The following is a 224053-nucleotide window of genomic DNA, read 5'->3' as shown; positions in this document are numbered from 1 at the left end:
CGCGTCGCCCGGTCAGGATCTTGTGCGGATAGCATTGATGCCCGACGTCCCAGATCAGCCGGTCGTCAGGGGTGTTGAACACATAATGGATCGCGGTCGTCAGCTCGACCACGCCGAGCCCCGAACCGAGATGGCCGCCGGTCGTCCCCACCGCCGAGATCGTCTCCGCGCGCAGTTCGTCCGCCAGCTGGCGCAGCTGCTCGGGCTTCAGGTTGCGAAGATCCGCCGGCGTCGAAACGGTGTCGAGCAGCGGCGTCGAAGGAAGATCAGCCATCGGACCGCCTTACCCCAGCGCCCGGTTCGTGTCGATTGATCGAGTTATCTGAGCCATCTGATCATTGCCGGATATTGCTCGCCGTCATCGGCTGTACGGCGCGCGAGTCCGTAATATTGCAGCATCGGGACGCCCAGGAAGCGGCCCTCGGCGAAATTCTCCAGGATGGCCTGGCCCCCTCCTCGATAGCCAAAGTCATGAAACACCACGCGCGGATCGATCCCCGCCGCCAGTGCTGCTGCATAGGACCAGCCCATCGCGGCCATCTCGTCGCCACCATTGCCGTCAAACTCGCTGACCGTCGGGCGCAGCTCCGGATCGGTCACGGCAATGTGTCCAGCTTCGTGCAGCAAGTCGCCCGGATATTGCAGGCGGTCGGGATCATAAATCAGCCGTCCATCGCGCACCGCGATCGCCGGCAGGAAGCCGTCTTCCGGCAGCGCCGCCGTCTCGACGGCAATGCCGACGCCGCGAATGAAATCGATGATCGTCGCCAGGGTTTCGGCATGCTCCATGGCCCGCGACGATAACCGGACCCAGGATTGACTCCAAGCGCGTTCTGTCAGATATTTCTGTTATGACAGAAATTACCGATGAGTCGAACCAGCTACCTCCTGCAGTGCTCCAGTTCGTGCTGCATTGGGGAGAGATGGGCGGGCAATGGGGCGTCAACCGCTCGGTCGCGCAGATCCATGCCTTGCTCTACCTCAGCGAGCGACCGCTCCATGCCGAGGAGATGAGCGACATGCTCCGCATCGCGCGTTCCAATATTTCCAATTCGCTCAAGGAGCTGATGGGCTGGAAGCTGATCCGCCGCGTGCCGGTGATGGGCGACCGCCGCGACCATTACGAGGCGGAAGTCGATCTGTGGCAGATGCTGACTCGCATCGCCCAGGGCCGCAAGGAGCGCGAGATCGATCCGGCGGTCGCGGCGCTGCGTACCTGCGCCGACACCGCTGCGCGCGATCCCAGAATCGGCCGCGTCGCGCGCCAGCGGATCGACGACATGCGCGACTTCGTGATGACGATCGACGATTGGTACCAGCAGATGATCGAGGTGCCGCCGAGCCGGCTGATGATGCTGATCGGCATGGGCAAGCGTATCCTCGCCTTTCTGCCCAAGGCCAAGAAGGACACCTGAACACAGGGGATCGATCATGGCGACGCTGGCAAACGAGGTGACGGGAGCGGGATATGCGGGATGGCGGCGGAATACCGCCCGGCCGTCAGCCTTTGGCACGAGCCAGTTCGCGCGATTGTTGCCGCCTGGACATTGGAATGCCCTGCCCGCCGCCATCCGCCATCGCTTCGAGCGCAAGGCAACCGCCAGCGCTGCGATCACTTATGCCGGCGAAGTGGTCGAAAGCCGGATGACCGCGGCGGGCTGGCTGTTGGCCCAGGCCGCGCGGCTGATCGGTGCGCCCTTGCCATTGGGGCGCGATACGGGCGTCCCCGCGACGGTCTGCATCACCGAGGATCGCGCCGGACACGGCCAATATTGGAGCCGCCATTACGGTCGCGCCGAGGGCTTCCCGCAAGTCATCCAGAGCGCCAAGCGCTTCGCCGGCCCGACCGGGCTAGAGGAATATCTCGGCCATGGCATCGGCATCGCATTGCGCTTGGCGATCGAGGACGGCGCGCTGTTGTTCGTCGGCGATCATTACTTCCTGCGTCTGTTCGGCGTGCGGCTGCGATGGCCGCGCTGGCTGGCGCCCGGGGAGTTGGTGATCCGGCACCAGGATATCGGCGGCGGGCGGTTCGTTTTCGCGCTCGACCTGATCCATCCGTGGTTCGGCGAACTGGTCCATCAGGTCGCGTTATTCGCCGATCCGATCGAGCGGTGATGGAGAACCGCCCGATCATCGTGTTCGACGCCGAATGCCTGTTGTGCTCCGCCAATGCGCAATTCGTGCTCGACCATGACCGCCAAGGCCGCTTCCTGCTCGCGTCGATGCAAGGAGAAGCGGGCAGCGCGCTCTATCGCCGATTCGGGATCGATCCCGCCGATCCCAACACGCTGATCGTGGTCGACGGCGATCGCGTGCGGCGCGACAGCGATGCGATATTGGCGATCTGGTCCGGGCTTGGCTGGCCATGGCGTGCGGGCGCGATGTTCCGCCTGGTTCCGCGACTGCTGCGCGACCCCGTCTATCGCTGGGTTGCGCGCAATCGCTACCGGCTGTTCGGCAAGCGGGACACATGCTGGTTGCCGGACCCTGCGTTCAGGGATCGGCTGTTGTGAGCCGCATTCTGGTCATCGGCGGCTATGGCGGGTTCGGCGCGCGACTGACGCGACGGCTGATCGCAGCGGGGCATGACGTGCTCGTCGCTGGGCGCAGCGCCGACAAGGCGGCGGCGTTCTGCGCCTCGCTCGACCGCGCCGAGCCGGTCGTCGCCGATCGCAACCACGCCATTGGCCTCGTCATGGCGCGCCACCGCCCCGATCTGGTGATCGACGCCGCCGGACCGTTCCAGGGCAGCGGATATATCGTCCCCGAAGCGTGCGTGGCGATGAGCATCCCCTATCTCGACCTCGCTGACGCGCGCGATTTCGTCTGCGGGATCGGCGCGCTCGACAGGCAAGCCCGCGTCGCGCGCGTCGCGATCATATCGGGGGCTTCGAGCGTGCCTGCGCTTTCCGGCGCCATCGTGCGGCGACTTGTCGCAGATCTCACCCAGGTCGACAGCATCGAAATGGCGCTGAGCGCCTCGAACCGCGCGAGCGCCGGCAAGTCGATCGCCGAAGCGATGCTGAGCTATATAGGTCAACCGGTGCGCTTGTGGCGCGGCAAGCATTGGGAGACGGTGCACGGCTGGCAGGAATTGCGTCGCCAGCCGATGCTGGTGGGGGGCAGCGGGCTTCCTGGCCGCCTTGTCGGGATCGCCGATGTCCCCGATCACGCGATCGTTCCCGATGCGCTGCCCGGCCGCCCCGCGGTGACCTTCCGCGCAGGCACCGAGCTCGATTTCCAAATGACGTCGCTATGGCTGCTCAGTTGGCCGGTGCGCTGGGGTTGGCTCCGCTCGCTGCTACCATGGAAACGCGGATTGATGGCGCTCTATCGCGCCTCCGCCAGGCTGGGAGGTGACCGTTCCGGCATGACGATCACCCTTAAGGGCCGGCGCGGCGGCGCGGGCATCGAGCGGCGTTGGACGATCGTAGCGACCAACGGCGAGGGTCCCGAAATTCCGACGCTTGCGGCGGAGATCCTCGCCGGACGGATCCTCGCCGGCCAGGTCAAACCCGGCGCGCGCCATGCGTGGTACGAGTTGGAGCCGGAGGATTTCGAGCCCTTGTTCGCCAGGCTGGCGATCCAGCACGAGACCGTTGAGCGGGCGCTGCCGCCGCCGCTTTACCAGCGGCTGATGGACGAGCGCTTCGGCGACCTGCCGCGGCTGGTCCAGATGATCCACGGCATCAGCGGCGATGGTGGTGCGGCGGGCGAAGGGGCGGTCGAGCGCGGTCGAAGCCTATTGGCCCGGCTGCTCGGCGGGATGATGGGCATGCCGCCAGCGGGCAGCTATCCGCTCCACGTCGGCTTTGCCGAGCGCGACGGGCGCGAGACCTGGACACGCGATTTTGGCGGAAACCGCTTCAGAAGCGAGCTGAGCGCACGAAAGGGACTGGCGGTCGAGCGCTTCGGCCCGATCCGCTTTGGCTTCGCGCTTCCGTCCGACGGCGACGGACTGAGGATGGAATTGCGTCGTTGGAGCGTCTTCGGCGTGCGGCTGCCCCGCTTGCTCGCACCGCGGATCGACGCACGCGAATGGCAGGAGGGCGATCGTTTCCGCTTCGCCGTCGCGGTGTCGGCACCGCTCGCCGGGCGCATCGTCCGCTATTCGGGCTGGCTACAGCCGTTGGACGAAACCGTGCCGACAGCCGCCGAGGAACGGGCACCCGAGATGCCGCCAAAGATCGTCGGATCAAGCAGGGACGGACTTGCGGCCGAATGATCAGGATGGGCGGCCCGTCGCCGGACCGCCCCCCTTTCATCCGTTACCTAAGCGATCGGCTGCGCGATCAACATCTGCTCGTGATCGACCGAAACCTCACCCTTGATGAACGCCAGCAAATCGGCGTTGAACTTCTCGGGCAAGGTCTCGGCGAGGCCGTGGGGCGCGCCCTCGTAGATTTTGAGCGTCGCGTTGGGCAGGATTTTGGACGACTTCAGCCCCGCCGCCGCGATCGGTACGATCTGGTCGTCGCTACCATGGATCACCAAAGCGGGCACGCCGATCTTCTTCAAATCCTCGGTGTAATCGACTTCCGAAAATTCGTGGACGCAGTCGTAATGGCCCTTCAGGCCGCCGAGCATGCCCTGCAGCCAGAAATTCTCACGCAGCCCTTCCTGCACCGTCGCGCCGTCGCGATTGAAGCCGTAGAACGGCATCGACAGGTCCTTGTAGAATTGCGCTCGGTTGAGCGTACCCGCGCGGATACCGTCAAACGCCTCAATCGGCGTGCCTTCGGGATTGCTGTCGCTCTTCAGCATGATGGGCGGCACCGCGCCGACCAGTACGATCTTGGCGACACGATCGGTGCCGTGGCGCCCGCAATAATGAGTGACCTCGCCACCACCGGTCGAATGGCCGACCAGGATGATGTCCTTGAGGTCGAGTTGCTCGATCAGTTCCGCGAGGTCGTCGGCATATTGGTCCATATTGTTGCCGTCCCAGGTCTGGGACGAACGGCCATGGCTGCGGCGGTCATGCGCGATCGTGCGGAAACCCAGATGCGCAAAATCGACCAATTGCCGGTCCCATGCTTCCGACGACAAAGGCCAGCCATGCGAAAACAGGATCGGCTGACCCGACCCCATATCCTGATAATATATTGTGGTTCCGTCGCGGGTAGTGATCGTCGCCATGACTGCCTCCTGTCGAATCGCCCGCCCCGGCCATTTTTAGAATGCCATCGAACCGTCCAACAGGCGAGCCCGCAACCCGATGCGGACGCAAAAAAGGCGGCCCGTTGCCGGACCGCCCCTTCTGATCTTTGGCCGGATCGCCGAAGCAATCCGAAGCCGCTTGCGTCTTAGCGCTTCGAGAACTGGAAGCTGCGACGCGCCTTGGCGCGGCCGTACTTCTTGCGCTCGACGGTGCGGCTGTCGCGGGTCAGGAAACCCGCGCGCTTGACCGGGGTCCGCAGGATCGGCTCGAACTTGGTCAGTGCCTGGCTGATGCCGTGCTTGACCGCGCCGGCCTGGCCCGAGAGGCCACCGCCCTTGACCGTGCAGATCACGTCATACTGGCCTTCACGGCCGGCGACGCCGAACACCTGGTTGATCACCAGACGCAAGGTCGGACGCGCGAAATAGACTTCCTGATCGCGGCCATTGACCGTGATCTTGCCCGTGCCCGGCTTCAGCCAAACGCGCGCAACGGCGTCCTTGCGGCGGCCGGTCGCGTAAGCACGACCGAACTTGTCGAGTTCCTGCGCGCGCAGCGGCGCGGTCTGGACCGGCTCGTCGATCTTGCCTTCGAGATAATCGTCGGCGCGCTGCTCGGCGGCAGCTTCGGCGGCCTCACCCTGCTGCTGCAGGACAGTGCCGAGATCGGAAAGCGACTGGCGCCCGTCGGTGTTGTTGGTGTCGACCATTATGCGCCCACCTTGTTCTTCCGGTTCATGCCGGCGATGTCGAGGACTTCGGGGTTCTGGGCTTCGTGCGGATGCTCGCTACCCTTGTAGATGCGCAGGTTGCGCATCTGATCGCGACCCAGCGGACCGCGCGGAATCATCCGCTCGACGGCCTTTTCGAGCACGCGCTCGGGGAAGCGACCCTCGAGCACCTTGCCCGCGGTGATCCCCTTGATGCCGCCGGCATAGCCGGTGTGCTTGTAATAGATCTTGTCGGCCAGCTTCTTGCCGGTGAACTTGATCTTGTCAGCGTTGATGACGATGACATTGTCACCGCAATCGACGTGCGGGGTAAAGCTGGTCTTGTGCTTGCCGCGCAGCACATTGGCGATCACGACCGCAGCGCGGCCGACCACCAGATCGGTGGCATCGACGATGTGCCATTTCTTTTCCACCTCGTGCGGCTTGGCCGACTTGGTGGTCTTCATCAGCGCCTTCATGGGCTGTTGACCTTCCGGTTATGGCGTTAAAAAACAAACGCGCGGCCCGTCACCGAGCCGCGTCCGTGGCGGGCAAATGCCGCCAGACCCCGCGAAAGTCAAGCAAAACCGGGCTTTTGCTGACGGGTATTATGATACCCGTCGATTAACCGACCTCCCCAACCCTCAGCCGGTCGTGTTCTTCACCCACGCCGCTACCGCGTCATCGACCGCGACAGGCCAGCGTTCGATCACGGGCAGGTCATAGCTGTGCAGCTGGCCGATTCGTGCCGCCACTTGCGTCGCCAGCTCGATCGTCGTCTTGGCGGTCATCACGGTCTCGGCCGCTTCCTGGGTCACATCCTCCCAGCGATAGATCGAGGTGATCGGCACGAGTGAGGTGCACGCCGCCAGCCGTTCTTCGAGCAGCTTGCGCGCGACCAGTGCGGCTTCGGCGGGATCGCCGAAGCTTGACTGGACGATAGCTATGTCGGTCATGCGCGCCTCCTGCCGATGGCATGCGCTCCCCATACCACGCTGACCAGCAGCAACGCGCCAACCAATTGGTGGAACGCGGCTAACGCGATGTTCACCTGGGTCATCACCGTCGCGATGCCGAGCAGGATCTGGATGCCGAAGGCGCTGTGGATCGCGACCGAGGCCGGGCGATCGATCTTCTTCACCGCGCGCGCCAGCACCACCAAAACCACGACCGCCACCCAGGCCCACCAGCGGTGAATGAAATGGACGATCGCGGGATCCTCGGTCAGCAGTTGCCCGAGCGATTCGCCCGACTGGCTGGCGCCGGGGAAGAAGCGGCCGTTCATCAGCGGCCACGAATCGCTGACCAGCCCGGCGCGCAGCCCGGCCATCAGCGCGCCGTAGAATAATTGCACGAACAGGATGACGCCTGCGGCCAGACCCAGTCCGGTCAGGCGCGCCGGCAATGCCCGGCGGTCGCGCGCCAGCGCCTGGAGATCGAGCGCGGTCCAGACGATGCCGGCAAGCGTGAACAACGCGGTCAAGAGATGCGCGGCGAGCAGCAACGGTGCCACCTCGGTCCGCACCGACAATCCCGAGCGCACCATGATCCAGCCCAGTGCGCCCTGTAACCCGCCGAGCGCGAACAAGGCGACCAGCCGCCACCAATAGCCGCGCGGGATCTGCCGCCGGATCGCGAACCACAAGAGCGGTAGCGCAAACGCCATGCCGATCACGCGGCCGAGCAAGCGGTGGATATATTCCCAGAAGAAAATGCTCTTGAACCCGGCCAGCGTCATGCCGGCATGGATCGCCTCATATTGCGGGATCTTACGGTAATTGGCGAACTCGGCTTGCCATTGCGCATCGGTCAGCGGCGGAATGATGCCGGTCAGCGGCTTCCACTCGGTGATCGACAGGCCCGATTCGGTCAGGCGCGTGATGCCACCAACCACGACGATCGCGACGATCAAAACGGCGACGCACCACAGCCATGCCGCGATGGCGCGCGGACGCTTCCGATTGGGAGAGAAGGAATTCATCGCGCGCCATTATCCGGTCAGGTGCGCGTTGTCGAAGTGGGATAACCAAATTCCCCTCCCGCCTGCGGGAGGGGCTAGGGGAGGGCGTGTCCGATGGCGGGAGGCCGCAAGCCCTCCCCCAGCCCCTCCCACAAGTGGGAGGGGAGAAAGACGAACCACCCCTGTCGAAAATTCAGTTCGCGGTCGTCCGCGCGCTCTGGCCGTCGCCTTCGGGGGCGGCGACGATGTCGCGGGTGGTGCCGCCCTTGTCGACGATCTTGGTGTCGGGGTCGCCGGCGTCCGAGCGAATGCCCGGGCTGGCCGAATCGCCGCCGGCAGAATCGAGCGTGCCGTTCTCGGCCTGGCTCCGCGGGGCCGGGCCGCCGAACAGGGCATCGAGCGCCTGCGCCGACGGGTTATTGTCCTGCGGGCGAGTCACGCCCGGCTGTGGCGGCTGAAGCGAGAAATCGGGCGGCACGACCAGCGGCTGCGCGCGCGCGACGGCATATTCGTCGGGACGCGCGCGGTCGAACCCGCGATGGCCGCATCCGGCGAGCAACAAAGCAACGCCCGCCACGGCAACAATCGGCACAACCTTACGCATTCGATTTCTCCACGTCCGCTCCATCCGCTCGCGGCTTGTCGCGCACCAAAAGTGCCCGCGCGAGCAGGATGAGCACCCCCACCGTAATCGCAGCGTCGGCAAGATTGAAGTTCAAAAACGGCGACCATGCGCCGAAGTGCAGATCGGCGTAATCCTGGACATAGCCCAGCCGCACGCGATCGAGGATATTGCCGAGCGCGCCGCCGGCGATCATGCCCAGCGCGAACTGGTCCTGGCGATTGCGCTCGCGCCACATCCACACCAGCACCGCGACCGCGATCGCGCCGGTCATCCCGACCAACAGCCAGGTCGACGCCGCGCTGTCGGCGCGCAGGAAGCCGAGCGACACACCGTGATTGTGAACATTGCGCAGGGTGAAGATCGGCAGCACGATCCGCTCATCGCCTTCATAGGTCAGACCGATCGGGCCGATCACCAGCCACTTCACGAGCTGGTCGAGGACGAAGAGCGATAGCGCGCTGATCAACCCGATCTTGGGCAGTTTCCAGGTCACGAGACGACTCCAGTGCAGCGGTCACACAAAGCGCCGTCCGCCGTCACTTCGGGCAGGAGGCGCCAGCAGCGGCCGCATTTGTGATAATCACTGCGGGTAACCGCCAGCGGCCCCTTGCTCACCTTGGCGACGATGAACGCCTCGGCGAGATCCTCGGCCGACAGCGACATTTCGGGCACGGTGACCTCGGCCTCGAGGCTCGAACGGATCACCTTGTCGCGGCGGAACGGCTCGATCGCCTCGGTCACTTGCGCGCGCAACTCGCGCAGCCCGGTCCATTCGGTCGCGATTACCTTGTCGGCGGGGATCTTGGGCAGTTCGGGCCATTCCAGCAAATGGACCGAGTCCGCATCGGGGAACCGCGCCTGCCATGCCTCCTCGGTGGTGAAAACCAGGATCGGCGCGGCGTAACGAACCAGCGCGTGGAACAGGATATCGAGCACGGTGCGATAGGCGCGGCGCTTGAGATCCGTCGGCGCGTCACAATAGAGCGAGTCCTTGCGGATATCGAAGAAGAATGCCGACAAATCGTCCTGCGCGAAGTCGGTCAGCAGGCGCAGATAACGGTTGAACTCGAATGCATCGGTCGCCGCCTTGAGCTCGCAATCGAGCTTGCCGAGCAGGTCGAGCACATAGAGTTCGAGCTGCGGCATGTCCTTGGGCGCGACGCGCTCGGCCTCGCTGAAGCCGTCGAGCGCGCCGAGCAGGTAGCGGAAGGTGTTCCTGAGCTTGCGATAGGCGTCGCTGGTCGTCGCCAGCACTTCCTTGCCGATCCGCACGTCCTCGAAATAATCGACCGACGCGACCCACATGCGCAGGATGTCGGCGCCCGATTCCGAGATGATCTTGAGCGGATCGACGACATTGCCGAGGCTCTTGGACATCTTGCGGCCATTGCCGTCGAGCGCGAAGCCGTGGGTCAACACCGCGTCATAGGGCGCGCGGCCGCGCGTGCCGCAGCTTTCGAGCAGCGACGATTGGAACCAGCCGCGATGCTGGTCCGATCCTTCGAGATAGAGGTCGGCGCGCACGCCCTCCCCATACCGCGCCTCGATCGTGAAGACATGGGTCGATCCCGAATCGAACCACACGTCGAGAATGTCGTTCTGTGGCTCGAAATCGTCGAGCTTGTAGCCGGGGCCGAGCAGCGCCTGGTGGTCCGCGGTGAACCAGGCGTCGGCGCCGCCGGCCTCGAAGGCCTTGACGATACGGTCGTTGACCGCGGGGTCGCGCAGATACTCGCCGGTCGCGCGGTTGAGGTAGAGCGCGATCGGCACGCCCCAGGCGCGCTGGCGGCTGATCACCCAGTCGGGGCGCCCCTCGACCATCGAGCGGATGCGGTTCTGGCTGCGTTCGGGCACCCAGCGCGTGCGCTCGATCGCGTCGAGCGCGACTTCGCGCAAAGTCGGTCCATTGCCCGCGGCATGACCGATCGACGGCGCGAAGCCGGCGAGGTCGCCCGGCTCCGGCAGGTCGATCGCGACCGCGGCGGCATTCGCGCTCTTCTGCGACTGGTCCATCGGGATGAACCATTGCGGGGTCGCGCGGAAGATCACCTTGGCCTTGGACCGCCAGCTATGCGGATAGCTATGCGCGAAATCGTCCGAGGCGGCGAGCAGGGCACCCGCCTCGCGCAGGTCGCTGCAGATCGGCCCGTCCGAGGCGACGAACTTCTTGTTGATGACATTGCCCTGCCCGCCCAGCCACAGCCAGTCCGGACGGTAAAAACCGGCTGCGTCGACGGCGAACACCGGGTCGATGCCGTGCGCCTTGCATAGCAGGAAGTCGTCCTCGCCATGATCGGGCGACATATGGACGAGGCCGGTGCCGGCATCGGTGGTGACGAAATCGCCGGGCAGGAACGGACGCGGCTTGGCGAAGAACCCGCCGAGCTTGTGCATCGGGTGACGTGCGACGGCGCCGGCGAGTTGGGAGCCCTTGATCGTCCCTTCTGGGCGAAGCACGACTTCTGCCAGACCTGCGCCCAATCGGGCGCTGAGCTTCGCCCTGAGCTCAGCAGCGACCAGGAAACGCTTGCCGCCCAATGCACGCAGTTGCGAGCGCACCGGCTCAATTGCCTCGCCAGCCGCCCAATTGAATCCCGTCAACGACACGATTTCGTAATCGACGTCCGGCCCATAAGCCAACGCCTGGTTGACCGGGATCGTCCAGGGCGTGGTCGTCCAGATCACCGCATGCGCGCCGACCAGTTCGGGCGCATTCGGCGCCTCGACGATCTCGAACGCGACGTCGATCTGCGTCGAGACCACATCCTCATATTCGACCTCGGCCTCGGCCAGCGCGGTCTTTTCGACCGGCGACCACATCACCGGCTTGGCGCCGCGATAGAGCTGGCCGCTTTCGGCGAACTTGAGCAATTCGCCGACGATCGCCGCCTCGGCGTCGAACTTCATCGTCAGATAGGGATCGTCCCAGTCGCCCATCACGCCCAGGCGCTTGAACTGCTCGCGCTGCACCTCGACCCATTTGGCGGCATAAGCGCGGCATTCGGCGCGGAACTGGTCGACCGGGACCTGATCCTTGTCGAGCTTCTTGTCCTTATATTGCTTCTCGACCTGCCATTCGATCGGCAGGCCGTGGCAGTCCCAGCCGGGGACGTAAGGCGCGTCCTTGCCGAGCAAGGACTGGCTGCGGACGATGATGTCCTTCAGCACCTTGTTCATCGCATGGCCCATATGGATGTCGCCATTGGCGTAAGGCGGGCCGTCGTGAAGGATGAAGCGTTTGCGCCCGGCGCGTTGTGCGCGGAGCTTGCCGTACAAATCCTCGCTCTCCCAGCGCGCGAGAATCGCCGGCTCCTTCTGCGCTAGGCCGGCCTTCATCGGGAAGTCGGTCTTGGGCAGGAAGACGGTGTCGCGATAATCCGCGGTGCTGGGCGTTTCGTCAGTCATAAGTCGGCGGGCATTAGCGTGGGAAATATCTCACGTCACTACAAACTCCCCTCCCTGCAAGGGAGGGGCCGGGAGTGGGTGGCGAGCGCAGCGAGCTCCCTTCGGTCGCACCCACCCCTAACCCCTCCCTTACGGGGAGGGGGACAACATTTGCCGCGCCGTCGCCACATCCTCAGCCATCTGCGCCATCAGCGCATCCATGCTATCGAACTTCGCCTCGGGCCGGATGAAATCGACCAGTTCGACCTCAATCGTCTGGCCATACAGATCGCCGGAGAAATCGAAGAAATACGGCTCAAGCAATTCCTTGGGCGGATCGAAGCTCGGCCGCACGCCCAGATTGGCCGCGCCCTCCACCACGCGCCCACCAGGCAGATGCCCGCGCACCGCATAGATGCCAAACTTCGGCCGCAGATAATTGGCCATGTCGATATTCGCGGTCGGGAACCCCAGGGTCCGCCCGACCTTGTCGCCGTGCTGCACCACGCCCTCGATCGTGTAAGGTCGGGTAAGCAACCGCGCCGCTTCGCGCGGATCACCGGCGCGCAACGCTTCGCGGATACGCGTCGAGGACACCGTCTCGCCGTCGAGCTGGACGGGGGCGATCGTATCGACAGTGAAGCCGTGGCGCTCGCCCAATTGCCGCATCAGCGGGATGTCGCCGCTGCGCCCCTTGCCGTAGGTGAAGTCTTCGCCGGTCGACACGCCGGCGACGCCGAGATGCTCGACCAGACATTGACCGACGAATTCCTCCGCCGAGAGCCCGGCAAGCGCCGCGTCGAATTCGAACACGTACATCGCGTCCACGCCCGCCGCCGCGAACAGCCGCGCGCGCTGATCCATGCTGGTCAGCCGGAACCAAGGGCTGTCGGGACGGAAATAGCGCATCGGATGCGGGTCGAAGGTGGCGACGATCGCGGGACGGCCCACTGCCCGCGCGCGCTCAACCGCGCGGCCAACCACTGCCTGGTGACCCAAGTGAAATCCATCGAAATTGCCGAGCGCGACATAGCCCCCGCGAAACCGCTCGGGCACCGTCGAGCCGCCGGAAAGCCGCTCCATGGCGTGGGCCTATAGGGGCGTCATTTGCCGGGCACCATCCCCGCCGTCAGCACGCGGATGACGTTGCCGCCCATCACCTTGCGGATGTCGTCGTCGGAGAAACCGCGGTCGATCAACGCTTGGGTGATCGCGGCGACCTGGCTGGCGTCGAACCCGGTGGTCACCGCGCCGTCGAAATCCGATCCCAGTCCGACATGGTCGATCCCGACCAGATCGCGGACATAGGCGATCGCCTTGGCCGCATCCTCGGGCTTGTTCGAGCAGATCGCGGCGTCCCAATAGCCGATCCCGATCACGCCGCCGGTCCTCGCGATGCCGCGGATCTCGTCGTCGGTCAGGTTGCGGTTGACCTTGCACGTCGCCTGGACGCCGCCATGGCTCGACACGATCGGACGCCGCGCCAGCGCGATCACTTCGGCGACGGTCTGGTGGCTCGAATGCGCGATGTCGACCACCATGCCGAGCTTTTCCATCCGCGCGACGGCCGCCCGGCCGAGCGAGGTCAGGCCGCCTTTCTTCACACCGTGCATCGACCCGGCGAGGTCGTTGTCGAAGAAGTGCGCGAGGCCGGCCATGCGGAAACCGGCGGCGTAGAGTTTGTCGAGATTGCCGATCTTGCCTTCGAGATCTTGAAGTCCCTCGATCGACAGCATCGCGCCGACTACGCCCCTGCCCGCGCGGCGATCGGCGATCAGCTTCTGGAGGTCGGCGAGCGAGGTGATCAGCCGCAATTGCCCGTTCGAGCGGTCGGCGAAGCGCTTGAGTTTCTCGGCATGATAGAGCGAGCGTTGGAGCAGCGAATTCCATGTCCGCATCGGCTGCAGGTCGGCGATCACCAGCTGGGCGATATTGTCGGTGTCGCCCGAATTGGCGTCGTAATTCTGGTGCTTGGGCGTCTTGGTCACCGACGAGAAGACTTGCAGCGCGTAATGCCCCGCCTGCAGCCGCGGCAGGTCGACCTGGCCGCGATCGGAGCGCGTCAGCAGGTCGCGTTTCCACAATAGCGAATCGGCGTGCATGTCGGCGACGTCGAGCGTCTTCTGCAACGCCAGCGCGCGCGGCGTGATCCTGAGCGCGACCGGCTGCACCTTGTTCATCGATTTCTCGACCATGCCGGGAGCGAGGATGAAGAACAGGATGGCGGCGATAACGAGCAGCGCCACAAGCCCCAGCAGCCATTTGCGCATCCTGGCTTTACCCCCTCCGTCATGCCGGGCTCGTCCCGGCATCCAAGGTGCCGCGAGCCAACCCGCCCATGATGTGCGGCACGTTGGACCCCGGGACAAGCCCGGGGTGACGGTTAGGATCTGGTGAGCGTCACGAAACTATACGCCGGCCGCTCGCCCTCGGCCGGGTGATCTTCGCGCGCAGTTTCGCGCCAGCCAGTGAAAGCCGGCACCGTCGCATCGCCCTCAGGCGTGGCATGGACCTCCGTCAGTTCCACTTGATCGGCACGGTCGAGCAACAACGCAAAAACCTCCGACCCACCGATCACCGCAACATCCTCACCCGCCAGCGCCATCGCTTCCTCGACCGAATGCGCGACTTCCGCTCCTGCCGCCGTCCAGGCACGATCGCGCGTCAGCACGATGTGGCGACGGCCGGGCAGCGGCGACGGAAAACTCTCGAACGTCTTGCGGCCCATGATCATCGGGCGCCCGATCGTCTGTGCCTTGAAGCGCTTGAGGTCGGCCGGCAGATGCCAGGGCAGCCGCCCGTCACGGCCGATCACGCCGTTATCGGCGCGCGCGAGGTGGAAGGAGATCACGTATTCCCCTCCCGCTTGCGGGAGGGGCTAGGGGAGGGTCTGTTTATCGTCAGCACGGGAGCGGACATGCCCTCCCCCAGCCCCTCCCGCAAGCGGGAGGGGAGTATCAAACCGCCACTGGCGCCTTGATATGCGCCTGCGCTTCGTAGCCGACGAGTTGGAAATCCTCATATTCATAAGCGTCGATCGAGGGCGGCTTGCGCAGGATCTCGAGCTTGGGCAGCGGCCCCGGCTCGCGCCCCAATTGCTCGCGCGCTTGGTCGAGATGGTTCGAATAAAGGTGGCAATCGCCGCCGGTCCAGACGAACTCGCCGACGTCGAGCCCCGCTTGCTGCGCGAGCATATGGGTGAGAAGCGCATAGCTCGCGATGTTGAACGGCACGCCGAGGAAGATGTCGGCCGAGCGCTGATAGAGCTGCAGGCTCAATTTGCCGTTGGCGACATAGCATTGGAACAGGCAATGGCAGGGCGCCAGCGCCATGGCGTGGAGCTCGCCGGGGTTCCACGCGCTCACCACCATGCGGCGGCTGGCGGGATTGATCTTCAGCGTCTCGATCAGTTCGGCGATCTGGTCGACATGCCCGCCCTCGGCGGTCGCCCAGTCGCGCCATTGCTTGCCATAGACGGGACCGAGATCGCCATTCTCATCGGCCCATTCGTCCCAGATGCTCACCTTGCGGTCGCGCAGCCATTGGACGTTTGTGTCGCCGCGCAGGAACCACAGCAATTCGACGATGATCGACCGCAGGTGCAGCTTCTTGGTGGTCAGCACCGGAAAGCCCTGCGCCAGGTCGAAGCGCATCTGGTGCCCGAACACCGATCGCGTACCGGTCCCGGTGCGATCCATCTGCTCGGCGCCATGATCGAGCGCGCGCTGCATCAGGTCGAGATATTGCCGCATGATGATGGCTTACTCCGCACCGCGCGCGCCGCCAAGCCGAGCATGTATCGAATTGTGGAAAACGCCCCGCTATTCGGATGCGGTCAGGACGCGGGCGGCGTCGGGGCCGGCGTCGGCACCAGCCGGCAGGCGCGGATGTCCTTGGGTTCAGGGCGAGGCCCTACCGCCTGGAACCGTGCGAGATAGCCGCCCGCCGAGGGCATCTCGTCGAACGAAACGAGCTTGTAGCCGACAGCGGCGAATTCGCATTCGAGCAATTTGGGCGGCGTGCCGTGATTTTCGGTGCGGCGATTGGCGTCGACGACGATCACTTCGCCGTTCGGCTTGAGCGACGGGCGCATCCGCCAGAGGAATTCGTAAGGCTGCTCGATCTCATGGTACATGTGCACCATCAGGATGCGGTCGAAGCTGTTGTCGGGCAATTTGGGATTGGCCGGTTCGCCCAGCCGCACGCTGACAGTGTCGAGCCGGTCGCGTGCGACGCGCTCGGCCAGCGCATCGCGCACCTCCGGCACGATGTCCTCCGCCAGCACGCGGCCGTCCTTGCCGACGCGGCTGGCCAGGCGGATCGTGTAATAACCCTCGCCCGCGCCGATATCGGCGACGGTCATGCCCTTGGCGATGCCCGCCTTGTTCATCACCTCGCCCGCTTCGTTGAGGCGATCGCGCGCTTCTTCGGTCGACCAGCGCGGTGAGATGATGCGCGCGACCGGGCGGTCGGCGGCGGGGAACGGACCGACATTGTCCTGTTGGTTACGGATGACCGGCGGGCCGCCGTCACAGGCGGCGAGCATCAGCAAGCCGACGATCAGCGCGCCCGACCACCGCATCACTCGACGTCCTCTACCTCGACCGTCTCTCCGGTCACGCGCTGCGAAAGCGCGGCCGCCATGAAGGCGTCGAGATCGCCGTCAAGCACATCGGAGGGGCTGGTCGAGGTCACGCCGGTGCGCAGGTCCTTCACCAGCTGATAGGGTTGCAGCACGTAGCTGCGGATCTGGTGGCCCCAGCCGATATCGGTCTTGGTCGCGTTGACCGCGTTGGCTTCTTCCTCGCGCTTCCTGAGTTCATGCTCGTAGAGGCGCGCGCGCAGCTGGTTATAGGCCTCGGCCTTGTTCTTGTGCTGGCTGCGCTGGTTCTGACAGGCGACGACGATTCCGGTCGGCAAGTGGGTGATGCGCACCGCCGAATCGGTCGTGTTGATGTGCTGGCCGCCCGCGCCAGACGAGCGATAGGTATCGATGCGCAGTTCGCTTTCGTTGATCTCGATATCGATCGAATCGTCGATCACCGGATAGACCCACACGCTGGAAAAGCTGGTGTGGCGCCGCGCCGCGCTGTCATAGGGGCTGATCCGGACCAGGCGGTGGACGCCGCTTTCGGTCTTGGCATAGCCATAGGCATTCTCGCCCTTGAGCAGCAACGTCGCCGACTTGATGCCCGCTTGTTCGCCGGCATGATAGTCGACCAGTTCGACCTTCATGCCGTGACGTTCGGCCCAGCGCGAATACATGCGCTGGAGCATCTCGGCCCAATCCTGGCTCTCGGTGCCGCCGGCGCCGGCATTGATTTCGATATAGGTGTCGTTGGCGTCGGCCTCGCCCGCGAGCAGCGCCTTGACCTTGTCTGCTTCGGCGCGTGTCGCGAGTTCGGCCAGCGCTTCGACCGCCTGACTTTCCATATCGGAATCGCCTTCGGCCTCGGCCATCTCGACGAGTTCGACATTGTCGCTCAATTCGCTTTCGATCGCGCGCGTCGCGGCGATCGCCTCGTCGAGACGACGGCGCTCGCGCATCACGTCCTGCGCCGCCTTGGGATTTTCCCACAGGCTCTGATCCTCGACGCGCGCGTTGAGTTCGTCGAGCCGCCGCAGCGCGCGGTCCCAATCGAGGAACCGGCGCAACAGGCTGAGCGCATCATTGATCGTATCGACATGCGATTGCGCTTCGGCGCGCATCGGTAACTCCAAATTCTAGTTCGTCGCCCCGGCGAAGGCCGGGGCCGTTACGTAAGAAGATCGGTCCTTTGCCGCCAGCGGCCCCGGCCTTCGCCGGGGTGACGCCCCCTAGTAGATACCGCCCTGCCGTTGCAAGAAATCGCGATCGCCGCTCGATTCCTTGGGTTTGGATTCCTGCGGCACTGCCTTGGTGGCGGTCGGCGTCGGCAAGTCGCGGCGGATCGGCGAGCGACGCGTTTCGCTCTCGGGCTTGAACGCTTCCCAGATCACTTGCGCCTTGGGATCGCCACCAGGCGACGGCCACGCCCCGAAGACTGGCTTGCCGGAAAGGCGGTCGACGCGGACCATGCGGATCCCCGGCGGTGCGCGGAACGGCATCTTGGGCAGGCCTTCATAGGCCTTGACCGCCCACTCCTTGAAGATCGGCGCCGACACGGTTCCGCCCTGGGCATAGCCGCCCAGGCCGCTCGGTTTGTCATAGCCGAGATAGACGCCCGCGATCATCTGCGGCGTGCCGCCGATGAACCACACGTCGGTCGGGCCCGAATTGGTACCGGTCTTGCCGAACATCGGGCGATCGAGGTCGCGCAGGATCGTCGCGGTGCCGCGCTGGACCACGCCTTCGGCGATATGCACCATCTGGAACGCGCTCAGCGGATCGACCACTTGCTTCAGCTTGACCACCGGACGCGGCATCGGCTTGCCGTTCCAGTCGGGCGCATTGCAGCGATCGCAGGCACGCCAATTTTCCGGCCAGATCACGTTGCCACGACGATCCTGGACGTAATCGACCAAGGTCGGCGCGTGGCCGCGGCCATTGTTCTCCAGGATCGAATAGGCATTGACCATGCGCTGCACGGTGGTTTCGCCCGCGCCGAGCGAGAACGCCAGATAAGGCGGATATTTGCCGACGCCGATTTCGTCCATCAACTTGACGACGTTGGGCATGCCGGTCTGCGCCGCGACGCGCACCGTCATCAGGTTGCGCGATTGCTCGAGGCCCCAACGCATCGTGTGCGATCCCGAACCCCCGGCGCCGCCGAAATTACGGAAGCATTTCGAATATTGCGTGCCCTGGTTCACGCAATAAGGGCCGTCCTGAATGATCGAGGACGGGGTCAGGCCATGTTCGAGGCCCGCGGTGTAGACGATCGGCTTGATCGTCGAGCCCGGCTGGCGCAGCGCTTGCGTCGCGCGGTTGAACGACTGGACGCGGTTGTCGAAGCCGCCCTGCATGGCAAGCACCCGGCCGGTCGCCGGTTCTTCAACGACGAAGCCGCCCGACACCTTGGGCAGGGTCTTGAGCACATAAGAACTGCCCGACGGCGCCACCGCGATGATGTCGCCGGCTTTGATCGCGCTCGACGCCGGTCCGCCGCCACCGCGGATCGGCATCGACGCGGCCCCGCGCGGCAGCGTGCCGGTCGCACCGTTCGAGAAGCCGAGCGTGAAATCGCCGCTCTCGTCGATCACGACCGCCGCGCGCCAATCCTCGTAATCGAGCGCGATATTGCTCGCGAGCAGCGCGTTGAGCCAGTTCTGCGACACGTCGACATGGCCGAGCGGCCCGGTCCAGCCGCGATTGCCGTCATAGCGCAGCAAGCCGTCGCGCAACGCTTTCTGCGCCAGCGCCTGCTGCTTGGGATCGAACGACGTCCGCACCCACAGACCACCGCCATAGACGCTGAACGGATTGCGGCCGGCTTCGGAGGCCTCGCCAAACTTGTCCATCAACTGGCGGCGGACTTCCTCGATGAAATAGCCCGACGCCGATTCGAACTGGACGGTGCGCTTGTTGACCGTGCCGAGCGGCTGCGCGACCGCCCAATCATGCTGCTGCTGGTTGATGTACCCATTGGCCTGCATCTCCCCCAACACCCAATTGCGCCGCGCGGTCGCACGCTCGGTCTGGCGATCGGGATCGTAGCCCGACGGCGCCTTGGGCAGGATCGCCAGATAGGCGAATTGCGGGATGGTGAGCTGGTCGAGGTCCTTGTCGAAATAAGCGCGCGACGCCGCTTGCACGCCATAAGCGTTGCGGCCGAGGAAGATCGTGTTGAGATAGATTTCCAGGATCTGCTGCTTGGTCAGCGTATCCTCGATGCGGTAAGCGAGGATCGCTTCCTTGAGCTTGCGCGTATAGCTGTGCTCGTTGCCGACCAGCAGGTTCTTGGCGACCTGCTGCGTGATCGTCGAGGCGCCGCGCGAACGCTTGCTACGCATATTGTCGATCATCGCCGAGACGATGCCGGGATAATCGACGCCGTGATGCGAGAAGAAGGTCTTGTCTTCGGCCGACAGATAGGCTGCGACCAACAGCTTGGGATATTCGTCGAACTTCAGCTGGACGCGATGTTCGCGCGCGAAGCTGAAGACTGGCATGCCATTGGTATCGCGGACGTTCGACGGCAGATCGGGTTCATAGGCCTTGAGCCGATCGACCGACGGCAGATCGCGCGCGACGAACAGCCAGATCAGGAACCAGGCGATGCCCCAAAGCGCCGCCAGGACGACCAATGCCTTGACCCACCAGCGCTGCCACGCGCCGCGCATGAAGCCGGCGACGCCGCCAGCCTCTCGCTTGATCCGAAAATTGACCGAGTCCGAACTGTCCGCCGCCATAATCGTCCGGGCCTTAGCAGGTCCGGCGGCTCTTGCCAGCGCCCTAGTTTGATTTTCGCGGCACCAGCCCGCTCCCCCACCCGGCCACCCATAGAATACCTTGTTGGGCGGCCGGGTGGGGGAGCGGGCTGGTGCCGCAACCGTTTCAGCTCTGCTGAAACCAAAAGCACCGCATCAATTCGACGCAAGCTTTCTGGCGAAATTCACTTGTACCGCGCGTTCGACGCTTTGCGCGATACGCTTGCGACCCTCCGGAGAGTCCAGGAAAGCCGCGTCTTTCGGGTTCGAGATGTAGCCCGTCTCGAACAATACAGACGGCATATCCGGCGCCTTCAGGACCATCAGCGATGCGAATTTGTGAAAGCCGGGGCGCAGCGGGATGTTCGGTTCGGCTTCGCGGCCGAGCAAGCGCGCGAACGCGGCCGAGGCGTTCATCGTCTCGCGCTGGGTAAGATCGATCAGGATCGACGAGACGTCGGCATTCTCGCTGCCCAGATCGACACCGGCGATGACGTCGGCCTTGTTCTCGCGCGCCGCCAGCCGGGCGGCTTCCTTGTCAGACGCGACTTCGGACAGGGTATAGACCGAGGCACCCGAGGCATCGCCCGCCCCGACGCTGTCGCAATGGATCGAGATGAACAGATCGGCCTTGAGTTTGCGCGCCACGCCATAGCGTTCCTGCAGCACCAGGAAACGGTCGTCATCACGCGTCAACGCCACCCGCACTCGGCCCGATTTGAGCAATTCGTCGCGGATCGCCCTGGCGATGCGCAACGTCACGTCCTTTTCCTTGATCCCGCTGGTCGGCGAGATCGCGCCGGGATCGAACCCGCCATGGCCGGCGTCGATCACCACCAGCGGACGGCCGGCATCGCCGTCGATCCGCGGCAGTGCCAGCGTCTTGCTCGCAGCCGGCACGGGCACCGAAACCGAATAGCGCGCGCTGCTGCTGACGGTGTCGGGCAGGTTGAACGGCGGCAGGAAGCTCATCCGACCGGCCGCCGCGGCGCGCGCGAAGCCGGCATCGTCGGTGGTGCGGAGTTGCAAGGTCAGCACGCGGCCATCGGCACCGAACGAGCCATCGGTGACCACGGCCGGGCGAGTCAGGTCGAACACGACGCGGGCGCCGCCGTCGCGCGCGCCCTCGCGCACCGCATCGACCAACCCGCCGGTGGCAACGGCTCCGCCCGGCGCGGCGTCCGCGATGTCGAGCGCGACACGCTTGGGCGCGACCAGCAGGAAACTCGAGGCGTCGGCGACCTTCTGGTCGAACGTGACCACGATGGAGTCATCCCTGACGTCCACGCGCTGGATCGTCGCTGCCCAAGCGGGGCTGCCGCCGAGCCACAGGGCCAACATGGCAAGAATGAACGACACACGCACGTAATGGCGCGCGGGCCGGTAACCGGTCCAGCGAAAAACCATCTGGAAGAACCCCTTTTACTCGCTCTTCTGAAACGGGGTTACCGCGCCGCTTACTCAGGCTCGGTGAAACGACAGGGTTAATCCGTCGTTCGGCACGTTTTTGCCGACATGATCGGCAGAAACCTGCCAGTTGAAGCGGACGATGGCAGGTGCTACCTGAATCGTAACCGGCACCGCGACAATGATTTGTCCGGAAGTCGCCGGCCCCACGGCCGCCCCGGCGTTCATCGGCAGGCGGTCCATCAGGTTGACGTTCGCATGCTGCATTTCCCTCGCCTAGTGCTCGACCCGGCCATCGCCGGCGAGCGCGTTGGCGCGGGTGCCCCGGCCGTGATGCCCGGGCGTGCGCAGCGAACAGACGCACATCCACCATCCCGCACCGGCCGGTCACGGATCGACAATCCGTCCACCGACGCCGCGCGACTTATTGGCGCGCCCCTACCCTTATCGAAGGTCCGGCGCGCCCGGAGAGAAAATAATGACCATGCGTATGTTGATCGACGCACGCCACCGGGAGGAAACCCGGGTGGCGGTCGTCAAAGGGAACCGCATCGAGGAGTTTGATTTCGAAAGTGCCGAGCGCAAGCAGCTCAAAGGCAATATCTATCTAGCCAAGGTTACCCGCGTCGAACCGTCGCTCCAGGCGGCGTTCGTCGATTACGGCGGCAACCGCCATGGCTTCCTGGCCTTTTCGGAAATCCACCCCGATTACTATCAGATCCCCAAGGAGGATCGTGACGCGCTCCTCCGCGAGGAAGCCGAGCACGCCGCCGAGGAAGCCGCACTGCGCGCCGAGCTCGACGCCGAGGATGACGAGCACGACGATCACGAGCCTTCGGAAGAAGAGATCGAGCGGCTCGACGATGACGGCGCGCCCGACGAGGACGTCGCCGCCGAGCAGGAAAGCAGCGGTGGCGGTCGCCGCCGTGGCCGCAAGGACAATGGGTCGGAGGATCAGGTCGAGGCGCTGCGCCAGCGCCGCATGAACCTGCGCCGCCGCTACAAGATCCAGGACGTGATCCGGCGCCGTCAGGTGCTGCTGGTCCAGGTCGTCAAGGAAGAGCGCGGCAATAAGGGCGCGGCGCTGACCACCTATCTGTCGCTCGCCGGCCGCTATTGCGTGCTGATGCCCAATACGTCGCATGGCGGCGGCATCTCGCGGAAGATTTCCAACGCCGCCGACCGCAAGCGGCTCAAGACGATCATGGCGGAGCTCAAGCTGCCGCCGTCGATGGGCTGCATCGTCCGCACCGCGGGGCTCCAACGCACCAAGGTCGAGATCAAGCGCGACTTCGATTACCTCGCCCGGCTGTGGGATGGGATCCGCGAGACCACGCTCGCCTCGGCGGCACCGGCGCTCGTCTATGGCGACAGCGACCTGATGAAGCGGGCGATCCGCGACATCTACAACAAGGACATCGACGAGGTGATTGTCGAGGGCGATGACGGCTATCGTCAGGCCAAGGAGTTCATGAAGCTCCTGATGCCGAGCCATGCCCGTCGCGTGAAACATTATTCGGACCCGGTACCGCTGTTCCAGCGCGCCGGGGTCGAGGATCAGCTGTCGGCGATGTACCATCCGGTGGTGCAGCTCAAGTCGGGCGGCTATCTGGTCATCAACCCGACCGAAGCGCTCGTCTCGATCGACATCAACTCGGGCCGTTCGACGCGCGAGCACAATATCGAGCAGACCGCGACCGCGACCAACCTCGAGGCCGCGCAGGAAATCGCGCGCCAGTTGCGCCTGCGCGACATGGCGGGGCTGGTCGTCATCGACTTTATCGACATGGACAATGGCTCCAACGTCCGGAAGGTCGAGAAGGCGATGAAGGAGGCGCTGAAGAACGATCGCGCCCGCATCCAGGTCGGCCGGATTTCGAGCTTCGGCCTGATGGAGATGAGCCGCCAGCGCCTGCGCACCGGCGTGCTCGAAGCCTCCACTCGTCAGTGTCCGCATTGCGAAGGCACCGGCCTGGTCCGCACCGCCTCGTCGGCCGGCCTGTCGGCGCTGCGCATGATCGAGGATGAGGCCGCGCGCGGCCGCGGCTCGCAGATCACCTTGCGCGCATCGCAGGAAGCGGCGTTCTACGTGCTCAACAAGAAGCGTGCGGACATCGCCGAGATCGAGGATCGCTATGGCGTCCAGGTCGTCATCCTGTCCGATGGCGAGACCGAGGGCGCGCGGATGACGGTCGAGGCGTCGGGTCCGCCGCCGGTCCACGCGCCGCGCTTCGAAGCGCTGATCGAGGAAGAGGAAGAAGACGATTTCGTCGAGGAGGATCTCGACGAGGAAGAAGAAGCCGAGGAAGAGCGGACGGAGCGTGCTGAGCGTGGCGAACCGCGCGAACGCTCGGACGACGACAGCGATGCCGGCCGCAAGCGCCGCCGTCGCCGCCGTGGCCGCCGCGGTCGTGGCCGTGACGAAGGCGGTGAGGATGTCGCCACGCAGCAACCGCGCGAAGAGGGCGACGCCGAGAGCGATGGCGAAGAGGCAGAAGCCGTCGAATACGCCGCTGCCGGTGAGACCGAAGGCGAAGGCGAAACGCGCGGCCGTCGCCGCCGTCGCGGCCGTCGCGGCGGACGTCGCACCGAAGGGCCGACCGACGCTATCGTCGACGCCGGGGAAGCCGATGCCGGCGATGCCGGTGCGGTGATCGCGACGCACGCCAATCCCGACGTGCCTGTGGCGGTTGAGCCCGACGTAGCGCCCGAAGCGGAGGCCGCGCCCAAGCGCACGCGCCGTCGCCCCAAGGCGCGGATCGCCGAGGAAACCGCTGCAGCACCGGTGGCCGAAGCGGCCCCCGCGCCGGAACCCGAGCTCGTAGCAGCAGAGCCGGCGGCCAAGCCCAAGCGCAGCCGCAAAAAAGCCGCGCCGGTTGAAGCGGAAGCAGCCAATGCAGAACCCGTCCCGGCCGAAATGCCCGCGGCGGCAGAGGCGGCGGCGGCATCTCCGTCGATCGAGCTGGCGGAACCCGCGGCCAAGCCGAAGCGCAGCCGCAAGAAGGCCGCGCCGGCCGACGCCGCGACCGAATCGGACGCACCGACCCCCTCGCCTGCGGCGGCCAACGACGCCGACAAGACGCCGATGGCGGCCGATGCCGACGGCGCAGCACCGGCCGATGATGCCGCTGACGACACCGACGGTGACGGCTCGCCGCGCCGTGGCTGGTGGCAGCGCACTTTCGGCGCATGATCGCACGGGCCGGTCCCTCGCGCTTCAGGACGGGTTCACCCGTCCCGGCGCAGGGGCCGGCCGCATGCGCCCAATGGGACCCGAACGGATGACCGGACGATGAGGCGATTGATCGCGCTGTTCGCGACGGCAATCCTTCTCTGGGCGCAGCCGGCTTATGCGCAGGGCATCCTGCGCGATGCCGAGACCGAATCCCTGTTCAAGGACATGTCGCGGCCGATGATCGTCGCCGCCGGTCTGTCCCCGGCCAACGTCCAGGTCGTGCTGATACAGGACGATTCGATCAATGCCTTCGTCGCGGGCGGGCAGATCGTCTATATCCATTCGGGCCTGATCCAGGCGGCGGACAATGCCAACGAGGTGCAGGGCGTCATCGCGCACGAGCTTGGCCATATCGCCGACGGCCATGTCGTGCTGGCCGATGCCGGCGCCAAGCCTGCCATGGGCATTTCGCTGCTCAGCCTGGTGCTCGGCATCGCGGCGATGGCGGCGGGCGCAGGCGATGCCGGCGCCGGCATCATGGCCGCCGGCCAGCAGGCCGCGATGGGCAAGTTCCTATCCTTCACCCGCGTCCAGGAAGCCACTGCCGACGCCACCGGCGCCAAGTTCCTGCGCGAGGGCAACGTCAGCGGCAAGGGCATGATCAGCTTCTTCAAGAAGCTGGCCAATGAGGAATATCGCTACGGCCTGCAGAATATCGATCCGTATGCGCAGACCCACCCGCTGTCGAACGAACGCATCAACACGCTATATGCCGACGTGAAGGCGTCCCCCGCCTGGAACAATCCGCCCGACACCGCGCTCGACGAGCGGTTCAAGCGGATCAAGGCGAAGCTCTATGGCTATGTCTCGCCCTATGCGTCGACGCTCAACAAATATCCCGAGAGCGACCAGTCGATCTACGCGCATTACGCCCGCGCTTATGCCTGGCACAAAGCGGGCTATCCCGACAAAGCCGATGCCGAGACGCGCGCACTGGTCAAGCTGAAGCCCGACGATCCCTATTTCCTCGAAATTCGTGGCCAGATCCTGCTCGAAGCCGGCCAGCCCGCCGACGCACTCGCGCCGTTGAAGGAAGCGACCGAGCTGACCCGCTACAGCCCGCTGATCGCCACCACTTATGGCCATGCGCTGATCGCGACGGAGAACAAGGCCAATTATCCCGAGGCGATCCGCGTGCTCAAGATCGCGACCAACAAGGACGACGACAATCCGTTCGGATGGTATCAGCTGGGCACCGCCTATGAGCTGACCGGCGATACCGCCCGCGCCTCTTTGGCCGCCGCCGAGCAAGCGAGCCTGACTGGCGCAACCGCGCGTGCCGTGATGAGCGCCCGCGCCGCGATGGCCAACCTCCCGCCCAACAGCTCGGACTGGATCCGCGCCCAGGACATCGCTATGACCGGACAGAACGAACTCGACCAGAAGAAGCGCAAGCGATGAGCGATTTCCTGTCGTCGCGCTTCGCGCTGCCGCTGGTCGCGGTCGCCGCCGCCTTGCTTGGCGCCGGCGCCACCTGGCTGGTGCAACGGCCGACCGATGGCGCCGAAATCCGTGAGTATCTCCTCTCCCATCCCGAAGTGCTGCCCGAAGCGATGCAGAAATTGCGGGAGCGCGAGGCGGCCGAGCAATCGCGGCAGACCGGCTCTTTCATCGCCGCCAACCGCGATCGCATCTTCCCTGCTCTGGGCAGCGCCTGGTCCGGCAATCCCAATGGCGACGTCACGGTGGTCGAATATCTCGACTATAATTGCGGCTATTGCCGCGCCAGCCTACCGATCCTCGACAAATTGGTCGCGAGCGATCCCAAGGTGAAGATCGTGTTCCGCGAACTTCCCGTGTTGAGCGAGGAAAGCAAGGTCGCGGCGCGCTATGCCGTGGTCGCCGCCAAACAAGGCAAATATCGCCTGCTGCACGATGCGCTTTATGCCGGTGGCCCGTTGAGCGACGCGAGCATGGACGCGGCCTTGCGCACCGCAGGGCTCGACCCGGCGGCGGTCAAGGAAGCGGCGAAAGCGCCGGACGTCGGTCGCGCTATCGAGAACAACCTGGCGATGGTCGCGCCACTCGGCATGTCGGGCACACCTACCTGGGTGATCGGCGACAAGGTGCTGTCGGGCTTGCAGCCGCTCGAGACGATGCAGGCGGCGGTCGCGGCGGCGCGGACGAAATAAGCCGCGCGGGAGCGGTTGCACCCGCGACCGCCCCGCCCCATTTCCCCGTTTCTAGGGGAATTGCATGACCGAACCGATCCTGAGCGTCCGCGGCGTTTCAAAGACCTATGCCTCGGGCGTCCACGCGCTCCACGCCGTCGACCTCGACATCAACAAGGGCGAGATTTTCGCGCTGCTCGGCCCGAATGGTGCCGGCAAGACGACCTTGATCAGCATCATCTGCGGCATCGTCACGCCGTCGACCGGGACGATCACGGTCGGCGGCTTCGACGCGATCGGCCAGCCCAAGCGCGCGCGCCGGCAGATCGGCCTGGTGCCGCAGGAACTCGCGACCGATATGTTCGAGACGGTCGAATCGACCTGCCGCTTCAGCCGCGGCCTGTTCGGCCACCCACAGAAATCCGGCCATATCGACGAGGTACTCAAGGACCTGTCGCTCTACGACAAGCGCAAGGCCAAGATCATGGAATTGTCGGGCGGCATGAAACGCCGCGTACTGATCGCCAAGGCGCTCGCCCACGAACCCGACATCCTGTTCCTCGACGAGCCGACCGCCGGCGTCGACGTCGAACTGCGCCGCGACATGTGGAAGCTGGTCCATCGCCTGCGCGAAAAGGGCACCACGATCATCCTGACCACGCACTATATCGAGGAAGCCGAGGAAATGGCCGATCGCGTCGGCGTGATCTCGGGCGGCAAATTGCTGGTGGTCGACGAGAAAGCCGCGCTGATGAAGAAGCTTGGCAAGCGCGAACTCGACATCGCGCTCAACGAGGCGATGAGCACGATCCCGGGCGAGCTGGGCGATTGGGATCTCAGCCTGGAGAATGAGGGCAAGACATTGCGCTACGTGTTCGACGCGCAGGCCGAGCGGACGGGCATTCCGTCGCTGCTGCGCAAACTCGCCGACCTCAATATCGGCTTCAAGGATCTCGAGACGTCGAAATCGAGCCTGGAAGACATCTTCGTCGATCTGGTCAAGGAGGGCCCGAAGTGAGCACCAATCAAATCCTCCCCGTTCACGGGGAGGGCGTTGGGGCTTTGGTTCGCCCCCGGCGAACCAAGATCGTGTCCGGGGGACACGATCTCGCCCCAACGCAAGACGCGCAGCGGCTTGGTGGAGGGGGTTCTCCCCTCGCGAATCCATCGCTGCACACCCCCTCCACCATCGCTGCGCGATGGTCCCCCTCCCCGCAAGCGGGGAGGATTTCCCGATGAACGTCCACGGTATCCTGGCCATCTACAAGTTCGAGATGGCGCGCGCGCTGCGCACCTTGTGGCAGAGCCTGGTCACCCCGGTGATCACCACCAGCCTCTATTTCGTCGTGTTCGGCGGCGCGCTCGGATCGCAGATCAAGGAAGTCGACGGCATTGCCTATGGCAGCTTCATCGTGCCGGGGCTGATCATGATGTCGCTGCTGACGCAGAGCATCAGCAACGCCTCCATCGGTATCTACTTCCCTAAATTCACCGGCACGATTTTCGAACTGCTCTCGGCTCCGATCAACTCGATGGAGATGGTGATCGGCTATGTCGGCGCCGCTGCGACCAAGTCGGTCGTGCTCGGGCTGATCATCCTGGCGACGGCCGCCTTGTTCGTGCCGATCCCGATCCATCACCCCTTCGCGATGGTCGCGTTCCTGCTGTTGACCAGCATCACCTTCAGCCTGTTCGGCTTCATCATCGGCGTATGGGCAAAGGGGTTCGAGCAACTGAACTTCGTGCCCGCTTTGCTGATCACGCCGCTGACCTTCCTGGGCGGCGCCTTCTATTCGATCAGCAAGCTGCCCGATCCGTGGCGCACGTTCAGTCTGTTCAATCCGGTCGTCTATCTGGTCAGCGGATTCCGCTGGAGCTTCTTCGACAAGGGCGACGTGCCGGTCGGGATCAGCCTGGCCGCGACCGGCGGGTTCATGCTGCTGTGCCTGGCGGTGATCACATGGATTTTCCGGACCGGATATCGGTTGAAGAACTGATGCTCAACCATTCGTCTCTGGTGAACGAAGCGCTGCGATCTTCTGAATTTTAGACGAGTTCCGGCAGGGTTAGGACGTGATGGTCATTCCAGGAGGCCATGATGTCGATGATCGTTCTTGCCGCGGCGCTCGCGGCCGCCAACCCGACACCGCAAGCCGCAATTGCCGCTTATGGTGAGGCGATCGCGCGTAACGATCCAGCGATGCTCGCTCGGGCGTTTCAGCCGAGCGCGATCATGTACTGCATCCGCGACGGTGCGATCCGCGCGACGTACCAGGCGCAATGGAAAACGCGGATGCGCACCGAAACGCCCGCGGCCGGGCCGAACTCGACCAGGATCGACTGGCTCGATCAGGGTACCGATACCGCGCTCGCACGCGTTGCCGCGGTGCGCGGCGACAAGATTTTCACCGACTATCTGTTGCTGGCAAGGATCGCCGACAGCTGGCGGGTGATCGGCAAATTGTGTCAGGCCGACGCTCGGGACATTCCGGCATCGCGCGCCGCGGTGAGCGCGGTGATCGATACCAAGCTTGCGTCGGACCGGGCATGGGATACCGACCTGCTCGCCGCGAGCATCGACCAGCGTGCATTGGTGATGACGGTCGAGGACGGTGAATTGGTCGCGGCAACGCTCGCCGAGTGGCAGGCGCGCTATCTCGACCGGCGCGCCACGTCACCCGGCAACGCCGTCATCGAGACGAGCCGAGTGATCGACGCGCGCGGTGATATCGGCGTCGCACGCTGGTCGTTCCGTGCCCGCGACGGCAGCGAGTGGACCGATCGGGCGTTGATGCTGCGCACACCAGCCGGATGGCGGATGATGGCCCTCGTGTTCGTCAAGGAACCGGCTGTGGCGCGCTCGGGTCGCAGATCAAGATAGTCGGCGGCATCGCATATCGCAGCTTCATCACGCCCAGGCTGATCATAGTGCAGCTGCCGGCGTAGAGCGTCGATCCAATTTCTAGGGATTGTTCAGCGGCCAATGCGCATGATTGGCCCTGTCGCCCAGTGCGATCAAATCGTCGTTCGGATTATGCGCCCTGCCGAGCTTGAGCGCGTGGTCTGCCTCAAGCACTTCTTCCCACGGTTGCTCGTGCCGCGGCGTTTCGACGTCGTCATAAACCTTTGCGCGTACGCGCTTCATACGCCGCCACATCAGCACCATCGCGACGAACGGGAATGCCACCGCTCCCATCAACAATATCAAGCTGAAAAAGTCTGCCATAATGCCCCCCGAATATCCGGATCACCCCATTACGGGTAACGTCACCTTCGACCCCGAACACACCTTCTGCGTCGCCTTGACGAAGTCGCTCGCCTTGGCCCGATAGGGATTGGCGACGAAGGTCTGCGGATTGCGATCGATGACCGGGAACCAGGTCGACTGGATCTGGACCATGATGCGATGGCCTGCCTTGAACACATGGTCGTGGTCGCGCAGCGGCACGTCCCAAGCGACGACCTTGCCCGGCACCAAGGGCTGGGGATTGGTGTCGCTGGCCAGGAAGCGCCCGCGGCGGACGTCCATCGCGATCGGCCACTGATAGCCGTTCAACGTCTTGGCATAATCGCCGACCGCCCATTGCTTATTTTCGGTATTCTCGAAATCGCTGGGCAAGACGTCGATCAGCTTGACCACGAAGTCGCTGTCGGTGCCGCTGGTCGAAGCCATCAGGGTCGCTGCGATCTTGCCGGTAACGGTCAGGTCCTGCTTCAGCGGCTCGGCGACATAGCTCAGCACGTCGGGACGATGATCGACGAAGCGCTGGTCGTCGCTTTCCCACCAGGCCCAGTCGGGCGTGGCATAGGTCCGGCTCATCGGGCGCTTGCGGAACGGCACCGGGTTGGCGGGGTCGCTGACATAGTCGCGGCACGCCTCTCCCGCTCGGGGCGCATCGAACGACAATGAGCCGTCGTCGTGGAGAAATAGCTCGGTCGGCTTGGCGCCCTTGGGCGGCCAGGAGGCATAGGTCTTCCACGCGTTCGATCCGGACTCGAACATCTTCGCGGTGAAATCGGGTCGAGTGCCCTTGTTGTGCAGCCAATAAGCGAAGAACGGCGCCTGGATCTGCGTCTGGAACTGGGTGCCGCTGTCCGTGCCGAGCGGGATCGGGCCGAGGAAATCGCCCTTGCCCTGCCAGCCGCCATGGCGCCACGGGCCCGAGACGATCTGCGCGAGATTGTTCGGGTCGTTCTGCTTTTGCTTGGCATAGATCTGCCACGACCCCCAGGGATCCTCCTGATCCCAGAAGCCGGCGACGTTGAGCGTCGGCACCACCGTCTTGCCGAGCGCCTTGGTCCAATTCTGATCGGTGTAGAAATTGTCGTGATTGGGATGGTCGAGCAGCGCCGTGAACATCGGCACGCTGCCCTTGAACACCTGTTTGTCGATAGTCTCGACCGGCCCCATCCGCAGATACCAGTCATAGGCATCGGTCAGCCCGTCGAGACTCAGTTCCTTGTTTTGCGTCTTGTCGACCTGCAAGCTCGACACCCATTCGGTCGCATAGCTCAGCCGGAGCGCGCCATTGCGGTGGAGATCGTCCGACAGCCAATAATCGATCCACGCCGCCTGCGGACTGACCGCCTTCAACGCCGGGTGCGGCTTGGCCAGCGCGACGGCGGCGGCGAAGCCTGGATAGGACACGCCCCACATCCCGACCTTGCCCGAATTGTTGGGCACGTTCTTCACCAGCCAGTCGATCGCATCATAAGCGTCACTCGCCTCGTCGGTTGCCTTGGGATCGTTGGGATGGACTGCGGTCGACAGCGTGAACACGCCGTCCGACCCGAACCGCCCGCGCATCGACTGAAACACGAAGATATAGCCGTCGGCGACCAACGGCTTCCAGCTCGCCGGGATCGCCGGCGGCAGTGCCTGGGGCACGCCATAGGGCGTGCGCTGGAACAGGATCGGCAGCTTGCCGCTCGCATTCTTCGGCGCGATGATCACCGTCTCCAGCTTGGCGCCGTCGCGCACCGGCACCATTACCTTGGTGTAGGTGAACTGGCTCGTCACATCGCTCGCCGCGGGTGGCGGCGCTGCCTGGGGTCGGGCGAGCGCGATCCCGCTCGCACCCAGCAACAATATGGCGGCGATCAGCCCCTTGGCGCGCATGTGATTCTCCCTTTGGCGCATACCCTGTCGGGCCGCGCGGAAAGGGTCAATCGGTCGTGAGCGTCACCACGCCGATGGCGTGGACGATCCCGATCGCCAGGACGATCGCCGAGCTAGTCCACAGAAAATTGGGGCTGCGATCGGGCATCACGCGGAACAGAAGTGGTAAGGCGGCTGCACGCGCCAGGAGAATCGCCGTGATCGCGATCAAGGCTGGGCGAAGCAGCGGCAGGCGCGGCAACAGGTCCGCCCCGGAAAAGGCGAAAACCGCCCAAATCGCGAGGATCGCCGCAATCGCCAAAGTGATCAATGTCGGCTTCATCATCCCGCGCTCAGCCATAACCACCATCGCGTCACCCGCGCCGAAGAAGCGATACCAGGCCGGACCACCGAGGATGCAACCGAGGTGGAGCAGCGCGGCGACACCGTCCAGCGCTCCCGCCGCGATCAGCCATCGGTTCACGCCGCCGCCTGTCGCCACGCGCCGCGGATCGCTGGGCGGATCGCCAGCGTCATCAGGTCGATCGTGGCGTGGAACAGCATCGCGATCGCGAGCGACCCGCTCATCAGATACATCGCGGTAAACAGGATTCCGACCAGGCTCGTGACGGCGATTCCCTTCCATCCCTGATAGGCGTGCGCCAGCCCGAACAACAGGATGGCCGCGACGACCGCGGGAGTAGCACCGATGAATGCAGCGAGCAGCATCGGCAGGAGGAGGCGAAAGAACAATTCCTCGCCGATCCCCGCCGCCACCGAGATCGCCGCGCCGAGCAGGACTTCATCGCGGTCACGCGGCAGCAACGCGGACAGTCGTGCGAGATAAGCGGGCGCGCCTTTGCCGTTGCGCCAGCGCCGCCATGTCAGCAAGGAACCAAGCGGGATCGCGGCCAGTACAGCGAAGCCGAACATCGGCGTAAGCAACGGATCGATAGGGACCGCCGGCGCGTCGCCACGTAGCATCGTGGAGGCAGACCACAATTCAGGCGGCAATTCGGTCACCGCCCCGATCCGACCGAGTAGCAGCAAACCGATGATCGGCGGCAGCGTGAACTGGATGACCTGCGCAGTCAGCATACGGCGGTAAAAGGCCTTGCGCCCTACCTCGCCGGCTTCCGCCAGCAACCGGTAACCGCGCGGGCCCGCGACGACGTTGAGCGCGACGATCGCCAGCATGACCGTGAGGAGGATCGCGTTGGTCATGGTGCGCGCTTCACCCAAAAACTCCCCTCCCTGAAAGGGAGGGGTCGGGGGTGGGTGGCGAGCGCAGCGAGCTCCCTTCGGTCGCACCCACCCAGCGTTCGGGTGAACCATGCCCCCGGCATGGTTCAGAAATGCGTGGGACGCATTTCGGCCCGAACGCTCCCTCCCTGGAAGGGAGGGGAATATGGCAGGCACAACCGCGATCACCCGATCCTGTGCTCGCCCTTGACCCAGCGCACGGTGCCCGAGCTCGCGCGCATCACCACCGAATTGGTCGTCATGCGGTCGCCGCGGCGCTTGACGCCCGCCAGCAGCGAGCCGTCGGTCACGCCGGTAGCGGCGAAGATCGCATCGCCCTTGACCAGCTCCGATAGGTCGTACTGCTTGTCGAGATCGGTGATGCCCCATTTGCGCGCGCGGCCGCGCTCGTCGTCGTTGCGGAACAAGAGGCGGCCCTTGAACTGCCCGCCGACGCAACGCAAAGCCGCGCAGGCCAGCACGCCCTCCGGCGCGCCGCCCGAGCCCATATAGACGTCGATCGTCGTGTCGGGATTGGTCGTCGCGATCACGCCCGCGACATCGCCGTCGCCGATCAGCATCACCCCGCAACCGATCGCGCGCAGCTCGGCGATCAGCGCCTCATGCCGCGGGCGATCGAGCACGCAGGCGATGATCTCGCTGGGCTTGACGCCCTTCGCCGCGGCGATCGCATTGACGTTTTCGGTCGGCGACTTGTCGAGGTCGATCACACCCTCGGGATAGCCCGGACCGACCGCGATCTTGTCCATATAGACGTCGGGCGCGTTGAGGAGATTGCCCTCTTCCGAAATCGCCAGCACCGCGAGCGCATTCGGGCCCGCCTTGGCGGTGATCGTGGTGCCCTCGAGCGGGTCGAGCGCGATGTCGATCTTGGGTCCCTTGCCGGGCGCCGAGCCAACCTTCTCACCGATATAGAGCATCGGCGCCTCGTCGCGTTCGCCCTCGCCGATCACGACCGTGCCATCCATGTAGAGGCTGTTGAGCGCGGCGCGCATCGCCTCGACGGCGGCGGCATCGGCAGCCTTTTCATCGCCGCGGCCGACGAGCGTGGAGGCGGCAATCGCCGCGGCCTCGGTCACGCGCACCATTTCGAGCACGAGCACGCGGTCGAGAACGTCGCTGGCAGTCGTCATATTCGGGGCAATCCTCTTGTCTGATTTCGTTAGATTTGTGCGCGCGGATAGGCGCGGCGCGTTACGGAGTCGAGACGGCGGCGTCGGCGGAGGACTCCGCATCCTTGGGCGCCTTGATCTGGAATACGTACGGCCAATCCTTGCCGGTGACGAACAGCCGCCGCTTCTTGGCATCCCAGGCGATGCCGTTGGGCACGTCATTCTCGGCGGTCGCGCCAGACTGGCGGTGAAGCTCGCTGACGTCGATCCAGCCGATGACATGGCCGTCGCCGGGGTCGATCCGCGCGATCAGATCGGTCAGCCAGATATTGGCCAGGATCTCACCATCGACATATTCGAGTTCGTTGAGCATCTTCACCGGCCGGCCGCCATCGGTCACGGTCAGGTGGCGCTTGACGGTGAACGTAGCGGGATCGACGAAGCGCAGCACCGGCGAGCCGTCGGACATGATCAGCCCACCCTTGTCGTCGGCGGCGAGCGCCCAGCCCTCGCCCTGATATTTGAAGCTGCCGAGCCTTTTGAAATCCTTGGCCGACCAGCGGAAGCCGACCTGGTTCTTCCAGGTGAGACTGAGGATCGTGCCGTTCCACGGTGCGATCCCCTCCCCGTAGAACGGCGGGTCGACCGCGACGCGTGCCATCACCTTGCCGTCGCTCAGCCGCACCTTGCGGATGCCCGACCTGTTGAGCTCGCCGGTGCTCTCGTAGAGATAGCCGTCCTGCCAGAAGAGGCCTTCGGTGAAAGCGCGATTGTCGTGCGGGAAGGTCGCGACGATCTGCGCGGATTGCACCGGGACCGATTGCGGCGTCGAGCCGACCTGCGGCAACAGCCCCAATAGACCGAGCAGAAGGCCGGTAATCGGCATCAGTCGCGCAGCAACTCGTTGATGCTGGTCTTCGATCGCGTCTGCTCGTCGACGCGTTTGACGATGACCGCGCAGTACAGGCCCGGCTTGCCGTCCCCGCCGCCGATCGAGCCGGGCACGACCACGGCATAAGGCGGCACTTCACCCATCAGCACTTCGCCGGTGGCGCGGTCGATCACCTTGGTCGACTTGCCGAGATAGACGCCCATCGACAGCACCGCGCCGTCGCCGACGCGCACACCTTCGGCAACTTCGGATCGCGCGCCAATGAAGCAGCCGTCGCCGATGATCACCGGATCGGCCTGGAGCGGCTCGAGCACGCCGCCGATCCCAGCGCCGCCGGAAATGTGCACATTCTTGCCAATCTGCGCGCAACTTCCGACCGTCGCCCAGGTATCGACCATCGTGCCTTCGCCGACATAGGCGCCGATATTGACGAAGCTGGGCATCAGCACCGCGTTCTTGCCGATGAACGATCCGCGCCGCACGACCGCGCCGGGGACGACGCGGAAGCCGGCATCGCGGAAGCGGTTCTCGCCCCAGTCAGCGAATTTGGACGGCACTTTGTCATAGGCAGGCGCGCCCGCCGCGCCACCGTCGATCACCGTATTGTCGTTGAGCCGGAACGACAGCAACACCGCTTTCTTCAGCCATTGATTGACCGTCCAGCCATCGGCGCCCGGTTCGGCAACGCGTGCCTGGCCGCTGTCGAGCAGTTCCAGCGCCGCCTCGACCGCGTCGCGGACCGCGCCCGTCGTGCCGGTGCTGATCGTGGCCCGGTCTTCCCATGCGGCGTCGATCGTCGCGGGCAGGTCGGTCATGCTTCCTCCAAAATATCGTGCAGCCAATGGGTGATATCGCGGGTGGTGAAGTCGACGAAATCGCGGTCGCCCTCCTCGCCCTGTTCGGAGCCGTTGTCGACCCACAAGGTGGTCATGCCGATCAGCTTGGCCGGCTTCAAGTTGCGTGCCATGTCATCGGCGAACAGGCTTTGCGCGGGATCGAGCTCGTAGGCGTCGCAGAGATGTTGGTATGCCTCCGGTGCGGGCTTGGGGCGATATTGAGCGGCATGGACGTCGTGGATCGCCTCGAAACTCTCCCCCAGACCCAGCTTGGACAGGATCTTGCCGGCATAAAGTGCGTCGGCATTGGTGAAGATGATCTTGCGCCCCGGCAGCCGCGCGATCACCGCGGCGAGCGGCGCATTCTCGTCGAGCACGTCCATCTCGATATCGTGGACGTCGGCGAGATATTCGTACGGGTCGACGCCATGTTCGGCCATCAGCCCCGACAAGGTCGTGCCACGAGTGTGGAAATAGCCCTTCTGGATCTTGTACGCCTCGTCGCGATCGACCTTGAAGAAGCGCGCGATGTAATCGGTGATCCGCCGATCGACTTGCTCGAACAATCGCGCGCCATGCGGATAGAGCGTGTTGTCGAGATCGAAGATCCAGTTCCGGACGTGGTCGAGCCGCGCATGCATGCCGGGCGCTCTACGGTGCGCGCCGGGCAGCGGCAAGGCGCGCCTTGAGCAATCGCGACGACACACTATCTCCTCGCGATGATCCCCTATTCGCTGCTCGATCTGGTCCCTGTCGTCGAAGGCGGTTCGGTGCCCCAGGCGCTGGCCAATGCCGCCGACATGGCGCGTCATGCCGAAGCCAATGGCTATCATCGCTATTGGGTGGCCGAACATCACGGAATGGACGGCATAGCCAGCTCGGCGACCGCGGTGGTGATCGCGCATGTCGGTGCGGCAACATCCACAATCCGCATAGGGGCGGGCGGCATCATGCTTCCCAATCATGCACCACTGATGATCGCCGAGCAGTTCGGTACGCTCGACGCGCTGTTTCCCGGCCGCATCGACCTCGGTCTGGGGCGCGCTCCGGGCAGCGATCAGCGCGTCGCGCGCGCGATCCGGCGAGCGCTGGACACCGATCCCCAGGCGTTCCCGCGCGACGTGCTCGAACTGCAAAGCTACTTCGCCGATGACGGCCAGACAGGCATCCGCGCGACGCCCGGCGCCGGGGCCAAGCCAGAATTGTGGATATTGGGGTCGAGCACGTTCGGGGCTCAGCTCGCGGCGATGCTCGGCCTGCCCTACGCTTTCGCCTCGCATTTCGCGCCCGACGCGCTCGACCAGGCGCTGGAGATCTATCGCCGCGACTTCCGTCCTTCGGCGCAACTCGACCGGCCACATGCGATGGCCGGATTCAACGTGTTCGCCGCCGATAGCGACGAGGAAGCGGAGTTCCTTGCAAGTTCGCAGCAGCAAGCGTTCGTCGCGCTGCGCACCGGCAATCCGCGCCAGCTGCCGCCGCCGGTCGCGGGCTATCGCGACAGCCTGCCGCCGCCGCACGCTGCCATCCTCGACCATGTCCTGCAATGTTCGGCGGTCGGCAGTTCGGCAACGGTCGAGCGTGGCATCGCGGCGTTCGTCGAGCGCACCAAGGTCGACGAGTTGATGATCGTCAGCTCGATCTACGATGTCGAGGCACGCAGGAAGAGCGTGGCGATCGCTGCCGAGGTTATGCGCGGCGTGACGGTCGCCGCGTGACCGAATGGATCATCAGCGCTGTGGCGGTGGTCGCTTTCCTGTTGCTGATGCCGATGATGGTGCGATCGTCGCGTCGGTCGAGACGCGGGCGTGGATCGGGTGCCGCGGTTGGAGACGTACTGATGGGCGCGTTCGATCCGGCGAAGCAGGCTGCCATCGAGCAGATCCGCAAGCAGAAGGAAATCGGCGATCATGAGCGCGGCTTGGTCGGCGAAAAACGCGATTAGGTCGCCGCCGGCAGCCTCAGCCGCACCAGCAGCCCGCCGAGATCCTCGCTTTCCTCCAGACTGACCGTGCCCTCGTAGATCTCGGCGACATCGCGCACGATCGCCAGGCCGAGGCCCGTACCAGGCTTGCCGGTGTCGAGCCGGACGCCGCGATCGAAAATGCGGACGCGTTCCTCCTCGGGGATGCCTACGCCGTCGTCCTCGACCAGCATTTCGACGAAGCCGGCCTGCGCGCTCACCGTCACGAACACGCTGCCGCCGCCATATTTGGCTGCGTTCTCGATCAGATTGCCGAGCATCTCGTCGAGGTCCTGGCGTTCGACATGGACCTGTAAATCGTGCGGCCCGTCGGCGTCGATGCGGACGTGCGGATAAAGTCGCGACACCGCGCGCTCGACCGAATCCAGGCTGGGCCATACTTCGGCACGGCTGTGCGCCGATCCGCGCCGGCCGACTGCGCGAGCCCGGGCGAGATGATGGTCGACCTGACGCCGCATCGTCCGCGCCTCGCGCACGACAGTATCGCCGAGATCGTCGGCCTTGGCGGTGGCGGCGTTCATGATCACGGTCAGCGGGGTCTTGAGCGCGTGCGCCAGATTGCCAGCATGGCGCCGCGCTTCCTCGGCCTGCTTGTCGTTATGTTCGATCAGCGCGTTGAGCTCGTCGACCATCGGCGCGACCTCGGCCGGCATGGCGCCTTCGATCCGCCGCGCGCGGCCACCGCGCAGCCGCGCGATCTCGCCACGCAAGCGTCGGAGCGGACGTAGACCGTACCAGGTCTGCAGCCCCGCCAGGACGATGAGGCCGAGCGCGAGCAGCAGGAAGCTTCTGACCAAGGTTCGTCTGAGCGCGTTGATCTGCGCATTGAGTCCGTCACGGCTCTGCGCCACCTGAAACCGCCAGCGCACCGGCGAGCCAGGCAGCTTGATGTCGCGCTCGACGATCCTCAGCTGCTCGCCGGCAAATTGGTCGCTGTCATAGGTGTGGACTTCGAGGTCGTTATGATCGCTGCCATAAGCAAGCCGGCGATCCCACAGAGATTGCGACGAAAATGGCTCGCGGTGGCGCGCGGCAACCTGCCAGTACAGCCCGGAATAGGGCTCGAGGAAACGCTGATCGGCGGCGGCGCGGTTGAACACGACTTCGCCGTCCGGGCCGATTTCGGCCGACGTGAACAGCGACGTCAGGACATAATTGAGCTGGTCGTCGAAATTGCGAGTCACCGCGCCGGTCAGCACGCGGTCGAGCGCGTACCCGCCGCCGGCAAGCAACAGGCAAATCCAGATCGCGGCGATGATGATCATGCGCCGCCCGAGCGACCCCGTCACCACGGCGCGCGCGGTGTTGGGCGATCGCCGCCACAACACCCATGCCAATCGCAGCAATGCCAGCACCGACAAGACGAGCAGGCCGCGCGCGGTCCACACCTGATCGGGATTGAGCAGCAAGATAGTCGCCAGCGAGCCGGCTCCGAGCACGATCAGCGCCGCGATCTCGCCTGGCCGGCGGTATTTGCGAACAAAGACGCGCCAGCGCTTGATCGGCCGTTCCGGCGGCGCGTCGGCCCCCACGACAGTCAAACGCGCCTGAGCGTCCTTGGTCAGTTCGTCCGCCGACGGCACGGCGATCAGATCGCGTCCCTCGGCCACGCGCTATCTCCTATTCCGCGCGCGGCGGACCGTCGGGATCGTCCAGGCTATAGCCCAGGCCGCGGATCGTGGTGATGACGTCCTGCCCCAATTTCTTGCGGATGCGCGTCACGAATACCTCGATCGTGTTCGAATCCCGGTCGAAATCCTGGTCGTAGATGTGCTCGATCAGCTCGGTGCGGCTGACGATCTTGCCCTTGTGGTGGAGCAGATAGGACAGGAGCTTATATTCCTGCGCGGTCAGCTTCACCGGATCGCCGGCGAGCGTGACCTTGCCCGAGCGTGTGTCGAGCCGGACGTCGCCCGCTATCAGTTCGGACGAGGCATTGCCCGAGGCGCGGCGGATCAGCGCGCGCAGCCGGGCGATCAATTCCTCGGTCTGGAACGGCTTGGCGACATAATCGTCGGCGCCGGCATCGAGGCCCGCGACCTTGTCCGACCAGCTGTCGCGCGCGGTCAGCACGAGCACCGGGGTAGTCTTGCCCTGTTTGCGCCAGCGGTCGAGAACAGTCAGCCCGTCGATTTCCGGCAGGCCGAGATCGAGCACGATCGCGTCGTAATTCTCGGTCTCTCCAAGAAAGAGGCCTTCCTCGCCATCGCCCGCCGTGTCGACCGCATAGCCCGCCCCTTCGAGCGTGTTCTGCAGCTGCTGGCGGAGATTGGGTTCGTCCTCGACGATCAGAACGCGCATTGTGATCCCCTTCGCGCGAGCCCCTTCACAGGAGCTCGGATTAGCCGGTGCGGCCGATGATCTGGCCCGAACGGCCGTCGACCTTCACCCAGATGACGGTTCCATCGCGCAGGAACTTGAGCGTGTAAATGCCGCTATCCGGATCGAGCTCGGGTCCGAGATATTGCGCGCCGCGCATCGAAGGCACCACGCGACGCTCGATTTCAGGCAGCGGCAGCACGCGGCCTTCGCGCCGCGCTTCCCACGCGCGCCGCTGGTCGCGCTGGAAATGCGGTTCGACGGGCGGCGGAAACGCCGTCTGAGACAGGGTCAAGGCAAGCGACGCGAACATCAACATGGCTGGTTGCATAGAGCGACGGGCTTGAACACCCTGTGAATGAGCCGAAGCGCGGCAGACGGCCACGTCCGGCTGACTCGCGCAAGGCCGGCAGGCAGGTCGCGCAAGCGAGCTGGTCGACGACACGGAATTTACTTCCGTGTCGGCCCCTCGCCTTCATCCCATCACGCCGCGGCAAAGCCGCGTCGTCGACCCTCGCCCGGAGCGAGGCCGGCCGGGCGTGCGCGGCCCCTCGATTTAGCGTTGCTAAATCGCTAGGTGCGCACGCCATGGCAGCCCCTATCCTATCGTATGAAGACCTCGGCCTCGTTCAGGGCGCCGGTTGGCTGTTCCGTCATCTCGACCTGCATATCGGCGAGCGCGACCGGCTCGCGCTGATCGGGCGCAACGGTGCGGGCAAGACCACCTTGCTCAAGCTGATCGCCGGCGCGATTGAATCGGACGAGGGTCGCCGCACCATCGTGCCGGGTACCAATGTCGTGCTGCTAGAACAGGATCCGCGGGTCGATGGCTGCGCGACGCTCGCCGATTTCGTGATGGCCGGGCCCAATGCGCCCGCGCGCCACGAAGCCGATGCGATCGCCGATCAGCTCGGCATCGATTTGTCGCGCGACGCCTCCTCGGCCTCGGGCGGCGAGCGCCGTCGCGCCGCGATCGTCCGCGCGCTGGCGCAGAACCCCGACGTGCTGCTGCTCGACGAACCGACCAACCATCTCGACATCGCCGCGATCGAATGGCTCGAGCAATGGCTGACGCGGTTCACCGGCGCCTTCGTCGTGATCAGTCATGACCGCACGTTCCTGACTCGCCTGACCCGTCAAACCCTGTGGCTCGACCGTGGGACGATCCGCCGCAGCGAGATCGGCTATGGCGGGTTCGAGGCGTGGACCGAACAGGTCTATGCCGAGGAGCAGCGCGCCGCCGAGAAACTAGACGCCAAATTGAAGCTCGAGGAACATTGGCTACAACGCGGCGTCACCGGGCGCCGCCGCCGCAACATGGGCCGACTGGCGAAACTCAAGGACATGCGCGCCGAACGCGCGGCGATGCTGGGGCCACAGGGCGCCGCCGCGCTCGTCACCGGCAGCGACGACGTCAAGACCAAGGTGGTGATCGACGCCAAGCACGCGACCAAGGCGTTCGGGGGCCGCGTCATCATCCGCGACCTCAATTTGCGCATCACGCGCGGCGACCGGATCGGCATCGTCGGCCCCAACGGCGCGGGCAAGACGACGTTGCTCAGGATGCTGACCGGCGAACTCGAGCCCGATAGCGGCGTGGTCAAGCTCGCCAAGACGCTCGATGGCGTCGTGATCGACCAGCAGCGCAAGCTGATGGCGCCGGAGAAACGCGTGCGCGACGTGCTGGCCGATGGCGGCGACTGGATCGAGGTGCTCGGGGTCAAGAAACATATCCACGGCTATCTCAAGGACTTCCTGTTCGATCCCAATATGGTCGAGGCACGGATCGCGACCTTGTCGGGCGGCGAGCGGTCGCGGCTATTGCTGGCGCGCGAATTCGCGCGGCGGTCGAACTTGCTGGTGCTCGACGAGCCGACCAACGACCTCGACCTCGAGACGCTCGACCTGCTCCAGGAAGTGATCGCGGATTATGAGGGCACGGTGCTGATCGTCAGCCACGACCGCGACTTCCTCGACCGCACGGTGACGCTGACATTGGGTCTCGACGGGTCGGGCACCGTCGACGTCGTCGCGGGCGGCTATGCGGACTGGGACGCCCGGCGCAAGCGGCGGCCGGAAGCGAAGAAGGCGGCGGCGAAACCCGCCGCGACACCGCCGGCCGAGAAGCCCAGGGCGGCCAAGCTCAGCTACAAGGACCAGCGCGACTACGATTTGCTGCCGAAGCGAATCGAAGAGATCGAAGCCGCGATCGCGCGCGACGAAGCGGCGCTGGCCGACCCCGCGCTCTACGTCAGCGACCCGGCAAAGTTCGCCGCGCTGACTAAAGCGATCGACGCCGCGCGCGCCGAAAAGGATGCCGCCGAGGAACGCTGGCTCGAGCTTGCCGAACAGGTCGAAGCGCTGGGTTGAACTACGATCCTCACGCAGCTTTCGGCATTCGGGAAGTGAAGGATGCCCGCGTCACCGAGACGGTCAGTCCCGGCCCCGTATCCGAATGCTCGACGCTTGCGCCCAATTGCTTGGACAGCGCCTTGATGATGGTCGTACCCAACCCGGCCTCCGCGGGTATTTTTTGAGGGACGGACCGGCCTACGCCGTTGTCGGAGACGGTAAGCTTCCAGTCGGGCCCCTTGACCTCATAGGTCACCATGATCCGGGCATCGGCCTTGCCGCCGGGAAAGGCATATTTGATCGCGTTGATGACGAGCTCGGTCACGATCAGCCCCAGACTGACCGCGGTAGCCGATTCGATCATTCCCTCATCGGCCATTGCTTCGATAGTGACGGGACTTGCTTCGCCGATCATCGACGCCGCCAGCCCGGCGCACAATTTGGCGAGATAGGTAGCAACGTCGATCTGATCGATGCCGTCGGTGGTGTGGAGATATTGCTGGACCGCAGCCACCGACATCACGCGTTGATGGGCGTCGTGCAAATGGCCCCTGGTCTCCTCCGACAGCACCGCCCGCGCCTTCAACAAGAGGATGCTGGCGATGATCTGGAGGCTGTTGGCGACCCGGTGGCGCATCTCTTCGAGCAGGACCTGCTTCTGGCCGAGCAGATCTTCGGTCTGCGTCAGCAGCGCGCTTTTCTCGCGCTCGATTGCGCGCCGCGCAGTGATGTCGCGGAAAGCCAGCAGGATGGTGATGTTGGGGCTGTCCTGGTAGATGACCTTGCGCGCGTTCAGCAGCATGATCCGTTGCCCGACATCGGGGAAATCATGCTCGACCTCGAAATTGTCCATCGCGATGCGATCGGGAATGACCGTCTCGAGCAAATGACGCAGCGCAGGGATATTCCACTGCCCATCCCCCAGATCGAACAGCAGGCGGCCGTCGGTGTGGTGGGCTTCGACCTTGAAGACCTCGTAGAAGGATCGGCTCGCGGTAAGCACGCGAAACTCCTCGTCCAGAATCAGGAACGGCTCGGGAATCGTGTTGACGATCGCCAGCGCGAGCACCTGTGCCTCGGCGAGATCGTGAATCGGATCGATGGGAATGCCTCCGCTTGCAGGCGGGAGCACGTTCGTCTCTCGGTTGCCGTTGCCTGCGGGGCGGATGGGCAATGCCGCGCTATATCATCCTCCGCCGGCGCGACCTAGGACATCGTTCGCTTCACAATGCAGCCTGACCCGAGGTCGAGCTAGTTCCGGCTTACCAAATGGCTGCCGTCCGGTAGCTGATCGAACGCCCAGCGCTGACCGGTAAACTGCTGGATCACCTCCGCTGCCGTCCGCGCGTGCTGGCTGGGTTTCACTGTCGTGAAACTCCCTCCGCCGGCAAGCGCGAATGGCAGCAGCAACTGGTCCGCCAGATAGGGACCCGCGAAGGCACCCGAAGCGAGGAATCCCGCCATCCGCTGCGCCGCCGTCTTCGCCAGCGATTCGGCCGATACGCCCAATTTGCCGAACCCGGTCACCACTTCGACCGCGTTCTCGAACACCGCCTCGAGCAGCAAGGCGTTGCCCGGGCCTTGCTCCTCGGGCAGCTGACGGACCGAGAAGGCGTCCTCGGGCCAGTCCGGCAGCAGCTTGCGCGCAACCTTGATCTCGCGTTCGGCGATATCGAACGGAAGCCCGGCGACTCGTTGCTCTCGACCGCCAACGACGCGGATCGGCTGCGCGATTATCTCGCCCGGTTCGGACTGGACTGGGCGATAATTTCGCAAGCCTAGCGGCCGGCAAACCGGGGCCTATCAAACCGCAAATACCGTTGACCGTTGTCCGGCGAGTGTGGCACTGCCCAGCCCGCTGAACATCCAACTGCACAAGGCACGGCAAAAAACGCGCCCTTGATGAAGCCAAGTGTTTGGAATGCGGGTGTAGCTCAATGGCAGAGCAGAAGCTTCCCAAGCTTACGACGAGGGTTCGATTCCCTTCACCCGCTCCATCGGCAACCGCAGAAATCCTTGGTTTTCACAGTCTAGCGCTGCTGCTTCGGACGTTCCCCAAAGCGATCGTTCGTTCAGCCGAACACCCGGAGGCAACAATCGAGTGCTAGCGACCAGTCGACTCCATACGTTTTTCGCATTCGGCATCGGTCTTCATTTTTTCATTTTCACTACTTTTGTGAAGATGAATTGCTCGTCAGCTGGCCACACGGACGGCGCGTAAGCGGAAATGACCTTTCCAAACGAGGCGGCTGCTACCGTCTGCAGTCGCACGAGGGACGCGCGGTTTTCGACAATCGAGATTGCGCCCGGCAATGCACCCTTTCCATTGGTGTTCGGATATATGTACCGGGGTCTTGCAGCGCAGGGCGGTTCCGGCCCAGTCGTCGCCTCACACGGCGGGTTCGACGGCGTTGGAGGCCTTCGCAAACAAGCGCGCGATCGCCATCTGGAGCGTGCCGCATTTCGATCAAAACGCAGCACGCTCCAGGCCCGAGGCAGCCCGACGGCCCATGGGCCGACGCGCTCCCGATGTCCGCTGCGCCAGTACCGTCGGCTAGAAATTCACCGTCGCGCCGATGAAGATGGTCCGCCCGAGCGGATCGTATACGCCGGGATAGGTATTGCCGTTGCCGAACGCCGACAAGATACCCGCGGCGATGGCTGGCGGATCCTTGTCGAGCAGATTGTTCACCCCCGCGCGGAACTTGAAGGCTTTGGTGACAGGCACCGTCGCGGCGAGATCGAAGTAACTATACGCGCCGATCCGGTTGTTCACGACACTGGGCGCTCCAAAGGGAGACAATTTGGTCGAGCCGAGATACCGCCAGGACAATGACAGCGTCGTGCCCTGCTCCAGGACCCAGGTCGTTCGCATGACATGGCGCCATTCCGGCGAAGGCTGGCCGCAGGTGTAACCATACAGTCCCTTGCATTCGGTCGTGCCTTGGCCGGGCAGCGGTTCGGCGGTCTGGTTGATCAGATAGGTACCGACCAGATTGAGATTGAGCTTGCCGAGGCTTCCGAGGCCGAGCGTATAGTCGGCGGTGACGTCGATCCCCGATGTCTTGAGGAAGCCGGTGTTGAGCGTGGTGGAGACGATATAGCCGTCGGTTCCGAAGATCGCGCCGCTGCGGGGGTCGCGATGGAACAAGCCGCAGAAGAACGGATCGCTCGTCTCCACGCACTTCTCGATGATCAGCGAGGGGTCGATCGAACCGATATAGCCATTTACCTTGATGTGGTAATAATCGACCGACAGCGAGAAATTCGGGACCTGCCTGGGCGTCAGCACCAGGCCGACGGTATAGGTGTCGCCGATCTCCGGCTTCAACGCGAGATTGCCCCCGCCAAGCGCCGAGCAGGTGTCAGCCGGACAGGCGATGACATGACCATATTGAGCGGCCGACACGCCGGTTATAGCGCAGGCTGTCGCGCTGGCGTCGGGCGTAGCACCCGAGCATGGATCTTGCGCCGCGACATTGCCGACCTGCTGCGAGGCGAACAGTTCACCGATATTGGGCGCGCGGATCGCGTGGTTATAGCTTGCGCGCAGGCGCAGCATATCGACCGGGCGCCAGGCCAGTTCGCCCTTATAGGTGAAGACGTTGAAGCTCGACTCGAAACCCGTCGACTGCTGCGAATTCTTGTAACGCGAATAGCGGAGCGCGCCGTTGACCGTAAGTTCGCGGAAGAACGGCTTGTCCTCCAGGATCGGGACCTCGATCTCGCCATAGCCTTCGATCACGCGGATGCGACCATCCGCGTCGGTGGTGCCGCCTTGCTTCGCGATAGCGTCGCCGGTGAAGGTGAGCGTCTCGAGCCTGTGTTCCGCACCGAGCACGAGCGAGATGCCCCGCGAGGCCCAGGGGCTGGTGATGCCATATTGGCCGAGATCGCCGGTGATGGTGCCCGAGAACACCGTCTGCCGGTTACGGCCCGCCGTGTTGCTGGGGCTGAACAGATAGGTCGCCTGATCGGCGGTCACCCCATTGGCCTGAAATACATTGGCGGGGATGCACGACGGATCGGACCCGTCCACGACAGATCGGCAGGTGGGCGTGCCATTGACCGTTACCACGTCAAGCGCCCGCTGCGCTTTCACATTGTCGACGTTATTGAGATAGGTCTCGTCGAAATTCACTCGCGAATGCAGGTAGTTGAGGTCGTAGGTCAGACCCCTAGCGATCTCGCCGCGAAGGCCGGCGGTCCAGCGATAATCCTCGTGCCGGAGATTGTCGCGGCGCGGCGCGATCGCCAGGCGATAGCCGATCAGCGTGGGCTGCAGGGTGGCGGTTCCGGCATCGGCGCCGCACAAGGCAGTGGCCTGGCTCGTACCCAATAGCGGACTGTTGCAGGGTACGTTGAACGTGGTCCCGAGGAACAGCGCGGAAGGCGCGGCCTGCGAAAAGGTGTGGTCCCGCATGTACATGAAGCTGCCATAGGCCTCGGCAGCGGGACTGAACTTGAACTTGGCGAAGCCGCCGGCGGTGACGCGGTTGTCGGAACGCTGGAAATAGTTCGTGGGAGCGTAATTATACGCGAAGCTCTGATCATAGGGCACCCAGTTCCGGCTTCCTTCCTTCACGTTGGTGAAGGTGATGCCTTGATTGGGCCCCGCGAGCGGAACGAATGTGCCATAGGGCGTGTTGCTGGATCCGCCGCACACCAAAGCGGTCCCGGCGTCGTCGGCCGGCTGCAGCGCACACGCCGACACGTCGCGGCTCGATTGCAGTACGGGGTCGAAGTGCCGGTAGCCGGCATACACAGTGATGTTGCCGCGATCGCCCGCAAAATTCTTGCCGAACGCGATGTTGAGGTCCTGCTTTGTGCCATCGTTGACGGTTCGGGGCGCCAGGTCGAAACCGCGGCTGCGCATGATCGAGCGCACATCGTCATTACCGTTGCCGTGCTGGGCAAGGCTGACCTGCGCATCGGCGCGCAAGCCGTTGAGATTGTCCTTGATGATGAAGTTGACCACGCCGGATAGCGCATCCGAACCATAGACCGCTGACGCGCCGCCCGAGACGATATCGATGCGCTCAACCAGCGCGCTCGGCACGAAATTCAGGTCGACTGCCTGTTGCGGCAACAGGCGCCGACCGTTGAGCAGGACCAGCACTCGGCTCGAGCCCAGGTCGCGCAGATTGATGTTCGACGTGCCGTCCGATCCGTTCGACACGTTCTCGTTCGCGTCCGCGGTGAACTGCGGCAGGCGGTTCAGCACACTCTCAACCGTCGTGGCGCCCTGATACTGGATTTCGTCGCGGCCGACGATGGTGAGAGGGCTATTGCTCTGAAGGTCTGAGCGGCGGATGCGTGTGCCGGTTATGAGAATCTCGCCGCCCTCCTGTTCGGGCGGCGCGGCGGAGTCCGCTGAAGGGGTAGCCGCGACCTGAGCCATTGCGCTCGTCGACAGCAACGCCGCCACCAAGGCGGCGGAAGCCGCCGCAAATTTCCCCTTTGCCACGCCCATCCTCCTGATTGCCTGCTGTGCAGATCAGTATGACGAATGGCATCGTGGGTCAATTATTTTATACGATATCCGGTATACCGTTGTTTTTGCCAGCCGATGTGCTCGACCTGGCAAAGAAGCCGAAGCGATTTCGCGTTGCTCTAAACATTATACTATATACTATCAGGCGATGAGATCAGAAAAAGGTGCTCAGCAGGCGCTGAGGTTGTCCGTCGTCAAACGCAGATTGATGGTGACCGCTGAGGGGGCCGTCTCTTTTGCGTCTGGCGCGCGCCCGGCCGATCTGCGGCGAACAGGCACGCCACCAAGGACGCGTACCGTGAGCTGCCGATAATGGTCGGCCCAGATCCGAGTGATCCGCCCAGGGCTGATGCGTTTGCAGTCGTCGATAACGGCACGAGAGGCGGAACCTTTCTCGGCCATCCGCTCGGGCTTTTCCTCTTATTTTTCCTCGAGATGTGGGAGCGCTTTTCCTATTACGGCATGCGCGCGATCCTGATCTTTTACCTCACCAAGCACTTCCTGTTCGCCAAAGATCATTCCTATGCCGTGTATGGCGCCTACACCTCGCTGGTCTATATTACGCCGGTTATCGGCGGGTATTTGGCCGATCGCTATCTTGGCGCGCGCAAGGCGGTGATCGCCGGTGGCATCTTTATCGTCATCGGCCACCTGCTGATCGCGGGGTTCGAAGGGCGGGTCGGTGAGCAGGGCCCGTATCTCAACGGCTTCTACTTTGGATTGGCGGCGATCGTGGTCGGCACCGGCTTTCTCAAAGCCAATGTCTCGGTGCTGGTCGGACAACTCTATGCCCGCGACGATATCCGCCGCGATTCCGCCTTCTCGATCTTCTATATGGGGATCAATACCGGGGCCTGGCTCGGCCCGATCTTCATCGGCATTCTCGGCGAGACGGTCGGCTGGTCCTATGGTTTTGGCGCCGCGGGCGTCGGCATGCTGCTCGGACTCGTCGTGTTCGTGATGTTCCGGAAAGCCCTGCACGGCGCGGGTCCGCCGCCTTCGGCTCAACGGCTGGCCGCGCCCGCATTCGCCGGACTATCGCGAGAGTCGCTGATCTATCTCGGGGCAATTGGCGCTACCGGTGTGTCATGGTGGTTGATCCGTTCGCAGGACACTGTCGGCCTGCTGTTGATCGTGTTTTCGGTGCTGACGGTGAGCTACATCGTCTACCGATCGGTCTGGACTCTCTCGCCGGTCGATCGCGACCGGATCTTCGCGGCGCTCTTCCTGGTGGCGCTCAGTCCGCTGTTCTGGGCGCTGTTCGAGCAGACCGGGTCGTCGCTCAACATATTCACGGACGAGCGTGTCGACCGCGTGATTTTCGGCTGGGAGGTCCCGGCATCGGTGTTCCTGTCGATCAACTCGGCCTTTATCATTCTGCTCGCGCCGGTCTTCGCCTGGGCCTGGAACTGGCTCGCCAGGCGGCGGCTCGAACCGAATGTGCCGTTGAAGTTTGGCCTGGGCCTGGTCCTGGTCGGGTTGGGATTCCTCGTGCTTGTCGCCGGTGCGGCCGGCGGCGGTGCGCTGACACCCGCGGTCTTCATCGTCCTGCTCTATCTGTTCCATTCAATGGCTGAGCTGTGCTTCTCCCCGATCGGCCTGTCGTCGATGACCCGGCTGCCGATCGCCAGCATGACCGGCTTGATCATGGGCACATGGTTTCTTTCGACCGCCGCCGGCAATTTCATCGCCGCCTTGATCGCGCAGACTACCGGCGGCGCCGGCGGCGGGCCGGACACGATCTTGCACGTCTATGCCAATATCGCGTGGTTCTCGATGGCCGTGGGCGTCGTGGTGATGGCGCTTAGCCCGTTCGTGATCCGCCTGATGCACCTGGAGACGATCGGCGATTCGTGACGGGTATCGGGGGAGCTCCGCCAACTGCGGGCGACAATTTTCGTCTGCCGCATGCGCCTCGAATTCTGCTTTTCCGTTCCACTTAAAATGTCAGACAAGTAACTTGTATACTTTATATTGTATGTCATATAATGCCTGGCTGGAAGCACGGCGGAGCGCCTTTGCTAAAGTTGGGGGTGGATTTGGCGATGAAGACGAAGGTCGTTTTAAGCCTTGCAAGCTGCGCATCAGCGCTGCTCGCCACGAGCATTCCTGGCACTGCGTCGGCGACGCCGTTGACCGCAGGCGCGCAGGCCGCGGCGTCGGCAGAGCCCGTCAGTAAAGCCGATCGCGCCGCGGCTCGGCGCAAGGCGCGCGCGGAACGTGCGGCTGCGCGGCGGCGGGACAAGGCCATCAAGCAGGCGGCCGCGACTGGTGCCGACACCGCGAACTATGTGGGTGCGGAAGGCAACGACATCGTCGTGGTCGGCTTGCGGGGCAGCCTGAAGTCTGCCCGCGATCGCAAGCGCAATTCCAAGCAGATCGTCGATTCGGTGGACGCGGAGGATGTCGGCAAGCTGCCGGACAACAACGTGCCGGAGGCGCTTGCGCGCGTGTCGGGCGTGCAGATCGACCGTTCGCATGGCGAAGGCACCGGCGTCACCATTCGCGGCCTGAGCGACGTGCAGACGACGATCAATGGCAATGAGGCATCGAGCGCCGGCTCGCGCTCGCTCAATCTCGCCGATATCCCCGCCGAGTTGCTCAAGTCGGTGCAGGTCTACAAGACCCGCAGTGCGGACCAAGTCGAAGGAGGTATCGCCGGTACGGTCAACGTCGAATTGCGCCGTCCGCTCGATCTGAAAAAGGGCCTGACGATCGCCGGCAGTTTCCGCGAGACCTTCTCGGATCTCGGCGACACCAAGAGCCCCTATGCCAGCCTGCTGCTCGCCGAGCGTTTCGACACCCCGATCGGCGAGATGGGCTTCCTGCTCAACGGCTCATACACCAAGAATAATTATTTCGAGAATTACATCGTCAGCGAATCGCCGCAGCAGATCGGCTTCTTCACTGGCAGCCAGTCCAACGCGCAGTTGCCCGTTGCGCTGCAGGACACGATCATTCCCTATGCCATCAATTATGGCGTTGAATCGGGATCGATCAAACGCCCGTCGCTTAATGCTTCCTGGCAGTGGCGCGCGAACGAGCATCTCGATTTCGTCCTCGAAGGATCGTATCTCGGCGTTCGCTCGAACGACGAGCGCAACAATCTCCGCATTCAGACCAATAGCGATCAAGGTTCCTATAGTAACCTCGTCGTCAACCCAGATGGAACAATCCGTTCGGTGACGATCACGAATAACGGCCCCGAGGGTGTCCAAGGTGGCCCGCTCAACATCTATCAAAAGACCAAGAGCGACACTTACAACGCCAATTTCGAGACGCACTGGCATTCGGACAAGGTTCAGATCAATTTTGGGACCCAGTATAACTGGTCAAATCTGCACCAATATTTTGACCAAAGTCAGTACCGCCTTACCGGCGGCAACGTGATCAATGTCGACTTCAATTCGCCCAACGTTCCCGGCGGCGGCCCCTTTGTCACTTACCCGAATACCGACATCGGAAATCCGGCCAATTACAAGCTGTACCAGATCCACGATGAACGCGGCACCAACAACGATACGATGTTCGCGACCAACCTCGACTTCACCGTCCAGACCAGCGCGACGGGCCTGGTGCGCTCGGTGCAGTTCGGTGCACGCTTCACCAAGCATACCATCGCACGCGATTACGGCTATCGCGATGCCTTCTACTTCAACACGGCCGCCGCGCCGACGATGAACGCGGTCGGCAGCGCGACCGGCATCAGCGTCGCTGCGACGACGCCGGATATATCGGGCGCGCCGACCTGGTACCATCTCGGCGGTGCCAGCCTGTTCGACAATTTCACCGCGATGCGGAACTACCTCATTGGCAACGGCGCCGATCTCACCGGGCGCGATTGGACGCTGTCCCAGCCCGCGACCACCGACCCGGGCGAAAGCTTCAAGGAGCATGAGCGCACCTTCGCTGGTTATGGCCAGCTCAACTACGGCTTCAATGCGCCCTTCCCGGTAGATGGCACGATCGGCCTGCGCTACGTCAACACTTGGGGCACGGCGGTAAGCTCGCGCTACGCATGGAACGCTTTCCTGCCCGATGGCACGCCCGATTATGGTCAGGGTGTGGCCTTCATCCCGACCGGCAGCAAGGTGAATTACGTCGACCTGTTGCCCAGTGCGACGGCGATCCTGCACTTCACGCCGAAGCTCCAGTTGCGCCTTTCCTACACCCACAATGTCGAGCGCCCGGACTTTTACAGCATGCGCTCGGCCGTCAACATCCTCGATGCGACGACGGCGGGCCGGGTCTATGCCGGCAATCCGAATCTGAAGCCGACCCAGGAAAACAATTATGATGCCTCGCTCGAATATTACTGGGGCAGTGGCAATATGGTCTCGCTGGGCACGTTCCTGAAGAACCAGACTGGGTTCATTTATTATACCGAGATACGCGAGGCAGTTGTCGGCTTGGCCCCCAATCCCAGAGCTGCCGACGGCCTGTATATTGTCGGCAAGCCGCGCAACGCCGGGCCGGGCAAGATCTTCGGTTTCGAGGGGCAGGTGAATACGTTCTTCGACTTCCTGCCCGGTTTCGCGAAGCATTTCGGCATCAGTGCAAACTTCACCTATATCCCGAAAGCGTCGCTCCAGCTCGCCTATGCGGATGCGGCTGCGGATACCCAAGGGTTGTATGACGCACCCTATACGTCCAAATATTCCGGCAATCTGGCGCTTCTTTATGACACGCCGGTATTCAGCGCCCGCATCGCCTACAATTATCGTTCGAAGTACAAGACCGGCATCGATTATGTGAACCCGGGATATTCGATCTACACCCGGTCCACGTCCCGGCTCGACGCGGCGATAAACTATACGCCATTCAAGTTCGTGACCTTCAGCGTCGAAGCCACCAACCTGTTGCACGATAATGCCGCCTCGTATTTTGGTGCGTACGAGGCGCTTCCGGTGGGTGTCCGCGTCCAGGCACGGACGATCCAGACCAGCGCGCGTTTCAGGTTCTGATGACTGGCCGGTAGCTGTTCGGGCATTTGGGAGGGGCTGCGACAGACGTCGCGGCCCCTCCTTGGATGTGGCGTCGGAGCTACGGGCCCGGGTTCGGGGCCGCGGTGTCGCAGTCCGGCTCACGAAAGCCGAAGACGTCGCGATGGACCTGCCGGACATGTTCGAGGTGCCGCGCGGCCGATTCGGCCGGCGCGAGTTGCGTGTCGTTTCCTTTTCAGCGGAACGCGAAACGCGCGCGCTGATACTGGACTGGCACTATTGTCGGCGAGAGGGCCACGGCCAACTGCCCGGTGACGCAGCCTGGCGCGGCGCTGGCTGGGGCGTCAGCGCGGCGTCAAGACGACAATGGTCGGCCCGGCCGACAGCGCGATCGTGCGGGCGCCGCGCTCTTCGGTTCCAGCCGTGGTGGCGTAGTGCCGCCCGGCCTTGGTGGTGGTCTCGACGAACAATCGAGCCGCAGGCGTCGCGGCATTGGCCGGGTCGAGCGTCAGCGTGATCGTGCCGGTCGTCGGAGCATAGACGGCATTGGCGATCTTGCCCGCCTCGAGCGTGATCCACGTACCCGTCGGCCCCACGAACAGCCGCGTGCGCGCGCCATCCCTGGGCACGACGCTGACAGAATCGCGAGCCTTGGTCAGGTTCCCGCCATACGACACCCAGCCGAAGGTGGGATCGTCGATCAGATAGGTCGCCGCGGCATAGGCATGGCCAAAGAATCCCATGCCGTAGTCGCCGGTATAGGGGTCCCATGCCATGCGGTCAGGCCAGGAATGGAACGCGGCCGAACCGAAGCCGTCGCGATCGATATTGGTAATCCCCCCCATCATGCCACCATAGGCGACGCGCAATAGATGCGTGTCGGCCGGATTGGCGCGATAGGCGTCGAACAACGGCACGGCGTTGAGCGTGGAGCCATAATGGTGGATCTGCCGTTCGATCCGCGGAAATTTGCCCCCGTAGAGGAAATCCCAATAGCGGCGGGCATTGCCGTTATAGCCCCAGCTCGGAATGGTGGGATCGTAGCCGAGAATCGCCTCGCGCGTCGTGTCGGCCTGTGGCTGGTATCCGAAATAGCGCATCCAGGCGTACACTTCGGGCTGGCCGGTAGAGTCCCACGCCATCTCGCTGCCGAACGGATATTGCAGCGTCTTCCAATGGTCGGCGCGGCCCTTCATCAAGGTTTCCATATTGGCGGCTTCGGCGGTCAACCCCTCGCGCTTGAGATCCTTGAGGATGTCGACGAACACGTCGCCCTCCATCAGCCCGAACTGCGTGTAATAAGGCGCATCGCGCATCATCGCGGTGACGGTGCCGTAGGCGTGCTCGAGATACCAGCGCCAGTCGTGCCGCGTCACCAGCCCGGCATGGTTGCGCGCGAGGCGGTAAAGCACCCAATGCCCGATCGCGACATGCGGGTAATTATAGGCCCGGCCGAGATCGTCGGCATCCTTGTGCGACCACGATGTCCAGTTGCGCCAATTCTCGGCCGGGTCGTAATAGCCGGGATGCTCCTTGGGGTCGTAATAGAAGATGCTCTTCTTGACCGCGCCGGCATGCTCGCCGCTGGCCACCTGCAGCTTGCCGACGACGGTTTCGTCAACCAGCTGCTCGAGTTTGCCGACCTCGGCCGCATCAGGATTGTCGAGTTGCTTCATCATCGCCGCAACCCAGCTGCCGGCGCCGCCTTCGTCGCTCATCCCCGCGATCCACACACGCGGTTCCTGGGCGAGGATCTTGCCGGCCTCGCGGTCGTAGGACAGGATTGCGGGGGCGCGGCGGAACGGATCAGCCTTGTCGTCGAACCATTGCCTGGTCGTGGTGAAACGACCGATATCGGCCATCGCCTGCTCGAGCGGCTTGGTGATGTAGTAACTCACCGTCTGCACATTGCCGTCGGCATAGGTGATGCTCAGCCGCGCTTGGCCCCAGCCATGCGCCTGGATATCGTAGCGCGCCCAGCCTTTGGCCGATGCGGTTGGCGTCGCGACCAGGGCGCCTTGCGGATAGGATTCGATCTTGGCAACCGCGCTGGCATATTTCAGGAACAGCGACGCGCGCAGATCGGTCGGTATAACATAGCCTGGAATGCCCACCGCGACCGGTCGGCGCTGCGCCGCAAGCGTGCCCTCGATCGCCCGAATAGTGGGCGATTGCACGAAGCGGACGCCGACCTCATGCCGCTCGCCCGGCGCCAGCATGATGCTGGTCGGCACATTCCATTGCGCTCCTGCCTTGCTCCATTCCTTGTCCACATAGCCCTTTGAGGCGACGGTCCAGTCGTAAAAGCCTTCCGACGTCTGGCTACGGGGACTCTTCTCGGTGAAGGTCGTGTCCTTGGGGGCGGCGCGGTCCCATGGCAGTGGGACATAGGCCTCCAGCGGGCTGCGGCCCTCGGGCAGGACGAGCAAAGCGGGGCCCTTGCCGCTCAGTCGCGTGACCTGCAGATAACCGGCGTCACGCCCGATATACGGATCGACAAAGCTCGCCTCGGCATGCGCCTGTTCGAGCGTGCGATCGTCGATGATATTGTCGAACACCATCGGCATGCCGAGCACCCCGATCTCGACAGGTGCGTCTGACGTGTTGACCAGCGTGAAGCGCAGTGCCGGGGCTCCACGGACGTTTACCCAGCGGCGCTCGATCCGCAGCGGGATGTCGCTCCCCATCGACGCGGTGATATCCGCCGCGGCCACGGTCATGCCGCCGGTCGGCAGCGGCTTGATCGGGGCGCGATGGTGTGCCGAAGCGAAGTCGCGCCATTGGCCGCCGGCCATACGGAGCCGGATATCGATGTCGCCGACATGGTTGAAGCCGTCGCCCTGGCGCTCGGCCTCGCGCTTGCCGGGGACGAAGTCGAACACCGGATCGGCGAGCGGCGACAGGCCGGCGAGAGTCTGTGTGTCTCGGCGCAGGATAAGCTGCAGGGTGCCTATCCGCAGCGTTGTCGTCGCGATCGGCGGATAGACCGGTTTGGTCGGCTTGCCGTCCTGGGCCAAGGCGGCGAGCGGCAGCGTCGCCACCAGCGCCAGCAGCGAAACACGTGACATTGGGAAACGAGTCATCGGAGGTCTCACTGATTGGCTGCGGCGGCCAGCGCTGCTGGCCTGGCGGTCTGGTCTTCGAATTCGGCGCTGGCCGGCGGAGCTTCGTCGAGCAGATTGCGGACGAAATAATCGCGGAATTTGCGCCAGAAGAAGGGCTGGGCAACGCGGTGCGTGGTGTTGGGCAGCACTGCCATGTCGAAACTGCGATGCGCCTGGATCAGCGCGGCGCCGAGGCGGAAGCTTTCGGTGATCGGCACGTTATCGTCGATATCCCCGTGGATCAGCAGCAACTTGCCTCGCAAATTGGCCGCGACGGAGATGTTCGAATTGCGATCCCACACGGCCGGGTCCGGATTGCCCATCGTCACTTCGGGCCACCATGCCTTGTCGAGCCGCAAGTCGTGATTGCCGGATGACGCGACCGCGACCTTGAAGAAATTCGGGCGGCGCAGGATGAAGCGCGCCGCGTCATAGCCGCCGGCCGATCCGCCATAGACGCCGGCCCGGCTGGTATCGATATAGGGGTAGCGCGCCGCCATTTGCCGGATCATCGCGATATGATCGTCCAGACCGACTTCGCCGAGATTCCGGTAGGCGGGCAGGCGGAAGGCCTGGCCGCGCTGCGACGTGCCGGTCGCGTCGATCACCACGACGATCGCGCCGATCTGCGCCACGCTGGCCGGACCATTCGTCAGCGCGTCGCCAAAGGCGCTGGGGACGACGTGCATCGTCGGCCCGGTATAGACATTATCGATCACCGGATAGCGTCGGGTCGGGTCGAAGTTCGCCGGGCGATAGATCATCGCATAGAGTGGTGTCTTGCCGTCCGCCGCGACGCCCTTGAACGGCTCGGGCATGGTGAACCCGCTCGCGATCAGCGCCGAGGCGTCGGCATGGCCGAGCTCGTACACGATATGCCCGTCGCTGGTGTCGCGCACGACGGTGCGCGTCGGCACAGTCGGGCTCGACATCGCATCGATCGCGAAGCGGCCGTCCTCTGACACATGCACATCGTGTTCGAGCGGTTCGGGCGTCAGCAGGACCGGCCGCGTGCCATCCAGGTTCACGCGGTACAGCGCGTGATAATAGGGATTGCGATCGGCTTCGCGGCCGACCCCGGTGAGCAGGATCGAGCGGTGTTCGGCATCGACATGCTCGATCGCCGTCACTTCCCAATTGCCCCGGGTCAGCGGCACGCCGCCATTGGGATCGTCGGGCCGCACCAGATAGAGCTGCGCCCAACCCGAGCGCTCCGACACGTCGAGTTCGCCGCCGAGTTCGGGGGCGGGCTGCAGGAAGCTCGAGGTCACCGTGACGATCGGCTTCATCGTCTCACGCGCGGTGACCGTCGAGGCACCGGTGACCGGATCGGACGTATAGACGACGAGCTGGCCGTAGCCGCGCTCGACCCACATCGAGCGCACCTTGCCTGCGGACCACCCCATGTCGGGGTCCGCCGGGTAGAGCAGGGATTCGCTCGGCACTTGCAGCGGCACGACCTTCGCCTTGCGATGCTTGAGCGCGTCCTCGACGTCGATCACGAGGCGGCTCGCCTGCGGCAGCTTCGGTGCGCCCGCGAGCGGATAGATGTAGGAGAAACTGCGCGGGTAGAAGGCGCCAGGCGGGGTTTCCTGCGTCATGGTCAGCCGCTGCACGCCGGTCGTGTCGAGCCGCCAGGTCAGGATACGCTTGCTGTCGGGCGACCAGCGGATCGACACCGGGAGCACAGGGTCTTCGGTACCCTGTTTGAGGATATCCGACAGCTCCGCGATGCCGCGGCCATAGGGCCTGTCGCGCGTGCCGTCGGTGGTTAGCGCGACCTTGCGGCCGGTCTTGAGCTCGATCGCCACGAGGTTATGGTTCTCGGCGACGATGCGGAAGCGACCATCGGGTGAAGTGGCGTCGTCGCCCTTGGGCGAACCTTTCGCCGCTTGGGCCAGAGTGCCGTCGCTCTTGAGCATCCAGCGCTTGTCGAACGCGCCGAAGCTCAGCGTGCCGGCCGCGACGTCATATTCGGGGTCTTCGAGGTGGAGCTCGGCCGGGACGACCGGCTTACTGGCCGCGCTGGACAGGAGGCCGGCCAACGCCGCCTCGGCAATGACAGGGCGCGCCTGCCGCGTCGCCAAGTCGAGAAAGAGGATCTCGCGCTTGTCGGCGGCGCCGCGCCGGAAGAGGATGCCGTTACCATTGTCGATGAAGCTGGCGTCGAGATTCTGGTCGACGATCAGCGCACGCATCCCGGCGCCGAGATAGCGGTCGGCAAGCTTGTAGCGCTGTTCGACGGTGGGCGCGGTACCGGTCGGGCCGGCCAACGCCGCAGCGGGAATCATTGCGCAGGCCACGCCCAGCAGGAGTGCCGCGCGGGCTCTTCCGGGGGCGGTCTGATGAACGGGCGGCATGACACGAGACGGCACGGCAATCCCCCTTTCGCCAATGTCTACAGCAGGCGGCCCTTCCCGCGTCAACAAATATTATACAGTATATGATCATCCCATGATCCATAACGCAGCCATGCCCGAGGAGCGGGCTGCCTGATGGGCGCACAACATCACGCGTGGAGGCATGCCAAATCAAAATGACATCTTTCCAGCGCTTTGGTGCGGTCCGCGACAATTGCGTCTGCACCCCTCTGCAGGACTCGATGTATGGATCCTTGCGGCAGCATATGCCGCGTTCGGCGATTGACCTCGCTGAGCAGACACAGTAATCGTATACAGTATTCTACGGGGAATGGCATATGCAGAGCACGCGTCGCGAATTGATGGCCGGAGCGGCGGCGCTGGCCGCGCTGGCGGGGCCGTCTGCCGGTCTTGCCGCGATCGCGCGGGGAGCAGGATTGCCGCGCAACGCCAAGCCCCTGCCCCTCTCCGCGGTGCGCTTGCGGCCATCCGATTATGCGACCGCGGTCGAGGTCAACCGCACCTATTTGCTGCGGCTGAGCGCGGACCGGCTGCTGCACAATTTCCGCGCCTATGCCGGGCTCGCGCCCAAGGGTGAAATCTATGGCGGGTGGGAAAGCGACACGATCGCCGGCCACACGCTCGGCCATTACATGTCGGCGCTGGTTCTGATCCACGAGCAGACCGGCGATGCGCAGGCGAAGGTCCGCGCCGACTATATCGTCGACGAGTTGGCGGCGGCGCAAGCGGCGCGCGGCAACGGCTATATCGGCGCGATGCAGCGCAAGCGGAAGGACGGCACGGTCGTCGACGCGATCGAGATCTTCCCCGAACTCATCAAGGGTGAAATCCGTTCGGGAGGGTTCGACCTCAACGGCGCCTGGTCGCCCTTCTATACCGTCCACAAACTCTTCGCGGGCCTGCTCGACATTCATGCCAGCTGGGGAAATGCCAAGGCGCTGTCGGTCGCGGTCGCGCTTGCGGGCTATTTCGAGCCGGTCTTCGCGGCGCTCAGCGATGCGCAGATGCAGGAAATGCTCGGCACCGAATATGGCGGGCTCAACGAGAGTTTCGCAGAACTGTCGGTGCGCACGGGGGACCGCAAGTGGCTGGCGATCGCCGAGCGCTTGTACGATCGCAAGGTGCTCGATCCGCTTGCTGCCCAACAGGACAAGCTCGCCAATTTCCACGCCAACACCCAGGTACCCAAGCTGATCGGACTGGCGCGAATCCACGAACTGACCGGCGAACCCGCCAAGGCGACCGCTGCGCGCTTCTTCTGGCAGACAGTGACGCAGCATTACAGCTACGTCATCGGCGGCAATGCCGATCGGGAATATTTTTCCGAGCCTGACTCGATCAGCCGCCATATCACCGAGCAGACCTGCGAGCATTGCAACACCTACAATATGCTCAAGCTGACACGGCAGCTGTATAGCTGGCAGCCGGACGGCGCGCTGTTCGACTATTATGAGCGCGCGCACCTCAACCATGTGATGGCGGCGCAGAACCCCAAGACCGCGGGCTTCACCTATATGACGCCGCTGCTGACGGGTGCCGTGCGGGGTTACTCCACACCCGCCGACGACGCCTTCTGGTGCTGCGTCGGCACCGGCATGGAGAGTCATGCCAAGCACGGCGAGTCGATCTTCTGGGAAGGCGAGAGCGCGCTGCTGGTCAACCTCTACATCCCCGCCGACGCGACGTGGCGTGCGCGCGGCGCCGAGCTGACGCTCGACACACGATACCCCTTCGAACCGACCTCGACGCTGACCTTGGGCAAGCTCGCCAGGCCCGGCCGGTTTGCGATCGCACTGCGCGTGCCGGGCTGGGCGGCGGGCAAGGCGGCGGTGGCCGTCAATGGCCGGCCGGTACGCCCCAGCTTCGCCGGCGGCTATGCCATCGTCGAGCGCAGCTGGAAGGCGGGAGACGCGGTTGCGATCACGCTGCCGCTCGACCTTCGCCTCGAAGCGACGCCCGGCGACGAGAAAACGATCGCGGTCCTGCGCGGGCCGATGGTGCTGGCGGCTGACCTCGGCACGACCGAGGGCGACTGGGCCAGCCCCGATCCGGCACTGGTCGGCGCCGACTTGCTCGGTGGCTTCCGCGCGGGCGCGACCCCGGCGACCTATACCACCAGTGGCGTGGTGCGGCCTGGCGATCTGACCTTCGTCCCATTCTACAAGCAATATGAGCGGCGCAGCGCGGTCTATTTCAAGCGCTTCACGGAAGGCGAGTGGAAGACCGAGGAAGCGGCCTATGTCGCCGAACAGGCGCGGCTCAAGGATATCGCGGCGCGCTCGGTCGACGTCGTCCATCTCGGCGAGATGCAGCCCGAGCACGACCATGGCCTGACGTCCGACAAGTCATGGCCGGTCAGCTATCGCAATCGCAATGGACGCGACGCGCGCGCGGGCGGCTTCTTCGAATTCACGATGAAAGCCAAGCCCGGCCCGCTCGTCCTGCAGGCAACCTATTGGGGCGAAGAGCGCGAGCGGGACTTCGACATCATGGTCGACAATGTGAAAGTCGCGACGCAGCATCTCGGCGGCGATGCGCCCGGCAAGTTCGTCGACATCGAATATCCGCTGCCTCGCGCGCTGACCGAGAACAAGACCCAGCTCAAGGTGCGCTTCGTGCCGCACGAGCGCAGCACGGCGGGTCCGGTGTTCGGGGTGGTGCTGTTCACGGCCAGGCCCGGCGCCACCAAGTGATCGACACCGAAACGTCGCCTACCGTCGTGATGACGCTTGCGGAGGTCCGCGCGCTCGCGCGTAGCGTGTTGTTGCGCGTCGGGCTGTCGAGCGACCATGCCGATGCGGTCGCCGAGACGATGATGGCGGGCGAGCGCGATGGCTGCGCCTCGCACGGGCTGTACCGCCTGCTGGTTGCCGCCAGGAGCGTGCGCGCGGGAACGGTGGTGGCGGACGCGACGCCGGTGCTGTCCGAACCGGCGCGCGCGCTCGTTCGAGTCCATGGTGGCGGCGGCTTCGCGCAGCTGGCATTCGAGACCGGCCGGGCCGTGCTAGCCGACAAGGCGCGCCGCCACGGCATCGCCGCGCTGGCGCTCAACAATGTGGTGCATTTCGCAGCGCTCTGGCCTGAGGTCGAGTGGCTGGCGGGAGAAGGGCTGGTGGCGCTCGCCTTCACGCCGAGCCATGCCTGGGTCGCACCTGCCGGCGGCACGCGGCCGGTGTTCGGAACCAATCCGATCGCGTTCGGATGGCCGCGGCCGGGCCGCGAACCGTTCGTGTTCGATTTCGCGACCAGTGCGGTCGCGCGGGGCGAGATAGAATTGCACCGCCGTGCCGGCAAACCCGTGCCCGACGATTGGGGTTATGACGCGGACGGGCAAGCGACGACCGACGCCAAGGCGGTGCTCGACGGCGCGATGCGCACCTTCGGCGGACACAAGGGCTCGGCACTGGCGGCGATGGTCGAATTGATCGCGGGGCCGTTGATCGGCGACCTGACCAGCGCTCAGTCGCTCGCCGCCGACGGCGGCGCGGGTGGGTCGCCACTCGGCGGCGAACTGATCGTGGCAATCGACCCGGCCGGCTTCCTCGGCGACCAGGTCGAAGCGCATCTCGCCCGCGCGGAGAGCCTCTTTGCCGCGGTCGAGGGACAGGGCGCGCGCTTGCCCTCGCAGCGCCGTTATGCAGCGCGCGCTGAGAGCAAGGTCCACGGCGTGCATATTCCGGCGCAGTTGCTCGCCGATATCGACGCCTTGATTGCAGGAGCATGACGATGCGGTACGGTTGGCTGACTCTGGCGCTGGTGCTGGGCACTTCACCGGCCGCCACCGGTGCGGCGGAACAGAAGGTCGCGAGGCGCGCGATCTCGGCCGACGACCGGCTCAAGGCGATCTACACCGCCGAATATGCGTGGCGGCAGAAGATGCAGGGTCCCGACGAGAACAGCCCAGCGGACACACGGGCCCGTCTGCCCGATGTCGGACCGCAGGCGCAGGCGGCGAAGCTCGCGCGCTGGACCGACACCGAGCGGCAACTCGCCGCGATCCCTGTCGCCGACCTCTCCGCCCCGGCCAAGGTCGATTATGCAGTCTACAAAGGCCAGATCGATGCGTTGCTCGCCGCGCAGATCTATCGCGAATATGAGAAGCCGCTCAACTCGGACACCAGCTTCTGGGGCGATGTCGCGGAGTCCGCGCGCGGGCGCTTTCATGACGAAGGCGACTATCGCAGCTACATCGCGATGCTGCGCGCCTTGCCGCATTATTTCGACCAACAGATCGGCAATATGCGCACGGGATTGCAGCGCGGCTTCACGCCTCCGAAAGTAACGCTGCAGGGACGCGACATCGGCGTGGCGCAAGTCGCCGAGGCCAGGCCGCTCGCCGACAACCCGCTTTACGCGCCCTTTGCGAGCTTCCCCGCGACGATCCCGGCCGCGACACAAGCCACGCTGCGCCGCGATGGAGAAGCGGCGCTCGCCGAGGCCGCGGTGCCGGCGCATGCCAAGCTGCTCGCTTTCCTGCGCACGGAATACATCCCCGGCGCGCGCACGACGCTCGCTGCCTATGACCTTCCCGACGGCAAGGCCTATTATCAGTCGAAGATCCGCGAATTCGTCACGCTCGACATGCCGCCGGAAGCGATTCACGCGATCGGCGTCGCCGAGGTCGCCAAAATCCATGGGCAGATGCTCGATGTGCTGCATCAGGTGAAGTTCGACGGCGACCTGCCGGCCTTTCTGCACTTCCTGCGCACCGACCCGCGCTTCTATCCCAAGACGCCGCAGGATCTGCTCAACCGCGCGGCGTGGATCGCCAAGACCTTCGACGGCAAGGCGAGCGACTGGTTCGGCCGCCTGCCGCGCAGCCGCTTCGCGATCAAGCCGGTGCCGGCCGATCTGGCGCCTTTCTATACCGGCGGGCGCGGCGGCCCCGGCATCTATCTGGTCAATACCTGGAACCTGCCGTCGCGGCCTTACTATCAGATGGTGGCGCTGACGCTGCACGAATCCGCCCCCGGCCACGCCATGCAGATGCCGCTCGCCGCCGAGAATAGCGGTCTGCCGCAGTTTCGCCGCGACGCGTATCTTTCGGCCTATGGCGAAGGCTGGGCGCTGTACTGCGAAAAGCTTGGCGACGACATGGGGATGTATGACGATCCCTATGACCGCTTCGGGATGCTGAGCTATCAGATGTGGCGCGCCGCTCGCTTGGTGGTCGATACCGGCATTCACACCCAGGGCTGGAGCCGCGAGCGCGCGCAGCAGTTCCTTCACGACAATACGGCCTTGTCGGACCACGAGATCGAAACCGAGGTCGATCGCTATATCGCGTGGCCGGGCCAGGCGCTGAGCTATTATATGGGCGAACTCGCGTTTCAGAAGGCGCGCGCGCGCGCTGAAAAGGCGCTGGGCGCCAGGTTCAATGTGCGGGCATGGCATGACGCCATGCTCCAGCTCGGCTCGGTGCCGTTGCCGGTGCTCGACGCGCGCACCGACCAACTGATCAAGAATGGCGGCAAGGGCCCCTATCCCGACGAGGAATGACGTGAAGCGCCCTTCCCTTCTCATCGCGCTGCTGGCGGCGACCCCGCTCACTGCGCAAACCATGCCGCGCGCGGAAAAAATCCACAGCAGCGGCAATCCGATCCTCGCTGACGGGCGCTATTATTCTACCGATCCGGCGCCCGTGGTGATCGGCGACAGGCTGTGGATTCTCGCCGGGCGCGATGAGGCCCCACCGGGCGTCAACGACTTCATCATGAACGAGTGGCAATTGCTCGCGACCAGCGATCCCGCAACCGGCGATTGGACGCACTATCCCGCGATCGCGCGGCCCGAGACACTGTTCAAATGGGCCGAGCCGGGCCGTGCCTATGCCGGACAGATCGTCCCCGGCCGCGACGGGAAATTCTATCTGTACGCGCCGGTGCTCGAGGCGAAGAGCGATGCGCCCGACCGTTTCGCGATCGGCGTCGCGGTCGCCGACAATCCGGTCGGGCCATGGCGCGATGCCCATCCTTCAGGACCGATCATCTCGCAGCGGACACCCGAACGCAACACGATCCAGAACATCGATCCGACGGTGATGGTCGATGATGACGGAACGCCGTTCATCTATTGGGGCACCTTCGGCCAGCTGCGCGGGATGGCGCTCGACCGCGACATGATCACGGCGAGGGGACCTGAGGTGCGGGTCGAAGGACTTCGCGGCTTCTTCGAGGCGCCATGGCTGATGAAGCGCAAGGGCGTCTATTACATGCTCTACGCCGGCAATAACGCCGGACCCGACAGCGATTGCACGCCGGCGGTGTATCATGCGTGCATCGCTTACGGCACGGCACCGTCTCCGCTTGGCCCCTGGACCTATCGCGGCGTGATCCTCAAGCCGGTATCGTCGACGACGTCGCATTCGGGGGCGGTCGAGTTCAAGGGCAAATGGTATCTCGCCTATCACACCGCCGATGCCGTTGGCGGCGGGCATTTCCGGCGCAGCGTGGCGCTCGACCGGATCGCATGGGACGATAGCGTCACGCCGGCGTTGATCCGCCCGGTCGTGCCGACGCGGCTGCCCCAGCCCGCGCCACGCGCCACGCGCAACATCGCCGGGTCGGCAACCGCCTTTGCCTCGAACATGCCCGTGCCGGTGCAATATTGGATCAACGCGATCAACGACGGCATTCGCCGCGCCTCGCCGTTGCCACCCGACATGTGGGGCACGTGGGTGCCCGACGCCATTCCCGCGCATCCATGGATCGAATATCGGTGGAACAAGCCGGTCACGGTCAACGGGTCGCGTCTCTGGTTCTGGGGCGATCATCCGGCCGGCGCGGGCGAAGGCGTCGCGCCGCCGAAGAGCTGGCGGATCGACTATTGGGACAGCGGATGGAAGCCGGTGCCGCGTGCGAGCGGCTATGGCACTGCGGGCGCGGCCGCGCAGGAAACGCGCTTCGCCGCCGTCACCACGCGCTGCCTGCGCGCAACCTTCGACGCGTCGCAGGCGGCTGGCGCCACCGCCGGTGTCGCGGTGACCGAGTGGGAAGTGCTCGCGCCCAAGCCGGTGCCGCCGGTCGCGGCCGGCGCGCATCGGCCAGAGCCCTGCGGCAAGTGAGCCGCCGGCAACGGCGATATGCGACCGCGGCTTCGATCGCGGGGCAAGTTTCGCGCCGCCACGATCCGATCAGGTGGCGAAAGGGCGGTCGAGCGACGGCTGCGGTTCGGTGAACCATGCCGCGCCCGTGTCGGTCACGTGGAAATGGTCCTCGAGCCGAATGCCGAAGCGGTCGGGCACGACGATCATCGGCTCGTTCGAAAAGCACATGCCCGGCGCGAGCGGCGTGCGGTCGCCGCGCACCAGATATGCCGGCTCATGGATAGCGAGACCGATGCCATGGCCCGTGCGATGCGGCAGTCCGGGCAGCTGGTAGTCGGGACCAAGCCCGGCGCGCTCGAGCACGGCTCGTGCCGCCGCGTCGACATCTTCGCAAGGTACGCCGGGCCGCACCGCGGCGAAGGCGGCGGCCTGCGCTTCCTTTTCCAGCGTCCATAATGTCCGGACATCGTCGTCGACTCGGCCGAAGGCGTAGGTGCGGGTGATGTCGCTGTGATAGCCCTCGACGGTGCAACCGGTATCAATCAAAACGAGGCCGTTCTCCTCGAGCTTTTGGTCGCCGGGCAGACCGTGCGGGAAGGCAGTGGCCTGCCCGAACTGAACCGCGCAGAAGGTCGATCCGGCCGCGCCGAGCGCGCGGTGCGCGGCGTCGATGAAGCCGATCACGGCGCTCGCTGCGATACCGGGCGCCAGAATGCGCGCCGCGCGGCGTTGCACCTCGAGCGTGATCGTCTTGGCGTGTTGCATCAGCGCCAGCTCGGCGCCGGATTTGACCATGCGGCACCCGTCGATCGCGGCGCTCCCGTCGATCAGTCTGCATCCGCGCGCGCGCAAATTTTCGCCATAGTGGAACGGCAGGAGCGGATCGACCGCAAGCGTCGCTCCGGCCGGCATTATCTCGGCGAGGAGGCCCGACGGGTCGATGTCCTCTTCCCATAAGGCCACCTCCGCCGGAATTCCCAGGACTGCCTCGAGCGAGCCACGTTCGAACGCCGGGCAGATCAGGCGAGGCTCGCCAACCACCGGCAGCAACAAGGCGACCAGCCGCTCGGTCGGGCTCCACGGGACGCCGGTGAAATAGCGCAGGCTGGGGCCGGCATTCACAAGCAAGGCGGTGGCGCCGATAGCGTCGGTCAGCGCGCGGGCGCGGTTCAGGCGGGTGCCGCGCTCGTCGCGTCCGATCGGCGGTGGCGGCGCCGGCCATGGAGGAAGGGTCGCCAGTTCGTCCGTCGCGTTCGATCCACCAATCATCGTCTGCCTCCCTTACCGCCGAACCGCTCGAGATCGAATGGGGCCATGTCGATGCGTTCCGGCGTCTCGTCGACCATCGCCGCGATGATCTCCGCCGTGACGGGCGCGAGGGTCAATCCGAGATGTTGATGGCCAAAGGCATAGAAGAGATTGTCGGCACGGCGCGAGCGACCGATTGCCGGGAGATAGTCCGGCAAGGTCGGTCGCGAACCCATCCAGCGAGTGAACGGCCCGTCGATCGCCAGCCCAAGTTCCCGGACATGCCGTTCGAGGCGCTCCCATTTGCGCGGATCGGGCGGGGCGTCGGTGGCGTGGATCTCGACGAAGCTCGCCGCCTGGACCTGGTCGGCGAAGCGCGTGACGATCATCGAGCGGTCTTCGAACACGATCGGCGGTAGATCGGACGGCCAGCGCCTGGCCGTCCCGCGGATATGATAGCCGCGCTCGGCGACGATCGGCGCGCGGTGGCCGATCGCCTCGACCAATGGGCCGGAACGGACACCGGCGGTGACGAGCACCCGGTCGCTTTCGAGGCCGGGAACCACGGCCCGGCCGTCTTCCAGCACCAAGCCCGCATGCTGCGGGAGGATCGTGCCGCCTGCCGCGCGGAAGGCATCGCTCAGCGCGGTGGCGAGCGCGTCCAGATCGGTGATCTGGGCAGTGCCGGAGAAACAGATGGCGCCGGCGACCGGTGCCGTCGTGACCTTCGCCAATTCTGCTCGCTGTTCCGCAGTCGCCTCGGCGAAGCGCGCCGTCCCGGTGTCGGCGGCGGCCCAGGCCGCGCGCCCGGCCGCCGCTGTGGCGGCGCTTTCCCACATCACGCAATGTCCGGCGTCGCTGAGCAGGCCCGGGGCGCCGATTGCCGCGACCAGTCGCTGCCAGGCGGGCAGCGCCTCGGCGAGCAGCGTGCCGAGCGCGCGCCTACCCTTCTCGAAACGCGCCGGCCGCGAGGCAGCGATCATACGCAGCGCGAACGGCAGCCAGGTCGCGATACCGGCAAGCGGCAGATCGAGCGCGCCGCCCCGCACGAACAACCGACCCGCCGCCGAACGCAACGTCGCGACCGACGCGAGCGGAGCGACCTGCTCTGTCGCGATGTGTCCGGCATTGCCCCATGATGCTGCATCGCGGCGGACGGATTGCTCCAGCAGCGTGACCGCGTGCCCGGACCTGGCCAAATGCAGGGCACAACAGAGTCCGACAACGCCGCCGCCAATGACCGTAATCTTCAAACCGATTATCCCCTATTGCTCCGCAGCAATTCATTTCGTATACCGTATTCCAGATGAAACAGAAGGACGGATTTCTCAAGATGGCAATCGGTTGGAAGGGTGTTTTTCCGGCAGTCACGACGCAGTTGCGCGCCGATCTGTCGATCGACCTGGACGACACGCAGCGTGTTGTCGACAACCTGATTCGCGACGGGGTGACCGGTATCATCGCGCTCGGCACGGTCGGCGAAAACAACTCGCTCATGTATGACGAAAAGGTGTCCGTCCTTACCGCGATTGTCGAAGTCGTGGCGGGGCGTGTGCCGGTACTCACTGGCGTTTCGGAATATGATACGCGCCGCGCGGTGCGCTATTCGCAGGCAGCCGAAAAGGTGGGCGCCGACGGCCTGATGCTGCTGCCGCCAATGGTCTACGTGCCGGACAGCCACGAGCTCGTCGCCTATTTCAAGGGTGTCGCCAGCAATACCGCGCTGCCGATCATGCTCTATAACAATCCGCCGGCCTATCGTACGGTGATCGACAAAGGGGTGTTGGCCGAGTTGATCGACGTACCCAACATCGTCTGCATCAAGGAATCGGCGCCCGACACGCGCCGGTTCACCGATTTCCGCAACGATTTCGGCGATCGTTTCGTGCTGTTCGCCGGGCTCGACGATGTGGCGCTCGAAGGACTCTACCTTGGTGCGCAGGGCTGGGTGTCGGGCCTGACCAACGCCTTCCCCAAGGAATCGGTCGGATTGGTGCAGGCGTTCGAGCGCGGCGATCACGTCAAGGCGCTGGAGATCTATCGCTGGTTCATGCCTTTGCTGCATCTCGATGCCGAGCATGATCTCGTGCAGTCGATCAAGCTTGCCGAGGAAGTGATGGGCCGGGGTTCGGAGCGCGTGCTTCCGCCGCGTTTGCCGCTGATCGGGGAGCGTCGGGCCGAAGTGATCGCGATGGTCGAAAAGGCCGCGGCGACGCGGCCGACGATCGAACTGGCCAAGGCTGCCTGAGGCAAAGCGGGCGTGCGCCATACCTTCTTCTGCATAGACGGCCACACCGCCGGCAACCCGGTCCGCCTGGTCGCGGGCGGGGCGCCACTGCTCAAGGGCGACAGCATGTCCGCTCGGCGGCAGGACTTTCTTGAGCGGTTCGACTGGATCCGCACGGGTTTGTGCTTCGAACCGCGCGGGCACGACATGATGTCGGGAGGCTTCCTATATCCGCCGACCACGGCCGATGCAGATATCGGCATCCTGTTCATCGAGACCTCGGGGTGCCTGCCGATGTGTGGGCACGGCACGATCGGCATGGTGACCTTCGGGCTCGAGCATGGGCTGATCCAGCCTGCGATCCCGGGGCAATTGCGCATCGAAGTGCCCGCCGGCGCGATTGACGTGCGCTATACGGCCGAAGGCGATAAGGTAACGGCGGTGAAGATCACCAACGTGCCGGCCTATGTCGCCCGCCGCGGCCTCGCGGTCGATATCGACGGAATCGGGCCGCTGACGATCGATGTCGCCTATGGCGGCAATTTCTACGCGATCATCGAGCCGCAAGGCGGCTATGCGGGCCTCGATGCGCTCGGCGCGGCGCGGCTGGTGGAATTGAGCGGGCGGATTCGCGAAGCCATTCGCGCGCAATATGAGCCGGTCCACCCGCTCGACCCAACGATCCGCGGGGTGAGCCATATTTTGTGGGCGGATGCGCCGCTGGCGGACGGCGCCGACGGGCGCAACGCCGTATTTTATGGCGACAAGGCGATCGACCGCTCGCCCTGCGGGACCGGCACATCGGCGCGTCTGGCGCATCTCGCGGCGACGGGACGGCTGTCGGTGGGCGATCGCTTCGTACACGAAAGCTATATTGGCAGCCGTTTCATCGGCCGCGTCGAAGCCGAAACCATGGTGGGCGACGTGCCGGCGATCATTCCGTCGGTCGAAGGATCGGCAATTGCCACCGGGTTCAACACGATCTGGATTGATCGCGCAGATCACTTCTGGGAAGGCTTTCAGGTACAATGAGTAAGCCCGCCGTTTTCCGGAGGATCCCAGCATGAGCATCGTCGTCCGAACTTTATCGGAACGCGTTTTCGAGATCGTCCGCGAGCAGATCGTGACCGGTCAATTGCCGCATGATCTGCCCATTCGACAGGACGCGCTGGCCGCCGAACTTGGCGTCAGCAAGATACCGTTGCGCGAGGCGCTGGCGCGGCTCGAGCAGGAAGGGTTGCTCACCAGTCACGCAAATCGCGGCTATTTCGTGCAACCGATGTCGAGCGCGCAGGCCGAGGAAATCTTCGAGCTTCGCCTGGCGATCGAGCCGGTCGCGGCCGCGCGTGCGGCGCGCTATGCCACTGAAACCGATCGACGCGCGGCGATCGAGACGTTCGAACGGCTCGATCGCGCGGCATCGGACAATCTTCCCGAAGTGGCGATGCGCAATCGCGACTTTCACACCGCGCTCGTCCGGCCCGGGGACCGTATCTTGACCACCCAGGTCGTCGAGCGGCTCACGATCCTCGCCGAGCGCTATGTCATCGCGCATCTCGCGCCGGCCGGTCGCGATCAGCGCGCTCATCTCGAGCATCGCGGCCTGCTCGATTCCTGGCTGGCGCGCGACGAGGCGGCCATCGTGTCATTGCTGAGCCAGCATATCGCCGCGACGCTCGATGATCTGAGATTGCAATTCGCGGCATCCGCCGCGACCTGATTCACCCTTCCAGGAGAGGTCATGTTCGGACCACGTAAGTCGCTCGACAGCGTTACGAGTCACCCCGAGAACGCACGCCTCGCCAAGACCTTGAGTTGGCCGCACCTTATCGCACTGGGCGTGGGCGCGATCGTCGGCACCGGTATCTATACCCTGGTCGGGGTCGGTGCCGAGCGCGCCGGGCCGGCGGTGATCCTCGCCTTCGTCATTTGTGGCCTTGTCTGCGGGTGCGCCGCACTTGCTTATGCCGAACTGGCGACGATGATTCCCGCCGCCGGCAGCGCCTATACCTTCAGCTATGCGGCGCTTGGCGAAGGCATCGCCTGGGTGGTCGGCTGGAGCCTGATCCTGGAATATTCGCTCGCCTGCTCGACCGTTGCGGTCGGTTGGTCGGGCTATCTCGTCGGCTGGATCGAATCCGCCGGGGTGCATCTCCCGCACGTCTTGCTGGTGGGGCCGCACGGCGGGGGAATCGTCAACCTGCCCGCGGTCGCCGTCGCGCTGGCGGTGATGGGTATGCTCGTCGCCGGCACGCGCGAGAGCGCGACGCTCAACATCATTCTGGTGGTGATCAAGCTGGTCGCGTTGGGGATCTTCGTCGGCTTCGCCAGCCCCAATTTCCACGCCGCCAACCTGCATCCGTTCATGCCCTATGGTTTCGGCAGCGATGGCAAGCATGGTGTGATGGCGGCGGCGGCGATCGTGTTTTTCGCTTTCTATGGCTTCGACGCGGTGGCGACCTCCGCGGAAGAGACCAGGAATCCGGCACGCGACCTCAAAATCGGTATCATCGGGTCGATGCTGTTGTGCACGATCATTTACATGGCCGTCGCCATCGCCGCAGTCGGCGCCTTGCCCTTCACCGCGCTGGCTAACTCGCCCGAGCCGCTGGCGCTGGTCTTACGCAATCTCGGCCAGCCGCTCGCGGCGCATCTGATCGCGCTGGCGGCGATCATCGCCCTGCCCTCGGTCATCCTGGTGATGATGTACGGGCAGAGCCGGGTGTTCTTCGTGATGGCGCGCGATGGCTTGCTGCCGCGCGGGCTGGCCAAGGTGTCGAAGCGCACCGGCGCGCCGACCCTGATCACCCTGCTGACCGGCGCGACGATCGCCGCCGTCGCGGGCATCTTCCGGCTCGACGAGATCGCGGAGCTCGCCAATGCCGGAACCCTGCTTGCCTTCATTTCCGTCGGTGCGTGCCTGATGGCGTTGCGACGAACCGCGCCCGACGCGGAGCGACTGTTTCGGAGCCCGGCGCCCTATGTCGTCGGCACACTGACGATCCTCGGATGCCTGTATCTGATGGTCAGCCTGCCGCCGATGACGCTGTTGCGGTTCGTCGGCTGGAACGTCATTGGCCTGATAATCTACTTCGCCTATAGTCGACGGCGCAGCGGGGTCACGCTGGGCACGGCACCGGCCGCAGCGCTCTAGATCATGTCCGTCCTCAAGATCCTGGCCGCGTTTGTCATCGCGTGCCTCGGGCTGGTGCTCGCTGCGTCTTCGGCCGCCGCCCAGCCGCTGAGCTTCGTCCCTGCGGACGGACCCTATCGCCTCGCCGTCGTCTTCCCCGATGCGCCCGCCAATCCCGGTATTCGGATGCTCGAACTGAACCGGACGGCCGACAAGCGAGTATCGGGCAAGCTTGTCTCCGACTGGTATGGCAACATGACGATGGACAACATCGTCGTGACCCCGACGCTGCTGACGTTCGACATGCGCAACATCAACACGCCGGGCGTACCGATCCGCCACTGGACCGCGCGCGTCACGCCCCAGGGCATCGCGCTCGAGGGCGGCGTCTGGGATTCGAAGGTCGCGCTGGTCGGGCGGCGTGCCAGCGACGCGGAGGCCGCCGCCCTGACGTTCCACGAGACGGCGCTTCCGTCCCTGACGACGTTAGCATCCGATGGTCTGGCGAAGACGCCGCCAATGGGGTGGAGCAGCTGGAACAGGTTCGCCGAAAAGATCGACGATGCGACGATCCGGGCGATCGCCGACGCGATGGTGACGACGGGCTTGCGTGATGCGGGCTATCTTTATGTCAATATCGATGACGGCTGGCAGGGCACGCGCGGGCCCGACGGTCAGCTTCGCCCCAACGCCAAGTTCCCCGACATGAAGGCGCTGGCCGATTACGTGCACTCGCGTGGCCTGAAGCTCGGCCTCTATTCCTCACCGGGGCCGCGGACCTGTGCCGGTTACGAAGGCAGTTATGGCCATGTGCAGCAGGATGCCAGGACCTTTGCCGGCTGGGGCGTCGACTATCTCAAATATGATCTGTGCTCGGGCGAATGGTTTTATGCCGACGCCGACACAGTCCGACGCAGCTATGCCGAAATGGGCGCCGCGTTGCGCGCGACCGGGCGCCAGATCGTCTACTCGCTATGCGAATATGGTCGCTTCCGCGTCGGTACCTGGGGCCGCTCGGTCGGCGGGCATTTGTGGCGGACGACCGGCGACATCACTGACGATTATGCGACAATGGCCCGGATCGGGTTCGAGAAGAATGGCGATCCGACCGATGCCGGCCCAGGCGGGTGGAACGACCCCGACATGCTCGAGGTCGGCAATGGCGGCATGTCGGAGGACGAATACCGCACCCATATGACATTATGGGCGATGTCCGCCGCGCCGCTGATGATGGGACATGACGTCCGCACGACCAGCGAGTCCGCCAAGCGCCTGCTGGAAAATCGCGGCGTGATCGCGATCGATCAGGACCCGAAAGGGGTTCAGGGCAAGGCGGTGCGCAAGGACGGCGCCACGGAGATATGGCTCAAGCCTTTGACGAGCGGTGGCTATGCAATTGCGCTGTTCAACCGTGGCGGGGCGCCCGCGACGATGACGGTGACGCCCGATCTTGTCGGGTTGTCGACGATCGGGGCGTTGCGCGATGTGTGGAGCGGCGCGCCGGTCGACGCCAGGGTGACGCGCTTCACCGTCCCCGCGCATGGCGTGGTCCTGCTGGAGTCGGTCCCTCGAGGTCGGACAGGCACAGTAAAGCCGAACTGACGGTCGAGCGCTCCAGCCCACCCTCCACCGACGTCCATGCGAGGCTTTGCAACCCGCTGAAATCTTGAGCACTCCCCACTCCATCGAGCCAGCGAAGGTTGCACGCACCATGCGTAGCCGGGCCGATTGGGGGCGTTTCGAACCAGAATGCCTCGGCCGTCAAAGCTGACTGGGGGACACATCCACGACGCGGAACACAGCCCCCGTCCCTGCATCGCGCACGAGATCGACACCCATACCATCCCAATGGTAATCGAGGTGTCGGCCTTGCACAGGATCTGAAGCGCAGTCAGGGTAGAATAAAGCGACACATTCTCCCCCTGCGTGCCGGACGCTGGGGTAGACGACGCCATCAGCTCCATCCGCTTTAAGCGCCATCGCCAGCCTTTGAGATGCCCTATAGCTGTCCGGATCGAGTGCCGGATCGGCCGGATTGGCGCTTCTCAGGTCATGCAAGTCTGCGCTGACCGAAAGGACGATCTCCCGAAACTGGGAGGTCCAGCCGGGCGCTTCCGCAGTCCGGGCCATGAACCGCGCATGGTGATGGATCGTTTCGAACAACGCCGTCTCGAAAGCGTTTCCGACATATAGCACGCCATAGCTGCCATCCGTGAAGCGGCTTGGCCGGTCGATGCTGGCGTGGGTGAACGGTGCCATCAAATAGGAGGCGCCGTTTCCGCCGACTCGGCGCTCGGTCGGAACCAGATCGAGGTTGCCGATCGTGGCCATGATGCGCGGGTTCGTTTTTTGCTCTGCAGAAATCAGCAAGGGCCAGTCGGCAGGGTCGGCGATGTCTTCGAACAGGTCGATCGGCGGAAAGGTGCTGCGGATGATCCTGACCGCGCCCGTCCACTCAATCCTGCTGACCGGGAGAGTCTCCCGTTCGCTCACCAGCCGCCGCGCTCGGCATCGAGATAGCGGCGCACACGCATGATGTCGGTAAGTTCGCCGCCGAGCATGACATCGAGTGCGCTCGATCCTGCAAAGGCTGTATTGCTTGCCTTGATCCAGGCATAACCCCGCTGGGCTTCGGAGAAGACGATCCGTAGCGCCTTGTGAATGCCCATCAAGTTGGAGAGGCGAGCCGCGCCATCGCGCGAAACCCGGCCCGGCCCTTCAGCTTTCCAACGCCGATAGGAACGCACCGGCATATCGAGCAGCGTCGCCGCCTGTTCGTCGGTGAGCTCCCATTTCCCGAACAGGTTCAGTACCGCCCTGAACATCGCGGCAGCCTCGCTCTGGGTTATCGGATTCGGACGAAATGCCGGAGCAGCAGTATCAACGGGTTGCAAAGCCAGCATGGCGGTTCTCCATATGGCACCATATACGTAATTTAATGCCATTTGGCAATAACCGCCTCGTTTTTCGACATCGGTCGGGACCGATGAACGGATGACCGCTTTCCGGTTGCCCTCAAAGGCCATCCAATGGCTGTCGTGCCGCAGGCAACCGCCGATTTCGTCCACTTCCCACCCCCTGCAGTTCATAGAGGGTGATTAGGGAGGTGCGGCAGGTTGCTATGCATGCGCATCGGTCGTTTGGGGCGCAGCCGACCGAGGTTGGACTCGATCGTGTTGAGACGGAGATGCGCGACAATCGGAGTCCCAAGAGAAGCCGCCTGCGGCGCCATATGATGAAACAAGCTCGACTTCGGACTCCCACAACTGGCGCGCTTGCGCGCGACGGAGGACAGATGATCCACGCCCCGATGTCCCTGGGCAAAAACCTGGTTCAGTCCGCATTTGCGCGGTGCGGCTACAGGATCGTAAGGGCCGATCCTGGCGCGCGGTGTCGGCCGACCTCCGCCGATGCGCGCAACGCTGCGAGCTTCCTCCAGGAAATCCTTCCGGTGGTGCAGCACAACGCGCTGACCGGAGAATGGCCGACACCGGCATTCCTAGAGCACTATTTCGACGCAAGCCGTCTGGCGATGGTGCGCCTTCTGCTCGATCGATGCGATGCGGAAGACGTCGACATTGCCGGCAAACGCGTTCTGGACATCGGGTGCCACGCGGGGTGCCTGTTGCATCTCATACGCGCAAGGTATCCGGACTGCTCCCTCTCCGGATGCGACGTCAGCGATGTGAAGCTGGCGATGGCCAAACGGGCCTGCCCTGATGCCGAACTGTTCTTCAGCGCGCTTTCGGACCTTCCGGAGTCATCCAGCTACGACCTCGTGTTTCTGATGGAAGTGCTGGAACACACTGTGGATCCCGAAACGGTCGTCAGGCGCTTGCTCGAGATCGTGTCAGCTACCGGCACGCTCATCTTGACGGTTCCCGATGGGCGGGAGGACCACCTTCCCGCCAAGGAATATCATTCGGAATTCGAATCCTATGCAGGCCATATCAACTTCTGGAGTCCGGAAAGCTGGCGCTATTTCCTCGCCCGGATCGCTCCTGAACGGACGCTCCGCACGGGCCAATTGCCGACCGGACACTTGTTCGCCGCGTTGAGCATGTAGAACGCGATCCGGCAGACCTGTGCTAGAGCGGGCTCGCGAGAGAGCGCGCTCGGTCTTCGAACTCAACGGGCCGCGGCTGTGGCATCGCCACCTATTGGGGCGACGGGCTCGGGCTCGCGCGTCGGAAGCCACCCTTGGGTTGCGGAACGCCGCTGACGGTGAAGGTGCCGCCGGGAACCAGCGTGATCACGTATTCGCCCTGGTCGTCGCAGGTCACCAGCCATACCGGCTGACCCTCATTACGTGGCTTTTCGGCGATCGAAACGATCTTCTTGCAGGTATAATTGGCGTCGTAGATCGCGCGGAACAGGGCGACGCGCTGCTGCACCGCATTGAGCGCGCGGAACTTGACCTCGACCGGGTCGGGCGTTGCCGGAGCGGCCGGCGCCGCGGCGTTGCCGCCGGCACCCCCGCCGCCACAACCGGCAAGCAGGACCGCGGGCATCAGCATCATCGCACCGACCTTCATCGCTCGTCTCCTTCTGCTATCGTGACAACGCGTGGGGCGGTCGTCGCGTGCCACCCGTCTATCGCAAGCGTACCGCCGGCATAAGCGACATCCTCGGTGACCTCGACAGTGCACCAGGGCGGCACGACGATTGCGGTCAGCGCGGCATCATCGTCCGCGGATATCTCCGCAAGCATCAGTCCGGCCAGCGCGCCCTCGAACACGTCTATCGCGAACCCGCCGCCGACTTCATGCCGCCATTTGATCAGCACGGCCGCCGGCAGCACCGCCAGGGCGTCATATTCAGCCGCGTCGAGATAGATGTTGGTCATCGGCCGCGACGACAGGCCCGCGCCGGGATATTTCTTGCCGAGCTTGTGCACTACCGATCCGTCAGGCGCGGTCACGCGGCGTAACCGCAAGCCGGTGCCGGGCAAATAGCGATCCTCGACCAACCGCGCCGTCGCGGAATCGAGTGCAGGCGTCAGTTCCCGATCGACTAGGAAGCGCCGCTCACGTTCGATGATGCTGTACTTGGGCGCAGTCAAATGCCGTCCGCGACGACCTCTCGGCCCGCCGCCTCCAGTCGTGCCGTCAGGTCGGCGATGGCGGTGTCGACCAATGCCTGATCTGGGCTGCGCACCACGAAATTCGCACCCACCCGGCCATCGCGAAAGAACGGATAGCTGCCGATCGCGACCCCTTCATGCGCCTTTTCCGCCTCGCGCAGGATGTCGGCGACCTCGCTCTCGGGCACCCAGCAGCCGATCGAGCGGCTGACCACCGGGCGTCCGCCCTCGAGCTTGCCGGTCAGTCCATCGAGCATGCCCGCGGTGATGTGCGGCACGCCCGCCATGACGAACAGATTGCCGATGCGGATGCCTGGTGCGCCCGACATCCGGTTCTCGATCAAATCGGCGCCCTCGGGCACGCGCGCCATCCGCTTGCGCGCCTCGGTCAGCCCGCCGCGGCTTTCGTAATAGCGCTCCAGCGTGGCGACCGCCTTGGGATGATAGGTGACGTCCACCCCCAATGCCTCGGCGATCGCATCGACGGTGATGTCGTCATGCGTCGGGCCGATCCCGCCGGTGGTGAAGAGATAATCGTTGCGCGCGCGCAGCTGGTTGACCGCCTCGACGATCGCTTCGGTGACGTCGCCGACGACGCGAACCTCGGCCAGCCGAATGCCCTGGACGTTGAGCCACGCGGCGATCTGCGCGACATTCTTGTCCTGGGTGCGCCCCGACAGGATCTCGTCGCCGATCACGACGAGCGCCGCGGTCCAGATCCTCTCATTCGCTTGGCCGGTCATGGGGTCAGCGATAGCCTCGCAAAATCGGCGCGTCATCGTTATATCGTTCGCCATGACCGAATATGTGACTGTCACCAGCGACATGAACCTCGCGCGCAACGGCGCGATCAAGCTCTATGGCCGCGACGCGTTCGAGGGCATGCACCGCGCCGGACGCCTCGCCGCCGAAACGCTCGACATGCTCGTGCCGCATGTCGTGCCGGGGGTGACCACTGCGGAACTCGATGACCTGATCCGCAATTTCATGATCGCCGGCGGCGCCGCGCCTGCAACGCTCGGCTATCGCGGCTATACGCATTCGAGCTGCATCTCGATCAACCATGTCGTCTGCCATGGCATCCCCTCCGACCGCCAGCTCAAGGACGGCGACATCGTCAATATCGACGTGACCCCGCTGCTCGACGGCTGGCATGGCGACACCAGCCGGATGTATCTGGTCGGCGACAATGTGCCGATCAAGGCGAAGCGGCTGGTCGACGTGACCTATGAATGCCTGATGCTCGGGATCGAACAGGCCAGGCCCGGCAACACGATGGGCGACGTCGCGCATGCCATCCAGACGCATGCCGAGCGCCACCGCTTCGGCGTGGTGCGCGATTTCTGCGGGCACGGCGTCGGCAAGCTGTTCCACGACGCGCCGGAAGTCGTCCATGTCGGCCGCCCGGGCACTGGACCCGAGCTCAAGCCCGGCATGATCTTCACGATCGAGCCGATGATCAATATCGGCAAGCCCGACGTAAAGCTGCTCGACGACGGCTGGACCGCGGTGACGCGCGACCGCTCGCTGTCGGCGCAGTTCGAACATTCGATCGGCATTACCGAGGACGGGTGCGAGATCTTCACGTCGAGCCCCAAGGGGTACGACCAACCGCCTTACTGACGTACGATCGAGGCGTTTGCCGGCGCAGGATTTTTTCCATTGGCCGGCCCTTCGCCAGCTCATCGACCAGTTTGTCCAGGTAGCGGATTTCGCGCATCAGCGGCTCATCAATCTCCTCGATGCGCACGCCGCAGATCGTTCCGGTGATCGCGGATCGTGCAGGGTTGAGGCCGGGCGCGCGGGCGAAGAAATCCTCGAAACTCGCCTTGCTTGCCAGCTCTTCGGCCAACCCTTCGCGGGTATAGCCGGTCAACCAGCATATGATCTCGTCGACTTCGGCTCGCGTTCGGCCCTTCCGCTCGGCCTTGGCGACGTAATGGACGTACACGCTCGCGACGCTTGTCGCATAAATGCGGTGCGCCATCGCCTATTCCGCTTTCGCCGCGTCGATCGCCTTCTGGCTGCGCACGAACGGATAAGCGAGTTGCTTCAGATAGCCGTTCGGCATCTTCTCCGGGATGCCATAGCCCTGGGGCCACCGGCCCGTCGGCAAGTGGAACGTCCCGAACAATTTGTCCCATAACGGAAAGTGGATCGCGAAATTGACGTCCACCGCTTCCGCCTCGAGGCCGTGATGCCAATGGTGGAAGCGCGGCGTCACCATGACATGGCCGAAACGGTCGAAATCGCCCTTCAGATTGGCGTGAACCAGCCCCGAATAGATGTACACTAGGGCGACATAGGCCTGCATCACCGAGGGCAGGAAGCCGAAGGTCAGCAGCGGCAACGAGGTCACGCTGCGCAGCAGGATGATCTCGACGAAATGCATCCGCGCGCCGGCCAGCCAGTCCATCGCCTTGGCCGAATGATGGACCGCGTGGAATCCCCACAGGAACGGCACACGATGAAAGGCGCGGTGGAACCAATATTGCACGAAATCGGTCAGCAGCATCGCCTCGACGAACTGCAGGACCCAGGGCTGCCCGCCGATCGCCGCGCGGATGCCGGCGAGCGACACGGTGTTGGCGTTGATGATGCTCGACGGCGCCAGCGCCAGATAGGTGAAGATCTGCACGAGCATCGAGCTGAGCAGATAATAGAATAGGTCCTCGCGCCATTCGGTGCGGAACAGGCGCTGGTCGCGGTTGTGCGGCCAGAACCGCTCGATCGGTGCGAACATCAACCCGGCGACGATCAGGTTGACGACGAAGAAATCGACCCCGAAGAAGATGCCCCAATCATGCGTCTCACGCGGCGAGACATTGGCGCCGCCGAGCAACGCCGCCGCGATGCCGATCGCCAGCGCGGAAAAACCGATCGCCTTCTTGGTCCGCAGCATCAGGCTGAGCAGCGCCAGCGCATAGCTGGAGATCAGCACGGCATGGACGACGGGACGGAACCACAAGGTCTTTTCGACCGCCTGCAGCTCGGGCGTCGCGAACCAGCCCGGCCAGCGCAGCGCCACCACCAGCCCGAAGCCGGCGATCGCCAGGACGAGCGCGAAGAAGCCCGAATACCAGCCGCTGCCGAAATTGCGGATCGCGACGGGCGCTTCGAGCTCGTCGCGCAAATGGTCGAGTGGATTGGCCATCGGTGTCCCCTATCCCGATACGGTTAAGCACCCTCTACCACGCAGCCCCCCGCCGCGCTATCGACTGCCAGCGACTCTTCGAAGAAAGAGTATGGCGGAGAGGTAACGACATGCGGACCTATATCGCGTTGCTGAGCGCGGCCCTGTTGGCCGGGTGCGGATCGTCGAGCGACAATTCGCCGGCGCCGTCGGGCGCGGTGGGTGCCGCGAAGATCGACTCCGCCTATCTCACCAGTGGTGGCTCGGGCGCCGACTGGGCGATGACCGGGTTCAATTATAACGAGCAACGCTATAGCCCGCTGACCCAGATCAACGCCGACAACGTCGGATCGCTCGGCCTGTCCTGGTATGCCGATCTGCCCGATGCGCGCGGCCAGGAATCGACGCCGGTGGTGATCGACGGCACGATCTACGTCACCGGACCCTGGTCGAAGCTGTTCGCCTACGACGCCCTCTCCGGCAAGAAGCTCTGGGAATACGATCCCGGCGTCGACAAGACCAAGGGCGTCCAGGCGTGTTGCGACGTGGTCAATCGCGGCATCGCGGCGTGGAAAGGCAAGCTCTATCTCGGCACGATCGACGGGCGGCTGATCGCGATCGACGCGCCGACCGGCAAGCCGCTGTGGAGCGTCCAGACCACCGACAATGCCAAACCCTATACGATCACCGGCGTGCCGCGCGTCGTGAAGGGCATGGTGATCATCGGCAATGGCGGCGCCGAGTTCGGCGTGCGCGGCTATGTGACCGCGTACGATGCCGACACCGGCGCCAAGCGCTGGCGCTTCTATACCGTGCCCAATGCCAATCTCGGCGCCGATGGCGAGGCGTCCGACGCGATCCTGTCCAAGGCAGCGAATGCGACCTGGTCGGCGAACGGCCAGTGGAAGCAATCGGGCGGCGGCGGCACGGTGTGGGATTCGATCGTCTACGATCCTGAGCTCGACCAGCTCTATCTCGGCGTCGGCAACGGCTCGCCCTGGAACCACGGGCTGCGCTCGGAGGGCCAGGGCGACAATCTGTTCCTGTCTTCGATCGTGGCGCTGAAGCCCGATACCGGCGAATATCTCTGGCATTATCAGGAGACGCCGGCCGAAAGCTGGGACTTCACCGCCACCCAACCGATCATCCTTGCCGACCTGAATATGGGCGGGCAGCAGCGCAAGGTGCTGATGCAGGCGCCCAAGAACGGCTTCTTCTTCGTCGTCGACCGCACCAACGGCAAACTGATCAACGCCGGCAAGTTCATCAAGACGGTCAATTGGGCCGACAGCTACGACCTCAAGACCGGTCGACCCAACGAGAATCCCGACGCGCGCTTCTACAAGACCGGCAAGCCGTTCCTCGCGGTGCCGTCGGCACTGGCCGCGCATAATTGGCAGCCGATGAGCTTCAATCCCAAGGCCGGGCTGGTCTATGTGCCCGCGCAGGAACAGGTCGGGCTCGCTTATATCCCGCCCGACGCCGCCGCCGGCACGCGCGAGCCGATCGGGTTCAACGTCGGTACCAATATGTCGGCGGGGATGTATCCACGCGATGCGAAGATGATCGGCGCGATCACAGCAGGCGCAACCGGCGCGCTGGTCGCCTGGGATCCGGTCGCCAACAAGGAACGCTGGCGAGTCGATTACCCGACCCCGTGGAACGGCGGAACGATGACCACGGCGGGCAATCTGGTGTTCCAGGGCACCGCGCTCGGCGAGTTCCGCGCTTATGCCGCCGATAGCGGCAAGCAGCTCTGGGCCTATCCGACGCAATCGGGGATCATGGCGGGCGCCGCGACGTTCACGGTCAAGGAGCAACAATATATCGCGGTGCTGACCGGGCGCGGCGGGGCGCTGCCGCTGTCGATCGGCTACGCGATCGGTGCGGCCAAGAATGTGCCGAACTTGCCACGCCTGCTGGTATTCAAGCTGGGCGGCACGGCGAAGCTCCCCTCGCTCGTCCCACCTGCGACGGCGCCGTTCAACCCGCCGCCATCGACCGCACGGCCCGAGCAGATCGCCGCGGGCCTGCAATTGTTCGGCCGCTATTGCCAGGTCTGCCACGGCGCGAGCGCCGGCGGTGGCGGCGTCCTCCCCGACCTTCAGCGATCGGCAGTGCTGGCCGATGCCGATACGTGGAAGTCGATCCTGATCGACGGCGCGCTGGCCAAGCAGGGCATGGTCAGCTTCGCCAAGGTGATGAGCCCGGAGCAGGCGCAACTGATCCGGCTCTATGTGATCGACGAGGCGAATTGGGCGAAGAAGAATTTGCCGCAGGGGGTGGAAGGCACGGGTAAATAGCTCGCACCACCATCGTCATCCCAGCGAAAGCTGGGATCTCAAGCCGCATCGCGTCATCGCTAGAGACCCCAGCTTTCGCTGGGGTGACGGTTAGGGTGCTGGCGGGCAAAGTTCCCGCATCGCCTCCGCCGTCTGGGCGTCGGCGGGCAAGAAGGTTTCCAACGCGAGATCATCCAGCGTCAGGTCGATCGGCGATCCGAACACCGTCCGCGCGCTGTAGAAGGATAGGATGCGATCGCCGCGCTGAAACCGGAACGGCACCGCCACCCCGGCGAAGTCGCGCGGCCGGACGTCCGACGCCGGCCCTTTGGGATAAAGCTCCATTTCCTCGCGCAACGCGATCAGTGTGGCGTCGCCGCTCTGCGCGATTTCGCGGTCGAGTTGCCGCAGCAGGAAGCCGCGCCATTCGGCGAGGTTGACGATGTTCTTCGACACGCCGTCGGGATGAAGCGTCAGGCGCAACACGTTGACCGGCGGTTCGAGCAAAGCGGAATCGACGCCCTCGATCAACGGCGCCAGCGCGCGATTGGCCGAGATCATCGTCATGTGCCTGTCGACGATCAGCGCGGGGAACGGCTCGTGCGCGGACAGCACCGTTTCGAGCGCCGCGCGCACCACATCGAGCGCGGGATCGGCGAGATCGCGTTCGGGGAAAGCGGGCGCAAAGCCGGCGGCCAGTAGCAAGGCATTCTGCTCCCGGCGCGGCACATCGAGCTGTTCGGACAGGCGCAACAGCAACTCGCGGCTGGGTCGCGCGCGCCCGGTTTCGACGAAGCTCAAATGGCGAGGCGAGACATCGGCATCGAGCGCGAGGTCGAGTTGGCTCACCCGCCGGCGCGCACGCCAGTCGCGCAGCATTGCTCCCACCTCACCCGACATCTGCACCATGAGCCATCCTTTCGGCGGCCATCCTAGCCGCCCCGCGCCGACGCGCCATTACCTGTCAGGTAATTGGTTCGGCTGCAGCAATCCGCATCATGGCGGCACCACCCCCAAGGAGAACAGCCATGTACGCGATCGCCGACCTCGCTCCCCGCCAGACGCTCCGCCCGAGCCGCGGCCTGATCCCCACTCCCGACGGCGAGCAGCTTTACTATGAGGATATGGGTAATGGCCCAACGCTATTGTTCGTCCACGGCTGGGCAATGAACACCGAATTCTGGGAGCGCCAGACCGCCGACCTGGTCCGTCAGGGGCATCGCTGCGTCGCTTATGACCAGCGCGGCTGCGGCCGGTCCTCGCCCGCCGCTACCGGGCACGACCTGGACGGCCTGGCCGACGATCTCGCCACGGTGATCGAGCGGCTCGGGCTCGACCGGGTGACGTTGGTCGCGCATTCGATGGGCGCCTGTCAGGTCGCGCGCTATCTGTCGCGCTATGGCGCGGAGCGGGTGGCCGGCGCCATCCTCGTTGCCGGCACCGCGCCAGGTCTGTTCCCCGATCCGGCCAGCCGCACCGGGCCGCTTGCAGCACAAGTCACCATGATGATGGCCGACCGCCCCGCTTATGTCGCGACGATGGCCGAGCCGTTCTTCGCGCCCGAGCAGGTGTCGCCGCACCTGATCGCCTGGGGCACCGGCTTGGTGCTGCGCGCGACCTTGCACGCGGCGATCGAGCATACCCGCACCAACATCAACGCCGACGTCCGCGCCGATATGGCGGCGTTCACCTGCCCGACCCTGATCATCCATGGCAGCGCCGACCAAAGCTGCCCGCTGGAGAGGAGCGCCGAGCTGGCGCACGCGATGATCCCGGGCAGCGAGTTGCTGGTCTATGAGGGTGCCTCGCATGCCTTGCCACTGACGCGCGGCGAGCAGCTCGTCGCCGACATCGCCCGCTTCGTTCGCGGTTAAGCGATCGCGCCGGCGCGCCTGAGTGCTTCCTGAAGCGCGAGCGTCGGCGCCACCGCGACGTCGGGGACGATCCCCGTCCCTTCCCAATCCTTGCCGGTCGCCGGATCGATCGTCCGGCCGACCGGCAGGAACACTGCCAGCCCGCCGCCGATCGGCTCGAATCCGCCGAAATGATTGGCACCTGCCGTCGTCTCGCCGATCAGCGTCGCGCGGCCGGTATGCTTGAAGGCGAGAGCGAGATGTTCGGCGGCGGACGCTGTGCGAGCCGAGGTCAGATAGAAGACCTTCGCACCGAACAGCCGGGTCTCGCCCGTCTTGGGCACGACATAATGTTCGGTGCGGACGATCCCCGGCGCCGCACCGCTCGCGGGGCGCATGAAGGCATCTTCGGCGAAGGGATTGCCGCGCGCCTTGGCGATCGACTCGACCATTTCCATCTGCACCAGCACCGCCGGCTTGGCGAAGAGATAGGGCAGAATCGCATTCATCTGCGCGACGCCGCCGCCGCCATTGTAACGGCAATCCACGATCACCGCCTTGGCCGCGGCATGCTCGCGCATGAAGCGGTCGCTCGCCGCGGCGATGTCGGGGTCGTCGGGAAATTCGGTGAAGCGGATATAAGCGACGTCTTTCGCTATCCAGCCGGCATCCTCGATCGGCGCGCGGCGGGGCGGCCGCGGGCCCGCCGGCGCACGAGGTGGCGCGGCGGGAGGCTGGGGTTTGGCCCCGTCCGCCGGTCGCGGTTGCGGCCGATCATTGGGACCGAGCATCGTCGCGGGCACGACGCGCAGATGGCGGTCGGGCGACACCGCCAACAAATCGGCGGTCAGCCGCTGGCCGAGTTCGGCGGGGTCGGCGATCTGCTTATAGGCACCGGCCGCCGCCTTTTGCCGCAGCATCGCGGCGTAGCGCTTGCCAATCTCGGGGATGACATAGCCGGTCTCGAGAAGGTCGGCGAGTGCGAGAGCGGGGTCGCCGGCGGCCGCGGCTGGCCCGTCCATGGCGATCGCGTTGCCACCGGTGATCGTCGCGATCGCGGCCGCCGATAGTCCCAAGAATATGCGCCGATCCATCCCTCAACCCCTCCGACTACATTTGTAAGCGTAAGCGCTTATACATTTTGCTCGACAGGAGTAAAGTGGCTAATAAGTGGGGTATGACCACGCACACTGCCGCCAGTTTCGGCACCGCGCTTCGCCGGCTGATCGATCATCTCGACGGCGCGCTGGAACAGGCATATCGCGAGGATGGGATCGATTTCCGCCCGCGCTATACGCCGGTTGTCCGCGCGCTCGTTGCCGACGGGCCACAGGGCATTCGCGCGCTGGCCGACCGGCTCGGCGTATCGCATTCGGCGGTCAGCCAGACAGTATCGCAAATGGCCGCCGCCGGCCTGGTCGCGGTGACGCGCGGCGAGGAGGATGCCCGCCAGAGGATCGTCGCGCTCACCCGCGCGGGCACTGCGCTGCTCCCCCGGCTGGAGGACCATTGGCATGCCGCGCGCGCCGCCACCGCGGCGCTCGATACCGAAACTGGGGGCGTGCTGGTGGAGGTGATCAACCGCGCCAATGCCGCGCTGGAAGCCAGGCCGTTCGCCGATCGACTGGCCTCGGTGCGCAGCCGTCGTGCCGCGCCAACGGGCAGTCGAAACAGGGCTGCCTAATTTCGAGGCATTTGCTAGAGCCGATACCGGCTCCCGCTCGGCCCACGCTCTTCGCGCGCGAGTTCTGGCACGCTTTATGTAAGGCTGATGTGCAATCAACCCATAGGGCAAGAGACGGGGGACAATTCCGCGTGAAGAAGATCGAAGCGATCATCAAGCCGTTCAAGCTGGACGAGGTGAAGGAGGCGTTGCACGAAGTCGGTGTCAGCGGCATCACCGTGACCGAGGCCAAGGGCTTTGGCCGCCAGAAGGGCCATACCGAACTCTATCGCGGCGCCGAATATGTCGTCGACTTCCTGCCCAAGGTGAAGCTCGAAGTGGTGGTCGAGGACTCGATGGCCGAACGCGTGGTCGAGGCGATCGCGCAAGCCGCGCAGACCGGCCGTATCGGCGACGGCAAGATCTTCGTCATGCCGGTCGAAACCGTGCTGCGCATCCGCACCGGCGAGCGCGACGAGGCAGCGATCTAGGGCGGCGACCTTAAGAAAGACGGCCGACGCCCAACTTGAGCAACTACGGCATTTGACGCACTGCAACATAATGTGACAGCAGGGCGCACGCATGAGCAACATGATTCTCCGGTTCGCCGGATTTACGACTGAAAGAGAAAGGGTCTGGGGTTATGGCGACGACAGCCAGTGACGTTCTGAAGAAGATCAAGGACGAGGAGATCGAGTGGGTCGACCTCCGCTTCACCGACCCGAAGGGCAAGTGGCAGCATTTGACCATGGTCTCGTCGGTGGTCGGCGAGGACGAGTTGACCGACGGCTTCATGTTCGACGGATCGTCGATCGAAGGCTGGAAGGCGATCAACGAGTCGGACATGATCCTGAAGCCGGATCTCGACGCGATCTATGTCGATCCGTTCTCGGCGACGCCGATGCTGATCCTGGTCTGCGACATCGTCGAGCCGTCGACCGGCGAGCTCTATGCGCGCGACCCGCGCTCGACCGCCAAGCGGGCCGAGGCCTATCTCAAGACCACGGGCATCGGCGACACCGTCTATGTCGGCCCCGAGGCCGAGTTCTTCATGTTCGACAACGTGCAGTTCGAAACGAGCTACGCGACCTCTTACTACAAGATCGACGATATCGAGCTGCCGACCAATACGGGCCGCGAATATGAAGGCGGCAATCTCGGCCACCGTCCGCGCGCCAAGGGCGGCTACTTCCCCGTCGCGCCGGTCGACTCCGCGGTCGATATCCGTGGCGAAATGGTCTCGACCATGATCGAAATGGGCCTGCCCTGCGACAAGCACCACCACGAAGTGGCCGCGTCGCAGCACGAACTCGGCCTGACCTTCGGCACGCTGACGACCACCGCCGATCGCATGCAGATCTACAAGTATGTCGTGCACCAGGTAGCCCATGCCTATGGCAAGTCGGCGACCTTCATGCCCAAGCCGATCAAGGAAGATAACGGCTCGGGCATGCACACCCATCTGTCGATCTGGAACGGCAAGGAGCCGCTGTTCGCCGGCAACGGCTATGCCGGCCTCTCCGACATGTGCCTGTATTTCATCGGCGGCATCATTAAGCACGCCAAGGCGCTCAACGCATTCACCAACCCGACCACCAACAGCTACAAGCGGCTGGTGCCGGGCTATGAAGCGCCGGTGCTGCTGGCCTATTCGTCGCGCAACCGCTCGGCGTCGTGCCGCATCCCGTACGGCACGGGCGCCAAGGCCAAGCGCGTCGAGGTCCGTTTCCCCGACGCGATGGCCAATCCCTATCTCGCTTATGCGGCGCTGTTCATGGCCGGCCTCGACGGCATCCAGAACAAGCTCCACCCGGGCGATGCGATGGACAAGAACCTGTACGACCTGCCCCCGGCCGAGCTCGCTGAAGTGCCGACCGTGTGCGGTAGCTTGCGTGAAGCGCTCGACAGCCTGGAAGCCGATATGGACTTCCTGCTCAAGGGCGACGTGTTCTCGAAGGACCAGATCGAGGCCTATATCGAAATCAAGCGTGCCGATGTCGCGCGGTTCGAGATGACCCCGAGCCCGGTCGAGTTCGATATGTACTACAGCGCGTAAAGCGCGGCCACGACCGCGCTGGTGCGAGCCCAGCTCGCATACGCGCTGTCGGCCGGCCTCGCTTGCGAGGACCGACGACGCGGCTTTGCCGCGGCGGGGCCAACAAAGAAGGGCGCCAGGAGCAATCCTGGCGCCCTTTTCCCAACACTTCAGCTGCCTCGCCGAGTCGACGCGGCCGACCGTCAAAACGTCCCACTAATCGTCAGCGTGAAAATCGGCCCGACCCGCTGATGCTGGCGCTCCAGAAACGCGAGCGGCGCGGCGTTGCGGCGGCCGGAATAGACGTCGCGCCAATACCGCACATGGCCGTCATTGAGGTTGAACACCTCGAAATTGACCTTCATTCCGCGCACGTTCTTGAACTCGAAAAAGGCGCTGACATAGGGGCCTTCCCATTGCTGGTTGACCTCGTCGAGATAATAAACCGGGCTGTAATGGTCGAACGACAGACCACCGCCCCAGGCGAATTGGGTGCCGGGTACGTCGTGCCGCAAGGTCAGCTGGGCCCAGCGGTCGTGCGTGTTGCTGATCACGCGCGGCAACCCGGTCAGCGGGTCGCGGACGCGGGCGCGTTCGATGCCGATATCGGCGTCGAGCTTCGCCCCTTTCCAACCGATCGGATCGAACTGGATCGTGCTGATGCTCTCAATGCCTGTGCGCGTCGCGCGAGGCAGATTGCCCACCGCGTCGCCGTCGACCCCGACCGGGATATGATCGACAATGTCCTCGATCCGATAATGATAGAGTTTCAACCGCGTCTTGCCCCAGCGGCCGAAATTGCGCGCGACTTCCGCAGCCGCTTCCCAGCTTTGCGGCGGGACGAGATTGGGATTGGCGTCGTTGCCGCGATTGTTGGTGACGTCCTGGTTGGCGAGGAAATCCGAAAAGCTGATCTGGCCGACCCTGCGCTCGAGCTTGAGGCTGGCGTCCCAGCCGCGCGCCGGCCGCCATGCCAGCAACAGGCTCCCCTTGGGGCGGAAGAAGTGCCGCGGCTTTTCGCCGCTGCCGCGTTCGCCAAGCTCGGAATATTCGGCGCCGCCGGCCACCTGCAAATCGAGATTGGGCGATAGCGGCCGGCTCAGCGTCGCCAGCGCTTCGTAACGCGTCTCGGCGACGATGCCGCTGCCTTGCGGATAGGGAATCGAAAGATAGCTGCCATCGGGCTGGAGATTAGCGAGCGTGCTGAGCTGTTCGAACCTGTTGTCGGCGCGTTCGAGCGAGATCGTCCAGTCGTTCGGCCCGCCTTTCCAATGATATTCCAGCCGCCCCACGGTTTCGCTGGTTTTGGCATCCTGGCCATAGCGAATGCCGTCGCTCGGCGCTCCGCTGTCATAATCGGTGCGTTGATCGGTCAGCGCGGGGGCATGTTCGAAATGGCGCAGGCCGATGATCTTGAGCCGGCCGCCGCCCAGCGGCATCGAGATGTCGCCGTTCACGTCGTAGCGGAAGCCCCAGGTGTGATTGAGGCTGATCCACATATTGTCGTTGCCGTCGGTGCGGATGCGGCGCTGATCATTGGCACCGCGCTGCCAATAGGGATCATAGTCCATCGTCAGATTGGCCAGGATCCCGTCCTTGCCGGTATATTTGAGAATCGCGGACAGCTTGGCGTCGTCGCTACTGTTCCAGTTCACCTGGTCGCGGCGTTCGAGCAGGGTGCCGGTCGGTGAGAGCACGCGATAGTCGTTGCCGCCGAGCGCGCCGCGCGACGGCTTGTTCTCGAGTGACAGCGTATAATCGAAATCGCCAGCCGAGCCGTTATAGCTGATCGACCCGGCAAACCAGCGCGGCTCGGCATAATGCGCGCGCACTTGCGGGCTCCAGCTGAAATTGCCGCTGCCCTTGCGATTGGTCTTGAGGATGACGTTGGCGACCTGGCCGGTCAGGCCGGCGATCCCGAACGAGGCCGCTTCCCTGATCTCGATGCGCATCACTTCGCTGGCCGATATCCGTTGCAATTGCGCCACCGCGCCGCCGGATTTGTCGGTGACGCGCTGGCCATTGATCAGCACATTCTCCGACGCCTGGCCCAGCCCGCGCGTATCGTCGGCGGCGCGGATGGTGAAGCCCGGCACTTGCGACAGCATGTCATAGGCGGTCTGCGGCGCGAAGCGCACGAAGAAGTCGGGCGTGAAGACGTTGGCGTCCTTGGGCGCCGTGTCGGTGCCGGCGGATGCGGAAGGCGTGTCCTGGCCGGCGAAAGCGGCGGTCGGGGCGCACAGGCCGGTCGCCAGCGCCAGAAGCCCAACGGCGCGCTGCAGGTGAGCGAGCATGATCTACTCCTTGTATCTCGATCGGGCGATGCGGCCTGGACGCGCGCCATCGGTCCGCGCCGCGGGGTGCGGGCGAATGGAAGGCAGTCAGTCGCGAGTGGCCGGTCGCCCCCTTGGGGGTGTTACGAACTATCGGTTAGAGGCAGGGCTGGCAGTTGGGCTCAGGGATCGCCGGCGGAGCCCGCAGCTCGGAGCGAGGTCAGTTCATCCGGGTCGGTGGTTTTGATGCCGCGCGATCTCAGTTTACGGACGAATTCGACGGTGACGCCGACCGATCGCATGCCCTGGTAATCGTCGAGATCGCCTTTGATCCCGAACCCGCGCATCGCGGCGATATAGGCTGCACTGAGACCCATGTTGCGCGCCTCGACCACTTCGTCGAGGCTGAGGGACATGCCGGTCGCCCGCATGTCGCGCGCATATTGTGGGGACACGCCGCCGGCACGCGCTTCCGCCAGCTGATCGCTGGAGAGATTGGGGAACCCCGCCTGCGCCATCGCGCGCTGATATTGGGCGCTGATACCGAGCACGCGCATATTGTCGGCTTCATCGCCGTCGTCCGACGGGCGCGACGTTCCCGTTCCCTGGTCCTGGCCCATCGAACCTGTCGCGGGCGCCGCCGCTGCTGGCAAGCCTGCAGGACCGTTATCAACGGGGGGCGCGGCGGCATTCGCCACCGACGCTGTGGAGTCGCGGCGCGGCGTATTCGAAGAGGAGATTGCGGCCAGGCGCTTCCCCGCCGGCGACGGCTGGATCGTGGCGAGCGCGCTATGCCCCGGTACGAAGGTGACCGCGGCTAGCGGTACCGCCATGCTCAACATGCCGGTCGCGAAGCCCGCCACCCAGGAGCGCCCGGACGGACCGCGCGCGGGGCTCTGGTCGAGCACGCGGCGGACGCGGCGGCCGAGCGAGCTCTTCGACGGCGCGACGCCATGCGCGCCGAGCAAGGTGCCGCGGCATTGATGGCGGGCGACGCCGATCAGCAATTCGGCATAATCGGGCCCGGCGATATTCGCGCCGAGCACGGCGTCGTCGGCCGCTTCCTCGCGCAATTGGTGCGCCTCGCGCGCCAGCACCCAGGCCAGCGGATTGAACCAGAACGCCGCGGTTGCGACCCGCGCCAGGATCAGCTTCGCCCAATCGAAATGGACGACGTGCGCCAGTTCGTGCGCGATGATCGCCTCGGCCTGTTCGGGCGCGAGCACCGCCGCGTCGTTGAGCAGGATGACCGGGCGCATCAGGCCCCAACTGACCGGCGAGCCGAGTTCATCGCTCGCCAGCAAGGCGGTGCCGTTCTTGAACCCCATGCGCCGCTGCGCACGCGCCAGCGCGCTCAGCCAAACCGGGTCGACCAGCACCTCGGCGCGGGCGCGCAAGCCGACGAGGCGGAGCAATGCGGCAAGCGTGAGCGCAAGCAGCACGAGCGTGGGAAGGAGGAAGGCATATCGTGCCGCACCGGATATGGTGCTGACCCAAACGGAGTTGGCGAGGACGGCCGGCGATGTAACAGCGCCGACAGAAGCCGCCTTATCGCGAGGGGGGAGCGGGGTTGCCGTCTGCTCGACCGGATCGAGCGTGGCAATCTGCGCCATCGGTGCGGGCAATGGCAGGTCGAGCGCCGGCAGCGCGAGGCTGGCGAGCGGCAAGGCGACGAGCGCGAACAGGCCGAGATGGGCGATGGTCGAGCGCTCGGCCGCCGACCGCGCGCGGGTCAATCGCAGCAAGCCGAGCGTGACTGCCGCCACCAGCAAGGACTTCAGCGCGAGGAGAAGCAGGGTCATGGTCATTTCCCGCTTCCCCGTGCCTGGCGAGCGCGGGCGATCGCCGCTTCGAGCTCGTCGAGTTCGCTTGTATCGAGTTCCTCCGCCATGCCGACCAGGGCACTCGCCGCGCTGACTGGCGATCCCTTGAAGAAGGTCCGCACGATCTGGCTGAGCGCGGTGCGCCGCGCCTGATTGTCGGGAACGGTCGGCGAATAGACGTAACCGCGATCGCTGTCCTCGCGGCAGACGAACCCCTTGTCCTCGAGCCGCTTGAGCATGGCGCGAACGGCCGAGCCGGTCAGCGGATCAGGCAGCGCGCTGCAGATCTCGGACACCGTACGCGAGCCGCCTTGATAGAGCAGGTCGACGATCTGACGTTCGCGTGGCGGCAATTGCGGAAGCATGACTCACCTCTTGGCTACATTTGTAGCGTGCTACATTTGTAGCGCGACTGCAAGTGGAAAAATCACGGAAAATCCGCTCGCTGGCGCCGCGCGCCTGCATTTGTCCTGTCAGGCTACCATCAAAGGCTGGCCGCCATTACTCGATCTGGACCCGGGAATGCGACGAACCGAGCGATCTGCCGTTGCCGCGGGAGACTTGCGCTCCTAGGCGGCTCGCCAATGCGGCTGTCCCTGCCCTTCGCTTTGCCCGACCGCCGCCGCACCGTCTCGTTCGTGCTGGCGCTTGTCGTCGAAGTATTATTGATCCTGGTGCTGCTGTTGTTCGGCCCGCATCTGACACCTGCACCCAAGCCCGAACCGCGGCGCGCGACGAGCTTCAGTTTGTCGCCCTCCGAGAAAGAAGCGGCCACCGCGCCCGAACATCGCACCAGGGCGCATGCCGCGGCCAAGCCCGCCTCGGGAGCGACGACGCCGATCCCGCCGATGCCGCCCGTCATCACCCCGCCCAAGGTTCCGACACCGCCTGCAGCATTGCCCGGCGTGTTGCCGATCACGCTCGGCGCCAGCGACATCAGCAAATTGAAATCGAGCGCCAGCAGCGACGACGGCGCAGAGACGGGCACCGACAGCAAGCTCGCTTATGGGCCGGGCGAAGGCCCAGGTGGCCAGCCGCTTTACAATGCCGAATGGTATCGCGAGCCGACCGAAGCGCAGCTCAACGGCTATCTGCCGAAGGGCGCGCCGCCCAACAGCTGGGCATTGATCGCGTGCCAGACGATGCCGCAATTCCATGTCGACAATTGCCGGTCGCTCGGCGAATCGCCGGTCGGATCGGGGCTCGGCCGCGCGATGCGCGAGGCGGCGTGGCAATTTCTCGTTCGTCCCCCGCGCCGCGGCGGCAAGGTGCTGGTCGGAGCATGGGTCAAGATCCGGATCGACTTCACGCTGCGGCCGGCCAAGGCCGACAAGGGCGAAAGCGGGCCGCAGCTTCCCGAGCAGTGATCAGGGCAGCAGCACCGACGCGCCCTCGGTCTTGCCGGCTTCGAGCTGGCGATGCGCCTCGGCCGCATCCTCGAGCGCGAAGGTCTGGCCGATCTCCGGGTTGATCGCGCCCTTGGCCAGCATCTCGAACACGCGCGCGAACCCCGCGTCGCGCTCCGGCTTGGTCGCATAATAATGGAACATCGTCGGCCGGGTGACGAACAATGAGCCGTTGGTGTTGAGCTGACTGAGCGCGACACCAGTCACCGGACCGCTGGCGTTGCCGTAGCTGACGATCAGCCCGCGCCGCTTCGCCGATTTGAGCGATGCGTCCCAGGTCGCCGCACCGACGCCGTCGAGCACGACCTCGACGCCCTCACCGCCGGTGATCTCGCGGACGCTCTCGGCGATGTCGTGTTCGCGATACTGGATGACGTGATCGGCACCGGCACGGCGCGCCCGCTCGGCCTTGTCGGACGATCCAACGGTGCCGATCACGGTCGCGCCGATCGCCTTGAGCCAGCCAACCGCCAGATGACCGACACCGCCCGCCGCGGCATGAACCAGCACGGTCCAGCCGGGCTGCACCTTGGCGCAGCGCTCGATCAGGAATTCGGTGGTGCCGCCCTTGAGCAGGATCGCCGCCGCGGTGCGATCGTCGATGCTGTCGGGCAGCTTGACGAGGTTTTCGGCGAGCAGATTGCGGTGCGTGGCATAGCTGCCGACCGTCGGACCGGTCGTCCCGACGCGATCGCCAACCGCAACAGCAGTGACGCCGTCACCCAGCGCCTCGACCACGCCGACGCTCTCGGTGCCGAGCCCGCTCGGCAGCTTGAGCTGATAAAGGCCGGTGCGCTGATAGACTTCGATGAAGTTCAGCCCGACCGCGGTCGACCGGATCCGCACCTCGCCGGGACCGGGATCGGGCAGGTCGACATCGACCCATTGGATCACCTCTGGCCCACCATGCTGCTCGATCCGTGCGACTCGCGCCATGTCCCGTTCTCCCGTTGCGACGAGCCCTCAACTGGGGAGTCTCGTTTCGGGTTGCAACCTACCTCGCCGCGCGCCATCTAGGCGCCAACCATACCCGATATTTGAAAAGTGGAGGCGAGGATGAAGAGCTACCTGAAGCATTATATCGACGGTCAGTGGGTCGATAGCGAAGGTGGCGCCCGCCACGAAGTGATCGATCCCTCGACCGAGCAACCGGTCAGCGAGATCACGCTCGGCACCGCGACCGATGTCGACAAGGCGGTCGCGGCGGCCAAGAAAGCGTTCAAGAGCTATTCGCAGACATCGGTCGACGAGCGCATCGCGCTGCTCGAGCGGATCATCGAGGAATATAAGGCGCGTATCCCCGATCTGGCGGCGGCGACCAGCGAGGAAATGGGCGCGCCGATCGGCTTCGCGCAAATGGCGCAGGCGCCCGCCGGCCTCGGCTATTTCATCGGTACGCTCGCCGCGCTGAAGGAATTCAAGTTCGAGGAGCGCGTCGGCAAGAACCGCGTCGTCCACGAACCCGTCGGCGTGGTCGGGATGATCACGCCGTGGAACTGGCCGCTCAACCAGATCTGCGCCAAGGTCGCGCCGGCGCTGGCCGCCGGCGACACGATGGTGCTCAAGCCGTCCGAAGAAGCGCCGGGCAATGCCGTGATCCTGGCCGAGATCCTCGACAAGGCGGGGGTGCCGGCGGGCGTGTTCAACCTGGTCAATGGCGACGGCCCTGGCGTCGGCGCCGCGATTTCGAGCCACAAGGATGTCGACATGGTGAGCTTCACCGGATCGACCCGTGCCGGCATCGCGGTGGCGCAGGCGGCTGCTCCGACGGTCAAGCGCGTCCATCAGGAACTGGGCGGCAAGGCGCCGAACCTGGTGCTCAAGGGCGCCAATCTGCCCGAAGTGCTGCCGCCGACGATCGCGGGCGTGCTGGCGAATAGCGGGCAGAGCTGCATCGCCCCCACCCGCCTGCTGGTCCACGAAAGCCAGGTCGCCGACGCCACCAATGTGGTGAAGGGGATCATGGAAGCGACCCAGGTCGCCGAAGCCTCGACCATGGGCGCGCATATCGGCCCGGTGGTCAACAAGGCGCAATATGAGAAGATCCAGGGGCTGATCCAGTCGGCGATCGACGAAGGCGCGACATTGGTCACCGGCGGCACCGGACGAGCCGACGGCCGCAATGCCGGTTTCTTCGTCAAGCCGACGCTGCTCACCGACGTCACCCCCGACATGCGCATCTATCGCGAGGAAACGTTCGGGCCGGTCGCGACGATCACCAAATATAGCGACGCCGACGAGGCGATCGAAATGGCCAACGATACCGTTTACGGCCTGTCGGCGACGATCTCCGGCGACCCCGCCGAGGCCGCCAAGGTCGCGCCGAAACTGCGCGCCGGACTGGTGACGATCAACGCCTGGGCGGGCGGCGGCGGCACGCCATTCGGCGGCTACAAGCAATCCGGCAATGGCCGCGAGGGCGGCAAATACGGCATTGCCGACTTCATGGAATTGAAGACAATCGTCGGCGAACCGGCCTGAGGATCGCGGCGAGTATCCGTTAAAATCTCCCCTCCCTGCTTGGAGGGGATCAAGGGTTGGGTTGAGCGTTGGGCGAGGCTCGATGCCTCGACCAACGCTGTTTTGCTGAGCGGCTAGTGAGTCTTTGTGGGCGCGCGGACGCGCGCACCCACCCCCAACCCCTCCCTTGCAGGGAGGGGCTTTCCCCTTCCCGCTCAATGCAGCGGCCAAACCATCAGGATCAGCGGCGTGCCGAACAGCACCACCAGCAGCGACAGCGGCGCGCCCAGCCGGGCATAATCGCCAAATTTGTAGCCCCCGGGACCGAACACCAATGTGTTGCACTGGTGCCCGATCGGGGTGAGGAAATCGCATCCCGCGCCCATCGCGGTGGCGATCAGGAAGGCTTCCGGCCGATAGCCGAGATCGTGCGCGAACACCGCGGCGATCGGCGCCATCACCAACACCGTCGCGGCATTGTTGAGGAACGGCGTCACCGCCATCGCCGCGACCAGGATCAGCGCGACCGCGCCCCAGGGCGGCAGGCTGGCGGCAACATGCGCGAGCCAGGTCGCCATGATCTGCGACGCCCCGGTCGTGCGGAGCGTGTCGCTGACCGGGATCAGCGCGCCGAGCATGATCAGGATCGGCCATTCGACACTGGCATAAGCCTCGGCCAGCGGCAGCGCGCCGATCGCGAGGATCAACGCCGCAGCGGCGAAGAAGGCGACGGCCACCGGAACGTAACCGGTCGCGGTCGCGATCATCGCCACCGCCAGGATCGCCACCGGCAACACCCCCCTGCCCGAATTGCCGAGCCGGAGCGCCCGCTCGGCCAGCGGCAGCGCGCCGAGTTCCGCCAGGCGTTCGGGCAGCAGACTGAGTGGCCCCTGCAGCACGACGACGTCGCCGGCGCGCAACACGGTGCCGCCCAGCCGATGCGTCAGCCGTTCGCCTTCGCGCGACACCGCAATCAGGTTGATGCCGAGCCGCCGCTGCAACTGCATCCGGCTGGCGGTGCGGCCGATCAATGGCGAGTTGGTCGCGATCACCGCCTCGATCACCCCGATCTCGTCGTCCTTGCGATCCTAGGGCACGTCGCGATCGGAGCCGGCCAGCGCGAATTTGTTGGTGGCAATCACGCGTTCGAGCACGTCCGGCTCGCCGCCCAGGATCAGCGTGTCGCCTTCGCGCAAGGTCATCCAGGGGCGCGGCTGGCTGCGCATGCCCGCGCGCATCACGCTGGTGACGGTGACGTCGCCATCATGGCGATCGGTGAACTGGTCGACCGTCTCGTCGATCGCGGGCGAGCCCTCGCCGATCGTCACCTCGGTGACGTAATCCTTGATGTCGAGCGCCTCGCCCATCGTCGGCACCCCGCGCCGGTCGCGCGGCAACAGGCGATAGCCGAAACGCAGGAAGATCAGGCCGATCACCAAGAGGCCAAAGCCGGTCGGGAAATAGTCGAACATGCGGAACGGCTCGCCGACCATGTCCTGCCGCACCCGGCTGACGATGATGTTGGGCGAGGTGCCGACCAGCGTCATCAGCCCACCCAGCAAAGAGGCGAACGACATCGGCATCAGGAAGACCGATGGCGACGCCTTGTTCTTCTTCGCCATCTGGAACGCCGCGGGCATCAGCATCGCCAGCGCGCCGACATTCTTGACTAGCGCCGACGTCACGCCGACCGAGGCGGTCAGCACGAACAACTGCGTCCGGATTCGAGTGACACGGCCGGCGATCAGCGCCAGCGCGCGCTCGACCATGCCCGATCGCTGCACCGCCGCCGAAATCACCAGCGCCGAGCCGACGATGATCACGATGTCGTCGGAAAAGCCGGTGAACGCCTCTTTCGGCTTGACGATGCCGAGCCCGAGCCCCGCGAGCAGCGCCAGCATCGCGGTGACATCGTAACGGAAGCGGCCCCAGACAAACATCGCCATCATCGCAACGAGAAGGGCGATCGACAGATATTGGGGTGTGGTCATCCGGCCTCGTTTGGTGGCTTCCTGAAAAGCAGAAACCAACGAACCCGAAACAATCTCCCGCGGAAACCGCTTGATTTGAATTAGTGGACGGTACCCACCGCGCGGCCCTGCGACATCAGCACGATCAGTCGCTCGATCTGGCGCCAGCGGCAGAAATTGACGTGATTGCCGAGATCACGGCTCTTATCGGCGCGCGCGGCCGCCTCGAATCCGGCATCGTCGCCAAAGGTTGCCATCAGCTCCTGCGCGGCGTCCACCGACGAGCGATCAGAGAGGTAGAGGTGCATGCGATACTCCAACTGGCAGCACCCGATCGTTACAAGGGCCGTGCCACTCCGAGGTGATCGACGGAAACCGGCGGGAGGTAGTGGTAAATCGCCATGCACCATGGCGTTAGTCGCTGCCCCACGCGTGCCATGCCGGGACACTAGCGTCCGATCCTGGAACATGGCAGGCAGCGGGGATGAGACCGAATCCGCCGCAATCGACCGCTCCCGCCGCCGGCGGATGCCTGCTCGCGCTCGGGCTGATCGGCGGCGCCGTCGCGGGCGTGCTTTACGGGCAGACGACGTTGGGCGTGCTGCTCGGCGGCGCCGGCGGCGCGATCGCTGCGACGATCATCTTCCTGATCGACCGGCGTAGGTAATTGATTGTTGGCTAGGTCGTAGACTCACAAGTCGGCCTGTCGGCAAGCGACCCAATTGCGGACGTCCAGAACTTAGCCGGTCGAGAAGCCGGAGAAGACAGGGCCGGTTAGCCGTTGAAAACGCAGTTCAACGAGCGAACCGGACCCATACCAAAAAATGCTTGACGATAATAAGACGACCGGTCATATATAAACCCATGCCTAGACCAGCCAATCCCGAAACGCGATCGCGCCTCCTCGAAAAGGGAGGAGACCTTGTGAGCGCCCACGGCTTCAACGCCACGGGCGTGCAGGAGATTACCGCTGCAGCCGGCGTGCCCAAGGGGTCGTTCTATAATTACTTTGACAGCAAGGAAGCCTTCGCCGTCGCGGTGCTGACTGAATATTGGGAGACGGTTGTATCTGAGTTTGGAGCCATTTTGAATCAGCGCCGGACGCCACCTTTGTCGCGCATCGCGCGCTATTTCGCCGGGCTTGCCGAGTTTCACGAGCGCCACCGTTATGCGGTCGGCTGCCTGATCGGGAACATGGCGCTGGAAGTCACGCCCACGAGCGAGGACGTGCGGATTAAGCTCGCGGCGATCTATCGCGAGTGGTCGACCGCGCTCGCCTCTTGCTTGCATGAAGCGCAGGACAAGGGGGAATTGTCGGCCGAAAAGGATCCCGGGCAACTTGCCGTAGCGCTGATCGACACGTTCGAAGGGGCCGTCATGCGGGCCAAGGTTGAACGTAGCCGCGCGCCCTTCGACAGCTTCGAGCGCTTTGTTTTGCCCTCTTTGCTGACCTAAACATTTTGACCAATTAATAGACGACTGGTCATATTATCTGGAGTATTATCGCTGGAACGCCGCGCCAGCGAGCGATGGTTCTCATCCGCGGCACATTGTGAAGGACTGAACAATGCCTACGATCACTACCACGGACGGCGTGAACATCTTCTACAAGGACTGGGGATCAGGTCAGCCAATCGTTTTCAGCCACGGCTGGCCACTGTCGGCGGACGACTGGGACGCGCAGATGACCTTCTTCCTTCGCCACGGCTACCGGGTGATCGCCCACGACCGGCGCGGCCACGGCCGGTCCGACCAGCCCAGCACTGGCAACGACATGGACCACTGGGTTGCCGACCTCGCAGCCCTGACTGAGCACCTCGACCTGCGCGACGCGATCCATATCGGGCACTCGACAGGCGGCGGCGAGGTGGCTCGCTATGTCGCTCGCCACCAGGAGCGCGTCGCGAAGGCGGTGCTGGTCGCTTCACTGACGCCGAACATGTATCGGAGCGAGGACAACCCGTTCGGTCAACCGCCCGAGTGGTTCGAAGCGATCCGGGCAGGCGTGCTGGGCAACCGGTCGGAGTTCTTCCGTTTCGTCCCTGAGAATCCGTTCTACGGCTACAACCTAGATGGGGCCGAGCCTTCGGAGGCAATCATTGCGAACTGGTGGCGTCAAGGCATGGCCGGCGGTGCGCTCGCTCACTACGCGACTGTCGACTCCTGGCTCGAAGATTATACCGAAGACCTCAAGAAGATCACCGTACCGGTGCTGGTGATGCATGGCGAGGCTGATCAAGTCGTCCCGTTCGCAAGTTCAGTGCCGCGGGCGGTCGACCTGCTCAGGAACGGATCACTGAAGACTTATCCCGGCTATCCGCATGGCATGCTCACCACGCACGCCGATGTTCTTAACCCCGACCTGCTCTCCTTCATCGGGTCTTGACGACATCTCTCATCCATTATCGCCTATGGTAGAAGTTTAGGAATGTAATTGAGGAGGGTTAGGGTTTCGCCGTAGCGACGAAGGAACGAATAAGAAGCTCAAACCCTCCCGAAAACTCGTCGGCCAGGGACTCTATCGACCGGAGGCCTTGGAAGCGTTGCTCGGCCTCGACGGAGTCCACGTCACCGTCGCCTCGCGCCTCGCTCTCTGGCAGCTAACCACCTATTGTCGGCCGTTCAACCCTTGTGCCGATAGCGTCGTTTATGGGACCCGCACCTAACGTAAAGACCGAGCCAGCCGCACCACGCGGCCGATGACCGACACGCGATCGGCGCGAACCGGCGCAATGGCCGGCGTGACGGGATTGTCGCTGGCCACCTGAACCTCCAAGCCGATCCGGGAGACCCGCTTCACCAGCAGCGCACCGTCGAGCCGGATGACGAAGATGCCGGGGCGCGACGACAAACGGCGATCGGCCATGTCGACGAACAACGCGTCGCCGTCATGGATCAGCGGCTCCATCGAATCGCCATGCGCGGTGATCATCGTCAGCGTCGCGGGCGACACGCCAAGCCGCGCCACCACGCGTGGATCGATCCGTTCCTCCCCGCCATTGCGGTCATCCTCGACCAGCCCGCCGGCGCCGGCATGCGCTTCCGCGTCGATCCGCCGCACCGCCACCATCGTCGCGTCACCGCCAGCGGTCCCGCCCAATGCGCGTTCGTCCACATTGAAATAAGCGGCGAGCCAGCGGCGATCCTCCTCATCGAGCCGCCGGGGCGTTCCGCGCTTCACGAACTGCTGCAGATAAGCATCGTTGCGCCCGAGCGCGCGCGACAACCAGGCAAGGCTGGTCCCCGCCTCGTCAGCCAATCCCGCCAGCGTCGATCGCACGTCAACCATGTTTGCCACCATAGTCGTAGGAAATTTCCTAGACAAGTTGGAATTTGGAACAGATCATGAACTTCTAACGACTCGGCAGCAGAAAACAGAGGCCAGACAAATGCATATCGGACGCGAGGTGGAGAAGTTTTTGCGGCGGTCGAACATGCCGCCGACCCGGTTCGGCCGGCTGGCCTGCAACGATCCCCGACTGGTCGGTGATCTGCGCAACGGTCGTGAACCCAGGCGCCGGGTCGCCCAGCGCATCGTCGATTTCATCGCCGCGCAGGATGCCGCGCAATGAGTCGACTCGAGCGCGATCTGATCAAGACGGTGACCGAATCGGCCGCCGCAAGCATGCCCGACGCGGCGGCATCTTTGGTGCGCAGCCGGGATTGGTCGTCGTCGCTATTCAGCGGCGTGCGGCTGACGGTCGAGATCAATGCCGGCGAGGACGAAGCGTTCGAAACCTGGCTGGCGGACCTACCCGAAGCGGAATTCGGTGTCCGTGGCTATTTTGTCGCGAGCGCCGATCTGGTCGAGCGCAGCAACGGGGCGGCCGTGGTCGAATTCCTGCTGGTCGAGGAAGGCTAGGGCAACCCCTCGCTTTCAGTGCTCCTGCGAAAGCAGGAGCCCAGAGTTACGAGATACGACGCCTATGGCCCTGGGCTCCTGCTTTCGCAGGAGCACAAGGATTTCACCGATCTACGTGAATGGCTCTCAGCCGACCCGCGAAGCGAGTTGGCGCAGCACGCCGAGCGTTTCCTCGAGCGATCCCGCGGCGGGAATTTCCACTTGCGGGGCTTCGGGTTCCGGCGCCGGAGCTTCCTTGCGCTTGGCAACACCGCGTTCCAGCCGGTCGAGCAGATCGTGGATCGTCGCCGACGGCAATGGAACCGACGTTTCCGACGAGCGCACCATCGGCGTCAACTCGAACGTCTCGATCCGCTCATGCGACGCGAAACGCGGCGCGGGATCTTCGGCGGGCGGAACAATGGCGGGTGATATTGGATCGATTCGGGCCGGGCGCGGATCGACCGCGATGATCGGCTCCGGAGCGGGCGCTTCCGCGCGAATCGGTGAGGGTGCCGCGACGGGTTCGTCGATCCGGCCGAGCGGCAGCGGATCGGGAGCGGGCAGCGGCGGATCCAGAGGACTGCGATAGGTGGCGAGCGGGGTGTCGAGATCTGCCGGGATGTCACGTTCCTCGACTACCGGCGGCGCGTACGCCACGGCATCGGCGACCGACATCGGCAGCGACGATTCGGCAGTAACTTCGAGGAACGGCGTGCCGAGGTCGCGATTGGCGAAGACCGGACGGCGCGGCGGCGCGTCGGGATGCGCGTCGGCCCGGCGCAAGATGGGAACGCCGTCTTCGCGAGCATTACCGCCGATTGCGACCGCCCGCGTGCCGATCAGCAGGAACAGCCCGAACCAGCTGATACTACCGACCACGAGCGCGACCAGGAAGGCGATGGCGAAATGCGCGGTCATTCCGAGCGGCGGCTGGGCGGCGGTGACCAGCGAGGCGATGCCGCTATCGACCACCAGATCCTCGAGCACCGCGGTTGGCATCAGCAGGAACATCAGTCCACCGAGCGCCGCGAGCAATATGGCAATAGCCGGCGCCAGCGGCACGGCGAACCGCATCGCCCCGCCCTCGCCCAGAATCGCAAAGGGCGAGGGGAAATTCAGGCGCTGGCGACCGCGGGTGGCGTCCATTTGAGGTCCGTTTTCCGAGCTTCGATAATTCTTTGGTAAACGGGGGCGTAACGCGAAATGTTTGACGACCAGTTACGATCGCGTTCGACGAACGCCCGTGCCCGGGTCCGCCGCGCTTCCCAGCCGCTGCGATCGGCGAACATCCCGGCCAGCGCATCGGCGATCGCCGCGGGGCTATCGGGCGCGAACAAGGTGCCGGTATCGCCGTCGCGAATCAGTTCGCGATGCCCGCCAACATCCGAGGCGGCGACGAGGCGCCGCTGCGCCATCGCCTCGAGCGGCTTCAACGGCGTGACCAAGTCGGTCAGCCGCATTTTCTTGCGGGGATAAGCGAGCACATCCACCAGGCTATAATAGCGTTCGACGTCATTATGGGGAACGCGCCCGACGAAACGGATCGCGCCGGCAACCGGCGACGCCGCGGCTTGCGCGCGCAACGCCTGTTCCATCGGCCCGCCGCCGACCAGCAGCAACTTCGCCGCCGGGCGTTTTGCCACCAGCACGGGCATCGCCGCGATCAAATCGTCGAGCCCTTCATAATCGTAGAAGCTGCCGATGAATCCGACCACATCGTCATCCACCGCCAGGCCGAGTTCTGCCGCCAGCGCCGTGTCGCGTGGCAGCGGTTCGCCGAACAGGGTCAGGTCGACGCCGTTGGGCGAGACCATGATCTTGGCCGGGTCGATCCCGCGATCGATCAAATCGTCCTTCAGCCCGTCGCAGATCACCGCGACGGCGTCGGCCTGACGCACTGCCCGGGTCTCGAGCCAGCGCGTCGCGCGATAGCGCAGCGACCCCTCGCTGCCCGTGCCGTTGCCGACCGCCGCATCCTCCCAGAAGGCGCGGATCTCGTACATCACCGGCACGCCCAGCCTTTTGCCGGCACGCAATGCCGCCACGGCGTCGAGCACCGGCGAATGGGCGTGGATCACATCGGGGCAGAACGTCCGCGCGACCTCGGTCACGCGATCGGCGAGCGCGGCGATTTCGCGCCATTCGCGGATCGGACTGCGCGCCGGCGCGGGGACTTCGGTACGGTAGAAATCGAGTCCGTCGACCATCTCCGCAGTGACCTTGGTCTCGCCGTGGCGCGGTCCCGTCACCGCGGCGACGTGCCAGCCACGCGCGATCTGCGCTTTCAGGATGGCGCGGGTGCGAAAGGTGTAGCCGCTCTGCAACGGCAGGCCATGATCGAGGACGTGGAGGATATTCATCTCATTTTCCATGCCACGCGACTGTTTAACGGCACGTCAACCCGGTGGCGGTAGGACCAACCCACACCCGTTCGCCCCGAGCTTGTCGAAGGGCGCGCGCTTCGGATCGGTTGGAAGACGGTAGCATGATCGACAATTTCGCGATCGCGATCACGCATGGCCTGATGATGCTCGCCATCTTCCTCCTGCTGCGCCGCCGCGACCTCGACGACGAGCGGCCCGAGCCGCCGAGCAAGATCAAGCGGCGATGATCCACGATCTCGCCTTTGTCGGATTCCTCGGGATGTTCTTCGCGCTGGCGTTTCGCCGGCCGTTCCTGTTCATCCTGAGCTATGTCTATATCGACATCGTCTCGCCGCAGCGGCTGACCTATCTGCTGCTCAATTCGGTGCCGATCTCGTTGATCGCGGTGGCGCTGGCGGTTGGCTCCTGGGCGCTGATCGACGACAAGAAGGACAGCCGGGTCGCGCCGCGTCAGTTCGTCATCGTGCTGCTGCTCGCCTGGTGCGCGATGACCACGATGCGGGCCGATTTCCCCGTCGAGGCGCTGGATAAATGGGATTGGGTCTGGAAGTGCCTGGCCTTTGCCGCCTTCCTGCCGTTGACCCTGCGCACCCGCCTCAGGCTCGAGGCGTTGCTCACTTTCATGATCCTGTCGGCGGCCTCGATCATCATCGTTGGCGGGATCAAGACGCTGGCAGGCGGCGGCGGCTATGGCGCGCTCAACCTGATGGTGGATAACAACTCAGGGCTGTACGAGGGCTCGACCATCTCGACCGTGGCGATCGCGATCATCCCCGCGATCCTGTGGCTCGAGAAATACGGCACGATCTTCCCTAATGACTGGAAGCGGAAGCTGTTCTGCTACGCGTTGGTGTTCGCCTGCCTGCTGATGCCGATCGGCACCTCGACGCGTACCGGGCTGCTGTGCATCGGCCTGCTCGGCGTACTGATGCTGCGCGATTCGAAGCGCAAGTTCCTCTATCTTGGCGTCGTCGCGACGCTGGCGCTGGTCGCCGTGCCGTTCCTGCCCAAGTCGTTCACCGACCGCATGAGCACGATCAAGTCGTACCAACAGGACGAGTCCGCCGCGACGCGCGTCGCGGTGTGGAAATGGACCTGGGACTATGTCAAACAGCACCCGCTGGGCGGCGGGTTCGAAATGTACCGTCAGAACCAGATCCGCTACGACATCGTGAAGGCGGAAGGCGACGCCGGAAATGCCAAGCTCGATACCAGGCTGACCGTCGACCGCGCCCGCGCCTATCACTCGGCCTATTTCGAGATGCTCGGCGAACAAGGCTGGCCGGGGCTGATTATGTGGTTGTTCATCAGCCTGAGCGGGCTGATCCGGATGGAAGTGATCCGCCAGCGCTACAAGAAAGCGGGTGAGGATTATGCCTGGGTCGCGCCGCTCGCCGGCGCGCTGCAATCGGGGCAATTGCTCTACATGCTCGGCGCCTGTTTCGTCGCGATCGCGTTCCAGCCGTTCATCTTCATGCTGATCGGCGCGCAGATCGGGCTCGACACCTATCTCAAGCGCCGGCGGGCGGAAGAGAGCTTCCGCCCGATGAAGCGCGCCAAGCCGGCGGCTGACGCGCCGCCCAACCCCGCGCTGGCATGACCCGGCCCGAGCTTCGCGCGCTGACCAGCGTGCGCGGCGTGGCCGCGTGGATGGTGGTGCTCTATCATATCCGGCTCACAATCGATGGCCTGCCGGCAGCCTGGGTGCATGTCTTCGCCAAGGGGTATCTCGCGGTCGATTTCTTCTTCCTACTGTCAGGGTTCGTGATCTGGCTGAGCTGGGGCGATCGCCTCCGCGCCGAAGGCTGGGGCGGTGTGCCGGCGTTCCTGCACAAGCGTATTGCGCGAATCTGGCCGCTGCACCTCGTCGTGCTGGCTGGAGCGGTGCTGCTCGCGCTGGCGCTGGCTGCTGCCGGGCGCCACAATCCGTTGGAATTCCCGTTCGGCGAACTACCGCTGCACATCTTCCTGCTGCAGAATTGGGGGTTCACCGACGCGCTGACCTGGAACGATCCTGCTTGGTCGATCAGCTGCGAACTTGCCGCCTATCTGCTGTTTCCGCTGCTGGTGCGCGCGGTCGATTGGCGTTCGCTACCATCTTGGCTGGTTATGCTGGCGGCGTCGGCGTTCCTGGTCATCCTGGCGGCGGCAACGGCCCACCTGCCGACGCTGGGCCATGATATCGTGCATTTCGGCGTCGTTCGCTGCCTGACCGAATTCGCCGCGGGCAGCGCACTTTGTGCGCTCTGGTTGCGCTGGCGGGATGCTCCGGCCTTGCCTGCCATCCTGGCATTCGCTTTTGCCGGACTGATGCTCATCGGCTGGGCCATCGGCCTGCCCGAACAGGTCGCCGTACCTTTTGCCTTCGCCGCCTTGCTACTCGCCCTCGCGCTTACCTCGGGAATGCGCGGCAACCCGCTCGACTGGGCGCCGCTCCATTATCTCGGTGAGATCAGCTACGCGACCTATCTGTCGCACTTCATGCTGTTCGTGGTGTTCAAACTCGTGTTCGTCAGCGACGCGCATGCCGTGCCGCTCGTGCTGATCGCGCTTTACCTGACGATGGTGCTGGCGAGCTCGGTGGCGCTCTATCATTTGGTCGAGCGACCGGCGCAGAAATGGGTGAATGCCCTAAAATTCCTCCCCGGAACGGGGAGGGGGACCAAGACGCGAAGCGGCTTGGTGGAGGGGGCCCTCCAAACGGATGTGGCATCGTGGAGGGCCCCCTCCACCACCGCCTTCGGCGGCGGTCCCCCTCCCCGTGCCGGGGAGGAATTTTGATCAAGCCTCCGCCAGCTCCTCCGCCAGCGCTTCGATAATCGCCTGGTTGAACGCCGGGATGTCGTCCGGCTTGCGGCTGGTGATCAATTTGCCGTCGACCACCACTTCCTCATCGACCACTTCCGCGCCGGCATTTTCCAGATCGGTGCGGATCGACGGCCAGCTCGTCACCTTGCGGCCATCGACCACGTCCGCCTCGACCAGCAGCCACGGCCCGTGACAGATCGCCGCGACGATCTTGCCGTCGTCCATGAATTCCTCGACGATCTGCACGGCGCGGCCCTGGGTCCGCATCTTGTCGGGGTTGGCGACCCCGCCGGGGATGACCAGCGCGTCGAATTCCTCGGTATCGACATCGCCCAAGGTGATGTCGGGAGTGATCGTGTCGGCCTTCTCGCCGCCTTTCTCGCCCTGGATCGGATCGGTCGAGATCGACGCCAGCGTCACCTTGGCGCCGGCGTCGATCAACGCCTGGCGCGGCTTGAACAATTCGTCATTCTCGAACCCGTCGGTCGCGATCATCAGCACGCGCACGTCGCTCAAATCGGCCATGGCAAATCTCCTTGAAAACCGCACTCCCAACCGACCGCGTGGCCGGGACGTTCCGGAACGAAGCGATGATCCGCGCATTTCCGACGGCATGCGGAAGGAGGATTGATGCCCCGGATCGTCTATTGCGATGACACCATGCCGGGGATCACTCGGCGCAAGGTACGGCATGGTTGGGGCTATTGGGATCCGCAAGGCAATCGCATCACCGACCGCGACGAGATCGACCGGTTGAACCGCATCGGCTTGCCGCCAGCCTATCGCGACGCCTGGTTCTCGCCCAATCCCAACGGCCATATCCAGGCGGTCGGTTGGGACGAGCGCGGCCGCAAGCAATATCGCTATCACCCCGATTTCCGCGCCGCGCAGGAAAGCGCCAAATATGATCGTTGTGCCGCGTTCGGCCTGGCGCTGCCGAGATTGCGGGCACGGGTCGAGGCCGATCTCAAGACGCGCAGCCACAGCAAGGAGCGCACCGTTGCGGCGATCGTGAGGCTGCTCGACATCGGTTATCTGCGCGTCGGCAACGAAGGATATGCCAGGGCCAACAAGAGCTTCGGTGCGACGACCTTGCGCGATCGCCACGCCGAGATTCGGGGCCAGACGCTGAAGCTGTGCTACCGCGCCAAATCGGGCAAGATGCGAACGCTCGTGATCACCGACCGCAGCCTCGCGCGCTTCGTCAAGAAGTGCCAGGACCTGCCGGGGCAGCAGCTCTTTCAATACATCAATGGCGACGGGCAACCGCACGGCGTCAGCTCGACCGACGTCAACGACTATATCCGCGAGGCCACCGGCGACGATTTCACTGCCAAGCACTTCCGTACCTGGGGCGCGAGCGTCATCGCGTTCCAGACGCTGGCGAGCGCGGACCATGACATCGGACTGAAGACGATGCTCGAGCCGGTCACCGAAGCGCTCGGCAACACCCCGGCGATCGCGCGCAAATCCTATGTTCATCCGGCGCTGATCGACCTTGCCAAGGGCGATCAGACCAGTTTTCGCGAGCATCTCGATCTGCCGCGATCGACCCGCTATCTCGACCGTTACGAGCGCGGTCTGATCGCCTTTCTGACCGGTGAGACGACATCACGCCGCAAGGCAGCCTGAGAGAATCGATGAACAATATTGCCATGCCCAAGGCTGGGACACTGAACGCTCACGACCTGCAGCATCAAGCGCAGGCGATATGGGACACCAGCGTCGCTTGGCTCTCATCGCATTGGCTTCAGGTGATGATTGCGATCGCCGTCGGAATCGTGATCTTCTTCGGCTTGCACTTCATCAAGTCGCTCGGCAATCGCCTGTGCCGCCGCGACACGAGTGGCACCGGTTGGTACACGGTATTCGGCCGCGCGATCGCCAGGACGGGCAATTTCTTCATCGTCATGACCTCGGCCGAGCTGGTGGCGGGCATCGGCGATGCACCCTACCCGATAGTGGCGATCATCCGCTTCCTGTTCACCCTCGCCGCGGTGTTCCAGGGGGCGATCTGGGCGCGCGAGATCATCCTCGGCGCGATCGAGCATCGCACCGCGGCAAGCGATTATCACGGCGAGACGCTGACGAACGCGATGGGCCTCATCCGCTTGTTCGTGACCTTCGCGCTGTTCGCGATCGCCCTCGTCATGGTGCTCGGCAATCTCGGCGTAAACGTCACCGGGCTGGTTGCCGGTCTGGGTGTTGGCGGTATCGCCATCGGCCTAGCGGCGCAGAGCATTTTTGCCGACCTGTTCGCGGCGATCGCCATCATCTTCGACCGCCCGTTCCGCCGCGGCGATGCGATCACCTACGACAAGTCGGCAGGCACGGTCGAATATATCGGCATGCGGTCGACCCGTATCCGCGGCACCAACGGCGAGGAACGCGTCATCGGCAACAAGAAGTTGCTCGATTTCGAGATCATCAACAATTCGCGTCGCGAATATCGCCGTGTCGTCTTCACGCTGGGCATCGCCCAGACCACGCCGATCGCGGTGCTCGAAGACTTGCCACACTTGCTCAAGCAGATCGTAGAGGATCACGGCCAGAAGTTCGTCCGCGCCGGCTTCACCACCTTCACCGCGCAAAGCTATGAATTCGATGTCGAATTCGATTCCCCCACCGCTGTGTTCCAGGACATGTACGACGCGCGCCATTCGATCGGTCTCGCGATCATCAGGCGTTTCCAGGAAGAGGGCATCGCACTCGTCTATCCCGCCCAGACCGGCATCCCGGCAGCGGAATCCGGCGTGACCTGGCCGAAGCGCCGGAAGACCAAGAGTGGCGAGGATACCATCGCGCGGCCGCCCTCGTCAGGCGACCGCTCGGTCGCCGATCAAGGGGGCGGTGATTAGTCTCGCGCCGCGGAAGGCGGGCCCTTAGCGAGCATCACCTGCCAAGCCGGGATGGTGAGACCGTCGAGATATTCCCGCTGCATTTCAGGCGTCAGCACCTCGACCATCGATCGACCTTCGATCCACATTTCAAGCACACCGAATATCCCGCCGCGTTTGCGGTACTTGATCGGCCATCCTTCGCGCGCCGCGATCGCCGTGACCGCCTCAACATCCAGCGCGGTCGCCATCGCAAAATGGGTCGAGGTGAAACGGTCCTTGGCACCGATCCGACCGACCGCGTCGGCATCCCCCGGCGCTTCGTGCAATTCGGCCCCGCGCGGATAGACCTCCACCGTGGTGCCTCGATCATCACCGGCCATCGCAACCCAGCTGCCAGTGAGGACGGGTGGGAATGGAAAGGCCTGGCCACCCCATAGTTCGGCAATCACATTAGCGACATTACGCGGATCGTCGGCATCGATCGATAGGTGGAACAACATCGGAGTCTCCCTGATTCGTGTGTTGCCCGCTCACTACACATGACACAAAATGTGTCAACCGGAATTTGACACATTTTGTGTCATGCGTATGGGGAAAGCATGCCCGACGCCGCCAAGCCCCGCGAGTCCGTTTCCAGCAACACCCATACGCGCGCGTTGATCGAAGACGCGATGATTGGATTGATGGCCGACGGTGACCGCCTCAACCATGACGCCGTCGCCGAGCGTGCCGGCGTGTCGCGACGTACTGTCTATCGTTATTTTCCCGATCAGGATGCCCTGCGCCACGCGGCCTGGGCGCGGATGAGTCCCGGCGGACGCGTCCCCGACACACTGGACGACCTGCTGGGCGGACTGGAGGAACGGTTCGCGAAGTTCGACCGCAATGCCGCGGCGATGACGGTGGCGCTGGCCAGCGCGGACGGCCGAGCGATGCGCAACCAGATGAAGGCGGAGCGCGAGACCGCCTATCGCGGCATGTTCGGCCAGGCCGTGAAGGCGCTGGCCGAACCCGACCGCACCTGGGCGATCGCCGCCATCCAGTTGATGTCGAGCGGCTTCGTCTGGAGGGAGATGCGCGACCAATGGGACTTGGACGCGCACGGCATGGCGACCGCCGCCAATTGGGCGATCGACGTGCTGCTGGCGGATCTTCGTCGGCGGGGCGGCAAACCGCTCGCCACCGGCGCCGCCGACCGGGAGGACGCCTCCTGACGATCTGCCGGCTGACCTCGCGCCGGGCACGCGCGAGGTCAGCCGGCAGATTTGCCTCAGATGCCACCCTCGTCGAGGCTGAGTAGCGTGGCGTTGCCGCCTGCCGAAGTCGTGTCGGTGGAGACCGCGCGCTCGGCGACGAAGCGGTAGAGATAGTGCGGACCGCCGGCCTTGGGTCCGGTGCCGGAAAGGCCCTCACCGCCAAATGGCTGTGAGCCGACGATCGCACCGATCATGCTGCGATTGACGTAGAGATTGCCGACACGCGCTTCGGCTTCCATCACGTCGCCGGCGCGCGCGATGCGGCTGTGCAGGCCCATGGTGAGACCATAGCCCTTGGCGTTGACCCGGCGGATTGTCTCGGCGAGCTTGCCCGCTTGCCAGGTGGCGACATGCAGGATCGGGCCGAACCATTCAGCCTGCAGGTCTTCAATCGCGTCCAGCCGGATGAGCGTCGGCGGCACGAACAGGCCCGCGGCCGGGGCGTCGATCGTCTTGACGATGCGCGCCTTCATACTCTCGCGATACGCCATCAATTTGTCATAGGCGGCCTGATCGATCACCGGGCCGATATCGGTCCTGGGATCGGCCGGATCGCCAAGCACGAGCAAGTCCATCGCGCCGTCGAGCATCTTGATGATGTTATCCGCCACATCCTCCTGCACTACCAGCAGCCGCAGCGCCGAGCAGCGCTGCCCCGCCGAGCGGAATGACGAGGTTACGACGTCCATCACCACTTGTTCGGGCAGCGCGGTCGAATCGACGATCATCGCGTTGATCCCGCCGGTCTCGGCGATCAGCGGAACGATCGGACGGGCATCGTCCTCGAGCAGGCTGCGCGCAATCTTCTTCGCGGTCGCGGTCGAACCGGTGAACGCCACGCCCATGATCCGCGGATCGGCGGTCAGCGCCGCGCCGACTTCGGGGCCGCCGGGCGCCAGGATCAGCACGTCCTCGGGCACGCCCGCCTGATGCGCGAGCCTGACCGCGGCGGCGGCGATTTTCGGTGTTTGCGGCGCAGGCTTGGCGACCACGCTATTGCCCGCGACCAGGGCCGCGGCAGTCTGGCCGAGGAAAATCGCCAACGGGAAGTTCCACGGCGCGATCGTCGCCCACACGCCGCGCCCGTCGAGGTGGAGCGTGTTACGCTCGCCGGTCGGTCCGGGGAGCTCAATCGACTTGAGGCCCGACCGCGCCTGCTGGGCATAATAACGACAGAAGTCGGCGGCTTCGCGCACTTCGCCGATCGCGTCGGGGATCGTCTTGAACGCTTCCTTGACGCAGATCGCCATCAGTTCGTCGCGATTGGCTTCGAGCAGATCGGCGAGACGGTCGAGGATCGCCGCGCGTTCGTCGACCGGAGTCGCCGACCAGCCGGGAAAGGCCGCATGGGCGCGGGTGATTACCGCGGCCACATTGATTGTCTCGGCCGTCACCGGCGGCATCGCGGCAACGCTCGCAGCCGTTTTCGCCAGCACGCCCCGATCGCTGAGATCGATCCCGCTCGAATTCTTCCGGTCGCCGAACAGGTCGATCGGCAGCGGGATGCTCGGATGCCGGGCGCCACCCACAGCCGCGATCTTCTCGACCGGATCGGCCAAGATTTCCGCTTCTGTCAGGCGCTCGTCGGCAAGCTGGTGGACGAAGCTCGAATTGGCGCCGTTCTCGAGCAAGCGACGCACGAGATAGGCGAGCAGATCGCGATGCCCGCCGACCGGCGCATAGATGCGACAATGATAGCCTTGCTCGCGGACCAGCCGCTCGTACAGCCCCTCGCCCATGCCGTGGAGCCGTTGGAATTCGAAGTCGCGATTGTCGCCTGCCCATTCGAGCAAGGTCGCCACCGTCAGCGCGTTGTGGCTGGCGAAGGCCGGGCGGATATTCTTGGCGTCGAGCATGTCGCGCGCCACCGCGAGATACGAAACGTCGGTCGCCGCCTTGCGCGTGAACAAGGGATAGTCCGACAGCCCTTCGACCTGGGTGCGCTTGATCTCGCTGTCCCAATAGGCGCCCTTGACCAGCCGCACGTTCATCAGGCGATCGAGGTTGTTGGCCCAGTCGACCACCAGGCGGGCGCGCTTGCCATAGGATTGCACCGCCATTCCGAATCCGTCCCAGCCCTTCAGGCTGGGCAACGCCGCGACAGCGCCGATGATGTCGAGGCTCATCTCGAGCCGCTCGCTTTCCTCGGCATCGACGGTCAGCGCGATCCCCTTGCCCGCCGCCTGCACCGCCAGCGCTTCGAGCATCGCCGTCAGTTCGGGGACGCAGCGATGATATTGCGTGACTTCGTAGCGCGGGTGAAGCGCCGACAGCTTGACCGAGATGGAATGACCGGCGGCGGGATCGCGGCCGACCGCGTCGATCGCATCGGTATAGGCATTGAAATAGCGCGCGGCGTCCTCGATGGTCCGGGCGGCCTCGCCCAGCATGTCGAAGCTCGCGGTGAAGCCCCGGTTCTCGGGCTTCTTCATCCGATCCATCGCCTCGGCAATGGTGCGGCCCATCACGAAGATTTCGCCCATCATCCGCATCGCCGCGCCGACCGCCTGGCGAACGAACGGCTCACCCGCGCGGCTGATCAGCCGACGCAGCGGACCGCCTTCGCCTTCGCCGACCAAAGCGCGGCCGACCACCAGCCCCCAGGTCGCGATGTTGACCAAAGACGAGTTGGACTCGCCCGTATGCGCGCGCCAATCGGCATCGCCCAATTTGTCCGCGATCAGCAGATCGGCGGTCTCGGGATCGGGCACGCGCAGGAATGCTTCGGCCAGCGAGAGCAGCGCCACGCCTTCCGACGAGTTCAGCCGATATTCCTGCAGGAACTGGTTTACCCAGCCCTTTGTCTGCGCCGCGCGCAAATCCGCCAGCAGTCCGCTGGCATGGCCCAGCACCCGTCCGCGCGATTCGGGAGTCAGCGCGGCGCGGGTCAAAAGCGGTTTTAGAACTTCGGGTTCGGGCGCGCGATACAGCTTTGCCATGGAAGTGCGGGCGGAGGACGTAGCGTCAGCGGTCATTTTCCAGTTTCCGGTCGGGTCGGACTTGCCTCACGGGCCGAGGCGAGCCTAGAGGATGCGGGACGGCCTTAGCGCCAAAACACGCTCAAAGGGAATGTTCTGGCGATGGGCAATGATACAATTTCTATCAACGAGCTGGCGATGCAGATCGGCACGGAGCGCATTTCCGACTGGGTCGAGGTCAGCCAGGAGATGATCGACAAGTTCGCCGATGCGACCGGCGACCACCAGTTCATCCACGTCAATCCGCAGATGGCGGCGATGACGCCGTTCGGCGGCACGATCGCGCACGGCTTCCTGACGCTGTCGCTGATGCCGCTGCTCTCGTCCAAGGTCCCCGACCAGCCCAATATCGAGGGCGTGAAGATGGGCGTCAATTACGGCGGCAACAAAGTCCGCTTCATCACGCCTGTACGCTCCGGCAAGCGCGTCCGCGGCCGGTTCAAGCTGATCGAGTTGGTCGAGAAGCGCCCCGGCCAATGGCAGCAGACCAACGAATTCACCGTCGAGATCGAAGGCGAGGACAAGCCCGCCTTGATCGCCGAGTGGATCAGCCAGATTTTCGTCTAGTTTTCTCCCCTCCCTTCCAGGGAGGGGTCGGGGGTGGGTCGCGAGCGCAGCGAGCGTCCCGAACAAGCCCCAAGCGCAGTCGCCGGCGCTGGCGCGCCGGCACCCACCCCCAGCCCCTCCCTTGAAAGGGAGGGGAGATTAAGAGGCCACCCATGCGTTCCGCCGTCATCGTCTCCACCGCCCGCACCCCGATCGGCCGCGCCTATCGCGGCGGGTTCAACAACCTGCCGTCGCCGACGCTCGCCAGCCATTCGATCAGGGCAGCCGTCGAGCGCGCCAAGATCGACCCCGCCGAAGTGCAGGATGTGGTGTTCGGCGCCGCGCTCCAGCAAGGTGTCCAGGCCGGCAATATCGCGCGCCTCGCGCTGCTCCGGGCCGGTCTGCCGGTGACCGTTGCCGGCATGTCGGTCGACCGCCAGTGCGCCTCGGGCCTGATGGCGATCGCGACCGCGGCCAAGGAGATCATCGTCGATAATATGGACATCGCGATCGGCGGCGGCGTCGAGTCGATCTCGATGGTGCAGACCCCGCAGATGCGCGTCGGCCGCGACGACGAGCTGCTGGCGATGCACAAGGACGTCTACATGCCGATGCTGCAGACCGCCGAGGTCGTGGCCAAGCGCTACAATATCAGCCGCGACGCGATGGACGATTATTCGCTCCAGTCGCAGCAGCGCACCGCCGCCGCGCAGCAGGCCGGCTATTTCGACGCCGAGATCGTGCCGGTCACCGCGACGATGGCGATGACCAACAAGGAAACCAAGGAAGTCACCTATCACGAGGTCACCGTCGCCAAGGACGAAGGCAATCGTCCCGAGACGACGATCGAAGGCCTGCGCGGGCTGCAACCGGTGCTCGGTCCCGATTTCACCATCACCGCGGGCAATGCCTCGCAGCTGTCGGACGGATCGTCGGCCAGCGTGCTGATGGAAGAGAAATTGGCCGAGAAGCGCGGCCTGACCCCGCTCGGCCGCTATGTCGGCATGGCGGTCGCGGGCACCGAGCCCGACGAAATGGGCATCGGCCCGGTCTTCGCGATCCCCAAATTGCTCGAGCGTACCGGGCTCAAGATGGACGATATCGGCCTGTGGGAACTCAATGAGGCGTTCGCGGTGCAGGTGCTCTACTGCCGCGACAAGCTCGGCATTCCCAACGAGCTGCTCAACGTCAACGGCGGCTCGATCTCGATTGGCCACCCCTATGGCATGACCGGCGCGCGCTGCACCGGCCACGCGCTGATCGAAGGCAAGCGCCGCGGCGCAAAGTACGTCGTCGTGACGATGTGCATCGGCGGCGGCCAGGGCGCCGCAGGGCTGTTCGAAGTTCTCTGACGCTTGACCGCGGGGATGCCGCAACGGCATCCTCGCGTCATGCGCGTCGATTACGGTCCTAATCGCCTTTCCTTCCGGCTGGCGTTCCGCCCCTTCGCCGACGCATTCCAATTCCGCGGGCGGTCGACGCGCACCGAGGTCGTGTCGTTCTGGCTGCTTGGACTTGTCGCCAATGCCGGGACGCTGACGGTCGGCGATCCCACCCCGCCAATCTTCTACGCGGCGGCGATTTTGTGGAACCTCGCCTGGGAATGGCCTTGGTTGGCGCTGCTCGTCCGGCGGCTGCACGATCAGGACCGCAGCGGGTGGTGGGCACTCGTTCCGCTATCGATCGCACCGATATTCCTGCTTGAATGGCTCACCACGCCGACCGGATCTGGGTCAACCATGGCGTTTCGCCAGGGTCCGTGGGCGATCAGCAGGCATGTGGGGTGGAATGCGTGGACGATCGCTCTTGACCTGATCGCGCTCGGACTCCTCATCGTGAACTTATGTATGTTCCTTTGGTCAGGAACATCAGGTGCCAACCGCTTCGGTCCCGATCCGCGCCTCGGCACGGCGTCCGCTGGCACCAGTGAGGCGGTGCCAGCGGAAACCTGAACCTGATCGGGCGTTCTCTTTTCCACACAGAGGAGAGACGCCATGGCCGACGCCGCCGAGATCAAGCAGCATTTCTGGAAGAAACTGTCCGACAGTCCGTTCGTGATGATCGGCCTGGACGGCGACGGCCAGCATAGCGAACCGCTAACCGCGCAACTCGACAAGGATCAGGTCGACACGATCTACTTCTTCATCGGCAAGGACAATCGCTTGGCCAAGGGGGGTATGGCGATGGTGCAATTCGTCTCCAAGGGGCACGACTTCTTCGCCTGCCTGATGGGCGAGGCGCGGATCGACAACGATTTCGCGATGATCGACAAGCTCTGGAACAAGCAGGTCGAGGCCTGGTTTCCGGGCGGCAAGGACGACCCCAACCTCGCGCTGTTGCGCTTCGACATCGACGATGCCGAGATGTGGGAAACCGACATGTCGATCGCCGGCAAGGTCAAGATGCTGTTCGGTGGCAGCATCAAGGCCAGCGACGAAGGCAGCCATGCGAAGATGGGGACTACGGCCTGAGCGTTTCTCCCCTCCTGCTTGCGGGAGGGGAACCCCGTCTCAACCCCCGTGCGACGAAATCCACTCTTCCAGCACCGGCGCGATCTGGGTGCGCCATTTGCTGCCGTTGAAGATGCCGTAATGGCCCGCATCGGCGACGAGGTGCTTCTTCTCCGACGCGGGCAGATTGGTGGCGATGGTGAGCGCCGCCTTGGTCTGGCCGAGCCCTGAAATGTCGTCGCGCTTGCCCTCGATCGCCAGGATCGCGATGTCGGTGATCGCGCCCGGATCGACCTTGCGGCCGCGATGCATCATCTCGCCTTTGGGAAGCGCGTGCTGCTGGAACACGACCTCGATCGTCTGAAGATAGAATTCGGCGGTCATGTCGCAGACCGAGCGATATTCCTCGTAGAAATCCTTGGTCGCCTCGGCGCCCTCGTCGTCGCCTTGGACCAGATGTTTGAACATCTCCCAATGCGAAATCATGTGGTTGCCGAGATTCATCGTCATGAACCCGGCGAGTTGGAGGAAGCCCGGATAGACGCGGCGGCCGGCGCCCGGATAATTGAGCGGAATGGTCGCGATGACATTCTGTTCGAACCAGGCGAAGGGACGTTCGGTCGCCAGCGTATTGACCGCGGTCGGCGCCTCGCGCGTGTCGATCGGTCCGCCCATCATCGTCAGCGTTTTGGGCCGGCAGGGATTCTTGTCCGCGCTCATCACGCAAGCAGCGGCGTAGCACGGCACCGACGGCTGGCAGACCGCGAGCATGTGCGCGCCCTCGCCGATCGTCTCGAGGAATTCGATGATGTAATCGACATAGTCGTCGAGATCGAACGAACCCTCGGCCAGCGGCACTTGTCGCGCGTCTCGCCAGTCGGTGATATAGACCTCAGCGAATGGCAGCATCCGCTCGACCGTGCCACGCAACAGCGTCGCGTAATGGCCCGACATCGGCGCCACGATCAGCAGCTTGGGGCCGCCGGTCACGCCCTTGCGCACGAAACGCTTGAGCTGGCCGAACGGTTTGCGGAGGACGATCTCCTCGACGACATCGACGTCCTTGCCGTCGATCGTCGTCCGATCGAGCCCGAATTCGGGCTTGCCGCGCGGCGCGGAAGCATGCGCGAACACTTCGAGCGCGGAGCCGAGCACCGGCCCGCCGCCGAAATAGGCAAAGGGATTAGCGGGGTTGCTCAGCAGTTCGGCGCTGAAATTGGCCCAGGCACTGGCGCCTGCCAGCATGGACCGTTGCATCTCGTAAGCGTTGTAGAGCATTTGCCCCCGATACATGTGACACCGTTTCCCCGGTATGAACCCTTAGGCTCGTGTTGCACCGCACACAACGCAATAAGCGATGGATCGTTGCGGGTTCCGGTATGTCGGCAGCGAACCGCAGTATGAACACCGCCGCACTGCGGCATTACGCCCCATTGCCGCTGACGCCCGTACGTCCTAGGTGCCGGCCATGGCCGATCCCGCCCCCGACGCTCCCAGCCCCGGTCGCAGGCTGAGCAGTCTCAAAATGGTCTGGCATTATGCCAGCCGCTACAAGCTCCAGGCGCTGTTTGCGCTGCTTGCCCTGGGCTTGTCCTCGGCCGCGACCCTCTATTTCCCGATCGCGCTGCGATCGGTGATCGACGGCGGGTTCGTTCGCGGCCGCGACATGACGCACGTCAATCGCGTCTTCTATCAGCTGTTCGCGGTAGCCGGCGTGTTGGGCGCGGCAACCGCGGTGCGCTTCTATTTCGTGTCGTGGCTTGGTGAACGGACGGTGGCCGATGTGCGCATTGCCGTGCAACGCAACCTGCTTCGCCTGGCGCCGCGCTATTTCGAGGAGAACCGGCCATCGGAGATCGCGTCGCGCCTCACGTCGGACACCGCGCAGATCGAAATGGTGGTCGGGACGACCGCGTCGGTCATTTTGCGCAACGCGATCACCGGTTTCGGCGGCATCGTCCTGATGCTGGTTTGGGCGCCCAAACTGGCGGGGATGATCCTGCTCGGCATCCCGGTCGTGCTCGTTCCCATCATGCTGATCGGTCGGCGGCTGCGCGGCTATTCGCGGACCAGCCAGGATCGCGTCGCGGATATCGGGGCGACGGCCGTCGAAGTCCTGTCGGCAATGAAGGTGGTGCAAGCCTTCGGCCAGGAGCGGCGCGAAGGATCGCGCTTCGCCGCCACCGTCGAGCGCAGCTTCGCGACCGCAAAACGACGCATTCTGCTGCGCGCGCTGTTGACCGCGATGTTCATCACCCTGGTGTTCGGTGCAGTGACGCTGATGTTGTGGAGCACTGCATCGGATGTCGCGGCCGGCCGATTGTCGCCGGGGTCGCTCGGCGGGTTCGTCCTTGCCTCCATCCTCACCACCGGCGCCTTTGCCGCGCTGAGCGACGTCTATAGCGACTTGCTGCGCGCCGCGGGCGCCGCCGAACGGCTGGCCGAACTGCTCGCCGAACAACCCGAAATCGCGGCGCCCGAGCATCCTGCGATCCTGCCCGAGCCGGCACGCGGCGCCATCACCTTCGATCATGTCGTGTTCCATTACCCAACGCGGCCCGATGTCTCGGCGCTAGCCGATTTCTCGCTCGACGTGACACCCGGCGAAACAGTCGCGGTGGTCGGACCCTCAGGCGCCGGCAAGACGACTCTGTTCCAGCTCATCCAGCGCTTTTACGATCCCGCCAGCGGCGAGGTGCGGATCGATGGCGTTCCCCTGCCCCTCGCCGACCCAGCCGACATCCGTCGCCGTATCGCGATGGTGCCGCAGGAAACGGTGATCTTCGGTGCCTCGGCGCGCGACAATATGCGTTACGGCGAATGGGACGCGAGCGACGATGCGATCTGGGCGGCGGCCGAGGCGGCCAATGCCGCCGATTTCCTGCGCAAACTGCCCGACGGACTCGACACATTCCTGGGTGAAGGCGGCGCGCGGCTGTCGGGCGGCCAGCGCCAGCGCGTCGCGATCGCCCGCGCGTTGCTGCGCGACGCGCCAATCCTGCTGCTCGACGAAGCGACCAGCGCGCTCGACGCCGAAAGCGAGCAATTGGTGCAGCAGGCGCTCGAACGGCTGATGGACGGGCGCACTACCTTGGTGATCGCGCACCGTCTCGCCACGGTGCGCGCGGCCGGCCGGATCATCGTGATGGATGATGGCCGCATCGTCGAGCAAGGTACCCACGCCACGCTCAATGCGAAAGGCGGGCTTTATGCGAGGCTGGCCGCGCTGCAGTTCAGCGAGGCGGCGTGAGAATTATCCCTCTCCCCTTGGGGGAGTTCGGGGATCGGCCATGCCCCCGGCATGGCCTAAACAATCCGGGGGATTGTTTATCCCCGTACTGGTTGCGTAGACTTAGGTCGGCGCAGCCGGCCTTAGTCGAAGCTGGGTGAGGGGTAAGCGGTCGCGTAGCGACCGCGCGGAGCTGCGCTCCGCATCACCCTCTCCAACCTCCGCTAGGCAGCAAGCTGCCAAGCTACGGTATCCTTTCCCCTCCAGGGAGAGGAGTTGGAGAGAAACATGGCCCGCGAGTTCGATATCATCGTCTATGGCGCCACCGGCTTCACCGGGCGGCTGGTCGCCGAATATCTCTCCGAAACCTATCCGACCGGCGTCAAATGGGCGATGGCCGGGCGCTCGCTCAGCAAGCTCCAGGAGGTGCGCGACCTGATCGGCGCGCCCACCGGCGTCACCCTGATCGCAGCGAATTCGGACGATCCCGCCAGCCTGAAGGCGATGTGCGAGCGCGCCACAGCCGTCATCACCACGGTCGGTCCCTATCAACTTTATGGCAGCGACCTGGTCGCCGCCTGCGCCGAAACCGGGACCGCCTATCTCGATCTGTGCGGCGAACCTGCCTGGATGCGCCACATGATCGACGCGCATCACGAGACCGCCAAACGCAGCGGTGCGCGGATCGTGTTTTCGTGCGGGTTCGATTCGATCCCCTTCGACCTCGGTGTGCTGAGCTTGCAGCAATGCGCGATCGCCAAGCATGGCGGCCCGGCGCCGCGCGTGAAGTGCCGCGTGCGGGTGATGAAGGGCGGTTTTTCGGGCGGCACGGCGGCCAGCCTGAAGGCGACATTGGCCGCCGCCGCCAGGGACCCGCGCATCGTCGCGTTGCTGACCAACCCGTTCGCGCTAACCCCCGGTTTTTCGGGGCCGCACCAGCCGACCGGGCTGCTGCCCGAATATGACAAGGCTGTCGGCGCCTGGGTCGCGCCGTTCATCATGGCGCCGATCAACACCAAGAATGTCCACCGCACCAACTTCCTGCTGGGCGAGAAATACGGCGCCAATTTCGTCTATGACGAGATGATGGTCGCCGGGCTGGGCGATCTCGGCAAGGCCGCCGCCGAGGCGATCGCCAAGGTCAATCCGCTTGCCGGCGACAAGGGGCCCAAGCCGGGTGAAGGCCCCTCCAAGGAAGACCGCGACAGCGGCCATTACGACATATTGTTCATTGGCGAATTCCCCGACGACAGCCGGGTCGAATGCGTCGTCACCGGCGACAAGGATCCGGGTTACGGATCGACCAGCAAGATGATCGCCGAAGCGGCGCTCTGCCTGGTGCAGGGTGTGCAAGGCGAAGGCGGAATCTGGACGCCCGGCGCGCTGATGGGCGATGCGCTGCGCGAGCGGTTGACCGCGAAGGCGGGGCTGACGTTCCGCAGCGGCTGAGATTCATTCCGTGCTCCCGTGCAAGCAGGAGCAGATCACGTCACCCGCGATAGAACAGCACCGCCACTGCCGCGATCACCAGCGAGATGCCAACTGCCCACATCGCGCGGACGCGGGCCGCTTGTTGTTCGCGATAATGATTGGCGACCAGATCGAGCCAATAATGACCCGGCAATGTCTCGCGCACGACGCCGGCTTTCCTCAGCTTCATCAGTTCGGCGACGTCGCTCGGCCCGGGGCTGAATGCGATCGCCTGTTCGGGCGCCAGTGCGTGCGCCTGGATCATCGCGCGCGCGATCCGCGAGCGCGTGCGCAACATCGCCGGATGGATCGGCGGCGGCCCCGCCGGTCCCGGCTGCGGCACGATGCCGATCAGGTCGAGCTTGCCGCTCATCCGCCGCCCGCGAGGAAACCAAGCGCAACGCCGATCGCCACGGCGGCGCCGACCGCTAACCCCGCGCGACGGCGACGCGACCTGGTCCAATTGTCAAAGGCCGGAATGTCGAGCCAATAGGTCCCCGCCTTGCCGACATGGACGACGCCTTGCTCGATCAAGCGCTCGAGCAAGCGGCGCTCGATCCCGCGACTCGGGACATAGGAGATGGCCTTGTCGGCTGCGACCGCGTTCTGCGTCATGAAATGCGACATCAGCCTGCGCCGCGCTCGTGCCGCCGCGCCTGCCGCTGCTCCTGCCGCTGCTCCACCCATAAGCCTCACTCCCCCGGTCTTGTATCCAATATACCATCAACGTCGCCGCCCTTGATGGCGGATGTTGGGCGGACGGCCGCGGCGTTTCAAGACGCGTTCGGGTTTCTTGCCCGGCGACGCGGCGTAGCGCCCCTCAGGCAGTTCAAAACGCAGCGCGCCGGAGACCGGATTGGCCTCCGCCAGCCGCAATTGAAGGACCTGGCCGATGGCATATTCGTCGCCCGACGCCTCACCGACCAATTTCCTAGCAGCCTCATCGTAGCGGAAATATTCGCTGCCCAGGTCGCGAACCGGCAGCAAGCCGTCGCCCCCGATCCCGGCGACCGTCGCGAAAATGCCGAAATTCTGCACGCCGGTGATCCGCGTCTCGACCAATTCACCGACCTTTTCGGCCAGGAAAGCTGCGACATAGCGGTCGATCGTGTCGCGTTCGGCCTCCATCGCGCGGCGTTCGAGCCGGCTGATCGATTCGCCGATCCGCTCCATGCCCGCCGCTTCGTCGGTGGTCAGCCCCCCCGGCCCGAGCGCATAAGCCGCGACCAGCGAACGGTGGACGACCAGATCGGCATAACGGCGGATCGGCGAGGTGAAATGCGCATAGCTGCCGAGCGCGAGGCCGAAATGGCCGTGATTGCCCGGTGCGTAATAAGCCTGGGTCTGCGATCGCAGCACCTGTTCCATCACTTGCGGGCGGAAATCCTTATCGCCGATCTTGTCGAGGATATGGTTGAAGGTCGCGGGCTGGATCACCTGGCCGAGCGCGAATTTCACACCCCAGGTTTCGAGATAATCCTTGAGCGCGACCAGCTTCTCGCGCGCCGGCGGTTCGTGGACGCGGTACATGACCGGCGCCTTCTTCGCCTCGAGCGCCTTGGCCGCCGCGACGTTGGCGGCGATCATGTAATCCTCGATCAGGCGATGGGCATCGAGCCGCTCTCGCGGCGCGACCGACAGGATGCGGCCCATCTCGTCGAGCACCACCCGGCGCTCGGGCAGATCGAGATCGAGCGGCTCGCGTTTGTCGCGGGCAGTCGCCAGCGCCCGCCAGCAGGACCAGAGGGGCACCAACGCGCCCTCAACCAGCTCGTCATCCCAGCGAAAGCTGGGATCTCGTGTCGCTGTGGCTGACGCCTTCTGAGACCCCAGCTTTCGCTGGGGTGACGACCGCGCATCGATCGCCGCCTGCGCGTCCTCATACGCAATATTCGCCGCGATCCGCACGACCGCGCGAGTGAAGCGCCAAGATTTGAGCGTCCCGTCCCTGGCAATCTGCAAATGACAGGCGAGCGCCGCGCGATCCTCGCCAGTCTTGAGCGAACACACTTCCGCCGACAGGATTTCGGGCAGCATCGGCACGACACGGTCGGGGAAATAGACCGAATTGCCGCGCCGCCGCGCCTCGCGATCGAGCGCCGAGCCGGGACGAACGTAGAAGGACACGTCGGCGATCGCGACCACCGCTTTCCAGCCGTCGGGATTCTTGGGGTCATCGTCGGGCGCCGCCCAGACCGCATCGTCATGGTCGCGCGCATCGGCGGGATCGATCGCGACGATCGGCAGGTCAGTCAGGTCTTCGCGCCCCTCACCCAGCGGCTGCTTCGCGACGCGTTCGGCTTCCTCCAACGCTTCGTCGGCAAAGCGATCGGGAATGTCGTGCTCATGGATCGCGATCAGCGAGAAGCTGCGCGGCGCGAACGGGTCGCCCAATCGTTGCGTGACACGCACGGTGATGCGCGGCGGGCGCCCGGCCTTTTCGGCCAGCACCAAGTCGCCCGGTTCGGCATCGCCGGCATCGGACACCTGATATTGCCGCCGCTCGCGTTTCTCGACACCTTCGAGCCACAGTCGATCGCCTTCGCGCCGGAGTACGCCCAGCATCAGCTCCTCGCCCTTGGCGAGATGCTTCATCGGGTGCGCGATCCAGCCCTTTCCGGCCTCTTCGGTGCGGGCGAGAATACGGTCGCCGACGCCGAGCGCGGATCGCTTGCTCCGTTCGCGCACGCGCAGCCGCGGTACCGGCACGCCTTCGGCTTCCCAGCGTTCCGGGACCGCCCAGACATTGCCGCCATCGTCGACATCGGAGATGCGGAGCATGGTCACCTTGGGTAGCCCGCCCATCTTGTGAAAGGCGCGGCCGGGCGCGCTGTCGATCAGGCCTTCGTCGGCCATGTCCTTGAGCAGTGCCTTGAGTGCGATCTTCTCCTGTGCGGTCAGGCCGAAGCCGCGCGCGATTTCGCGCTTGCCCGCCGGCGTATCGGACGAGGCGATGAAATCGAGGATCTGCTGTCGCGTGGGAAGGCCGGGTTTATGCTTTGGTTTTGCCATGTCAGGGCAAGATAGGCCCAAGCGGCCTTCCCGTCACCCCGCCCGCGTCAGCGCGCGAGCAGGTCGATGATGTCGCGTACCAGCCGCGTCTGCGGATCGACGATATAGACGGAATCGTCGCGATAAACGTAGCGGTAGCGCGCATTGTATGGAACGCGGTAGCGATACGCCCGCGGTATCGCGTCGTAGCGCGTCCAGCCGTTATAGCCGGCCGGAATGCGAGCGCCGCGATCCCAATAATATTTGCGCGCCTGCCCCGGCGGCATGCAGCCATTGCCTTTCTTCGCGAGCCCAGGCGGGCATCCCCCGTGCCGGCCCTGGCCGGGATCGGCGCTCGCTGATGTGGCGAGCATGGTCGCGACCGCGACCGCGCTAGCCGCGATGAGGAATTTTCGCATATGGGATGCATCCTGCAGTTGACGTAGACGTGATGAACCGGTGAGACCGGCAACTGTTCCGCCCCCGTGCCGAAACCAGGATTGAACCCGTGACGTACGACCTCCTCATCGCCGGCGGCGGGATCAATGGCTGCGCGATCGCGCGTGAAGCGTCGCTACTCGGGCTGAAAGTCCTGCTGGTCGAGCGCGACGACCTTGCCAGCCACACGTCATCGGCCTCGACCAAGCTGATCCATGGCGGCTTGCGGTATCTCGAATATTACGACTTCCGGCTGGTCGCCGAGGCGTTGCGCGAGCGCGAATTGCTGGTCCACGCCGCGCCGCACATCATCCGCCCATTGCGCTTCGTCCTGCCGCAGGAGAATGCCGTGCGGCCGTGGTGGATGGTCCGGATCGGGCTCTACCTCTACGACATGCTCGGCGGGAAGATGAGCCTACCCCGCTCGCGCGGATTGCGCGCGTCGGACAAGGACTACATCTCGCCGCTCAAGGGCGGCAGTAGCGGGTTCGTCTACTCCGACGCGCAGGTCGACGATTCACGCCTGACCCTGCTCAACGCGGTCGACGCCCATGCCAATGGCGCCGAGATCTGCACCCGGGTCTCGCTCGACAGCGCGCGGCGCGAGGGCGACCATTGGACCGCGACCCTGTCCAATCGCCGCAAGGTCGAGGCGCGCGCGCTGGTCAATGCGGCGGGTCCCTGGGTCCATCTGATGCTCGATCGCCTGGGCCTCGACGGCAAGGCCAAGGTCCGGCTGGTCAAGGGCAGCCATATCGTGGTGCCCAAACTCTATGAGGGCGACCACGCTTATATCCTCCAGCTGCCCGACCGCCGCATCATCTTCGCCATTCCGTGGCAAGGCGGGACCGAGATCGGCACGACCGACGTTCCGGTCGATGCGCCCGAAGACGCCAAGATCACCGACGATGAGATCGCCTATCTGTGCCAGGGCGCGAACCATCATTTCGTCAAGCAGATCACGCCGGCCGACGTGACCTATAAATGGTCGGGCGTGCGTCCGCTGTACGACGATGGCGCGAGCGAGGCCAAGGCGGTGACGCGCGATTATGTGCTCGAACTCGACACTGACGGGCCGCCGCTGTTGAGCGTATTCGGCGGCAAGATCACCACCGGGCGCCATCTGGCCGAGGACGCGATGGGCAAGCTCGGCCCGGAGCTGGGGCTAAAGCGCCGTCCGGTGTCGCGCGCGCGGGTATTTCCAGGTGGCGCGATCGCCGACTTCGACCAGTTCGTCGCCCAGGTCCGCGCGACCTGGCCGTTCCTTGGCGACGATCGGTCGCAGCGAATGGCGCATGCTTATGGCACGATGCTCGGCGACATGCTCGATGGCGTGACTGACGAAGCCGGCATGGGCGCCGATCTGGGCGGCGGCCTGACCGAGATCGAGGCGCGCTGGATGCGCGACCGCGAATGGGCACGGACCGCCGAGGATGCTCTCATGCGGCGCAGCAAGCTCGGGCTGCACCTGACCACCGCCGAGCGTGATCGCGTCGACCATTGGTGGCAGGAAAACGGCGTTTAGTCAGTCATTAACCGGCCTTGTTGCATAGCCGCTCCAAGGGCAGACGGGGGCCGGACGATGGCTACGACATTTTCGCATTTTCGCCGCCGGGCGACTGACGCCAAGTACGATCTGAAACCGGTCCTTTCGGTCGCGCATGCCAGCGTGAAACGCCACCGAAAAGCCGCGCTTCACCAGCTGTCGATCTACGGCTGCCGCCTCTCAAGCCGTATCGAAGCCGAGCAGGGCGAATCGCTGACGCTCCGGTTCGATCGCAGCGCGCCGATCGCCGCCACCGTGATCTGGTGTGCCGACGGGTTGATCGGCGCGCGCTTCGACGAGCCGATCGAGCGCGAGATGATGCGTTCGCTGACGCTGCGCATCGCCTGAATCGCGCCTGTCGCGTCAGCGCCGGTGCGCGGCGAAGAACTCCCACATCAACGCGGTACCGTCGACCTTGCCGGTATTGCGAGTCACCCCCGGCCTTCCCAGACCGCGTCCCGGCCAGCCATGTTCGGCGCCCTTCATGATGTAGAAGTCGACATCCGCACCGGCGGCGCAGCCGGTCCATGTTTCGCGAACAAAATCGCTCGTCTCGCTCCGCACCGGGCCCTTGGTGCAACGGTTGGCGGCCGCCCAATAAGTCGCGGCGTAGCGCGAGGGCTTGTACGGCATGCCCTGCGACCGCCGAACGATGCCTGTCGTGCTGGTCCCGCCGGCGACGGGCACCTGCTCGTCCTTCTCGGCGTTGACGATCAGCACCGGCACCGCGGCTACAGGCCGCGGCTCGTTGCCGAACAACGCGCCGACAAAGATCGCCGCGCCGGCAATACGATCGCCCAGCTCGATCGCCACGCGCTCGGCCATCATCCCGCCGTTCGACATGCCGACGACATAGACGCGCTTCGGATCGACCGGCTGCGTGCGGTCGAGTTCGTCGATCATCGACCGGATGAAGCCGATATCGTCGATCTTCTCGCGCATCGCATAAGCGCAGCAGCCACCAGCGTTCCAGGTTTCGAGCTTGCCCAGGCGCGACGATCCCTCAGGCAACGCGAGGATGAAGCCTTCCTTCGCCGCCTTGTCGATCAGCCCGGCCGATTTGGCGACCTGCGCGCCATTGCCGCCGCCGCCATGGAGCGCGATGACCAGGGGCCGACGCCCGCTACCGGGCGGAACGAACAATTGATATGTGCGATTGCCGATCCGATGCGACACCAGCGGCCCATCGGCGGCTGGCGCGCTAGTCGGCAGCTGCAGCACGATGCCGGCGATCCCGATCAACACCAATATCCAACGCATGGTGGCCCTCCTTGCCCTCATGCGCGTTCAACGCGCGAGGGGCCGGCCACCCTTCGCGTCAGGCGACCGCGATCACCGCCAGCGTGATGCGCGACAGGCAGATCAGCTTGCCGGCATCGTCGGTGATGCGGATCGTCCAGATCTGCGTCGTGCGGCCGAGCGATTCGGCCTTGGCGACCGCGGTGACGTAACCCGACATTGCCGGACGGATATGGTTGGCATTGATCTCCATCCCGACCGTGACCTGTTTGGCCGGGTCGAGCGTCATCGCCCCGCCCATCGAGGCGACCGTCTCCGCTAGCGCGACCGAAGCGCCGCCATGCAACCGCCCGAACGGCTGATGCGTGCGATGATCGACCGGCATGCGAGCCGACACCCAATCGTCACCTGCTTCCAGGAATTCGACCCCGAGCAAGCCGGGCATCGATTTTCCGCCCATCGCCGTCATCGCTGCGAGGTCGGGTTTTTGGCCGCCGAACCAGATCATGCTGCCGGCGCTCCTGCGAAAGCAGACGCACCGCGAACGTGAGCGTCCATGTTCAGTAAGCCCGCGCAATCAGCACGCGCTCGACCGCCGGCGCGCCGGTGAAGATGCACGGACCGTCAGCCGGCGCCGAATCGCGCGGCGTATTGCGCAGGGTCAGCTTGAGCGCCTTCAATTGCTCCTCGACCTTGTCGAGATCGGCACCACTCGGCTTCGACCATTGCGCCAGCACCCAACCCGGCCTTTCGACGCCCTCCGCGAAGAACGCCTTCAGCCCGTCCATGTCGGTCACGTCGGTCGCGATATTGCCGTCCAGCCGCAGCTTCGCCTGTATGTAGAGACCGTGCTGGATCTCGGTCAGCAAGGCGGCCGCCTGCGCCACGCAGCCGTTCTTCGTCACGACAGCGCTGTCGAGCTTGCCGTCCTCGCGATAGAGCGCGTCGCGGCGGATCAGCGAGACGTTGCCCCCCGCCATGTCGCGCCCGCCAACCTCGATCACGATCGGCGCGCCTTTCTTGATCCAGCTCCAGCGCTTGGTGGTCGACTTGGTCGCCTTGAGGTCGAGCAGCACGCGCAGCGGCTCGCCGAACGCACTTTCCTTGACCAATGCCTCCCGGATGCCCTGGCAATAATCGATCAGCGCGGCATCCTCGTCATTGTCGCGCAGCATCGGCACGATCACGATCTGCCACGGCGCGACCTGCGGCGGCACGCGCAGCCCGTCGTCATCGCCATGCGTCATGATCAGGCCGCCGACCATGCGCGTCGACATGCCCCAGCTGATCGTGTTGGCCGGCTCGAACTGCCCCTCGGTGTTTTGGAAGCGGATGTTCTGCGCCTCGGCGAAATGGGTGCCAAGGAAGTGGCTGGTGCCCGCCTGGAGCGCCTTTCCGTCCTGCATCATCGCCTCGATCGACCAGGTCTCGACCGCGCCGGGGAAACGCTCATTTTCGGGCTTCTCGCCGGCGATCACCGGCATCGCGACGCATTCCTCGGCGAACGAGCGATAGAGTTCGAGCGCTTTGGCCGTCTCCGCTTTCGCCTGCTTGGCCGAGGCATAGGCCGCGTGCCCTTCTTGCCACAGGAATTCCGACGTGCGCAGGAACATGCGCGTGCGCATTTCCCAACGGACGACATTGGCCCATTGGTTGATCTGCACCGGCAAATCGCGCCATGACTGGATCCAGCGCGCGAACGCGGCGCCGATCACGGTTTCGGAGGTCGGCCGGACGATCAGCGGCTCTTCGAGCTTGGCGGCGGGATCGGGCACCAGCCCGCCCTTGCCGTCGGGAATCAGGCGGTGGTGCGTGACGACCGCCATTTCCTTGGCAAAGCCTTCGACATGCTCCGCTTCCTTTTCGAAATAGGAAAGCGGAATGAACAGCGGGAAGTAGGTGTTGTCGTAACCGAGCGCGCGGATGCGGTCGTCGATCAGGCGCTGCATGCGTTCCCAGATGCCGTAGCCCCATGGCCGCATGACCATGCACCCGCGGACCCCGCTTTCCTCGGCCATATCGGCCTCGGCGATGACGGTCTGATACCATTCCGCGAAGTTCTCGGCGCGGGTGACGGATAAAGCGTGCTTGATCATGACGGGGGCGGATAGCGGGAAAGTCTGCCCGGTCCAAGCGCCTGCTCTTGCCGAAAGGCCAGTGCGTCCCTTACGCTGTTGCGGGGCAAGGGGGGACTCTATGAGCTATAACGAGCGGTCTGACGGCTATCAGGGCGTCAAATACGGTGCCGTGGCGATGATCCTTATCGGCGGCGCCTTCGTCCTGAAGATGTGCGGTGGACTGGCTGGGATTTTTGGCGGCCTGCCACCGATGACGCCGTTGGCGGCACAGTCACAGCTGCTGAACGATCCGCAGAGTGGTCCGCTCTTCAAGACGCTACAGAAAACCTATCCGAGCGAATTCGACGGTCTGACCAATGAGCTCGCGCGGCGCGGCGCCGAATTCCAGAGCAAACAGGATATCGTCAGCGGCGGACGCGCCTATCTGCTCGCGGCGATGAAGCGGCACCTTGGCGAAATCGGAGAGGCCCCGCATGCGTCGCTGTCCGACTATCGCAAATCGGAAATCGCGGCGCTGCAGGCGTTGCAGATCGACGATGCCGCCTCGTGCGCTGCCTATTTCACCACTGGCGTCATCAACCTGCCCAAAGCCACGTCGGCGGTTAAGACGGCGATGACGGAGTTTCAGATCAAGACCTGGACGACCGCGGCAGCCGGACGGGACCAATCGGTAAAGCGCACCGTGGCCAAGCCGGGCGTAGAGGACGTCAAGGCGATCATGTCGAGAGCGGCGCAGGTTAGGTCGAATCAGGACGACGTCGATAAGCTGCTGGCAGGAACATCACTGCCCGACAAAGCCGAGTGTGGCGCAGGTCTCGCGTTGCTGCAGGGAATCGACGCATTGCCCGACGCCCGAGCAGATAATTTCACCGCTTTCATGGTCCAAACCGTCGCAGCCAAGCCCTGACCGCCGCCTTGTGCTGCGCGACGGCGCGGCGCATGGCAATGATATGGGGGCAGCGGCGCAGGAAAATAACGATCGCGTGATGCTGGGCATCGCGATGCGGCTGCTCGCGGTGTTCCTGCTGTCCAGCCTGTCCGCGCTGATCAAGGTCGCCGAGACGCGTGGCGCCAACCTCGCCGAGATCATGTTCTTCCGTCAGGGCGCCGCCGTGCCGGTAGTGCTCGCCTATATGATGGTCGCGGGCCCGGGCCCGGGCCTGGGCGCGGTGCAGTCGCGCGCGGTGCGCGGTCAGGTGATCCGCGCCACGGTCGGACTGACCGGCATGGTATTCAACTTCGGCGCGATACTGTTGCTGCCGCTGGCCGAGGCAACCACCCTGGCCTTCACCGTCCCGATCTTCGCGACAATATTGGGCGCGCTGGTGCTCAAGGAACCGACCGGCTGGCATCGCTGGGGCGCGGTGGCCGCCGGGTTCCTCGGCGTGCTGATCGTCACCCAACCGGGCAGCGGGCATTTCCCGATCGGCGGCGCACTGGTCGGGCTCACCTCGGCGGTGTTCGTCGCGCTGGTCGCGATCCAGCTCCGCCAGATCGGCAAGGTCGACGCGCCGGTCACGACGGTGTTCTGGTTCTCGTCGCTGTCGATGGTGCCGCTGACGCTGATCTATCCGTTCTACGCGCATGGCCACGACGCCACGACCTTCGCGGTATTGATCGCGATGGGCCTGGTCGGCGGGCTCGGCCAGATCGCCTTCACCGCCGCGCTCAAATACGCGCCGGTCTCCGCGGTGATGCCGATGGACTATTCGAGCCTGATCTGGGCGACACTCTATGGCTGGGTATTGTTCGGCATGCTGCCGACCCCATGGACCTGGGTCGGCGCGCCGGTGATCGTCGCCAGCGGCCTGTACATCGTCTGGCGCGAGCACCGCGTCGCACGCCACCCGCAGGTGCGCGAGGCGATCGCGGACTAGGCGCGGCTTAGGCCCGAGCCCCGCGCACCTCGTCGAGCATCTGGCGGGCACGCACGAACATCTCCAGCCGCGTGGCCGCGAACAGCCCCAGGGCCAAGGCGATCAGCACATCGGTGACCAGCATCGCGCTGATGTGAAAGCCGTTCCCCACCCCGCTCGCCAGAATGGTCTTGGCGCTCATGCGCACCGCGATCAGGACGACGATGAAGATCATCGCCGCAGGTGACGCCTTCTGGTTGAGCACATGCGTTTCGGGATCGACGTGGATCTGCATCATCTTGCCGCGCTGCCAGCCGATCGCGGCGCCGGCGAGCAAGGCCGCGGCGCTGATTGCCCAGCCGATCGCCGTCGGCGGAAACTGATAGAACATCACCCCGGCGAAGATCAGATAGATCGCCGGAACGATCCAGAGCGTCTCCAGCCGCAATCGGCGCAATTGGCTCATCCGCCGCAAGCGGAATGCCAGCAATGCTACAACGACGACTGTGGTGACGGCGTAACTGATAAGCTGTTGCTGCTGCATGACAGTCCCCGAGAAACCCCGGAGACTGTCATAGCAACCTAACTCACTCTCGCGCTAGCCCTATTCGGCCGCTTGCGCCAGCTCCGGATCCTTCCACACCAGCACCGGCTTGCGCGCCGCGAGCGTCTCGTCGAGGCGGCGGCGCGGGGCGAAATGCGGCGCCGAACGTAGCGACTCGTCACCCGCCTTGGCCCGCTCCGCCACCGAGCGCAGCGCGCCGATGAACTGATCGAGCGCCGCCTTCGATTCGGTCTCGGTCGGTTCGACCAGCATCGCGCCATGGACGACGAGCGGGAAGTACATCGTCATCGGATGATAGCCCTCGTCGATCAGCCCCTTGGCGATGTCGATCGTCGAGAACCCCTCGGGCAGGCCGTCGTCGGAGAAGATCGCCTCGTGCATGCACGGGCCGGAGGCTGCGAACGGCGCGTCGAGCGTGTCTTCCAGGCTGCGCAGGATGTAATTGGCGTTGAGCACCGAATCCTCGGCGACCTGGCGCAGGCCGTCGGCACCGTGGCTGAGGATATAGGTCAGCGCGCGGGTGAACATCCCCATCTGGCCATTGAACGCGCACATCCGTCCGAAGCTGTGCGGATGGCGGTCGCCGACGGTTTCCTCCTCGACCAGCGTGATGTGCCCGTCGGCATGGCGCTCGGTGAACGGCAAGGGCCCGTAAGGCGACAATGCCTCCGACAACACCACCGGCCCGGAGCCCGGTCCACCGCCGCCATGCGGGGTCGAGAAGGTCTTGTGCAGGTTGATATGCATCGCATCGATGCCGAGGTCGCCCGGACGCACCCGCCCGACGATCGCGTTGAAATTGGCGCCGTCGCAATAGACGAACCCGCCGGCCGCGTGAACCGCGTCCGAGATCGTCTTCATCTCGCGCTCGAACAAGCCGCAGGTATTGGGGTTGGTGATCATCACGCCAGCGACATCGGGGCCCAGCCGCGCCTTGAGCGCCTCGACATCGACGCGGCCTTCGGCGGTCGCGGGAATGTCCTCGACGGCATAGCCGGCGAACGCGGCGGTGGCCGGGTTGGTACCGTGCGCCGATTCGGGAACCAGGATGACCTTGCGGTGCCCCTCGCCCTTCGCTTCGAGCGCGGCCTTGATGCACAGGATGCCGCACAATTCGCCATGCGCGCCCGCCTTGGGAGTCATTGCGACGCCGTGCATGCCGGTGAGCTCGATCAGCCATACCGCGAGTTCGTTGATCACGCCTAGCGCGCCCTGCACGGTATCGACCGGCTGGAGCGGATGGACGTCAGCGAAACCGGGCAGCCGCGCCATCTTCTCGTTCAAGCGCGGATTGTGCTTCATCGTGCACGATCCGAGCGGAAACAGGCCGAGATCGATCGCGTAATTCTGGCGACTGAGCCGGGTATAATGCCGCACCGCTTCGGGCTCGGACAGGCCCGGCAGGCCGATCGGCGCGCTGCGCTCAAGTCCGCCCAGCCGCGAGGCGACCTTGGCCGGCTCGGCGACTTCGACACCGGTCGTCTCGGTCGAGCCGATCTCGAAGATCAGCGCCTCTTCGAGCATCAGCGCGCGGTTGCCGGTGAAGGTCCCGCTCGATCCTTGACCAGCTTCAGGCGTGGTCGGGCGCCAGCCGCTCTGGTTGATATTGCTCATGCCAGCGCCTCCTCGAGCGCGGAGGCAAGCGTCTCGACGTCCTCCGTAGTGGTGGTTTCGGTGACCGCAACGACCAGCCCGTTGGCGAGATCGGCGACGTCCGGGTAGAGCCGCCCGAGCGACACGCCGGCCAGGATGCCGTTGTCGGCCAACGCGCGAACGATCGGTCGGGCTTCCTTGGACAGCTTGAGCGTGAATTCGTTGAAGAAACCGTCATTGACCAGCTCGACCCCCGGCACCTTGGCCAGCCGCTCCGCCGCGGCGACCGCGCCGGCATGGTTGGTCACAGCGAGTGCGCGCAAACCCGCTTCGCCGAGCAAGGTCATGTGGATCGAGAAAGCCAGCGCGCAGAGCCCGCTATTGGTGCAGATGTTCGACGTCGCCTTCTCGCGGCGAATATGCTGCTCGCGGGTCGAGAGCGTCAGCACGAAACCGCGCTTGCCCTCGGCATCGACGGTCTCGCCGCAGAAGCGCCCCGGCATCTGGCGGATATATTTGTCCTTGCAGCCCATCAGGCCGACATAAGGGCCGCCGAATTGCAGTCCGACGCCGATCGACTGGCCTTCGCCCACGACGATGTCGGCATCCATCTCGCCCGGCGACTTGAGCGCGCCGAGCGCGACCGGCTCGGTCACCACCGCAATCAGCAGCGCCTTCTTGGCGTGCGCCGCATCGGCCAGCGGGCGGAGGTCGGCGATGCGGCCGAGAATGTCGGGATATTGCACTACGACGCACGACGTATCGTCGTCGATTGCCGCGATCAGGCTATCGATATCGGTGTCCGCGGACAGCGTCGGCAACGATGTTTCGAGATGATCGCCGGTATATTTGGCCATCGTCTTGGCGACCGAGACGTAATGCGGGTGGAGCCCGCCCGACAGGATCGCCTTGCCGCGCTTGGTGATGCGCCGCGCCATGCCGATCGCTTCCCAGCACGCGGTCGAGCCGTCGTACATCGAGGCATTGGCGACATCGGTCCCGAGCAGGCGCGCGACCTGCGTCTGGAACTCGAACAGCATCTGCAGCGTGCCCTGCGCGATCTCGGGCTGGTACGGCGTATAGGCGGTCAGGAACTCGCCGCGCTGGATCAGGTGATCGACCGAGGCCGGCACGTGATGGCGATACGCCCCGCAGCCGAGGAAGAACGGCGCGTCGCCCGCCGCGAGATTCTTCTTCGCCAACCTGGTCATGTGGCGTTCGACCGCCAGTTCCGAGGCATGCATCGGCAGATCGCGGATCGGCCCGTCGAGCTGGGCGATCGCAGGCACGTCGACGAACAGGTCATCGATCGTCTTGGCGCCGATCGTGGCGAGCATCGCCTCTCGATCGGGCTGGGTCAGGGGCAGGTAGCGCATTCAGTTTCCCGTCGCCCCGGCGGAGGCCGGGGCCGCTAGGTTTTGGCCGGCGCGCTCCATCACGAAGCGGCCCCGGCCTCCGCCGGGGCGACGCCTGAAATCACAGCTTCGCGACGAACGCGTCGTACTTCGCTTCGTCCATCAGGCCTTCGAGTTCGCTCGGATCGCTCAGGGTCAGCTTGAAGAACCAGCCCTCGCCATCGGCGTCCTCGTTGACCAGCCCGGGATTGTCGGCGAGCTCGGCATTGCCCTCGATGACCGTTCCGGAAACCGGCGAATAGACGTCCGACGCGGCCTTGACCGATTCGACCACCGCGGCCTCGTCGCCCTTGGTGACGGCCTTGCCCTCTTCGGGGACGTCGACGAACACGATGTCGCCGAGCTGGCCCTGGGCATAATCGGTGATACCGACGGTGCCGATATCGCCATCGACATCGACCCATTCATGATCTTCGGTGAAGTAGCGCATTATTTGCTTCCTCTGACGTAGCGGTGGGGAACGAAGGGCATCGCGGCGACGGTCGCTTCATGGACCTTGCCGCGCTGGTTGAGTTGGATGCGGGTGCCGACTTCCGCCATCGCGGCGGGCACATAGGCCATCGCGATCGGCGCGCCGAGCGTGGGGGCGAAGCCGCCCGAAGTGACCTTGCCGACTTCCGAACCGTCGGCGTCGAGCACCGCGGCGCCTTCGCGGACCGGCTGGCGCCCCTCGACCAGCAGGCCGACGCGCTTCACTACCGGCCCCTGCTCGCGTTCGAGCAGGATGCGCGCGGCGCCGGGGTAATTGGCTTCCTCGCGGCGGCGCTTGCTGGCGACCGCGAAGCCGAGCGCCGCCATCAGTGGCGTCGTCTCGGGATCGAGGTCGTGGCCGTAGAGCGGCAGATCGGCTTCGAGCCGCAGCGAATCACGCGCGCCCAGGCCGATCGGCTTCACCTCGGGTTCGCCGCAGAGCAGATCGGCGATCTTTTCCGCCGCATCGGCCGGGATCGAGATTTCGAACCCGTCCTCGCCGGTATAGCCCGAGCGGCTGATATAAGCGTCGACGCCCGCGATCTCGAACCGGCCGCCTTTCATGAACACCAGGACGTCGAGCGGATAGTCGCCGGTCGTGTGGCGCTTGAGGACGTCGAACGCCTTGGGTCCCTGCAACGCGAGCAGCGCACGGTCGTCGAGATGGTTGATGGTGATCTCGTCGGGCAGATGCTCGCGCAGATGGGCGATATCCTCGTATTTCACCGCGCCGTTGACGACCATGTAGATGCCGCCCGGCCAGCGGCTGAACATCAGATCGTCGAGGATGCCGCCATTTTCGGCGAGCAGCAGCGAATATTTCTGCTGGCCGAGCGTCACGCCCTTCACGTCGGCGGGGATCAGCTTCTCCAGCTCGTCGTCGAGATTGTCGCCCGACAGCAGCAGCTGGCCCATATGGCTGACGTCGAACAGCCCGGCCGAGTCGCGCACCCACAGATGCTCGGCCATGATGCCTTCATACTGGACCGGCATGTGATAGCCGGCGAACGGCACCATCCGCCCGCCGCGGGCGCGATGCCAGGCATCGAGCGGGAGCGTCTGCAGTTCGATCTCGGTTTCGGCTTCGTCGCTCACCCCAGGTCTCCCGATAACAGATGACGGCGCGACAACGGCCCGTGAGGACCGAATATCCGCCGCCCCCTCTGTCACGGAACCTGAGAGCTTTCACCACGCCTGACGGCGCAGCTTACCCCTTCGGTGGCACGGATGCATCGCCCCCGCACGCTTTCCAGAGCGTCGCTGTCGACAAACGCGGTCCGTTTGCCTGAGAGATTCCGGGGCGGTTGCTCCTTCGGCGGCAGGTCTCCCTGCGCTCTCCCGCGTCGTCAGCGACTAGAGCAATGCTGTGACGCGGTGCAGCAACCGAGTCAATCGCGTGTTTTTGTTCGCGCTGCCGCGCGGTAGCGGTGCCAGCCCGCTCCCCCACCCGGCCTCCCCCATAGAATATCCTGATTGGGAGGCCGGGTGGGGGAGCGGGCTGGCACCGCGATACGAATTAGCGCGTCGCGTTGTACTTCAGTTGGTCGTCGGTCAGCTGGAAACCGACCAGCGCCTCGAACGTCGCGCGCAATACGGCGTTGCGGACGTCGGGCGCGCTCAGCGGATCGACCGCGGCGGATTCCTTGCCGGCCTTGCGCTTTTCGGTGATGCGGCGCTTGACCTCATCCGGCAGCGTCGCCGCCGAGCGGTCGACGCTGGCGGTGGCCGATCCATTGACGCTTGCCCGCGTCTGGCCGGCATCGAAATGGACGACGACGCGGCCGACATGCTTGGCCACGACGGCATTGCCGCCCTGAACCACGGTGACGAAATAGGGCAGGGTCACGTCGCGCGCGCCATCGGCGCGGGCCCGTCGCGCGAGCACGGTGAAGGTGAGGTTGGTGACGACCTGAGTGCTCTCGCCATCATTGTTGCAGGTCGAGCGAACGTCGGTCATCGCCGCGACCACGTCGATCGCGGTGGCATCGCGGCTGGTCGCCGGGTCGAAGGTGGTGAGATCACCAGTCCCCGCCGGCACGCCGACCGTCGGACACGGCGTGCGCACCGCGGTAACGCCTGCACCCGATTCGGAAATGTCGAGTTCGCCACGGCTGGCACAGCCGCCGAGCACCAGCATTAGAGCGATCGGAGCGGCAAGAAAGCGGGGTGACACGAACGGCAGACCTTTTCGACACGGGAAGGGGCCGCGGCACGCGCCATGGCCCCTGACCCTCACATAAAGCAGCCGTCACCATAGGGTCGCAACCCGAGCGCGGCAACAGGCGCGCGCGCGTTTCGTCGACGACCCGCGACAGGGCGAGAAGTCGCGCCTATTTGCTGGCGATGTCGCTGGACTCGACGCGATAGGTTTCGCGGACGAACGTGCGCGCGGCGGTCTGCGTCTTGAACGCATCCTGCAGCACTTCGCTCGAGACGAGCGGATAGCCCTGCGAATTGAACCGCGTCGTCCGCACGGTCACGCGGAACACACCCTCCTCGTCTTTGGCCACAAGGAAGGGGCGAACGGGGGTTCTCGACATGACTATACTCCTGAGGGACCTCGCGGGCGCCAGATTGCGGGCCCGTGCGATCGATAAACGTCGCGTGAAAATCGCCCGGCCGGCGATGCCGATCGCGCCAAGCCCCGAAGGCGGCACGGATCGAACGCAACGGAAAACGCTATGCCGCCGGAGCGATAGGATCGCGCCGGCGGCACAAGCAGGTAACCTTCGAGCGGCGCGCAAGACTGGCCGAACAGGTCTCAGCGATCTGTCCCGCCGGAGTCACCCGCGCAGCCCGGTCAGGTCAGACCGCCTGAAGGTTCACGGCCGACGACTTGCCGCGCTGGTCGTTCTCGATGTCGTATGACACGCGCTGGTCGGCCTGGAGCGTCGTCATGCCGGCGCGTTCGACCGCGCTGATATGGACGAAGCTGTCATTGCCGCCGCCTTCCGGCGAAATGAAGCCATAGCCTTTGTCGGTATTGAAGAATTTTACTTTGCCGATCGGCATGAGATATCCCTTTCAAGGACAGTAGATTGTCCGCACGCTCGTGCACGCGGAGCTAGAAGCGAGAAAGGGAAGAGTCGGCTCGGAAGCGTCGGATTCCGTCGCCTGCGACGATAGCCCTCGCTATATGGGCGTCCTGGGCGAAAAAAGCAATGATGGGTTTGCCGTGCGACCATGTCGCCAACGGGTCGCGCCTCAAACCGCCTTTGCCTCAGCCGAGCAATCGCGTAGAGCGCCGGCCATGGCTTCCGCCCCGAAAAAAGCTCTCGAGCTGCTGATCGCGGCGCCGCGCGGTTTCTGCGCGGGCGTCGATCGCGCGATCCGCATCGTCGAACTGGCGATCGAGAAATACGGCGCGCCCGTCTATGTCCGGCACGAGATCGTCCACAACAAGTTCGTCGTCGACACCCTGCGGGCCAAGGGCGCGATCTTCGTCGAGGAGCTCGACGAAGTGCCTGATGGCGTCCCCGTGGTGTTCAGCGCGCATGGCGTGCCCAAGGCGGTGCCGGCCAAGGCGGCCGAGCGCGGCCTGTCCTATCTCGATGCGACCTGCCCTTTGGTCAGCAAGGTGCACCGCCAGGCCGAACGGCTGGTCGCCTCAGGCCGGCACATCGTGTTCATTGGTCATGCCGGCCATCCCGAAGTGATCGGCACGTTCGGCCAGGTGCCCGCAGGATCGATGACGTTGATCGAGACGGTCGCCGATGTGGCGACGTTCGAGCCGCACGATCCCGCGACGCTGTCGTTCCTGACCCAGACGACCCTGTCGGTCGATGACACTGCCGAAGTGGTCGCCGCGCTCCAGGCCAAATTCCCCGCTATCCTGGCGCCACGCGGCGAGGATATCTGTTACGCGACCTCCAACCGCCAGGCCGCGATCAAGGCGATCGCCAATGCGTGCGATGCGGTGTTGGTGCTCGGCGCGCCCAATTCGTCCAACTCGCTGCGGTTGGTCGAGGTGGCGGAGCGCCAGGGAATCCCGGCTCGGCTGATCCAGCGCGCGGGCGACCTCGACTGGGCATTTCTCGACGGCATCGGCACGTTGGGCATCACCGCCGGCGCGTCGGCGCCCGAGCAGTTGGTGCGCGAACTGATCGATCGGCTCGCCGAACGCTTCGATGTCACCGAGCGCGAAGTCGAGACGATGCAGGAGACGATCTCGTTCAAGCTCCCGCGCGGGCTAGAGGCGGCGGCGTGATCGCCATCGTCACCCCAGCGCGAGCTGGGGTCTCCGGCAGTATTTCCTTCGGCGAGATGCCAGCTTTCGCTGGCATGACGGCGTAGGATGGCGGTCTACACGCATGTTTCGGCCGAGGCGCTGGAGGAACTCCTCCTGCGCTACGATGTCGGCGAGCTCGTCTCGGCGAAAGGCATTGCCGAGGGCGTCGAGAATTCCAACTATCTGGTCGACACGACCAACGGCCGCTTCATCCTGACGCTCTACGAAAAGCGCGTCGAGGCCGACGATCTGCCCTATTTCATGGCATTGCTCGATCATCTCGCCGATCGCGGCAACCCGGTGCCGCCGGCGATCAAGGACCGCCGTGGCGAAGCGCTGCAAACGCTCGAAGGGCGTCCGGCGTGTCTGATCAGGTTTCTGCCGGGAGTTTCAGTCAGCCATCCGACCGCGGCGCAGGCCGAGGCAGCGGGCGCGGCAATGGGACGGATGCATGCCAGCCTGACCGACTTTGCCCAGGTCCGCGACAATTCGATGGGCGTTCGCACCTGGCAGCCTTTGTTCGATCGCTGCGGCCGATCACTCGACGACATGGCGGCCAATCTCCATGCCGAGGCCGGCGCCATGGTCGATCGCGTCGTGAGCAGCTGGCAAGGCGATCGTTTTCCGCAAGGCACGATCCACGCCGATTTGTTCCCCGATAACGTCCTGATGCGCGGCAGCGACGTCACGGGACTGATCGACTTCTATTTCGCGTGCAGCGACGCGCGCATCTATGATCTCGCGGTCATGCACACCGCCTGGTCGTTCGACGCCAGCGGGATGACCCATCATCCGGCGATCGGCGAGGCGCTGATCCGCGGCTATCACCGCACGCTGCCGCTGAGCGACGAGGAACGTGCGGCGCTGCCCGACTTTGCCGCCGGGGCCTGCATCCGCTTCTTCCTCAGCCGGGCGTGGGACTGGCTCAACACGCCGGCCGACGCGATGGTGACGCGCAAGGATCCGCTCGCTTACTGGCGCCGGCTCAAGGTCTACGATCCCGGTTTCGTGCGCGATTTCAAGTCGCTGGCATGACCGAATTAAGCCATGTCGAAATCGCCACCGATGGCGCGTGCAAAGGCAATCCCGGGCCGGGCGGCTGGGGCGTGCTGATCCGCATGGGTACCCGTGAAAAGGAATTGTCGGGCGGCGAGAAGCTGACCACCAACAATCGCATGGAGCTGATGGCGGCGATCGAGGGGCTCAACGCGCTCAAACGCCCGTGCCGCGTGACGCTGTCGACCGACAGCCGCTACGTGATGGACGGGCTGACCAAATGGATCCACGGCTGGCGCAAGAACGGCTGGAAGACCTCCGACAAGAAACCGGTCAAGAACGCCGATCTATGGCAGGCGCTGATCGACGCCGCCGCTCCTCACCGCGTTGAATGGATGTGGGTGAAGGGTCATGCCGGACACCCCGACAATGAACGCGCCGATAAGCTGGCCAGCGACGCCGCTTACGCCGCCGCCAAAGCTTAGTACCGGTTCAGTGTGGCTGAACCGGTACCCGAAAATCAGCTATTGTCCACGACCTCGGCGTCCGGTCCGTTCTTCTTGATCGAGTCGATAGCGTTCTTGGCGTCAGCCTTGTTCGCATACCCTTCAGTCGAGAACATGATCTCGCTGTTGTACTTGAATCGCACGCGGAATTCGTCGGCCTTGTCTTTGTAGATCTCGAACGTGTGAGCCATCGCGACTTCCTCCTTTGATTGATCCAGATTAGTCGGAGGCGACGCGCCGCGCTAGCGGAACCGCGCGGGGGTGTAACGATCCCGGTCTATTTCCGCGACGAGCGGATCGGGCGTGGTGCCGAGCAGCAAAGATGCCGCGACGAGGGATGCCGCCGGCGCGGTCTGGATGCCGAAGCCGCCCTGCCCTGCGCACCAGAAAAAGCCGGGCACGTGATTGTCGAACCCATAGACCGGCAAACGATCGGGCGCGAAGCTGCGCAAGCCCGCCCAGCTGCGCTCGACCCGCTCGATCCTCCAATCGACCACCTGTTCCAGCCGGTCGATCGCGATCGCAATGTCGATTTCCTCGGGCTGAACGTCGCCGGGCTCGCTCGGCACCTCATCATGCGGACTCAACCATAGCCGCCCGCCCGATTCCGGCTTGAAATAGAAGTCCCCGCCGATGTGCGCGACGTGCGGCGTATCGTCCGGCACCGGCGGATCGACGCGGAGCTGCACGAGCGCGCGTCGCAGCGGCTGGATCCCGATCGGCGCGACTCCGGCGATCGCCGCGACACGATCGACCCAGGCCCCGGCGGCATTGACCAGAATCCTGGCGGCGAACGGGCCGGCCTTCGTCTCGAGCTGCCACACATCGCTGCGCCGCGACGCCCCGGTCAGTCCGGCGTCGAGCACCAATTCAGCCCCAGCCTTCTTCGCGCGCGACAGCGCGGCGGCGTGGAGCCCGGCGACGTCGATATAGGCACAGCTCGGCTCCCACACCGCGAGAGCCCATTCGGGGCGCAGGCCAGGAATGCGGTCACGCGGGTCGACCAATGTCAGATCGACGCCGGTATCGGCGAATTCGGCCAGCATCGCTTCGATCTGATCGCGTTCCTCTTCGCGGCCGATGTGCAGCCCCCCCAATGGCTGGAGAAAGCCGCCGGCGTCGAGCACCGCGCGTGACGCGGCGGTCAACGGCTGAATCGCCGGTCCGCCATAAGTCTCTTCCCAAAAGGCCGCGGATCGTCCGGTCGCGTGATAGCCCGCGACGTCCTCGGCCTCGAGGATCAGGACGCTGGCATGGGGCGCGACCTCGGCCGCGAGCGCGGCGCCGGCGATCCCGGCACCGATGATGGCGATGTCCCAAATCTTATCACCGCTCATTGCTGCGCTCGTGCCGAAAGGAAGATGTCGATTTCCCCCAAGGCGCGATCGCGGACCGGGTCAACCTCGCGCAGGATTTCGTGTGCGCTTTCGTTGCCGAAGCGGACGAGGCGGGCATCGGGCAGCAGTCCCGCGACCTTGATCGCGTCGGCCGCGCGGACCAATTTGTCGGCTTCGGCCACCAGCACGAGCATTGGCGTCCTGACCAGCTTCACACGCCGGCTGGCGCGCAGCCGCCGAGTCGATTCGAACGCGCGCACGACCCAGCGCCAACTCGGCGGGCCCAATTTGATCTCTGGCTTCTGGTCCCACCACCACGGTTCGTCCGAATATCGGTCGGGATCGTGGGTGAGCAGCGACAGCCGCGAATCGCTGGTGCCCGGCTTCTCGTTCGACTTCCAGGCGCGGCGCTGGGGATTGCCGAGCTTCATGGCGATCTCGGCGATCCGCTCGCCGAACCCGGCGCTGATCGGCGCATGCAGTCCCATCATCGGCGCGATCAGTACCGCCGCATCGGGCTCGGCCAGCACCTTGGCCAGCGCACGGCAGACCAGATGTCCGCCCATCGAATGTCCCATGGCGACATGCGGCCCCGGCGTCGCGGCCGCCCACTCCTTCCAGAACGCGCCATAATCAGCGAGATAGGTCCCGAACCGGTCGATATCGCCGACATGGGGATCGTCGGTCAGCCGACCCGATCCGCCCTGCCCGCGCCAGTCGAACGACGTGATCGTCCAGCCCTGGTCATGCCAGTGACGGAAGGTCTCGAGATACTTCTCGAAGATGTCGCCGCGGCCGCCCTGGAACAGGATCGATCCGCGCGGCGCGGCCACCGCGGAGGGCCAGTCGAAGCGGCGCAATTGCCAGCCGTCGGGGGCAGTCCAGAACGAGATCGAGCTGCCGTCGGGATAGGTTCGGCGCGCTGTTTCGGAAGATACCATCCATGCTGGTTACTTTTTAGAAAGCCATGCCGTCTAGGTCTGTGATCCGATGGGCTGGGGAATTCTGTCTTACGTGCTCGGGGGAGCACTCGTTCTCATCCTGCTTTCGGCGGGCATCGAGGATGCTCGTACCCGAGAGATCGCCAATTGGAAGAATGCCGCGATCGCGCTGATGGCGCCTGCCTGGTGGTGGATGCAAGGCTATGGCTGGGCCGATGTGGCGTGGCAAATCGGCATCGCGATCGGCGTGTTCGCGCTGTTCGTCGGCGCCTTCCATTTCGGTTGGATGGGCGGCGGCGACGTCAAGATGATCGGCGCGCTCGCGCTATGGCTTCCCGGCCCAACTCTCTTCTTCATGCTGATGGTCATGTCGATCATCGGCGGCGTGCTGACGCTGATCATGATGTTCGACCATTGGCGCCGCAAAGCGCCGGGTGCGGTCGAGACGCCGTACGGCGTCGCGATCGCCATGGCATCGATGCTCGCGCTCGGTGAACCGATATTTAACCACTTTGCGTAGATTAACGGCGATCAAGTCGGGGTCATCGCCACAACGGGGCACGAAGCGTCATGGATAGTCGGAAGATCATTTTGCTGGTTGGCGCGCTTTTCGTCGCAGCCATCACCGCGTTCATGGCGCGCAGCCTGATCGTCGGATCGAGCGCCCCTATGGCCTCGGCCCAGGCGCCGATGGCGCCGGTCCAGACAGGCACCGAAGTGCTCGTCGCGACCAAGGCGCTGCCGATCGGCACGATCCTGGATGCGACCAGCTTCAAGTACCAGCCCTGGCCGAAAGAGCTGGTCGAGAACGCCTATTATATCCGCAAAGACGGATTCGACCCCAAGAGCCTGCAAGGCACGGTCGTGCGCTCGGTGATCACCGCCGGGCAACCGCTGACCCAGGGGTCGCTGGTTAAGCCTGGCGACCGTGGCTTCCTCGCCGCGGCGCTGACGCCGGGCATGCGCGCGGTCACCTTTCCGGTCCGCAACGAGAATTCAGTCGCGGGCTTCGTCTTTCCGGGCGACCGTGTCGACCTGACCCTGTCTCAGACCGTTGCCGGCGGCGGCGATGGCCCGCCGCTGAAGGTGGCGGAGACGATCATGAAGAACCTGCGCGTGCTGGCGACCGACCAGCGCACCACCAGCGATGTCGACGACCAGGGCAAGACCGTGGTCCGCAACATCTCGATGGTGACGATCGAGGCGACGCCCGCAATCGCCGAGAAGATTTCGGTGGCGCGCTCCTTGGGCGACCTTTCGCTCGTGCTGCGTCCGCTCGCCGACTCGGCGTCCGAACTCGATCAGGCGATCGCCGATGGATCCGTGAAGGTGCCTGACGGCAAGGATCCGAAAGCCGAAAAGGCGATGCTCGCAACTGCCGACGTGCAGCCGAGCGCGGGCAAGACCAGCTTCGCCACCGGTGCCGACGTCTCGCGCTTCCAGCGCCGCACCGTGCCGGGCAAGGCCGGAGATGCGACGGCAGGCGGAACTGCAGGTGCTATTCCGGGCGGCGCCCCGGCCATTACCGGCCCCATGGTGCGTGTCGTCCGTGGGAACAACGTGACCGAAGTACCAATCGGTCGTGGGGGGAAGAACTGATGCAAGCGACAATCGTTTTGAACCGGATCGTTGCGGCTACCGTCGCGACGGCGCTGGTAGCGAGCATGCCGGTCGAGGCCGCCGGCGGTGGTCGGCAGACCACTCGCCGGGCGCCGGCCAAGCCCGTTCGTGTCGGCGCCTTGCCACAGGGCACGCAACGCCCGACGACCGAAGTGATGCTTTCGGTGGGCCAGGGTGAGGTCATCACCCTGCCCGCCGACGCCGCCGATGTCTGGGTCGCGAATCCGAATGTCGCCGATGTCGACGTGAGCAACCCACGCCAGATCCGCCTGTTCGGCAAGGATTACGGGGAGACCACGGTGTTCGTCACCGCCGCCAGTGGCCGGGTGATCTATTCGACCAATGTTCGCGTCGCCCAGAACCTGACGTCGATCGATCGCATGATGAAAGCGGCCATGCCAGACGCCGACATCAGGGTGATGACCGTAGGTCAGATCGCCGTGTTGACGGGTACCGTGGCGGCGCCGGCCGATGTCGTCCAGGCGCAGCAGATCGTCGCCGCCTTGCTCAACCCCGGCATCGACATCTCCAATCCGGCGACGCCGTTGAAGATCGCGGTGATCAACCGCCTCCGCACCGCGACGCCGTTGCAGGTCAATTTGCAGGTCAAGATCGCCGAGGTCAGCAAGGCATTCGCCAAGGACATCGGCAACAACATGTTGACCAAGGACAATACCGGCGGGTTCAACTTCGGCGTCGCCACAGGACGGTCGCCCGGATCGCTCACGCCAACACAGCTTTCCACCTATCCCACGGCCCACGTTCCGCTGCCCGGTGGCGGCTATATCGATGGCCCGTACAACCCTGCGACGGGCCAGTTCATCAATCCGAGCAGCACCTCGGTCGCGACGATCACCAAGGGTGCCGGAAATACTACCCTGGGCCTCGCCGGGCGCCTGTTCGGCCTCGACATCCTGTCGGCGCTCGACCTCGGCGAGACCGACGGCCAGGTGACGACGCTCGCCAATCCGAACCTGACCGCGCTGTCGGGTGAGACCGGCTCGTTCCTCGCCGGCGGCGAAATCCCGATCCCGGTCAGCCAGGGGCTGGGCGCGGTGTCGGTCGAATTCAAGCAATATGGTGTCAGCCTGTCCTACACCCCGACTGTGCTCGCGGACGGCCGCATCTCGATGCGCGTCCGCCCCGAAGTGTCGGAATTGTCCGCGGCCGGCGCCGTGACCCTCAATGGCGTCACGATCCCGGCGCTGACGACGCGACGCGCGGAAACGACGGTCGAGCTCGGCTCGGGCCAGTCCATGGTGATCGGCGGACTGCTGCAGAACAGCACCAACAACCAGATCGACAAGGCCCCGGGCATCGGCGACGTGCCGGTGCTCGGCGCGCTCTTCCGGTCGACCAGCTGGAAGCGCAACGAGAGCGAGCTGATGATCGTCATCACGCCGTATCTGGTGAAGCCGGTCAACGCGAACGAGATCGTCCTGCCGACCGACGGCTACAAGGCGCCGACCGATCTCGGCCGCGTCTTCCTTGGCCGCTTGGGCGAAGGCACCAACGGCGGCGATCGTCCCAAGCCGACGATGGCCGTACCGATGGTTGCGGGCCCCGCGATCGGCGCCAACGCGCCCGTGCCCGCGGCGCCGACGACGCCACAGCCGAGCTCCGACCCGGCGACCGCCGACAAGAAGGCGCTCCTGCCCAAGAAGTCGAAAAAGGGCGATCAGCCCGCCACTCCCGGCTTCAGCCTGTAACGCGCGAGGAACAGTCAGACATGCGTACGATCCTCATCGCCTCCCTCGCCGTTCCCGCTTTGATGCTGGGCGGCTGCGGCACGCTCAATCGCGGCGTCGACTCGATCAAACAGCCGGTCGTCAGCCGCACCGATTATGTGTTCGACGCGCAATCGACCACGGCCGGCCTGGCGCCGGGCGAGACCGAGCGGGTCGCCGGCTGGCTCGCCTCGATGCGGTTGCATTATGGCGACCGGATTTCGGTCGACGATCCCAATCCTTACGACTCGCGCGCTCGCGCGCAAATCGCGGCGATCGTCTCCAGCTATGGCATGCGTCTTGCCGACCGGGCGCCGATCACCAATGCGCCGCTAGCGGCCGGCATGGTCCGCGTCGTCGTCAGCCGATCCACCGCCACGGTCCCGGGCTGCCCCGATTTCACGCGCAGCGGATCGAGCGAATTCGAAGGCAGCTCGACCTCAAATTTCGGCTGCGCGAGCAACGCCAGCCTGGCCGCGATGGTCGCCGATCCGCTCGATCTGGTCCGAGGCCAGGCGGGTGACGGCACAGCCGACCCGATCACCGCGGGTCGGGCCATCGGCACGTATCGCAAAGCCGCTCCGACCGGGGCCGGCGGCACCACAGTCAAATCCGAATCGACGGGAGGTAAATAAGATGAACGCGCCGTGGAAACCCGCTGGCGTCGCGCATCGCGAGCCATTCGTCGCCTATGTCTGCGACGAGACGACCGCCGAAGCGCTGCGTCCGATCGTCAGCGAGATGGGCTGGTCGGCCGAGAAAGTGAACAAGGGCGGGTTGCGTAACGCGGTCCAGTCATTGTCGGTCTCGGCGAGTCCGCAGGTGCTGTTCGTCGACCTCAGCGAATCGGGCGATCCGCTTAACGACATCAATGCGCTGGCGGAAGTCTGCGAACCCGGCACCGTCGTCATCGCGGCGGGCCAGGTCAACGACGTCCGCCTGTATCGCGACCTGACCGCGAGCGGGATCCAGGATTATCTGCTCAAACCGCTCAATGCCGACATGTTGCGTGAGACTTTCGGCAGCGCGCAGGCCGTGTTGAACGCGCCGCGGCTGAATGAGGTCTCGCCGGATCGTCCGCATTCCGCGACGGCGGTGATCGGTACGCGCGGCGGCACCGGTGCCTCGACCATCGCGACCTCGGTCGCGTGGCTGATGAGCGAGAAGGGCGGCCGCACCACGGCGTTGCTCGATCTCGACGTGCATTTCGGCACCGGCGCGCTGGCGCTCGACCTCGAGCCGGGCCGAGGCCTGACCGATGCGATCGAGAATCCCAGCCGCATCGACGGACTGTTCATCGAACGCGCGATGGTCAAGGCCAGCGAGCGTCTCGCCGTGCTGTCGGCCGAAGCGCCGATCAACTCGCCGATGATGACCGACGGCTCCGCTTTCTACCAATTGCAGGAAGAGATGCGCGCCGCGTTCGAATGCACGGTGGTCGACCTGCCGCGCGCGCAGCTGATCCAGCACCCACATCTGATCAGCGACATCCAGACGACGGTGGTCGTCACCGAGCTGACGCTGGCCGCGGCGCGCGACACGATCCGCATCTTGTCATGGTTGAAGTCGAACGCGCCCGGAAGCCAGGTCCTGGTGGTCGCCAATAAGGTGCCCGCCGGTGGGCAGCTGGAGATCAATCGCAAGGATTTCGAGGGCTCGATCGAGCGCCGCATCGATTTCGTCATCCCTTATGACCAGAAACTGGCGGCACAGGCAGCCAAGCTGGGCAAGACGCTGGCCGAGGCCGGCAAGGGATCGAAGACGGTTGCGCCGATCGGCGAACTCGCCAGCCGCCTGTTGGCGGCGGGCGATTCGGCCGAGGCCGCGGGCGCCGCTGCGGGCAAAAAAGGCGCGGGGAAATCGGCGGGTCAGTCTCTGATGGGCAAGTTCGCCGATCTCAAGTCGCTGATGCCGAGCAAGAAAGCCGCGAAGTCGAGTTGACCATGGCCGGTCCATCCGGGCCGGCACCAACAAGTGGAGCGTTTGAGCGATGCCATTGGTGCCGCTGATCACGGTGATTGCAGGGGCGGCGACCATGCTGTTGCTGCTGGCGTTCGCCTTTGCCGGCCCGTCGGTGGCAAAGGCGCAGACTCGCCGGCTGGGCGCGCTCCGCGAACGCCATAGCGGCGCCGCCAGCGACGTGGCGATGGCTGCGCAAATGCGCCGCATCACCGGTAAGCGCGACAGTAACATGGACACCGCGATGATGCGGTTCCTGCCGCGTCCGGCCGTACTCAAGAAGCGCCTCGCCATGACCGGCAAGAACTGGACCGTCGGTCAATACGGCATGGCGACGTTCGGCATCATGCTGATCGTCGCATCGCTGATGATGATACGCGGCGCGCCAATCGCGATCTCCGTCTTGATCGCGGTCATCTTGGGTGGTGGGCTGCCGCATTTCGTGGTCGGCTATTTCATCAAGCGCCGGGTCAACAAGTTCACCTCCAAATTCCCCGACGCGATCGAATTGCTCGTGCGCGGGCTGCGCTCGGGCCTGCCGATCAGCGAAACCATGGGCGTGGTTGGTGCCGAAGTGCCCGGCCCGGTCGGCGAGGAATTCCGTGCGGTATCCGACAAGATGAAGATCGGTCGCACGATGGACGCAGCGCTACAGGAAACCGCTGACCGTCTTGGCACGCCCGAATTCCAGTTCTTCGTCATCTCGATCGCGATCCAGCGCGAGACCGGCGGCAACCTCGCCGAAACGCTCGCCAATCTCGCCACGGTGCTTCGTCAGCGTGGCCAGATGAAGCTGAAGATCAAGGCGATGTCGTCGGAATCGAAGGCATCGGCCTATATCGTCGGCTCACTGCCGTTCATCGTGTTCGGCCTGATCCTGTGGATCAGCCCGGCCTATATGGGCAATTTCTTCGTCGATCAGCGCCTGATCGTCGCCGGTATCGGCGGCTTCATCTGGATGTCGCTGGGTGGCTTGATCATGGCCAAAATGGTCAATTTCGAGATCTGAGGCCATGGAACCGCACCACACAACCCTGCTCGGCGTCGACGTCCTTTGGGTAGGCACCATGCTTGCCGGGGTCGCTGCGTTCGCTGTCATGCTGGCCATCTACGCCGCGACCACCGTGCGCGATCCGATGGCGCGTCGCGTTAAGGCGCTCAATGATCGCCGCGAACAATTGAAGGCCGGCATCACAGCTTCGACCAGCAAGCGCCGCGCGAAATTGGTCCAGAAGAACGAGACCACCGACCGCATCCGCTCGATCCTGCAGAGTCTGAAAGTTCTGCAGGATAGCCAGCTCAAGGTCGCGCAGACCAAGCTGCTCCAGGCCGGCATCCGCAAGAAGGAATATGCGGTCGCGGTCATCTTCGGCCGGCTGATCCTGCCGATCCTGTTCGGCCTGCCGATGCTGTATTTCGTGTACGGCACCGACGCGTTCGCGACCTGGTCGCCGCTCAAGCAATATGGTCTGGTCGCCGGTGCCTTCATCCTGGGCTACAAGGGCCCAGACATCTACCTCAAGAACAAGATCCAGAAGCGCTCGTCAGCGATCCGCAAGGGCCTGCCCGACGCGCTCGATCTGCTGGTGATCTGCGCCGAGGCCGGCCTGACCGTCGACGTTGCGTTCCACCGCGTGTCGAAGGAATTGGGCCGGGCCTATCCCGAGCTGGGCGACGAATTCGCACTGACCGCGATCGAGCTCGGCTTCCTCTCCGACCGCCGCCAGGCATTCGAAAATCTGGCGACGCGCGTCGACCTCGACGCGGTCAAGGGCGTGGTCACGACCATGATCCAGACCGAGAAATACGGCACCCCGCTGGCCTCCGCGTTGCGCGTGCTGTCGGCAGAATTCCGCAACGAGCGCATGATGCGCGCCGAGGAAAAGGCCGCGCGCCTGCCCGCAATCATGACCGTGCCGCTGATCCTGTTCATCCTGCCGACCCTGTTCATCGTCATTCTCGGCCCGGCGGCGTGCAGCATCAACGACGCCTTCCTGCACGGCGGCCACTGATCCGATCGATCCCCCTCCCCGGTTGCGGGAGGGGGATTGCTTGCACCCGAGGGCAACCGCGCGCAGCATGACGCGTTCACATCCCAACAGGGAGAGACGCGATGATGTTCACCGACCCCAATCAGATCGCCATAATCGTGCTGGTCCTGATCGTCGGACTGGTCCTCGGGCTGATCCTGGCGCCCAAGGGCACCAAATGGCGCACGCGCTATGAAGCGGAGCGCGACGCGCATGCCGCCTATCGCCAGGATGCCGATGCCAAGACGCGCGATCGCGACGCGCTGACGACCAATCGTGACGCCTATGTCCGCGATCTGGAGAAGGCGAAGATCGATTTGGCCGCCGCCAATGAGAAGCTGGCGGCCGAGAATGCGGAGTTACGGGCAAGGACGGCGTGAGCACTTAGTTCCCTCTCCCCTTGTGGGCGCATCAGGTCGGCCATGCCCCCGGCATGACCTAAACAGCGCGGGGCGCTGTTTACCTGATGCGGGAGGGAGCCGACGTAGTCGGCGGAAGGGTGAGGGGGAGTCACGAGCCACGTCGCCTGTGAGTCCCCCTCACCCTTCCCACGCCTTCGGCGCGGGCCCCTTCCCTCTCCCACAAGGGGAGAGGGAGATTTGACCACCCCCTAACTCAACGCCTTACAACTCGATTTCTTGCGCGCGGCGTCGATCGCGCCAAACTGCGTCCGATCGGGGGCCAGAATACGAAGCAACGCAATCCCGGTCGTGCCGGTGACGCGGACCGCGGTCATGCCGTCAGGCACCGGCTGACCGGCTTGGGCGATCGCGATCCGGATCGGCTGGTTGCCGGCATCGATATTGTTGCGGACATAAGCGACGTCGGTGCGCGAATCGAACACCGACAGCGACCAATAAGGCGCGGGCACCGGCTCGACATCGACCAATACGGGCCCCTTCGACAGATCGAACGGACAGGACGAATAGGCCAGATCGGGGCTCGGCCGGACGATCGCGCGCGCCTTGTCGGTGGCGAGCGGGGCGGCGAACATCGCGTTATACCCCGCCCCCTTCGCGATCCGGTGGGTGGCGAGGCTCATCAGCACGCGTGGGAATTGCGCCAGCGCGACATGATAGCCGACGAACGCCAGCGCCAAGCCGAGCAGTAGCGGGAACAGCCAACGACGCATCAGCAGCCCTCCTTGACGATCGCTGGGAGCCGGTCGCGCGTCAGCGTGCCGAGCCCGCCATCATCGGGAAGATAGACGCGCAAGGTCAGTTCGAACCGGTCGATGCGGCCGGTCGGCAGCCATAGGCCGGCCTGCTCGGCCGGCGCGACGATCACGTCCCATGCCGCGGGATTGGGCACCGCCGCGCTGGCGATGGAGAAGCGGTTGGCCTGGTTGGCGACGAGATAGCCGGGATGGTCGTAGAGCGTCAGGCTCCACCATTTGGCTGGAATGGCTCCGCCCGACACGCGATAGCGGCAGCGGCCATCGAGCGGATCGCCGGCGCTGTCGACCGCGGCGTTGTAATAACGCGCTTCATGCGCCGGAAGCGCGAGCAACCCGCGCAACGACACCACCGCGCGGGTGAACGCGCCGGCGCGCGCAGTGCCGAAATCGCTGCCGGTGGTCCAGGGGCCGATCGCGCGGCTGGCGCCGAACACGCCAGTGCGGACATGCTGGATGGCGGCGCCCGCCCCGAGCGCTAGGCCGAGCGCCGCACACACTGCATATCGGATCCAGGGCTTCATACCCCCTCCCCTGTCAGTTCGGGCAGCGGTGGTAGCGCTTGCCTTCCATCATCATCGCGTCGTCGCCGATGCGGTCGACCTTGAGGATCTGATCGAACGGCTTGTCGTCCGCGCTGTAATTGCCGGTGACCTTGACCGTCTTGCCGTCGAGCGACCAGTGACCCATGCCACGCTTGCCATAGAACCCCCCGCCCGGACCGAAATTGACCGCGCGGCGTGCCGTGCAATCACCATTCTCCGCCCCCCAACGCCCCGATAGCCAGGCGCGATTGATGCCGCCCGGGATCGGTTTCGGGGTCGGTTTCGGCGTTGGCTTGGCCGTCGGCGTGGCCTTGGGGGTGGGAGGCACCTTGGGCGTCGGGCTCGCTTTGGGCGCCGGCGACGATGACGGTTTGGGCGACGGTGATGGTGTCGGAGTGGGCGACGGACTTGCCACTGGGGTGGGCGTCGGGCTGGGCGCCAGATCGGTCACCGCCGGGCTTTGCGTCGGAGCATAGCGATTGGGATCGATCACGTCGTCGCGGAACATCCAATTGTCGCCATAGCGGACGAAGCGGCCGGTGCGCGTCGCCGACTTGTCGCACTTGCCGGTGAACGGGCTGCACGTCGTCGCGCGATAATCGCAGACATAGCCCGGGCGGTCGGGCGCGGTCTTGCACGCGATGCGCTCGGTCGACTGCACCTTGGCACCGGACCGCCCAAGCGCGTCGGCGATATCCTTTTCGGACGGGCCGTCATTGCCGCCCAAGCTGCCGCATGCGGCCAGCGGCGCCACCATCGCGAAAACCAGCCAGCGCTTCATGCCCAGATCCATCGCCGTTGAGTGCGGTCGCCGCGCGGGCGAAGTCAAGCCCGTCTCAACCCGCTTTGCCGCCCAGCGCAGCTTGCGCGGCAGCCAACCGGGCGATCGGCACGCGATACGGCGAGGCAGAGACGTAATCGAGCCCGACGTCCTCGCAGAACGCGATCGACGCCGGATCGCCACCATGTTCGCCGCAAATGCCGAGCTTGATGTCGGGCCGCGTCGCGCGACCGCGCTCGGCGGCGATGCGGATCAGCTCGCCGACGCCCTCGACGTCGAGGCTGACGAACGGGTCCTTGGGATAGATGCCCTTGTCGACATAGATGCCGAGGAAGCGCGCGGCGTCGTCGCGGCTGACGCCCAAAGCGGTCTGGGTCAAATCGTTGGTACCGAACGAGAAGAACTGGCCGACCTCGGCGATCTCGCCCGCCTTGAGCGCGGCGCGCGGGAGCTCGATCATCGTGCCGACGAAATAGCTGATCTCGCGCCCCTTGTCGGCGAACACCGCCTGGGCAGCCCTGTCGACCACGTCTTTCATCAGCTCGAGTTCGCGGCGCGTCGCGACCAAAGGAATCATCACCTCGGGGATTGGCGCGTCGCCCGATTTCTCGGCAACGGCGACCGCGGCTTCGAAGATCGCGCGCGCCTGCATCTCGTAGATTTCGGGATAGGTCACGCCCAGCCGGCAACCGCGATGGCCGAGCATCGGGTTGAATTCGTGGAGCTCGGCGGCCCGGCGCTTGAGATAATCGACCTCGACGCCCGCGGCCGCGGCGACCTCGGCGAATTCCTCTTCCTCGTGCGGCAGGAATTCGTGCAGCGGCGGGTCGAGCAAGCGGATCGTGACCGGCAGCCCCGCCATCACCTCGAACAATTCGATGAAGTCGCTGCGCTGTTCAGGCAGCAGCTTTTCGAGCGCGGCGCGACGGCCCTTCTCGTCCTCAGCCAGGATCATCTGGCGGACGGCGGTGATCCGCGCGGCGTCGAAGAACATATGCTCAGTGCGGCACAGGCCAATGCCCTCGGCACCGAACTCGCGCGCCGTCCTGGCGTCGAGCGGGGTTTCGGCATTGGCGCGGACCTTGAGCCGGCGAACGCCATCGGCCCATTCCATCAGCGTGCCGAAATCGCCGGCGAGCTCGGGTTGTACGGTCGGCACTTCGCCGATCATCACTTCGCCCGATGCGCCGTCGATCGTGACGATATCGCCCTCGTTCACCTCGCGGCCGGCGCAACGCATGACCTTCGCCTTGGCGTCGATCGACAAGGTGCCGGCGCCCGACACGCACGGTCGCCCCATGCCACGCGCGACGACAGCGGCGTGGCTGGTCATCCCGCCCCGCGCGGTCAGGATGCCCTTGGCCGCGTGCATGCCGTGAATATCCTCGGGTGACGTCTCGGTGCGCACCAGGATCACCGCCTCGCCCGCCGCCGCGCGCTTTTCCGCCGTATCGGCATCGAACACGACCTTACCCGAAGCCGCGCCCGGCGATGCCGGCAAGCCCTTGGTCAGCACGTCGCGTGGCGCCGCGGGATCGAGCGTCGGGTGCAGCAATTGATCGAGCGCGGCAGGATCGACCCGCGCGATCGCTTCCTCGCGCGTGATCAGCCCTTCATTGGCCATGTCGACCGCGATCTTGAGCGCGGCCTTCGCGGTGCGCTTGCCCGAGCGCGTCTGGAGCATCCAGAGCTTGCCCTGCTGCACCGTGAACTCGATGTCCTGCATGTCGCGGTAATGCTTTTCGAGCGTGTCGAACACGCCGGCGAGCTGGGTGTAGACCTCGGGCAGCGCCTCTTCCATCGACAGCGGCTTGGCGTTGGCTTCTTCGCGTGCAGTCCTAGTCAGATATTGCGGCGTGCGGATGCCGGCGACGACGTCCTCGCCCTGCGCGTTGATCAGGAACTCGCCATAATAAGCATTGTCGCCCTTCGACGGATCGCGCGTGAACGCCACGCCGGTCGCCGAGGTGTCGCCCATATTGCCGAACACCATCGCCTGGACGTTGACCGCGGTGCCCCATTCCGACGGGATGTCGTTGAGCCGGCGATAGACCTTGGCGCGCTCAGACTGCCACGATCCGAAAACCGCGCCGACCGCGCCCCATAATTGGTCGTGGACGTCCTGCGGGAACGGCTTGTCCCACTGCTCGACGACCAGCTTCTTGTAGGTGTCGACCAGCGCCTTCCAGTCGGCGGCGCTCATCTCGGTGTCGAGATAATAGCCCTTGTCTTCCTTGGCGATTTCGAGCGCTTCCTCGAACGATCCATGGTCCAGTTCGAGCACGACGTCCGAATACATCTGGATGAAGCGGCGGTAGCTGTCCCAGGCGAAACGCTCGTCGCCAGACGCATTGGCCAGGCCGACCACGGTCCGATCGTTGAGGCCGAGATTGAGCACGGTGTCCATCATCCCCGGCATCGATGCGCGCGCGCCCGAGCGGACCGAGACGAGCAGCGGGTCCGACGCATCGCCGAACTTCTTGCCGGTGACGCCCTCGATATGCGCGATGCCGGCGGCGACTTCGGCCTTCAGGCTGTCGGGGAACGCCGCGCCTTCATCGTAATAGACCGCGCACATCGGCGTCGAGATGGTGAAGCCCGGGGGCACCGGCAGGCCGATCGAGGCCATCTCCGCCAGGTTCGCGCCCTTGCCGCCGAGGAGATTCTTGTCCCCCCTCCCCCCATCGGAAACGCCACCACCGAACCGGTACACGTACTGCGTCATTCGTCAGTCCCTTTATGCCTGGTTTCGCTGGGGAGGCGGAAGGATCAGGCGGAATATGTGGGCCGAGGTGTCATCCCTCGATCTTGGAGAAATCGGCGACACTATGCACCGCATCGCGCACCCGGGCGAGCAGCGCGAGGCGAGCGGCGCGTTTGGCGTGATCGGCGTCGTTGACGGTGACCGCGTCGAAGAACGCGTCGATCGGCGCACGCAACGTCGCGAGCGCGGCCATCGCGGCTTCGAAATCTTCGTTCGCCACGGCGTCGGCCGCGGCGGGTCCGGCGGCGTCGAGCGCGGCGATGAGGTCGGCTTCGGCGGGTTCGGGGGTGTAAGAGAGCGTCGCCCCGGCGGAGGCCGGGGTCGCTGCGTTCGAGCTACCGTCTTCGCCAGACAACCCAGCGGCCCCGGCCTTCGCCGGGGCGACGTAATCTTCCTTCTTCAGGATATTCGCCGCACGCTTGTACCCAGCGAGGAGGTTGGCGCCGTCCTCGGTGGTGACGAACGATTGCAATGCATGAACGCGCGCGAGCAGGCGGACGAGATCGTCCTCGCCACCGAGCGCGAACACCGCGTCGATCAGGTCGTGGCGGACGCCGGCCTCACGCTGCTGGACTTTGAGACGGTCGATCAGGAAGGCTGGCACGCCCTGATCAGCCCGTTTCAGGAGCATACCGAACGCCAATCCCTCAACGAAATCGGGATAGTTGAAGTCGGCGCCCTTTTCGAAGCCTTCCAGCAACTCATCGCGGGTGACCCCGAACCTGGTCTCCCACGCAGCCCCGGCCTGTGGGCCGTTCAGGCGATTTTCTTCGTCACCGCAGCATTCCAGCAAGTCGCGAAGCCGAAACCGAAGGCCGTTTGATAGGATCAGTGCAGCGACTGCTAGCGCCGCCCGGCGAAGGGCGAACGGATCCTTGGAGCCCGTGGGCCGCTCATCGATCAGGAAGAACTGGAACAGGCTGTCGATCTTATCCGCCAGCGACACCGCCACCGTCACCGGCGCAGTCGGCACGTCATCGCCCTGCCCGACCGGCTTGTAGTGATCTCGGATCGCCTCGGCGACCGCCGGAGCCTCGCCCTGCGCCGCGGCGTAATAGCCGCCCATCAGGCCCTGAAGCTCGGGGAACTCGCCGACCATGCCGGTGACGAGATCGGCCTTGGCCAGACGCGCGGCGCGTTCGGCCTGGTCGGCCAAGTCCGTCGCCCCGGCGGAGGCCAGGGCCGCTGCGTTTGAGGCACCGTCGTCGCCAGACAACCCGACGGCCCCGGCCTTCGCCGGGGCGACGATCCCTTCCTCGACAAACCACCGCGCCAGCTTCGCGATACGCTCGACCTTATCGGCGACCGTCCCCAGTTTCTCATGGAAGACGATCTTCTCGAGCTTCCTGGCCTGCTCCTCCAACGGCACCTTCAAGTCCGTCTCATAGAAGAACCGCGCATCGCTCAGCCGCGCGGCGAGCACCTTTCGGTTGCCATCGACGATCTTCGCGCCGCCATCGGCCGCGTCGATATTGGCGGTGCAGACAAACGCATTGGCCAGCTTGCCACCCTTGTCGCGGCAGACGAAATACTTCTGGTTCACCCGCGCGGTGAGCTGGATCACCTCGGGCGGCACGCCGAGGAAATCCTCGTCGAAGCGGCCGAGCAGCGGCACCGGCCATTCGGTCAGCCCGGCATTCTCGGCGACCAGACCTTCGTCCTCGATCAGCTCGAGCCCGGCGGCGTCGGCCAATGCGATCGCCTTGTCGCGGATGATCGCGCGGCGCTCGTCCTGGTCGACGATGACATGGCAGGCGTGAAGCTTTTCGGCATAATCCGCCGCCGAACCGATCGTGATTTGCCCCGGATGGTGGAAGCGGTGGCCAAGCGTCACGGCGCCCGATTGCACGCCGGCGATCTCGATCGGCACGATCTGGTCGCCGAGCAACGCGACGATGCCATGGAGCGGGCGCACCCAGCGCAGGCTTTCGGTCGAGGACGACGCCTCGCCCCAGCGCATCGACTTGGGCCAGGGGAAAGCGCGGACGATCGCGGGGATCGCCTCGGCCAGCACCTCCGCGGTGTCGCGGCCGGGCTTGTCGATCACCGCGAAGAGCACACCGTCGCGCTCGACCAATTGATCGGCGGTGAGGCCGGTCTTGCGCAGGAAGCCTTCGAGCGCCTGGGGTGGGGCGCCGGCGCGCGGGCCCTTGATCTCCTCGCTGACCGCCTCGGTCGCTTCGGGCAAATCGCGTGCGATCAGTGCAAGCCGGCGCGGCGTCGCGAAAGTGACGATGGCATCTGCGCGCAGGCCGGCTTTATCGAGCTCGGCAGTGAACAGCCGCGCGAGGTCGTCGCGCGCCTTGTCCTGCATGCGGGCAGGGATCTCCTCCGAGCGGAGTTCGAGGAGGAAATCGGTCACGCCAAATCCTCCCCGTTTACGGGGAGGGGGACCGCGCCGGAGGCGCGGTGGAGGGGGCGGGCCGCAAACGACACGATCGATTGGGCGGCTTCGTCGGCATCACGCAGAACATCGGCCGCGGCGATACGGATTACTCGATAGCCCTTAGCTTCCAAAGTCTTCGTCCGTTCGGCATCGCGCTCGAGACGGTCGCCCATGTCATGCGCCGCGCCATCGACTTCCACTACTAGCTTGGCAGCTGGGCAATAGAAATCTAGGCGGTAGGCGCCGATCGGATGTTGTTTACGGAACGCAATGCCTTGCGGTGAACCTTTGAGGCGTTGCCAGAGCAGCACTTCAGGCAAGCTCATCTTGCGGCGTGCGGCGCGGGCCTCATAAACTTCTGGGCGACGTAGATTTGGCGCGCCCCCTCCACCACGCTTCGCGTGGTCCCCCTCCCCGTCCCGGGGAGGATTTTTGGTAGCCGCCATCACGCCGCCCACCCATTTTTCTCCATCCACGCCTGGCACGATCCCTTCGCCAGGTCGCGAACCCGCCCGATATACGCTTGGCGTTCGGCAACCGAGATCACGCCGCGCGCGTTCAACAGGTTGAAGATGTGGCTCGCCTCGATCGCCTGCTCATAAGCCGGGATCGGCAGCTTGTGATTGAGGCAATTCTCGCACTCGGCCGCGGCCTTGCGGAACAGGTCGAACAAGGTCTCGGTGTCGGCGACCTCGAAATTCCAGGTCGACATCTCGACCTCATTCTCGTGGAACACGTCGCCATAAGTCAGCTGCGGCGTGTTGCCGACCGCATCGTTATAGGCGAGGTCGTACACGCTGTCCTTGTTCTGGATATAGGTCGCCAGTCGCTCGAGCCCATAAGTCAGCTCCCCCGCGACCGGCTTGCAGTCGAATCCGCCCATTTGCTGGAAATAGGTGAACTGGGTCACTTCCATCCCGTCGCACCACACTTCCCAGCCCAAGCCCCAGGCACCGAGCGTCGGCGATTCCCAATCGTCCTCGACGAAACGGATATCGTGGCGGGTGAAGTCGATGCCGATCGCGGCGAGGCTGCCGAGATAGAGATCCTGGAGATCGGGCGGGCTCGGCTTCAGGATCACCTGATATTGGTAATAATGCTGCAGCCGGTTGGGGTTCTCGCCATAGCGGCCGTCGGTCGGGCGACGGCACGGCTGGACGAACGCGGCGTTCCACGGGTCCGGCCCGAGCGCACGCAGCGTCGTGGCGGTGTGGAACGTCCCCGCGCCCATCCGCATGTCGTACGGCTGGAGGATCAGACAGCCGTGCTGGCTCCAATAATCATGGAGCGTCAGGATCATGCGCTGGAAACTCAGCGGAGTGCTCACGGATACCTTCGCAGATGCGGTAGAACTTGGCCCGGGCCTTTGGCGCATGGGGGGAAAGCGGTCAATGGGACCAAAAGTTCTGAACCGGTAAAGCCCTTGGTCATCGTGGGGTGACTACCTATTACAGACATTGCGCGAGGGCGCGGGGCCAAGAAGGATCGATATGCTGCGTAAGTTGTTGTTTTTACTCGGCTTGACTGCGGCTGGCATGGCCGTCGCGCAAACCGCGGCGTCAAATGCTCCTTCTCCAACCCCGGCTCCGACCACTGCGCCCGCTGCTGCGAAGGTCGATGCCGACCCCGCTTTATGGGTGGTCAAGGACAAGGACACGACGATCTACCTGTTCGGGACGATCCACGTGCTCAAGCCCGGCCTATCGTGGTTCGATGACGGCGTGAAGAAGGCGTTCGATTCGAGCGATGAGCTGGTGCTCGAAATGGTCCAGCCCGACCAGGCAACGATGCAGAACATCATCTTGAGCAAGGCATATAGCCTCAATGGCCCGACCTTGATCGAGCGCCTGCCGGAAGCCGATCGCGGCAGCTATCTCAATGCCATGAACTCGCTGGGCATTCCGCCGGCGGCGTTCGATCGCGCCCAGCCGTGGTTTGCTGCCACCAATCTGTCGCTGCTGCCGCTGATGAAGCTTGGCTACGATCCCAAGAGTGGGCCGGAAACCGTACTGACGGCGGCTGCCGCCACCGAGAAGAAGGCGATCGAGGGGCTGGAAACGCCTGAGCAACAGATCGGCTACCTCGCCGGCCTCCCCGACAAGGTGCAATTAGCGTTCCTCGAATCGACCCTGAAGGAGCTGCCCAAGACCGCTGAGACGATGGACGGCATGGTCTCCGCCTGGTCGCGCGGCGATCCCGACGCGTTGGCCAAGTATATGAATGACGGCCTCGACGATTCGCCGGAGCTCGCCAAGACGCTGTTGTTTGACCGCAACGCGCGCTGGGCACAGTGGATCAAGGCGCGGCTTGGTAAGCCCGGCACCGTGTTCATTGCGGTCGGCGCCGGTCATCTGGCCGGCGACAAGAGCGTGATCGATCAACTCAAGGTGTTGAATATAAAGGCGAAACGGGTCGCCTACCGATGACACGCGGGCGCCAGCGCCTTGCCGCGCTCGGCGCCGTTCTGCTGGCGCTCGCCGGGTGCGGTAAGCCGCCGGTCGAGGCGCGCCCGGCGATGTGGCGAGTCAGCGATGGCGACACGACTATCTATCTGCTCGGCAGCATCCACCTGCTCCCAGCGAACGTCCGCTGGCGGACGCCAATAGTCGAACGCGCGATCGCCGAGTCCGATACCCTGGTGCTCGAAAGCTCGCCCGACGAGCAAACCGACTTCCGCGCGATCGCGACAGGCGTCGGACTCAAGCCAGCCGCCGATCGTGTTTCCCCGGGGAAACGCCCTGTCCTGGAGGAGATGATCGCGCGATCGGGAGCATCACGAGAAACGCTGGACAGCTATAAAGACTGGGCATTGGCAACCACGCTCGCGGCCGGTGACGCGATCGCCAGCGGCGCCGACACCCGCAACGGTGTAGAAGCGCAACTTTGGAGTGCATTCTCCTCGGCAGGGAAAACGCGCCTGGCATTCTATCACGCAAAAGACCAACTCGCCCAACTCGACAACCTGCCCGAATCCGACCAAAGGAAAATGCTGGGAAACATTCTCGAAGGAAAAGAGAATTATGGGGAAACATTGAAGGCCTGGACGACGGGCGATATGGCGTCGCTCGAGAAGACGGCCGAGTGCACGCCGCTCGAGGGGAAACTCGTCGGCCAGCCCAATGTTTACTGGTCGCGATGGATCGCCGCACGGATGAAGCAGCCGGGAACGGCGCTGGTCGCGGTCGGGCTGGGCCATATGGCGGGCCCCTATGCGCTGCCCAAAATGCTCGCCGCGCGCGGATTGAAGGTCGAGCGGATCGAGTGACCGGACATCGCTTGTCGTCCGTGGCCGCTAGGTTGGGGCCTTATATTCCCGTCGTCATCCGCGCTTTCGCGGTGATGACGAGCTTGGAAACGGATCGCTTCAAGAATAACGGCCTATTTGGATTCTCAACGGCGATATTATACAACGCGTACCCATCAAACAGGATAGGTGCTGAGTGAGCTAGCCGCCCTCGCGGCCATTATCGGCGCTATTCTTCAGCACCGGACGCAGCGCGCGATCCATGTCAGCGGCACCATCGGTAGGGCGTAGTTTTCCAGCGTCGATCAGCTTTTGCGCCTCGCGCTTGAAATGCTCGCGCTGCTCCTTTGGACTTTGCCGGGTTTTCTTTTCTGGCATTACGCCCGCGCTCCACTAGCTGTTCGGTAGGTGAGACGCTTGCCAACGATGCCCTTGAGCTGATCGTCGACGCGGTCGCTGTCGTTATAGTCAAGCGCGACGCGGAAGCTGTAGCGAAAATAAAACTCCGCCAGATAGCGGTGCAAGTTGTTCTCGTCGCTGTATAATAACGCCATTCTCAACCTAGCTGTCCTTGTCGTCCCTAGCCTTGACGCCATTCTGCCAACCTTGCTGCCAGGCGAGCATGAAGGCGCCCTTTTTATAGGGCGACACTCTTTCCGGCCTGCCCCGCTTGCCAGCGGCATAGCCTTCGCTCCATGCTTTATCCTGCGGGCCGGCCATCTTTTCCTCCATGTTTCGACCGCCATAGGGCGGCCCTGAGGGCGGCGATACGGGTTCGCGCGGACAAACTCAAACGAACCCGCACAAGAACCTATGCTTGCACTCCCCGCCCCTTCCGGCTACAGGCGCGCGCTTCCGTTCATGGTCATCCCTGGAGGCGTGTGCGGAAATCCAAGCAAACCGCATATCGGAGATTACCATGAGCGACCAAATGACGCTCGCCGCCGAGACGCGCGACCGTGGAGGCAAGGGAGCCTCACGTGATCTGCGCCGCAATGGCCGCGTGCCCGCCGTTATCTACGGCAACAAGCAGGACCCCCTCTCGATCCACGTGGAAGAGAAGGAGCTGGTCCGCCAGCTGATGACCGGGCATTTCATGAATTCCGTCGTGATGATCGACGTGGACGGCAAGCCCACGCGGACCTTGCCCAAGGACGTCGCGTTCGACGTCGTCACCGATCGTCCGATCCATGTCGACTTCCTGCGCATCGGCGCGCACACCACGGTTCACGTCAACGTGCCCGTCGTGTTCGTCGACGAGGAAGAATCGAAGGGCATCAAGATTGGCGGCGTGCTGAACATCGTCCGTCACGATCTCGAACTGGTGGTCGATTCCGCCGACATCCCGAGCGAGATCCGGATCTCGCTCGCGGGCCTCGACGTCGGCGATGCGATCCACATCTCGAACGTCAAGCTGCCCAAGGGCGCGACCTCGGCGATCGACGATCGCGACTTCACCATTGCCACGATCGTGGCGCCGTCGGCGCTGAAGTCCGAAGCGGTCGAGCAGGCGGCTGAAGAAGCCGCGCTGGCCGAGGAAGCATCGGCCGAGCATGCCGCCGAAGTCGAGGCTGAAGCCGAGGCCGAGGAAGCCGCCGCCGATGGCGATGCCAAGGAAGGCGACGCCGAGTAAGCATCTGCCTTTACTGCCGAATTGATTGGGGCGCCGCGATCCACTGGATCGGGCGCCCCTTTCGCGTCTAGGGATATTTCATGCAACTCTGGGTCGGTCTCGGAAATCCCGGCGCGCAATATGCGATGCACCGGCACAATGTCGGCTTCATGGCGGTCGACGCGATCGCCGAGGTGCACGGCTTTGGCCCGGTCAAGAAGCAATTCCAGGGCTGGACGCAGGAAGGGCGGATCGGGTCGGACAAAATCCTGCTGCTCAAGCCGGCGACCTTCATGAACGACAGCGGCCGCTCGGTCGGCGAGGCGATGCGCTTCTACAAGCTCGAGCCCGAGGACGTGACGGTGTTCTATGACGAGCTCGACCTCGATCCGTTCAAGGTACGGGTGAAGCGCGGCGGCGGTGCTGCCGGACATAACGGCATCCGATCGACCATCCAGCATATCGGCGACGCCTTTCGTCGCGTCAGGATCGGCATCGGTCATCCCGGCCACAAGGACCGCGTAACCGGTCATGTGCTTGGGAATTATGCCAAAAGTGAGATCGAGCCGCTGACCGACCTGCTCGGCGCGCTGGCCGCCGAGGCCGACTGGCTGGCCAAGGGCGACGACGCTCGGTTGGTGAACGACCTGGCGTTGCGGTTGCAAGACTAGGAAACGACGTTCGCTAGCTCGCCGTCGAATCCATCCAATATCAGTCAGGATTGCTCGCCTATCTCGCCGCTCACTGCCTTGGGAGAGCGAGTCGTGAAGCCTGCGTTTGTGCTGAGTGCGCTGGTAAGCGGCCTGCTGATCGGTGGTATGCTGATGACGGCGTCGGCCGGTGTCCCGCCCGCGGCCGCCACGACAGCCGCGGCCAACCGATAGACGCTTGCATCGTCGCGCGCTGCGTGCTTCGCCCGGCCGCGTGACCAGCCGCGATCTCTTCGCCACCCGCTTCTACGACGCCCCGCTCGGCGACGATGCGTTGATCGCCGAGCTCGCCGACGCCTGTCGCGATCTCGCCGAGCAGGACCGCGCCGGGCGCGGCTGGTCGAAGGAGCATGGCTATCGCGGCTATACTTCCTACGCCTCGCTCAACGACCTGCCGCTCAGGGACCCGCGCTTTGGCGATCTGGTCAAGCTGCTCGACCGCCATGTCGCCGCCTTCGCCAAGCATTGCGGCTTCGAGCTCGGCAAGAAGCTCAAGCTCGACAGTTTGTGGGTCAACGTCCTCAAACCCGGCGGTACGCATTCGGGGCATATCCACCCGCATTCGATCGTGTCGGGCACGGTCTATGTCGCGGTGCCGCCGGGATCGGGCGCGCTCAAGCTCGAGGATCCGCGCCTGCCGCTGATGATGGCGGCGCCGTCGCGCCCGGGGACGTTCGTCTATGCCGAGCCGAGCGAGGGCAGCGTGTTCCTGTGGGAAAGCTGGCTGCGCCACGAAGTGATGCCCAACGCCGCGAAACAGGACCGGATCAGCATCAGCTTCAACTATCGCTGATCGCGCGATAGAGTCGTTTTCAGCTGCGCTGTATCGGTGCCAGCCCGCTCCTCCACCCGGCCGCCCATAGAATACGCTGTTGGGCGGCCGGGTGGGGGAGCGGCCGGCACCGCAACCGTTTCAACTTTGCTGAAACAGAGACTAGACTGCCCGTATGACGATCGATCGACGCACGATGCTGGGCGTAACCGCCGCGGCGACGATGTTGCCGGGCGCCGCCCTGAGCGCGGAAGGAACAAAGATGTACGGCATGCTGGGGCGAACGAAGGCACAGCCGGGCAAGCGCGACGATTTGCTCGCGCTACTGCTCGAAAGCTCGGGCGGCATGCCCGGCTGCTTAAGCTATATCGTCGCCAAAGACGCGAAGGACCCCGACGCGATCTGGATCACCGAGGCATGGGACAGCAAGGAGCATCACGACGCCTCGCTGAAACTGCCGCGGGTCCAGGCAGCGATCGCCAAGGCACGGCCGCTGATCGCGGGCTTCGATTCGGGAGCGGAAACCGAGCCGGTCGGCGGCATCGGCCTGAAGAACTGATCAGAAAGCGAACCGCGCGGACGCCGTCGCAACGGGGTTGAGGCCGAATCCGCCGTCGCGCACGCCAGCGGCGCTCCAGCGGCTCGGCCGCGTCGGCATGATCGCGCGATCGCTGAGCGCGCCGCCTTCAAGGCCCAGGACGAACCCCTTCGATACCTCGCGATCATAGCCCAAGGTAATGGCCGGCGTGGAGCGCCGGAACCCGCGCGACAAGCTGCGGCCGCCACGAGTCATGTGCGGGTCGTAGAGAATGCCGCCGGTCGCCTGTTCGGCCGCGATCCAGAAATTGGGCCGCGCGAAATAGCGCGTGCCGACCGACAGCCGGACGCCCGATCGCTCGGTCGGGTAGAGATCGATCATGCCGCCGACGAAGCGGGGACGGACCATCTCGTCCAGCGGCGTATAGCCGCCGCGATAGACGATCTGCGGCCCCAGTCGGGGTGACCTGGTGGGCAGCAATCCGATCCTGATCCGCGCCACGACTTTCGGTGCGGACTTCTGCGCTGCCGGTTGGGTGTTACGGGCGTGCGCCGGCTGAAATGTGCACGCCAGCGCGCCGATCAAGAAACCGGCGCAGATCGCCCTGATGACCATCGAACATCCCCTCGAAACACCGCCCGTTTCCCCCCGGCCGGCGCTTCATTCATGGAGAGTGTCACGCCCTTGGTCCGGACGCAACACATCAATATCGCGCTTTTTTTTTGCCGATCGGCAGAAGTGATTGGCCCACGCCCGGAGACATGCGCAAAGTGACGCGTTTGAGCCAGATATGGCGCAGCAACAGATATCGGTGGTCACGCTTGGCGTCGGTGACCTGGCGCGCTCAAGGCGCTTCTACGACGACGGATTCGGCTGGAAGCCGGTGTTCGAGTCAGACGAGATCCTGTTCTTCCAGATGAACGGATTGATGCTCGGTCTGTGGCTGAAGGACCGACTCGCCGCTGACATGCGGCGCGACGCCGATAGCGGCTTCCACGCAATGTCGCTGGCGCACAATGTCGCGCACGAGGCCGATGTCGCGCCGCTGGTCGATCGTCTGGCCGCGCACGGCGGGACAGTCTTGCGCCAGCCCGACGCGCCACCCCATGGCGGCTTTCGCGGCTATGTCGCCGACCCCGACAATCATGTCTGGGAAATCGCCCACAACCCCGCCTGGCCGATCGACGCAGAGGGCCATGTCACGTTCGGAACGTGACCCGACTCCCCGATGAACCGCCGGGCCAGCGCTGATTAATGAACGCGGCGGTATTCTTGTCCGTTCGGGTGGACATCGAGGAGTATGACGCCGTGAACCACATGATTTTTCGTCACCGCAGGCTTGCGACCGCCGCGACCATCGCGCTCGCCGCCGCGCTGTCGGCCTGCGGCAAGGGTAGTGATCAGCAGATGATGGCGGCGACCCCGCCGGCGCTTCCCGCGACCTTGCCGCTCGACGCGAGTCCGTCGACCGCCTGGCCGACCGCGCCCGAAGTCGCAGCACTTCCAGAAGCCAAGCCCGTGCGGACCGTCCGCGTCGCCAATCAGCGCGACTATTACGGCTATGCCGACGCGGCCTATGACTATCAGGATGTTCTGAACGACGCGCCGCCGGATTATTATTTCGACTATGACGGCGTCGATCCCTGGGCGTGGGAAGGCTATGACCAGTCGGTCGTGTTTCTCGAGCCGGTCGATGACGGCTATCGCTATTATTATTACCGCCCGGGCGCCGACGAACCCTATTTCGTCCGCGATCCCTATTATGGCTATGGTTATGACAATGGCCAATTGGCGGTCGTCTATGACAGCTATGGCGCGGTCGTGCCGTATAACGATTATGGCGCGCGGCTTGACTATGCCGGGCGCTATCTGTCGCGTGGGCGCGATCTGTACATGGCATCGCGACACGGCGATCGGCGTGCGGTCAGTGCTGCCAATTGGGCAGCGCGCAGCGACGCCATTTCCGCTGCGCAAGCGCGTTGGTCGATGGTCCGCGAGCGTCAGCCGCAATGGCGCGATTACAGCAGCCGCGTGAGCCCGACCCAGGCCAATTACTGGCGCGAGGAAGGCGTCCGCCGTCAGGCCGACGCCCGCCGTTTCGCGGCATGGCGCAGCGATTCGTTCCGCAGCCCGCCGCCCCCCCGCGCCATTCCCGCGACCTGGACCTCGGCAAGCTGGGCGCGCGACCAGAAGCGGTTCCTGCCGGCCAGGGACGATCGCGAGCGCTTCGCCGCCAATGCCCAACCTAATCGTGGCACGCCCAACGTACCGCAGGCATTGTTCGGCAATCGCCAGCGGATCGAACCGGGCAACCGGCCGGCGAACGTCGCCGCGCCGCAAGCCAACGACCCGCGCCGCCAGGCGATCATCGCTGCCCGCGAGCAACAGCGTCCGGGCACGGGACCAATGCGTGCGATTCGCGAACCGCAGGGCAACGCCGCCGCCGGCCGCTTTGCGCCACGGCCGCAGGCGCAGCCTAGTTCGCCACGCATTGCGGGGCCCCAGGGCAATCCCAACCGCGCCCAGCTCGCGACTATGCGCGACGACCATGGGATGCGGGGCAACGGCCCGCGCTTCCGCGCGCAGCCCCAGCCGCAGCCGCGTGCAGTGACGCCCAGGCCGCAGCCCCAGGCCGGCCGCGGTAGCCAGCGTCCTCAAATGGCTATGTCGCGTCCCGAGCCGCGCGCCGCGGCGCCGCGCTTCCAGCCGCGCGTCAACGGCGGCAACGATCGTCCGCGCTTCCAGGCTCCGCGCCCGCAACCGCAAATCGCAGCGCCTCGGCCGCAGGCACCGCGGTTCGGCGGTGGCGGCAATGGCGGAATGCGCCCGACACCGCAAATGAACCGGCCGGCCTTCCAGCCGCGCGCGCCGCAAATGGCCCGGCCAGCGCCGCAAATGGCTCGCCCTGCACCGCCGCCACGCGCTGCCGCTCCGGCCGCGCCGAGGGGCGGTGGTGGAAATGGCCGCGGCGGCGATCACAAGCACTAGGATCTCTCGACCTAAATAAGCCAGCAGCGGTCCGAGCAAGCGCTCGGGCCGTTGCTCGTGCTCACGTAGATCGCCCAATCCTTGCCAGCGCGTGGCCGGGCGAGTAGGCGCCGGGCCTTCCCCCGAAAGCTTGAGGACGAATTACATGGGTTTCCGTTGCGGCATTGTCGGCCTTCCCAATGTCGGCAAGTCGACCTTGTTCAACGCGCTGACCCAGACGGCGGCGGCGCAGGCGGCGAACTATCCGTTCTGCACGATCGAGCCGAACGTTGGGAACGTTGCGGTACCCGATCCGCGGCTGGACAAGCTCGCGGCCATCGCCGGCTCGGCCAAGATCATCGAGACCCAGCTCGCCTTTGTCGACATTGCCGGACTGGTCCGCGGCGCGTCGAAGGGCGAAGGGTTGGGCAACCAGTTCCTCGGCAATATCCGCGAAGTCGACGCGGTCGTCCATGTGCTGCGTTGTTTCGAGGACGGGGACGTCACGCATGTCGAGGGCAAGATCGACCCGATCGCCGATGCCGAGACGGTCGAGACCGAATTGATGCTCTCCGACCTCGAGAGCCTGGAAAAACGGGTACCCAATTTCGCCAAGAAGGCAGCGCAGGGCGACAAGGAAGCGAAGATCGCGGCGAGCGTGCTCGGGCAAGCGCTCGATCTGCTACGCGACGGCAAGCCGGCACGACTGACCCAGCCCAGGGATGCCGAGGAAGCCAGGGTGTTTGCGCAGGCGCAATTGCTGACCGCCAAGCCGGTCCTCTATGTCTGCAATGTCGAGGAGGCCAATGCGGCGCATGGCAACGCGCATTCGGCGCGCGTGTTCGAAAAGGCCAAGGCCGAGGGTGCCGAGGCAGTGATCGTCTCCGCCGCGATCGAGGCCGAAATCGCGACCATGCCCGCCGAGGATCGCGGCGAGTTCCTGGCCGAGCTAGGGCTGGAGGAAACCGGCCTCGCCCGCGTCATCCGTGCCGGGTACAAGTTGCTCCACCTCCTCACTTTCTTCACCGTCGGGCCGAAGGAAGCGCGCGCCTGGACCGTCCATACCGGCGCCACCGCGCCCGAAGCAGCAGGCGAAATCCACACCGATTTCGAAAAGGGCTTCATCCGCGCCGAGACGATCGCGTACGACGACTACGTCGCGCTCGGCGGCGAGAGCCGCGCGCGAGAGGCGGGCAAGCTCCGCGCCGAGGGCAAGGCGTATGTCGTCCAGGACGGCGACGTGATGCACTTCCTGCATAGCTGAGCTGCTGCCGCTATTTGATCCCGTGCGCGTCGAGCCAGGCGAGCGTGCCGGGCATTTGGTGCTCGACCGCAATCTGACGCAGCGACTTGCCGTCCTCGTTGCCAGACGGGTCGGCGCCGGCATCGAGCAGGCGCAATACGATTTCGTCGGTCCAGCTACTGAAGGCGGGCGACAGCCCCTTTCTGTCCTTAACGTCGGCGCGGGCGCCGGCGGCCAGGAGGATGTCGACCAGAACCGGGCTTTCGAGCCCGAATAGAGCGTTCTTGCCGTCGCCGCCGCGGGCGTTGACGTCGACGCCGAGCGCGATCAATCCACGAACTAGATCCTGGCGAGCGGCCAGTTCATCTCGGCATACAGCATATTGATCGACGGCGATCGCAAGCACGCCCGGCACCGGCGGGCCGATCGCCGATTCGGCGTCTGCGAGTGCCGCCGATAACGTCCCGTCGGCACCGGCTCCGCTGGGTGACGTGGGCGACGACAACCTGGCCTTCGGATCCACTCCGGCGTCGACCAGTGCGCGGGCGACCGCAACGTCGCATCCACCGCCTCCGTTGACGAAGGCACTGCGCAAAGCGTTACGATCTGTTTTCGCCGCCCAACCGCGATCGAGGAGTGCGCGCGCGGCGATCGCATGTCCGCGTGAAACGGCTTCCACCAACAAAGTCGAACCCAGCGGCGCGGCGACCGCACCCTGCGCCTTGGGTTTGTAGGGTCGGTCGAGTGGCAAACCTGCGGCGATCAGGTCGACCACGACCTGATCGCTCCCGGCGCCCAGTGCTTCGATCGCAAGCTCCGCCGCCTGATCGTCCGCCGGGTCAAAACCCTCTGCTTTCAACGCAGCCAGCGTCTCGCCATTGCCCGACACCCAACGAGCTGTGCCCGCAGCGTCGTCGATTGCTTGTTCGAGGGCTTTGGCGGCGGGCGGCAGCCCGGCGGCAGTTCCGACATAGTCGGTGACCGTCATCTCGCTCGAACCGCTGGCGAAACGAACGACCTGCGTGGGATTGTCGGTGACCGAATAGAAATACTCCTTCTTCAGCCCGAAGAAATGCGCGTCACGGAACTGCGCGATCAGCGCGTCGAGCGTCGCTCGGTCGATTTTCGCGCGATGCGCACCCCCCCCCAGTACGCCAGGGCGGCCGAAGGAGAATTCACGATGCACGCCCGATACCGGGTCGGCGGGCGCCTCACTGGTCGAGAACACCACATTGCCGGCACCGTCGATCGAGACCTTGTAGTCGGGACACGAACCGTAACAGGCCGACCGTGTCAGTTCGATCTTCAGATGCGCATAGTCGATCGCTGGCAAAGGAGCGTCGGGCTTCGCCCAGATCGGTTTCAAACGCGGCTCGATTTCGATCCTGGCAATGGCGACCACCGGCCGTCCGGCATAAGTGAACGGGCGGAATTTCCATCGCCGCGCCGCAGCCAGCAATGCCGCTGAACCGGGCTGTTTGTCCCCGTCGTAGGAAATATGGGCGTCGGTCACGTCGCCGTCAGGCGAAACCGTCACATCGATCCTCGTCCCGCTCAAGCCAGCCTCATCGGCTTTGTCGACTTCGATCGTGTCCGGACCAGAGAGTTTGTGCGACGTGGCGGTTTCGTCCGCGACACCGATCACCTGCGACTGCGTGGCGGGTGACGCCGTCAGGAATCCCGCTAGCGCCAATCCTGCTGCACGAATCATCCGCCCCCCATTGTTATGTTACACTATATCAATAGTGCACAGAATCAGCCTGCGTCAAACGCTATCAGGATCGGGCATGGCCCGGACTCGGCACTCGCGCAGTCACGCGCCAATCGCGCGAGCGCTGTGCGCGCCTCCTGCAACTCGGCGATCTTGGCATCGAGCGCGGCGATCCGCTCGATCGCCAACGCGCGTGCCCGGGCGCGGTCATCGGTGGCATCGAGCTCGAGCAATTCGGCGATCTGCTCGAGCGTGAACCCCGCGCCTTGCGCCGCACGGATGAATCGAAGCCGTTGCACGTCGGGCGCGCCGTAGCGGCGTATGCCGCCATAAAATTCGTCGCGAGGCGGCTCCTGCAACAAGCCACGGCGTTGATAATAGCGGATGGTCTCGACGCCGACCCCACCCGCCGCAGCCAATTTACCGATTGTCATTCCTGCCATGCTCGATTCCGTACCAAGGTACGGAATCGAGTCAATTGAACGAAGCGGAGAGCGTGATTCGGAAACCACCCTCTCCGCTCCAGCTTGCGCCTGAAACGACGGCCCGGCATGGCGGACGTGGATCGACCAAGGAGTCGTTGATGCGCTGGATTGCCCGGGCCGCCTTTCTCGCCGCCGTTGCTGCATTGCCGGGTTGTGCAGGGGCATCGCCGCCGCAGAGCGCGGCAAGCGCTCTGCCCACGCCGGTTGCCGAGGCCGAGGCGAAGGCACCGGTCACCGTCCTTGTCTCGATCGACGGCTTCCGCGCCGATTATCTCGATCGCGGCGTGACGTCCAATCTCAGCGCGCTCGCCGCCGCCGGCATCAGCAGCGCGATGCGGCCGAGCTATCCGTCCAAGACGTTCCCCAATCATTGGACCCTGGTCACCGGACTGCGCCCCGACCGCACCGGCATCGTCGCCAACAAGATGCTCGACGCATCGCGGCCGGGCGACACCTTCACCATGGCGTCGGACGACCCGTTCTGGTGGAACGCCGCGGAACCGATCTGGGTAACCGCGGAAAAGGCCGGGATCCGCACCGCCACCGCTTTCTGGCCGGGGTCGAACGTCGCCTGGGGCGGCGAGCGTTCGAAGGAGTGGCCCAATCAGGTGACCGGCGGCACGCGGCCCGAGGATTGGCTGCAATTCAACCAGGCGCTGAGCGACCGCCAGCGCGTCGACAGCGTAATCGACTGGCTGCGTCGCCCGGCCGGGACGCGTCCGCGCTTCGTCACGCTCTATTTCGACGAGGTCGATACCGCGGGTCATGAATTTGGTCCGGACGACCAGCGCACCACCGACGCGGTCGCCAATGTCGACAAGGCGATCGGCCGGCTACGCGACGAACTCGCCAAGCTTGGCCAGCCGGCAAATTTCGTCATCGTCGCCGATCACGGCATGGCGGCGATTTCCCAGGACCGGCTGATCGTACTCGATGCGTTCAGCAATCCTGACGATTATGACGTGGTCGAGGACGGGGTCTATGCCTCGATCAATCCCAAGGCCGGCAAACAGACGGCGGTCGAAAAGGCGCTCCTTGGCGCCCATGGCCAGCACCTCATTTGCTACCGCAAGGCCGAGGTGCCGGAACGCCTCCATTATGGGAAGAACCCGCGCGTGCCGGCCATCCTGTGTCTGCCCGATGCGGGCTGGACGGTCGTCGTCCACTCACCCAAGCGCAAGGTCGAGGGCGGCGCGCACGGCTATGACAATGACGCGCCCGACATGCGGGCGCTGTTCGTCGCCAGCGGCCCGGCGATCAAGCCGATCGGCAAGATCCCGACCTTCGACAATGTCGATGTCGCGCCGCTGCTGCGCGACCTGATCGCGCTGCCGCCTGGTCAGGGACTCGATGGCGACGACGCGCCCTTTCGCGGAGCTTTGGCAAAATGAGCGACGGTCTCAAATATTTCGAGGATCTGGTGGTCGGCACCAAAGCGAGCTTCGGCCGCTACGAAGTGACTCGTGATGAGGTGGTCGAGTTCGCCTCCAAATACGACCCCCAACCGTTCCACTTGTCTGACGAGGCAGCGGCGCAAACCTATTTCGGGCGATTGTCGGCCAGCGGCTGGCATACCGCCGCCATGGCCATGCGGATGGCGGTCGAGAATATGAAGGGCCAGCGCTCGGCGAGCCTCGGCTCGCCGGGAATCGACGAATTGCGCTGGCTCAAGCCGGTCTATCCGGGCGACGTCCTGCGCTGCGAGACCGAGCTTCTCGACAAGCGCGTATCGCAGAGCCGCCCGGAAATGGGCATCACCAAGGGCCGCACCACGGTGTTCAACCAGCATGACGAAGCGGTCATGACCTTCGTCGCCAACGGGCTGATCCGGACACGGCCCCAGGAGAATTAGTATTTAGTGGCCGCGGCGACGCCCGTCGCCGTCATTGCCGCGTCGACCATCGTTACCGCGCCAACCTCCGTTGCCGCCGCCATTACCACGCCAGCGATAGCCGTCGCTGCCGCCTGTCCGCGGACCGCGCTGGAAGCCGCGCCATTCGTCGCTGCGACCCGTCCCGCGCCATTGCGAGCCGCGGTTCTGCCAGTAACGCTGCTGGTTGCCGTCCCAACGATGCGGGCGACGATAGCGATCGTAGACGTAATAGCCGCTGCCGGGGTAATAATAGCCGCCGTACCAGCCATAATAGGGCGTGCCGTAGCCGCCATCGTAGAAATCGCTGTAATAGTCGCCATAATAACCGGGCGAGCCATAGCCAATACTGACGCCGCTATAGCCATAGCCGTCATCGACGCAGCCGCCTAGCGAGAGCAGCGACGCTGCACCCAACACCATGATGCCGATCTTCATTGAAACGTCTCCATACTCCGGAGCCGCGGCAAAAACGCGCCGCTGCCACTGAGTGGATAAAACGATTCGGAGGCGAAATCAGTTCCGCTTGGGCCGTTTCAGCCCAATCGGGGCGGTCAATGCCCTTCGAAGGCGAATAGCGAGGTGACTTGGACGCCATCACCGGCGAGCGCAGCCGCCCCGCCCAGGTCGGGCAGGTCGATGACGAACTGGACCTGGTCGACCACCGCGCCGGCCTTGCGCAGCAAGCGGATCGCGGCGCGTGCGGTACCGCCGGTGGCGATCAGATCGTCGACCAGCAGCACGCGCTGGCCGGGCACCAGCGCGTCCTCGTGCATGGTGATGCGATCGGTGCCGTATTCGAGTGCATAATCCTCCGCGATCGTCACGCCGGGCAGCTTGCCGTCCTTGCGGATCAGCAGCACGCCGGCGTTGAGCGGCACGGCGAGCGCGGCGGCGAACAGGAAGCCGCGTGCTTCGATCCCGGCGACGAGGTCGACCGGGCCCTCGACGGCCGCCGCCATGCGCCTGATGGTTTCGGCCAGTCCCTGCGCATCGAGCAGCAACGTCGTGATGTCGCGGAACATGATCCCGGGCTTGGGAAAGTCCGGGATCGTGCGGATCAGCGCCTTGAGGTCGTCATTAGCGTGGGTCATCGCGAACTCCGCGCGAAGATGACGATGGAAGATGGGGCGGCCGTTGCCGGCCGCGCCCGATCAATGCTTCACGTCGCGCCAGATGTTCCGGTACGCGCCGAACGCCAGCAGGCTCGAGAACAGCAGGAAGATCACTGCCATGAAGCCATATTGGTGACGCGTTTCCAGATTGGGATCGGCGGTCCACACCAGGAAAGCAGCCACGTCGCGCGCCATATTGTCGACCGTCGGCTTGGTGCCATCGGAATATTGCACCTGGCCTTCGGACCTGAGCGGCGGCGGCATCGCGATATTGAGGTTGGCGAAATACGGGTTGAAGTGCAGCCCGGTCGGCGTCTTCGCCTCGGGGAATTCCTTCAACAGCGCCGCGGGCTGATCCTGATAGCCGGTCAGCAGCGAATAGACATAGTCGGCGCCGCCGTGACGGGCGCGAGTCATGTAGCTGAGGTCGGGCGGGATCGCGTTGTTGTTGGCCGCACGCGCCGCAATGTCGTTGGCGAACGCCAGCGGGAAGCGGTCGGCCGGCACGCCCTTGCGGGTCGCCGCCTCACCCGTGTCCGGGTTGATCGACGGGATATTGTCGAAGCCGGCGGCAATCGCCTTCACCTGGCCTTCGCTATAGCCGAGCCCGGTGAGGTCGCGGAACGCGACATATTTGAGCGAGTGGCACGCCGCGCAGACTTCCTTATAGACCTGGAAGCCGCGCTGCAGCTGCTGCTTGTCGAACTTGCCGAACACACCCGCCGAACTCAGCCCCGCATCGCGCGGATGCTTGTGGAACTCGGTCTCGGCGGACTTGGGCGCACCCGTCCAGATCTTGGGCGTGCTGTCGGTCGCGACGCCCCACACGGTGATGACCAGTGCGATCGCGAGCACGCCCGCAAACGCCAACCCGACCAAAGCTGCAATCCAGCGAACCATCTGTCGTATATCCCCTATAGCTCGCTCAGCGCGCCAGCGCGGTTTCGGCTGGGCTCGTCCCGCCCTTGCCGGCCAGCACTGCCTCGGTGATCGAATTCGGCAGCGCCACCGGGCGTTCCGTCCGCGCAATCCACGGCAGGATCACCAGGAAGTGCAGGAAGTAATATGCCGAGCAGACCTGCGCCACGATCACGTACACCGGGTCAGCGGGCGAACCGCCACAATAGCCCAGGATCAGCACGTCAAGGACCAGTACCCAGAAAGCGATCCGTGCCTTGGGCCGGTAATTGTTCGAGCGGATCGGCGACGAATCGAGCCACGGCAGGAAGAACAGCAGCAGGATCGACCCGAACATCGCGAGCACGCCCCACAGCTTGGCCGGCAGGATGAAGTCCGAGGTGAACGAGCGCAGGATCGCGTAGAACGGCCAGAAATACCATTCAGGGACGATGTGCGCCGGCGTCTGCAACGGATTGGCCGCGATGTAATTGTCCGGGTGGCCGAGCATATCCGGGAAGAAGAACACCAACGCCGCGAACAGCAGCAGGAAGACGCCCAGTCCGAAGCCGTCCTTCGCGGTGTAGTACGGATGGAACGGCACCGTGTCCTGCTCACCCTTGACGTCGACCCCGGTCGGGTTGCCCGACCCAGGAATGTGCAGCGCCCAGATGTGCAGGATGATGACCGCCGCGATCACGAACGGCAGCAGATAATGGAGCGAGAAGAAGCGGTTGAGCGCGGCGTCGTCCGGCGCGTAACCGCCAAGCAACCATACGCGGATCGTCTCGCCGATCCCCGGGATCGCGGAGAAGAAGCCGGTGATGACCTGCGCGCCCCAGAAGCTCATCTGGCCCCAGGGAAGCACGTAGCCCATGAACGCGGTCGCCATCATCAGCAGGAAGATGACCACGCCGAGCAGCCACACCATCTCGCGCGGTGCCTTGTACGACCCGTAATAGAGCCCACGGAAGATGTGCGTGTAGACGACGATGAAGAACATGGACGCGCCGTTGGCGTGCGCATAGCGCAGGAACCAGCCGGCATTGACGTCGCGCATGATCGTGCCGTTGATCGACGAGAAAGCGGTCGCGGCGTCCGAGTGATAATGCATCGCCAGCACAATGCCGGTGACGATCTGGATCGCCAGAGCGGCGCCGGCAAGCACGCCGAAATTCCAGAAATAATTGAGGTTGCGCGGCACCGGATACCCGGCGCCCACCGCATTGTACGCCAGGCGCGGCAGCGGCAGCTTCTCATCGAGCCAGCGCATGAACGGCTGTTTCGGCTCGTAGTGATTGGCCCAGGGGAAACTCATCTTCTTCTACCCCCTTAACCGACCAGAACCGCGGTCGGTGACGTGAACTTGTACGGCGGCACGGCGAGATTCTTCGGCGCCGGCCCCTGACGGATGCGCCCGGCCGTGTCGTATTGCGAGCCGTGGCACGGGCAGAAATATCCGCCGAACTTGCCGCGATTGTCGCCCTCGTTGATGCCGAGCGGGATGCAGCCCAGATGGGTGCAGACGCCGAGCGTGATCAGCCAGTTCTCATGCCCCGGCTGAGTCCGCTTCTCGAGCGTTTCGGGATCGCGCAGATCCGACAGCGGCACCGCATTGGCCTCGGCGACTTCCTTCGGCGTCAGGTTGCGCACGAACAACGGCTGTTTGCGGAACGTCGTGATGACGCCCTGACCCGGCTGGATCTTCGACAAGTCGACCGTGGTGGTCGATTCCGCGAGAACGTCGGCCGACGGGCTCATCTGGTTGATCAGCGGATAGAGCACCGCGACCGCGCCGGCGGCGGCGGGAAACGCCACGGCGGCAATGTTCAGGAAGTCGCGGCGACGCGGATCGCTCACGCTATCGGGCGACTCACCCTCCGGAATCACATCGTCAACGGTCGCCATTCACCTGCCCTTGCACTTCAAATCCGGCGGCGGAACGCTCGGGGAACTAGCCTTTAGGAGGCCGCGCGCCCGCCAGAACCCTTCCGTCCCCACGGAAGTTGGGCGCCTGATAGACACGGGCATGCCGCTTTGCCAACGGGTTTTTATGCGCATCGCCCTTCACCAGCCCGACATCGCCGGAAACGTCGGCACCATCTTGCGACTGGCGGCCTGTCTTGGCGTGCCGGTTGATCTGATCGAACCGATGGGATTCGCCTTTTCCGACCGCGCCTTGGCGCGCGCCGGGATGGACTATGCGGCGCAGGCCGAAGTGACGCGCCACGCCGACTGGCCGGCCTTCGAAGCGGGCGTCACGGGGAGGATCGTCCTTTTATCCACCCTGGGCGCGGTGCGGCTCGACGCGGCAGAATTCGAACCCCACGACATCTTGCTGCTGGGAGCGGAGAGCGCGGGCGTGCCGCAATCGGTCCATGATCGGGCCGATCTTAGAGTCATGATTCCGATGCGGCCGGGCTTTCGGTCCTTGAACGTTGCGGTTTCCGCCGCCATCGCGCTGGGCGAAGCATTACGACAGACGAAGGGATGGCCCGAATGAAGGAGCTGGACGTCGAACAGGCGACCGCGAAACAGTGGTTCGAGCAGCTCCGCGACCTGATCTGCGCCGAATTCGAATCGATCGAGCGCGAAGCGGGGTCCGACGCACGGTTCGACTATATCGCCTGGAACCGGGTCGATCCGTCAGGCGCCGATGGTGGTGGCGGCGTGCGCGGCGTGATGAAAGGCAAGGTGTTCGAGAAAGTCGGCGTCAACGTCTCGACCGTCGGTGGCGCGTTCGACGGCGAGTTCGGCAAGACGATCCATGGCGCGGCCGACGATCCGACCTTCTTCGCGACCGGAATCAGCCTGGTCGCGCATATGGCCAATCCGCACGTCCCTGCGGTGCACATGAATACGCGCTTCCTGGTCACGACCAAGCGCTGGTTCGGCGGCGGCGCCGATCTCAACCCGCCCTTGCCGGTGGCGGCAGACACCGCCGATTTCCACGAGACGCTCAAGGCGGCATGCGATCGCCATGATCCGGCGCATTATCCGCGCTTCAAGCAATGGGCCGACGATTATTTCTATATCCCGCATCGCAAGGTGCATCGCGGCGTCGGCGGGATCTTTTACGATCATCTCGAGGGCGATTTCGCCGCCAATTTCGCCTTCACCCAGGAAGTCGGCCGAGCATTTCTCGACGCGTTCCCGCGGATCGTGCGGCGGCGGATGGGCGATACTTTCACCGATAACGACATCGCCGCGATGCGCGAATGGCGCGGCCGCTATGCCGAATTCAACCTGGTCTATGATCGCGGGACGCTGTTCGGGCTCAAGACCGGCGGCAATATCGATGCCATTTTGATGAGCTTACCGCCGGTCGCTACCTGGTCCTAAGCCGGCGATACGCCGCGACCTGGACCAGCGCCATGGCGATCCCGCCCAGGCCGGTGATCGCCGCTGCGATCACGTCGACGATCGCGCGTGCGATCGGATTGGGCGCGTGAGCCACCATCCAGGCGTCGACTTGCTCGAACGGCCAGGTCGCGATCGTCATCGCCAGGATCACCGTCATCACCGCCGCGGCGAGCGCAAGCGTGTTGCCGCGCGTCAAATGCAGGCTGCGGGTGATTGCCCTCAAGGCACCGACGGGGGCTTCGGCCAACAAGGTCGGCGCCAGCGCGATCGTTCGCGCCAATACCCAGAAGACGATCACGAAGAACGCGGCCATCAGCAGCGGCACCGCCTGCGCCAGCAACAGGGCTGCCGCGATCGGCACGGCGATGATCAGTCCCGCGAGCAGCAACAGCGGATAACGCCGCGCCGCGGCCATCAATGCCTTGCCCGCCGGCGGGTGGTCGCCCGCCAGGTATAAAGCGACGATCGCGAACTGGCCGAACAGCACGACCGCCTGCGCCGCGATCTGCCAGCCGCCGTAATTGACCATCCATTGGGTGAGGCCCTGTTCATAGGCTGCCATCGTCACCGATCCCGGCACGGCTTCGCCTGCCGCGGGCGGCGCGGGCATGTTGGGGATGAACATCGCCATCGCCAGCGCGGGCAGGAAAACGAACAGACCTCCCACCGCCGTCAGCACTTCCCAATCGCGCCGCCACAATCGCCAGGCATCGCGCATCAAAGCCGGAAAAGTGACCCTCACACGCCCTCGCGTGCCGACGTCGCCGCCAGATAGACTTTAGCCATGAAGCTCGACTGGATGACATAATAAGCCGTCGTCACTAGCCCGCCCAGAATCGCGACAATGATCGAGCCGATCGCGAATGGCCCGGCGGTGGGATCGAGAAATCGGAACAAGGCCCCGAATACCGAGGTCACCGCAATCGACGCGACGCCGACGACCAGCCCGAACAGCAGCACGACACCGAGCAGCTTCCAGGCGATCCCCCGGCTCAGCGCGAACGAGCGACGCAAGGCAGACACCACCCCGCCTTCCGCCGCCACTACGGGAACGAGCAGCGTGCTGAACCTGACCGAAACGAAGATGGCGACGATCAGCCAGACCAGGCCGTAAAGACCGATGAACCCGGCCAGGGCCGGCGAAATATCGGGCTTCGGGCCGGGGGAGGCACTGGTCAGCGCGGTCAGATCGACCCCGCTTGCGACCAGCGCGAGGATGATCGGCAGGAACAATAGGACGAGCACGGTGAACAGGATCAGCAGGGCCAACAGATAGTGCAGGAAACCACGTGTCGCGATCGATTGCGCCACGCCGCGTCCGGCATCGGGCCGCAGCGCCAGTGCGGTGATGGCGAGCTGGCCCCACAACATCGGCAGCAGCAGCGCGAGCACGATAGCTTGCCCCAGCCCCGGTGCGACTGCGGTGCCGGCAAGCTTGATCGCGCCCGATATCGATTGCGGCACGAAGATCGTCAGCAACGCGACCGGCACCACCGCGCCCAGATTATCGCTGAGGAACTCGGTGGTACGATCCCAGACGTTTCCCATATTGACCATATGCGGCCCCCGATTTCCCACATGCCGACCCAGTCGCCGGCCCGAGGACGCTTGACTAGGGCGTGTGCTCACGACTGGCAACGCCCTCACCCAAGCATCTTGTGGCGGTCGGTGACTTGCGCCCCGTCCCCGCGCGGGAGTAGCCCAGCGCGATGATCCCCGCCGATATCGAATGGCGCGTCTCGACCGAGCAAGTGCCTTATGCCGAAAGCCTGGCGGCGATGGAGGCCCGCGCCGCCGCGGTTTCTGCCGGCGATGCGCGCGAGCTCGTCTGGCTGCTCGAACACCCGCCTGTCTATACCGGAGGCACCAGCGCCGATCCTGCCGAACTGATTGATCCACGCTTTCCCGTCGTCCAAACCGGGCGTGGCGGGCGCTACACCTATCACGGCCCCGGCCAGCGCGTCGGCTATCTGGTGCTCGATCTCAACCGCCGCGGGCGCGACGTGCGCTGCTTCATCCATGAGCTCGAACACTGGCTGATCGCGACGCTGGGCGATTTCGGGATCGAGGCGCGGACCGAATCAGGTCGCGTCGGTATCTGGACCGGGCACGGCGCCGAGGAGGCGAAAATCGGCGCGATCGGGGTGCGGGTGAAACGGTGGGTGACCCTGCATGGTTTCGCCATCAACCTCGACCCGGATCTCGCACATTTTCGCGGAATCGTGCCGTGCGGCCTGGCCGACTATGCCGTGACCAGCGCGACCGCGTTGGGAAAAACCATTGCAGTTGAGGTATTTGACGCCGCATTGGCGCGTCATCTACCCGACTTTCTCGACGCGCTTTCCGCGCACGAAAAGCGGCTTGAGCAACTTCGGATTAGTGTCTAATGTCCCCCTTGATTTGGGTGATAAGGCCGGAAAAGCCGACCAAATCCACTATCTAGGGAGCTTCCAAATGCGTTCTTTCATCTCGAAGGCCGTGATCGGCACCATGATCGCGGGCGCCGCCCTGGCGGTTTCGGCCTGCACCAAGACCGAAACGACCACCAATGTCACCGACATGAACGTCACTGACGAAACCACCACCGACAACATGACTGCGGTCGATGGCGGCGCCATGAACGGCACCGACATGATGTCGAACGACACCACGACCACCACGACCAACACGACGATGTAATTCGTCTGGTCGTCCGCCTTCGGGCGGATGGTTAGGTTTCGAGGGGCCGTCCGTTCGTCGGGCGGCCCCTTTCGATTCGTGGCGCGGAGTCAGCAGACTTAAACACACCGAAACCTCTTGGGCGCGCAGGAAAATCACCGTAGGAAAGTGCCTGCGTAGGGGACGCGAGAAGGGACGAGGATGAAAATCGTGCGTATCATGGCGAGCCTATCGCTCGCCGCCGGCCTGTTCGCCGGATCACCGGCATCGGCGCAGTTTTTCCTGAAATCCTATGATTTCAGCGGAGCTGCGGTGACCGGTGCCGAGCCCGAAATGGGCATGCCGATGCCCGGTGCGACGCCGGCGGAAGTGCGCGCCGGACTGGTGTGGAACCTGCGCGCCGCGCTCAACGTCGCGGCGCTGCAATGCGATTTCGCGCCGATGCTGCTGACGGTCGACAATTACAACGCGATGCTGCACGATCATACGGCCGAGCTCAAAACCTCGCTCGACACGATTAACGCCTATTTCGTTCGCACTTCGAAGACCAAGGCCGCAGGCCAGGCCGCGTTCGACCGCTTCGGCACGCGCACTTATTCGGCCTTCGCCACCGTCGCCGCGCAATATGGTTTCTGCCAGACCGCCAGCAAGATCGGTCGCGAAGTGATCTTCACGCCACGCGGCCAATTGGGCGATGCCGCGGCCACCTATATGCGCGAACTGCGCAACAGCCTGATCCCCTATGGCGAACAGCAATTCCCGCGCGCCTTCTACGCCCGGACCTATCTGTTCCTGCCCGATTTCCAGCCCGACTGCTGGCGCAAGGGACGCTATAGCGCGACCTATTGCGGCAGCAGCGCCAAGAAAAAGAAGCGCTGAGTTAACGCCCTAGCGCAAGCCAAGCCGCTTGTGCGCCTGAAGCGTCAGGCGCCAGCGCGGACGCGCCATGACCAACGCGATCGCCTCGGCCTCGCTCGCGGCGTTGCCTTCGGCCGATCCGGTATCGAGCGGCTGCGCGAGCAGATGGGCGAAATCCCAGGCTTCCAATGCGTCGACATCGGTGCCGGGTTGCGGCCAGACCAGCTTCAGCTCGTCGCCCGAGCGCTGGACCACCTCGCTCCCCGCTTTGGGGCTGATACATACCCAGTCGATGCCGGGATGGACGGCAAGCGTGCCGTTGCTTTCGATCGCGATGATGAACCCGGCCGCGTGCAGCGCGTCGACCAAAGCATCGTCGACCTGAAGCATCGGCTCGCCACCGGTAAGCACGCAAAAACGCTCCTCGCGCCCCTTGCCCCAGAAACCCGCCGCTGCCTCGGCCAGCGCGGCGGCGTCGGCGAACCGCCCGCCGCCCTCGCCATCGGTGCCGACGAAATCGGTGTCGCAGAACCGGCAGACCGCGGTCGCGCGATCCTGTTCGCGCCCCGACCATAGATTGCATCCGGCGAAGCGAATGAACACCGCGCGCCGTCCGGCATTCACGCCCTCTCCCTGGAGCGTGAGGAACATCTCCTTGACCGCGTAGCTCATCGTCAGACGGCGTAGCGCGTCGGGTCGGGGATGCCGGCTTCCTCGAACCCCTTGGCGCGCAGGCGACAGCTGTCGCACAATCCGCAATGCACGCCGCCGGGCGCGGGATCGTAGCACGACCAGCTCATCCCGAGATCGAGCCCGAGCCGCGTGCCTTCGCGCACGATGTCCGCCTTGGTCATGTGCTGGAGCGGCGCGTGGATACGGAACCGGTCGCCCTCCACCCCTGCCTTGGTCGCGAGCGCCGCCATGTCCTCGAACGCGGCGACGAATTCGGGGCGGCAATCGGGATAGCCCGAATAATCGAGCGCATTGACTCCGATCACCAGGTCGCGCGCGCCGGCCGCCTCCGCCCAACCCAGCGACAGGCTGAGGAAGATCGTGTTGCGCGCGGGCACGTAGGTGACCGGGATGTCGCTGCCGACACCATCCTTTGGCACGTCGATCTCCGCGGTCAGCGCCGAACCGCCGAACGCGCGCAGATCGAGCGGCAGCACGACATGACGTTCGGCGCCCAGCGTGCCGGCGATTCGCCGCGCCGCGGCAAGCTCGATCTGGTGGCGCTGGTTATAGTCGACCGAAAGCGCGAGCAGGCGATAGCCCGCGGCCTTCATCGAGGCCGCGGCAACCATCGAATCGAGGCCGCCCGAGATCAGCGCGACCGCCAAAGGCGATGTAGTTTCCATGATCGGGCGGGAGCTAGGAGGTTAAGCCCTTTCTCGCAAGCCGCGACGCTTTTCAGTTCTTTCCGCTCTCTGCCCTCTCCCGCGCGCGGGAGAGGGATGGGTGAGGGTCTTCTTTCTTCTTCCAAGCGAACAGCGCGACAAAAGAAGAAGTAAGAAGACCCTCACCTTCCCACCGCCTTCGGCGGCGGGCCCCTCCCTCTCCCGCAAGCGGGAGAGGTGTAAAAACGGGAGAGGGGCGAAAAGAAGAGGGCCGCCTTGCGGCGGCCCAGTCTTGACGCTTCCAAGCGTCTTTCCAGGGAGGAAACGTGCCCGAAAGCACTTATCCTCTATAGCCCACCGACCCTAAACGCGGCCTTAACGGGCCGGCGGTGGCGCGCAAGCGCCTGTCCGGCGCCCCTCGTACACGATGTCGAACGGCTGCCCGAGCGGATCGATCCCTTGCGTATCGAGACGAATCAAGGTGGGACTTTCGAGCGTGATTGTGGTGCGGCCATAACCGCGACCCTGGCAGGTATAGTGGATCGTGGTGTGATCGGGCGCGTCGTCGATGGTGAAGCGCGTGCACTGGACGCCAGGATGGAACAGCTGAACCATCTGCAGCGGATTGTGCATGCACATCTGCCGCGGCGTGTCTGCGCTGCCGATCTCGTGCAACTGCCATTGCCCCAGGCCGAGCCGATCGAGCGCAATCGGCCCTGCCGCGACCGCCACGCCCGCGCCAAGACCCGCCATGGCCGCAAACGCGGCTAAGATGATCGTCCCCTTCCCCATGCGCACTCCTCTGCCATCCAAATGTGGCGATGGGCGGGCAGTGTTACAATCGTTAGAGTCTGGCTCAGCGAAGCTGAAAACGACCCTAGGGCGCGGCTAATTCCGCAGGCACCGGAAACGACTTCGCGCAGAACGCGCAATCGACGTTGATCATGCCATGCTCGTCGGCCATCTCGCGCCGGTCCTCGGGCGTGAATTTGGCGAGCACGCCGGCAATATACGCGGCGTCGCAGCGGCATCCCTTGCGGAAATCCGACCGCGCCTGCACGCGCACTTCCTCTTCTTCGTTGAACAGGCGCCAGATCAGGGTTTCCAACGGGATCGCGGCATCGGTGAGTTCGTCCGCCCCCATCGTCCGCCCCAGGATCGCGACATGCTCCCATTCGGGATGGTCGTGCCGCACATGCAGCCGCTCGCGCCCGATCTCGCCTTCCGGCAGATGTTGCAGCAACAGCCCGCCGGCGACGTGATGGCCGGTGCGATCGCGCGCGACCCCGAAATTGATCAGCGTCGGAATCTGTTCCGACTGGGCGAAATAGCTTTCCGCGGCCTCGGCCAGCGTTTCGCCGTCGAGTGGAACGATGCCCTGATAGCGTTCGCCGGTTCCCGCCAGATCGAAGGTGATCGCCAGATACCCTTCGCCGAACAAGGCGAACAGAGTCGGTTCCTCTGGCGCCTCGGCCAGGCGATCGGCATCGAACTGGACATAGCCGCGCAATTCGCCGCCGCGATAATCGCACACCAGCAGCTTCACCACGCCGGCCTGGGTCTGCGCCTGGATGGTGAGCTGCCCCAATGGATCCTTGAGCGTCGAGCCGATCAACGCTGTCAAGGTCAGCGCCTCGGCGAGCAACCGTTCGATCGCCGGCGGATAAGCATGCGCCGCCAGGATCTCATCGAGCACTGGCCCCAGCCGCACCAGCCGACCGCGCGCGTGGCGGGCGGGAATGGTGAAGCCGATCGTCTGGTCGAGGTCGGTAACGTCCGCGGTCATAACAATCCTTCGTCACCCCAGCGAAGCCGGAGCCTCTGGCGTCAGCGCTGCGCCAAATTGCGTGAGATGCCGGCCTGCGCCGGCGGGACGAATGTGGGGAGAGCGCCGCCCGCGATCAACCGATCTGCCCGAAGCACCAGCGCAGGATCGATTTCTGGGCGTGCAACCGGTTCTCCGCTTCGGGCCAGATCAGCGATTGCGGCCCGTCGAGCACCTCGGCAGTCACTTCCTCGCCGCGATGCGCGGGCAGGCAATGGAGGAATTTGGCACCAGGCTTCGCGCCCGCCATCAACTCGCCGGTCACCTGGAACGGCATCATCGCCGCGAGCTTGGTATCGGCATGCTCCTGCCCCATCGAGATCCAGGTGTCGGTGACGACGATGTCCGCGCCCTCCACCGCCTCGCGCGCGGTTCCAACCACCCGGGCGCGCCCGTTGCCCAGCGCGACGTCCGCTTCGGACGGCTGGAATCCCTGCGGGCAGGCGGCGATCACGTCGAACTGCATCAGCCCGGCCGCTTCCATCATCGAGGTGAGCACGTTGTTGCCGTCGCCCAGCCACGCGACCTTGAGCCCCGGCAGCGAATAGCCAGCCTCGATCACCGTCTGCAGGTCGGCGATGATCTGGCACGGATGTGAATAGTCGGTCAGGCCATTGATCACCGGCACGCTGGCATAGGCCGCGAGTTCCTCGACCTTGGCGTGATCGTCGGTGCGGATCATGATCGCGTCGACATAGCCCGACAGGATGCGCGCGGTGTCGGCGACCGTCTCGCCGCGGCCAAGCTGCATCTGGCCGGCATCCGTCACGATGCTGGTGCCGCCCAATTGGCGGATCGCCATGTCGAAGCTGAAGCGGGTGCGGGTCGAGTTCTTCTCGAACACCATCGCCAGCACATGCCCGGCGAGCGGCGCATCGGCGTCTATTTTGCCCTTGGGCCAGCCCGCGCGCGCCGCCTTGCGGTCGAGCGCATCCGCCAGCATCGCGGCAACGCCGTCAGGCCCGGCGTCGGACAGGTTGAGGAAGTGGCGGGTCAAATTCCCTCTCCCTTTGGGCGCATCAGGTCGGTCATGCCCCCGGCATGACCTAAACAGCGCGGGGCGCTGTTTACCTGATGCGGGAGGGAGCCGCGAAGCGGCGGAAGGGTGAGGGCAGAGAGGATGAGGCTGCCCTCACCCTTCCCACTCGGCTGCGCCGAGCGGRCCCCTTCCCTCTCCCGGGGGGAGAGGGAGATTATCACGCCGCCACGGTGGCGGCGGCATAGGTCCGCGCGCCTTCGCTCAGCCGCTCGATACATTCGGCGATATGGTTTTCCTCGATCACCAAGGGCGGCAGCACGCGGAACACATTCTCGCCCGCGGCGACCGTCAGCAATCCGTGATTGTCACGCAGGTGCGCGACGAAATCGCGGCTGACCCCCGGCTCCTTCATCTTGATACCGAGCATCAGACCCTTGCCGCGGATTTCCTCGAACAGATCGTCATGGTTCGGAATGAGCTGTTCGAACGCTGCACGCAGGCGGTCGCCCATCGCGGTGACGTGCTCGAGAAAGCCCGGCTCGAGCATCACGTCGAGCACCGCTTCGCCCGCCGCCATCGCCAGCGGATTGCCGCCATAGGTCGAGCCATGCGTGCCGATTACCATCCCCTTGGCCGCTTCCTCGGTGGCGAGGCACGCGCCGAGCGGGAAGCCGCCGCCGATGCCCTTGGCCACGGTCATGATGTCGGGAGTGATGCCGTAATGTTCATAGGCCCACATCTTGCCGGTACGCCCATAGCCGCACTGGATTTCGTCGAGGATGAGCAACAGGCCGTGCTCGTCGCACGCCTTGCGCAGGCCCCGGATGAACTCGGGCGTGCCGGCGGTCATCCCGCCCTCGCCCTGCACCGTCTCGACCAGGAAGCCGGCGGTCTCGTCATCGATCAGCGCCAGCGCACCTTCGAGGTCGTTGAACCTGGCATAGTCGAAGCCTGGCAGCAGCGGTTCGAACCCGTCGCGCATCTTGGGCTGATCGGTCGCGCTGATCGCGCCGAGCGAGCGGCCGTGGAAAGCGTTCTTGAAGGTAATCAGTTTGTAGCGTTCGGGATTGCCGTTGACGTCGTGATAGCGGCGCGCGGTCTTGATCGCGCACTCGATCGCCTCGACGCCCGAATTGGTGAAGAACACCGTGTCGGCGAAGCTGATGTCGACAATGCGCTGCGCCAGGCTCTCGCCCTGCGGCGAGCCGTACAGGTTCGACACGTGCATCAGGGTCGCGGCCTGGTCGGCGATCGCCTTGGTCAGCTTGGGATGGCCATGGCCGAGCGCATTGACCGCAATGCCGGCGGCGAAATCGAGATAACGCTCGCCGCGCTCACCAATCAGGAAGCAGCCCTCGCCTCGGACCGGACGCACCCCGCACCGCGGATAGACGGGCATGAGCGGAGTGATAGTCACGGCGATGGCCTCCTTCAGTTGCGAAAAAGCAAAAAGGGCGGCCCATCCGGACCGCCCGGAGCGGGCATTTACTTGGTCCGGCCACGGAGCGTCAACACCATGGGGTCGAATCGGCCATGACAGGGGTTTGGTGGGTCATGCCCAGGGTGCATGATACCCGGACCGCTTTGCCGCACGAGCCGGTCGAAACGATCGACAAGCGCTGCCGACCGCGGTCGTAGGCTCGTCCGGATGGCGCGGGCGACGGGTGGCGGGACACTCCGCCACCCGCTGCTGATCAGTTGTTGCGCGGCTGGTAGATGCCGTCGTCGGGCGGCGGCATATTGTCTTCGTCCTGCCCGTTGGGATCGTCATAGCGCTGATCGTCATTGGGCGGGGGCGCCGCGCCATAAGAGTCGCCGGCCGGAGGCGTCGCGCGGTAGGAATCGTAATTCTGCGGCGCAGTACGGCTGGGATCGTATGACGGCGCCGTACGGTACGGATCGTTCGTGCGCGGCGCGGTATTATAGGCGTCGTCCGGCGCGGACGAATACGGTTGCCCCTGGTCGTCATCGTCGCCGGGCGCGCGCCGGGCACTGTCATAACCGCCCTGAGGCGTCGACCCATAAGCGGGCGGATAGTCCGTCGATCGGCCGCGATAGGCATAGTCATTGCCCGAGTCGCCGCGCGCCTCGCGCAGATCGCGCAGCAGCGCAAAGGTCCGGCGCGTGAGATCGCGGCGCACATCGCCATCGTCGTCGCGCTGGGCGCGGCGGTCCAGCCGCACCAGCTCGTCGGCTTGTTCGCGCAAATTGCTCGCCTGATCGTCGGAAATCTCGCCGCGGCCCTGGGCGGTATCGATCATCGAGCGGACCTGATACGGCGTCGGCACCGAGCGACGGGCATAGCCGTTACCGTAACTGCCAGAATAATCGGGATTATAGGATTGCGCCGTCGCAGGCGCGGCGCTCAGGACGGCGAGACTCGCCGCCGATATCAACAGAATGCGCATTACCGGAACTCCACTGGGTGGGATCATAACGCGCGGTAGCAGTGGGATGTTGCGTGCAGGCTGAATGGCCGCGTCAGCCGGCGTTCACGCACACCGGCCAAGCGCCACGACGGGGACCGGTCAGGACTTGATCTTCCAGCCCTTGTTGAGCAGCCAGTAACAGGTCAGCGCGAGGACCACGTCCAGGCCAAACACCACCGCGCTGCCGATCAGTACCGGCGAATCGGCGGTGCCGAGGAAGCCGTAGCGAAAGCCCGAGATGATGTAGAAGAACGGGTTGGCATGGCTGAACGCGCGGAACGCCGGCGCCAGGCGATCGACCGAATAGAAAGTGCCCGACAACAGCCCGAGCGGCACGATGACGAAATTGGTCACCGCCGCGGCATGGTCGAACTTGTCCGCCCAGATCGAGGTCAGCACGCCGAGCAGCGACAGGAACGCTGCCCCCAGGAACCCGAACCAGATCACCGCCCAGAGATGCTGCGGCCAGACGCCGATGCCGTAAAGCGCCATCGCTGCCCAGACGATGAAGCCGACGATGAACGCGCGCGTCATCGCCCCGCCGACCAACGCCGCGAGCAATTCCATCGTCGACAAGGGCGGCATCAGATAGTCGACGATCGTCCCCTGGATCTTGCCGACCAGCAGCGAGAAGCTGGCATTGGCGAAGGCCGGGCCCATCATTCCCTGGCTGATGATCAGCCCCGGCGCGATGAAATCGCCGAACGGAATGTCGACGCCGCCGACCGTCACCGGCCGTTTGGCGCCCGTCGCGACGGTGAAAACGACCAGAAATAGCAAGGTCGTGGCGGCCGGCGCCCAGATCGTCTGCAGGTGCACCTTGAAGAAACGGCGCACCTCCTTCACATAGAGGGTTCTCAGGCCACCCCAGTTCACGCTCCGGATCACCGGAACGCCGGGGGGTGCCATAACAGTGATTTTCTCACCGGAAGTGGTGGGCGCGTCCATCGGCCACGCAGGTAGGCGCTGACGCGATGCCCCGCAACCGTCCGGTGACGTTTTGGAAGGAATGTGAATGAGCTGGACCGACGACCGCATCGATACGCTGAGGACGATGTGGGAAAAGGGCATGACGGCGAGCCAGATCGCCGAGGCGCTGGGCGATGTCAGCCGCAACGCGGTGATCGGCAAGGCCCATCGCCTGGGCCTGCAATCGCGCCCGTCGCCGGTGAAGCCGAATGACGACAGCGCGTCGGCGGCGCCCTCCCCAGCGCCGGTCAAGAAGGCGGCGCCGCCCGTGACCGAGGCACCACGCCCCGCGCCCGCTCCTGCCCCCGCACCCGCCGCGGCCCCAGCGGCGTCGTCGGCCGCGGCGATACCCACTACGCCTGCTACCCCTGCCCCCGACGCCCCGCCGCAGCCGATCCTGCGCTCGGTCGGTCCCGGCGGCTTCGTGCGCCAGGCACCGGGCGAGCAGCAGCCGCCAATCGCCCCCGCACCGCCGCGCCGCCTGGTCCCGGCCAAGCCGTCGCCCGAGATTGCCGGCAAGACCAGCCTGCTCGATCTCAACGACAAGATCTGCAAATGGCCGCTCGGCCACCCCGGCGAACCCGATTTCCATTTCTGCGGCGACAAGGTGAACCCGGGTTTCCCCTATTGCGTCGCGCATTGCGGCCACGCCTATCAGGCACAGCTGCCGCGCCGCGATCGCCGTCCGCCGCCGCCGCTGCCGTTTGGCGGCCCGCGCGTCCGCTGATCCGGGATCATCGATGAACGCAAATCGCGCGTCCGAACAGCATTCGGGCGCGCGATTTGCTGTGGATAGCCGACGCCGTCTTGCGCGCGGCCCTTGCGGCGGATTCCGCCCCTCCTATACGTGATACATGTCCGACGATTTGTTCGCTTCCTCCGGTAAGCCCGGCACCGACTATGACGCCTCCTCGATCGAAGTGCTCGAGGGGCTCGAACCCGTCCGCCGCCGCCCCGGAATGTATGTCGGTGGCACCGACGAGCGCGCGATGCATCACCTCGCCGCCGAAGTGCTCGACAATTCGATGGATGAGGCGGTGGCCGGGCACGCCACCCGGATCGAGGTCACGCTTGAGGTCGGCAACCGGCTGACCGTCGTCGACAATGGCCGGGGCATGCCGGTCGACCCGCATCCCAAATTCCCCGACAAATCGGCGCTCGAAGTGATTCTCTCGATGCTGCATTCGGGCGGCAAGTTCGACGGCAAGGCCTATGCGACCTCGGGCGGGCTGCACGGCGTCGGCATCAGCGTGGTCAACGCGCTGAGCGAGGACACCGTGATCGAGGTCGCGCGCAATCGCGAATTGTTCCGCCAGCGTTTCTCCAAGGGACTGACGCTCGGGCCGATCGAGAAATTGGGGCCGACTCCCAATCGCCGCGGCACCTCGGTCGCGTTCACGCCCGACCCCGAGATTTTCGGACCCGAATTGCACTTCAAGCCGGCGCGGCTGTACAAATTGGCGCGCTCGAAGGCGTATCTGTTTGCCGGCGTCGAGATCCGCTGGAAATGCGCGCCCGAGCTCATCACCGACGACACTCCGGCGGAAGCGGTGTTCCAATTCCCCGGCGGCCTGGCTGATCATCTGAAGGAACAGATCGGCGACCGCGAATGCGCCACCGCCAATTTCTTCGCGGGCAGCCAGGACTTCCCCGGCGAGCAACAGGGCCGCGTCGAATGGGCGGTGGCCTGGCCGTTATGGTCCGACGGCAGCTATAGCTGGTATTGCAACACCATCCCGACCCCTGACGGCGGCACCCACGAAGCGGGTCTGCGCGCCGCGCTCGTCCGCGGCATCCGTGCGTTCGGCGAATTGGTCGGGCAGAAGCGCGCCAAGGACATCACCGCCGACGACGTGATGGTCGGATGCGAGTTGATGCTTTCGGTTTTCATTCGCGAGCCGCAATTCCAGAGCCAGACCAAGGACCGTCTCACCAGTCCCGAAGCGGCGACCATGGTCGAGCGCGCTGTCCGCGACCATTTCGACCATTTCCTCTCCGACAATATGGATCGCGGCAAGGCGCTGCTCGGCTATGTCGTCGAGCGGATGGACGAGCGCCTGCGCCGCAAGCAGGAGCGTGAGGTCAAGCGCAAGTCGGCGACGTCGGGGCGCAAGCTGCGCCTGCCGGGCAAGCTGACCGATTGCTCGGCCGACGATCCCGCCGGTACCGAGATTTTCATCGTCGAAGGCGATTCGGCCGGCGGATCGGCCAAGCAGGCGCGCGACCGCAAGACCCAGGCGATCCTGCCGATCCGCGGCAAGATCCTCAACGTCGCCTCGGCGACCAGCGCCAAGATCTTCGCCAATCAGGAAATCGCCGACCTGACGCTGGCGCTGGGATGCGGGACGCGCAAGGATTGCGAGCCCGACAATCTGCGCTACGAACGCGTCATCATCATGACCGACGCCGATGTCGACGGCGCGCATATCGCGACCTTGCTGATGACCTTCTTCTTTCAGGAGATGCCCGATATCGTCCGGCGCGGGCACCTCTATCTGGCGCAGCCGCCGCTCTATCGTCTGACCTCGGGAACCAAGAGCCTGTACGCGCGCGACGACGCGCATCGTGCGGAACTCGAGGCGAAGGAATTCAAGGGCAAGAAGGTCGAGGTCAGCCGGTTCAAGGGCTTGGGCGAGATGAACCCCAACCAGCTCAAGGAAACGACGATGCATCCCGGCTCGCGCGGGCTGATCCGGATCACCTTGCCGCAGGAATATGAGGAGCGCGCGGGCGTCAAGGATCTGGTCGACCGGCTGATGGGCACCAACCCGGCGCACCGCTTCGCCTTCATCCAGGAAAATGCCGCCAGATTGGACGAAGAAGCCATCGACGCCTGATCGCGCGAGGCTTCCGCTATTCGAAGCAGAATGGTACGAATAGCCGCCGCGTCTTGGAGGATTCACGTCATGTCGCGTAGTTTAATCCTGTTCGCTTCATTGCTCGTCTCTGCTCCGGCCGCCGTTGTTGCGCAGGATAAGGTGGCCGACGCTTCCAAGGCCGACATCATCATTATCGGCGAGCGCCTTCCCGACCTGCAAAAAGCGCTGAATGCCTGTGTCGAGCGGAAATGTCCGCCCGATCAGGACATCAATGCCACGCTGAAGGTCGCCGAACACCAGTTCGTCGACGGCAAATATGAGGATGCGCGTTCCACGCTGTTAAAGTCGATCGGCCGCAACAAGCGCTTCGCGCACGACTATCCCGAACCGGTAGCCGACCTGCTCCGCGCCAATTACCGGATCGCCGCGCATCTGGGCGACGGAGAGGCGTTCCGCGTCGGCACGTTCGATATGGTGAGCGCACTCAAGGCCGGTCTGCCCGAGAAAGATCCGCGCGTGCTGGGCGGGGAGGTCGAAGTCGGCGACATGTATGCGCGGTTCAACCGTGTTGACGAGGCAGTCGACAAATATTCGAGCGTCGAGCGCCAGGCGGTGAAGCTCGGCCTGTACAATATCCAGGGCATGGCACGCCTGCGTATCGTCGGGCTGTACAGCCAGCTCGCGATAGCGCTGCCGTTCGAATATAAGGGCGAAGCGCGCAAGGCGGCGGACTGGCTGATCAACAATCCCGATCCGCACATGAAGCCGTTCGGCCAGGCCGCACGCGTGCTAATGGCGCGCCTGGATGCCAAGACCGGCGACCCCAGTGCAGTCGACAAGCTGATCGCCGATTATCGCGCCACCGATCAGGGCAGTGCACCGGTACTGCTTTATGCTCCACCGCTCAAATCGACCGACGACACCGACCGCGGCGCAAATTCGGGAGAGACGCTGACCAAATTATCGCGGACCAATTATGATGGCGAATGGGTCGATATCGGCTTTTGGGTAACCCCTGACGGCCGGGTCAGCGATGCCGGCGTGTTGCGGTCGGGCAAACCGGCCGATGAGCCCTATTGGATAAAGCCGATCCTGGCAGGGATAAGCGCTCGGCGTTATGCCCCGCTCAAAATAGATCCGTCGCAGCCGGGGATAATGCGCATTGAACGCTATACGCTGACCGCGCGACTCACGACCAATACGGGCTCGCGGTTGCTGGTCCGGGAGGCTAGGCCGCAGATCGAGATGCTCGATCTGTCGGTCGATCCGCCGGCCGGTCCGAAAGCGAGCTGAAATTTGGCGAAACGCGTGTGGACGATCCGCGCGCTCGTCGCGCTCGCCTTCCTGGCACCAACCGCGCCCGCATCCGCCCAGTCGCCTGCTACCAACGCCGTGACTGCCGATCCCGCGCTCAACGCGCGGACCGCGGAATTGATCGCCGCGATCACGGGAGCGCAAAGCTACGACAGTTATTTCGCGCCGAGTTTCCGGGCGGCGCTAGCCAGGGCAAAGTGGGACGCAGTGGTCGCGTCGATGACCGCGCAGATGGGCAAGCCGCTGGCGATCGACAGACTGACCGCGGTCACGCCGTTCTCGGCCAATCTGCGCGTCCGGTTCGAGCGTGGCGTGGTCAATGCCCAGATCGCGATCGACCCGGCGCCGCCGCATCAGGTCGTGGGGTTGTTGTTCACCGGCCCAGAAATGGCGGGGGATACGCTCGACAAGCTTGCCGCCGATATCCGCGCGCTGCCCGGGACGACCGGCCTCGGCATCTATGCGCTCGGCGAAGGCGCGCCGCGTCTGGTGGCCGGGATCGCGCCCGACAAGGCGATGCCGCTCGGCTCGGCGTTCAAGCTGTGGGTGCTTGGCGAAGTGGCGCGCGAGGTGGGTGCGGGCGAGCGCAAATGGAGCGATGTGGTGCCGATCGGGCCCGCCTCGCTGCCCTCGGGCATCACCCAGAACTGGCCGGCGGGCAGCCCGGTGACGGTCCAGACGCTCGCCACCCTGATGATCTCGATCAGCGACAATACCGCGACGGACACGTTGGTGTCGCTCGAAGGCGATCGGCTCGATGACTTCGTGACCAAGGCGGGCGCGCCCGGCCTAGCGCCGATGCTGACGACGCGACAGATGTTTGCCCTGAAAAGTCCCGCCAATGCCGATCTCGCGGCACAATGGGCGACGTCGTTGATGCCGTCGGCAAGGCGCACGCTGCTCGACAGGAACGCGGCGCGGTTACGGACGACGCCAGTCGATCCGATGATGTTCGCCGGCAGGCCGACCAAGATCGATACACTCGAATGGTTCGCCAGTCCCGCCGAGACTGCCGGAATCCTGGATTGGCTCCGCAAGCAGGGTGGCGAGACACCCTTGTCGCTGCTGGCGATCAATCCCGGGATCGATCCCACAACGCGCGGCAAGTTCGATTATATCGGGTTCAAGGGCGGGTCGGAACCGGGCGTCGTCACGCTCAATTTCCTGGTCAGGCGCAAGGACGGGCGCTGGCTGGCGATCGCCGCCGGCTGGCATCGCAACGACGCCGGTGTCGAGGAGAACCGGCTCATCATGCTGATGACACGGGCACTGGTGCTGCTTGCCGACGCACCCTTGCCGAACTGACCGGCGATACATTTCGTCTCGGGACGGCAGCGCGGGAAGGCGAGAATCCCTTCTCCCCTTGTGGGAGAAGGAGGGGCCCATCGGGGCCGCGCGGCGCTTCGCGCCGCTGACCCCTCATCCAACCTCCGCTAGGCAGCATAGCCGCCAAGCTGCGGTATCCTTCTCCCACAAGGGGAGAAGGTTGGGACGCGCCCATCTTCAGCGCCTGGGCGCAATTCGCCGGGCTACCCCCCGCGCATCCGGCGCGCGTGATAAGCCATTCGCAGTGCGATCGCGGTCAGCATCAGCAGCATTCCCCAGGCGACGACGATCATCGGGATCAGCGCAGGGATCGCCGGCCAGGCCCAGGCGCGCAACCCGGCGACCATGGCGCCGATCAAGGTGATCCCGATCCCGCCCCAGCGCACGCCGCTGGCGACGCCACGCAGTTCGCGACGATACGCCGCCAACTCGAGCGGGTCTTTCAGGTTGGGCGGCGGGCGGCTTTCCATTCGTCCTCCAGCAACCCCCAGATCAGGCTGTCGCGCACGCCGATATGCGTTTCCCATTCGGCACGCAGCCGGGCTTCGCGCGTGAAACCGAGCCGTTCGAGCACCGCGATCGACGTGTTGTTGTCGGGGTCGGTGTCGGCGAACACGCGCCTTTGCCCTTCCGCGAACAACAGGTCGATCATCGCCGCAACCGCTTCGGTGACGATGCCGCGACCCCAGAAAGCGCGCTTCAGCACATAGCCGATCTCGGTCACCTTGCCCTGCCGCTTTTCATAGCAGGCGACGGTGCCGATCGCGGTGTCGTCGCCCTTCAGCGTGACAGCCCAGGCGCGCCAGGTCGGATCGGCAATGCTTTTTTCCAGCCGCGCGCGGCTTTCGTCCAAGGTCGTGGTCGCTGGATGCGAGCCGTAGGTATTGGCCTCGACGTCCGAATACATCGGATGCAGTGCCTCGGCGTCTTCGATGCGCAGCGGACGCAGCACCAGCCGCTCGGTCACCATGACCGGCAGCATCACGCGCCCAGCGCCTCCACCAGCGCCTTGACCTTCTTCTGCCGCCATTGCGGCAAGGGAGCGACCAGCCAATAGCCCAGGCGATAGGGCTTGGCCTCGCCGATCGCGACGATCCGGCCCGCCGCGATGTCGCGCCGCGCGAGCAATTCCGGCACCGTTGCCCGGCCCAGTCCTTCAGCAGCGGCGTCGATCGCCAATCCGGCATCGGCGACGCGGACCAGCGACACCGCATCGTCGTTGAGGCACCCCGGCCAGGAGATCCGTGTATCGGCACCGCCGCCCGGCCGCTGCACCGTGATCATACCTTCGGATTCGAGCGCTTCGCCCTCATGTTCGCCCGGCCCCTCGCCCCAGCGGATCGCGAGGTCGAGATTGGCCTGGGTGAAATCGAGTTCCTCGTCGGCGGCGATCAGCATGAAGCGCATCTCGCCATCGGCCGCGCTGATCTCGGCGAGCCGCGGCATCAGCCAGCAATGCAGCACATCGCGCGGTGCGGCGATGGTCAGCGACTTGGACGACTGGCCGGCCTGCATCGCGCGGACCGCTTCCTCGAATTGCAGGAAACCCTGGCGCAATGCGTCGAGCCCGGCCTCGCCTTCGGGCGTCAATTCCAGGCCCTTGGTCGTGCGGCGGAACAGCACCACGCCGAGTGTGTCCTCGAGCGCGCGGATCTGCTGCCCGACCGCAGCCGGGGTCACCGCGAGTTCGTCGGCAGCGCGGGTGAAGGACAGGTGCCGGRCCGCGGCGTCGAGCACACGCAGGCCGTTGAGGGGAAGATGGGTGCGCTTCATCTCGCGTCGCCCCGGCGAAGGCCGGGGCCGCCGGCGGCACGCGACTCCCCCGACAACATGGCGGCCCCGGCCTTCGCCGGGGCGACGAGGTCGATCACCACCTTCATCATGCCCCCACCGCCGGTGCGAGCAGCGCGAAGCGGGGGATGTCGACGTCGAACGCCGAGCCGTCCTCGGCGATCATGTGATAACTGCCTTGCATCGCCCCGGTCGGGGTCGCCAGCGGACAGCCCGAGACGTAATCGAAGCTCGCCCCGGGCGCGATCACCGGCTGCTCGCCGACCACGCCTTCGCCTTCGACCGAATGGCGTGCGCCGCGGCCGTCGGTGATCACCCAATGCCGCGTCAGCAGCTGGACCGTCGCCGGCGATTCATTCTCGATCCGCACGTGATAGGCCCAGAACCAGCGGCCGCGATCGGGTTCGGATTGTTCGGGCAAGAAGCTGACCGAGACGCGCACGATCACCCCGCGCGTTTCCGCGACATTGGGGAACAGTGCCTTCATCACGTCGCTCACCGCTTGTTCCTCACAAACTGACCGCCTTCAGCGCCCGGTCGAGGTCGTCGATCACATCGTCGGGATCTTCCAGCCCGACGTTCAGCCGCAACATCCCCTCGGTCACGCCCATTTCCAGCCGCCGCTCCTCGCTCACCCCGGCATGCGTGGTCGAGGCAGGATGCGTCATCAGCGAGCGAGAATCGCCGATATTGTTCGAGATGTCGATCAGTTCGAGCGCGTCGAGCAGGCCATGCGCCTGGGTGCGCCCGCCGTCGAGCTCGAACGCGAAGATCGGGCCGGCGGCATCCATCTGCCGCATTGCCAGATTGTGCTGCGGGTGGCTCGGCAGGCCCGGATGAAGGATCCGCGGCACGCGGCCTTCGAGGAAGCGCCCGACCTTGAGCGCGTTCTCGCTTTGCCGGCGCGCGCGCAGATCGAGCGTCTCGAGCCCCTTCAGCACGACCCAGGCATTGAACGGCGACAGCGTCGGCCCGGTATTGCGGGTGAAGGCAAGCAAGGTGTTCTCGATGAACTCCTCGCTGCCGCACACCGCGCCGGCGAGCACCCTGCCCTGCCCGTCCATCAGCTTGGTCGCCGAATAAGCGACGACATCGGCACCGAAATCGAGCGGTCGCTGCAGCACCGGGGTGGCGAAGGCATTGTCGACCACCGAGACGATACCGCGTTCCCTGGCGATACCGCACACCGCTTCCAGGTCGACGACATCCATCGTCGGGTTGGCCGGCGTCTCGAAGAAATAGACCTTGGTTTCGGGCCGGGTCGCATCGATGAATTGCTGCGGATCGCGCGCGTCGATCACCGTCGTCTGGATGCCGAATTTGGGCAGCAAGGTATCAACCAGCCAGCGGCATGACCCGAACGCCGCGCGGCCGGCGACGACATGATCGCCGGTCTGCAACTGGCACAGCAAAGCGGCCGTCATCGCCGCCATGCCCGTCGTCATCGTCCGGCACGCCTCGGCCCCTTCGAGCAAAGCGATGCGCTCTTCGAGCATCTGCACCGTCGGGTTCTGCAGGCGCGAATAGGTCATGCCCTGCTGTTCGCCGGCGAATCGCGCGGCGGCATCGCCCGCGCAATCATAGGCATAACCCGAGGTCAGGAAGAGCGCTTCGGACGTCTCCCCGAATTCCGACCGCGCCGTTCCGCCGCGCACCGCCTGGGTGGCGGGGCGCCAGTTTTGCGTGATCGAGCGGTCTTGTCCGGTACGGCGTTTCATCGTTGCGGGCTTTGCGGCGAGCGGGGGGCGCAGGTCAAGGGTAACAGTCCCTCTCCCGTTGGGAGAGGGAAGGAAGCGCGAAGCGCCGGGAGGGTGAGGGCAGCGACTTGCCCCTGCCCTCACCCCTCGCCGCTACGCGGCTCGACCCTCTCCCACTGGGAGAGGGTTTTCACGCGAACGCCGGCGCCGACTTCAAATGCTGGTACGCCGCGATCACTTCCTGCAGCGCCTTTTCCATGCTGCGATCGCCGCCGTTGCGGTCGGGATGGAATTTGCGCACCAGCTCCGAATAGCGCTGCCGCAGCCCGCGGCGATCGGTGTCCTGATCCAGCCCCAACACGCTCAACGCACGGCGATCGGCGCCGGACAAAGGCTTGCCGTCCTGGCGCTGGCGCTCGTTCGCCATTCGCTCGCGGAAACGCGCGCCGATCGCGTCGAGCGGATCGCTGAAATCGGCCCAGCGCGGCGGACGGTCGGCGCCGTTGGCGGCGAAGGCACGCGTCCCGCGTTCCCAGCCGGCATAAGGCCGCTGCGCCTCGTGAATCTCGTCGGGGCTCATCCCATTGAAGAAATTGTACCGCGAATTGAAGGCGCGGACATGGTCAAGGCACAGCCAGCGATACTCGGCCGGCCCGTCGCGCCCCGGCGGCGCGCCCTCCAGCGGCGGCGCGCGGAACTCGCCCGCCTGGTCGCATCCCGGCTCCGCGCACAGCCTTCCCGTCCCCGCCACACGGCCGTGGAAGCGGGTGTTGGGTCGGTCGTGCGGGGGCGTGCGAGCCACGGTGTCTCCGGCGGAAAAAGGGTCCTATATAAGAACGATGACCGACACCGCTACCGGCCCGCTGGCCGAAATCATCGCCGCTCGTCTGAGCGAAAACCTCACCCCATCGCGGCTCGAGGTGATCAACGACAGCCATCACCATGCCGGCCATATGGGCGACGACGGCACCGGCGAATCGCACTTCACCGTCATCGTCGAAAGCGATCGCTTCGTCGGCCTGAACCGAGTCGCGCGGCAACGGCTGGTGAACCAGGCGCTCGCCGATCTGTTATCCTCGCGTATCCACGCGCTCGCGATCAGGGCGCGCGCACCGGGAGAATGACATGGAGCCTTATCGTTTATGGTATTGGCCCTCGATCCAGGGGCGGGGCGAGTTCGTGCGGCTGGCAATGGAAGCGGCGCACATCCCCTATATCGACTGTGCGCGCGACGAGGGTGTCGATGCGTTGATCGACGACATGAAGGGGCACGATCGCCGCGGCCCCTTCGCCCCGCCCTATCTGTCGATGCCCGGCTTCACCGTCGCGCAGGTCGCCGACATCTTGTTCTTCCTCGCCAGCCGCCACGATTCTGTCGGTCCCACGAATGAGGCGGATCGCTTCTGGGCACAGCAACTCCAGCTGACCGTCACCGACATCGTCGCCGAGGTGCACAACGTCCATCACCCCGTCGCGCTCGACGATTATTACGACGACCAGAAGGACGAAGCGGCGCGCGCGGCCAAGGGATTCCGCGACCAGCGCATCCCCAAATTCCTGGGCTATTTCGACAAGGCCGTACGCCACAATGAGGGCGACTGGGCGGTGGGCACGCGCTGGAGCCATGTCGACACCTCGCTGTTCCAGCTGATCGAGGGACTGCGCTACATGTTCCCCAAAAGGATGACGGCGGTCGAAGGCGACTATCCTGCGCTTATCGCGCTCCACGACCGCGTCGCCGAGCTGCCGGGGGTCGCGGCATACCTCAAAAGCGAGCGCCGCATCGCCTTCAACACCGACGGCATCTTCCGCTATTATCCTGAACTCGACGCGGCGTAGGGTACGGACCCTAAGGCAAACGCAGCGTTTCCGTGAGGACTCTCCCGCTCGACGTCGGGAGCGGTTAAGGATCGCCGCGATGGCCCAACGTATTCCCCGCCCCGCCGCGCGCATCCTGCTGGTCGACCAGCAGGGCCGGCTGCTGATGTTCCGCTTCACGCCCGAGGACGGACGCCCGCCCTTCTGGTGCACGCCGGGCGGCGCGGTCGATCCGGGCGAGAGTTATGAAGAAGCGGCGCGGCGCGAATTGTACGAGGAGACCGGCATCATCGCCGAACCTGGCCCCGAGATCCTGCAGCGAACCGCCGACTTCCTGACGATCGAGGGCGTCGAGGTGACCGCCGACGAGCGCTATTTTCTGGTGCGGACTGACGCGCGCGAGATCGATCCCGCCGGTCATACCGAGCTGGAGCAACGCGTGATGCAGCACTGGCGCTGGGTCGCGCCGCACGAACTTTCCGCGCTCAGCGAGCAATATTTTCCCGAAGATTTGATCGATATCCTGGCAGAGGTGACGGCATGACCAACGACGACCTGATCGACCGCATCATTACGCCCACGACGCACGACCTGGGCGGGTTCAAGGTGCATCGGACGCTGCCGTCCAAGCCGCACCAGATGGTCGGCCCGTTCATCTTCTTCGACCAGATGGGTCCGGCGCATCTCGATATCGGCACCGGCATCGACGTGCGCCCGCACCCGCACATCAACCTGTCGACCGTCACCTATCTGTTCGCCGGTGCGATCGACCATCGCGATTCGCTCGGGACCTTCGCGCGGATCGAGCCCGGCGCGGTCAATCTGATGACCGCGGGGCACGGTATCGCGCATTCGGAGCGCTCCCCCGGCGACGAGCGTGCGCATGGCCCCGAATTGTCGGGCATCCAGACCTGGATCGCGATGCCCGAGGACAAGGAAGAGATCGACCCGGCCTTCGAACATGTCGCCAAGGCCGAGCTTCCGCTGATCGAAGCGCATGGCGCCACCGCGCGGATCATCATGGGCGAATTATGGGGCCAGCGCGCGCCGACCACGACCTATGCCGAGACGATCTATGCCGATATCCTGCTCGCGCCGGGCGCCAGCATGCCGATCGACGCCGGCGCCGACGAACGCGCGGTCTATCTGGCGATCGGCGAGGCCGAGATCGACGGGATGCCGATGGCGATCAACACGCTCTATGTGCTCAAGCCCGGCGTCGCGATGACCCTGCGCTCGGCCGGCGGCGGCCGCGTGATGCTGTGCGGCGGCGAGGCCTTCACGACCGAGCGCCACGTCTGGTGGAATTTCGTCAGCTCGCGCAAGGACCGCATCCAGCAGGCCAAGGAGGACTGGAAAGCCGGCCGCTTCGCCAAGGTTCCAGGCGACGAGAAGGAATTTATCCCGATTCCGGAGATTCCCAAGACGGCGACGTACCCGTGAGCAGCGCAGGCGAGCGTCGGATTTACCTGGTTCGCATTTGAAAGGATGGGATGGCGGGCGGCGGCTATAAAGGCGGGCCAACACCTGAAGGAAAGTTCGGCTGCCTCATTGGCTCGCTGATCGGCGTCCCCACGGGGCATATGCCTGCTGTTGGTCGACGCGCTTGGAGATTGTGTGCCTGATGGCCCGTGTCACCACGGCTTCCTCTTGAACGTGTTGCTCCCATCGGTCGGTATTGCCGTCGTCGTAGGTTTGGCGGCGTGGTGGATCGCGAAAGCGTATCGCCGGAATGCTGGCTGACCTTGCGGAGAATTCGCTCATCCCTTTAGGCGGCAGAACCGGGCACAGCGTTCCTGCCCTTGTCGAATATGCGGTATGGAGGCAGGGTTTCCTCGACAAGAGGAGAGAGTGATGGCGAATCTCGAGCTGCAACGCGTGGCACTACCCACGGGAGTCGAGCTTGACGTAGCGGTAGCGGGCCTGCCGACCAATCCGCCGATCATTCTGCTCCACGGCTTCCCCGAGTCGCATCGCACCTGGCGGCATCAGATCGCCGACTTGGCCGAAGACCATTTCGTCCTCGCGCCCGACCAGCGCGGCTTCGCCAGATCGTCCAAGCCCGAGGGCGTCACGAATTACACCCCCGACAAGCCGGTCGCGGACATGATCGCGCTGGCCGACCGGTTCGATCTCAAGCGCTTCACGCTGGTCGGGCACGATTGGGGTGGGGCGATCGCGTGGATGGCGGCGCTCAACCATCCCGATCGCGTCGCACGGCTGATCATCATCAACGCGCCGCATCCCTTCATCTTCCAGAAGTCGATGTTCGACGACATGGCGCAGCGCGAGGCGAGCCAATATATCCGCGCGTTTCGCAACACCGATCTCGAAAAGCATATCGACTCGATCGGCCTGTCGGCGTTCTTCGACGGCAGCTTCATGCGCCACACCGACTTCGAGAAAGTGAAGGACGAAAAGCCCATCTATCTCGAGCAATGGGGCCAGCCCGGCGCGATGACCGCGATGCTCAACTGGTACCGAGCGAGCACGCTGCTCGTGCCGGCGATGGACGAAACGCCCGAGCGGCCAGCGTTCCTCGACGGACCCTTCCCGCCGCTCAAGGTACCGACATTGGTGATCTGGGGGCTGGGCGACAAGGCGTTGTTGCCGGTGCAGCTGGAGGGCCTCGAGGCGCTGGTCCCCGATCTGACGCTTGAGAAGCTGGAGGGCGTGGGACATTTCGCCCCCTGGGAAGCGCCCGAGAAAGTCACCGGCGCAATGCGCGAATGGCTTGCCGACCACGACGGGTGAACGAAGTCGCCGGGAACGCGCGCTTCTGGCTAAACATAAGATCCCAGGGAATCAGCCGCAGATCGCGCGGAAACCGGCAGCCATGAATTTCGCCATGCGGTCCTTGATCGCCGCGAAGTCATCCGACCGCGCCACGCCGCCGGACAATTTGTCGATCCGGCCGGTGCGCGCGAGCGTGAGCATCAGCGCGCCGGTCACGAAATGGTATCCCCAGAAGATGTCGGCCTCGGCGCAATCGGGAAGCGCCTTCTTGAGCAGATCGATCAGTCGCAGCACGACGGGATCGAAATGCTTGTCCATCAATTCGGCACCCCATTCGGGTGTATTGGCGACCTGGGCGCCCAGCTTGGCATAGTTCCGCCACCCCTCCCCGCCATTGCTGTAAAGGTCGAGATCGGTGTCGAGAAAGGCGTGCAGCGCGCCTTCCACGGTAGGTTTGCCGCCGCATGACGCTTCGTAATCGTCGAGCACTTTCATCCTGAGGTCGCGCGTCACGACCGCCCGGCGCGCAAACACCGCATCGAACAGCGCCTTCTTGTCCGCGAAATAGTAATTGAGCAACGTGTGGTGGACGCCGACCTGCTTGGCGACGTCTTTCAGCGTGGTGCCGTAGAGCCCGTGCTGCGCGAACAGCCCCTCGGCGGCGTCGAAAATCTGCTCCATCGTCTCCGCGCGTTGCTCGGCCTTGCGCGACCGGCGCGGTGGTGGGGTGGTCTTGGTCACGATCATGGTCCTTCCAGCCTCATCCATCAGCGTCAAGCACTTCGCAGCATCCAATAATATTCACCCTCTTGATAATGTATATGTTGACTCCCGTCGCTGCTTCCCACCATCATGCGGGACAACGGGCAAAAGCCGGGGAGAGGAAATTGGACTTTCTGACGGCACTCGGTCGGCCGCGCGCCCGCGCCCGCTATCGCGCACCTCTCCGGCGGGTTCGGTAATGGCCACGACGATCGCGACGGCGCCCTCCCCTGCCCCCGCCACATCGGCCCGGGCGTGGCTCATGCTCGGCACGCTGACCTTCGTCTATGTGCTCAATTTCCTCGATCGCCAGTTGCTCGGCATTCTAGCCAAGCCGATCCAGGACGATCTGCACATCACCGACGGCCAGCTCGGGCTGATCGGTGGGCTCTATTTCGCCTTCTTCTATTGCTTCATCGCCATCCCGGTCGGCTGGCTTGCCGACCGGTCAAACCGCATCACAATCGTCGCGCTCGCCTGCGCGATCTGGAGCGGAGCGACCACCGCTTGCGGGCTCGCGGCCACCTATCCGCAACTGGTCGCCGCGCGGATGACGGTGGGATTCGGGGAAGCGGGCGGCGTACCGCCTTCCTACGCGCTGATCACCGACACTTTCCCGCCCGGACGCCGCGGCATCGCCTTCGGCATCTACAATCTCGGACCGCCGATCGGCGCGGCCCTGGGGATCGCGTTCGGCGCGTCGATCGCTGCCTTCTTCCATTGGCGCGACGCGTTCATCGCGATCGGCGCGATCGGCGTCGTCACCGCCATCCTGGTCCGGCTGTTCCTGCGCGAGCCGGCGCGCGGCGCGACCGATCCTGTGGTGCAGGAGGTCTCGGCCAAGGCGCGTTTCTGGCCGACCATCGGCATGTTCTTCACCCATCCGATATTGATGCTCGCCGCGCTGGGCAGCGGCGCGACACAATTCGTCACCTACGGCCTGGGCAATTTCGCGGTGCTGTTCCTGATCCGCGAAAAGGGCATGAGCTTGCAGCAGATCGCGGTGTGGTACGCGATCGTCGTGCTGGTCGGCATGTGCTCGGGGATGCTGGTGTCGGGGCGGGTGATAGACCGCTTCACGCGCCATTCGCGCCGCGTCTATGCCATCGCGCCGGTACTGTCGCTGGTCGTCGCCATGCCCTTCTACGCCGCCTTCGTATGGGCGCCCGGCTGGCCGCTGGCGCTCGTGCTGCTGACCATCACCATGCTGTTCAACTATGTGTACCTCTCCTGTTCGGTCGCGCTGGTGCAGGAGGAAGTACGGCCCGACCAGCGCGTGCTCGCGGGCGCCCTCTTGCTGCTGGTAATGAACTTCATCGGACTCGGGCTCGGGCCGACCTGGGTCGGCGCGGCGAGCGACTGGTTCAAGGCCGCGGGCGATGCGCATTCGCTGCGCACCGCGCTCTACACGCTCGTGCCGGTCTATCCGGTCGCGATCCTGCTCTTCCTCTGCCTCGCCCGCGTGATCCGGGCGCACGAACAAAGGATATCGGCATGACCCGTTTCCCTTCGCTGCTCTCACTCGGCGCAATGCTCGTGGCTGCTCCGGTTTCCGCGCAATCGGGACCGGTGGTCGATGCACCGTCGGGCGCCGTGCGCGGCACGACCGATGGCGACATCCAGGCGTTCAAGGGTATTCCCTATGCCGTTCCCCCGGTCGGCGCGATGCGCTGGCGTCCGCCGGCGCCGATGCAGCGCTGGAAAGGGGTGCGAGAGGCGACCGCCTTCGGTCCCGCCTGCGTCCAGCCGCAGGGCAAATCGGCCTCGGTCTATTCGCCCGCCGCGCCCCTGCCGGTCAGCGAGGATTGTCTGACGCTCAACATCTGGGCGCCGAAGAATGCGAAGAACGCGCCGGTCTTCTTCTGGATTCACGGCGGCGCGCTGGTCAGCGGGTCGAGCCGCGAGGCGACCTATGACGGCCGCAGGATGGCCGAACGCGGTATCATTGTCGTGTCGATCAATTATCGCCTCGGCGTGCTTGGCTGGCTCGCGCATCCGGGGCTTACAGCGGAATCGCCGCAGCACGTGTCGGGCAATTACGGACTGCTCGACCAGATTGCGGCGCTGGGCTGGGTCAAACACAATATCGCGGCGTTCGGCGGCGATGCCAAGAACGTGACGATCGCTGGCGAGTCCGCCGGTGCGCTCAGCGTCATGTATTTGCTCGAATCGCCGCTCGCTCGCGGGCTCTACAGCAAGGCGGTTGCCGAGAGCGGGTACATGATCTCGATGCCCGAGCTGAAGAAAGCGGTCTATGGCGCACCGTCGGGCGAAGCGGCCGGCCAGATGCTCGGTGGCGCGCTCCAGGCGCCCGACATCGCGGCGCTGCGCGTGATCGACGCGCAGACGATCACCGATAGCGCCGCCAAGCTCGGCTATGGGCCCTGGGGCACAGTCGACGGCCTCGTCCTGCCGCAGCAGATGGTCGAGGCGTTCGACCAGGGAAAGCAGGCGCCGGTGCCGCTGCTCGCCGGGTTCAACCAGGGCGAGATCCGATCGCTGATGATGCTCGCGCCCAAGCCGCCCGCGACCGCGGCCGACTATGAAGCGACGATCCGCGACCGTTATGGCGACCTCGCCGACGCGTTCCTCAAACTCTATCCGGCGGCCGACTACAAAGAGAGCATCATCGCCACAACGCGCGACGGGCTCTACGGCTGGACCGCCGAACGCATGGTGCGCAAGCAGACCGGGCTTGGTCAGCGTGCCTATCTCTATATGTTCGATCACGGCTATCCGGCGATGGAAGCGGCGGGGCTGCACGCCTTCCACGCCAGCGAATTGCCTTATGTGTTCGGCACGATCGACACGCTCGGCCCCAATTGGCCGAAGATCCCCGCCACGCCCGAGGAGCAAGCGCTGTCCGATGCGATGCTCGATTACTGGACCAGCTTCGCGCGGAACGGAAATCCAGTCGCGGCCAAGGCGCCGGCCTGGCCGGCCTACGGCACCGCCGGCAACTATATGCACTTCACAGCGAAGCCCGAGCCGAGCAAGGATCTGATGCCCGGCATGTTCGCGCTCAACGAGGCGGTGATGTGCCGCAAGAAGGCGACCGGCAAGATCGGCTGGAACTGGAATGTCGGCCTGGCCGTGCCGAAGATTCCGCCACGGACCGCCGGGTGCGATTGATCGGATAAAGCATTACGCCTCTCCCTTTTAGGGAGGGGTTGGGGTGGGTGCGCGCGCGTCTGCGCGCTCACAAAGACTCTTCACCCGACCGCCAAAACAGCGACGGGCGAGGCATCGAGCCTCGCCCGTCGCTCAACCCACCCCTTGATCCCCTCCCTTGCAGGGAGGGGAGATTGGAATACCATTCGACCTACGGTCACCGCCCCATCGCCACAGCCGCGATCTTCCCCGCCTCGTAATCCGCGCGCAGCCGATTTTTGTCGATCTTGCCCGAGGCGGCGAGCGGCATCGCCGCGATCTCGGCGACGCGGTCGGGGATCCACCAATCGGCGACCTTGCCGCGCAGCAGGTCGAGCAACACGCGCGCATCGGCCTTGCCGTCGCTCTCGACGATCAACACCGGGCGCTCACCCCATTTGGCGTCGAGCCTTCCGATCACCGCGACATGGCGCACTGCCGGATGCGTGCCGACGATCGCTTCGATCTCATTGGGGTTGATCCACTCGCCGCCAGACTTGATCAGATCCTTGCCGCGTCCGCAGATCGTGAGATTGCCCCCAGCGTCGATCGTCGCGAGGTCGCCGGTGTCGAAATACCCCTCGGCATCGAGGGCGTCGCTGTCGGCACGGAAATAACGGTCGATCACGCTCGCGCCCTTGACCTTGAGATGTCCCTGTACGCCGCGCTGCTCGGGCAAGGTCGCGCCGTCGGCATCGGTCAGCTTGAGATCGAGCCCGATCGGCGGCCGCCCCGAGTCACGGGCGGGGTCAGTCGTGCCGGGCGCCGCGATCGTCCCTACCGGCGACAATTCGGTCATCCCCCAGCTCGTCTGCACTTCGGCACCGAGCTTGTCCTCGAGCCGCCGGATCAGCGCCTCGGGACAGGTCGACCCACCAATCACCACGCGCTTCAGGCTGGGCAAATCGATCCCGGTCGCCTCGACATGGTCGGCGAGTGCGAGCCATACCGTCTGAACGCCGACGGCCACGGTCACCTCCTCGTCGCGGATCAATCGCGCCAGGCTCGCGCCGTCGATCACCCGCCCCGGCAGGACCAGCTTGGTACCCGCCGCGGGCGCCGCGAACGGTAGTCCCCAGCCATTAGCGTGGAACATCGGCACCGCGAGCAGCAGAACATCGCGCGCCGTCAGTGCGATCGCATCGGCTTGAAGCGCGCGGAGTGTGTGGAGATAATTCGAGCGGTGGGTATAGACCACACCCTTGGGACTGCCGGTCGTGCCGGACGTGTAGCAGAGCCCCGCTGGCAGAGTCTCGTCGAACCCTCCCCACGCCACCTCGACGCCGTGCGCTTCGAGCAGCGCGTCGTGGCCCCAGACGCTTACGTCCGCCCGGCCAACAGCGTCGATGTCGAAGGCCGGGCTGTCGAGCACGACGACATGCTCGATCGATCGGCACCGTGCGACCAGCTCGCTCGCAAGCGGTAGCAGGTCGGCCGCTACCGCCAGCACGCGATCCTCGGCGTCATCGATCATCGCGGCAAGATGCGCGGCGGTCAGCCGCGGATTGAGCGTGTGGCAGACCAGCCCGATCCCCATCGCGGCATAATAGAGTTCGAGATGATGCGGCGTGTTCCAGGCGAGCGTCGCGACGCGGTCGCCCTGGTTCAGGCCGATCGCCGCAAGTGCGCCCGACATCCGGTTGCTGCGCGCCCTGAGCCCGGCATAGGTCTCGCGCGCGAGCACATGGCCCGCTTCAGCGCCAACGACCTCACGATCATGGAACCACTTGGCGGCGTGATCGAGGAACTTGTCTACCGTCAGGCCGTAGGATTGCATGACACCTGGAGAGAAAGCGGGGAAAGAAAGGCCGGGCGCCGCGATCGCGCGCGCACGTCCGGCCAGGCTGGGAATCAGAAAGTCTTGAGCACCTTGAGCCCGTATTGGCGCGGGGCTCCGGCGAAATAGAGCCCGCTATTGAGCGCGGCGACATAATGCTGGTTGGTCAGGTTGGTGCCATAGGCCGTGATCGTCCAGCTGCCCTTGGCGTAAGCGAGCTGGGCATTGAGGATCTTGCGTGCGTCGAGCAGGTCGCCACGGTTCGTGTTCTGGAACAGGGTCGCCCATTGGCTGCCGACATAGCCAAAATTGGCGCGCGGTGTGATCGAGCTGCCGTCGGGCAGCTTGAAGGTATATTCGCCGCTGACGTTGAACGTGACGTTGGGCGCATAGGTCTGGCGCCGGCCGGCCAGGTTGATGCAGTTGGTGGCTGCGGCCGTGCCACCCGTGATCGGGTCGCACGCCCCGGTGGCGGCGATGCGCGGATCGCTTGCGTAGAACGAGCCGAGTTCGCTGTGCAGGACGTTGACACCGGCATCGAACTTGAAGCCGCCGACGGTAACTTCCGCCTCCGCCTCGAACCCATAGATCTTGGTGCTGTCGGGAACGTTCAGCTCGATTCCGAACGTGGGGAAGGTCGGGTAACCGATGATGACCTGGAAGTTCTTATAGTCGTTGTAGAAGCCGGTGACCGTGGTGCGGACATGCCCGCCCGCCCAATTGGCCTTCCAGCCGGCTTCGTAGGAGGTGATCTTCTCCGGCTTGAACGGAGCGGGCGCGCCCAGCCCGACCGGCACGTTGAGCCCACCAGGACGGAAGCCGGTGGCGACGAAGCCATAGAGGAACTGGTCGGCATTCACTTTCCAGCCGAGCGATGCCTTGTAGGAGAAATTGTCCGACGACACGGTCTGCACCTGGCTGATCGGCAGGCCATATTGCTGGACGTTGACATAATTGGTCGACCGACTGGCGGTATAGCGGCCACCGAGTTCGAGCTTCAGGCTCGGCGTGATCTGGAAGCCGACCTGGCCGAACGCGGCAAGGTTGCGCTCCGGATTGCGGCCGGTCAGCTGGTAGAGGCACGCATTGACCGTGGTGACGGGATAGCAAAGGTTGATCGTGAAATTGCTGAACGGCTTCGGGAAGAAATAGGCGTTCCACATCCCAAACCCGCCGATCAGCCACGTAAAGCGCTGATTGTCCGGCGAGATGATGTTGAATTCCTGGCTGAATTGGGTCTCCTCCACCTTGTCGAAGAAGCTCCAGTTCTTGATCGTGCCGGTAGTCGGATCGACGATGTTCGATGCCGTGCCGTCGAGGTCGGCGCGGTAGAGAGTGGTGCCGTTCTGGAATCCGGTGACCGACCTGAATTTCACGCCGCCGGTCGTGTCATATTCCAGTTTCAGCACCGATCGCACGAACGTGTCGCGCGCATCCTGCGGCGCGTTGAGCTGGATGTCGTAGAGATCGCGCTTGTACGCGGGATAGGCGTTGCTGTGCTGCCAGAAGGGAGAAGCGGGATAGGCGCCCGAATCGAGCGCGTCGAAATCGGTCTTCCATAATGCGGAGAATTGGCTGCTCGGTTTCCACAGGAAGCTCACGCGCCCGGCGAGATAGCCCATCTTGCCGCTGTCATAGGGGTAGGCGCTGCCGCCCGCGCCATGCACATTGAAGAAGCTGTCGCGGCGCTCGGCGAATAACGCGACCCGCGCAGCGAAGGTGTCGCTGATCGGCAGGTTGATCGCGCCCTGCATGCCGGCGTCGTTGTAATTGCCGTAATTGGCGTTGAAATAGCCGTGGATCTCGCCCCCGACGATCGGATCGTTGGTGTTGACGAACACCGCGCCGCCGGTCGAATTCTGGCCGACGATCGTCCCCTGCGGGCCGCGCAGCACCTGGATATTGGCGACGTCGAAATAGGGCTCCATCTGGAAATAGCCCGGGAAGGTCGGCACGCCGTCGCGATAGGTGATCACGCCGGTCGTCGTCTGGGTGTTGTGCTCGGCCTTGCCGATGCCGCGGATGTTGAAGTCGTTGCCCTGGCCGAAATTGTTCACCACCACGCTCGGCATCGCGAACTGCAGCGCATCGACATTGGCGACGCCCTTATTGCCCAGATCGGTGCCGCTCAGCACCGACGCCGATACCGCGGTGGTCATCAGGTCTTCGCTGCGGCGCTGCGCGGTGATGACGATGTCGCCGGGCAGGTTGCTATTGTCGGTGGCGGCCTGGCTATCGTCCTGCGCCGCCGCCGCGGGTGTCGACTGGGGAGCCGTTTGGGCAGCAGCGCTGCCACCCCAGGCAAAAGCGAGCGCGGATGCACCGAGCCACAATGCACGAGCCTTCATTCAATCCTCCCACCAATCAATCACGCTCTCCGGCGCCGATGACGGGAAACTGCCGCAAAGCGCGGCTACTAGCAATACTAATTCACACAATAGTGAATAACGATGCTTTAGCGTGAAAACGGGCGGGGCCGGCCAAGCCGGTCGATCGTTTGTCGTGCTGAATCGACCGATACGCTCTGCCCATCGCCGCCGAATCGATTGGCCGAGAATCACAAAAGCCGCGGACGTCAGCGACGTCCGCGGCTTTCGATGGTGGGCGTGGCAAGGATTGAACTTGCGACCCCTGCGATGTCAACACAGTGCTCTACCACTGAGCTACACGCCCACGGGGAGGGGGCCCTGTAGCGGCGCTTCCGCCGCTGTGCAAGCGCCGAAACTCTACAATCCGCCGTTGGCGCTTTCGACCTCGAACAAGCGGTCTACCTCCAGCACCAGATCCCTAAGATGGAACGGTTTGGACAGCACGCGGGCATTGGGCATCTGCTTGCCGGCGCGCAGGGTCACGGCGGCGAAGCCGGTGATGAACATGACGCGCATATCGGGCGCGATCTCCGACACTTTCTGCGCCAGTTCGATTCCGTCCATCTCGGGCATGACGATGTCGGTCAGCAGCAGGTCGAAATGCTCGGTTTCGATCAGCGGCAGCGCGGCGGTGCCGCGATCGACGGCGGTGACGGCATAGCCCGACCGTTCCAGTGCGCGCGTCAGATATTCGCGCATCACCGAATCGTCCTCGGCCAGTAGAATCCTGATCATGCCCGTCCGTTGCCCTGTGTCCCGCCAAGGTCTTTTATGCCCTAAGGGTTTAAGATTTTCCAGCGTCGCGCGGCGATTGCCCCAAGACGGCACGACGAGTAGATTTGCACCTATGGCCGCTCCCTCGTTCGACCGCGTCGGACCAATCCCGCCGGACAGCCCGGTAATCCTGTCGGTGCCGCATGCCGGGCGCGATTATCCACTCCAGCTGCGCGCCGCCGCCGCCGTGCCGGTGGCGTCGATGCTGGCGCTAGAGGATCGCCATGCCGACGACGTCGCGCTCACCGCGCGGATCGACGAGACTGTGTTCGTCCAGCGCCGCGCGCGCGCCTGGATCGACCTCAACCGCGGCGAGGACGAGCGCGACCCGCTGATCGACGACGGTGCGCGGCCGATCCCGGCCGGTGCCGCGGCGACAAAATTGCGCAGCGGGCTGGGCCTGGTGCCGCGGCGGTCGGCGCCCGGCGTCGCGATCTGGAACCGGCGCCTGGGCGACGACGAAGTGCGGCAGCGCATTACTCAGGATCACCGCCCCTATCATTCGGCGCTCGCCGACGCGCTGGCGGCCGCGCGCGAGCGGTTCGGGGCCGCTTTGTTGCTCGACGTGCATTCGATGCCGCCATTGCCGGGCGGTGCCGCGGCGCGCGTGGTGATCGGCGATCGCTTCGGCCGCAGCGCGGGCGGGCGGCTGGTCCATCGGCTGGAAGGCGAAGTCATCGCCGCCGGGCATCGCGCGGCGCTCAACACGCCCTATCCCGGCGGCTATATCCTGTCGCGCCATGGCCGGCCCGACCAGCATATCCATGCGATCCAGATCGAGATCGACCGGCGGCTCTATCTCGATGCCGGTTTGACCGCACCGGGCAAGGGTTTTGCCGGTACCGCCGCTCTGCTGCGCCGGATGATCGATGCCGCCACCGATGAATTGCTGACCGGCGGGCTGGCGCTGGCGGCGGAGTGAGTGGGCGGGGGAAACGACAGCCCCGGATTGGTCGCTAGCGACCAGTAGCGGACATCGGCCATATCGCGCATAGTCTCGCTATGTATGACGCCGACTTAAGGCAGCCGACGCGACTGTGGTCACTTGCCATCTACTCATTCTATGTCGTTGCGATCGTGCCGGGCTCGTTCCTTGCTTACATCGGCATAGGCTGGATGGATGCCTATGAGCGAGGCTGGCGCACCCAAGTTGCCGCTGCTGCTCTTGCCGCCGCCTGGATCCCATTGGCCTTGGGAGTTGCGTTCTGTTGGAAGGCAGTACGAGCCGGAAGTAGACCGATTTTCTTGCACGGGGTTGGATTCGTACTGCTTGCAGTGGGCTTTTACGCCGTCCCCCTTGTGTGGGGCGGCCGCATGTTGATTTAATCCGCTGCCCACCCAATAGCGGCCTCATGCCAGCAGCCCGACCGATCTCGCCCACCCCATAAAAAAACCACCTCGGGCAAACGCCCGAGGTGGCCAAGGTTCAGGGAGGAGACACGCTCGAAAGCGTGTCTGCACGACCTCGCGAAAGGGGGGACACGAAGCCGTACTCCAGCAACATAGGTCGATGAGATTACCGTTTCAAGACTCGGACTTGAACGTTCTCACCGAAGAATTTCAACCATTTCGGACCGATTCCGGTGCCATCCCGCCAGGCACGGCGTGCGCGACGGCATATGCCGCGGCGACATGCCGCAGAAAGGCATGGCCGAGGCCCTGCCGCCTGTGCCGGCCTCGCCGCGCACCAGGGTGACGAGGACCAACGCGGTCCTCGTCATGAAGGAGGTGTCAGGCAACCAGCTGCGGCGCCGGCATCAGTCCCAATTGCATCTGACGCGTGAAGATCTCGCGCATCACCGACAGCGAGAACATATGCGCATAGATCAGCGGCAGCAGACCCGACTGGGTCATCTTGCGCAGCTGGTCGCCGCGCAGCTCGTTGAGCTTCTCTTCATTGACCATGCGGAAGCCCGAATAGACGAACGGCTTGTCGGCGCCATCCGGCTGGATCGTCACTTCGCCGTCCATCAGCAGATCGAGCTCGCGAAGCTCGTTCATGAACGCCGCGGTACGTGCGCCGGCTTCTTCGAACTGCTGGTTGAACTCGAGGATGTTCTTGGTCACCTCGGTCGGGGCGCCATCGGCGAACAGCGGCTCGCCGTCGTCGAACGCGCCGATCGTTTCCGAACTCGGATCGAAGCACAAGGTCAGCTCTTCGGCTTCCGGGCGCAGGCGCGCGAGCAGATACGGATAGCGCCGGATATAGGCCGGGACATAGGTATAGGGCTCGCGCAGCTGACCCTTTTCGTCGATGAAGACGTTGACCCCTTCGTTGAGGCCCATCAGCGCCAGCGGCACGCCATCGTCGCCTTGCGAGAAGACGATCGGCAGGTTGCGCTGCGCCATCGGGAATTCGTCGACCGTCAGCGGGATCGCGTGCTGGCTGGCCAGGAACGGCGCGCCGTTGGACGGGCGGATGCGGAAATTGCCGTGCTGCTCGCTCGACAGTGGTTCGAGCGAATTATAAAAAAGCGGAAGCGACTGCGGCGCGCTGGCCATTACCCTACTCCAATCGAATCTCTTGAACGCGGCTCCCCCAAGAAGCCGCACGTGGCCGTGCGCCCTAAGGGGTGGCGCCGTCGGGCGCAAGGGTAACGAGCTTCCCCGGATTCATCAATTCGCGCGGATCGAACGCGCTTTTGATCGCCCGCAGCGCCATCATCCGCGCCGGCGAGGACAGCCGCGCCAGCTCGTCGCGTTTCAACTGGCCGATGCCGTGCTCGGCCGAAATCGATCCGCCCGCGGCGACGACGAGATCGTGGACGAAGGCCGAGATGACATGGCCCTCTCCCTCATACCAGCTCGGGCCATCGGTGCCGACCGGCGCCCGCACGTGGAAATGGACGTTGCCATCGCCGAGATGGCCGAACCCGGCCGCGTGCGTTCCGGGGAAGCGCGCTTCCACCGTTCTCGCACCTTCGGTAAGGAAGCGCGGCATGCCGGCGACGGGCACCGAGATGTCGTGCTGCAGCGCGGGCCCCTCGGCACGCGACGCCTCCGGAATGGTTTCGCGGATTTTCCACAAGGCGTCGGCCTGCGCCTCGCTCGCCGCGACGACCGCATCCTCGACCTCACCCGCCGCGAGCGCGTCGCCGATCAGCCGTTCGAGCAAAGCGGCCGGTGATTCGTCGGCTGGCGCCGCGCGCGTCGCCTCGATCAGGACCTGCCAGCCATGATTACCGCCCAACGGCGCGCGCGTGCCGGGGAAATGGCGGATCACCGCGTCTAGGAAGCTTTGCGGAATGATCTCGAAGCTCTCGACCGCCTGCGTCGCGCCCTGCAGCCGCCGCAACAGCGCCAGCGCGCGCTCGGGATCGGCGAGCCCAACCCAGGCCACTGCGCGGTCGAGGATCGCCGGAACCAGCCGCAACGTGGCCGCGGTGATCACCCCGATCGTGCCCTCCGCCCCTATCAGCAACTGGTTGAGATCGTAGCCGCGATTGTCCTTCTTGAGCGCGGCGAGGCCGTCATGGAGCGATCCGTCGGGCAGCACCGCCTCGACGCCGGCGACCAACCCGCGCATCGTTCCGAATCGCAGCACTTGCGTGCCTCCGGCGTTGGTCGAGGCCAGCCCGCCGATCGTCGCGCTGCCCTTTGCCCCCAGGGTCAGCGGAAAGCGCATCCCCTCGGCCAAGGCGGCGTCGTGGAGGCTGGACAGGATCACCCCTGCCTCGGCCACCGCCAAAGCGTCGGCCGGCCGCAGCGAGCGGATGCGGTTCAGTCGTCGCGTCGACAGGATCAGCGCCGAGCCATCCGCGGGCGGAGTGGCGCCGGCGACCATCGAGGTATTGCCCCCCTGCGGTACCAAGGCGACGCCGAGGTCGCGTGCCTTGGCGACGACCAATTGCACTCCCGCGACGGTGTCGGGCGCAAGGATCGCCGGGCTGCTGCCATGAAACCGCCCGCGCCAGTCGGTCAGCCAGGGCGCAATGTCCGCGGGATCGGTCACGACCGCCTTGTCGCCCAGCGCGGCGCGGGCGGCGGCGGTCAACTCGGTCTGTGCGGGTGTCATGGCAGTCGCGCTAGCATGGCGGAGGATGCGTATCCAATTCATTGCGTGTTCAAATTATGGCTTTACCAAGGCGCGCTTCATGCCGAGTCCACCCCTTGCCGCCTTTGCCCTGATTGCCTCCGTCGCCGCGGTCAGCACGCCCGCGCCTGCCGGTCAGGTGACGGGCATCGAACTGGCGCAAGTGACGATCCGCGGGCGAATCGTCATCCGCGTTCCCAGCACATTGCGGGACAGGGTCGCGCCCGCGCCGCAGCTTACACCGGCGCGACCGATCAAATGGGCCGAGAAAAAAGGTCCCAAATGCATCGCCGCCGACCAATTGGGCGGAGCGATCGTCGCGGGCGATTATGTCGACCTGGTCCTGCGCGGCGGTGACCGCGTCCGCGCCGAGCTGGACGGCGATTGTTCGGGCCTCGGCTATTATGGCGGTTTCTACGTGAAGCCGTCGGCCGACGGCCAGGTCTGCGCCGGACGCGATTCGATCCGCACCCGCTCGGGCGACCAATGCACGATCAGGAAGTTCAAGAAACTGGTCGCCAAAAAATAGGCCTTGATGCGCCGGTCGAAACTGGCTCGAGCATCCCCATCCCCGCCCCGCACACACCATACCGCTTCGCCTGAACTTGTCGAAAGGCAAACTGAGGAAGGGCGAACCAAGGGCGACAGTCTGGCCAGGTTCGCCTTCGTCGATCCGTCCGATGTCGCAAACATAACTCGCTCTTCCGCACTCTCATCAAGCCAGAAAGCTTGACTTTCGGCAACTGATCGGCAAGCGCGCACGTTGTTGGATGGCGCATCTGCGCGCTAACCATTTTTCCGGATTCTTGGATGCCTTTTGCCGACCTCGGCCTTTCAGACGAATTGCTCCGCGCCGTAGGCGAATCGGGCTATACCGAACCGACTCCGATCCAGGCCGCGACCATTCCCAGCGTGCTGATGATGCGCGACATCATTGGTATCGCCCAGACCGGCACGGGCAAGACCGCCGCGTTCGTGCTGCCGATGATCGATATTCTCGGTCATGGCCGCAGCCGCGCGCTGATGCCGCGCAGCCTGATTCTCGAGCCGACGCGCGAGCTCGCCGCGCAGGTCGCCGAGAATTTCGAGAAATACGGCAAGTATCACAAGCTCTCGATGGCGCTCCTCATCGGCGGCGTGCAGATGGGCGACCAGGTCAAGGCGCTGGAAAAGGGCGTCGACGTGCTGATCGCGACTCCAGGCCGGCTGATGGACCTGTTCGAGCGCGGCAAGATCCTGCTGACCCAGTGCAACCTGCTGGTGATCGACGAGGCCGACCGCATGCTCGATATGGGGTTCATCCCCGATATCGAGAATATCTGCACCAAGCTGCCGGCCAATCGCCAGACGCTGTTGTTCTCGGCGACGATGCCGCCGCCGATCAAGAAGCTGGCCGACAAGTTCCTGTCGAACCCGAAAACGATCGAGGTCGCGCGTCCCGCCACCGCCAATATCAACATCACCCAATATGTGGTGCCGGTCAGCAGCACGAGCCACGCCAAGCGCGCGGCGCTGCGTCAGTTGCTCGGCCAGGAAGAGGTCAAGAACGCGATCATCTTCTGCAACCGCAAGACGACGGTGCGCGAGCTCAACAAGAGCCTGAGAGGCTATGGCTTTTCGAGCGGCGAGATTCATGGCGACATGGAGCAGCCGCAGCGGATCGCCGAACTCGAGCGGTTCAAGAAGGGTGAGATCAACATCCTGGTCGCGTCCGACGTCGCCGCGCGCGGGCTCGACATCAAGGGCGTCAGCCACGTCTTCAATTTCGACGCGCCGTGGCATCCGGACGACTACATCCATCGTATCGGCCGCACCGGCCGCGCGGGCGCGACGGGGATCGCCTATACGCTCGCCTCGAGCGCGGACGCCGAGAATATCGAGAATATCGAGAAGCTGACCGGTATGAAGATTCCGCGGCTCGAAGGCGGCCCGCCGCCCGAGGCCGAGGAAAAGCCGCGCGCCCGCGCTGCCCGTGACGAAAAGCCGAAACGCACGCGCGCCGCGCCGCGCGAGAAAGCTGCCGCCGACGAGACGCCCGAAGCACCGGCGCCGCGCGCGGACAAACCCGCTCGACGCGAAGAGCCGCGCGCGCCGCGCGAAGAAGCACGCCCGCGCCGCGACGATCCTCGCCCGCCCCGCGACGAGCCGCGTGTGCGCAACGACGACCGCCGCCCGCGCCGCGGCCGGGAGCAGGACGATGGTCCGGACGAAGGCTGGAACGGGCCGATTCCCGACTTCCTGAACGCGGTCCTGACGCACGATTGAGGCGCGCGTGAGCCTGCCCGATTTCATCAGCCCAGACTTCATCAGCGTGGTGCCGGTCGAACCGATCGTCAGCCCGTGCGTCAATATCTGCCGGATCGGCAAGGATCGGTTGTGCGAGGGATGCCGCCGCACGATCGACGAAGTCGCGCGCTGGACGAGCATGACTCCAGCGGAGCGTGACCGCATCATGGCCGAACTGCCATCGCGCCAGATCGCGTCGAGTCAGCCCTGAAACGACACGCCCAAGATCACCGCCGCCCGTTCACCGGGAAGCCCATGTTTGCGCATTGCCGCCGCTCGCGACGCGTCTGATGGCGATCGTTGAGACAGGCGCGAAGCCGACGATCCCAATCCGCCTTGCGGTCGACATAGGATTCGTCCCCGCCGGGATGCGGCGCTGGCACCGAAGGTTCGGGAACCCGCGAGCGCGGCACTGGCGATGGATCGCGACGGATGCCGTAGCCGCTTTGCGCCGCGACCGGCGCGGCGAGCGACAGGATGATCGAGGCGACCACAAACTTCATCGCGACACTCCCCCAGCGAACCGCGCCTTCATTCAATGCTCGAGCAGCTGAACGCGACCTGAAGCGCCGCGCGTCACGCCAGCTGGTTGGTCTCCATCAGCGCATCGTCGAGCGCCGAGGCCCGCTTATAGCCCTCTCGCCCGCTCAACCGCTCTGCATAAGCGGTAAAGGCGTCGCGCTTGGGGATCGTGCCGAATTGCGTCCCCCAGATCACCTGGGCGCCGACATAGACATCGGCCATCGTGAAGGCGTCGCCGGCGACGTAGTCATGCTGCGACACCGCGCGTTCGAGCACGTCGATCGTCCGGTCGTAACTGCCATAGCCGAACATCCTGCCCTGCTCGGGCTGGGGGATGAAGCCGGCATTATTGTTGGTCACGGCTTGCTCGACCGGCCCGGCAGCGAAGAACAGCCAGCGGTAATAATCGGCGCGATCGGCGGTCGGTGGCGCCAGGCCGGCATCGGGAAATGCGTCGCCGAGATAGGCGCAGATCGCCGCGCATTCGGTGATGACCTTGCCCTTGTGCTCGATCGCCGGGACCTTGCCCATCGGATTGACCGACAGATAGTCATCGCTTTTCATCGTGTCGGCGTAATTCATCACGCGGACTTCGTAGTGGGCGCGGACTTCCTCGAGCGCCCAGCGTGCGATCCGGCCGCGCGACTGCGGGTTCGTGTACAAGATCAGGTCGCTCATTATTCTCTCCCTAGGAATCCGTGTGTCACGCGTCCGCCGAGTCAGAGCGCCTTCTGGAACAGCGCCAACATGCGCTCCCAGGCGCGGTCCGCCTGCGCCTGGTTGTACACCCTGCTGTCGGGCGGGCACCAGCCGTGCATCGTACCTTTATAGACTTCGATCTCGGCGAGCAGCTTGGCGTCGGCGAACGCTTTCTTCAGCACGTCCTTGTCGGTCGGCGCGCGCTGATCGTCATTCTCGGCGATCGCGATCAGGAAGCTCGCCTTCATCTGCGGGATCAGCGCGTTCGGGCTGTCGGGCTTGTCGCCGACCAGCCCGCCGCCATGAAAGGTGCCGCCCGCGCGATAGCGGTCGGCGCGCGCGGCGACGGTGCGGAACACCATCGGCCCGCCCATGCAATAGCCGGTACTGGCGAGCCCGCGCTTGGTATCGACTTCCTTCTGCGCGTCGAGGAAACTGGTGAACGCCTTGGCGTCGCTGACCGTCCCGGCGGGGGTGAGCTTCTCGACGAACGGCATGATCTTGGCGCGCACGTCGGGCTGGTCGAACGATTGGCCGGGCTTGAGGAACGGCGTCTTGGTCGAACGGTAGAATTGATTGACCACCAAAACGGCATAGCCCGATTGCGCCAACCGCTCGGCCATCTGCCGGAAAGCCGGGCGCAGGCCCATGATATCGGGCCAGATCAGGACGCCGGGATGCTTTCCGGTCGCCGGCGCGACGAAATAGGCGTCCGCCTTCCCCTCGGGTGTGTCGATCACGACATCGCGCCCCTTGATCGCCGCGGCATTGGCCGGAACCGGCAGCACGGCCATCAGCCCCGCGACGCCGGTCATCATGCCGAACTGGCGGCGCGACGGATGGGCAATGCCCAGGAAGCGATCATTGTCCTCAACGGTATGTTCGTCGCACATGGGTCTCTCCCTGGGGTGGCTCGACTCGACCTTATTCTATGGCGATGCGCCGATCCGCGCGAGCCCTGACGCGGTTCAGATCGCCCGCCAGCGCCATGTCCCGTCGCCATGGGTTTCGCGCACCGCGCGTCCTTCGACTTCGAGCCGTTTCAAATGCGCCATCGCCTCGCCGGTCGCCATGCCGAGCACCTCCTGGCCAATGGCGCGCCGGAACAGCCGGCCGAAACAATCGACCACGCGGCGTGGTTCATCGAGAAAGGCTTCGAGCTCGTCGAGCCGCTCGCGATGCTCGCGATCCATGGCATCGAGCCGGACGTGGAGGTTGAGGAACGGGTCGCCGTGGCCCGGCAAGGTCAGTACGTCGGCGGGCACTTCGCGCTTCAATTTCGCGATCGAGTCGAACCATTCGCCGAGCGGATCGGAGTCGGGCTCGGTGATGCCGAGCGAAACGTTCGGGCTGATCCGCGGCAACACCTGATCGCCGGCGATGAATATGCCATTCGCTTCATCGAGCAGGCAGGCATGTTCCGGGCTGTGGCCGGACCCGACGACGATCCGCCACGCCGTCCCGCCGATCGCGATCGTCTCGCCATCGACCAGCCGCCGGTACGACAGCGGCATTGGCCGCACGATCCGCCCGAAATTGGACCAGCCGCGCGCTGCCGCCAGCTCGATCTGCTCGTCGCCCCAGCCGCAGGCGCGGCGGAAGTCGCTGACCTCTTGCGGCGTTTCCGGCCGGGCGTCGGCAACCAGCATCTGCGCGGTCAGCCACTCGCCGCGCGTCATCCACAAGGGCGCCTGGTGGTGATCGCACATCCAGCCGGCGAGGCCGATATGATCGGGATGGAAATGCGTGCCGATCATCCGTGTGACGCGGACGCCGGCAAGCGGCCCCTTGAACACGGCTTTCCACGCCTCTCGCGTCTCGGTCCGATTCATCCCGGCATCGACCAATGCCACGCCGTCGCCGTCATCGATCAGCCAGCAATTGACATGCTTGAGCGGCCCGGGAACATTGAGCCGCACCCAGCGCACGCCGGGCGCGACCTGCATCGCGCCGCCCTCGCCCGGCTCCTTGCCGCCGAACGGATAGGTCAGGCCCTTATGGCTGGTGGGAACGAAGCTCTCGTCGGCGACGAACGCGGCGTCGGGCGTGCGATTGGTTGCCATGATCGGGCGGTAGCAAGTGGGCAGACAGGATACCAGCAAAAGGAAATGATAGCCGTTATGCTATGCGACCGGGATACCGAGTCGTCGAACCTGTGAGCCGCCGGGGATAGAGCGATGGTTGAAACGCCCACGCACCGACCCGTTAATGGGCTAGTGGCCGTGGGCGAATACCTCATCGGTGACGAGCGGGCGCTCAGCCATGCAGGACCGAGACCGCGGCGATCCCACCATGCCAGGTGCCGTCGGTGCCGAGGTCGGCCATGAATGGCTGCATCTGGACCGCCGCCGCACTGTTACCGACCCCGATGAAGTCGCCTGAATGGAGTTGCGCGGTAGTGACCCCGGTCAAGGTCAGCTGGTCGCCATTGCCGAGGTCGATCACCGCATTGCCGCCGACATCGTGGGTCGCGTTGATCACGTCCTGGTAGCTGGCAAAGCCGATCGCGGTGAGGTCGATCTTGTCGGTCCCTGTGACGAAGTCGCCGATACTGTCCTGTCCGGTGCCGTGGGCGAACACGAACTTGTCGGCACCAGCACCGCCGAACAGCGTGTCGTTGCCGCCATAGCCCATCAGCGTGTCGGCACCGCTGCCGCCGGTCAGCGTGTTGGCGCCGTTATTGCCCTGGATCAGGTGTGCATACGCGTTGCCGGTCAGGTTGATCGCCGTCGTCGCATTGGCGTCCGATGCCGCCAGCCGCTCGACCTGGGCATTGGCGCTGAGCGTGTAGCTCACGCTCGCCAGCACGGTATCGGCGGTGCCTTCATTGGCATTCTCGACGATCGTGTCGCCGGCATTGCGGACATAATAGACGTCGTTGCCCGCCCCACCCTGGAGCGTGTCGCCGCCACCCGCGCCATCGAGCACGTTGCTGCCGGCATTGCCGATCAGGATGTTGTGCTCGCCATTGCCGGTCGCGTTGATGTTCGCCGTGCCCGTCAGCTGAAGCGTTTCGATGTTGCTCATGCCCGCCAGCGAGTAGCTGACCGAGGCCTGGACACTGTCATTGCCTTCGCCCACGAGCTCGACCACCTTGGCATGGGCATCGCCGATCACATAAATATCGTCGCCCGCGCCACCGTACAGCATGTCGGTACCGCCGCCGCCGTTGAGCGTGTTCGCCGCCGAGTTGCCGCGGATTATGTTGTCGAGCGCATTGCCGGTGCCGTCGATCGCCGCATTGCCGGCCA

At 64.8% G+C, this 224053-nt stretch carries 218 protein-coding genes, 2 tRNA genes, 1 pseudogene and 2 riboswitches; of the genes and pseudogenes, 97 read left to right on the top strand and 124 right to left on the bottom strand.

The genetic code is table 11. The features are described 5' to 3' along the window. Together AC1DQQ_RS18880 and AC1DQQ_RS18875 are read right to left on the bottom strand one after the other, a co-directional pair. On the bottom strand, positions 1 to 274 hold a 274-nt coding region (locus tag AC1DQQ_RS18880; RefSeq protein WP_478046317.1), incomplete at its 3' end, for a 1-deoxy-D-xylulose-5-phosphate synthase N-terminal domain-containing protein. Positions 275 to 318: 44 nt separating this feature from the next. Beyond that, on the bottom strand, positions 319 to 789 hold the full coding sequence (locus tag AC1DQQ_RS18875; RefSeq protein ID WP_478031538.1) for a hypothetical protein: 471 nt from the start codon (positions 787 to 789) through the stop codon (positions 319 to 321). Between the two features lie 62 nt (positions 790 to 851). On the opposite strand from AC1DQQ_RS18875, the gene AC1DQQ_RS18870 reads away from it, so the two are divergent. From AC1DQQ_RS18870 to AC1DQQ_RS18855, 4 genes are read left to right on the top strand one after another with little or no spacing between them, the layout of a single operon-like run. Next, positions 852 to 1415, top strand: coding sequence for a GbsR/MarR family transcriptional regulator (locus AC1DQQ_RS18870; RefSeq protein ID WP_478041084.1), 564 nt, complete (start codon positions 852 to 854; stop codon positions 1413 to 1415). A 16-nt stretch (positions 1416 to 1431) separates the two neighbouring features. Continuing rightward, positions 1432 to 2118 (top strand): DUF4166 domain-containing protein, encoded by a 687-nt coding sequence (locus tag AC1DQQ_RS18865; protein ID WP_478046315.1) that lies wholly within the window; start codon positions 1432 to 1434, stop codon positions 2116 to 2118. Further along, positions 2118 to 2516 carry a thiol-disulfide oxidoreductase DCC family protein gene (locus tag AC1DQQ_RS18860; RefSeq protein ID WP_478031533.1) on the top strand — a complete coding sequence of 133 codons (399 nt, stop codon included), beginning with the start codon at positions 2118 to 2120 and terminating at the stop codon, positions 2514 to 2516. Before AC1DQQ_RS18865 ends, AC1DQQ_RS18860 begins: the two co-directional genes overlap by 1 nt. Further along, positions 2513 to 4228 carry a DUF4166 domain-containing protein gene (locus AC1DQQ_RS18855; protein WP_478046313.1) on the top strand — a complete coding sequence of 572 codons (1716 nt, stop codon included), beginning with the start codon at positions 2513 to 2515 and terminating at the stop codon, positions 4226 to 4228. The genes AC1DQQ_RS18860 and AC1DQQ_RS18855 overlap by 4 nt, the downstream gene beginning before the upstream one ends. 47 nt (positions 4229 to 4275) lie before the next feature. Here the strand turns inward: AC1DQQ_RS18855 and AC1DQQ_RS18850 are convergent, their stop codons facing one another. The 17 genes from AC1DQQ_RS18850 to AC1DQQ_RS18770 all read right to left on the bottom strand — a co-directional run bounded on the left by AC1DQQ_RS18850 (position 4276) and on the right by AC1DQQ_RS18770 (position 21865). Continuing rightward, positions 4276 to 5142: an alpha/beta fold hydrolase gene (locus AC1DQQ_RS18850; RefSeq protein WP_478046311.1), complete on the bottom strand. Its 867-nt coding sequence runs from the start codon at positions 5140 to 5142 to the stop codon at positions 4276 to 4278. 167 nt (positions 5143 to 5309) lie between these two features. Continuing rightward, on the bottom strand, positions 5310 to 5873 hold the full coding sequence (gene rpsI / locus AC1DQQ_RS18845) for a 30S ribosomal protein S9 (protein ID WP_478046309.1): 564 nt from the start codon (positions 5871 to 5873) through the stop codon (positions 5310 to 5312). Further along, positions 5873 to 6352 (bottom strand): 50S ribosomal protein L13, encoded by a 480-nt coding sequence (rplM, locus tag AC1DQQ_RS18840; protein ID WP_478046307.1) that lies wholly within the window; start codon positions 6350 to 6352, stop codon positions 5873 to 5875. Before rplM ends, rpsI begins: the two co-directional genes overlap by 1 nt. Before the next feature lie 165 nt (positions 6353 to 6517). Further along, the gene (cutA, locus tag AC1DQQ_RS18835; RefSeq protein ID WP_478046306.1) at positions 6518 to 6829 is read right to left on the bottom strand and encodes a divalent-cation tolerance protein CutA; all 312 of its coding nucleotides are present in this window, start codon (positions 6827 to 6829) and stop codon (positions 6518 to 6520) included. Further along, positions 6826 to 7854, bottom strand: a complete 1029-nt coding sequence (locus tag AC1DQQ_RS18830; RefSeq protein WP_478046304.1) for a COX15/CtaA family protein — start codon at positions 7852 to 7854, stop codon at positions 6826 to 6828. Before AC1DQQ_RS18830 ends, cutA begins: the two co-directional genes overlap by 4 nt. Before the next feature lie 172 nt (positions 7855 to 8026). Next, entirely contained in the window at positions 8027 to 8437 is a 411-nt protein-coding gene (locus AC1DQQ_RS18825; RefSeq protein ID WP_478031524.1) for a DUF3035 domain-containing protein, read from the bottom strand. After that, positions 8430 to 8951, bottom strand: coding sequence for a signal peptidase II (gene lspA / locus AC1DQQ_RS18820; protein ID WP_478046303.1), 522 nt, complete (start codon positions 8949 to 8951; stop codon positions 8430 to 8432). The genes AC1DQQ_RS18825 and lspA overlap by 8 nt, the downstream gene beginning before the upstream one ends. Further along, positions 8948 to 11863: an isoleucine--tRNA ligase gene (ileS, locus tag AC1DQQ_RS18815; protein WP_478046301.1), complete on the bottom strand. Its 2916-nt coding sequence runs from the start codon at positions 11861 to 11863 to the stop codon at positions 8948 to 8950. Before ileS ends, lspA begins: the two co-directional genes overlap by 4 nt. A gap of 129 nt (positions 11864 to 11992) precedes the next feature. Beyond that, on the bottom strand, positions 11993 to 12925 hold the full coding sequence (locus AC1DQQ_RS18810) for a bifunctional riboflavin kinase/FAD synthetase (protein ID WP_478046299.1): 933 nt from the start codon (positions 12923 to 12925) through the stop codon (positions 11993 to 11995). Positions 12926 to 12945: 20 nt separating this feature from the next. Then, a complete protein-coding gene (locus tag AC1DQQ_RS18805; protein ID WP_478046297.1) occupies positions 12946 to 14112 on the bottom strand; it encodes a dipeptidase in 1167 nt (388 codons plus the stop codon). A gap of 113 nt (positions 14113 to 14225) precedes the next feature. Further along, complete coding sequence (locus AC1DQQ_RS18800) at positions 14226 to 14693, bottom strand: dihydrofolate reductase (protein WP_478046295.1); 468 nt, start codon at positions 14691 to 14693, stop codon at positions 14226 to 14228. A 106-nt stretch (positions 14694 to 14799) separates the two neighbouring features. Then, positions 14800 to 15594, bottom strand: coding sequence for a thymidylate synthase (locus tag AC1DQQ_RS18795; RefSeq protein ID WP_478041099.1), 795 nt, complete (start codon positions 15592 to 15594; stop codon positions 14800 to 14802). 83 nt (positions 15595 to 15677) lie between these two features. Then, positions 15678 to 16424 carry a class I SAM-dependent methyltransferase gene (locus AC1DQQ_RS18790; protein ID WP_478041214.1) on the bottom strand — a complete coding sequence of 249 codons (747 nt, stop codon included), beginning with the start codon at positions 16422 to 16424 and terminating at the stop codon, positions 15678 to 15680. Further along, entirely contained in the window at positions 16424 to 17551 is a 1128-nt protein-coding gene (gene prfB, locus AC1DQQ_RS18785) for a peptide chain release factor 2 (RefSeq protein WP_478046294.1), read from the bottom strand. The genes AC1DQQ_RS18790 and prfB overlap by 1 nt, the downstream gene beginning before the upstream one ends. A gap of 108 nt (positions 17552 to 17659) precedes the next feature. Then, on the bottom strand, positions 17660 to 20173 hold the full coding sequence (locus tag AC1DQQ_RS18780) for a penicillin-binding protein 1A (protein WP_478046292.1): 2514 nt from the start codon (positions 20171 to 20173) through the stop codon (positions 17660 to 17662). A gap of 174 nt (positions 20174 to 20347) precedes the next feature. Further along, entirely contained in the window at positions 20348 to 21598 is a 1251-nt protein-coding gene (locus tag AC1DQQ_RS18775; protein WP_478046290.1) for an N-acetylmuramoyl-L-alanine amidase family protein, read from the bottom strand. A gap of 54 nt (positions 21599 to 21652) precedes the next feature. Then, a complete protein-coding gene (locus AC1DQQ_RS18770) occupies positions 21653 to 21865 on the bottom strand; it encodes a hypothetical protein (RefSeq protein ID WP_478046288.1) in 213 nt (70 codons plus the stop codon). A 211-nt stretch (positions 21866 to 22076) separates the two neighbouring features. Here AC1DQQ_RS18770 and AC1DQQ_RS18765 point away from each other — a divergent pair, with 211 nt between their 5' ends. The 6 genes from AC1DQQ_RS18765 (at position 22077) to AC1DQQ_RS18740 (ending at position 29825) form a co-directional block, all read left to right on the top strand. Beyond that, complete coding sequence (locus tag AC1DQQ_RS18765; protein ID WP_478046287.1) at positions 22077 to 24791, top strand: Rne/Rng family ribonuclease; 2715 nt, start codon at positions 22077 to 22079, stop codon at positions 24789 to 24791. Between the two features lie 99 nt (positions 24792 to 24890). Then, positions 24891 to 26234 carry a M48 family metalloprotease gene (locus AC1DQQ_RS18760; RefSeq protein ID WP_478031503.1) on the top strand — a complete coding sequence of 448 codons (1344 nt, stop codon included), beginning with the start codon at positions 24891 to 24893 and terminating at the stop codon, positions 26232 to 26234. Beyond that, complete coding sequence (locus tag AC1DQQ_RS18755) at positions 26231 to 26965, top strand: DsbA family protein (RefSeq protein ID WP_478031502.1); 735 nt, start codon at positions 26231 to 26233, stop codon at positions 26963 to 26965. The genes AC1DQQ_RS18760 and AC1DQQ_RS18755 overlap by 4 nt, the downstream gene beginning before the upstream one ends. A gap of 64 nt (positions 26966 to 27029) precedes the next feature. After that, positions 27030 to 27962, top strand: a complete 933-nt coding sequence (locus AC1DQQ_RS18750; RefSeq protein WP_478031501.1) for an ABC transporter ATP-binding protein — start codon at positions 27030 to 27032, stop codon at positions 27960 to 27962. 217 nt (positions 27963 to 28179) lie between these two features. After that, positions 28180 to 28941 carry an ABC transporter permease gene (locus tag AC1DQQ_RS18745; protein ID WP_478031499.1) on the top strand — a complete coding sequence of 254 codons (762 nt, stop codon included), beginning with the start codon at positions 28180 to 28182 and terminating at the stop codon, positions 28939 to 28941. A gap of 101 nt (positions 28942 to 29042) precedes the next feature. Beyond that, complete coding sequence (locus AC1DQQ_RS18740; RefSeq protein ID WP_478031498.1) at positions 29043 to 29825, top strand: nuclear transport factor 2 family protein; 783 nt, start codon at positions 29043 to 29045, stop codon at positions 29823 to 29825. A gap of 81 nt (positions 29826 to 29906) precedes the next feature. Here the strand turns inward: AC1DQQ_RS18740 and AC1DQQ_RS18735 are convergent, their stop codons facing one another. The 8 genes from AC1DQQ_RS18735 to AC1DQQ_RS18700 all read right to left on the bottom strand — a co-directional run bounded on the left by AC1DQQ_RS18735 (position 29907) and on the right by AC1DQQ_RS18700 (position 36786). Next, positions 29907 to 30170, bottom strand: a complete 264-nt coding sequence (locus tag AC1DQQ_RS18735; protein WP_478031497.1) for a hypothetical protein — start codon at positions 30168 to 30170, stop codon at positions 29907 to 29909. Between the two features lie 21 nt (positions 30171 to 30191). Further along, the gene (locus AC1DQQ_RS18730; protein WP_478046285.1) at positions 30192 to 32063 is read right to left on the bottom strand and encodes a CocE/NonD family hydrolase; all 1872 of its coding nucleotides are present in this window, start codon (positions 32061 to 32063) and stop codon (positions 30192 to 30194) included. Positions 32064 to 32109: 46 nt separating this feature from the next. Further along, positions 32110 to 32526, bottom strand: a complete 417-nt coding sequence (locus AC1DQQ_RS18725; protein ID WP_478046283.1) for a hypothetical protein — start codon at positions 32524 to 32526, stop codon at positions 32110 to 32112. Continuing rightward, the gene (locus tag AC1DQQ_RS18720) at positions 32523 to 33266 is read right to left on the bottom strand and encodes a CPBP family intramembrane glutamic endopeptidase (protein ID WP_478031494.1); all 744 of its coding nucleotides are present in this window, start codon (positions 33264 to 33266) and stop codon (positions 32523 to 32525) included. Before AC1DQQ_RS18720 ends, AC1DQQ_RS18725 begins: the two co-directional genes overlap by 4 nt. Before the next feature lie 203 nt (positions 33267 to 33469). After that, positions 33470 to 34438 (bottom strand): class II fructose-bisphosphatase, encoded by a 969-nt coding sequence (gene glpX / locus AC1DQQ_RS18715; protein ID WP_478031492.1) that lies wholly within the window; start codon positions 34436 to 34438, stop codon positions 33470 to 33472. 61 nt (positions 34439 to 34499) lie between these two features. Beyond that, positions 34500 to 35303: a glutaminyl-peptide cyclotransferase gene (locus AC1DQQ_RS18710; protein ID WP_478046281.1), complete on the bottom strand. Its 804-nt coding sequence runs from the start codon at positions 35301 to 35303 to the stop codon at positions 34500 to 34502. Further along, complete coding sequence (gene dapD / locus AC1DQQ_RS18705) at positions 35303 to 36124, bottom strand: 2,3,4,5-tetrahydropyridine-2,6-dicarboxylate N-succinyltransferase (protein WP_478041113.1); 822 nt, start codon at positions 36122 to 36124, stop codon at positions 35303 to 35305. The genes AC1DQQ_RS18710 and dapD overlap by 1 nt, the downstream gene beginning before the upstream one ends. Further along, the gene (locus AC1DQQ_RS18700) at positions 36121 to 36786 is read right to left on the bottom strand and encodes a pyrimidine 5'-nucleotidase (protein WP_478041114.1); all 666 of its coding nucleotides are present in this window, start codon (positions 36784 to 36786) and stop codon (positions 36121 to 36123) included. The genes dapD and AC1DQQ_RS18700 overlap by 4 nt, the downstream gene beginning before the upstream one ends. 78 nt (positions 36787 to 36864) lie before the next feature. Between AC1DQQ_RS18700 and AC1DQQ_RS18695 the strand changes: the two genes are divergently transcribed. Next, positions 36865 to 37863 (top strand): LLM class flavin-dependent oxidoreductase, encoded by a 999-nt coding sequence (locus AC1DQQ_RS18695; protein WP_478046279.1) that lies wholly within the window; start codon positions 36865 to 36867, stop codon positions 37861 to 37863. After that, entirely contained in the window at positions 37860 to 38090 is a 231-nt protein-coding gene (locus AC1DQQ_RS18690; protein ID WP_478031484.1) for a hypothetical protein, read from the top strand. Before AC1DQQ_RS18695 ends, AC1DQQ_RS18690 begins: the two co-directional genes overlap by 4 nt. Here the strand turns inward: AC1DQQ_RS18690 and AC1DQQ_RS18685 are convergent. The 3 genes from AC1DQQ_RS18685 to AC1DQQ_RS18675 all read right to left on the bottom strand — a co-directional run bounded on the left by AC1DQQ_RS18685 (position 38087) and on the right by AC1DQQ_RS18675 (position 40767). Further along, a complete protein-coding gene (locus AC1DQQ_RS18685; protein ID WP_478031548.1) occupies positions 38087 to 39394 on the bottom strand; it encodes a sensor histidine kinase in 1308 nt (435 codons plus the stop codon). The genes AC1DQQ_RS18690 and AC1DQQ_RS18685 overlap by 4 nt on opposite strands. A 355-nt stretch (positions 39395 to 39749) precedes the next feature. Then, positions 39750 to 40430, bottom strand: coding sequence for a response regulator transcription factor (locus tag AC1DQQ_RS18680; RefSeq protein ID WP_066590860.1), 681 nt, complete (start codon positions 40428 to 40430; stop codon positions 39750 to 39752). Positions 40431 to 40470: 40 nt separating this feature from the next. After that, a complete protein-coding gene (locus tag AC1DQQ_RS18675; RefSeq protein WP_478031483.1) occupies positions 40471 to 40767 on the bottom strand; it encodes a PepSY domain-containing protein in 297 nt (98 codons plus the stop codon). 269 nt (positions 40768 to 41036) lie between these two features. On the opposite strand from AC1DQQ_RS18675, the gene AC1DQQ_RS18670 reads away from it, so the two are divergent. Beyond that, on the top strand, positions 41037 to 42818 hold the full coding sequence (locus AC1DQQ_RS18670; RefSeq protein WP_478046277.1) for an ABC-F family ATP-binding cassette domain-containing protein: 1782 nt from the start codon (positions 41037 to 41039) through the stop codon (positions 42816 to 42818). A gap of 10 nt (positions 42819 to 42828) precedes the next feature. On the opposite strand, the gene AC1DQQ_RS18665 is transcribed toward AC1DQQ_RS18670, so the two are convergent. Both AC1DQQ_RS18665 and AC1DQQ_RS18660 read right to left on the bottom strand, forming a co-directional pair. Further along, complete coding sequence (locus AC1DQQ_RS18665; RefSeq protein ID WP_478046275.1) at positions 42829 to 43932, bottom strand: sensor histidine kinase; 1104 nt, start codon at positions 43930 to 43932, stop codon at positions 42829 to 42831. 119 nt (positions 43933 to 44051) lie between these two features. Further along, positions 44052 to 44576, bottom strand: coding sequence for an RNA 3'-terminal phosphate cyclase (locus tag AC1DQQ_RS18660; protein ID WP_478031479.1), 525 nt, complete (start codon positions 44574 to 44576; stop codon positions 44052 to 44054). 147 nt (positions 44577 to 44723) lie between these two features. Between AC1DQQ_RS18660 and AC1DQQ_RS18655 the strand changes: the two genes are divergently transcribed. Further along, positions 44724 to 44797 (top strand) — tRNA-Gly (locus AC1DQQ_RS18655). A 557-nt stretch (positions 44798 to 45354) separates the two neighbouring features. On the opposite strand, the gene AC1DQQ_RS18650 is transcribed toward AC1DQQ_RS18655, so the two are convergent. After that, positions 45355 to 48267: a TonB-dependent receptor domain-containing protein gene (locus AC1DQQ_RS18650; RefSeq protein ID WP_478031478.1), complete on the bottom strand. Its 2913-nt coding sequence runs from the start codon at positions 48265 to 48267 to the stop codon at positions 45355 to 45357. Positions 48268 to 48606: 339 nt separating this feature from the next. Here AC1DQQ_RS18650 and AC1DQQ_RS18645 point away from each other — a divergent pair, with 339 nt between their 5' ends. Further along, the gene (locus tag AC1DQQ_RS18645; RefSeq protein WP_478046273.1) at positions 48607 to 50151 is read left to right on the top strand and encodes a peptide MFS transporter; all 1545 of its coding nucleotides are present in this window, start codon (positions 48607 to 48609) and stop codon (positions 50149 to 50151) included. A 188-nt stretch (positions 50152 to 50339) separates the two neighbouring features. Then, complete coding sequence (locus tag AC1DQQ_RS18640; protein WP_478046271.1) at positions 50340 to 53258, top strand: TonB-dependent receptor; 2919 nt, start codon at positions 50340 to 50342, stop codon at positions 53256 to 53258. A gap of 323 nt (positions 53259 to 53581) precedes the next feature. On the opposite strand, the gene AC1DQQ_RS18635 is transcribed toward AC1DQQ_RS18640, so the two are convergent. Next, positions 53582 to 56320, bottom strand: a complete 2739-nt coding sequence (locus AC1DQQ_RS18635; protein ID WP_478046270.1) for a DUF5695 domain-containing protein — start codon at positions 56318 to 56320, stop codon at positions 53582 to 53584. A gap of 8 nt (positions 56321 to 56328) precedes the next feature. Further along, the gene (locus tag AC1DQQ_RS18630; protein WP_478046268.1) at positions 56329 to 58632 is read right to left on the bottom strand and encodes a S9 family peptidase; all 2304 of its coding nucleotides are present in this window, start codon (positions 58630 to 58632) and stop codon (positions 56329 to 56331) included. Positions 58633 to 59039: 407 nt separating this feature from the next. On the opposite strand from AC1DQQ_RS18630, the gene AC1DQQ_RS18625 reads away from it, so the two are divergent. From AC1DQQ_RS18625 to AC1DQQ_RS18610, 4 genes are read left to right on the top strand one after another with little or no spacing between them, the layout of a single operon-like run. Continuing rightward, entirely contained in the window at positions 59040 to 61415 is a 2376-nt protein-coding gene (locus AC1DQQ_RS18625) for a beta-L-arabinofuranosidase domain-containing protein (protein ID WP_478046266.1), read from the top strand. A gap of 29 nt (positions 61416 to 61444) precedes the next feature. Next, on the top strand, positions 61445 to 62446 hold the full coding sequence (locus AC1DQQ_RS18620; protein WP_478046325.1) for an Ldh family oxidoreductase: 1002 nt from the start codon (positions 61445 to 61447) through the stop codon (positions 62444 to 62446). A gap of 2 nt (positions 62447 to 62448) precedes the next feature. Continuing rightward, on the top strand, positions 62449 to 64221 hold the full coding sequence (locus AC1DQQ_RS18615) for a DUF885 domain-containing protein (protein ID WP_478046264.1): 1773 nt from the start codon (positions 62449 to 62451) through the stop codon (positions 64219 to 64221). Position 64222: 1 nt separating this feature from the next. Further along, a complete protein-coding gene (locus tag AC1DQQ_RS18610; protein ID WP_478046262.1) occupies positions 64223 to 65785 on the top strand; it encodes a family 43 glycosylhydrolase in 1563 nt (520 codons plus the stop codon). Positions 65786 to 65854: 69 nt separating this feature from the next. Here the strand turns inward: AC1DQQ_RS18610 and AC1DQQ_RS18605 are convergent, their stop codons facing one another. Next, complete coding sequence (locus AC1DQQ_RS18605) at positions 65855 to 67036, bottom strand: M24 family metallopeptidase (RefSeq protein ID WP_478046261.1); 1182 nt, start codon at positions 67034 to 67036, stop codon at positions 65855 to 65857. Continuing rightward, a complete protein-coding gene (locus AC1DQQ_RS18600; protein WP_478046259.1) occupies positions 67033 to 68268 on the bottom strand; it encodes an NAD(P)/FAD-dependent oxidoreductase in 1236 nt (411 codons plus the stop codon). The genes AC1DQQ_RS18605 and AC1DQQ_RS18600 overlap by 4 nt, the downstream gene beginning before the upstream one ends. A gap of 80 nt (positions 68269 to 68348) precedes the next feature. On the opposite strand from AC1DQQ_RS18600, the gene AC1DQQ_RS18595 reads away from it, so the two are divergent. The 5 genes from AC1DQQ_RS18595 to AC1DQQ_RS18575 are packed head-to-tail and all read left to right on the top strand — an operon-like array spanning position 68349 to position 73977. Further along, entirely contained in the window at positions 68349 to 69263 is a 915-nt protein-coding gene (locus tag AC1DQQ_RS18595; protein ID WP_478031466.1) for a dihydrodipicolinate synthase family protein, read from the top strand. Between the two features lie 12 nt (positions 69264 to 69275). Then, on the top strand, positions 69276 to 70274 hold the full coding sequence (locus tag AC1DQQ_RS18590; protein ID WP_478031465.1) for a 4-hydroxyproline epimerase: 999 nt from the start codon (positions 69276 to 69278) through the stop codon (positions 70272 to 70274). Positions 70275 to 70305: 31 nt separating this feature from the next. Further along, positions 70306 to 70962 carry a GntR family transcriptional regulator gene (locus tag AC1DQQ_RS18585; protein WP_478031464.1) on the top strand — a complete coding sequence of 219 codons (657 nt, stop codon included), beginning with the start codon at positions 70306 to 70308 and terminating at the stop codon, positions 70960 to 70962. Positions 70963 to 70983: 21 nt separating this feature from the next. Next, positions 70984 to 72396: an amino acid permease gene (locus AC1DQQ_RS18580; RefSeq protein WP_478031462.1), complete on the top strand. Its 1413-nt coding sequence runs from the start codon at positions 70984 to 70986 to the stop codon at positions 72394 to 72396. Positions 72397 to 72399: 3 nt separating this feature from the next. Continuing rightward, positions 72400 to 73977 carry a glycoside hydrolase family 27 protein gene (locus AC1DQQ_RS18575; RefSeq protein WP_478031461.1) on the top strand — a complete coding sequence of 526 codons (1578 nt, stop codon included), beginning with the start codon at positions 72400 to 72402 and terminating at the stop codon, positions 73975 to 73977. Positions 73978 to 74136: 159 nt separating this feature from the next. Here the strand turns inward: AC1DQQ_RS18575 and AC1DQQ_RS18570 are convergent, their stop codons facing one another. Both AC1DQQ_RS18570 and AC1DQQ_RS18565 read right to left on the bottom strand, forming a co-directional pair. Then, positions 74137 to 74868 (bottom strand): RES family NAD+ phosphorylase, encoded by a 732-nt coding sequence (locus AC1DQQ_RS18570; RefSeq protein WP_478031460.1) that lies wholly within the window; start codon positions 74866 to 74868, stop codon positions 74137 to 74139. Then, positions 74865 to 75278: an MbcA/ParS/Xre antitoxin family protein gene (locus tag AC1DQQ_RS18565; RefSeq protein ID WP_478031545.1), complete on the bottom strand. Its 414-nt coding sequence runs from the start codon at positions 75276 to 75278 to the stop codon at positions 74865 to 74867. Before AC1DQQ_RS18565 ends, AC1DQQ_RS18570 begins: the two co-directional genes overlap by 4 nt. Positions 75279 to 75670: 392 nt before the next feature. Here AC1DQQ_RS18565 and AC1DQQ_RS18560 point away from each other — a divergent pair, with 392 nt between their 5' ends. Continuing rightward, positions 75671 to 76441, top strand: coding sequence for a class I SAM-dependent methyltransferase (locus AC1DQQ_RS18560; protein ID WP_478031458.1), 771 nt, complete (start codon positions 75671 to 75673; stop codon positions 76439 to 76441). 91 nt (positions 76442 to 76532) lie between these two features. On the opposite strand, the gene AC1DQQ_RS18555 is transcribed toward AC1DQQ_RS18560, so the two are convergent. Genes AC1DQQ_RS18555 through AC1DQQ_RS18545 form a run of 3 tightly spaced genes read right to left on the bottom strand, consistent with a single transcriptional unit; the run spans position 76533 to position 78201 of the window. Further along, positions 76533 to 76910, bottom strand: coding sequence for a hypothetical protein (locus AC1DQQ_RS18555; protein ID WP_478031457.1), 378 nt, complete (start codon positions 76908 to 76910; stop codon positions 76533 to 76535). Continuing rightward, complete coding sequence (locus AC1DQQ_RS18550; RefSeq protein ID WP_478031456.1) at positions 76907 to 77437, bottom strand: CYTH domain-containing protein; 531 nt, start codon at positions 77435 to 77437, stop codon at positions 76907 to 76909. Before AC1DQQ_RS18550 ends, AC1DQQ_RS18555 begins: the two co-directional genes overlap by 4 nt. Beyond that, complete coding sequence (locus AC1DQQ_RS18545) at positions 77434 to 78201, bottom strand: competence/damage-inducible protein A (protein WP_478031455.1); 768 nt, start codon at positions 78199 to 78201, stop codon at positions 77434 to 77436. Before AC1DQQ_RS18545 ends, AC1DQQ_RS18550 begins: the two co-directional genes overlap by 4 nt. A gap of 52 nt (positions 78202 to 78253) precedes the next feature. Here AC1DQQ_RS18545 and map point away from each other — a divergent pair, with 52 nt between their 5' ends. After that, complete coding sequence (map, locus tag AC1DQQ_RS18540) at positions 78254 to 79081, top strand: type I methionyl aminopeptidase (protein WP_478031454.1); 828 nt, start codon at positions 78254 to 78256, stop codon at positions 79079 to 79081. On the opposite strand, the gene AC1DQQ_RS18535 is transcribed toward map, so the two are convergent. After that, entirely contained in the window at positions 79041 to 79445 is a 405-nt protein-coding gene (locus AC1DQQ_RS18535) for a DUF2200 domain-containing protein (protein ID WP_478031452.1), read from the bottom strand. The genes map and AC1DQQ_RS18535 overlap by 41 nt on opposite strands. 3 nt (positions 79446 to 79448) lie before the next feature. Beyond that, on the bottom strand, positions 79449 to 80612 hold the full coding sequence (locus tag AC1DQQ_RS18530; RefSeq protein WP_478031450.1) for a sterol desaturase family protein: 1164 nt from the start codon (positions 80610 to 80612) through the stop codon (positions 79449 to 79451). Positions 80613 to 80722: 110 nt separating this feature from the next. Between AC1DQQ_RS18530 and AC1DQQ_RS18525 the strand changes: the two genes are divergently transcribed. Next, on the top strand, positions 80723 to 82894 hold the full coding sequence (locus tag AC1DQQ_RS18525; RefSeq protein WP_478046257.1) for a PQQ-dependent dehydrogenase, methanol/ethanol family: 2172 nt from the start codon (positions 80723 to 80725) through the stop codon (positions 82892 to 82894). A 90-nt stretch (positions 82895 to 82984) separates the two neighbouring features. On the opposite strand, the gene AC1DQQ_RS18520 is transcribed toward AC1DQQ_RS18525, so the two are convergent. Then, on the bottom strand, positions 82985 to 83782 hold the full coding sequence (locus AC1DQQ_RS18520) for a helix-turn-helix domain-containing protein (RefSeq protein ID WP_478041143.1): 798 nt from the start codon (positions 83780 to 83782) through the stop codon (positions 82985 to 82987). 119 nt (positions 83783 to 83901) lie between these two features. On the opposite strand from AC1DQQ_RS18520, the gene AC1DQQ_RS18515 reads away from it, so the two are divergent. Beyond that, positions 83902 to 84747: an alpha/beta fold hydrolase gene (locus AC1DQQ_RS18515; RefSeq protein ID WP_478041144.1), complete on the top strand. Its 846-nt coding sequence runs from the start codon at positions 83902 to 83904 to the stop codon at positions 84745 to 84747. Here the strand turns inward: AC1DQQ_RS18515 and AC1DQQ_RS18510 are convergent. Continuing rightward, positions 84744 to 85820 carry a S41 family peptidase gene (locus tag AC1DQQ_RS18510; protein ID WP_478041145.1) on the bottom strand — a complete coding sequence of 359 codons (1077 nt, stop codon included), beginning with the start codon at positions 85818 to 85820 and terminating at the stop codon, positions 84744 to 84746. The two genes, AC1DQQ_RS18515 and AC1DQQ_RS18510, sit on opposite strands and share 4 nt — an antisense overlap. A gap of 83 nt (positions 85821 to 85903) precedes the next feature. Between AC1DQQ_RS18510 and AC1DQQ_RS18505 the strand changes: the two genes are divergently transcribed. The 3 genes from AC1DQQ_RS18505 (at position 85904) to glnA (ending at position 88445) form a co-directional block, all read left to right on the top strand. Continuing rightward, entirely contained in the window at positions 85904 to 86410 is a 507-nt protein-coding gene (locus tag AC1DQQ_RS18505) for a MarR family winged helix-turn-helix transcriptional regulator (RefSeq protein ID WP_478031444.1), read from the top strand. Between the two features lie 131 nt (positions 86411 to 86541). Continuing rightward, positions 86542 to 86880, top strand: a complete 339-nt coding sequence (locus tag AC1DQQ_RS18500; RefSeq protein ID WP_478041146.1) for a P-II family nitrogen regulator — start codon at positions 86542 to 86544, stop codon at positions 86878 to 86880. A gap of 152 nt (positions 86881 to 87032) precedes the next feature. After that, positions 87033 to 88445 carry a type I glutamate--ammonia ligase gene (glnA, locus tag AC1DQQ_RS18495; protein ID WP_478041147.1) on the top strand — a complete coding sequence of 471 codons (1413 nt, stop codon included), beginning with the start codon at positions 87033 to 87035 and terminating at the stop codon, positions 88443 to 88445. Positions 88446 to 88627: 182 nt separating this feature from the next. On the opposite strand, the gene AC1DQQ_RS18490 is transcribed toward glnA, so the two are convergent. From AC1DQQ_RS18490 to AC1DQQ_RS18480, 3 genes are all read right to left on the bottom strand, one after another. Continuing rightward, a complete protein-coding gene (locus AC1DQQ_RS18490) occupies positions 88628 to 90718 on the bottom strand; it encodes a TonB-dependent receptor plug domain-containing protein (RefSeq protein WP_478046255.1) in 2091 nt (696 codons plus the stop codon). Between the two features lie 161 nt (positions 90719 to 90879). Further along, positions 90880 to 92499: a M56 family metallopeptidase gene (locus AC1DQQ_RS18485; RefSeq protein WP_478046254.1), complete on the bottom strand. Its 1620-nt coding sequence runs from the start codon at positions 92497 to 92499 to the stop codon at positions 90880 to 90882. A gap of 2 nt (positions 92500 to 92501) precedes the next feature. Next, positions 92502 to 92885 carry a BlaI/MecI/CopY family transcriptional regulator gene (locus AC1DQQ_RS18480; RefSeq protein WP_478046252.1) on the bottom strand — a complete coding sequence of 128 codons (384 nt, stop codon included), beginning with the start codon at positions 92883 to 92885 and terminating at the stop codon, positions 92502 to 92504. Between the two features lie 219 nt (positions 92886 to 93104). On the opposite strand from AC1DQQ_RS18480, the gene AC1DQQ_RS18475 reads away from it, so the two are divergent. After that, positions 93105 to 93887: a hypothetical protein gene (locus tag AC1DQQ_RS18475; protein ID WP_478046250.1), complete on the top strand. Its 783-nt coding sequence runs from the start codon at positions 93105 to 93107 to the stop codon at positions 93885 to 93887. Here the strand turns inward: AC1DQQ_RS18475 and AC1DQQ_RS18470 are convergent, their stop codons facing one another. Beyond that, positions 93888 to 94862 carry a quinone oxidoreductase family protein gene (locus tag AC1DQQ_RS18470; protein ID WP_478046248.1) on the bottom strand — a complete coding sequence of 325 codons (975 nt, stop codon included), beginning with the start codon at positions 94860 to 94862 and terminating at the stop codon, positions 93888 to 93890. It abuts the gene before it with no gap. A 120-nt stretch (positions 94863 to 94982) separates the two neighbouring features. Between AC1DQQ_RS18470 and AC1DQQ_RS18465 the strand changes: the two genes are divergently transcribed. Then, positions 94983 to 96407, top strand: coding sequence for an aldehyde dehydrogenase family protein (locus tag AC1DQQ_RS18465; RefSeq protein WP_478046246.1), 1425 nt, complete (start codon positions 94983 to 94985; stop codon positions 96405 to 96407). A gap of 194 nt (positions 96408 to 96601) precedes the next feature. Here AC1DQQ_RS18465 and AC1DQQ_RS18460 read toward each other — a convergent pair whose 3' ends face one another. The 3 genes from AC1DQQ_RS18460 to AC1DQQ_RS18450 all read right to left on the bottom strand — a co-directional run bounded on the left by AC1DQQ_RS18460 (position 96602) and on the right by AC1DQQ_RS18450 (position 98664). Continuing rightward, on the bottom strand, positions 96602 to 97450 hold the full coding sequence (locus tag AC1DQQ_RS18460) for an SLC13 family permease (protein ID WP_478046244.1): 849 nt from the start codon (positions 97448 to 97450) through the stop codon (positions 96602 to 96604). Between the two features lie 24 nt (positions 97451 to 97474). Further along, on the bottom strand, positions 97475 to 98377 hold the full coding sequence (locus AC1DQQ_RS18455; protein ID WP_478046242.1) for an SLC13 family permease: 903 nt from the start codon (positions 98375 to 98377) through the stop codon (positions 97475 to 97477). A gap of 80 nt (positions 98378 to 98457) precedes the next feature. Continuing rightward, on the bottom strand, positions 98458 to 98664 hold the full coding sequence (locus AC1DQQ_RS18450) for a hypothetical protein (protein ID WP_478031430.1): 207 nt from the start codon (positions 98662 to 98664) through the stop codon (positions 98458 to 98460). A gap of 176 nt (positions 98665 to 98840) precedes the next feature. Between AC1DQQ_RS18450 and AC1DQQ_RS18445 the strand changes: the two genes are divergently transcribed. From AC1DQQ_RS18445 to AC1DQQ_RS18435, 3 genes are all read left to right on the top strand, one after another. Next, positions 98841 to 99023: a hypothetical protein gene (locus AC1DQQ_RS18445; RefSeq protein ID WP_478031428.1), complete on the top strand. Its 183-nt coding sequence runs from the start codon at positions 98841 to 98843 to the stop codon at positions 99021 to 99023. 257 nt (positions 99024 to 99280) lie between these two features. Further along, positions 99281 to 99811 (top strand): TetR/AcrR family transcriptional regulator, encoded by a 531-nt coding sequence (locus tag AC1DQQ_RS18440; protein WP_478046241.1) that lies wholly within the window; start codon positions 99281 to 99283, stop codon positions 99809 to 99811. 112 nt (positions 99812 to 99923) lie between these two features. After that, the gene (locus AC1DQQ_RS18435; RefSeq protein ID WP_478046239.1) at positions 99924 to 100742 is read left to right on the top strand and encodes an alpha/beta fold hydrolase; all 819 of its coding nucleotides are present in this window, start codon (positions 99924 to 99926) and stop codon (positions 100740 to 100742) included. A 276-nt stretch (positions 100743 to 101018) separates the two neighbouring features. Here the strand turns inward: AC1DQQ_RS18435 and AC1DQQ_RS18430 are convergent, their stop codons facing one another. After that, entirely contained in the window at positions 101019 to 101645 is a 627-nt protein-coding gene (locus AC1DQQ_RS18430; protein ID WP_478046237.1) for a S24 family peptidase, read from the bottom strand. A gap of 100 nt (positions 101646 to 101745) precedes the next feature. Between AC1DQQ_RS18430 and AC1DQQ_RS18425 the strand changes: the two genes are divergently transcribed. Both AC1DQQ_RS18425 and AC1DQQ_RS18420 read left to right on the top strand, forming a co-directional pair. Further along, positions 101746 to 101928 (top strand): hypothetical protein, encoded by a 183-nt coding sequence (locus AC1DQQ_RS18425; RefSeq protein WP_066820318.1) that lies wholly within the window; start codon positions 101746 to 101748, stop codon positions 101926 to 101928. Then, complete coding sequence (locus tag AC1DQQ_RS18420) at positions 101925 to 102218, top strand: hypothetical protein (RefSeq protein WP_478046235.1); 294 nt, start codon at positions 101925 to 101927, stop codon at positions 102216 to 102218. Before AC1DQQ_RS18425 ends, AC1DQQ_RS18420 begins: the two co-directional genes overlap by 4 nt. A 126-nt stretch (positions 102219 to 102344) precedes the next feature. On the opposite strand, the gene AC1DQQ_RS18415 is transcribed toward AC1DQQ_RS18420, so the two are convergent. Both AC1DQQ_RS18415 and AC1DQQ_RS18410 read right to left on the bottom strand, forming a co-directional pair. Continuing rightward, positions 102345 to 103346, bottom strand: a complete 1002-nt coding sequence (locus AC1DQQ_RS18415) for a hypothetical protein (protein WP_478046233.1) — start codon at positions 103344 to 103346, stop codon at positions 102345 to 102347. Beyond that, entirely contained in the window at positions 103316 to 104560 is a 1245-nt protein-coding gene (locus tag AC1DQQ_RS18410) for a TIGR04063 family PEP-CTERM/XrtA system glycosyltransferase (RefSeq protein WP_478046231.1), read from the bottom strand. The genes AC1DQQ_RS18415 and AC1DQQ_RS18410 overlap by 31 nt, the downstream gene beginning before the upstream one ends. 125 nt (positions 104561 to 104685) lie before the next feature. Between AC1DQQ_RS18410 and AC1DQQ_RS18405 the strand changes: the two genes are divergently transcribed. Genes AC1DQQ_RS18405 through AC1DQQ_RS18395 form a run of 3 tightly spaced genes read left to right on the top strand, consistent with a single transcriptional unit; the run spans position 104686 to position 107365 of the window. Next, positions 104686 to 104811, top strand: a complete 126-nt coding sequence (locus AC1DQQ_RS18405; protein WP_281178807.1) for a hypothetical protein — start codon at positions 104686 to 104688, stop codon at positions 104809 to 104811. Next, positions 104811 to 106184 carry a putative O-glycosylation ligase, exosortase A system-associated gene (locus AC1DQQ_RS18400; protein WP_478046323.1) on the top strand — a complete coding sequence of 458 codons (1374 nt, stop codon included), beginning with the start codon at positions 104811 to 104813 and terminating at the stop codon, positions 106182 to 106184. The genes AC1DQQ_RS18405 and AC1DQQ_RS18400 overlap by 1 nt, the downstream gene beginning before the upstream one ends. Continuing rightward, positions 106181 to 107365 (top strand): acyltransferase family protein, encoded by a 1185-nt coding sequence (locus AC1DQQ_RS18395; RefSeq protein ID WP_478046230.1) that lies wholly within the window; start codon positions 106181 to 106183, stop codon positions 107363 to 107365. Before AC1DQQ_RS18400 ends, AC1DQQ_RS18395 begins: the two co-directional genes overlap by 4 nt. Here the strand turns inward: AC1DQQ_RS18395 and AC1DQQ_RS18390 are convergent, their stop codons facing one another. Further along, positions 107366 to 107917 carry a type 1 glutamine amidotransferase domain-containing protein gene (locus tag AC1DQQ_RS18390; protein WP_478046228.1) on the bottom strand — a complete coding sequence of 184 codons (552 nt, stop codon included), beginning with the start codon at positions 107915 to 107917 and terminating at the stop codon, positions 107366 to 107368. Between the two features lie 105 nt (positions 107918 to 108022). Between AC1DQQ_RS18390 and AC1DQQ_RS18385 the strand changes: the two genes are divergently transcribed. Together AC1DQQ_RS18385 and AC1DQQ_RS18380 are read left to right on the top strand one after the other, a co-directional pair. Beyond that, positions 108023 to 109024 (top strand): DNA topoisomerase IB, encoded by a 1002-nt coding sequence (locus AC1DQQ_RS18385; RefSeq protein WP_478046227.1) that lies wholly within the window; start codon positions 108023 to 108025, stop codon positions 109022 to 109024. An 8-nt stretch (positions 109025 to 109032) separates the two neighbouring features. Continuing rightward, positions 109033 to 110250 (top strand): mechanosensitive ion channel family protein, encoded by a 1218-nt coding sequence (locus AC1DQQ_RS18380; protein WP_478046225.1) that lies wholly within the window; start codon positions 109033 to 109035, stop codon positions 110248 to 110250. On the opposite strand, the gene AC1DQQ_RS18375 is transcribed toward AC1DQQ_RS18380, so the two are convergent. Then, a complete protein-coding gene (locus AC1DQQ_RS18375) occupies positions 110247 to 110732 on the bottom strand; it encodes a hypothetical protein (RefSeq protein WP_478046223.1) in 486 nt (161 codons plus the stop codon). The two genes, AC1DQQ_RS18380 and AC1DQQ_RS18375, sit on opposite strands and share 4 nt — an antisense overlap. Before the next feature lie 99 nt (positions 110733 to 110831). On the opposite strand from AC1DQQ_RS18375, the gene AC1DQQ_RS18370 reads away from it, so the two are divergent. Continuing rightward, positions 110832 to 111446, top strand: a complete 615-nt coding sequence (locus AC1DQQ_RS18370; protein WP_478041162.1) for a TetR/AcrR family transcriptional regulator — start codon at positions 110832 to 110834, stop codon at positions 111444 to 111446. Positions 111447 to 111502: 56 nt separating this feature from the next. Here AC1DQQ_RS18370 and AC1DQQ_RS18365 read toward each other — a convergent pair whose 3' ends face one another. After that, a complete protein-coding gene (locus AC1DQQ_RS18365) occupies positions 111503 to 114427 on the bottom strand; it encodes an L-glutamate gamma-semialdehyde dehydrogenase (RefSeq protein ID WP_478046221.1) in 2925 nt (974 codons plus the stop codon). A gap of 177 nt (positions 114428 to 114604) precedes the next feature. Between AC1DQQ_RS18365 and AC1DQQ_RS18360 the strand changes: the two genes are divergently transcribed. From AC1DQQ_RS18360 to AC1DQQ_RS18345, 4 genes are all read left to right on the top strand, one after another. Beyond that, complete coding sequence (locus AC1DQQ_RS18360; RefSeq protein ID WP_478046219.1) at positions 114605 to 115033, top strand: MaoC family dehydratase; 429 nt, start codon at positions 114605 to 114607, stop codon at positions 115031 to 115033. A 152-nt stretch (positions 115034 to 115185) separates the two neighbouring features. After that, positions 115186 to 116364, top strand: a complete 1179-nt coding sequence (locus AC1DQQ_RS18355; RefSeq protein WP_478041165.1) for an acetyl-CoA C-acyltransferase — start codon at positions 115186 to 115188, stop codon at positions 116362 to 116364. A 39-nt stretch (positions 116365 to 116403) separates the two neighbouring features. Next, positions 116404 to 116964, top strand: a complete 561-nt coding sequence (locus AC1DQQ_RS18350) for a DUF805 domain-containing protein (protein ID WP_478046217.1) — start codon at positions 116404 to 116406, stop codon at positions 116962 to 116964. Positions 116965 to 117006: 42 nt separating this feature from the next. After that, positions 117007 to 117483 carry a pyridoxamine 5'-phosphate oxidase family protein gene (locus AC1DQQ_RS18345; protein ID WP_478046216.1) on the top strand — a complete coding sequence of 159 codons (477 nt, stop codon included), beginning with the start codon at positions 117007 to 117009 and terminating at the stop codon, positions 117481 to 117483. A 39-nt stretch (positions 117484 to 117522) separates the two neighbouring features. On the opposite strand, the gene AC1DQQ_RS18340 is transcribed toward AC1DQQ_RS18345, so the two are convergent. Next, a complete protein-coding gene (locus AC1DQQ_RS18340; RefSeq protein WP_478046322.1) occupies positions 117523 to 118740 on the bottom strand; it encodes a polyhydroxyalkanoate depolymerase in 1218 nt (405 codons plus the stop codon). A 190-nt stretch (positions 118741 to 118930) separates the two neighbouring features. On the opposite strand from AC1DQQ_RS18340, the gene AC1DQQ_RS18335 reads away from it, so the two are divergent. Then, complete coding sequence (locus AC1DQQ_RS18335; RefSeq protein ID WP_478046215.1) at positions 118931 to 120712, top strand: ABC transporter transmembrane domain-containing protein; 1782 nt, start codon at positions 118931 to 118933, stop codon at positions 120710 to 120712. A gap of 267 nt (positions 120713 to 120979) precedes the next feature. Further along, positions 120980 to 122140: a saccharopine dehydrogenase family protein gene (locus tag AC1DQQ_RS18330; protein WP_478046213.1), complete on the top strand. Its 1161-nt coding sequence runs from the start codon at positions 120980 to 120982 to the stop codon at positions 122138 to 122140. A 40-nt stretch (positions 122141 to 122180) separates the two neighbouring features. Here AC1DQQ_RS18330 and AC1DQQ_RS18325 read toward each other — a convergent pair whose 3' ends face one another. The 4 genes from AC1DQQ_RS18325 to AC1DQQ_RS18310 are packed head-to-tail and all read right to left on the bottom strand — an operon-like array spanning position 122181 to position 125571. Then, complete coding sequence (locus AC1DQQ_RS18325) at positions 122181 to 122534, bottom strand: hypothetical protein (protein ID WP_478046211.1); 354 nt, start codon at positions 122532 to 122534, stop codon at positions 122181 to 122183. Continuing rightward, on the bottom strand, positions 122531 to 122848 hold the full coding sequence (locus AC1DQQ_RS18320) for a hypothetical protein (protein ID WP_478046209.1): 318 nt from the start codon (positions 122846 to 122848) through the stop codon (positions 122531 to 122533). Before AC1DQQ_RS18320 ends, AC1DQQ_RS18325 begins: the two co-directional genes overlap by 4 nt. Before the next feature lie 36 nt (positions 122849 to 122884). Then, positions 122885 to 125173, bottom strand: a complete 2289-nt coding sequence (locus AC1DQQ_RS18315; protein ID WP_478046207.1) for a ribonuclease R family protein — start codon at positions 125171 to 125173, stop codon at positions 122885 to 122887. Positions 125174 to 125220: 47 nt separating this feature from the next. After that, positions 125221 to 125571, bottom strand: coding sequence for a hypothetical protein (locus tag AC1DQQ_RS18310; protein WP_478031401.1), 351 nt, complete (start codon positions 125569 to 125571; stop codon positions 125221 to 125223). 89 nt (positions 125572 to 125660) lie between these two features. Here AC1DQQ_RS18310 and glpD point away from each other — a divergent pair, with 89 nt between their 5' ends. Together glpD and AC1DQQ_RS18300 are read left to right on the top strand one after the other, a co-directional pair. Continuing rightward, entirely contained in the window at positions 125661 to 127115 is a 1455-nt protein-coding gene (glpD, locus tag AC1DQQ_RS18305) for a glycerol-3-phosphate dehydrogenase (protein ID WP_478031399.1), read from the top strand. 57 nt (positions 127116 to 127172) lie between these two features. Then, positions 127173 to 127484 (top strand): PilZ domain-containing protein, encoded by a 312-nt coding sequence (locus AC1DQQ_RS18300; protein ID WP_478031398.1) that lies wholly within the window; start codon positions 127173 to 127175, stop codon positions 127482 to 127484. A gap of 15 nt (positions 127485 to 127499) precedes the next feature. On the opposite strand, the gene AC1DQQ_RS18295 is transcribed toward AC1DQQ_RS18300, so the two are convergent. The 3 genes from AC1DQQ_RS18295 to AC1DQQ_RS18285 are packed head-to-tail and all read right to left on the bottom strand — an operon-like array spanning position 127500 to position 130471. Further along, positions 127500 to 128396 carry an extracellular catalytic domain type 1 short-chain-length polyhydroxyalkanoate depolymerase gene (locus tag AC1DQQ_RS18295; RefSeq protein ID WP_478031396.1) on the bottom strand — a complete coding sequence of 299 codons (897 nt, stop codon included), beginning with the start codon at positions 128394 to 128396 and terminating at the stop codon, positions 127500 to 127502. A 58-nt stretch (positions 128397 to 128454) separates the two neighbouring features. Next, complete coding sequence (locus AC1DQQ_RS18290; RefSeq protein WP_478031395.1) at positions 128455 to 128883, bottom strand: hotdog fold thioesterase; 429 nt, start codon at positions 128881 to 128883, stop codon at positions 128455 to 128457. A gap of 52 nt (positions 128884 to 128935) precedes the next feature. Continuing rightward, positions 128936 to 130471 (bottom strand): aminoacyl--tRNA ligase-related protein, encoded by a 1536-nt coding sequence (locus AC1DQQ_RS18285; protein ID WP_478031394.1) that lies wholly within the window; start codon positions 130469 to 130471, stop codon positions 128936 to 128938. A 100-nt stretch (positions 130472 to 130571) separates the two neighbouring features. On the opposite strand from AC1DQQ_RS18285, the gene AC1DQQ_RS18280 reads away from it, so the two are divergent. Both AC1DQQ_RS18280 and AC1DQQ_RS18275 read left to right on the top strand, forming a co-directional pair. Continuing rightward, positions 130572 to 131360 carry a hypothetical protein gene (locus AC1DQQ_RS18280; RefSeq protein WP_478031392.1) on the top strand — a complete coding sequence of 263 codons (789 nt, stop codon included), beginning with the start codon at positions 130572 to 130574 and terminating at the stop codon, positions 131358 to 131360. Between the two features lie 10 nt (positions 131361 to 131370). Further along, the gene (locus tag AC1DQQ_RS18275; RefSeq protein ID WP_478031391.1) at positions 131371 to 132330 is read left to right on the top strand and encodes a DMT family transporter; all 960 of its coding nucleotides are present in this window, start codon (positions 131371 to 131373) and stop codon (positions 132328 to 132330) included. A 7-nt stretch (positions 132331 to 132337) separates the two neighbouring features. On the opposite strand, the gene AC1DQQ_RS18270 is transcribed toward AC1DQQ_RS18275, so the two are convergent. The 8 genes from AC1DQQ_RS18270 to AC1DQQ_RS18235 form a co-directional block, all read right to left on the bottom strand. Continuing rightward, a complete protein-coding gene (locus AC1DQQ_RS18270; protein WP_478031389.1) occupies positions 132338 to 132853 on the bottom strand; it encodes a CcdC protein domain-containing protein in 516 nt (171 codons plus the stop codon). 60 nt (positions 132854 to 132913) lie between these two features. Beyond that, positions 132914 to 134488: an aminomethyl-transferring glycine dehydrogenase subunit GcvPB gene (gene gcvPB / locus AC1DQQ_RS18265; RefSeq protein WP_478031388.1), complete on the bottom strand. Its 1575-nt coding sequence runs from the start codon at positions 134486 to 134488 to the stop codon at positions 132914 to 132916. After that, a complete protein-coding gene (gene gcvPA, locus AC1DQQ_RS18260; RefSeq protein WP_478031387.1) occupies positions 134485 to 135843 on the bottom strand; it encodes an aminomethyl-transferring glycine dehydrogenase subunit GcvPA in 1359 nt (452 codons plus the stop codon). The genes gcvPB and gcvPA overlap by 4 nt, the downstream gene beginning before the upstream one ends. 100 nt (positions 135844 to 135943) lie before the next feature. After that, positions 135944 to 136315, bottom strand: a complete 372-nt coding sequence (gene gcvH / locus AC1DQQ_RS18255; RefSeq protein WP_478031541.1) for a glycine cleavage system protein GcvH — start codon at positions 136313 to 136315, stop codon at positions 135944 to 135946. Next, positions 136312 to 137448 carry a glycine cleavage system aminomethyltransferase GcvT gene (gcvT, locus tag AC1DQQ_RS18250; protein ID WP_478031386.1) on the bottom strand — a complete coding sequence of 379 codons (1137 nt, stop codon included), beginning with the start codon at positions 137446 to 137448 and terminating at the stop codon, positions 136312 to 136314. The genes gcvH and gcvT overlap by 4 nt, the downstream gene beginning before the upstream one ends. Positions 137449 to 137506: 58 nt before the next feature. Beyond that, positions 137507 to 137616: riboswitch (glycine riboswitch) on the bottom strand. Then, positions 137617 to 137704: riboswitch (glycine riboswitch) on the bottom strand. 165 nt (positions 137705 to 137869) lie between these two features. Then, positions 137870 to 138490 (bottom strand): hypothetical protein, encoded by a 621-nt coding sequence (locus AC1DQQ_RS18245; RefSeq protein ID WP_478033125.1) that lies wholly within the window; start codon positions 138488 to 138490, stop codon positions 137870 to 137872. 193 nt (positions 138491 to 138683) lie between these two features. Then, positions 138684 to 138893 carry a hypothetical protein gene (locus AC1DQQ_RS18240; protein WP_066809068.1) on the bottom strand — a complete coding sequence of 70 codons (210 nt, stop codon included), beginning with the start codon at positions 138891 to 138893 and terminating at the stop codon, positions 138684 to 138686. A gap of 265 nt (positions 138894 to 139158) precedes the next feature. Then, on the bottom strand, positions 139159 to 139365 hold the full coding sequence (locus AC1DQQ_RS18235) for a cold-shock protein (protein ID WP_478033017.1): 207 nt from the start codon (positions 139363 to 139365) through the stop codon (positions 139159 to 139161). Positions 139366 to 139603: 238 nt separating this feature from the next. Between AC1DQQ_RS18235 and ispH the strand changes: the two genes are divergently transcribed. The 3 genes from ispH (at position 139604) to rnhA (ending at position 142062) form a co-directional block, all read left to right on the top strand. Further along, a complete protein-coding gene (ispH, locus tag AC1DQQ_RS18230) occupies positions 139604 to 140560 on the top strand; it encodes a 4-hydroxy-3-methylbut-2-enyl diphosphate reductase (RefSeq protein WP_478046205.1) in 957 nt (318 codons plus the stop codon). Between the two features lie 87 nt (positions 140561 to 140647). Next, positions 140648 to 141616 carry a homoserine kinase gene (gene thrB / locus AC1DQQ_RS18225; protein WP_478046203.1) on the top strand — a complete coding sequence of 323 codons (969 nt, stop codon included), beginning with the start codon at positions 140648 to 140650 and terminating at the stop codon, positions 141614 to 141616. Next, positions 141613 to 142062 (top strand): ribonuclease HI, encoded by a 450-nt coding sequence (gene rnhA, locus AC1DQQ_RS18220; RefSeq protein WP_478046202.1) that lies wholly within the window; start codon positions 141613 to 141615, stop codon positions 142060 to 142062. Before thrB ends, rnhA begins: the two co-directional genes overlap by 4 nt. A 35-nt stretch (positions 142063 to 142097) precedes the next feature. Here the strand turns inward: rnhA and AC1DQQ_RS18215 are convergent, their stop codons facing one another. Genes AC1DQQ_RS18215 through AC1DQQ_RS18205 form a run of 3 tightly spaced genes read right to left on the bottom strand, consistent with a single transcriptional unit; the run spans position 142098 to position 144361 of the window. Further along, positions 142098 to 142274 (bottom strand): YegP family protein, encoded by a 177-nt coding sequence (locus tag AC1DQQ_RS18215; RefSeq protein WP_478033022.1) that lies wholly within the window; start codon positions 142272 to 142274, stop codon positions 142098 to 142100. Between the two features lie 51 nt (positions 142275 to 142325). Then, positions 142326 to 143420 carry an NAD(P)/FAD-dependent oxidoreductase gene (locus AC1DQQ_RS18210; protein ID WP_478046200.1) on the bottom strand — a complete coding sequence of 365 codons (1095 nt, stop codon included), beginning with the start codon at positions 143418 to 143420 and terminating at the stop codon, positions 142326 to 142328. After that, positions 143417 to 144361, bottom strand: coding sequence for an alpha/beta fold hydrolase (locus AC1DQQ_RS18205; protein ID WP_478046198.1), 945 nt, complete (start codon positions 144359 to 144361; stop codon positions 143417 to 143419). The genes AC1DQQ_RS18210 and AC1DQQ_RS18205 overlap by 4 nt, the downstream gene beginning before the upstream one ends. Before the next feature lie 49 nt (positions 144362 to 144410). On the opposite strand from AC1DQQ_RS18205, the gene AC1DQQ_RS18200 reads away from it, so the two are divergent. The 8 genes from AC1DQQ_RS18200 (at position 144411) to AC1DQQ_RS18165 (ending at position 152077) form a co-directional block, all read left to right on the top strand. Next, complete coding sequence (locus tag AC1DQQ_RS18200) at positions 144411 to 144881, top strand: A24 family peptidase (protein WP_478033025.1); 471 nt, start codon at positions 144411 to 144413, stop codon at positions 144879 to 144881. A 50-nt stretch (positions 144882 to 144931) separates the two neighbouring features. Then, complete coding sequence (gene cpaB, locus AC1DQQ_RS18195; protein WP_478041179.1) at positions 144932 to 145960, top strand: Flp pilus assembly protein CpaB; 1029 nt, start codon at positions 144932 to 144934, stop codon at positions 145958 to 145960. Continuing rightward, entirely contained in the window at positions 145960 to 147690 is a 1731-nt protein-coding gene (locus AC1DQQ_RS18190) for a type II and III secretion system protein family protein (protein ID WP_478046196.1), read from the top strand. Before cpaB ends, AC1DQQ_RS18190 begins: the two co-directional genes overlap by 1 nt. Positions 147691 to 147710: 20 nt before the next feature. Beyond that, positions 147711 to 148343, top strand: coding sequence for a CpaD family pilus assembly protein (locus tag AC1DQQ_RS18185; protein ID WP_478033030.1), 633 nt, complete (start codon positions 147711 to 147713; stop codon positions 148341 to 148343). Between the two features lies 1 nt (position 148344). Continuing rightward, positions 148345 to 149649 (top strand): CpaE/TadZ family protein, encoded by a 1305-nt coding sequence (locus AC1DQQ_RS18180; RefSeq protein ID WP_478033032.1) that lies wholly within the window; start codon positions 148345 to 148347, stop codon positions 149647 to 149649. 49 nt (positions 149650 to 149698) lie between these two features. Continuing rightward, on the top strand, positions 149699 to 150676 hold the full coding sequence (locus AC1DQQ_RS18175; protein ID WP_478041180.1) for a type II secretion system F family protein: 978 nt from the start codon (positions 149699 to 149701) through the stop codon (positions 150674 to 150676). Between the two features lie 4 nt (positions 150677 to 150680). Beyond that, positions 150681 to 151679: a type II secretion system F family protein gene (locus tag AC1DQQ_RS18170; protein WP_478033034.1), complete on the top strand. Its 999-nt coding sequence runs from the start codon at positions 150681 to 150683 to the stop codon at positions 151677 to 151679. Positions 151680 to 151780: 101 nt separating this feature from the next. Continuing rightward, the gene (locus AC1DQQ_RS18165; protein WP_478033035.1) at positions 151781 to 152077 is read left to right on the top strand and encodes a hypothetical protein; all 297 of its coding nucleotides are present in this window, start codon (positions 151781 to 151783) and stop codon (positions 152075 to 152077) included. Positions 152078 to 152307: 230 nt separating this feature from the next. Here AC1DQQ_RS18165 and AC1DQQ_RS18160 read toward each other — a convergent pair whose 3' ends face one another. From AC1DQQ_RS18160 to AC1DQQ_RS18130, 7 genes are all read right to left on the bottom strand, one after another. Next, positions 152308 to 152829: a DUF1254 domain-containing protein gene (locus AC1DQQ_RS18160; RefSeq protein ID WP_478033037.1), complete on the bottom strand. Its 522-nt coding sequence runs from the start codon at positions 152827 to 152829 to the stop codon at positions 152308 to 152310. After that, entirely contained in the window at positions 152829 to 153395 is a 567-nt protein-coding gene (locus AC1DQQ_RS18155) for a DUF1214 domain-containing protein (RefSeq protein WP_478033039.1), read from the bottom strand. Before AC1DQQ_RS18155 ends, AC1DQQ_RS18160 begins: the two co-directional genes overlap by 1 nt. Positions 153396 to 153408: 13 nt before the next feature. After that, positions 153409 to 154197 carry a hypothetical protein gene (locus AC1DQQ_RS18150; protein WP_478046194.1) on the bottom strand — a complete coding sequence of 263 codons (789 nt, stop codon included), beginning with the start codon at positions 154195 to 154197 and terminating at the stop codon, positions 153409 to 153411. 55 nt (positions 154198 to 154252) lie between these two features. Continuing rightward, positions 154253 to 156922 (bottom strand): pyruvate, phosphate dikinase, encoded by a 2670-nt coding sequence (gene ppdK, locus AC1DQQ_RS18145; protein WP_478046192.1) that lies wholly within the window; start codon positions 156920 to 156922, stop codon positions 154253 to 154255. A 70-nt stretch (positions 156923 to 156992) separates the two neighbouring features. Next, on the bottom strand, positions 156993 to 159323 hold the full coding sequence (gene glyS / locus AC1DQQ_RS18140; protein ID WP_478046190.1) for a glycine--tRNA ligase subunit beta: 2331 nt from the start codon (positions 159321 to 159323) through the stop codon (positions 156993 to 156995). Then, positions 159320 to 159805: an endonuclease domain-containing protein gene (locus tag AC1DQQ_RS18135; RefSeq protein ID WP_478046188.1), complete on the bottom strand. Its 486-nt coding sequence runs from the start codon at positions 159803 to 159805 to the stop codon at positions 159320 to 159322. Before AC1DQQ_RS18135 ends, glyS begins: the two co-directional genes overlap by 4 nt. Next, on the bottom strand, positions 159793 to 160647 hold the full coding sequence (locus AC1DQQ_RS18130) for a glycine--tRNA ligase subunit alpha (RefSeq protein ID WP_478046320.1): 855 nt from the start codon (positions 160645 to 160647) through the stop codon (positions 159793 to 159795). The genes AC1DQQ_RS18135 and AC1DQQ_RS18130 overlap by 13 nt, the downstream gene beginning before the upstream one ends. Positions 160648 to 160882: 235 nt before the next feature. Between AC1DQQ_RS18130 and AC1DQQ_RS18125 the strand changes: the two genes are divergently transcribed. Together AC1DQQ_RS18125 and AC1DQQ_RS18120 are read left to right on the top strand one after the other, a co-directional pair. Then, on the top strand, positions 160883 to 161773 hold the full coding sequence (locus AC1DQQ_RS18125; protein WP_478041186.1) for a TraB/GumN family protein: 891 nt from the start codon (positions 160883 to 160885) through the stop codon (positions 161771 to 161773). Then, on the top strand, positions 161770 to 162612 hold the full coding sequence (locus AC1DQQ_RS18120) for a TraB/GumN family protein (RefSeq protein WP_478046186.1): 843 nt from the start codon (positions 161770 to 161772) through the stop codon (positions 162610 to 162612). Before AC1DQQ_RS18125 ends, AC1DQQ_RS18120 begins: the two co-directional genes overlap by 4 nt. 180 nt (positions 162613 to 162792) lie before the next feature. On the opposite strand, the gene AC1DQQ_RS18115 is transcribed toward AC1DQQ_RS18120, so the two are convergent. From AC1DQQ_RS18115 to AC1DQQ_RS18105, 3 genes and pseudogenes are all read right to left on the bottom strand, one after another. Then, positions 162793 to 162969: a hypothetical protein gene (locus tag AC1DQQ_RS18115; protein ID WP_478041188.1), complete on the bottom strand. Its 177-nt coding sequence runs from the start codon at positions 162967 to 162969 to the stop codon at positions 162793 to 162795. Then, a pseudogene (locus tag AC1DQQ_RS18110) lies at positions 162969 to 163124 on the bottom strand (IS1595 family transposase); the annotation flags it as partial. The pseudogene AC1DQQ_RS18110 and the gene AC1DQQ_RS18115, both read right to left, overlap by 1 nt. A 28-nt stretch (positions 163125 to 163152) precedes the next feature. Continuing rightward, positions 163153 to 163311: a ribosome modulation factor gene (locus AC1DQQ_RS18105; protein WP_478046184.1), complete on the bottom strand. Its 159-nt coding sequence runs from the start codon at positions 163309 to 163311 to the stop codon at positions 163153 to 163155. A gap of 199 nt (positions 163312 to 163510) precedes the next feature. Here AC1DQQ_RS18105 and AC1DQQ_RS18100 point away from each other — a divergent pair, with 199 nt between their 5' ends. The 4 genes from AC1DQQ_RS18100 (at position 163511) to AC1DQQ_RS18085 (ending at position 166244) form a co-directional block, all read left to right on the top strand. After that, entirely contained in the window at positions 163511 to 164224 is a 714-nt protein-coding gene (locus AC1DQQ_RS18100; RefSeq protein ID WP_478046182.1) for a 50S ribosomal protein L25/general stress protein Ctc, read from the top strand. 80 nt (positions 164225 to 164304) lie between these two features. Continuing rightward, complete coding sequence (gene pth, locus AC1DQQ_RS18095; protein ID WP_478033052.1) at positions 164305 to 164874, top strand: aminoacyl-tRNA hydrolase; 570 nt, start codon at positions 164305 to 164307, stop codon at positions 164872 to 164874. 253 nt (positions 164875 to 165127) lie between these two features. Further along, a complete protein-coding gene (locus tag AC1DQQ_RS18090; protein WP_478033127.1) occupies positions 165128 to 165706 on the top strand; it encodes a TIGR02466 family protein in 579 nt (192 codons plus the stop codon). A 154-nt stretch (positions 165707 to 165860) separates the two neighbouring features. Continuing rightward, positions 165861 to 166244 carry a putative quinol monooxygenase gene (locus tag AC1DQQ_RS18085; protein ID WP_478046181.1) on the top strand — a complete coding sequence of 128 codons (384 nt, stop codon included), beginning with the start codon at positions 165861 to 165863 and terminating at the stop codon, positions 166242 to 166244. Here the strand turns inward: AC1DQQ_RS18085 and AC1DQQ_RS18080 are convergent, their stop codons facing one another. Beyond that, complete coding sequence (locus AC1DQQ_RS18080; protein ID WP_478033054.1) at positions 166245 to 166838, bottom strand: hypothetical protein; 594 nt, start codon at positions 166836 to 166838, stop codon at positions 166245 to 166247. It abuts the gene before it with no gap. A gap of 175 nt (positions 166839 to 167013) precedes the next feature. On the opposite strand from AC1DQQ_RS18080, the gene AC1DQQ_RS18075 reads away from it, so the two are divergent. The 3 genes from AC1DQQ_RS18075 to ychF all read left to right on the top strand — a co-directional run bounded on the left by AC1DQQ_RS18075 (position 167014) and on the right by ychF (position 170454). Beyond that, positions 167014 to 167439, top strand: a complete 426-nt coding sequence (locus tag AC1DQQ_RS18075; protein ID WP_478033055.1) for a VOC family protein — start codon at positions 167014 to 167016, stop codon at positions 167437 to 167439. A gap of 92 nt (positions 167440 to 167531) precedes the next feature. After that, entirely contained in the window at positions 167532 to 169211 is a 1680-nt protein-coding gene (locus AC1DQQ_RS18070) for a hypothetical protein (protein WP_478033057.1), read from the top strand. Positions 169212 to 169356: 145 nt separating this feature from the next. Then, complete coding sequence (gene ychF, locus AC1DQQ_RS18065; protein WP_478033059.1) at positions 169357 to 170454, top strand: redox-regulated ATPase YchF; 1098 nt, start codon at positions 169357 to 169359, stop codon at positions 170452 to 170454. A 10-nt stretch (positions 170455 to 170464) separates the two neighbouring features. Here ychF and AC1DQQ_RS18060 read toward each other — a convergent pair whose 3' ends face one another. Beyond that, a complete protein-coding gene (locus tag AC1DQQ_RS18060) occupies positions 170465 to 172144 on the bottom strand; it encodes a DUF6438 domain-containing protein (protein ID WP_478046179.1) in 1680 nt (559 codons plus the stop codon). A 44-nt stretch (positions 172145 to 172188) separates the two neighbouring features. Further along, the gene (locus tag AC1DQQ_RS18055; RefSeq protein ID WP_478041195.1) at positions 172189 to 172587 is read right to left on the bottom strand and encodes a MerR family transcriptional regulator; all 399 of its coding nucleotides are present in this window, start codon (positions 172585 to 172587) and stop codon (positions 172189 to 172191) included. 140 nt (positions 172588 to 172727) lie between these two features. On the opposite strand from AC1DQQ_RS18055, the gene AC1DQQ_RS18050 reads away from it, so the two are divergent. Together AC1DQQ_RS18050 and AC1DQQ_RS18045 are read left to right on the top strand one after the other, a co-directional pair. Then, positions 172728 to 174020: an alkaline phosphatase family protein gene (locus AC1DQQ_RS18050; protein ID WP_478046177.1), complete on the top strand. Its 1293-nt coding sequence runs from the start codon at positions 172728 to 172730 to the stop codon at positions 174018 to 174020. Then, on the top strand, positions 174017 to 174481 hold the full coding sequence (locus AC1DQQ_RS18045) for a MaoC family dehydratase (protein ID WP_478033064.1): 465 nt from the start codon (positions 174017 to 174019) through the stop codon (positions 174479 to 174481). Before AC1DQQ_RS18050 ends, AC1DQQ_RS18045 begins: the two co-directional genes overlap by 4 nt. A 3-nt stretch (positions 174482 to 174484) precedes the next feature. Here AC1DQQ_RS18045 and AC1DQQ_RS18040 read toward each other — a convergent pair whose 3' ends face one another. The 5 genes from AC1DQQ_RS18040 to petA all read right to left on the bottom strand — a co-directional run bounded on the left by AC1DQQ_RS18040 (position 174485) and on the right by petA (position 178419). Next, positions 174485 to 174937 (bottom strand): hypothetical protein, encoded by a 453-nt coding sequence (locus AC1DQQ_RS18040; RefSeq protein ID WP_478046175.1) that lies wholly within the window; start codon positions 174935 to 174937, stop codon positions 174485 to 174487. 116 nt (positions 174938 to 175053) lie between these two features. After that, a complete protein-coding gene (locus AC1DQQ_RS18035; protein ID WP_478033066.1) occupies positions 175054 to 175593 on the bottom strand; it encodes an adenine phosphoribosyltransferase in 540 nt (179 codons plus the stop codon). 60 nt (positions 175594 to 175653) lie between these two features. Beyond that, a complete protein-coding gene (locus AC1DQQ_RS18030) occupies positions 175654 to 176514 on the bottom strand; it encodes a cytochrome c1 (RefSeq protein WP_478033067.1) in 861 nt (286 codons plus the stop codon). 25 nt (positions 176515 to 176539) lie between these two features. Continuing rightward, positions 176540 to 177829: a cytochrome b gene (locus AC1DQQ_RS18025; protein ID WP_478033068.1), complete on the bottom strand. Its 1290-nt coding sequence runs from the start codon at positions 177827 to 177829 to the stop codon at positions 176540 to 176542. 14 nt (positions 177830 to 177843) lie between these two features. Further along, positions 177844 to 178419, bottom strand: a complete 576-nt coding sequence (gene petA, locus AC1DQQ_RS18020) for a ubiquinol-cytochrome c reductase iron-sulfur subunit (protein WP_478033069.1) — start codon at positions 178417 to 178419, stop codon at positions 177844 to 177846. A 145-nt stretch (positions 178420 to 178564) separates the two neighbouring features. Here petA and AC1DQQ_RS18015 point away from each other — a divergent pair, with 145 nt between their 5' ends. Together AC1DQQ_RS18015 and hemF are read left to right on the top strand one after the other, a co-directional pair. Then, positions 178565 to 179014, top strand: a complete 450-nt coding sequence (locus tag AC1DQQ_RS18015) for a tRNA (cytidine(34)-2'-O)-methyltransferase (protein WP_478033070.1) — start codon at positions 178565 to 178567, stop codon at positions 179012 to 179014. Continuing rightward, a complete protein-coding gene (gene hemF / locus AC1DQQ_RS18010) occupies positions 179011 to 179853 on the top strand; it encodes an oxygen-dependent coproporphyrinogen oxidase (RefSeq protein WP_478043152.1) in 843 nt (280 codons plus the stop codon). The genes AC1DQQ_RS18015 and hemF overlap by 4 nt, the downstream gene beginning before the upstream one ends. Here the strand turns inward: hemF and AC1DQQ_RS18005 are convergent. Both AC1DQQ_RS18005 and AC1DQQ_RS18000 read right to left on the bottom strand, forming a co-directional pair. Beyond that, on the bottom strand, positions 179840 to 180616 hold the full coding sequence (locus tag AC1DQQ_RS18005) for a hypothetical protein (RefSeq protein WP_478046174.1): 777 nt from the start codon (positions 180614 to 180616) through the stop codon (positions 179840 to 179842). The genes hemF and AC1DQQ_RS18005 overlap by 14 nt on opposite strands. Beyond that, on the bottom strand, positions 180613 to 181431 hold the full coding sequence (locus tag AC1DQQ_RS18000) for a hypothetical protein (protein WP_478043150.1): 819 nt from the start codon (positions 181429 to 181431) through the stop codon (positions 180613 to 180615). The genes AC1DQQ_RS18005 and AC1DQQ_RS18000 overlap by 4 nt, the downstream gene beginning before the upstream one ends. 152 nt (positions 181432 to 181583) lie before the next feature. Here AC1DQQ_RS18000 and lipB point away from each other — a divergent pair, with 152 nt between their 5' ends. The 3 genes from lipB to AC1DQQ_RS17985 all read left to right on the top strand — a co-directional run bounded on the left by lipB (position 181584) and on the right by AC1DQQ_RS17985 (position 183411). Next, positions 181584 to 182261 carry a lipoyl(octanoyl) transferase LipB gene (gene lipB / locus AC1DQQ_RS17995; RefSeq protein WP_478033074.1) on the top strand — a complete coding sequence of 226 codons (678 nt, stop codon included), beginning with the start codon at positions 181584 to 181586 and terminating at the stop codon, positions 182259 to 182261. 67 nt (positions 182262 to 182328) lie between these two features. Next, positions 182329 to 182553, top strand: coding sequence for a hypothetical protein (locus AC1DQQ_RS17990; protein WP_478033076.1), 225 nt, complete (start codon positions 182329 to 182331; stop codon positions 182551 to 182553). A gap of 180 nt (positions 182554 to 182733) precedes the next feature. Beyond that, positions 182734 to 183411, top strand: coding sequence for a hypothetical protein (locus tag AC1DQQ_RS17985; RefSeq protein WP_478046172.1), 678 nt, complete (start codon positions 182734 to 182736; stop codon positions 183409 to 183411). 9 nt (positions 183412 to 183420) lie between these two features. Here AC1DQQ_RS17985 and queE read toward each other — a convergent pair whose 3' ends face one another. The 8 genes from queE to AC1DQQ_RS17945 form a co-directional block, all read right to left on the bottom strand. After that, positions 183421 to 184062, bottom strand: a complete 642-nt coding sequence (gene queE, locus AC1DQQ_RS17980) for a 7-carboxy-7-deazaguanine synthase (RefSeq protein WP_478046170.1) — start codon at positions 184060 to 184062, stop codon at positions 183421 to 183423. Between the two features lie 2 nt (positions 184063 to 184064). After that, entirely contained in the window at positions 184065 to 184748 is a 684-nt protein-coding gene (queC, locus tag AC1DQQ_RS17975) for a 7-cyano-7-deazaguanine synthase QueC (RefSeq protein ID WP_478046169.1), read from the bottom strand. 354 nt (positions 184749 to 185102) lie between these two features. After that, a complete protein-coding gene (locus AC1DQQ_RS17970; protein ID WP_478033082.1) occupies positions 185103 to 185519 on the bottom strand; it encodes a DUF3617 domain-containing protein in 417 nt (138 codons plus the stop codon). 85 nt (positions 185520 to 185604) lie between these two features. Then, positions 185605 to 186513 carry an Hsp33 family molecular chaperone HslO gene (gene hslO / locus AC1DQQ_RS17965; RefSeq protein WP_478033084.1) on the bottom strand — a complete coding sequence of 303 codons (909 nt, stop codon included), beginning with the start codon at positions 186511 to 186513 and terminating at the stop codon, positions 185605 to 185607. A 115-nt stretch (positions 186514 to 186628) separates the two neighbouring features. Next, positions 186629 to 187549 carry an ornithine carbamoyltransferase gene (gene argF, locus AC1DQQ_RS17960; protein ID WP_478046168.1) on the bottom strand — a complete coding sequence of 307 codons (921 nt, stop codon included), beginning with the start codon at positions 187547 to 187549 and terminating at the stop codon, positions 186629 to 186631. Positions 187550 to 187748: 199 nt separating this feature from the next. Then, complete coding sequence (locus AC1DQQ_RS17955) at positions 187749 to 188948, bottom strand: acetylornithine transaminase (protein ID WP_478046166.1); 1200 nt, start codon at positions 188946 to 188948, stop codon at positions 187749 to 187751. A gap of 277 nt (positions 188949 to 189225) precedes the next feature. After that, positions 189226 to 189939, bottom strand: a complete 714-nt coding sequence (locus tag AC1DQQ_RS17950) for a hypothetical protein (protein WP_478043153.1) — start codon at positions 189937 to 189939, stop codon at positions 189226 to 189228. A gap of 120 nt (positions 189940 to 190059) precedes the next feature. After that, on the bottom strand, positions 190060 to 190869 hold the full coding sequence (locus AC1DQQ_RS17945; RefSeq protein WP_478033088.1) for an ABC transporter permease: 810 nt from the start codon (positions 190867 to 190869) through the stop codon (positions 190060 to 190062). A gap of 106 nt (positions 190870 to 190975) precedes the next feature. On the opposite strand from AC1DQQ_RS17945, the gene AC1DQQ_RS17940 reads away from it, so the two are divergent. The 4 genes from AC1DQQ_RS17940 (at position 190976) to AC1DQQ_RS17925 (ending at position 196367) form a co-directional block, all read left to right on the top strand. Further along, on the top strand, positions 190976 to 191656 hold the full coding sequence (locus AC1DQQ_RS17940; RefSeq protein WP_478033089.1) for a GcrA family cell cycle regulator: 681 nt from the start codon (positions 190976 to 190978) through the stop codon (positions 191654 to 191656). A gap of 127 nt (positions 191657 to 191783) precedes the next feature. Beyond that, positions 191784 to 193766 (top strand): DNA topoisomerase IV subunit B, encoded by a 1983-nt coding sequence (gene parE, locus AC1DQQ_RS17935; RefSeq protein ID WP_478033090.1) that lies wholly within the window; start codon positions 191784 to 191786, stop codon positions 193764 to 193766. Between the two features lie 69 nt (positions 193767 to 193835). Then, positions 193836 to 195041 (top strand): hypothetical protein, encoded by a 1206-nt coding sequence (locus tag AC1DQQ_RS17930; RefSeq protein WP_478033091.1) that lies wholly within the window; start codon positions 193836 to 193838, stop codon positions 195039 to 195041. A 3-nt stretch (positions 195042 to 195044) separates the two neighbouring features. Next, complete coding sequence (locus AC1DQQ_RS17925) at positions 195045 to 196367, top strand: serine hydrolase (protein ID WP_478046164.1); 1323 nt, start codon at positions 195045 to 195047, stop codon at positions 196365 to 196367. Between the two features lie 224 nt (positions 196368 to 196591). On the opposite strand, the gene AC1DQQ_RS17920 is transcribed toward AC1DQQ_RS17925, so the two are convergent. The 6 genes from AC1DQQ_RS17920 to AC1DQQ_RS17895 all read right to left on the bottom strand — a co-directional run bounded on the left by AC1DQQ_RS17920 (position 196592) and on the right by AC1DQQ_RS17895 (position 200678). Next, complete coding sequence (locus AC1DQQ_RS17920) at positions 196592 to 196858, bottom strand: hypothetical protein (protein ID WP_478043090.1); 267 nt, start codon at positions 196856 to 196858, stop codon at positions 196592 to 196594. Next, positions 196831 to 197370, bottom strand: a complete 540-nt coding sequence (locus AC1DQQ_RS17915) for a GNAT family N-acetyltransferase (protein WP_478046319.1) — start codon at positions 197368 to 197370, stop codon at positions 196831 to 196833. Before AC1DQQ_RS17915 ends, AC1DQQ_RS17920 begins: the two co-directional genes overlap by 28 nt. Continuing rightward, positions 197370 to 198161: a LysR family transcriptional regulator gene (locus tag AC1DQQ_RS17910; protein ID WP_478046162.1), complete on the bottom strand. Its 792-nt coding sequence runs from the start codon at positions 198159 to 198161 to the stop codon at positions 197370 to 197372. Before AC1DQQ_RS17910 ends, AC1DQQ_RS17915 begins: the two co-directional genes overlap by 1 nt. A gap of 106 nt (positions 198162 to 198267) precedes the next feature. Next, on the bottom strand, positions 198268 to 198666 hold the full coding sequence (gene apaG / locus AC1DQQ_RS17905; protein ID WP_066813338.1) for a Co2+/Mg2+ efflux protein ApaG: 399 nt from the start codon (positions 198664 to 198666) through the stop codon (positions 198268 to 198270). Positions 198667 to 198688: 22 nt separating this feature from the next. Beyond that, on the bottom strand, positions 198689 to 199897 hold the full coding sequence (locus tag AC1DQQ_RS17900) for a trans-sulfuration enzyme family protein (RefSeq protein ID WP_478046160.1): 1209 nt from the start codon (positions 199895 to 199897) through the stop codon (positions 198689 to 198691). A gap of 169 nt (positions 199898 to 200066) precedes the next feature. Further along, positions 200067 to 200678: a J domain-containing protein gene (locus AC1DQQ_RS17895; RefSeq protein ID WP_478046158.1), complete on the bottom strand. Its 612-nt coding sequence runs from the start codon at positions 200676 to 200678 to the stop codon at positions 200067 to 200069. Between the two features lie 37 nt (positions 200679 to 200715). Between AC1DQQ_RS17895 and AC1DQQ_RS17890 the strand changes: the two genes are divergently transcribed. The 5 genes from AC1DQQ_RS17890 (at position 200716) to AC1DQQ_RS17870 (ending at position 204448) form a co-directional block, all read left to right on the top strand. Next, a complete protein-coding gene (locus AC1DQQ_RS17890) occupies positions 200716 to 201000 on the top strand; it encodes a BolA family protein (RefSeq protein ID WP_478033095.1) in 285 nt (94 codons plus the stop codon). Between the two features lies 1 nt (position 201001). Further along, complete coding sequence (locus tag AC1DQQ_RS17885; RefSeq protein ID WP_478033096.1) at positions 201002 to 201715, top strand: glutathione S-transferase; 714 nt, start codon at positions 201002 to 201004, stop codon at positions 201713 to 201715. A gap of 79 nt (positions 201716 to 201794) precedes the next feature. After that, entirely contained in the window at positions 201795 to 202238 is a 444-nt protein-coding gene (locus tag AC1DQQ_RS17880) for an NUDIX hydrolase (RefSeq protein ID WP_478033097.1), read from the top strand. Further along, positions 202235 to 203137, top strand: a complete 903-nt coding sequence (locus AC1DQQ_RS17875) for a pirin family protein (protein WP_478033098.1) — start codon at positions 202235 to 202237, stop codon at positions 203135 to 203137. The genes AC1DQQ_RS17880 and AC1DQQ_RS17875 overlap by 4 nt, the downstream gene beginning before the upstream one ends. A gap of 411 nt (positions 203138 to 203548) precedes the next feature. Next, positions 203549 to 204448 carry an alpha/beta fold hydrolase gene (locus AC1DQQ_RS17870; protein WP_478046156.1) on the top strand — a complete coding sequence of 300 codons (900 nt, stop codon included), beginning with the start codon at positions 203549 to 203551 and terminating at the stop codon, positions 204446 to 204448. Positions 204449 to 204499: 51 nt separating this feature from the next. On the opposite strand, the gene AC1DQQ_RS17865 is transcribed toward AC1DQQ_RS17870, so the two are convergent. Then, entirely contained in the window at positions 204500 to 205171 is a 672-nt protein-coding gene (locus tag AC1DQQ_RS17865) for a TetR/AcrR family transcriptional regulator (RefSeq protein WP_478033100.1), read from the bottom strand. A 220-nt stretch (positions 205172 to 205391) separates the two neighbouring features. Here AC1DQQ_RS17865 and AC1DQQ_RS17860 point away from each other — a divergent pair, with 220 nt between their 5' ends. Beyond that, positions 205392 to 206690, top strand: coding sequence for a spinster family MFS transporter (locus tag AC1DQQ_RS17860; RefSeq protein ID WP_478033101.1), 1299 nt, complete (start codon positions 205392 to 205394; stop codon positions 206688 to 206690). Further along, on the top strand, positions 206687 to 208324 hold the full coding sequence (locus AC1DQQ_RS17855) for a carboxylesterase/lipase family protein (protein WP_478043092.1): 1638 nt from the start codon (positions 206687 to 206689) through the stop codon (positions 208322 to 208324). Before AC1DQQ_RS17860 ends, AC1DQQ_RS17855 begins: the two co-directional genes overlap by 4 nt. A 196-nt stretch (positions 208325 to 208520) precedes the next feature. Here AC1DQQ_RS17855 and AC1DQQ_RS17850 read toward each other — a convergent pair whose 3' ends face one another. The 4 genes from AC1DQQ_RS17850 to cpdR all read right to left on the bottom strand — a co-directional run bounded on the left by AC1DQQ_RS17850 (position 208521) and on the right by cpdR (position 213223). Beyond that, a complete protein-coding gene (locus AC1DQQ_RS17850) occupies positions 208521 to 210119 on the bottom strand; it encodes an AMP-binding protein (protein ID WP_478043094.1) in 1599 nt (532 codons plus the stop codon). Positions 210120 to 210193: 74 nt separating this feature from the next. Continuing rightward, positions 210194 to 212467 carry a TonB-dependent receptor gene (locus tag AC1DQQ_RS17845; protein WP_478043096.1) on the bottom strand — a complete coding sequence of 758 codons (2274 nt, stop codon included), beginning with the start codon at positions 212465 to 212467 and terminating at the stop codon, positions 210194 to 210196. A 250-nt stretch (positions 212468 to 212717) separates the two neighbouring features. Beyond that, positions 212718 to 212792, bottom strand: a tRNA-Val gene (locus tag AC1DQQ_RS17840). 53 nt (positions 212793 to 212845) lie between these two features. Beyond that, positions 212846 to 213223: a cell cycle two-component system response regulator CpdR gene (gene cpdR / locus AC1DQQ_RS17835; RefSeq protein WP_478033108.1), complete on the bottom strand. Its 378-nt coding sequence runs from the start codon at positions 213221 to 213223 to the stop codon at positions 212846 to 212848. A gap of 112 nt (positions 213224 to 213335) precedes the next feature. Here cpdR and AC1DQQ_RS17830 point away from each other — a divergent pair, with 112 nt between their 5' ends. After that, a complete protein-coding gene (locus tag AC1DQQ_RS17830; RefSeq protein WP_478033109.1) occupies positions 213336 to 214184 on the top strand; it encodes an N-formylglutamate amidohydrolase in 849 nt (282 codons plus the stop codon). Positions 214185 to 214993: 809 nt separating this feature from the next. Here AC1DQQ_RS17830 and AC1DQQ_RS17825 read toward each other — a convergent pair. Continuing rightward, a complete protein-coding gene (locus AC1DQQ_RS17825; RefSeq protein ID WP_478043098.1) occupies positions 214994 to 215764 on the bottom strand; it encodes a SapC family protein in 771 nt (256 codons plus the stop codon). Positions 215765 to 215828: 64 nt separating this feature from the next. Beyond that, the gene (locus tag AC1DQQ_RS17820) at positions 215829 to 217277 is read right to left on the bottom strand and encodes an FAD-binding oxidoreductase (protein ID WP_478043100.1); all 1449 of its coding nucleotides are present in this window, start codon (positions 217275 to 217277) and stop codon (positions 215829 to 215831) included. 79 nt (positions 217278 to 217356) lie between these two features. Between AC1DQQ_RS17820 and AC1DQQ_RS17815 the strand changes: the two genes are divergently transcribed. The 3 genes from AC1DQQ_RS17815 (at position 217357) to AC1DQQ_RS17805 (ending at position 219792) form a co-directional block, all read left to right on the top strand. Continuing rightward, positions 217357 to 217824, top strand: a complete 468-nt coding sequence (locus AC1DQQ_RS17815) for a hypothetical protein (protein ID WP_478033114.1) — start codon at positions 217357 to 217359, stop codon at positions 217822 to 217824. Between the two features lie 281 nt (positions 217825 to 218105). Next, positions 218106 to 219560 carry a DEAD/DEAH box helicase gene (locus tag AC1DQQ_RS17810; RefSeq protein WP_478033116.1) on the top strand — a complete coding sequence of 485 codons (1455 nt, stop codon included), beginning with the start codon at positions 218106 to 218108 and terminating at the stop codon, positions 219558 to 219560. A gap of 7 nt (positions 219561 to 219567) precedes the next feature. Continuing rightward, a complete protein-coding gene (locus tag AC1DQQ_RS17805; RefSeq protein WP_478046154.1) occupies positions 219568 to 219792 on the top strand; it encodes a DUF1289 domain-containing protein in 225 nt (74 codons plus the stop codon). Positions 219793 to 219808: 16 nt separating this feature from the next. Here the strand turns inward: AC1DQQ_RS17805 and AC1DQQ_RS17800 are convergent, their stop codons facing one another. From AC1DQQ_RS17800 to AC1DQQ_RS17780, 5 genes are all read right to left on the bottom strand, one after another. Further along, positions 219809 to 220084, bottom strand: a complete 276-nt coding sequence (locus tag AC1DQQ_RS17800) for a hypothetical protein (RefSeq protein WP_478033119.1) — start codon at positions 220082 to 220084, stop codon at positions 219809 to 219811. Between the two features lie 73 nt (positions 220085 to 220157). Beyond that, positions 220158 to 220781, bottom strand: coding sequence for a glutathione S-transferase family protein (locus AC1DQQ_RS17795; RefSeq protein WP_478046152.1), 624 nt, complete (start codon positions 220779 to 220781; stop codon positions 220158 to 220160). Positions 220782 to 220822: 41 nt separating this feature from the next. Beyond that, the gene (locus tag AC1DQQ_RS17790; RefSeq protein ID WP_478033122.1) at positions 220823 to 221695 is read right to left on the bottom strand and encodes a dienelactone hydrolase family protein; all 873 of its coding nucleotides are present in this window, start codon (positions 221693 to 221695) and stop codon (positions 220823 to 220825) included. 75 nt (positions 221696 to 221770) lie between these two features. After that, positions 221771 to 222865 (bottom strand): MBL fold metallo-hydrolase, encoded by a 1095-nt coding sequence (locus AC1DQQ_RS17785; protein ID WP_478043103.1) that lies wholly within the window; start codon positions 222863 to 222865, stop codon positions 221771 to 221773. Positions 222866 to 223058: 193 nt separating this feature from the next. Beyond that, the coding region (locus tag AC1DQQ_RS17780; protein ID WP_478046150.1) for a calcium-binding protein at positions 223059 to 224053 on the bottom strand (995 nt) is incomplete at its 5' end.

This window comes from Sphingomonas sp. P4_G3 (genome assembly GCF_056401105.1).
This window is presented reverse-complemented; position numbering and strand designations above follow the sequence as displayed.

Coding starts and splice junctions, on each gene's coding strand:
- AC1DQQ_RS18875 (WP_478031538.1), bottom strand. CDS start 789: ATGGAGCATGCCGAAACCCTGGCGACGATCATCGATTTCATTCGCGGC.
- AC1DQQ_RS18870 (WP_478041084.1), top strand. CDS start 852: ATGACAGAAATTACCGATGAGTCGAACCAGCTACCTCCTGCAGTGCTC.
- AC1DQQ_RS18865 (WP_478046315.1), top strand. CDS start 1,432: ATGGCGACGCTGGCAAACGAGGTGACGGGAGCGGGATATGCGGGATGG.
- AC1DQQ_RS18860 (WP_478031533.1), top strand. CDS start 2,118: ATGGAGAACCGCCCGATCATCGTGTTCGACGCCGAATGCCTGTTGTGC.
- AC1DQQ_RS18850 (WP_478046311.1), bottom strand. CDS start 5,142: ATGGCGACGATCACTACCCGCGACGGAACCACAATATATTATCAGGAT.
- rpsI (WP_478046309.1), bottom strand. CDS start 5,873: ATGGTCGACACCAACAACACCGACGGGCGCCAGTCGCTTTCCGATCTC.
- rplM (WP_478046307.1), bottom strand. CDS start 6,352: ATGAAGGCGCTGATGAAGACCACCAAGTCGGCCAAGCCGCACGAGGTG.
- cutA (WP_478046306.1), bottom strand. CDS start 6,829: ATGACCGACATAGCTATCGTCCAGTCAAGCTTCGGCGATCCCGCCGAA.
- AC1DQQ_RS18830 (WP_478046304.1), bottom strand. CDS start 7,854: ATGAATTCCTTCTCTCCCAATCGGAAGCGTCCGCGCGCCATCGCGGCA.
- AC1DQQ_RS18825 (WP_478031524.1), bottom strand. CDS start 8,437: ATGCGTAAGGTTGTGCCGATTGTTGCCGTGGCGGGCGTTGCTTTGTTG.
- ileS (WP_478046301.1), bottom strand. CDS start 11,863: ATGACTGACGAAACGCCCAGCACCGCGGATTATCGCGACACCGTCTTC.
- AC1DQQ_RS18810 (WP_478046299.1), bottom strand. CDS start 12,925: ATGGAGCGGCTTTCCGGCGGCTCGACGGTGCCCGAGCGGTTTCGCGGG.
- AC1DQQ_RS18805 (WP_478046297.1), bottom strand. CDS start 14,112: ATGCGCAAATGGCTGCTGGGGCTTGTGGCGCTGCTCGTTATCGCCGCC.
- AC1DQQ_RS18795 (WP_478041099.1), bottom strand. CDS start 15,594: ATGCGGCAATATCTCGACCTGATGCAGCGCGCGCTCGATCATGGCGCC.
- AC1DQQ_RS18790 (WP_478041214.1), bottom strand. CDS start 16,424: ATGCGGTGGTCGGGCGCGCTGATCGTCGGCTTGCTGATGCTCGCCGCC.
- prfB (WP_478046294.1), bottom strand. CDS start 17,551: ATGCGCGCCGAAGCGCAATCGCATGTCGATACGATCAATGATGCGCTC.
- AC1DQQ_RS18780 (WP_478046292.1), bottom strand. CDS start 20,173: ATGGCGGCGGACAGTTCGGACTCGGTCAATTTTCGGATCAAGCGAGAG.
- AC1DQQ_RS18775 (WP_478046290.1), bottom strand. CDS start 21,598: ATGGTTTTTCGCTGGACCGGTTACCGGCCCGCGCGCCATTACGTGCGT.
- AC1DQQ_RS18770 (WP_478046288.1), bottom strand. CDS start 21,865: ATGCAGCATGCGAACGTCAACCTGATGGACCGCCTGCCGATGAACGCC.
- AC1DQQ_RS18765 (WP_478046287.1), top strand. CDS start 22,077: ATGACCATGCGTATGTTGATCGACGCACGCCACCGGGAGGAAACCCGG.
- AC1DQQ_RS18760 (WP_478031503.1), top strand. CDS start 24,891: ATGAGGCGATTGATCGCGCTGTTCGCGACGGCAATCCTTCTCTGGGCG.
- AC1DQQ_RS18755 (WP_478031502.1), top strand. CDS start 26,231: ATGAGCGATTTCCTGTCGTCGCGCTTCGCGCTGCCGCTGGTCGCGGTC.
- AC1DQQ_RS18750 (WP_478031501.1), top strand. CDS start 27,030: ATGACCGAACCGATCCTGAGCGTCCGCGGCGTTTCAAAGACCTATGCC.
- AC1DQQ_RS18745 (WP_478031499.1), top strand. CDS start 28,180: ATGAACGTCCACGGTATCCTGGCCATCTACAAGTTCGAGATGGCGCGC.
- AC1DQQ_RS18740 (WP_478031498.1), top strand. CDS start 29,043: ATGTCGATGATCGTTCTTGCCGCGGCGCTCGCGGCCGCCAACCCGACA.
- AC1DQQ_RS18735 (WP_478031497.1), bottom strand. CDS start 30,170: ATGGCAGACTTTTTCAGCTTGATATTGTTGATGGGAGCGGTGGCATTC.
- AC1DQQ_RS18730 (WP_478046285.1), bottom strand. CDS start 32,063: ATGCGCGCCAAGGGGCTGATCGCCGCCATATTGTTGCTGGGTGCGAGC.
- AC1DQQ_RS18720 (WP_478031494.1), bottom strand. CDS start 33,266: ATGACCAACGCGATCCTCCTCACGGTCATGCTGGCGATCGTCGCGCTC.
- glpX (WP_478031492.1), bottom strand. CDS start 34,438: ATGACGACTGCCAGCGACGTTCTCGACCGCGTGCTCGTGCTCGAAATG.
- AC1DQQ_RS18710 (WP_478046281.1), bottom strand. CDS start 35,303: ATGCCGATTACCGGCCTTCTGCTCGGTCTATTGGGGCTGTTGCCGCAG.
- dapD (WP_478041113.1), bottom strand. CDS start 36,124: ATGACCGACCTGCCCGCGACGATCGACGCCGCATGGGAAGACCGGGCC.
- AC1DQQ_RS18700 (WP_478041114.1), bottom strand. CDS start 36,786: ATGCATGCGCGGCTCGACCACGTCCGGAACTGGATCTTCGATCTCGAC.
- AC1DQQ_RS18695 (WP_478046279.1), top strand. CDS start 36,865: ATGATCCCCTATTCGCTGCTCGATCTGGTCCCTGTCGTCGAAGGCGGT.
- AC1DQQ_RS18685 (WP_478031548.1), bottom strand. CDS start 39,394: ATGATCATCATCGCCGCGATCTGGATTTGCCTGTTGCTTGCCGGCGGC.
- AC1DQQ_RS18680 (WP_066590860.1), bottom strand. CDS start 40,430: ATGCGCGTTCTGATCGTCGAGGACGAACCCAATCTCCGCCAGCAGCTG.
- AC1DQQ_RS18675 (WP_478031483.1), bottom strand. CDS start 40,767: ATGTTGATGTTCGCGTCGCTTGCCTTGACCCTGTCTCAGACGGCGTTT.
- AC1DQQ_RS18670 (WP_478046277.1), top strand. CDS start 41,037: ATGGCAGCCCCTATCCTATCGTATGAAGACCTCGGCCTCGTTCAGGGC.
- AC1DQQ_RS18645 (WP_478046273.1), top strand. CDS start 48,607: ATGGTCGGCCCAGATCCGAGTGATCCGCCCAGGGCTGATGCGTTTGCA.
- AC1DQQ_RS18640 (WP_478046271.1), top strand. CDS start 50,340: ATGAAGACGAAGGTCGTTTTAAGCCTTGCAAGCTGCGCATCAGCGCTG.
- AC1DQQ_RS18635 (WP_478046270.1), bottom strand. CDS start 56,320: ATGACTCGTTTCCCAATGTCACGTGTTTCGCTGCTGGCGCTGGTGGCG.
- AC1DQQ_RS18630 (WP_478046268.1), bottom strand. CDS start 58,632: ATGATTCCCGCTGCGGCGTTGGCCGGCCCGACCGGTACCGCGCCCACC.
- AC1DQQ_RS18625 (WP_478046266.1), top strand. CDS start 59,040: ATGCAGAGCACGCGTCGCGAATTGATGGCCGGAGCGGCGGCGCTGGCC.
- AC1DQQ_RS18620 (WP_478046325.1), top strand. CDS start 61,445: ATGACGCTTGCGGAGGTCCGCGCGCTCGCGCGTAGCGTGTTGTTGCGC.
- AC1DQQ_RS18615 (WP_478046264.1), top strand. CDS start 62,449: ATGCGGTACGGTTGGCTGACTCTGGCGCTGGTGCTGGGCACTTCACCG.
- AC1DQQ_RS18605 (WP_478046261.1), bottom strand. CDS start 67,036: ATGATTGGTGGATCGAACGCGACGGACGAACTGGCGACCCTTCCTCCA.
- AC1DQQ_RS18595 (WP_478031466.1), top strand. CDS start 68,349: ATGGCAATCGGTTGGAAGGGTGTTTTTCCGGCAGTCACGACGCAGTTG.
- AC1DQQ_RS18585 (WP_478031464.1), top strand. CDS start 70,306: ATGAGCATCGTCGTCCGAACTTTATCGGAACGCGTTTTCGAGATCGTC.
- AC1DQQ_RS18580 (WP_478031462.1), top strand. CDS start 70,984: ATGTTCGGACCACGTAAGTCGCTCGACAGCGTTACGAGTCACCCCGAG.
- AC1DQQ_RS18575 (WP_478031461.1), top strand. CDS start 72,400: ATGTCCGTCCTCAAGATCCTGGCCGCGTTTGTCATCGCGTGCCTCGGG.
- AC1DQQ_RS18565 (WP_478031545.1), bottom strand. CDS start 75,278: ATGCTGGCTTTGCAACCCGTTGATACTGCTGCTCCGGCATTTCGTCCG.
- AC1DQQ_RS18560 (WP_478031458.1), top strand. CDS start 75,671: ATGATCCACGCCCCGATGTCCCTGGGCAAAAACCTGGTTCAGTCCGCA.
- AC1DQQ_RS18555 (WP_478031457.1), bottom strand. CDS start 76,910: ATGAAGGTCGGTGCGATGATGCTGATGCCCGCGGTCCTGCTTGCCGGT.
- AC1DQQ_RS18545 (WP_478031455.1), bottom strand. CDS start 78,201: ATGACCGGCCAAGCGAATGAGAGGATCTGGACCGCGGCGCTCGTCGTG.
- map (WP_478031454.1), top strand. CDS start 78,254: ATGACCGAATATGTGACTGTCACCAGCGACATGAACCTCGCGCGCAAC.
- AC1DQQ_RS18535 (WP_478031452.1), bottom strand. CDS start 79,445: ATGGCGCACCGCATTTATGCGACAAGCGTCGCGAGCGTGTACGTCCAT.
- AC1DQQ_RS18530 (WP_478031450.1), bottom strand. CDS start 80,612: ATGGCCAATCCACTCGACCATTTGCGCGACGAGCTCGAAGCGCCCGTC.
- AC1DQQ_RS18525 (WP_478046257.1), top strand. CDS start 80,723: ATGCGGACCTATATCGCGTTGCTGAGCGCGGCCCTGTTGGCCGGGTGC.
- AC1DQQ_RS18520 (WP_478041143.1), bottom strand. CDS start 83,782: ATGGTGCAGATGTCGGGTGAGGTGGGAGCAATGCTGCGCGACTGGCGT.
- AC1DQQ_RS18515 (WP_478041144.1), top strand. CDS start 83,902: ATGTACGCGATCGCCGACCTCGCTCCCCGCCAGACGCTCCGCCCGAGC.
- AC1DQQ_RS18510 (WP_478041145.1), bottom strand. CDS start 85,820: ATGGATCGGCGCATATTCTTGGGACTATCGGCGGCCGCGATCGCGACG.
- AC1DQQ_RS18505 (WP_478031444.1), top strand. CDS start 85,904: ATGACCACGCACACTGCCGCCAGTTTCGGCACCGCGCTTCGCCGGCTG.
- glnA (WP_478041147.1), top strand. CDS start 87,033: ATGGCGACGACAGCCAGTGACGTTCTGAAGAAGATCAAGGACGAGGAG.
- AC1DQQ_RS18490 (WP_478046255.1), bottom strand. CDS start 90,718: ATGCTCGCTCACCTGCAGCGCGCCGTTGGGCTTCTGGCGCTGGCGACC.
- AC1DQQ_RS18485 (WP_478046254.1), bottom strand. CDS start 92,499: ATGACCCTGCTTCTCCTCGCGCTGAAGTCCTTGCTGGTGGCGGCAGTC.
- AC1DQQ_RS18480 (WP_478046252.1), bottom strand. CDS start 92,885: ATGCTTCCGCAATTGCCGCCACGCGAACGTCAGATCGTCGACCTGCTC.
- AC1DQQ_RS18475 (WP_478046250.1), top strand. CDS start 93,105: ATGCGGCTGTCCCTGCCCTTCGCTTTGCCCGACCGCCGCCGCACCGTC.
- AC1DQQ_RS18470 (WP_478046248.1), bottom strand. CDS start 94,862: ATGGCGCGAGTCGCACGGATCGAGCAGCATGGTGGGCCAGAGGTGATC.
- AC1DQQ_RS18465 (WP_478046246.1), top strand. CDS start 94,983: ATGAAGAGCTACCTGAAGCATTATATCGACGGTCAGTGGGTCGATAGC.
- AC1DQQ_RS18455 (WP_478046242.1), bottom strand. CDS start 98,377: ATGACCACACCCCAATATCTGTCGATCGCCCTTCTCGTTGCGATGATG.
- AC1DQQ_RS18450 (WP_478031430.1), bottom strand. CDS start 98,664: ATGCACCTCTACCTCTCTGATCGCTCGTCGGTGGACGCCGCGCAGGAG.
- AC1DQQ_RS18445 (WP_478031428.1), top strand. CDS start 98,841: ATGAGACCGAATCCGCCGCAATCGACCGCTCCCGCCGCCGGCGGATGC.
- AC1DQQ_RS18435 (WP_478046239.1), top strand. CDS start 99,924: ATGCCTACGATCACTACCACGGACGGCGTGAACATCTTCTACAAGGAC.
- AC1DQQ_RS18430 (WP_478046237.1), bottom strand. CDS start 101,645: ATGGTTGACGTGCGATCGACGCTGGCGGGATTGGCTGACGAGGCGGGG.
- AC1DQQ_RS18425 (WP_066820318.1), top strand. CDS start 101,746: ATGCATATCGGACGCGAGGTGGAGAAGTTTTTGCGGCGGTCGAACATG.
- AC1DQQ_RS18420 (WP_478046235.1), top strand. CDS start 101,925: ATGAGTCGACTCGAGCGCGATCTGATCAAGACGGTGACCGAATCGGCC.
- AC1DQQ_RS18415 (WP_478046233.1), bottom strand. CDS start 103,346: ATGGACGCCACCCGCGGTCGCCAGCGCCTGAATTTCCCCTCGCCCTTT.
- AC1DQQ_RS18410 (WP_478046231.1), bottom strand. CDS start 104,560: ATGAATATCCTCCACGTCCTCGATCATGGCCTGCCGTTGCAGAGCGGC.
- AC1DQQ_RS18405 (WP_281178807.1), top strand. CDS start 104,686: ATGATCGACAATTTCGCGATCGCGATCACGCATGGCCTGATGATGCTC.
- AC1DQQ_RS18395 (WP_478046230.1), top strand. CDS start 106,181: ATGACCCGGCCCGAGCTTCGCGCGCTGACCAGCGTGCGCGGCGTGGCC.
- AC1DQQ_RS18390 (WP_478046228.1), bottom strand. CDS start 107,917: ATGGCCGATTTGAGCGACGTGCGCGTGCTGATGATCGCGACCGACGGG.
- AC1DQQ_RS18385 (WP_478046227.1), top strand. CDS start 108,023: ATGCCCCGGATCGTCTATTGCGATGACACCATGCCGGGGATCACTCGG.
- AC1DQQ_RS18380 (WP_478046225.1), top strand. CDS start 109,033: ATGAACAATATTGCCATGCCCAAGGCTGGGACACTGAACGCTCACGAC.
- AC1DQQ_RS18375 (WP_478046223.1), bottom strand. CDS start 110,732: ATGTTGTTCCACCTATCGATCGATGCCGACGATCCGCGTAATGTCGCT.
- AC1DQQ_RS18370 (WP_478041162.1), top strand. CDS start 110,832: ATGCCCGACGCCGCCAAGCCCCGCGAGTCCGTTTCCAGCAACACCCAT.
- AC1DQQ_RS18365 (WP_478046221.1), bottom strand. CDS start 114,427: ATGGCAAAGCTGTATCGCGCGCCCGAACCCGAAGTTCTAAAACCGCTT.
- AC1DQQ_RS18360 (WP_478046219.1), top strand. CDS start 114,605: ATGCAGATCGGCACGGAGCGCATTTCCGACTGGGTCGAGGTCAGCCAG.
- AC1DQQ_RS18355 (WP_478041165.1), top strand. CDS start 115,186: ATGCGTTCCGCCGTCATCGTCTCCACCGCCCGCACCCCGATCGGCCGC.
- AC1DQQ_RS18350 (WP_478046217.1), top strand. CDS start 116,404: ATGCGCGTCGATTACGGTCCTAATCGCCTTTCCTTCCGGCTGGCGTTC.
- AC1DQQ_RS18345 (WP_478046216.1), top strand. CDS start 117,007: ATGGCCGACGCCGCCGAGATCAAGCAGCATTTCTGGAAGAAACTGTCC.
- AC1DQQ_RS18340 (WP_478046322.1), bottom strand. CDS start 118,740: ATGCTCTACAACGCTTACGAGATGCAACGGTCCATGCTGGCAGGCGCC.
- AC1DQQ_RS18335 (WP_478046215.1), top strand. CDS start 118,931: ATGGCCGATCCCGCCCCCGACGCTCCCAGCCCCGGTCGCAGGCTGAGC.
- AC1DQQ_RS18330 (WP_478046213.1), top strand. CDS start 120,980: ATGGCCCGCGAGTTCGATATCATCGTCTATGGCGCCACCGGCTTCACC.
- AC1DQQ_RS18325 (WP_478046211.1), bottom strand. CDS start 122,534: ATGAGCGGCAAGCTCGACCTGATCGGCATCGTGCCGCAGCCGGGACCG.
- AC1DQQ_RS18320 (WP_478046209.1), bottom strand. CDS start 122,848: ATGGGTGGAGCAGCGGCAGGAGCAGCGGCAGGCGCGGCGGCACGAGCG.
- AC1DQQ_RS18315 (WP_478046207.1), bottom strand. CDS start 125,173: ATGGCAAAACCAAAGCATAAACCCGGCCTTCCCACGCGACAGCAGATC.
- AC1DQQ_RS18310 (WP_478031401.1), bottom strand. CDS start 125,571: ATGCGAAAATTCCTCATCGCGGCTAGCGCGGTCGCGGTCGCGACCATG.
- AC1DQQ_RS18300 (WP_478031398.1), top strand. CDS start 127,173: ATGGCTACGACATTTTCGCATTTTCGCCGCCGGGCGACTGACGCCAAG.
- AC1DQQ_RS18295 (WP_478031396.1), bottom strand. CDS start 128,396: ATGCGTTGGATATTGGTGTTGATCGGGATCGCCGGCATCGTGCTGCAG.
- AC1DQQ_RS18290 (WP_478031395.1), bottom strand. CDS start 128,883: ATGATCTGGTTCGGCGGCCAAAAACCCGACCTCGCAGCGATGACGGCG.
- AC1DQQ_RS18285 (WP_478031394.1), bottom strand. CDS start 130,471: ATGATCAAGCACGCTTTATCCGTCACCCGCGCCGAGAACTTCGCGGAA.
- AC1DQQ_RS18280 (WP_478031392.1), top strand. CDS start 130,572: ATGAGCTATAACGAGCGGTCTGACGGCTATCAGGGCGTCAAATACGGT.
- AC1DQQ_RS18270 (WP_478031389.1), bottom strand. CDS start 132,853: ATGCAGCAGCAACAGCTTATCAGTTACGCCGTCACCACAGTCGTCGTT.
- gcvPB (WP_478031388.1), bottom strand. CDS start 134,488: ATGAGCAATATCAACCAGAGCGGCTGGCGCCCGACCACGCCTGAAGCT.
- gcvPA (WP_478031387.1), bottom strand. CDS start 135,843: ATGCGCTACCTGCCCCTGACCCAGCCCGATCGAGAGGCGATGCTCGCC.
- AC1DQQ_RS18245 (WP_478033125.1), bottom strand. CDS start 138,490: ATGCTGGTGCTCGGCGGCTGTGCCAGCCGTGGCGAACTCGACATTTCC.
- AC1DQQ_RS18240 (WP_066809068.1), bottom strand. CDS start 138,893: ATGTCGAGAACCCCCGTTCGCCCCTTCCTTGTGGCCAAAGACGAGGAG.
- AC1DQQ_RS18235 (WP_478033017.1), bottom strand. CDS start 139,365: ATGCCGATCGGCAAAGTAAAATTCTTCAATACCGACAAAGGCTATGGC.
- ispH (WP_478046205.1), top strand. CDS start 139,604: ATGGCTTCCGCCCCGAAAAAAGCTCTCGAGCTGCTGATCGCGGCGCCG.
- thrB (WP_478046203.1), top strand. CDS start 140,648: ATGGCGGTCTACACGCATGTTTCGGCCGAGGCGCTGGAGGAACTCCTC.
- rnhA (WP_478046202.1), top strand. CDS start 141,613: ATGACCGAATTAAGCCATGTCGAAATCGCCACCGATGGCGCGTGCAAA.
- AC1DQQ_RS18215 (WP_478033022.1), bottom strand. CDS start 142,274: ATGGCTCACACGTTCGAGATCTACAAAGACAAGGCCGACGAATTCCGC.
- AC1DQQ_RS18210 (WP_478046200.1), bottom strand. CDS start 143,420: ATGAGCGGTGATAAGATTTGGGACATCGCCATCATCGGTGCCGGGATC.
- AC1DQQ_RS18205 (WP_478046198.1), bottom strand. CDS start 144,361: ATGGTATCTTCCGAAACAGCGCGCCGAACCTATCCCGACGGCAGCTCG.
- AC1DQQ_RS18200 (WP_478033025.1), top strand. CDS start 144,411: ATGGGCTGGGGAATTCTGTCTTACGTGCTCGGGGGAGCACTCGTTCTC.
- cpaB (WP_478041179.1), top strand. CDS start 144,932: ATGGATAGTCGGAAGATCATTTTGCTGGTTGGCGCGCTTTTCGTCGCA.
- AC1DQQ_RS18190 (WP_478046196.1), top strand. CDS start 145,960: ATGCAAGCGACAATCGTTTTGAACCGGATCGTTGCGGCTACCGTCGCG.
- AC1DQQ_RS18185 (WP_478033030.1), top strand. CDS start 147,711: ATGCGTACGATCCTCATCGCCTCCCTCGCCGTTCCCGCTTTGATGCTG.
- AC1DQQ_RS18180 (WP_478033032.1), top strand. CDS start 148,345: ATGAACGCGCCGTGGAAACCCGCTGGCGTCGCGCATCGCGAGCCATTC.
- AC1DQQ_RS18175 (WP_478041180.1), top strand. CDS start 149,699: ATGCCATTGGTGCCGCTGATCACGGTGATTGCAGGGGCGGCGACCATG.
- AC1DQQ_RS18170 (WP_478033034.1), top strand. CDS start 150,681: ATGGAACCGCACCACACAACCCTGCTCGGCGTCGACGTCCTTTGGGTA.
- AC1DQQ_RS18165 (WP_478033035.1), top strand. CDS start 151,781: ATGATGTTCACCGACCCCAATCAGATCGCCATAATCGTGCTGGTCCTG.
- AC1DQQ_RS18160 (WP_478033037.1), bottom strand. CDS start 152,829: ATGCGTCGTTGGCTGTTCCCGCTACTGCTCGGCTTGGCGCTGGCGTTC.
- AC1DQQ_RS18155 (WP_478033039.1), bottom strand. CDS start 153,395: ATGAAGCCCTGGATCCGATATGCAGTGTGTGCGGCGCTCGGCCTAGCG.
- AC1DQQ_RS18150 (WP_478046194.1), bottom strand. CDS start 154,197: ATGAAGCGCTGGCTGGTTTTCGCGATGGTGGCGCCGCTGGCCGCATGC.
- ppdK (WP_478046192.1), bottom strand. CDS start 156,922: ATGACGCAGTACGTGTACCGGTTCGGTGGTGGCGTTTCCGATGGGGGG.
- AC1DQQ_RS18130 (WP_478046320.1), bottom strand. CDS start 160,647: ATGATCCTGACGCTCCATGATTATTGGAGCCAGCACGGCTGTCTGATC.
- AC1DQQ_RS18125 (WP_478041186.1), top strand. CDS start 160,883: ATGGCCGTCGCGCAAACCGCGGCGTCAAATGCTCCTTCTCCAACCCCG.
- AC1DQQ_RS18120 (WP_478046186.1), top strand. CDS start 161,770: ATGACACGCGGGCGCCAGCGCCTTGCCGCGCTCGGCGCCGTTCTGCTG.
- AC1DQQ_RS18115 (WP_478041188.1), bottom strand. CDS start 162,969: ATGCCAGAAAAGAAAACCCGGCAAAGTCCAAAGGAGCAGCGCGAGCAT.
- AC1DQQ_RS18105 (WP_478046184.1), bottom strand. CDS start 163,311: ATGGCCGGCCCGCAGGATAAAGCATGGAGCGAAGGCTATGCCGCTGGC.
- AC1DQQ_RS18100 (WP_478046182.1), top strand. CDS start 163,511: ATGAGCGACCAAATGACGCTCGCCGCCGAGACGCGCGACCGTGGAGGC.
- pth (WP_478033052.1), top strand. CDS start 164,305: ATGCAACTCTGGGTCGGTCTCGGAAATCCCGGCGCGCAATATGCGATG.
- AC1DQQ_RS18085 (WP_478046181.1), top strand. CDS start 165,861: ATGACGATCGATCGACGCACGATGCTGGGCGTAACCGCCGCGGCGACG.
- AC1DQQ_RS18080 (WP_478033054.1), bottom strand. CDS start 166,838: ATGGTCATCAGGGCGATCTGCGCCGGTTTCTTGATCGGCGCGCTGGCG.
- AC1DQQ_RS18075 (WP_478033055.1), top strand. CDS start 167,014: ATGGCGCAGCAACAGATATCGGTGGTCACGCTTGGCGTCGGTGACCTG.
- ychF (WP_478033059.1), top strand. CDS start 169,357: ATGGGTTTCCGTTGCGGCATTGTCGGCCTTCCCAATGTCGGCAAGTCG.
- AC1DQQ_RS18060 (WP_478046179.1), bottom strand. CDS start 172,144: ATGATTCGTGCAGCAGGATTGGCGCTAGCGGGATTCCTGACGGCGTCA.
- AC1DQQ_RS18055 (WP_478041195.1), bottom strand. CDS start 172,587: ATGGCAGGAATGACAATCGGTAAATTGGCTGCGGCGGGTGGGGTCGGC.
- AC1DQQ_RS18050 (WP_478046177.1), top strand. CDS start 172,728: ATGCGCTGGATTGCCCGGGCCGCCTTTCTCGCCGCCGTTGCTGCATTG.
- AC1DQQ_RS18045 (WP_478033064.1), top strand. CDS start 174,017: ATGAGCGACGGTCTCAAATATTTCGAGGATCTGGTGGTCGGCACCAAA.
- AC1DQQ_RS18040 (WP_478046175.1), bottom strand. CDS start 174,937: ATGAAGATCGGCATCATGGTGTTGGGTGCAGCGTCGCTGCTCTCGCTA.
- AC1DQQ_RS18035 (WP_478033066.1), bottom strand. CDS start 175,593: ATGACCCACGCTAATGACGACCTCAAGGCGCTGATCCGCACGATCCCG.
- AC1DQQ_RS18030 (WP_478033067.1), bottom strand. CDS start 176,514: ATGGTTCGCTGGATTGCAGCTTTGGTCGGGTTGGCGTTTGCGGGCGTG.
- AC1DQQ_RS18025 (WP_478033068.1), bottom strand. CDS start 177,829: ATGAGTTTCCCCTGGGCCAATCACTACGAGCCGAAACAGCCGTTCATG.
- petA (WP_478033069.1), bottom strand. CDS start 178,419: ATGGCGACCGTTGACGATGTGATTCCGGAGGGTGAGTCGCCCGATAGC.
- AC1DQQ_RS18015 (WP_478033070.1), top strand. CDS start 178,565: ATGCGCATCGCCCTTCACCAGCCCGACATCGCCGGAAACGTCGGCACC.
- hemF (WP_478043152.1), top strand. CDS start 179,011: ATGAAGGAGCTGGACGTCGAACAGGCGACCGCGAAACAGTGGTTCGAG.
- AC1DQQ_RS18000 (WP_478043150.1), bottom strand. CDS start 181,431: ATGGTCAATATGGGAAACGTCTGGGATCGTACCACCGAGTTCCTCAGC.
- lipB (WP_478033074.1), top strand. CDS start 181,584: ATGATCCCCGCCGATATCGAATGGCGCGTCTCGACCGAGCAAGTGCCT.
- AC1DQQ_RS17990 (WP_478033076.1), top strand. CDS start 182,329: ATGCGTTCTTTCATCTCGAAGGCCGTGATCGGCACCATGATCGCGGGC.
- AC1DQQ_RS17985 (WP_478046172.1), top strand. CDS start 182,734: ATGAAAATCGTGCGTATCATGGCGAGCCTATCGCTCGCCGCCGGCCTG.
- queE (WP_478046170.1), bottom strand. CDS start 184,062: ATGAGCTACGCGGTCAAGGAGATGTTCCTCACGCTCCAGGGAGAGGGC.
- queC (WP_478046169.1), bottom strand. CDS start 184,748: ATGGAAACTACATCGCCTTTGGCGGTCGCGCTGATCTCGGGCGGCCTC.
- AC1DQQ_RS17970 (WP_478033082.1), bottom strand. CDS start 185,519: ATGGGGAAGGGGACGATCATCTTAGCCGCGTTTGCGGCCATGGCGGGT.
- hslO (WP_478033084.1), bottom strand. CDS start 186,513: ATGACCGCGGACGTTACCGACCTCGACCAGACGATCGGCTTCACCATT.
- AC1DQQ_RS17950 (WP_478043153.1), bottom strand. CDS start 189,939: ATGCGCATTCTGTTGATATCGGCGGCGAGTCTCGCCGTCCTGAGCGCC.
- AC1DQQ_RS17945 (WP_478033088.1), bottom strand. CDS start 190,869: ATGGCACCCCCCGGCGTTCCGGTGATCCGGAGCGTGAACTGGGGTGGC.
- AC1DQQ_RS17940 (WP_478033089.1), top strand. CDS start 190,976: ATGAGCTGGACCGACGACCGCATCGATACGCTGAGGACGATGTGGGAA.
- parE (WP_478033090.1), top strand. CDS start 191,784: ATGTCCGACGATTTGTTCGCTTCCTCCGGTAAGCCCGGCACCGACTAT.
- AC1DQQ_RS17930 (WP_478033091.1), top strand. CDS start 193,836: ATGTCGCGTAGTTTAATCCTGTTCGCTTCATTGCTCGTCTCTGCTCCG.
- AC1DQQ_RS17920 (WP_478043090.1), bottom strand. CDS start 196,858: ATGGAAAGCCGCCCGCCGCCCAACCTGAAAGACCCGCTCGAGTTGGCG.
- AC1DQQ_RS17915 (WP_478046319.1), bottom strand. CDS start 197,370: ATGCTGCCGGTCATGGTGACCGAGCGGCTGGTGCTGCGTCCGCTGCGC.
- apaG (WP_066813338.1), bottom strand. CDS start 198,666: ATGAAGGCACTGTTCCCCAATGTCGCGGAAACGCGCGGGGTGATCGTG.
- AC1DQQ_RS17900 (WP_478046160.1), bottom strand. CDS start 199,897: ATGAAACGCCGTACCGGACAAGACCGCTCGATCACGCAAAACTGGCGC.
- AC1DQQ_RS17890 (WP_478033095.1), top strand. CDS start 200,716: ATGACCGACACCGCTACCGGCCCGCTGGCCGAAATCATCGCCGCTCGT.
- AC1DQQ_RS17885 (WP_478033096.1), top strand. CDS start 201,002: ATGGAGCCTTATCGTTTATGGTATTGGCCCTCGATCCAGGGGCGGGGC.
- AC1DQQ_RS17880 (WP_478033097.1), top strand. CDS start 201,795: ATGGCCCAACGTATTCCCCGCCCCGCCGCGCGCATCCTGCTGGTCGAC.
- AC1DQQ_RS17875 (WP_478033098.1), top strand. CDS start 202,235: ATGACCAACGACGACCTGATCGACCGCATCATTACGCCCACGACGCAC.
- AC1DQQ_RS17870 (WP_478046156.1), top strand. CDS start 203,549: ATGGCGAATCTCGAGCTGCAACGCGTGGCACTACCCACGGGAGTCGAG.
- AC1DQQ_RS17860 (WP_478033101.1), top strand. CDS start 205,392: ATGGCCACGACGATCGCGACGGCGCCCTCCCCTGCCCCCGCCACATCG.
- AC1DQQ_RS17855 (WP_478043092.1), top strand. CDS start 206,687: ATGACCCGTTTCCCTTCGCTGCTCTCACTCGGCGCAATGCTCGTGGCT.
- AC1DQQ_RS17850 (WP_478043094.1), bottom strand. CDS start 210,119: ATGCAATCCTACGGCCTGACGGTAGACAAGTTCCTCGATCACGCCGCC.
- AC1DQQ_RS17845 (WP_478043096.1), bottom strand. CDS start 212,467: ATGAAGGCTCGTGCATTGTGGCTCGGTGCATCCGCGCTCGCTTTTGCC.
- cpdR (WP_478033108.1), bottom strand. CDS start 213,223: ATGATCAGGATTCTACTGGCCGAGGACGATTCGGTGATGCGCGAATAT.
- AC1DQQ_RS17830 (WP_478033109.1), top strand. CDS start 213,336: ATGGCCGCTCCCTCGTTCGACCGCGTCGGACCAATCCCGCCGGACAGC.
- AC1DQQ_RS17825 (WP_478043098.1), bottom strand. CDS start 215,764: ATGGCCAGCGCGCCGCAGTCGCTTCCGCTTTTTTATAATTCGCTCGAA.
- AC1DQQ_RS17820 (WP_478043100.1), bottom strand. CDS start 217,277: ATGACACCCGCACAGACCGAGTTGACCGCCGCCGCCCGCGCCGCGCTG.
- AC1DQQ_RS17815 (WP_478033114.1), top strand. CDS start 217,357: ATGCCGAGTCCACCCCTTGCCGCCTTTGCCCTGATTGCCTCCGTCGCC.
- AC1DQQ_RS17810 (WP_478033116.1), top strand. CDS start 218,106: ATGCCTTTTGCCGACCTCGGCCTTTCAGACGAATTGCTCCGCGCCGTA.
- AC1DQQ_RS17800 (WP_478033119.1), bottom strand. CDS start 220,084: ATGAAGTTTGTGGTCGCCTCGATCATCCTGTCGCTCGCCGCGCCGGTC.
- AC1DQQ_RS17795 (WP_478046152.1), bottom strand. CDS start 220,781: ATGAGCGACCTGATCTTGTACACGAACCCGCAGTCGCGCGGCCGGATC.
- AC1DQQ_RS17790 (WP_478033122.1), bottom strand. CDS start 221,695: ATGTGCGACGAACATACCGTTGAGGACAATGATCGCTTCCTGGGCATT.
- AC1DQQ_RS17785 (WP_478043103.1), bottom strand. CDS start 222,865: ATGGCAACCAATCGCACGCCCGACGCCGCGTTCGTCGCCGACGAGAGC.